This is a genomic window from Mesorhizobium jarvisii (assembly GCF_003601985.1).
GTDB classification, from domain to species: Bacteria; Pseudomonadota; Alphaproteobacteria; order Rhizobiales; family Rhizobiaceae; genus Mesorhizobium; species Mesorhizobium jarvisii.
This window is the reverse complement of sequence record NZ_QZXA01000002.1, coordinates 1-229,007: the sequence shown is the minus strand read 5'-3', so window position 1 is coordinate 229,007 and position 229,007 is coordinate 1. Positions and strand designations below refer to the sequence as shown.

Below are 229,007 nucleotides of genomic sequence, written 5' to 3'. Positions count from 1 at the left end.
TGGTGATGCCCCACATATCGGCATCGGTCAGCGGCTTCGGGTTGAAGGAGAGATCGGAGGAAGGCTGCGTCGGCGACGTGTGGTCCCCCTCGATGGCGCCGCCGGGCGCCGGCACTTCCTTGACCGCGATCACTGGTTCGCCGGTGCGCCGGTCGAGCACATAGAGGTCGCCCTGCTTGGTCGGCCCGACCAGCGCCGGCACGACGGAACCGTCGGCCTTGGTGATGTCGATCAGGCTCGGCTGCGCCGGAACGTCCATGTCCCAGAGATCGTGGTGCACAGTCTGCCGCACCCATTTCAACTGCCCGGTGTTGAGGTCGAGCGCGGTGATCGAGGAGGAGAATTTCTCGACATTGGCGCTGCGTCCGGCGCCAAGCTGGTCCGGCGTCTGGTTGCCGAGCGGCACGTAGAGCAGGCCGAGCTTTTCGTCGGCGCTCGGCGTCGACCACATGTTGGGCGAGTTGGCGGTGTAGGTCTGGCCGGCCGGCAGCGGCGTCGTCTGGTCCGGATTGCCGGAATCCCAGTTCCAGATCAGTTTGCCGGTGCCCGCATCATAGGCGCGGATGACGCCGGACGGCTCCTGCGTCGAATAATTGTCGTTGACCGCGCCGCCGACGATGATCTTGCCGCCTGATATCAGCGGCGCCGAGGTCGAGTAGTAATAGCCCGACTTCGGGTATGGCATGCCGGTCAAAAGATTGAGCGTGCCGCCCTCGGCGAAGGCAGGACAGACCTGCCCGCTGGCGGCATCGAGCGCGATCAGCCGCGCATCCGAGGTCGGCAGGTAGACGCGGGCAGCACAAGGCTGGCCGGCGGCGCCGGTGGCATCGGCATAGTAGGACACGCCGCGGCAGGTCTGGTGCTGGCGGTCCTTATCGAGCTTGATCTTGGGATCGTAGCGCCATTTTTCCTTGCCGGTCGCGGCGTCCACCGCGATGGCGAAATTGTGCGGCGTGCAGATGTAGAGCGTGTCGCCGATCTTGAGTGGCGTCACCTGATAGGTGGTCTCGCCGATGTCGTCAGGCCCCTTCACGTCGCCGGTGCGGTAGGTCCAGGCCGGCTGCAGATTGGCGACATTGTCCGGCGTGATCTGGTCAAGCGGCGAATAGCGCTGGCCGAACTGCGTGCGCCCATAGAAGTGCCATTCGCCCGCCGGCACTTCATTGCCAAGATTGGCATTGGGAATCACCTTGTCGGTATCGAGCGCACCGGCAATATCTTTGGGGTCCGTCGTCATCGAATAGCCGGCCACAGCCAGCGATGCCAGCACGGCCAGGATCAGCGGCGCGCGCCCGTCAGGCCCGGCAAGGCCTCGCCTTGCCCACGGCGTCAGCAGCCACAGCGCCACCAGCACGATGATGCCACCGCGCGGGCCGAGTTCCCACCAGTCGAAGCCGATTTCCCAGACCGCCCAGGCCAGCGTGCCGATCACGATCGCCGCATAGAGCCAAAGCGCCGTGGACCGGCGCCGGTAGAGCAGCCAGGCGGCGATCAGAAAAGCGAGACCGACGACGATGTAATACCAACTGCCCCCCAGCGAAGCCAGCCGGATGCCACCGCCACCAAGCGCCAGACCGAGGAGAAAGAGAACGAGAGAGGTGATGGTGACAGCCAAGATGATACTCCTTCGACTGTTGCGCGCTCGCGCGGCCACGGGCAACCCGGTGCACCGCTCCTGCCCTGCGCACAGCTTTCTCCCGCCTGCCCCGCCTGTCAAGCTGCCCACACGCCAAGGTGGCAATCCATCTTGCCTACGTCAGGGTTTTCCCGCAGTCTCCATGGATCATCTTTCCCGTGGAGCAAGCAACATGCCGTCACTCGTTTCGCCACTGACGCGCATGGCGCTTGTGCTCTACTGCCTCGTCCCGCTCTTTGCTGGCACTGCGGCCGCGCAGGCGCAGACAATCAGCGAGATCAACAAGGCGAACGGCTTTCATGAGATGCTGATGGGCATTGGCCCGGGTTTCACCGCGGCCGTGAAATCGGCGCCGGGAACGCCGCCACGAAAGGTCCAGGACGCCCTTGCCGCCGCTATGGAAGGTGCCTTTGACCCGGAGAAGATGGAAGCGGCCATCGAAGCCCGGATGGCGGACAAGCTCAGCGCCAGGGACTTGTCCGAACTGGCCTCGTTTTATGCGTCACCCCTGGGCAAACAGGTCACCGCGCTCGAGATCCAGGCTTCGTCGCCGCAAGCAAGGGAGGCCAAGAAGATCGAGGGCGCCAAAATCCTCGGCGAGCTTCCGTCCAGGGATCCGGCCAGGTTCGCATTGTACAGGAAGATGATGGACGATATCAGCGCCGTCGACACCGGCGAAGCCGTCGGCTTGAACATGGGCTATGCGATGCTTTCCGAAATGCTGGGCGCGGCCGGAAAGCCCCTGCCCGACGACCAGGTCATGGCCCTGCTGCGCAAGCAAACCGATGGGCTTCGCCGTGACATCGACAACGATGCCATGGAAGCCGCAGCCTATATCTATCGGGATATGTCCATGGCCGACCTGAAGCTCTATGAGGCCTTCCTGGCCTCACCCGCCGGCAGCCGCTACTACGACCAGATGCAGGTCGCGCTGGGCGCGGTGATGACGGACGAGGCACGCTCCTTCGGCCATCGATTTTTCGTCGCCCTCGGTTACCGCAAGGCGTGAACCGCGATATCCGGCATTTTACCCGGAACAAAACGTAGACAGTTCTGGTCTTTCCCTGCCGAATCACTACATTCGGGGGGAAGATGTCCGGCTTTTCCGAAGACATGCCCTTTTTCGACGAACCCAATGCGCGGCCGACGGCCCCGTCGGGCATTGCCGCGCGCGCCATGGCTGCCCGCGGCGGCCAGAACAGCGCGCCTGATTATCTCAAGGGGCTGAATCCGGAACAAAGGCTGGCGGTGGAGACCACCGAAGGCCCGGTTCTGGTGCTGGCCGGCGCCGGCACCGGCAAGACGCGTGTGCTCACCACCCGCATCGCCCACATCCTTGCCACCGGCAAGGCCTTCCCCTCGCAGATCCTCGCCGTGACCTTCACCAACAAGGCCGCGCGCGAGATGAAGCAGCGCATCGGCATCCTGATCGGCGAAGGCAATGTCGAGGGCATGCCCTGGCTCGGCACCTTCCATTCGATCGGCGTGAAGCTGTTGCGCCGTCATGCCGAGCTTGCCGGCTTGCGTTCCGACTTCACCATCCTCGACACCGACGACGTCGTGCGGCTGATCAAGCAGCTGATCCAGGCCGAGGGCCTCGACGACAAGCGCTGGCCGGCCAAGCAGTTCGCCCAGATGATCGATGGCTGGAAGAACAAGGGGCAAGGTCCGGCCGATATCGCAGAGGGCGACGCGCGCAGCTTCGCCAACGGCAAGGGCCGCGAACTCTACAAGGCCTATCAGGAGCGGTTGCAGACGCTGAACGCCTGCGACTTCGGCGACCTGCTCTGCCACCCCATCCGCATCTTCCGCGCCAATCCGGACGTGCTGAAGGACTATCACCGGCGCTTCAAATACATCCTCGTCGACGAGTACCAGGACACCAACACCGCCCAGTACATGTGGCTGCGCCTGCTGGCGCAGCGGCCGGACGCCGGGCGTGCGGCAACGTCGACGGATTTGCGATCGTCCGAAGGCCGCAAGCCCGACCGGGCGTCGGCCGGCCAGGTCGCCCCCGCGGAGGCCAGCGAGCGAAGCTCGCATGCGGCCGTGAGCGAAAACAAAGTCAATATTTGCTGCGTCGGCGACGACGACCAGTCCATCTATGGCTGGCGCGGCGCCGAGGTCGACAACATCCTGCGCTTCGACAAGGATTTCCCGGGCGCCACCATCATCAGGCTGGAGCGCAACTACCGCTCGACCGCGCACATCCTTGGCGCTGCCTCCCACCTCATCGCCCACAATGAGGGCCGCTTCGGCAAGACGCTGTTCACCGACCGCAACGACCCCGAGGACGGCAAGGTCAATGTCCACGCCGCATGGGATTCCGAGGAGGAGGCCCGCGCCATCGGCGAGACCATCGAGGCCTATCAGCGGCAGAAGCACAATCTCAACGACATGGCGATCCTGGTGCGCGCGTCCTTCCAGATGCGCGCCTTCGAGGACCGCTTCATCACGCTCGGCCTCAACTACCGCGTCATCGGCGGCCCGCGCTTCTACGAGCGCATGGAAATCCGCGACGCGCTGGCCTTCTTCCGCGTCGTTGCCAACAGCGGCGACGACCTCGCCTTCGAGCGCATCGTCAACGTGCCGAAGCGCGGCCTGGGCGAAGCCACCATCCGCCAGATCCACGATACGGCGCGCGCGCTGCGCATCCCGATGCTGGAGGCCGCCGGCAATCTCGCCGAGAGCGACGAGTTGAAGCCGAAACCACGCGCCGCGTTGCGTGAAGTGGCCGCCAATTTCGAGCGCTGGCAGAAGGCGCTGGAAACCAAGCCGCACACCGAGCTCGCCGAGACCATTCTCGAGGAGAGCGGCTACACCGACATGTGGAAGAACGACCGCTCGGCCGAAGCGCCGGGCCGGCTGGAGAACCTCAAGGAACTGATCCGCTCGATGGAGGAGTACGAGTCGCTGCGCTCCTTCCTCGAGCATGTCGCGCTGGTCATGGATGCCGAGCAGAATGCCGGGCAGGACGCCGTCTCCATCATGACGCTGCATTCTGCCAAAGGCCTCGAATTCGAGACGGTTTTTCTGCCCGGCTGGGAGGAAGGCCTGTTCCCCCACCAGCGCGCGCTCGATGAAGGCGGCCGCTCCGGGCTGGAGGAAGAGCGCCGGCTGGCCTATGTCGGTCTCACCCGGGCCAAGAAGAACCTGCATATCTGGTTCGTCTCCAACCGCCAGATCCATGGGCTCTGGCAATCGACCATCCCGTCGCGCTTCCTCGAGGAACTGCCGGAATCCCATGTCGAGATCGCCGAAAGCGGCAATTCCTATGGCGGCTACGGCAACCCCTATGGCGGCGGCTCCTTCGCCTCCGGCCGTGGTGGCCGGCAGAACCCCTACGGCGCCTCGCGCTTCGACAGTGTCGGCGCCAACGCCGAAAAATCCGGCGCTTTCTCCAACACCTATTCGACGCCTGGCTGGCAGCGCGCGCAGGCCAACCGCACCGAAGCGACCGACCGCAACTGGGGCACGCGCTCCGGCCACCAGGTCGAGCGCATCGGCTATGGCGAGACCGACAGCGGTTACGGCGCCGGCCGCACGAGCGTAAAGGGCCGCACCATCGACGGCGAGCTGGTCGCCAAATCCGTCGCCGACAAGCCGTCGCCTTTCAGCGTCGGCGACCGCGTCTTCCACCAGAAATTCGGCAACGGCAACATCTCGGCCATCGAGGGCAACAAGCTGACCATCGACTTCGACAAGGCCGGCCAGAAACGCGTGCTGGACGGGTTCGTCGCGGCGGTGTGAGCTGCCCTCCCGAGCAGCTCTCGGCGCCATTCCAAAAACGGCAGTGCCTTCCTCACCGATACCGTGCCTGGTTCCACTTGTGCCCGAGCAGCGACAGGATGATGATCAGCCCGTTGAAGAACTGCACGTAGAAGCCGCTCAATCCCGCCGCCACGACGCCGGTCTGGATGAACGACACGGTGACCGCGCCGATGGCGCCGCCGACGACCGTGCCAATGCCGCCCCAGGTCGGGGTGCCGCCGACGAACACCGAGGCCAGTACCGGCAGGAGATAGCCGTCGCCGGCTGTCGGCCACCAGGTGAAGTTGATCATCACCGAGAACGTGCCGGCGATCGCGGCGCCGATGCCGACGAAGACGAACACTTTCACCCGCACGCGCTTGACGTCGATGCCCATCTGCTGGGCGCTGTCGGGATTGTCGCCGACCACCCTCACCTGTGCGCCGAAGCGATGCCTGTTGTAGAGCATCGCCGACAGCACGACGAAGGCGATCGCCCAGAAGATCTGCACCGGAACGCCCAGGATCTGGCTGGAGAAGATCCTGTAGGCCCAGCTGCCGCTGAGGCTGGTCAGCGACATCGATTTGCCCTCGTTGATGATCTGGATCAGGCCGCGCAGCAGGAAATTCATGCCGAGCGTGGCGATTAGCGACGACAGCCCGCCATAGACGACCAGCGAGCCGACGAGGAAGCCGAGCAGCATGCCGGTGACTAGTGCCGCCGCAATGCCGAGGAACGGATCGTAGCCGGCCTGCACCACCAGGGCGAAGACCCAGGAGGCAAAGCCCATCGTCGCCGGAAACGACAGGTCGATCTCGCCGCAGGTGACGACGAAAACCAGCGGCACCACCACGAACAGCGCCACGGGCAGCGTCGTCAGCACCGAGCTGTAGAGATACCAGGTGGTGAACACGGTCGGGTTGGCGACCAGGAACACCGCCATCATGACGATGAACACGGCGAGCGTGCCGAGCGAGGCGCGGTTGTCGAGGACGAAGCCGCGCAGCCAGTGATCGGACGGATGTTTCCACTCTTGGCGGGCGGACCCGGCATGAGCGCGCAGAGGGCTTTCGAGATCGGGTTCCATGGTCTTGCTCATCGCGCTTGCTGCTCCGCTTCGCCGGCCTCGCGCAATCCGGGCAATCCGCCGGGATGTGCGACGTCCTCCATGAAATTGATCAACTCTTCCGCCGATTTGACCGCGCTGCGGTCGGCGGTCAGCGCCACCTTGCCGCGATCGAGCACCACGAAGCGGTCGGCGATGTCGAAGACATGGTGGATGTTGTGGCCGATGAACAGGATCGAGCGTCCGCTCGCCCGCACCTGGCGCACGAAGTGGAACACCTTGGCGGTCTCGGTCAGCGACAGCGCCGTCGTTGGCTCGTCGAGGATGATCAGCTCGGCCTGCTTGTAGATGGCTCGCGCGATCGCCACGCCCTGGCGTTCGCCGCCCGACAGCTGGCCGACGATCGAGTGCGGCGTGAACACTTTCGAGGTGAAGCCGATCTCGCGCATCAGCCGGCTCGCCTCCTCGATCTCCTTGTTGACTTTCAGCCAGCCCATGAAGCCGGTCAGTTCGCGGCCCATGAAGATGTTGCGCACGATGGTCTGCTGCACGGCCAGCGCCCGGTCCTGGAATACCGTCTCGATGCCGGCGTCGCGCGAGCGCGCCGCGCTCCAGCCGTTCACCTGCTTGTCGCGCACGAGGATGTCGCCGCTGGTCGGCCTGACCACGCCGGACAGGATCTTGATCAGCGTCGACTTGCCGGCGCCATTGTCGCCGATGAGGCCGACCACCTCGCCACGGTCAACGCTGAGATTGACGCCGCCCAGCGCATAGACCTGACCGTAGGATTTCGTGATATCGCGCAGTTCGATGATGCGTTCGGCCATCGGATCCTCGCTTTCATTGTCACATGCCGGCCCTTTGCCGGCGGTCCTGCCGGCCGGGTCCAACCCGACCGGCAGCCTTGGGAGGTCAGCGCAGCGCCTGCTTGGCGAGCTCTGAGACGATCTCATAGTTCTGCGGCGTGACGAAGCCGGCACCGGTGTCGACATTCATCGGCGCCAGACCCAGCACCACTTGCTGGCAGAGGCTGAGGATCGGCAGATAGCCCTGCATGAATGGCTGCTGGTCGGCTGTCAGCTGCACCCAGCCACCCTTGAAGCCCTCGACGATCTGCGGGCTGGTGTCGAAGCCGAAATTGAAGATGTCGCCGGGCTTCCGACCCGCGGCCTGCATGTAGGTCGGCACATTGCCGAGCATCTGGCCGCCGGGATAGCCGACCGCCTTGACACCCGGATTGTTGAGCAACGCCGCGGTGATCACCGGGATGGCGAGGTTCGGATCGGCGGCCCACTCGGTTGCGGAATTGATTTGCACGACATCGACGCCGGCCTCTTTCAGGGCGGCGACCGTCCCACGCTCGCGTGCGCCCCGGCTCTCATTGTCGAATGGCCCGATCATGATCGCCTTGTCACCGGATTTCAGCCCGGCCAGCTTGAACGCCTCGGCGCCGAGCGCGCGGCCCTGCTGCTCCTGCTGCGCGCCGACATAGCCGCCGCCGAACGCCGCCGTCACCTTCGGCACCGGCACGTTCTGATACATCATCTTGATGCCGTCCTTATGCGCCTGCTCCGCCAGCGGCATGATCGCGTCTTCGCCTGGATGGCCCATCATGGCGATGCCGTTGGGCTTGACCGCGACCGCCTCGCGCAATTGCTGCACCATCTTTTCGACGTCCCAGCCGGAGAAGATGTAGTCGACTTTCGGGCCGAGGTCGGCCGCCGCCTGCTTGGCGCCATTGTAGACGATGGTGCCGAAAGCGTCGCCCTCGGCGCCGCCTACGAAGAAGCGGATATGGACATCTTTGCACCACTGGGCGTCGAGCGCCCGTGCCGGCAAGGTCGAGATTGCGGCGCAAAGCGCCGTGGCGGCGGCCACGACGGTCGTGCGCAGAAGTGTCGTTCTGATCGCGATGCTCATGCACTTGTCCTCCCATTGTTTCCCTCGTCAGCCGAGGGGCTCTTGACGATTGCTTCGCCACTTACGAACCGGCTCCTCCGCCGGCCAATCCTCTCACCAAATTTGTCCTCACGTCGGATTTTGCAGGTAGCTGGCGCCTCCTCGGCATTGCTTGAGATACTCCAGCGCCCGGATCTGGCCGGTGATCTCGAGAGCGTCGCGATAGACCGGGTCGTGCCAACCCTCTATGTCGATGGCGCCCTTGTAGCCGGCCAGCCGCAATTCGCTGATCACCCGCGTCCAGTCGCTGTCGCCGAAGCCGGGCGTGCGCATCTGTACGAAAGGCAGACGGCCGAACACGCCGTGCTCGCGGATGACATCCCAGCGCACGGTGGCGTCCTTGCCATGGACATGGAAGATGCGCGGCGCCCATTTGCGGATCTGCGGGATCGGATCGATCAGATAGACGAGCTGGTGGCAGGGTTCCCATTCGAGCCCGAGAGCCTCGTCCGGCACTTCGTTGAACATTAGCTCCCAGGCGTCCGGATTGTGGGCGATGTTCCAGTCGCCGGCCGCCCAATTGCCGTCCATGGCGCAATTCTCGAAGGCGATGCGCACGCCCTTGTCGGCGGCGCGCCTGGCCAGCGGCCCCCACACTTCGCGAAAGCGCGGCAGGCTGTCGGTCAGCTTCTTGCCGCGCAGGCGCCCGGTGAAGCCACTGACCATGGAAGTGCCGAACAGATGCGCATTGTCGATGACCGTTTCCCAGGCCGCGAGCACGCCGCGATCGACCTCGCCGCTCTCCAGTGGATTGCCAAAGACGCCGATGGACGAGACCGTGACATCGGCATCGCCGATCGCGTCGCGGATTTCGCCGGCAAGGCGTGGAAGATCCTTGCCGCCCAGCGTCTGCCAGAAGAAGGGCTGGATGCTCTCGAAGCCGAGCGGCAGGATCTGCTTGATATACGCCGCCGGGTCGTCGAGGTTAGCCCGCACCATGGTGCCGATCCTGATGTCGAGAAGCGGGTTTGGCATCATCGTGTTCCTATGAAATCGCCACGCGGCGTCCGGTTTCGGCGCTCTCGATCGCGCCGAAAACCATGGCCAGGCTCTTGATGTTGTCGGTGCCGCGCGTCTCCGGCTCGGTCCCGGTCTCGATGGCGTGGATGAAATCCCTTATGATGCCGAGATGACCGCCGACGCGGTCGGCTGGATCGAGCGGCGGCACGTCGATCGGCTGGGTCTTGGCGAACAGCCCATCGCGGCCCGTCGCCACCACCTCCGCCTTCAAGAGGTCATGGCCGTCCCAGATGAGGCTGCCACGCTCGGCGACGATGCGCCAGCTGCCTTCCCAGCTGGTGCGGAAGCCGTCGGCGCACCAGGAACCGGCATAGGTGAAGACCTTGCCGCCGCCGAGATCGAAGACCGCGCTTGCCGACGAGCCCTGCCGGTACCAGGAATTGGCCGGCTCCCATTCCTGGCAATAGACACCAGCCGGCTCGCCGCCGGCCATGTAGCGGGCGGCGTCGAAAGTGTGGATGGCCATGTCGAGCAGCAGCACATGCGCCATCTCCTCTCGAAAGCCGCCGAAATGCGGCGCGACGAAGAAATCGGCATGGATGCTGGTCGCCGCGCCAATGGCGCCGGAGTCCAGGAAGCGGCGGATGCGCCTGACATTGGCGACGTAGCGGCGATTCTGCACGACGGCATGGATGCGTCCGGCCTGGCGAGCCGCATCGACGATGGCGCGCGCGTTTTCAGGACTGTCGGCCAGCGGCTTTTCGGTCAAGAGATGGCAATTGTGGGCGAAGGCCGAAAGCGCGACCTCGCGCCGGGCAGCGGGAACGACGACATCGAACACCGCGTCGGGCCTGGTCTGGGAGAGCACCGCGTCAAGGCTGGTGCCGATGACGATGCCGGTGAGGTCGTATTCGTGCGCCCTCGCCTTCGCCCGCTCGGCGTCGAGGTCGACAAGGCCGACAATGGCAAGCCCATCGATCTGCCTCGCGGCATCGAGCCATTGCCTGCTCATCGCGCCGCAGCCGACGAGGACGACATTCATCATCCGGCGTTTCTCCTCCGCTCGGTCCCTCCAGACCGATCGTCACGGCATCCACGGCATCACCGTAAACGTTTTTCCGTAAACGTTTACGACAACACACCCGATAGCGTAGAATGTCAATTGGCAGCTCGCGAAAATCGTCTTTCGCCTTGGCCTCGGCACCGGCCAATGCTAGCGAAGCTCGGGGGAGAAAGTCTTTGGCGTCCAGCATCCACGACCTAGCGCGTCACCTGAACATTTCGATCGGCACCGTATCGCGGGCGCTGAACGGCCGAGCCGACGTCAATGCCGACACGCGCCAGCGCGTGCTCGACGCCGCCAAGAAGCTGAACTATTCACCCAACCAGTCCGGCCGCAGTCTCAGGCAAGGCGCGACCCATTCGATCGCCTTCATGCTGCAGCCGCATCCCGGCGACCAGCAATATGGCGAACCGTTCTTCATTCCCTTCCTGATCGGGGTCCAGGGCCGCCTTGCCGAAAGCGGGCTCGACCTGACCGTGGTGATGGGCGCGCCGGGCGACTATCAGCAGGAGCGCCTGCGCCGCGTCGTCGAGACCCGCCGCGCCGATGCCGTGCTGCTGGCCTGGACGCGGCGCCAGGACGAGCGCATCGATTATCTCACACAGGTCGGCTTCCCCTTCGCCACGCTCGGCCGCAGCCGCAGCGGCGGCAAGACCTATCCCTCGCTCGACCTCGATTTTGAGCAGGCAGGCAGCGACGCAGTCGACCGCCTGGTGGCGCGCGGCCACCGCCGCATTGCCGCCATCCGCCCTTCCCTCAATCTCAATTTCAGCCATCTGTTCCTCGACGGCTACCGCAAAGCCCTGAAGCGGCACGGCATCGAGGTCGACCCCGCGCTTATCGCCGACGGCTTCATCAACGAGGCCGGCGGCTACCAGGTGACGCCGCGCGTGATGCTGGCAAAGGACCGGCCGACAGCCATCATCTTCAACAACGACGCCATGGCCCTCGGCGGCTGCAAGGCGCTGGCCGAGATGGGCATCCGGCCGGGCCACGACATCGCGGTGACCGTCATCGTCGACACGCCGCTCTGCCGCTATTTTTCCCCGGCGCTGACCGCCTTCCGTCCGGCGCTGGAGCCGATGGGCCGGCGTCTGGCCGAAATGCTGCTGGCCTCGCTTCCCGCCTTCGCCGGCCCGGAAGGCCCGCGTATCATCCACGAAGTCTGGCCGCTGGAGCTGGTCGCGCGCGACAGCGATTGATGGCGCAAGCTATCAATCCACCTTCTTCTCGCCCCGCTCGCCGGCCTTGACGATGTCGCCCGTGGTGAACAGGATTTCCTTCAATTCCGCCCGCCAATCCTTCTTCTGGCGCAGCAGGAATTCCAGGTCCATCCCGAAATGCTTGAACTCCTCGCCTTGCGCGTTCTGCATGATGGCCCGCGCTTGCGGATCCTTCTCCACCGAGATGCGCTGTTCGTACCAGCCGATCGCTTCCGCCTCCTCGATCAGTGAGGTGATCATGCGGGCAAAGGTCCGCACCTTCTGCGACAGGTCTTCAGGCGGTTCGTGATACTGGTCGAAACCCATGTCGTCCTCCGTGGTTCATTCCCATGAATGCTCGGGAATGCCGCCGGTTCCGCATCACCGCTGCAATTCCGCCAATGCCCGCTCCAGCGGTGCCGGCGAAATCTGGATCGGGCCGGAGAACGGCACGTCCATGTCGAGGATCAAGTAGATCGCCCCGGCAATCAGCGCGGCCGAGACGACATAGGTTGCAAGCGTGATCACATTCTTCGGCGCCCTGAACCCGAAACTAGCGAAGATCAGCGCCAGCCACGCAACCAGCATGGCAATCAGCGGCCAGGGGATAGCGCCCTCCGACTGTTCGATCAGCACCCAGCGCATTTCCAGCACCTTCTGCAGGCGCTGACGCGCATCCTGCAACAGCGGGCCATGCGTCGCATCGGACAGCGTCAGCGCGTTCAGCCGCGTGCCGATCTCCGTCAAAAGATGTTCGGACAGCTGATTGGCGACGAGAGTCGTTTCACTGTTTTGCGACGAGGTGGCCACCACCCGCTGCACATAAGCGACCAGCGGCTGGCGCACCGCATCGGCTTCCGGCCCGTACTGGCGCAATGTCCTGTCGAGCAGGATGAGCTCCGTCGCATAGGCGTGCACATTGTGATCAATCGATTCGAAGGTGTTCTTGGCCGAATTGATCATCAGGCCGAGCACCAGCGAGGTCATGACGCCGAACAGATTGGCGGCGAGCCGCACGACATTGTTCGTGTCGTCGTCGCGATGCCTGGCCGGCAGCCTCGGCCATATCGCCATGCTGGCCAGCGGCGCCGCCGCCAGGCACAGGAAAATCACCAAGGCGATCAGGGCTTCGCGCATGAAGCGCATTTCTGCACGGCGTGCACCGCTTGCCAATGACCCCGGCACCGGTCACGCCGCGAAAGTCGCGGCAAGGACCGGGTGTCTCGCGAAAGCTCGCTCCTCACGACACCGGTGGCGCGCCGCCCTCTTCGGTGCGCCGCGCGATGAATTCGTCGAGCACTCCGGCGGTGGCGGCAGCCGAAGCGGGCGGCTCGAAATCGGCAAGGATGCGTTTCCAGATGCCGGTGGCGCGCTCGCTGGCGGTCTTTGATCCGCTTTGCGTCCAGTTGCCGAAATTCGACCAGTCGGCCACCAGTGGCTCATAGAATGCGGTGCGGTAGCGCGCCATGGTGTGGCCGGCCGAGAAGAAATGCCCGCCCGGCTGCACTTCGGCGATGGCCTCGAAACCGATCGCGTCGTCGTCGCCAGGCGTTGCCGCGCAAAGCTCGGCAATCGACTGCACCGCCTCGATGTCGGTGATCAGCTTCTCGAAAGAGACACTCAGGCCACCTTCCAGCCAGCCCGCTGCGTGAATACAGACGGTGGCGCCGGCAAGCACCGAGCCCCACAGGGCGAACTGCGACTCATGGGCTGCCTGCGCATCGGAAATGTTGGCGGCACTGCCGGCGCCTGAACGCCAGGGAAGGCCGATGAAGCGCGCCAATTGGCCGGCCCCCAGTGTCGCCTTGACGTGCTCGGGCGTGCCGAACGCCGGAGCGCCCGACTTCATGTCGACATTGGAAGAGAACGAACCGTAGAGCACGGGTGCGCCCGGGCGCACGATCTGCGCCAGTGCCAGACCGGCCAGCGCCTCGGCATGCTGCAGCGTCAGCGCGCCGGCGACCGTGATCGGCGCCATCGCGCCGGCCAGGCAGAACGGCGTGATGACCAGGACCTGCCCGGCGCGAGCGAAGTCGATGATGCCTTGCGCCATCGGAATGTCGAGCTGGCGCGGTGAATTGGTGTTGATGATGGTGTAGCAATGGGCGCCAGCGCGGAATTCATCCTCTGACAGCCCGCGCGCCAGCCGGATCATCTCGAACCCATCCTCGACCTGCGGCGTGCCGCGAGCGAAGACAAAGGGGAACTTGTCGGACAGCGTCAGCTGCGCGCGGTTGACGGCATAGTGGCGTAAACGGTTGTCGACATCCTGCGGCTCGATGCAGGGGCAAAGCATGTGCAGTACGTCGAAATGCTGGATGAGCTTGGTCAATTCCTCGAAGGCGCCGAGCGTTCCCGGCCGGCGGCCGCGTTCGAGATCGGTGACGTTGGGCGCGCCAGCGCCGGCGAGGAACGTCATCGAGCCGAGCTCGAGCAAAAGATCGCGGCTGCGGTCGCCCGCCAGCGCTGGAATTGATTTCGGCGCCGAGGCCAGTGCCGCGGCCACGATGTCGCGGCCGATGCGCACCATGTCGGTGTCCGGGTCCACAAACGCACCGGCGCGGGCGAAAATCTCCCGCGCCTGCCGCAAGAGCACCTTGATGCCGAGTTCCTCCAGCACGCGCAGCGCCGTGTCGTGGATGGAAGCCACCTGGTCATCCGAAAAGATCGGCTGCGGCAGGAACGGGTTCTTCAACGACCGGTAGTTGGGTCGGCGGCTGCTTTCGCTGCCGGCCTCGCCCGTGCGTCCACGCCGGCGCTCGCGCCTCATGTCTCGTGCCGCGTCATCGATCATCGAAAATCCTCCTCATTGCCGCATCGCCCTGCCCGAGGCATCGTAGGGCGACGCCGCGATGACGCGAGCCGGCCGTTCGACGCCGACAATGTGCACCGAAAGCGCCGTCCCCTCCTCGGCGAAATCGCCGTCGACCAACGCCAGCGCGACGCTCTTGCCGATCGTGTAGCCAAAGCCACCCGAAGTGACGAAGCCGACGCGCCGGCCGTCGCGCCAGACCGGCTCGAAGCCGCTGGCGTCGGCATCGACGGCGTCGACCTCCAGCGTCACGATCCGTTGCGCCACCCCAACGTTGCGCTCCTTCAGCGCCGCCTCGCGGCCGACGAACTCGCCCTTGTCGAAGGCAATGAACCGGTCGAGGCCGGTCTGGCCTGGCATGTAGCCCTGCGTGAATTCGCGCGACCAGATGCCGAAGCTTTTCTCCAGTCGCAGCGCATTCAGCGCGTAGTAGCCGATCTCGGCCAGGCCGAGATCCTCGCCGGCGGCGAGCAGTGTCTCACGCAACGTCGCATGCGTGGTTACCGGGCAGTTGATCTCGAAGCCCAGCTCGCCCGCGATGGAGAGGCGGGCAACCCGCGCCTGCACCATGCCGATGTCGAACGCGCCGCAGGCCATGAAGGGCAGTGCCGCGCCGCACACATCCTGATGCGTGGTGCGTTCCAGGATTTTGCGCGCATTTGGCCCGGTCAGCAGGAAGCCGCCCGTCGCGTCCGAGATGTCGGTGACCGTGACGCCCTCTCCTGCCTGTCTCTCGAACCAGCGCATGTGGAATTCCCTGAGATAGTAGGAGCCCATCAGCCAATAGTCGCCGTCGGGCCAGTTGATCACGGTGAGGTCGCCCTTCAGCCGCCCGTCCGGCCCGAGCATCGGCGCCAGCCGCGCCTGTCCGGCTTTCGGCAGCTTGCAGGCAAGCAGCCGATCGAGCCATGCCCTGGCATTTGGTCCCGTCACCGCATAGCGCGCATAGGCCGAGATATCGAGGAGACCGGCGGCCCGCCGCACCTGCAGCGCTTCATCGCCGACGATGTCGAAGGCGTTGGAGCGCTTGAGCGTGGTGTTCTCGCGAAAGCCCATCGGCGCGAAATAGGCCGGGATTTCCAGCCCCCACGACGCCGTCCATTCGCAGCCCGCCGCACTCATCCCGTCATAGGCGCCGGGGCGTTTCAAGGGCCGGCCCGCCGGCAGCCGCTCATTGGGGAAAGTCATGACGAAACGGCGCGCATAGAATTGCCGCGTCGTTTGTCTGAGATATTCGCGGTTGGCGGCGAAGGCGCCGTAGCGGGCAATGTCCATGCCGAAAATGTCGGCCTGCGGCTCGCCGTGGATCATCCATTCGGCCAGCGATTTGCCGACACCGCCGCCCTGGCTGAAGCCGGCCATGACGCCGCAGGCGACCCAGTAGTTTTTCAGGCCGCGCACCGGTCCGACGATCGGATTGCCGTCGGGGGTAAAGGTGAAAGCGCCGTTGACCCATTTGCGGACGCCGGCGCTCGCCAGGCAGGGAAAGCGCTCATGCGCCTTGGCGAGTTCCGGGCTGATGCGGTCTATGTCCTCCGGGATCAGCTCGATGCCGTAGTCCCATGGCGCGCCGTCCATGTTCCAATGCTTGGGGTTCTGCTCGTAGACGCCGAGCAGCACGCCTTTGCGCTCCTGGCGCAGGTAGGAAAAGCCGTCGAGATCGACCGCAAGGCCAAGCTCCCGGTCGAGAGCGGCGATCTCGGGAATGTCCTCGGTGACGAAATAATGGTGCTCCATCGGCGTCACCGGCAGGTCGACGCCGGCCATGCGGCCGAGCTGCTTTGCCCACAGCCCGCCGGCGTTGACGACATGCTCGGCGATGATGGTGCCCTGCTCCGTGACGACGTCCCAATGGCCGTCCGCGCGAGACTTCAACTCGGCGACACGGTTGCGCAGGATCACGTCGGCGCCGCGCTTCTTGGCGGCACCCGCATAGGCATGCGTCGTGCCATAGGGGTCGAGATGACCCTCATTGGCATCGTAGAGACCACCGAGCACGCCAGTGACGTCGACAATCGGACAGATTTCCTTGATTTCGTCGGGCGTCACCAGCCGGGCGGTTTCGATGCCGACCGACTGGAACACCGCCCATGCCGATTTCAGCCATTCCCAGCGCTGGGGATCGCTGGCCATGTTGACGCCGCCGGTCATGTGCAAGCCGATATCCCGGCCGGATTCGGCCTCGATCTCGCGATAGAGCTTGATGGTGTAATCCTGCAGCGCCGCGACGTTGGGATCAGCGTTGAGCGCATGAAACCCGGCAGCCGCATGCCAGGTCGAGCCGGCCGTCAGTTCCGCACGTTCGATCAGCGCCACATCGGACCAGCCGAACCGCGTCAGGTGGTAGAGCACCGAGGCGCCGACCACCCCGCCCCCGATGACGACTGCACGGTAGTGCGACTTCAAGGCTTCCCTCCCAATGCGTCCGAGGCAGCAACATATATGCACTAGACATAAGTGTCCAGTACTGCACTTGCGCATCCGAGCGGGTGTTTTTTCGGCCGGCGAACACGCCGGCGGGCAGGCATGCCGCACTGTCACGCAAGCATCATGTTCGCGCCGTAGACCGCTTTCGGGGGGCGGCGCGCGGCATCATCGATGTACCGCCTCTTTCAGCTTTTCGGCCGCCCCGGCACATCTTTCACAAAGAGGATCATCCATGAAACACCTGCACCGAACCGCCTCGCTCGGGATCGCGCTGGCCTTGTTCACCGCTCTCACGCCGGCGCTCGCCGACAGCACCACGACAGCAGGCGGCCTCGTCAACAAGGGCCTGGTCGGCGTCGGCCGCATCCCTGCCGCACAGCGCGACAAATTCGGCGAGACGTTCGGCTCGGGTTCCGGCATGGCGATCGACACATCGAGCTGGACGCATGATGCGGGCACCTACAAGGGGTCGCTCTGGCTGCTGCCGGACCGCGGCTACAATGTCGCCGGCACCACCGACTACCGACCGCGCCTCAACACCATCGGCATCGAGTTCACGCCGGCGGCACCAGGCGCCGCTGGCCAGGGACAGACCGAAGTCAAGGCGACGCTCACCGACACCATGCTTCTGACCGACGAGGGCGCCAATGCCACCGGCCTCGACCCGCTGTCGGATGTGCGCGCCGCCACCGGTGACATGCCGACGCTGCCCGCCGCCACCAATGGCAAGCTCGCCCTCGACAACGAGGCGATCGTGCGGCTGCCCGACGGCTCGATGTTCATCTCCGACGAATATGGCCCCAACATCTACCGCTTCTCGGCGCAGGGCCGTCTGCTGTCGGCGACACAGCCGCCGGCGGCGCTGGTGCCGATGCGCAAGGGCGCGCCGAACTTCTCCTCGGACAATCCTGGCCCCGGTGCCGCCGAGCCCGACCCGAAGGATCCCGAGACCGGCCGCCAGAACAACCAGGGCCTGGAAGGCATGGCGATGACGCCGGACGGCAAGTTCCTGATCGCCGTGCTGCAGTCGGCGACCCGGCAGGATGGCGGCGATTCAGGTTCGACCCGGCAAAACACCAGGGCGCTGGTCTATGACGCCTCCGACCTCGCCCATCTGAAGCTGGCGCACGAATATGTCGTGCCGCTGCCGGTGTTCAAGGACGCCAAGGGCAAGACCAAGGTCGCCGCGCAAAGCGAGATCGTGGCGCTGTCGGACACGTCCTTTCTGATGCTGGCGCGCGACAGCGGCAACGGCCAGGGCGTCAAGGGCGACACCTCGCTTCTGCGCCAGATCTTCGTCGTCGACGTTTCGGCCGCAACCGACATCGCGGGCGGTCCTTTCGACGCCGCCGACAAGCCGGTCGCGCCCAAGGGGGTGCTCGATCCGTCGGTGACGCCGGCCAGACTGACGCCGTTCATCGACATCAACGACAATGCGCAGCTCAATCGCTTCGGCCTGCACAATGGCGCGCCGAACGACCACAACAACCTGTCCGAGAAATGGGAAGCGATGTCGCTGGCCAGCGTGCTCGATCCGAAGCTGCCCAACGACTATTTCCTGTTCGTCGCCAATGACAACGACTTCCTTGCCCAGGACGGTTTTCAGATCGGCGCGCCCTACAAGGCCGATGACGGCGCCAATGTCGACACCATGTTTCTGGTCTATCAGGTCACGCTGCCGGGTCTGGCCAAGAAGTAATCAGGGCGATCCAGGCGGACGCGCTTGGCGCGTCCGCCTGAGTTATTCCGATCGAACCGTCGATCGTGGAGGTACTTACTTCAAGAACTCGGCATCCTTCGGCACGCCGGCATCGATCGGCTCGGCCGTCCTGCTCGACACGGCCATGATCTTGCCGGCAGCCGACAGGTTGGGCCGCACGAAGACCTGCGCGGGACCGTTGACGCGGCTGTAGAGGTCGATGATGTCCTGGTTCATGAAGCGCACACAGCCCGACGATGCGTTCTTGCCGATGGAATCCCACTCCGGTGTGCCGTGCAGCCGGTACATCGTGTCCTTGCCGTCGCGGAACAGGTAGAGCGCGCGTGCGCCGAGCGGGCTCTGCGGGCCTGGCGGCATGCCGTCCTTGAATTTCGCCAGTTCCGGCCGGCGCTGGATCATTTCCGGCGGCGGCGTCCACACCGGCCATTTCTTCCGTGCCTGAACCACGGCGCTGCCGGTCCAGCCGAAACCGGCCTTCCCTAAGCTGACGCCGTAGCGGATGGCCTTGCCGCCGTCGCGCACCAGATAGAGGAAGTGCTCGGAGACATCGACGACGATGGTGCCGGGCTTTTCGCCGGTCGGGTCGACCACGATCTGGCGCACGAACTTCGGATCGAGCTTGGCCACCGGGATCGCCGGCAGTTGATAGCCCTCGTCGGTGCGCGCCGCGTACATGGTCGCGGTGTCGCCGAACGCCGTGTCGGGTGGCGCCGCGGCCACCGGCGGCGGCGGCGTCACCACCTCGGTCGTCGTACATGCCGAAAGAGCCATCGAGGCCGCGCCCAAGGCGGACGCACCGAGAAACGCGCGCCGGTTCAGGCGCTCGGAAAACAGCGGACTATCGGACATGATCCCCCCGGCTATTGACAAGATACAGGAATGCGGGCCCCACGCCCCAGGGGATCAATAGCCCATTCCGGGGGTTTTGAGAACATGATTAGATCAAGGGGCGCCAGCAGACCTTTCCGACACCGCATCGACCTGCCCCGTTGAATCGGCAATGATGGTGGGGCCAGATCACCTTTGCCGAGTTGCCAGCCATGGACGAAAAAATGCCCCCGCGCCGGCGCACCGGCGACCTGACCAGCGGCCCGATCCCGCGCACGCTGCTGCTGTTTGCCTTGCCGGTGCTGGGTTCCAACGTGCTGCAGTCGCTCAACGGGTCGATCAATGCCGTCTGGGTCGGCCGCTTTCTGGGCGAATCGGCGCTGACCGCCACATCCAACGCCAACCTCGTCCTGTTCCTGATCCTGGGCACCGTGTTCGGCATCGGCATGGCCGCCACCATCCTGGTGGCGCAGTCGGTCGGCGCCCGCGACCTGCCCGAGGCGCGCCGCATCGTCGGCACCAGCGCCACCTTCTTCTTCTTCATTTCGGTGGTCTTCGCCGTCTGCGGCTGGATCTGGGTAAATGCTATCCTGGGCATGCTCGGCACACCTGCGGACGCCTTGCCGCTGGCGCGTTCCTATCTGCGCATCATCTTCGTCGCCGTGCCGATGATGAACCTTCTGTCCTTCGTCATGACCGTACTGCGTGGCGCGGGCGATTCACGCACGCCCTTCATCTTCATGGCGCTGGCGGTCGTCCTCGACATCGTGCTCAACCCGCTGCTGATCCGCGGCATCGGCCCCTTCCCCGAACTTGGCATCGCCGGTTCCGCCACCGCGACGCTGATCGGCCAGACGGTGGGCGTGATTGCCATCCTTGTCGTGCTCTATGCCCGCAAGCACCCGCTGCGGCTGGCCGGCGCCAATCTCGCCCTGCTGTGGCCCGACCCTGGCTTGCTGCGCGTCGTCGTCTTCAAGGGCGTGCCGATGGGCCTGCAGATGATCGTCATTTCGGCGGCGGCCCTGACGGTGATGGGCATCGTCAACTCCTACGGGTCGCAGGTCGCCGCCGCCTACGGCATCGCGGCGCAGCTGTGGACCTACATCCAGATGCCGGCGCTGGCCATCGGAGCCGCGGTCTCCTCCATGGCTGCGCAGAATGTCGGCGCCGGCCGCTGGGACCGGATCGGCCGCGTCGCCGCCTCCGGCGTCGGCTTCAACCTCGTCCTGACCGGCGCCCTGGTCGCGCTGCTGTGGCTCTTCGACCGCCCGATCCTCGGCCTGTTCCTGAGCAGCGACAGCGCGGCGATCGACATCGCCGCGCACATCAATTCTGCCGCATCCTGGTCGTTCATCCTGTTCGGCATCACCATCGTGCTGTTCGCCACCGTGCGCGCCACCGGAGCGGTGATGCCGCCGCTGATCATCCTGGTGATTTCGGTGCTCATCGTGCGCACCGGCTTTGCCTATTTCATGCGCGGCGTGATCGGCGAGGAAGCGCTGTGGTGGAGTTTCCCGGCAGGCTCGATCACCTCGCTGGTGCTGGCCGCGGCCTACTACCGTTTCGGCGGCTGGCGCACATTGCACATGATCGAGAACAGGCCGGCCGCCGGCGAGCCGCCCGACACCGGGCTCGGTGTGCCACGAGGGCGCGCCAACATGGCGCCCGAGACGCCGAACGGCTGAGGCGAGCCCGCTTTGTCTCAATGTCTGTGTTTTAGCTCAAAGCCCAGCGCCACCAGCGCAAAGACGATGATCATGCCGGCAAATGCCGGGCTTGCCGCGACAGCCCTGACGTAGGTCGAGACGATGCCGACGCCGCTGACGGGTAAGGCATTGCCGACAAAGCAGCCACCGGCGCGCTGGTTTTCCCAGACATAGTTGAGGAATTTCCCGAGCGCCGTTTATTGGCCCGGGAACTTGCGCTAACAGTTTACTGTCTTTCGACAAATTCGTTGTAGGCGGGGATCATGGGCAAAGGCAGGGTCGAGGCATTCACCGACGGCGTCGTGGCCATCATCATCACCATCATGGTCCTCGAACTGAAAGTGCCGCATGGCGAGGATGTTTCCGCCTTGTTGCCGTTGTGGCCGGTCTTCTTCAGCTACGTGCTGTCCTTCATCAATGTCGGCATCTACTGGAACAATCTGCACAACATGTTTCACACCGTACAACGCGTCGACGGCCGGGTGCTTTGGGCAAACCTGCATCTGTTGTTCTGGCTGTCGCTGATGCCGGTAACGACCGCCTTCATGGGCGAGAATCATTTCGCCACGGTTCCGGTCGCTGTCTATGGCGCCGATCTCGCTCTATGCGCGATCGCTTACACTATTCTGGCATCCGCGCTGCATCGCCTGCACGGCAACGACACCGCCTTCGCCAAGGCGCTGGGCAACGACCGCAAGGGCAAGCTCTCGCTGGCCGTCTACATCGCGGCCGTCCTGCTGACCTTCGTCAATCAGTGGATCGGCGTCGCGCTTTATGTGCTGGTCGCGACGATCTGGCTCGTGCCGGATACGCGCTTCGCGCGGGTGATCGAAAAGTAGCGCTCTTTGCCTGACTCGATTCCCCGGGGGAAAATGCTACGCGCTTTTCCCCGGGAAAACCGCTTCACACCTTTCCTGGAATTGCTCTATTTACGCATCGCCTTCAGCTTTTCCGCCACCGACGCCGCAAGGTCGGCATAGCGCTCCTCCAGCCTTTCGGCTGCCTTGATGATCGAGAAATCATGGCCGAATTTCTCCAACGCCATGCGCAGCTTCTCGACGAACTCGGCCTGTTTTTCCAGCGCGGCAAACAGTGTCTTCACCTGGGTTTCGCTGATATCGGGGTTGGCCAGCATCTGCGGCACCTCGCGCCCCATCTGGTCGCCGGTGGCGGTCTGCTCTTTCAGAATTGCGATCCAGTCCGTCAATCGAAAATCTCCATTTGTGGGGCAGCATGCGCGGTCGCGGCCCGACTGGTCAACCCGAACACGTGCTGACGAAGGCTTGCGCAAGCGGTTTCCGGCGCTAAGTTCGGCGCCATCGAAAAAAGGATGCTGTTGCTCATGATCACCGACGCTGAAATCCAGAGCGCCCTGCCCGCGCTTGGCCCCGGCAATACCGCCGTCATCACCGGCGCCGCCAGCGGCATCGGTCTGGCAGCCGCAAAGCGGCTTGCGCTGATGGGCATGAAGATCGTGCTCGCAGACATCGGTGGCGCGCGCCTTGACGATGCCTCCCGCGCCGTCTCTGCCATTGCCGGCGACGATGCCGTGCTTGCCGTCGCCGCAGATGTTTCGAAGGCCGATGAGGTCGATCGTCTCGCCGACCGCGCATTCGGCGCCTTCGGCGAGGTCTCGCTGCTGATGAACAATGCCGGCGTCGGCGACAATCCGGGAAAACCCTGGGAAAACCGCGATGGCTGGAAACGGCTGCTCGACATTAATTTCTGGGGTGTCGTGCATGGCGTCGAAGCCTTCGCGCCGCGCATGCTGGCGTCGGCCAAGCCGGGCCTGATCATCAACACCGGTTCCAAGCAAGGCATCACCACGCCGCCCGGCAACCTCGCCTACAATGTCTCCAAGGCCGGCGTGAAGACGTTCACCGAAGGCCTGGCGCATGCGCTGCGCAACGAACCGGGCGACCGAATGTCGGCGCATCTGCTCATCCCCGGCTTCACTTATACCGGCCTCACCGAAGGGGCGACGGAAAAGCCGGCCGGCGCCTGGACCGGCGAACAGGTCATTGATTTCATGCTGGAATCCCTGGTCAGGGGCGACTTCTACATCCTGTGCCCGGACAATGACGTAGCGCGGCCGCTGGACGAGAAGCGCATGGCCTGGGCGATAGGCGACATCATCGAAAACCGCCCGGCCCTGTCGCGCTGGCACCCCGATCACAAGGATGCGTTCGCGGACTTCATCAAAGGCTGATCCGAAAGCCCTCAAGCCGCGTGCTTTTTCGGAGCTCGCTTTTGCGCCACGGCCTTCTTGGCGGCCATGGCGGCGATTTTTTCGTCATGCCGCCGTGCCGCCCGCTCACACTTGTCACGGATTTCCTCGACTTCGGATTCCGTGAGGTGCTCGATGCCGATGAAATTGTTATGGCCCTCGCTGACCCGGATCAACTCATCGAGCTTGGCCTGGATCGCCGCGCCATCGCGGTTCTGGGTGTTCTGGATCAGGAACACCATCAGGAAAGTGATGATGGTCGTGCCGGTGTTGATCACCAATTGCCAGGTGTCCGAGAAGCCGAAGAACGGCCCGCTCACCGCCCAGACGACGACAATCACACAGCAGCCCGCAAAGGTCAGCGGCAGGCCGGTTATATGGGCGACCCAGTTGGCGATCCTGGTGAAGAGCTTTTCCATCTGTCGAGACCCATCAATGGCTGCGCCGATGAGAAACAACCGGTAGCCGTCTTGGGTTCCCGCCGGCAGCAAATACATCGGATGCAATTGGGCACACGCGAAGCGGGCACTCGACGGAAAACGCATCTTATCGGTTCAATGTCATAGTAACGATGCAGGCAAAAGCGCCTGTTCGTTCCGCTCCACAGCGGTTTACCTCCGGCCCCTTCCGCCGCGCCACCCCCGCATGGCGGAAGGGGCTTCAGTACCGAAAGCGGCGACCGGTACACGGACAGGCGGACGCCCCATTTCCCGCAACTCGCCCACCAGCGCCGCTCTCGGTCTGCTGATGGCCTGCGCGCCCTAGACGACGTCGTTTTCCCAACGATCGAGGAAGGCCTCGATCGGCATGGACTGGATGTCGGGAACCGCCCTGGCGAGTTTCTCGACCGGCCAGTCCCACCAGGCGAGGGCTTCGATCCGCGCCGCTATGTCGGGAGCAAAGCGCGAGCGGAGCGGCTTTGCCGGCACGCCGGCGACGATCATGTAGGGCGGCACATCCTGCGTCACCACCGCATTGGCGCCAACGACCGCGCCATTGCCGATCGCGATGCCGGGCATGATCACCGCGCCGTGGCCGATCCAGACGTCGTGGCCGATGGTCACGGCCTTCGCTTGCCGCCGCGCGCGGAACGCCGCATCGACGCCCAGCCAGCGGAAATATTCGTTCGGCCGGTAGCTGACCTTGTGCTGGGTCAGTCGCTCGATCGGATGCTCCAGCGCGTTGATGCGGCTGTTGGCGGCAATCGAGCAGAATTTGCCGATACTCGTATAGATCGCCTCGGCATGGCGCTCGAAATAGGAGAAGTCCCCGACGCTCACCTCGCGCAGCACCACCCGTTCACCGATCGAGGCGTAGCGGCCGAGCTTGCACGCCTTCAGCTCCGCGGTCGGATGGATGCGCGGCTCGGGATCTTTCAGGACGAGGTTTTCGGTGCGGTCCATGCGGCGCTTTACTTCAGGGCAATTGCTCCCGCAAGGCAGGAGCAATTGCTCGTGGTGCCAATCAGCACAAAAAGACGCCCATCCGCCTATTTCGGCTTGCCCTTGCTCCACACCACGTTCTGGCCATAGAGCGGCACGGTGGTGACCGACATCTTGGCCGAGCCGTTCTGCACCTGACGCGAATGCGAGAGATAGATCAGCGTCTCGTTGGTCTTGTCGTAGATGCGGTTCACCACCTGCTTCTTCCAGATCAGGCTGAGGCCCTGCTTGAACACCTCCTCGCCGCCCTCGCTCATGTCGATGTCGCCGATGGTGATCGGGCCGGTCTGACGGCAGGAGATCGACGAATCGGAGGGATCCTCGAACCAGTTGCCCTTGTGCAGGCGGTCGATGATGCTGCGGTCGAAATAGGAGACATGGCAGGTCACGCCATCCACCTTGGGATCCTTGATCGCTTCGACGATGATGTCATTGCCGACCCAGTCGACGCCGACCTTGCCGACTTCCTCGGCGACCGCGCTGCCTGCGCCAAGAACGACGCACGCGGCCAAGGCGCCGCCGATCAGTTTTCGCCCAATCCGTTCGCGCCCAACCAGTTCGAGCAAAGGAGCCTCCTGCGGTTCGAGTTGCCAGTATCAGGTGGGACGCGGCGTGCGGCTTTGCAAGCGGATGCGTCAACACCACCACGGTTGCGGCATCGCGGCACTTTGCCTGCGCAGGGCCAAACCGCTAAGAGACTGTTTCGAAATTCGCTCTGGCGAGTCATATGGTGGTGGTTTCGACACCGTAGCGCAGTGGACATATGGTCCGTGAGCTCAGTTCTACTGCATGCAGTAAGAACTGAGAAGCGCAGAAAACGCCATCAGATGGCCGCCAGAGTAGAATTTCCAAACAGGGCTCAAGACTGTCGCACCGGCGCGGCATCGAGCCGGCGCGATGATTTCTGCGGACGGACTTTTATGATGATGCGTTCTATCCTGGTCGGCATTCTCGTCCTGATGGCAGCCGGCATCGGCTGGCTGACCTTCGACTGGTACCGCGGCCATTATGGCGGCGAACCGTTCGGAGCGCCCTTCACCCTCGTCGACCAGAAAGGCGCGCCGATCACCGAAGCCGCCTTCCGGGGGCAGCCCAGCGTCGTCTTCTTCGGCTTCACCCACTGCCCCGAAGTCTGCCCGACGACGCTGTTCGAACTCTCCGGCTGGCTGAAGACGCTCGGCGACGACGGCAAGACCTTGCATGCCTATTTCGTCTCGGTCGACCCGGAGCGTGACACGCCGCCGGTGATGAACGCCTATGTCAGCAATTTCTCCGACCGCATCACCGGCATCACCGGCGACCCGGACAAGGTCCATGCCATGGCCAAGTCGTTCGGCATCTACTGGAAGAAGGTCGACACGGGCGACGGCGACTACACGATGGACCACACCGCCTCGGTGCTGCTGCTCAACTCCAAGGGCGACTTTGCCGGCACGATCGCCTATGGCGAAAGCGCCGGCACCGCCGTGGAGAAGCTGAAGCGCCTCGCGGCCAAGGGTTGATAAGTATCCATATGACCCAGACGCGGCTGCATTTCACCACCGGCAAGATCGAGGCTGAGCGCATCTTCGCGGCGCTCGAACTGGCTTTCGAGGATGAGGGCCTGCCGATCGCCGTGCTCGAGGTCGACGAAGACCAGGACATCCACGAAGTTTCGCTCTATGCCGATGGCGACGTCGATGCGATTGAAGCGCGGGTGAAGGACATTCTCGCCGGGCTTGCTCTGTCGAAGCCGGTCGAGCGCGAAGTGCTGCCCGACATCGACTGGGTGGCGCGCTCACTAGAGGGCCTGAAGCCGGTGCGCGCCGGCCGTTTCTTCGTCCACGGCGCGCATGACCGCAGGAAGCGCCACAGCGGCGAACTCGCCATCGAGATCGAGGCCGGCCTTGCCTTCGGCACCGGCCATCACGGCACCACATCAGGCTGCCTGGAAATGCTGGAGAAAGTGGTGCGGCGCGAGCACCCGCGCAATGCGCTCGACCTCGGCACCGGCAGTGCCGTGCTGGCGATCGCCGTCGCCAAGCTGGCGCATATTCCGGTGCTCGCCACCGACATCGACCCGGTGGCGGTGAGGGTCGCCGCCGCCAATGCGCGGCTCAATCACGTCAAGGCGCTCATCGAAACGGTCACCGCACCGGGCTTCCACCATCCGATCTTCGGCAAGCGTACCCCCTTCGATCTGATCGTCGCCAACATATTGGCGCGGCCGCTGATGCGGCTGGCGCCGCAAATGGCCGGGCACATCGCACTTGGCGGCTCGATCGTCCTGTCAGGCATTCTCGAGCGCCAGCGCGACGCCGTCATCTCGGCCTATGTCGGCCAGAATTTCCGGCACGTGCGCACCTTGCACCGCGAAGGCTGGGTGACGATCCACCTCAAGCGCTGAGACCGGCAAGGCAACTGCCGATCCTCGACAGTCCTAACACCTAGAACTTGATGCGCCGTGGCATGGATTTCGCCGGAAAGCTGATCGTGCCGCGGCTGGACCAGCCCCATCTGGTTGTCAGCCAGCCGGCGCTGTAGCAGGTTGCGCCAACTGGAAATCGATTCCGATTTCCGGACCCATAGGCTACGGTCACGCCGACATCAGGAGGCCCATCATGTTCCAGACCTTCGATTCCGCGGGCGAGCCTTCGGTTGGCAAGCCGCGCGTGGCGCTGCTGCGCCAATGGCTTGCCGCCAATGGCCTAGACGGTTTTATCGTCCCGCGCGCCGACGAACATCAGGGCGAATATGTCGCCGATCGTTCGGCACGGCTGAAATGGCTGACCGGCTTCAGCGGCTCGGCCGGCGTCGCCATCGTGCTGCGCGACCGCGCCTTCATCTTCGTCGACGGGCGCTATACGCTGCAGGTGCGCAGCGAGGTCGATCTCGACATTTTTTCGGTCGAAAGCCTGGTCGACAACCCGCCCGCCGTCTGGCTCAAGGACAATATAGGCAAGGGCGCGCGGCTGGGCTTCGATCCATGGCTGCACACGATCAGCGAGGTCAAGGCGCTGCAGACCTCGGCCGACAAGACCGGCGCGGTGCTGGTGCCGCTCGAGAAAAACCCGATAGACATCATCTGGAAGGACCAGCCGGCGGCGCCGGTGACGCCGGTCGAGCTGCACCCGATCGGCTTTGCCGGCGAACTCGCCAAGGACAAGCTGGCGCGGCTGGCGACAGCGATCGGCAAGGACGGCGCCACCCATGCGGTGCTGACCGACCCCTCCTCCATCGCCTGGGCCTTCAACATCCGAGGCGGCGACGTGCCGCACACGCCGCTGGCGCTCGGCTTCGCCATCCTCGCAGCGGATGGGTCGCACCAGCTGTTCATGGACAGCCGCAAATTCTCGCGCCAGGTCGCGGCCTATCTCACCCAGCTCGCCGATCCGCACGAGCCCGGCGAATTCGAAGCGGCGATCGCGGCGCTTGCCAAGGGCGGCGCCAAGATCGCACTCGACCCGGTCCTGGCGGCCGACCGGCTGCGCATACTGGTCGAGGACAATGGCGGCACGGTGGTTGCCGCGCCCGATCCGGCCCGCATTCCGCGTGCCACCAAGAACCAGGCCGAGATCAACGGCTCGCGCGCCGCGCACCGTCGTGACGGCGCGGCGGTGGCCAAGCTTCTGTGCTGGCTGGAGCGGCAAAAACCCGGCTCGCTCGACGAGATCGCGGTCGTCACCAGGCTGGAGGAGAGCCGCAGGCAGACCGGCGAGGAAACGCAGATGCCGCTGCGCGACGTGTCCTTCGACACCATTTCCGGCGCTGGCCCGAACGGCGCCATCATGCACTACCGCGTGTCGCGCGCCACCAGCCGCAAGCTGCAGGCGGGCGAGTTGTTCCTGCTCGATTCCGGCGCGCAATATCAGGACGGCACCACCGACATCACCCGCACCGTGCCGATCGGCCAGCCGACCGAGGAAATGCGCGAACGCTACACGCTGGTGCTGAAAGGCATGATCGGTATTTCCACGCTGCGCTTCCCCGCCGGCACGCGCGGCTCGGAGATCGACGCCATTGCCCGCATGGCGCTGTGGAAGCATGGTTGCGATTTCGCCCACGGCACCGGCCATGGCGTCGGCTCGTACCTCGCCGTGCATGAAGGCCCGCAGCGCATTGCCCGCACCGGCACCGAAAAGCTGCTCGAAGGCATGATGCTGTCCAACGAACCCGGCTATTACAAGGAAGGCGCTTACGGCATCCGCATCGAAAACCTGATCCTCGTGACGCCGGCCGAACAGATCGAGGGCGGCGACATCGCCATGCACGGCTTCGAGACGCTGACGCTGGCGCCGATCGACATCAGGCTGGTGCGGTCAGAGCTGCTGACGCGCGAGGAGCTGCATTGGCTAGACGCCTACCATGCCCGCGTGCTGGCCGAGATCGGACCGATGCTCGACGGCGAGACGCTGGCCTGGCTTGAGAAGGCGACGGCACCGCTGCCGCATGATGCGAAGATTTGAATCTAGCTTGGTAAGTCAGCGATTTAAATCGATGGCACTCGCAGAATTCTATCCCACGAACTGCCGAGCCACGATCAACACTGCCGCGCCCGCCAGAAACATCGCCATCAGGCCGCCGCGCAGCGAGACCACGGCGGTGACGACCAATGCCGCCCATTCGGCCGGTCCGGCATTCAGCAGCTCCGGCGCCACCAGCGTCGTCAGCACCGCCGCCGGCACGGCGTTGAGGCCGGCCTCGACGCGTGGATGGATGTTGTCGAAGCGGGAGATGACCAGATGCCCGCCGATTCGCGTGAGATAGGTGGCGACCGCGCCGGCGATGATGATCCAGAAAGTCGTGCTCATGGCCTTGTCTCCACGCCGCTATGGTGCGGTGGCAGGATGACGGCGAGCAGCACGCCGGCAATGGCGCCGATCGAGACGTGCCAGGGCGAGCCGACCGTCTTGTAGGCGATGATCGAGGCGCACGCACTGGCGATAACCACCGGCAGCCACAGCGGCCGCTTGCGGAAGCCCATCACCAGGCCGAGGAAATAGATCGGCAGCAGGAAATCGATGCCCAGCACATGCGTGTCGGGGATGAGCTTGCCAAACACGGCACCCAGCGCGCTTTCGATCACCCAGAACAGATAGACCGGCAGGCCAAGCCCCAGATACCAGGCAAAGCCGACCGTCTGGCCGGACGCCGCCCTCGCCTCGGCCACGGCGAACTGCGGATCGGTGAGGATGAAATAGCCGAGCGCCTGTTGGATGACAGGCCAGTGCGCGATGCGCCGGCCGATGCCGGCGGAGTAGAGCACATGGCGGAAATTGACGGCGAAGATCGACAGCACGATCAGCCACGGCGCGACATGCTGGCCGAACAGCTGGATGCCGACCATCTGGCTGGCGCCGCCATAGACCAGCGCGCTCATCAAAAAGGCTTCGAGGACCGAAAAACCATTGTCGACGGCAAGCGCTCCGAACAGCACCGCGAACGGCGCCGACGCCACGACGACAGGCATGGAGAGTCGCACGCCTTGCCAGAAGTCGCTTTTGCCGCCGCTCTCGGAAATCACGTCCGTCGCCATCGATCGCTCCCAGGGTCGAAACCGCCGATGTAGGTAGTGCAGCCCGCCTTGTCACACGAATTCGCTTGAGCCAAACGATCAGCGGAAATGATCGTCGCCTTGGGTCGAGATGGAACTTAGTCCTTCGCGATTTTGCCCTCGATCGCCCTGCCCCAGTCGAGCAGCGGCTTGGCGCGCATGGTAAAATCGACGAGTTCCTCGACCAGATCCGGCCCGTGGATGCCTGCCGGATCGATGACGTGGCGGACGGCAAAATGCCGATTGCGGATCGCAGCGACAAGATCCTCATCCGTGACGTGCTCGAAGCCCCGCGGCGTGCGTTTCATGGCGTCTTCCGCGCTAAGCTCGAGGCCGTTCTTCTTCAACGCCTTCACCATGGCGCGAAACCTGTCCGGCCACGTCTCGATGGCGCGCCGCATCGCCAGCAGCAACGCGGCCTCCGGCTGCCACCAGGCGACGCCGGCAAAGCAGCCCTCAAGCCCGATATGAATGTAGAACACGCCCTGCACGGCCTTGCTGCCGTCAGGCGACAGAATCGCCGAGACATGCCGGTTGTACGGCCGCTTGTCCTTGGCGAAGCGCACGTCGCGATTGATGCGGAACAGCGACTTCTTGCGATCGCCGCGCAAACCGAGCCCTGCCTCTGCGAAGCGCTGTGTCAGCGTGTCGACCAGATCGCCAAGGGGATCGCGCAATTCCTGTTCGAACAGGTCGCGATTCTCCAGAAACCACTCCCGGCTCTGGTGGAAATCCAGCGCCTTCAGGAATGGGATGGCCTTTGGGCCGAAGCCGTTGAACGCGGTCACGCCTTGCCGACCCGTTGCAGCCAGGTGTCCTCGTCGATGACCTCGACGCCGAGTTCGCTGGCAAGCTTGAGCTTGGAGCCGGCGCCGGGTCCGGCGACCAGCAGATCGGTCTTGGCCGAAACCGAACCGGCAACCTTGGCGCCGAGCCGCTCGGCCATCGCCTTGGCTTCCGAGCGGGTCATCTTCTCCAGCGTGCCGGTGAACACGATGGTCTTGCCCGCGACCTCGCTGTCGGCCGAGACGGTGACGATATAGGGCTTGGGCCTGACCTGTTCGAGCAGCTTGTCGAGCACGTCGTCATTGCGTTCATTGCCGAAGAAATCGCGCAGCGCATCGATCACCGTGTCACCGATGCCGTTGACCGATGGGAATACGGTGTGCGGGTCCTCCGCTGCCGCCGTTTCCTTGCCGACGCGGATCAGTTCCTCGATGGTGGAAAAGGTCTTGGCGAGTACGGCCGCCGTCGTCTCGCCGATATGGCGGATGCCGAGCGCGAAGATGAAGCGATCGAGTTCCGGTTCGCGGCGCGAATCGATGGCCGCGAACAGCTTGTCGAGGCCCTCATAGTTGCGGTCCTCGACGCTGCGCACATTCTTGCGCGTCTTGCCGGACGCCGCCTCGCGCTGCCTGGCCTGCTCCTCGCGCCGCTCGGCCAGTGCCTTGGTGACCGCGGGACGGCGGTCCCTGAGCGTAAAAATATCGGCGGCGGTCTTGATCAGCCCGGCATTGAAGAAGGTGTCGATGTTTTCGGCGCCCAGCCCCTCTATATCGAGCGCTCCGCGCGAGACGAAATGGCGTAATCTTTCCACGGCTTGCGCGGCGCAGATCAGTTCGCCGGTGCAGCGCCGGCGGGAATCTTCCTTGCCGGTCTTCTCGTTGATCTCGCGCGTCGCCGGCGAGCCGCAGACTGGACAGGTATGCGGGAATTCGTAAGGCACGGTATCGGCCGGGCGCTTGTCGATGACGACGCTGACGATCTGCGGAATGACGTCGCCCGCCCGCTGGATCACCACCGTGTCGCCGATGCGCACGTCGATGCCGTCGCGGATCGGCAGGCCGTTGCTGTCGAAACCCTTGATGTAATCCTCATTGTGCAGCGTGACGTTTTCGACCACGACGCCGCCAACGGTGACGGGCGCAAGCCTTGCGACCGGCGCCAGCGTGCCGGTGCGGCCGACCTGGATGTCGATCCTCTGCACGGTCGTCATCGCCTGCTCGGCCGGGAACTTGTGGGCAACCGCCCAGCGCGGCTCGCCGGTGACGAAACCCCAGCGGCGCTGCAGCTCCAGCTGGTCGACCTTGTAGACGACACCATCAATGTCATAGCCGAGCGAGGAGCGCTGCTCCTCGATCAGATGGTAATGCGCGACCAGTTCCTCGACCGACTTCGCCCGCACCATCAAAGGGCTGATCTTGAACCCCCAGTCGGCGAATTTTTGCACCGATTCATACTGGGTCGGCGCCGGATCCGCGGTCGTGAAGCCCCAGGCATAGGCGAAAAACTTGAGATTGCGGCTGGCGGTGACAGAGGCATCCTTCTGGCGCAGCGATCCGGCAGCCGTGTTGCGCGGATTGACGTAATCCTGGCCGCCGGCCGCGGCCGAGCGCGCCTTCAGCGCCTCGAATTCCGCATAGGTCATGTAGACCTCACCGCGTATCTCGATGACATCAGGCCAGCCCGAGCCTTTCAGCTTCGCGGGAATATCGGCGATGGTCCTGAGATTGGCGGTGATGTCCTCACCCACGGTTCCGTCGCCGCGCGTCGCGCCCTGCACGAACACGCCATTCTCATAGCGCAACGACGCCGACAGCCCGTCGATCTTCGGTTCGGCGGTGAAGGCGATATCGAGGTCCTTGTCGCGGTCGAAGAAGCGCCGGCCGCGCTCGATGAAATCAGTGACATCCTCATCTGTGTAGGCCTTGGCGAGGCTGAGCATCGGCACGGCATGGCGCACCTTGGCAAAGCCCTCCGCCGGCGGCGCGCCGACCCTGCGTGACGGCGAATCCTCACGCACCAGGTCGGGAAAACGCTCCTCGATGGCAAGGTTGCGCCGCCGCAACGCATCATATTCGGCGTCGGTGATCGTGGGCGCGTCCTCGGCGTGGTAGCGCCGGTCGTGCCCGGCGATCTCCTCGGCCAGCCGCTGGAGTTCGGCTTCAGCCTCGCTTTCGCTGAGCGAATCGACAGGTTTTTCAGCCATGCTTTTCTTCCCCGAACGGTGGCGTGCCACAATAGAGCATGATCCCGAAAAGTGGGAACCGGTTTTCGGAAAAGATCATTCCTGAACAGCAGGATGGAGCCATATCCTGACTCGCTGCCATATCCTGCCCCGTCAATGACGCTGGATGGCCTTATGCCGCGTTTGTGTTCTCGCGCAGCAGCCTTTCGGCGGCGGCGCGTGCCTCGTCGGTGATCGTGGCGCCGGCCAGCATGCGGGCGATCTCTTCCTGCCGCGCCGGCCTGTCCATCTCGGCAATGCCGGTCGCGACACGGTCGGTGCTGCCCGATTTTGAGATCAGGAAATGCGTCGCCGCGCGCGCCGCCACTTGCGGCGCATGGGTGACCGACAGCACCTGCACGCGCTTCGACAGACGCGCCAGCCTTTGGCCGATGGCGTCCGCAACGGCGCCACCCACGCCGGTGTCGATTTCGTCGAAGACAAGCGTCGGCGCCGAGCCACGGTCGGCCAGCGCCACCTTCAGCGCCAAAAGGAAGCGCGACAGCTCGCCGCCGGACGCCACCTTCATCATCGGCCCGGGCCGCGTGCCGGGATTGGTGCGCACCCAGAACTCGATCTGGTCGATGCCTTCTTCCATGCGGGTCTCGGCCTCGCTCTTCATCTCGACGATGAAGGCGGCGCGTTCGAGCTTCAGCGCCGGCAATTCAGCCATCACCGCCTTGGTCAGGCCGACGGCCGCCGCATGGCGAAGCCCGGAAAGCTGTGCTGCGGCGATGTCATAGGCCTCGCGCGCCGCGGAGGCCTGCTTTTCCAACCCATGCAGGCGTTCCTCGCCGGCGTCGAGATCGGCCAGATCGGCGACCATCGTGTCGCGCAATTGCGCCAGATCGTCGACGGCGACACTATGCTTGCGTGAGGCCGCGCGCAGCGAAAACAGCCGCTCTTCCGCCTTCTCCAACCGCTGCGGGTCATACTCCGTGGCGCGAAGTGCCGCCTCGACGCCGGATTGCGCGGCGTCGAGCGACAGCATGGCTTCGTCCAGCGACTTGACCACATCCTCGAGCAGGCCGGGCGCCTCCGTCGCCTTACGCTGCAACCGTCTCAGCAGACTGGCGAGCTGCGGCAAGGGCGAAGACGGGCCGGACAGTACATCCTGGGCGTCATGGATTTCGGAAGCGATCTTTTCGGCGCGCATCATATGGGCGCGCAATTCGGCAAGTTCCGTTTCCTCGCCGGGCTGCGGATCGAGCTTGGTCAGTTCCGCCACCGCGGCGCGCAGGTAATCGGCCTCGCGCGCCGCCGCCGCCACCTTGGCGCGGTGGCGCGTAAGCTCCTGTTCGCCGGCACGCCAGTGGCGCCAGGCCTCGCCGGTCGAGCGAACCGCGCCGAGATGGCCTCCGAACGCGTCGAGCACGTCGCGGTGGGCGCCGGGATCGACCAAGGCGCGCTCGTCGTGCTGGCCGTGGATCTCGACCAAAGCGCGCCCGACATCGCGCATCAGGGTTACGCTGGATGGCTGGTCGTTGACGAAAACGCGGGTGCGGCCGTCCGCCGTCTGCACGCGGCGCAGGATGATGTCGCCATCGTCCTCGATGGCGTTTTCGACGAGCAGCGCCCGCACCGGATGGTTGCGCGGCACATCGAACACGGCAATGACCTGGCCTTGTGCCGCGCCATGGCGCACCAGAGAAGCGTCACCGCGCGCGCCGAGCGCCAGCGACAGGGCATCGAGCAGGATGGATTTGCCGGCGCCGGTTTCTCCGGTCAGCACGGAAAGGCCCGGCTGGAAGTCGATATCCAGCTTCTCGATCAGGACGATATCGCGGATCGATAGTCTGGAAAGCATCAGAACCCGGACCTCAGGCAATTCCAGGAAAAGTGCGGAGCGTTTTTCCCATGGGAATTGCGTAGAACAAAAAGTTGGGACGGCTCAGCGCTTCAATCAAACCACTGAACCGCCGTGGAGCGGCACGCGACCAATCGGAGTCGCAGCGCCGCACTATCTTTTTGTTTCAGCATCGGATCAATCCGAAAAGCGCGCTGCGCACGCTTGCGCCTGACAGATCAGGCGCCGGTGATCAGCTTGCCGGCCTTGGAAATCCACGATCCGGCATTCTCGCGCGGCGAAAGCCCATTGCTCTGCAGGAGCTTGTAGGAGTCCTTGTACCACGGGCTGTCGGGATAGTTGGTGCCGAGCACCGCTGCGGCCGTCTGGGCCTCCGAGGTCAGCCCCATCGCGTAGTAGCTTTCGGTGAGGCGGGCCAACGCTTCCTCGACGTGGCGGGTGTTGGAATAGTTCTCCACCACGGTGCGGAAGCGTTTGACGGCGGCGATGTATTCGCGGCGCTCCAGATAATAGCGGCCGATCTGCATTTCCTTGCCGGCGAGCTGGTCGTTGGCGAAGCGGATCTTCTCCTTGGCGTCGTCGACATATTCCGACGTCGGCCAGCGCGTGACCAGATCCTGCATCGTCTGCAGCGTCTGGCGCGCTTCCTTCTGATCCTGCGTCACATCCTTGATCTGGCGATAGTAGCTCAGGCCGATGATGTACTGTGCATAGGGCGCGTCATCGGTAGACGGATAAAGCGCCAGATAGCGCTTGGCCGACGAGATCGCCTCGTCGTAGCTGCCCTTTCGGTAGTCGGTGAAAGCGCCCATCACCATCGATTTGCGGGCCCATTCCGAATAGGGATGCTGGCGGTCGACGGCGTCGAACTTCTTGCTCGCCTCGTCCAGGCGGCCAGCATTCAAATTGGCAAGACCCTGGTTGTAGAGAACGTCGGCCGGCTCGGTCTGGTCGACATATTTCGACAGGTCGATGTCTTTCTCCGACGACATGCAGGCCGACAGAAAGAGCGATGGAACAACCAGCGAAAGCGCCAGGAGAACAGACCGCCTTGGCGCTTTCGATTGACCGACTCGCTTGAAGAACATGATTGGATTGCGCCCTTTCGGCGTTACTTTAATGCCTCTTGCATGCTGTTGTCCCAAAACTGGTCCCCACTTTTGAGCGACATGCACTAATCGACGGCAGCAGCCATAAACCATAACCGCCTTGCCCGGCAACGCTATCTCCGGGCAATGGCGCATTTTTGTGGCGGCGCGACGGCGCCGGCGCATCCCTATATTTTCGCCGACCGATGATGCATTCCTGCAACACCCGGCATTCCGCCACAGGGTGCGAAAACGGTGCGGAGCTTAGATCATCCAGGGCGCGTAGAGCGGCGCATTGACGGCGCTCATCTCCGCCGCGCGGCCCCGCTCGCGGCGTGTCGTCTCGACGATCTCGAAGGCCGTGCGGTCCGACAGCAGGCGCCGCAGCGCCGCAGCGTTCAGCCTGTGACCGCCGCGATAGGAGCGGAAACAGCCGATGAAGCGGGCGCCGGCCAGAGCCAGGTCGCCCATGGCGTCGAGCGTCTTGTGGCGCACGAATTCGTTGGGATAACGCAGGCCGCCCATATTGATGACGCGGTTGTCGTCACCGATCACCAGCGAGTTCTCGAGCGAAGATCCCAGCGCATAGCCGGCTGCCCACAACCGCTCGACATCCTTCATGAAGCCGAAGGTTCGGGCGCGCGCAACGTCGCGGCGGAAAATGTCGGCATTGATGTCCGACGCAAAGAGCTGACGACCGATGGCCGGGCTTTCGAAATCGATCTCGACCTCGAAGCGGGTGCCGTCATAGGGCCTGAACTCCGCCCAGGAAGCACCGTTTTCGATGCGAACCGGCTTGACGACCCTGATATAGCGCCGCTTGACCGGGAGCGTCTCGATGCCCGCCTGGTCGATGGCTTCCACGAAGGCCATGGCGCTGCCGTCGAGGATGGGAACCTCGTGGCCGTCGATCTCGATGAGGACATTGTCGATGCCGAGCCCGAACAACGCGGCCATGATGTGCTCGACCGTGGCGATATGCTCGCCCGAGGGATCGCCAAGCATGGTGCACAAATCGGTGGCGCCGATCTCGGAAAACAGGGCGCGGAACTCGCGGCCCTGCCCGTCGCTATTGATGAGCTGGAACACGATGCCGGTGTCGGCATCCGCCGGCAGGAAACTGATGGAAACTTCTTTGCCACTGTGAACGCCGGTGCCCGTAAGCGACGCGCGCGTCTTCACTGTCGTCTGGTAGTCGTGCAAGACAATCCCCATAAGCCCGATATGCCTAAGTCCGCTTCTCCAGCCCGAGGGCGCGGCTCTTGTTAAATCGGCAGGCAGGGCCACTTCCCCGAAATCCCGGCAGACCGACTATGGTAGGCAGCGAAGATAATGTCCCGCCAAGGAGACTCCAAATCACGGTTTCTTACCCTCTGTAACCGCGAACCAGAGTAGGCTCCACATCGTAACTATTTGATTCTACAGCACTTAAAACGTTAACAGGCAAGCAATTCCTTGCTTGCCTGTTAACAATTGTTACGGTCCGTTAACCGCTCAGTTGGCCTGGCGGCGCAGGAACGCCGGAATCTCCAGCTGATCGTCGTCCTGAGTCGCCCTGGTCTGCGGCGTCAGGCGGCCCTGGTCGTCCAGCTGGCCGCGGCGCGGCGCATAAAGCTGGGCGTCCTGGCTGGCGAGACGGCGCACTTCAGGCGCTGCCTGGCGCAGCTTCGGCTCGCGCGGTTGCGCGGGCTGCAGCCTTGCGGGTTCCTCCTCGCGGCGGGTCAGGCCGTTGGTCAGGCGCTTCAACAGACCCATCGGGCCGCTGTTGTTCTCGTGGTCCACCGGGCGGCTCTTGGCGTCGACCTCGGCCTTCACCACCGGCGGAAAGTCCTCGACGCGCGGCATGCGCTGCGGTGCCATCGCCACCGGCTGCTGGACCTCGCGCAGCATTTCGCGCGGCTGCGGGGCCGGCTGCATCTGCTGGACAACCGGCTGCGGCATTGGCTGCTGCGGCGGCGCCTGGAAGATCTTGCTCTGCGGGCGGAAATCGTCCGCATGGGCGACAGGAGCCGGGCGGGCCTGCGCCATGGCGGCAGCGTTCGACTCGGCGAGCTGGATGGCCTCGGCGACCGGGTCCGCGGCGCGCGGCTCATAGACAGGCTGCTGGACCGGCGCCGGGCGGCTCTCCACGGCAGCCACGGCCGGACGGGCGGCCGGCTTCTGCGGTGCCGTACGGATCGAGATCGGCGCCGCGGCGATTTCAGCCGCCGACTTGTCGATGCCGGTGGCGACCACCGAGACGCGGATGACGCCTTCGAGTTCCTCGTCGAAAGTAGCGCCGAGGATGATGTTGGCGTCCTGGTCGACTTCCTCGCGGATACGGGTCGCAGCTTCGTCGACTTCGAACAGCGTCAGGTCGCGGCCGCCGGTGATCGAGATCAGCAGGCCCTTGGCGCCCTTCATAGAGGTCTCGTCAAGCAGCGGGTTGGCGATCGCAGCCTCGGCGGCGGCCATCGCGCGGCCCTCGCCCGAAGCTTCGCCGGTGCCCATCATCGCCTTGCCCATCTCGCGCATCACCGAACGCACGTCGGCGAAGTCGAGGTTGATCAGGCCTTCCTTGACCATCAGGTCGGTGATGCAGGCGACACCGGAATAGAGCACCTGGTCGGCCATGGCGAAGGCGTCGGCGAAGGTGGTCTTGTCATTGGCCAGCCGGAACAGGTTCTGGTTGGGGATGACGATGAGGGTGTCGACGCATTTCTGCAGTTCCTCGATGCCCAAATCGGCCGTCTTCATGCGGCGCTGGCCTTCGAAGTGGAACGGCTTGGTGACGACGCCGACGGTGAGGATGCCCTTCTCGCGCGCGGCGCGGGCAACGACCGGAGCAGCACCGGTGCCGGTGCCGCCGCCCATGCCGGCGGTGACGAAGCACATATGGGTGTTGGAAAGGTGGTCGATGATCTCGTCGATGCACTCTTCCGCCGCCGCGCGGCCGACTTCCGGCTGCGAGCCGGCGCCGAGGCCTTCGGTGACATGCGCGCCGAGCTGGATCAGCCGGTCGGCCTTCGACATGGTCAGCGCCTGCGCGTCGGTGTTGGCCACGACGAACTCGACACCGCGCAAGCCCGCGGTGATCATGTTGTTCACGGCATTGCCGCCGCCGCCGCCGACACCGAACACGGTGATGCGCGGCTTAAGCTCGGTGATGTCCGGCTTCTGCAGATTGATGGTCATTGTCTCCGTCCTTTGCCTTTCACGCCGCTTCGCCGCCGCGGCCGCCTATGGGGCTGTCCCCGTCAATTAGAAACTGTCTCTCAACCACTGACTCATGCGATGCAGTTTTCCACCCGTTCCGGTCATCCTGAGACCGGAAATGCCTTTTGCAGGATGGCTCTCGAAACTCGCCATCTGCGGATAGATCAGAAGCCCGACGGCGGCCGAGAAGGCCGGTCCCTTCGCTGCTTCGGGCAGGCCCGCCACGCCGAGCGGACGGCCGATGCGCACATTGCGCCCCAGGATGCGGCGCGCCGCTTCCGGCAGGCCGGCCAGCTGGCTGGCGCCGCCGGTGAGCACGACGCGCTTGCCGACCGCGTTGCCGTAGCCGGACTTGTTCAGCCGATCGCGCAGCAGTTCGAGTGTCTCGTCGATGCGGGCGCGCACGATGCGCGTCATCACCGAACGCGGAATCTGCAGCGGCACATCGCCATCGTCGCCGATCGGCTGGATCGAGACCAGGTCGCGGTCATCTGCGCTGCCCGGCAGCGCCGAACCATGCATGACCTTCAGCCTTTCGGCGGCATCGAGCGAGGTCGAAAGCCCTTTGGCCATGTCGAGCGTGACGTGATTGCCGCCGATGGCGATGGCGTCGCCATGGACGAACTTGCCTTCCGAAAACACCGAGATCGTCGTCGTGCCGCCGCCCATGTCGATGCAGGCCGCACCCAGTTCCAGCTCGTCGTCGACCAGAGCCGCCAGCCCGCTGGCATAGGGCGTCGCCACCATGCGCTCGACCGACAGATGCGAGCGGTTGATGGAGAGTTCGAGGTTGCGCATCGGCGCCGCGTCACCCGTCAGCACATGCATGTCGACGCCAAGCGCGTCGCCGACCATGCCGCGCGGATCGCGCACGCCGCGCTCGGCATCGAGCGAGAAGCCGACGGGCAGCGAATGGATCACCTCGCGCTCGGCCTTGAGCGCCTGCTTAGCGCCGGCGCCGAGCACGCGCTTGATGTCGGCCTCGTCGGCCTCGTGGCCGCCAAGGTTGATGGTCGCCGAGAAGGCTTCGCTCTTCAGCCGGCCGGCGGTCATGTTGACGATGAGCGAATCGACCGTCAGCCCCGCCATGCGCTCGGCGGCGTCGACGGACAGGCGGATGGCATGCTCGGCCCGGTCGAGATCAACGACCACGCCCGACTTCACGCCTTGCGACTTCTGATGACCGATGCCGATCACCTGGATCCGGTGCGAGCGGCCGCGCAACAGCTTGCCGTCATCGTTCGGCTTGAGCTTGGCCACCATGCAGCAGACCTTGTTCGAGCCGACATCCAGCACTGTCAGAGTGCCGGATCGGCGCGACGAGGCATCGCCTGAACCGCCAAGCCAGCTCATATCTTCGTCTCCGACTTGCGCTTGAAGGTCTTCGGCTTCTCGTTGAGCGCGGCCTCGCGCTGCGTCGCCGCTTCGGGCGTCAGCTCCACGACCAGCCGGTCTGTCAGGCGCATGTCGACCGCAGCGATGTCGCGCGACAAGAGCCCCTTGTCCTTATCCATCTTGACCAGTTCGGCGAGCGCCTGGTTTTCCCCGTCCTCGGGCAGCTTGACGGTGATGCCGTTGTCGAGCTTCAGGTCCCAGCGGCGATCGCCAACGCGGATATAGCCTTTTACGCGGCTCGCGAGGTCGGGGTATTTTTCGACCTTGGCCAGGAAGTCGGGCGCCTTGGCCGGCGCGCCCTCGCCGATCAGCAACGGCAGCAGCACCTGCTTGCCGCCGGAGAACGGCGCAATGACCGCGCCATCCCTCTCGATGACCGAGAGATCATTGCCCTGCTGCCAGAGCGCGAAAGCCTCACGCTCCTCGACGCGCACTTCCAGCGTATGCGGATAGACCTTGCGCACCGCCGCCACCTCGATCCACGGCAGGCCGGAGATGCGCTCGCGCGCGGCCTCGGCGTCGAAGCCGATCAGCGAGGTCCAGCCGTCGAGCTCGAGCCTGTCGAGAATGTCGATCTCGGAGGTCTGGCGGTTGCCGACCACCTTGACCTGATCGACGGCAAAGCCCGTGCGGGCGGTGATGCTCTGGATGATGCCATCGGCATGGCCGCCGAGATAGGCGCCATAGGCGCCGCTCGAAGCGAGCAGCACCGCCGACATCATCGCCGCGGAGAAGCGCGGCACCTCGAATTCGCCACCGCCCAGGCGCGCCAGGATGCGCACCGGGCGGCGAAGCACGCGCGGCAGGACGAAATGGCCCGATGACAACGACAAGCCGAACAGCGACGGCCCAGCCGCGCCCTTCCCCTTGCACTGTCCCCATTTCAACGCTGACACGAAGCGTCCTCCACCATCCAACTCAACAACTCACCAAACGAATGCCCGGCATGGGCCGCGATTTCAGGCACCAGAGACGTCGGCGTCATGCCCGGCTGAGTGTTGACCTCGAGCCATACAACTTCGCCATTTTCGGAGTGACGATCGTCATAACGGAAGTCCGACCGGGAAACGCCCCGACAGCCGACAGCTTGGTGAGCCTTGAGCGCCAGTGTCTGTATTTTTTGGTAAATATTCGGTGAAACTTTTGCGGGGCATTCGTGTTTTGATCCGCCCGCGACATATTTTGAATCGTAATCATAGAAGGAATGGCCGGTCGGGATGATCTCGCAGACGCCAAGCGCCACATCACCCATGACGGCGCAGGTCAGCTCGCGCCCGTGGATGTAGCGCTCGACCATGACGGTATCGCCATATTTCCATTCGGACGAGCCGACGACCTGCGGCGGATGCGACTGCCCCTCCGACACGATGACGACGCCAAAGCTCGATCCTTCATTGACCGGCTTGATCACATAGGGCGGCTTCATCGGATGCTTGTTCTGGATGGCGAAGCGATTGGCGACCTTCGATTCGGCGACGGGAACGCCGACCGATTTGACGATCTTCTTCGCTTGCTCCTTGTTCATGGCGAGCGCCGAGGCGAGCACGCCGGAATGGGTGTAGGGGATGGCGAGATATTCGAGGATGCCCTGGATGGTGCCGTCCTCGCCGAACGGGCCGTGCAGCGCATTGAAGGCAACATCAGGCTTGAGTTCCGCAAGCACCGAGCCGACATCGCGTCCGACATCGACGCGGGTGACCTGATAACCCTCATTCTCCAGCGCATCGGCACAGGCCTTTCCGGAGGACAGGGACACGGGCCGCTCGGACGAAAAACCTCCCAGCAGGACGGCCACATGCTTGCTTTTCATTCCCCGTCATCCCCTCTCACGGCGGACCAAAAACCAAGATTTCCGCAACATTGAGTCCGAGTCTCCCGGCAGGTTGCCCCCCAGACGGAAAACGCGGGTAACGCGTCGAACGACTCAAATCAGGAAACGCTTTCCAGCAGAGAATCAGAGAGTTGATTCACTGGCAAGTGCTTATGATTCCGAGAGATTCACTTTCTGAGAAAATGGCTACGAAAACCGTGTCGCTGAGTCATTACAGCAACGGTTTCACGCGCTTTGCGAGCGTGTTGAAGTTCATGCATCACATGAACTTCAACACGGGTCAGAGAAGCTGACCCAGAAACTCCTGCACGGCATGTCCGGGCCGGAAATTGCCGATGCGCTTGATCTCCCACTGCAGCCGGAGGCCAGAGTGCTCGAGCACGCGGGCGCGCACCGTCTCGCCGAGATATTCGAGGTCGTAGCCGGTCGCCGTGCCGGTGTTGATCATGAAATTGCAGTGCATGGGCGACATCTGCGCGCCGCCGATCATCAGGCCACGGCAGCCCGCCTTGTCGATCTCCTTCCAGGCCGACGTTCCTTCCGGATTCTTGAAGGTCGAGCCGCCGGTCTTCTCGCGGATCGGCTGCACCGTCTCGCGGTGGTTCTGCACCGCGTCCATCGCCGCCTTGATCGTGGCCTTGTCCTCTGCAAAGCCTTCGAACACGGCCGAGGTAAAGATCAGCCCGGAAGGAGCCGCCGAATGGCGATAGGCATAGCCCATCTCGGCATTGCTCAGTGTCTGGACATTGCCCTTACGGTCGAGCGCGCGCACCTCGACCACGCGCTCGCGCGTCTCGACGCCGTTGGCGCCGGCGTTCATCCTCAGCGCCCCACCGATGGCGCCTGGAATGCCGTGATAGAAATGGAAGCCGCCAATGCCGGCTTCCAGCGCCAGGGCCGCGACACGCTTGTCGGGCGTGGCGGCACCCGCCTTAATCCTGATCGGCGAAACGATCTCGGCCTCGCCAAAGCCCTTGGCCGAGAGCCGGATGACAAAACCCGGAATGCCGCCGTCCCTGACCAGAAGGTTCGAGCCGACACCAACGACGGTAAGAGGTATTTCTTCGGGAACCGCACGCAGGAACGCGGCAAGGTCTTCTTCGTCGGCCGGCTGGAACAGCACCTCGGCCAGGCCACCGGCGCGGAACCAGGTGATCTTGTCCATCTCGGCATTCGGCGTGAGACGGCCGCGCAGGCCGGCAAGCCGGTCGCCAAGTCTGTCGATCAGGGCCTGGCCGTGCATCATGAGGCGGCAAGCTCCTTTGGCAGAGCATAGGCCCATTGGGTGATGTTGCCGGCGCCGAGGAAGACGACGAAGTCGCCGGGCTTGGCCAGGTCGCGAATGATGGGCGCGATCGCTGCCGGACCCTCTATGTAGCGCGCATCGCGATGACCGCCGGCGCGGATGCGCGACACCAGCTCGTCCGAGCTGACGCCGTCGATCGGGTCTTCGCCGGCAGCATAGACCGGCGCCACCATCACCGTGTCGGCGTCGTTGAAGCAGGCGGAGAACTCGTTGAACAGATCGTGCAGCCGGGTGAAGCGGTGCGGCTGGGCAATGGCGATGACGCGGCCGTTGGTGGCGCTGCGCGCCGCCTTCAGCACCGCCGATATCTCGACCGGATGGTGACCGTAATCGTCGAAGACATCGACGCCGTTCCAGGACCCGGTATGGGTGAAGCGGCGCTTGACGCCGGCGAAGGACGACAGGCCCTTCTTGATCGCCTCGCCGGACAGGCCGAGCTCATGCGCGACGGCGATGGCCGCGGTGGCGTTAGAGACATTGTGGCGGCCGGGCATCGGCAGGCGCAGGCCTGAAATCGTGCTCTGGCTGCCGGTCTTGCGGTCGCGGATCACCACGTCGAACTCGGAGGTGGCCCCCGCCATGCGGTGGTTGGTGAAGCGCACATCGGCTTGCGCGTTCTCGCCATAGGTGATGACCCGGCGGTCCTCGATGCGGCCGACCAGCGCCTGCACTTCCGGATGGTCGGTGCACATCACGCCGAAGCCGTAGAACGGCACATTCTCGACGAACTGGCGGAACGCCTCGCGCACCTTGTCGAAGCTGCCGTAGTGGTCGAGATGCTCGGGATCGATGTTGGTGACGACGGCAATGTCGGCCGGCAGCTTGAGGAAGGTGCCGTCGCTCTCGTCGGCCTCGACCACCATCCACTCGCCGTCGCCCATGCGGGCATTGGTGCCATAGGCATTGATGATGCCGCCATTGATGACGGTCGGATCGAGCCCGCCGGCTTCGAGCAAGGTCGCCACCATCGAGGTCGTCGTCGTCTTGCCATGCGTGCCGCCGATCGCCACCGCCTGACGGAAGCGCATCAGTTCGGCCAGCATCTCGGCGCGGCGCACGATCGGCAGCAGCTTTTCGCGCGCGGCCTTCAGCTCCGGATTGGTCTTCTTGATCGCCGTCGAGACGACCACCACCTCGGCATCGCCAAGATTCTCGGCCTTGTGGCCGACGAAGCATTCGATGCCCTTGTCGCGCAGCCGCTGCACATTGGCGCTGTCGGCCTGGTCGGACCCTTGCACCTTGTAGCCGAGATTGTGAAGCACCTCGGCAATGCCGCTCATGCCGATGCCGCCAATGCCGATGAAATGCACAAGGCCGATGGTCTGCGGCATCTTCATGCTTGCGTCCCTTTCCTGAAATCCGAAACGGTTTTTTGGGACGCAATAGCCTCTGTGAGATCGGCGAGCAACCGTGCCGCGTCCGGCCTGCCGGCCGATTTCGCGCCCGCGGCCATCGCCGCCAGCTGCTCGGGATTGTCCATCAGCCCGCCAACAAGGGCCGCGATGCGCTCGGGCGACAGCGTCGATTGCGGGTGCACCTCGCCGCCGCCGGCAGCGGCAAGGGCTGCCGCGTTCGCCGCCTGATCGTGGTCGAGCGCATAGGGATAGGGCACAAGCAGCGCCGGCCGGCCGATGACGGCGATCTCCGAGACGGTCGAGGCGCCGGAGCGCGAAATCACCAGATGGGCAGCGGCCATGCGCGCCGCCATGTCGGTGAAGAAGGGCGAGACCTCGACGGTGACGCCAAGCGCGGCATAGGCCGTCTTCACCCGCGCTACGTCATCCGCGCGGGCCTGCTGCGTGATCACCAGACGTTTGCGCTGTGCATCCGAAAGCAGCGCGATGGCTCCCGGCATGGCATCGGAAAAGAACTGCGCGCCCTGGCTGCCGCCGAACACCAGCAGGCGGAAAGGCTCTTCCCCCGTCGATGCCGCATAAGGCGTCTTGGCCGCCTCCAACACCGCCGGCCGGACGGGATTGCCCGTCGTCACCGTCTTTTCGCCGGTGGCACTCGTATCCTGCGGCAGGAAGCCGCCGGCGATGGCATCGACACGGCCGGCCAGCGCCCGGTTGGCGCGCCCCATCACCGCGTTCTGCTCGTGGATCAGCGTCGGCACCTTGCGCCGCGTAGCCGCGTAGAGCGGCGGCAGGGTCGGATAGCCACCAAAGCCGACCACCGCATCCGGCTTGATCCGGCCGATAATGGCGGAGGCCTGGCGCACGCCGCGCCAGATTTTCCAGAACGCGCCAAGCACGGCGATGGGATTTTTCGAGCCCATCGTCGCCGACTGGATCGGATGGACGGCAGCGGCCGGGAAGTGGCCGGCAAACCGCTCGGCGCGGTCGTCGGTCGCCAGATGCACCGTCCAGCCGCGCTCCTTCAGCTCATGCGCCAGCGCCTCGGCCGGGAACAGATGTCCGCCGGTTCCGCCCGCCGCCAGAAGGATGACACCCCTCGCCATGTCACTCCGCCGGTAAAGCGCGCTGCGGCAGCGCAAACCCCATTTGCTTGCGCTTCTCCGGCCGCTTGCGGGTCAGCGCCAGCACCATGCCCATCGAAATGGCGATGGCGATCTGCGAGGAGCCACCATAGGAGATGAAGGGCAGCGTCATGCCCTTGGCGGGCACCAGCTGCAGGTTGACGCACATGTTGATGACGGCCTGCAGGCCGAACACGGTGACGAGACCGCCGACCGCATAGCGAGTGAAATCGTCATGTTCCTTGAGCGCCGTGTTGAGGCCGCGCAGCACGATGAAGGCGAAGATCGACATGATGAAGAAGCACATGATCAGCCCGAATTCCTCGCCAGCGACCGAGAAGACGAAGTCGGCGTGGCTGTCGGGGATGACCCGCTTGACCGTGCCCTCGCCCGGGCCGACGCCGAACCAGCCGCCATTGATCAGCGCATCGCGTCCCATGTCGACCTGGAACGTGTCGCCCTCGCCGGTGAGGAACTTGTCTATGCGCAAGGCAACGTGCGGAAACACCGTATAGGCGGCGAAGACGCCGCCGACGCCGGCAGCACCCAGCACGATGATCCACAGCCAGGGCAGCCCGGCCATGAAGAACATGATACCCCAGGTGCCGGTCGTCAGCATGGTCTGGCCGAGGTCCGGCTGCGCCACCAGCAGCGACACGACCAGCACCAGGAGCAGCATGGCGAACAAATTGCCGGGAATGTCGGGCTGACGCTTGTGCTCGGCGAACAGCCAGGCGCACATGATGACGAAGGCCGGCTTCAGGAACTCGGACGGCTGGATCGACAGGCCTGCAAGCGACACCCAGCGCCGTGCGCCCTTCACCTCGACGCCGATATAGAGCACCGCCACCATCAGCACCAGCATCAGGCACAGCATGATCAGCGACATGCGCCGGATCTGCCGGGAATCGAGGAAGGAGACCGCCAGCATCACGCCGAGGGCCGGCACGGTGAAGATGATCTGCCTGGTGGCGAAATGGAAACTGTCGAGGCCGATGCGCTCGGCCACCGCTGGGCTGGCGGCGAACGACAAGACGATGCCCAGCCCCATCAGCGACAGGAACGCGGCCAGGAACCAGCGATCGATCGTCCACCACCAGGTTGCGACAGGACTTTTATCGAGACGGCTCTGCATTATCGTGCCCCTCCGATGGGTTTGACGCCATCTATAGCGCTCGCAGCTTGCCTGAAGGCTTCGCCGCGAACTTCGAAATTCTTGAACTGGTCGAAACTGGCGCAGGCCGGTGACAACAGCACCACCACCTCGCCGCTGTCGTCCTTGGCCGCATCATGCGCGGCGTGTTCGACCGCCTTGGCCAGCGTGCCCGAGATCTCGTAGGGCACCGCCTCGCCAAGCGTCGCCGAAAAGGCAGGTGCGGCCTCGCCGATCAGATAGGCCTTGGCGATGCGCGGGAAGAAGCCGCGCAGCGGCTCGATGCCGCCCTCCTTGGGCAGGCCGCCGGCGATCCAGTAGATGCGCGGAAAGCTCGACAGCGCGGGGGCGGCCGCATCGGCGTTGGTCGCCTTGGAATCGTTGACGAACAGGACATGGCCCTTGCGGCCGACCTGCTCCATGCGGTGCGCGAGACCCGGAAAACTTTCGAGCCCCGACTGGATTTCGCCAAGGTCGAGCCCGACCTTCAGGCAAGCGGCGACCGCGGCAAGCGCGTTCTGCGCATTGTGCTGGCCGCGCAACGAACCGATGCCTTCGAGGAAGGCGACCTTGCTGTAGCGGCCGTGCACGGCCTCCATCAGATTGGTGCCGTCGGCGAAATAGCCGTCGGTCAGCGGCAGCCGCTTGGAAATGCGGATGACCTGCCGCCCGGCCCGCTCCAGCCGCTCGGCGATCTGCGCGCACCAGGAATCGTCGATGCCGATGATCGCCGTCTCGCTGCCCGCCACCAGCCGCTCCTTGATCGAGGCGTAGTGCTGCATGGTGCCGTGGCGGTCGAGATGGTCCGGCGTCAGGTTGAGCAGGATGCCGGCGGTCGGATTGATCGAGGGCGCGAGGTCGATCTGGTAGGACGAGCACTCGACGACATAGTGGCGGTCGGGCTTCGGCGGGTCGAGCGTCATCACCGCGCGGCCGATATTGCCGCCCATCTGGGTATCGCGGCCCGCCGATTTGAGGATGTGCGCCGTCAGCGCGGTGGTGGTCGACTTGCCGTTGGTGCCGGTGATGGCGATGAAAGGCGCCGTTGGCACGCTGAGCGTCCGCTCGCGGCAGAAAAGCTCGATGTCGCCGATGATCTCGACGCCGGCGCCCTTCGCCAATTCCACCGTCCAATGCGGCTTGGGATGCGTCAGCGGCACGCCCGGCGACAGCACGAAAGCCGAGAATTTTGCCCAGTCGGCGCCGCGCAGATCGGCAGTCGCGATGCCGGTGGCGGCTGCCTTGGCGACGCTGTCGGGATTGTCGTCCCAGGCAAGCACCTGCGCCCCACCCTCGATCAATGCCCGCGCGGTCGGGATCCCCGAGCCGCCGAGGCCGAAGAGCGAAACCTGTTTGCCTGCGAAGGATGCAGCGGGGATCAAGGGAGGCTTCCTATCTGAGCTTCAGGGTGGAGAGGCCGACCAGCGCCAGGATGACGGCGATGATCCAGAAGCGGATCACCACCTGGCTCTCGGTCCAGCCGAGCTTTTCGAAATGATGGTGGATCGGCGCCATCAGGAACACGCGCTTGCCGGTCATCTTGAAGTAGCCGACCTGGATGATGACCGACAGGATTTCCACGACAAACAATCCGCCGACGATGACGAGCACGATCTCATGCTTGGTGGCCACCGCCACCGTGCCGATCAGGCCGCCCATGGCCAGCGAACCGGTGTCGCCCATGAAGATCGCCGCCGGCGGCGCGTTGAACCAGAGGAAGCCGAGGCCGGCGCCAATGACGGCGCCCAGCACGACCGCGAGTTCACCGGTGCCGGGCACAAAGTGGATCTGCAGATATTCGGCGAACACCGCATTGCCCGAGAGATAGGCGATGACGCCGAAGGATGCCGCCGCGATCATGATCGGCACGATCGCCAGTCCGTCGAGGCCGTCTGTCAAATTGACCGCATTGCCGGCACCGACAATGACGAAGCAGGAAAACGGGATGAAGAACCAGCCGAGGTTGATGATGAATTCCTTGGCGAAGGGAAATGTCAGCGACGAGGAGAATGGCGCCTGGCCGTTATGCATGATCACCCAGGCTGCGATGCCGGCGATGATGAATTCGAGCCCCAGCCGTGCCTTGCCGGAGAAGCCGAGATGCGACTGCTTGGTCACCTTCAGATAGTCGTCATAAAAACCGATCGAGCCGAAGCCCAGCGTCACCAGCAGCACGACCCAGACATAGATGCTCGACAGGTTCGCCCACAGAAGCGACGAGCCGATGATGCCGGACAGGATCATCAGCCCGCCCATGGTGGGCGTGCCCGCCTTCTTGAAATGCGTCTGCGGGCCGTCGGCACGGATCGGCTGGCCCTTGCCCTGGCGCAGCCGCAGCGAATTGATGATGGTCGGTCCGAAGATGAAGACGATCAGCGCCGAGGTGATCAGCGCTCCGCCGGTGCGGAACGTGATGTAACGGAAGACATTGAAGACCGAGATCTTGTCCGCGAAATCGACCAGCAGTGTAAACATGCGCTTTCGTCCCCCGACTTGACCTAGGTCAGTTTGCTGGTTGTCGTTTCAGCCGGGTATTTGCCCAGCAGCGCATCGACCAGTTTTGCAAAACCGATGCCCTTCGACGATTTGATCATCACCACGTCGCCCGGCTTCAGCGCGGCAAGCAGCACCGGCTTCAATTCCTCGACGCCGGCGCGGTATTCCGTCTTGATGTCCTCAGGCAGCGCTTCCGCCAGTGCCCGCATTTCGGGGCCGCCAAGGAACACGGTCTGCGTGCCGGTGCCGACGATGAGATCGGCAAGGGCGGCATGCAGCTTGGCCGAATGCTCGCCAAGTTCCAGCATGTCGCCGAGCACGGCGATGCGGCGCCCCTCACCCGTCACCGGCGTCGCGTTGAGCAGCGCCATCGCCGCCGCCATCGAAGCCGGATTGGCGTTGTAGCTCTCGTCGATCAGCGTGATCGGCCCACCGGGGTGGCGCAACACATGGCGCTTGCCGCGGCCGCGCTCAGCCGAAAGATCGGCCAGTGCCAGTGCCACCTTGTCGAGATCGGCGCCAACCAGCTGCGCCGCGCCCAGCACCGCCAGCACGTTCTGCACCATGTGCCGGCCGGGCGCGCCAATGCGGGCGATCATGTCATGACCGCCGATCCGGGCGGCGATGTCGGAGTGGTCGGCATGCAATTCGCATCTGGTGAGTTTGAAGGTCGAGCGTGCATTCTCGCCGAAGCCGTAGACATGCTCGACGCCGGCGGCATGCGCCATCTTGTCGAGCAGCTTGAAGCGCGCATCGTCGCGGTTGAGGACGGCCGCACCCTCTGGCTCCAACCCTTCGAAAATCTCGGCCTTGGCCTTGGCGATCTCGTCGAGATTGCGGAAGAAGCCGAGATGCGCCGCCGCGATGATGGTGACGATGGCGACATGCGGCCGCACCATCTTCACCAGCGGCCGGATCTCGTCGGGATGGTTCATGCCGATCTCGAAGACGGCATAGTCGCAATCATCGGGCATGCGCGCCAGCGTCAGCGGCACACCCCAATGGTTGTTGAAGGACTGCGCCGAGGCATGCACCTTGCCGACCGCCGACAGCACATGGCGCAGCGCTTCCTTGGTGGTGGTCTTGCCGGCCGACCCGGTCACCGCGATGATCTTGGCCTGGGAGCGGGCGCGCGCCGCGACACCAAGCTTTTCCAATGCAACCAGCACGTCCTCGACGACGATAATCGGCGCCGTCAGCCGGCCGAGCGACGGCAGCTTGCCTTCCGCCACCACCAGCACGCCGGCGCCGGCCTTGATGGCCGCAGTGGCGAAGTCGTGACCATCCATCGCCTCGCCCTTGATGGCGAAGAAGGCGTCACCCGGCTGCAGGCTGCGGCTGTCGATCGAAATGCCCGATATGCCCTCGGGCATGGGCCCGAGCGGCCGCCCGTCCATGGCGGCGACCAGCGCCTCGGAGGTCCACAGCATACTCATGCGGCACGCTCCCGCAGCGCCGCGCGGACTTCCTCGTGGTCGGAGAAATGCAGGGTTTCGGAGCCGATCGTCTGGCCTTCCTCGTGCCCCTTGCCGGCCACGATCAGCGTGTCGCCGGCATGAAGCATGGCGACAGCCTCGTGGATCGCCTTGCGCCGGTCGCCGATCTCGATGGCGCCGGGTGCGGCGGCCAGAATGGCGGCGCGGATCGTTTCGGGCTCTTCGGAGCGCGGATTGTCATCGGTGACGATGACGACATCGGCAAGCCGGGTGGCGATTTCGCCCATGATCGGCCTCTTGCCCCGGTCGCGGTCACCGCCGCAGCCGAACACGACCATGACGCGACCTGTGGTAAACGGGCGGACCGAAGCCAGCACGTTTTCCAGCGCATCGGGCTTGTGGGCGTAGTCGACATAGACCGGCGCACCACTGACCGTGGTGCCAACGAGGTCAAGCCGACCCGGCGCTCCCTTCAATTTTTCCAATGCGGCCAATGCCTTGGCGACAGGTGTTCCCGTGGAAATGGCGAGCCCTGCCGAAACCAGCGCGTTCGAAATCTGGAAATCGCCGGCCAGCGGCAGGTCGATTTCGTAAAGCACGCCCTCGGCCTCGACCTCGGCGCGCTGGCGATGGCGTTCGTGCTCGACCCGCTTCAGCGTGAGGAAATCGCCATGCCGGCCAACCGTCAGCACCTTGAGCCCGGCAGCCTGGGCCGCCTGGATCGTCGGCGCCGACCACGGATCGTCGGCGAAGATGACCGCGGGCGCGCCTTTCGGCAGCAGCGTGTCGAACAGGCGCAGTTTGGCGCGGTGATAATCCTCGACCGTCGGATGGTAGTCCATATGGTCGCGGCCAAGGTTGGTGAAGCCGCCGGCGGCGAGCTTCACCCCGTCGAGACGGCGCTGGTCGAGCCCATGGCTGGAGGCTTCCATCGAAGCGTGGGTGACACCGGCATCGGCCAATTCCCGCAGCAGCTGATGCAGGGCAACCGGATCGGGCGTGGTCAGCGAGCCATAGTCGTTGCGGCCGGGCGCCACCACGCCGGTGGTGCCGATCGAAGCCGCGGCATAGCCCGCCTGCTCCCAGATCTGCCTGGTGAAGGCGGCGACCGAGGTCTTGCCGCTGGTGCCGGTCACCGCCACCATGGTCTGCGGCTGCTTGCCGAAATAGCGGGCAGCACTCAGCGCCAGCGCCAGGCGCGGATCGTCGACCGCCAGCACCGGAACCGGCAGTCCGGCGATGGAACTGCCTATGCCTGACACGATCACTAGGGCGCCGCGCCTGGCCGCGTCGGCAGCGTAAGCCGCGCCGTCCGCCTTGGTACCGGCGAGCGCAAAAAAGACGACGCCCGGTTTTACCTGGCGGGAATCGGACGAAATCCCGGTAACCTCCAGATCGGCGGAAGCTGTTCCTTCGACTGGCAGGACACCGGCTAGATCTCTGAGCTTCATCGAGTTCCGTTCACCGCAATAAAATAGCGCGCAGTCGCCGGCGCGCCCTAAGAATCACTCGTAGGAAACCAACGTTGCACCATTTTCATGGCTGAAATCTGGTTTCACGCCAAGCATGGCCGCCGACCGCCTGATGATATTACCAGCTATGACGCCCGCATTCGCGGCCGCGACGTCGGTCATCCCGGGCTTTTCCGGGTGCGGCGCATCGGCAATCGTGAACACCAGATATTGCGGATCGTCCATCGGGAAGGCAGCGACAAAGGTATTGAAATTCAGGTCTTTAGAGTAGCGGCCGTTGATGACCTTTTCGGCCGTTCCGGTCTTGCCGCCAACGCGGTAGCCGGGGACTCTGGCGTTTCTGGCCGAGCCCTTCTCGGCATTGAGCGAATAGAGGTAGCGCATGCCCTCGACCGTCTTTTCGTTGACGACTTTTTTGGCAATCGCCATCGCTTCCTGCTGCGTGCGCACCAGGAAGGTCGGATTCATCAAATAGCCGCCATTCATCAGTGCCGCGCAGCCGACAGCCGCCTGCAACGGCGTCGTCGATACGCCATGGCCGAAGGCGATGGTGAACGAATTGACCTGTTTCCAGACCTTCGGTTCGGTCGGGCGGGCGACTTCCGGCAGTTCGGTCTGCATCCTTTCCAGGATGCCAAGGCGATGCAGGAATTCCCGGTGCCCCTCGATGCCCACCAGCTCGGCTTCCCTGGCCGACCCGATGTTGGACGAATAGAGGAACACCTCCGGCAGCGACAGCACACGGTTCTTGCCGTGGAAATCGTGAATGGCCTGATGGCCTACCCGGATTGGATGCGACGCGTCGAAACGACTGTTCATCGTCGCCTTGCCGGAATCGAGCGCCATCGCCGAGGTGAAGCTCTTGAAGGTCGAGCCCATCTCATAGAGGCCCGCCGACATCCGGTTCAGCCGATCTTTTTCCTGTGCATTGTAGGGATTGTTCGGATCGAAATCCGGCACCGAGGCCATGGCGATCACTTCGCCGGTCTTGACGTTGAGCACGACGGCGCCGGCGCCGATCGCGCGGTAGCGCTCCAGGCCGGCGGCGATTTCGTCGCGCACCACATGCTGGACGCGCAGATCGATCGACAGCTTCACCGGCTTGAGATCCTTGGCCACCGCCAGGCCCGACGCCTGCAGGTCGCTCAGGCCCTGCTCGTCGATATATTTCTCCATGCCGGAGATGCCCTGGTTGTCGATGTTGGTCAGGCCGACAATGTAGGATGAGGTTTCGCCGCTCGGATAGAAACGGCGCTTCTCCGTGCGGAAGCCGAAGCCGGGAATGCCGAGCTGCATGATGTCGGCCTGCTGCTTGGGCGTCAGCTGCCGCTGCAGCCAGACGAAGCCGGCGCCGCTCTTGAGCTTGTGGTAGGTCTGCTCGTAGTCGATCTCGGGCAGCACCGTCGACAGCTTCTCGATCGCCTCGTCGGCATCGACGATGCGGCGCGGCTCGGCGAAGAGCGACGCCGTCTTGATGTCGGTCGCCAGCACTTCGCCATTGCGGTCGACGATATCGGGCCGCGAGGCGGTGATCCGGCTCTGCGGGCCGCCCGACAAATCGGGGGTCTGGAAGCCGAGGTAGACCAGCCGCCCAGAAATGGTCGAGAAGATGCCGAAGAACACCGCCATCGTCATCACGATGCGCGCCTTGCCCTTGCCGCCGGTCGCCTTGCGGGCGCCCTCGACGACAATCGATCCATCTTCACCCATCCTGGGGCGACGCTTCAGCAGTTTGCCGATCATTGGGCGATGCCTCCGGTCACGACGGGATCCTTGCCGTCCGCAGGCGCCTTGTCGGAATTGTCGGCCATGCCGCCCTGGCGTCCGTTCAGAATATCCTGGATATCCAGGGCCTTGGCCGGCAGATCGCTCAGGCCGACGATCTGGCGGGCGCTGACCGGCTCGAGCGCGAGCTGCGACTTGTAGAGCTCAGCGAGCTTCTGCAGCCGCGAAGGCTGGGTGAGCAGGCTCCAGTCGGCCTTGAGCAGGTCGATCGTCTCCTCCTCATAGCGTATCTGGTTGTGGATCTTCTGCACCGCCGCCAACTGATCCTCGGCCTCGCGCTTGGTCTTGTAGGTCAGGGCCGCCGCCGAAACCATGACGGCGATCAGGACAATGTCGCTGGTACGGAACACGTGCTTACCTCTCCCCCGGCCGATCGATGCCGGGAAGCTTTGGAAGGCCGAAAATGGAAAAATCGCCGGCGCGCGCCGGCGCTTCGGTGCGGATCGCCGCGCGCAGCCTGGCCGAGCGGGCGCGCGGATTGGCAGCGACCTCGGCATCGCCCGCCGTCACGCCACCGCCGGCCTTGCGAAAGGTCGCTGTGCGCGCATGCGCCTCGGGCAAATGACGTGAGCCGGTGGCGACGTCGGCGCGGTCGGCGATGAAGCGCTTGACGATGCGGTCTTCCAGCGAATGGAACGTCACCACAACCAGACGCCCGCCGGGCTTCAATGCGCGTTCGGCCGCGAACAACGCCTTGGCCAGTTCGCCGAGTTCGTCATTGACGTAGATGCGCAGCGCCTGGAAGACGCGGGTCGCTGGATGAATCTTGTCCTTCGGCGCGCGGCCAATATGCGTCTCGATGGCGTCGGCCAGTTCCAGCGTGCGCTCGAATGGCTTCTTTTCGCGGCGCGCCTCGATCATGCGGGCGATGCGGCCGGCGTGGCGCTCCTCGCCGAGGAAGCCGAAGATGCGGGCAAGGTCGCCCGGCTTGAAACTATTGACGACATCGGCCGCACTCAGGCCCGCTTGCGCCATGCGCATGTCGAGCGGCCCGTCGGAGCGGAAGGAAAAGCCGCGCTCGGCCTGGTCGAGCTGCATGGAGGACACACCAATGTCGAGCACGATGCCGTCGACGCTTTCGACATGTTCGTCCAGCGTCGAGAACGGCGCCTGCACCAGTCTCAGCCTGCCGCCCGATTGTGCCTCGAGATCGCGCCCGGCAGCGATCGCGTCGGGATCGCGGTCGATGGCGACGACCGAAGCGCCGGTCGCCAGAATGGCTTTGGTATAGCCGCCGGCGCCGAACGTGCCGTCGATGATGATGTCGCCCTTCGCTGGCTCCAGTGCCTCGAGCACTTCGCCAAGGAGGACCGGAATGTGGCGGACCGATCCGCCAACGGCGTGGATGTCATCGCCGTGGCCCACCGTCATTCCGGTCGCTCCCCAGGCTTCGTCCCCTGCCGAAGCTGCAACAGCCTGGCCCGCGCCTGCGCCCCATAGGCCGCAAGCCGTCCCGGCTCCCAGATCTGAAAGAAATTGCCGCGCCCGACAAAGGCCACCTCCGCCGAGATGCCGGTATGCTCGCGAATGAAATCGCTCATCGTGATGCGGCCGTCCTGGTCGAGTTTCAGGAACGCTCCGTCGCCATGGCAGAAGAACGACATGTCGTCCGCCGTCTGCAGGAAGGGATCTTCCTGCGCGATGCGCTGCTCGTAGCGGTCGAGCAGATCCAGCCCGCCGACATCCATCGCCGGCAGGTCCAGGCAGCGCAGTGCATAGAGTTCCGAATAGCCGCGCTTCTGCACGACGGCGCGGAAATGCGCAGGAACGGACACCCGCCCCTTCGCATCGATCCTGCTCACCGTGTTCGACAGAAACCGGTCCATTAAACGCTACAGCCGCTTGCGCCGCCGCACCCCTCTTCATCGTCTCGTACGCGCCGCCGCAGCGCGTTCCCTGCCCCGTATCAGCCTCGCCCGCATGGCCAAAAACCGGCAAACGCGCAGCCGCCGCGGCTGCCCGACTGGCGTACGCTTTACCCTGACGCGGAACGAAGGCTTTGATGTCTCGATGGGATATCATGGGGTACTATGGGCGTCAACGGGAATAGGCTTCACAAACACGCGCATCGCGACCAATCCGAGCAGCCGCTACGGCACGTCTCGTCTTTATGATCCATTAAGCCTAACGAAGCGTTTAGAGCCCGCTGGCCCAAAAGACCCGGCTTGCCGCCGATCACCCGCGCGCATAGCGTCGAGCGACGTCTTCCGCCCAGAAAACAAGGATCGAGCTCATGTCTGAGACGGCAAAGTCACGCGCCGCCGAACTTTCTCATCTGCGCAGCCGCGATTTCGCCAGTGGCGATCCGGTCCCCTTGCCGCTGACCATGGCTTCGATCTTTCACACGCCGAGCGTCGAGACCGGGGTCGATCAATATGGCCGCTACGACAATCCAACCTGGCGCGCCGTGGAACATGTGCTCGGCCATTTGGAAGACGCGCAATGCGTGAGTTTTCCCTCTGGAATGGGCGCGATTTCCTCGGTGTTTTTCGCGCTCCTGAAATCAGGCGACCGCGTGCTCCTGCCGGCGGACGGTTATCACGCGACGCGCGCGATGGCCGAACGCTTCCTGAAGCCGCTCGGCATCACCTGCGATACCAGGCCGACGCCGACCTTCCTTGACGGCGGTTTCAAAGGCTATTCGCAGGTCTTCGTGGAAACCCCGTCCAATCCACGGCTGGATATCTGCGACATCGCGACGATCGCCAAGGCTGTCCACGAACAAGGCGGGATCCTTGTCGTCGACAACACGACGATGACGCCATTCGGCCAGCGTCCGCTCGACTTCGGCGCCGACATCGTCGTCTCCGCCGACACCAAGGCGGTCAACGGCCATTCGGATGTGCTGTTCGGCCACGTCGCCAGCCGCGACGCCGACATCATATCCAAGGTGACGGACTGGCGCGCAATGGCCGGCGGCATTCCCGGGCCGTTCGAGGCCTGGCTGGTGCATCGCGGCCTCGAAACACTGGAGGTGCGCTTCGACCGCATGTGCTCGTCCGCCGAAACGATCGCGCAGCGGTTGAAGGAACATCGCGCGGTGCGCGGCCTGCGTTTTCCCGGCCTGAACGGCGACCCGTCGCACAACCTTGCCCGCGCCCAGATGGAGCGCTTCGGCTTCCTCATCTCCTTCGAACTCGCCTCGGAGGACAAAGCCGAGGATTTCATCAACAATTGCCCATTGATAGAGGCTGCGACCTCCTTCGGCGGCGTCCACACTTCGGCCGAACGACGCTCGAAGCGAGGCGATGCGGTACCGCCCGGCTTTGTACGCCTGTCAGTCGGCTGCGAACCGGTGGAAGAGCTCTGGAAGGCCATTGAGACGTCGCTGGACGGGATCGGCGCCTGACGGACTGGTCACGAACCTAGGTCGTCGGCCTCGATGTTGCGATGGCCGTGCCACCGCGCCTCGAAGCGGTCGAGCAGCCGATCGGCTGCGGCCTAGTTGTCGCGCACATTATGAAGCCAGATCGCGGTCAGATCATCTTCAGGACGTGCGTTCCGAACGATAGGCAGAAAATTCATGCCGCGTCGTCAGATCGCAAGCGTCTCCGTGCCTCGGCCTTGATTTCATCCATCGATGCAAATCGTCCCGGCCCGCTGTCGATCCCTTCCTGCACCAACCTGCGCAGTTCCTCAACCGTATAGCCGAAGAGATCGCGACGGTCCTTCCACTGCCGCAGCGCCTCGCGGATCACCTCGCTCGCCGAAGCATATTCGCCGGCGGCAACGACATCGTCCACCGCTTGCGCCAGTTCCGGCGACAGCGTGATGCTGCGTTTGTCGACTTGCCCCATGGATAGGCTCCCGATGCCATTGGCCGATTGCCGACTTGCTTGCAAATAGCTGAAAAGACTTGAATCGACAGGCGCGCCCGAGGGCACAACCTGCTGATCTCAAAAGGATTTCTCTTCGAGGACGAAACTGCCAGCTGGCCTGTAAGCCGGGTTCTGTATGGCCCTCGCCCCTTGCGGGACGAGAACGTGGCGGCCATTCATCTTGGGCGCATGTTGCCATACGCCTCACGCAACCTACCCGGACGGTGAGCCGGAAACAGCCCTCGAGGGTTTCCCCTCGCACCGCCCCTATTCGGTTTTGCTCCCGGTGGGGTTTACCGTGCCGCTCCTGTTGCCAGTCGCGCGGTGGGCTCTTACCCCACCCTTTCACCCTTACCCCGACAAAGTCGTGGCGGTTTGCTTTCTGTGGCACTTTCCCTGGGGTCGCCCCCGCCGGTCATTAACCGGCACCGTGTCTCCATGGAGCCCGGACTTTCCTCACTCGCGGCCTTTCGGCGTTTGCGAGTGCGGCCGCCCAGCCAGCTGGCAAGGCGTATAAAGGGGTTCAGCCGGGAAAACGCAAATGAAAAAGCCGGCTTGTCCGCCGGCTCTCGCAACTTGCTATCAAAGCGCGGCCATCTGAACCTTGACCTTGCTGCAATAGGCGGCCGAAACTGGGTTCATCCGCGTCGCGGCATGGCCGGCATTGTATTTCAGGATCGTGCCACAAGTCGTGCCACCGCCAAGGTTCTGCGCCAAAGCGAGATACTTCATGCCGTATTTGATGTTGGTGTCGGGATCGAACAGGCCCTTGGCCGAACCGTTGTAGCCCATCATCCGCGCCGTCGCCGGCTTGATCTGCATCAGGCCGATCTCGCCGGCGCTGCCGACCATGTTCGGCCGATAGTTGCTCTCGATCGTGATGACGGCATTGGCCAGCGATACCGGAACGCCGTAGCTTGCCGCGTAGCGGGCAACGATAGCGGAATACTGACCGCTGCTGGCCACCGCTGCCGTCGACGCAGCGACATTCCTGAGACCGATCGATGCCGTTGTCGTCATGTCGACGGTCTTGCGGCCACGCTTCGTCTGCCTTTTGGCGGAGGATTTCTTCGCCTTGGTCCAGCTGGCTTTTTCCACCTTGGCGGAAGCGTGCTTCGCCGTTGCCTTCAGGCTCCTGCTGCTTTTGGCTGAAATGGCCTTGCCCTTGGTCACCGCGACGAGGCCCTGATCGGCCCGGGGGCTCCATGTCGCGGCATCGGCCGCGCTGAAGGCAAAAATCACTACGCCGGCAGCAAGAGCTGCCGTTACAACGGTCAATTTCTGCATGTGATCCTGTTCTGTCTGGACCACGCGAAGATGTTCGCGTGGCGCTGCTTGATTAATAGCGGAACATCCGGGGGGCTAGAGGTCCGACAAACTGTACGAATTGCCCTTTGAGGCCCGAATTGGCGCCAATGAAGGCGGGGCAAGTCACTTTGAGTGACAGTTTGTAACCTGACAGGGGAAAAAGATTACTTGGGCGGCGCCCTGCCCTGGGTTAGCCGCTCACCGAGGCAAGCAACTTCTGCAGCGTGCGCATGGTCGAGCCATCGGCCAGCCCGTCGACCAGACGGGGCCGGAAATGCCGTTGGAAGGCCTCGACGACAATCCGCGTCTGATGGTCGAAAACACCCGATATCTCGACACCATAGCCATAGAGCGTCAGCATAGACTGCAACGCCTCGACATCGGCACCGCTGTCGCCGGGCTTCAGCGCGGTCCCGCGCCTGATGGGTGCAGCAGGCACAAGATGGCCGACACCGGCCGCAAACAGGGCGGCCCAAGGGAACTTCTCGCCCGGATCGATCTTGCGGCCGGGTGCCACGTCGGAATGCGCCAGCACCCGCATGGCGGGGATCGCATGCCGCGCGGTAATTCCATTGCACAGGCCGATCACCGCCTCGATCTGGCGCCGAGGGAACCCGGGATAGCCCAGCGAATGGCCAGGATTGACGATCTCGATGCCCACCGAGCAGGAATTGATATCGGTGCGTCCGAACCAGGAACTCTTGCCGGCGTGCCAGGCGCGGTCGCTTTCCCGCACCATCTGCACGATGTGGCCACTCTCGTGGACGAGATAGTGCGATGAAACCTCGCTCGCCGGATCGCACAGCCAGGCTTCCGCTCCGGCCCCCGTGGGCATGCCAGTATAGTGCAGCACGATCATGTCGGGTTTCAGCGTATCGCGCCGTGGCCCGAAATTCGGCGACACCCTGACCTCGGCGCTCGGCTCGTCGGGCAGGAAGCCGCTCATACGTGCCGCAGGCCCCGCTCGATCATCTCATAGGCGGCGTTGATCGCCGCGACCCTGGTCGTGGCGATCTTGATGAATTCCTGCGGCAGGCCACGCGCGATCAGCCGGTCGGGATGGTTGTCGGAGACCAGCTTGCGGTAACGCTTCCTGACCTCCTCGAACGGCTTGCCGCGCTCGATGCCGAGCACGACATAGGGGTCGCCGGCGCCAAGATTGACGTGCCGGGCCAGGATCGACTCGTAATGGGCCTCGTCGATGCGGAAGATCTCGGCGATACGGTGCAGGAAGATGCCTTCGCGTTCATGCACCAGCCCATCGGCCTTGGCGATGTGGAACAGGCCGTCGAGTATGTCTTCCAGCATCACGCAATTGGAATGCCCGGAACCGCACAACTGCGCCATGCGCTCGGCATAGGTTTCGAAACCAGCCACGTCCCGCTGGGCGAGATCGAACAGCCGCGCAACGTTGCGCGTCTCCTTCGGCGGCACTTCGAATATTTCCTGGAAGGCGCGCACCTCATCCTGGGTGACGATGCCGTCTGCCTTGGCCATCTTGGCCGAGAGCGCGATCATCGCCACGGAAAAGGCGACGCGGCGGCGCAGGTCCGCATCGCCGGAAAAAACCGTGCGCACGGCCTCCACGACATCGGCAACGCCCGACGAGGCTGAAGACGATACCCGTGTGATAAACTCGCCGAGGCGGTCCCAAATCGACATGGCCCGCTTCATAGAACCAACCGGTCCCCGCTATCAAGCCAATAACGGCCGCTCCCGGGTCCGTGAACCAGGGGCTCCTTGGTCGGTCCAGGTGGTTGCCTTTGCAAGAAAAGGCCGGCGAGACGCCGGCCCTTCCTCCCAAGACACTCTTACTGCTTTACAAACTACTGCGCGGGCGCAGGAGCAGGCGTTGCCGGAGCCGGCTCGGCAGGCTTGGTCGAGTTGTCGGCCGGAGCCGCAGGCTTCATCGGCTGCTCAGCAGCCGGCGGATTGGTGCTCTGCGTTGTGGTGGTGTCAGTGCCCTTGCCGCTGTCGCTGCAAGCCGCGACGCCCAGCAGGGCAAGGGCGGACACGGAAGCCAGAATGAGCTTTTTCATAATATCTCTCCTTCAACACACGCTCACGTTGCGGTGAACGGTCGAAGAGGAAATGCGCGACACGGCCATGAGTTTCGTAACGTTGCGTTTCCGCGTGTAACATCAACGGGATGCGTTGCTGCCGGCGCATTGGCACATTAACAACGAAAGCTGAAAACGAAAAATGCCGGAGACAGCCGCCATGGCCGCGAAATGGGATTTCTGGATCGACAGGGGCGGCACCTTCACGGATGTCATCGGCCGTGATCCGCAAGGGGGGCTGCATCCGTGCAAGCTTCTATCAGAGAATCCCGAAGCCTATGCCGATGCGGCCATCCAGGGCATCCGCGACCTGCTCGGCGTTGATCCTGGCGCCGCGATCCCGTCCGGGCTGATCGGCGACATCAAGATGGGCACCACGGTCGCCACCAACGCGCTCCTGGAGCGCAAGGGCGACCGCGTGCTCCTGCTCATCACCAAGGGGTTTCGCGACGCGCTGAGGATCGCCTACCAGGCGCGGCCCGACATCTTTGCCAAGGAGATCATCCTTCCCGAGCAGCTCTATGAGCGCGTCATCGAGATCGACGAGCGCGTGCTCGCCGACGGCTGCGTCGAACAACTGCTCGACATCGCCGCTTGCCGGCCGGCGATCGAGCAGGCGAAGGCCGACGGCATCGATGCCGTCGCCATCGTCTTCATGCATGCCTGGAAATACCCCGATCACGAGAAGGCGGTGGCAAAGGTCTGCCGCAAGATCGGCTTCGCCCAAGTCTCGGTCAGCCATGAGGTCTCGCCGCTGATCAAGCTGGTCGGCCGCGGCGACACCACCGTGGTCGACGCCTATCTCTCGCCCATCCTGTCACGCTATGTGCAAAGGGTGGCGGGAGAACTGGGCGCGGCGAGAGACGGCGACCAGTCCCCTCGCCTGATGTTCATGATGTCGTCGGGTGGCCTCACCGCCGCCGACATGTTCCAGGGCAAGGACGCACTGTTGTCGGGTCCGGCCGGCGGCGTCGTCGGCATGGTCGAGACGGCCAAGCTCGCGGGCTTCGGCAAGGTCATCGGCTTCGACATGGGCGGCACCTCCACCGACGTTGCCCACTATGATGGCGAGTACGAGCGCGCTTTCGATACCGAAGTCGCCGGCGTGCGCGTCCGCGCGCCGATGATGCGCATCCACACCGTCGCCGCCGGCGGCGGCTCGGTGCTGCATTACGAGGCTGGCCGTTTTCGCGCCGGGCCCGATTCAGCGGGCGCCAATCCCGGCCCCGCCGCCTACCGGCGCGGCGGTCCGCTCGCCGTCACCGACGCCAATGTGATGCTCGGCAAATTGCAGCCCGATTTCTTTCCGGCGATCTTCGGCCGCGGCCAGGACCAGCAGCTCGATGTCGAAACCGTGCGCTCAAGATTCGCGGCCCTGGCCGACCAGATCGGTGACGGCCGCTCGCCGGAAGCGGTTGCCGAAGGCTTCGTTACCATCGCCGTCGAGAACATGGCCAACGCCATCAAGAAGATTTCCGTGCAGCGCGGCTACGACGTCACCGAATATCTGCTCAACTGCTTCGGCGGGGCCGGCGGCCAGCACGCATGCCTGGTCGCCGATGCGCTCGGCATGGAAGCGGTGCTGATCCACCCCTTCTCCGGCCTGCTTTCGGCCTATGGCATCGGCCTGGCATCGGTCTTTGCCTCGCGCCAGCAGGCATTGCTCAAACCGCTTGCCGAGGAGTCCCGAACAGAGATCGCCGGCCTCATCGCCACCTTGAAAAAGGCCGTGATCGCCGAATTGGCCGCGCAAGGCATCGCCGAGGACACGGTTGCCGCCAAGCCCGTCCTGCACATCCGCTATGACGGCACCGACACGACACTGCCGGTGAATTTCGAAAGCGACTCGATTTTCCAGGCAAAGCGCGACTTCGAAATCGCCCACAAGGCGCAATTCGGCTTCGTCTATGACGACAAGCCGATGATCGTCGAGACGGTTGGCGTCGAAGGCAGCGAAATCGGCGACAGCAGCGCCGAGGCCTATGCGCCCGCCGGACCCGCACGGATTGAAGCCGGCGCTTCCGGAACGCGGCGCATCTACACCGAGGGCCGGTGGCATGAAGCCGGCATCCATCGTCGTGAGAACCTGCGCCCATCGAATCTGGTGGCCGGCCCCGCCCTTATCATCGAACCGAACCAGACCATTGTCGTCGAACCGGGCTGGCAGGCCGAAATCACCAACCTCAACCATGTCGTGATCCGCCGCACGGAAAAGAAGGCGCGCGCCGCCGCCCTCGGCACATCAGCCGATCCGGTCATGCTCGAAGTCTTCAACAACCTGTTCATGTCGATCGCCGAGCAGATGGGTGTCACGCTGCAGAACACCGCCTATTCCGTCAACATCAAGGAAAGGCTGGATTTCTCCTGCGCCGTCTTCGACCATACAGGGGCGCTGGTCGCCAACGCGCCGCACATGCCGGTGCATCTGGGCTCGATGGACCGCTCGGTCGAAACCATCATCCGGCTGAACTCCGGCGACATCCACCCGGGCGACGTCTTTGCCTTGAACGCACCGTACAATGGCGGCACGCATCTGCCCGACATTACCGTGGTGACGCCGGTGTTCGACGACGCGCAGAAAGAGATCCTGTTCTGGGCGGCCTCGCGCGGCCACCACGCCGATATAGGCGGCACCGCCCCCGGCTCGATGACGCCGCTCGCCATCACGGTCGACGAGGAAGGCGTGCTGTTCGACAATTTCCGCATCGTCGACCGCGGCAAATTCCGCGAAAAAGAGCTGCATGCGCTGCTCACCGACCATCGTTACCCGGCCCGCAACCCGCACCAGAACATTGCCGACCTCAAGGCGCAGATCGCCGCCAATGAGAAAGGCGTCGCCGAACTGCGCAAGATGGTCGCGCATTTCGGCCTCAATGTCGTCGAGGCCTATATGGGCCACGTCCAGGACAATGCGGCCGAGAGCGTGCGGCGGGTGATCGAACGGTTGCCCGACACATCGGCCTATGAATATCCCACGGACACCGGCCAGGTGATCAAGGTGAAGATATCGGTCGACCGGCAAAAGCGCGAAGCGACGGTCGACTTCACTGGCACATCGCCTGTCATGAAGAACAATTTCAACGCGCCGGAGCCGGTGGCCCGCGCCGCGGTCCTCTATGCCTTCCGTGTCATGGTCGAGGACATGATCCCGATGAATGCCGGGTGTCTGCGGCCCATCAACATCGTCATTCCCGACGGTTGCATGCTGAAGCCCGCCTATCCCGCCGCCGTCGTTGCCGGCAATGTCGAGACCTCGCAGCACGTCACCAACGCGCTGTTCGGCGCCATGGGCGCGATGGCCAATGCGCAGGGGACGATGAACAACCTGACCTTCGGCAACAAGAAGTACCAGTATTACGAGACGATCTGCTCCGGCTCACCGGCCGGCCATATGAACTCCGGCCGCGGCTTTGCCGGCACCTCCGGCGTGCACACCCACATGACCAATTCTCGCCTCACCGATCCCGAAGTGCTGGAACTGCGCTTTCCCGTGGTGCTGGAGGATTTCCACATCCGTAAGGGATCCGGCGGCAAGGGTAAATGGAGCGCCGGCGATGGCACCAAACGCAGCATCCGCTTTCTCGAGAAGATGGAATGCGCGATCCTGTCCTCGCACCGCAACCGCCCACCGCAGGGGCTGGACGGCGGCGGCGACGGCGAGGTCGGCTCGACCAAGATCCGCCGCAAGGACGGGGCGATCGAGATGCTGAAGGCCTGCGATCAGACCGTGCTCGAGGCCGGCGATGCAGTGATCCTGATGACGCCGACGCCGGGGGGCTTTGGCAAGCTGTAAAGAACACGTCAACAGGCTGTCACCGGCCTGTCATGACGCTGCGCTACCCGCTTGCGGCAAAGCAAATGGGGAATCACTTTGCCATGACGGACGTCTCCTCGGATCTAGTTTTTCGCCGCGGCAAGGAAGTTGGAAAGGCCGTCTACCAGAACCGCGCGCTTTCCAAAGCCGGCATCTCCGAGCGGCTGTTCGCCTTCCTGTTCTCCGGCCTCGTCTATCCGCAGATCTGGGAAGACCCCGATGTCGACATGGAGGCCATGCAGCTTGGTGAGGGCCATCGCATCGTCACCATCGCTTCCGGCGGCTGCAACATCCTGGCCTACCTCACCCGATCGCCGGCACGGATCGACGCCGTCGACCTCAACGCCGCCCATATCGCGCTGAACCGTATGAAGCTGGAGGCGGTGCGCCGTCTGCCATCGCAGGGCGACCTGTTCCGCTTCTTCGGCGCCGCCGACACCAGCCACAATTCGCAAGCCTATGACCGTTTCATCGCGCCGCATCTCGATCCGGTCAGCCGCCACTATTGGGAACGCTGCAACTGGCGTGGTCGCCGCCGCATCGGTGTTTTCGACCGCAATTTCTACCAGACCGGCCTGCTCGGCCTGTTCATCGCCATGGGCCACCGCACGGCGAAGTTCTTCGGCGTCAATCCGGCCCGCATGATGGAAGCTGGGAATATCGCCGAGCAGCGCCGCTTCTTCAACGAGGAACTGGCCCCGGTCTTCGACAAGAAGCTCTTGAAATGGGCGACCTCGCGCAAGGCTTCGCTGTTTGGCCTCGGCATTCCGCCGGCGCAGTACGATTCGCTGATCACATCGGGCGACGGCACGATGGCCAGCGTTCTGAAGGCCCGGTTGGAAAAGCTCGCCTGCGATTTTCCCCTGGAAAACAATTATTTCGCCTGGCAGGCCTTTGCCCGCCGCTATCCAAATCCCGGTGAGGCCGCCCTGCCCGCCTATCTGGAAAAGCAGAACTACGACACCATTCGCGGCAATATCGACCGCGTCGCCATCCACCATGCCAATCTGATCGAGTTCCTCGCCGGCAAGGACGCGGGCACCGTCGACCGCTTCATCCTGCTCGATGCGCAGGACTGGATGACCGATGACCAGCTCAACGCGCTGTGGTCGGAAATCAGCCGCACCGCCTCCGCAGGCGCTCGCGTCATCTTCCGCACCGCCGCCGAGCCCAGCCTGCTGCCGGGCCGCGTCTCGACCTCGCTGCTCGACCAGTGGGACTATCAGGACGAGGCCTCACGCGAATTCTCGACCCGCGACCGCTCCGCCATTTATGGCGGCTTCCACCTCTACGTGAAGCGCGCCGCATGAGCACGACCGAGCTGCCGGTCAGCCCGGCATTCAAGGCCAATCATGCCGAGCTGATGGACGGGGTCTACCACTGGCAGCGCCACATCTACGACCTGACCCGCAAATACTATCTGCTCGGCCGCGACCGGCTGATCGATGGGCTTGAGGTGCCACAAGGCGGCACCGTGCTGGAACTCGGCTGCGGCACCGGTCGCAACATCATCCTGGCCGCCCGTCGCTATCCTGATGCCCGCTTCTTCGGCCTCGATATCTCGGCCGAGATGCTGGAGACGGCCGGCAAGGCGATCGACCGCGAAGGCCTGTCCGGCCGCGTCACGCTGGCAAGAGGCGACGCCACCGATTTCGATGCGGGCTCCCTTTACGGCATCGAGCGCTTCGACCGGGTCTTCGTCTCCTATTCGCTGTCGATGATCCCAGGCTGGGAAAAGACGGTGTCGGCGGCACTCGCCGCGCTATCCCCCGACGGCTCGCTGCACATCGTCGATTTCGGCCAGCAGGAAGGCCTGCCGGGCTGGTTCCGGACCTTGCTGCGCGGTTGGCTCAGAAAATTCCACGTCACGCCGCGTGAATCGCTGCGCGAAGTTCTGGAATCGGAATCTCGGCGAACCGGCGCAACCTTCCGTTTCCGCACGCTTTATCGCGGTTATGCCTGGCTGGCGGTGATCAAGATCGCCAGCTAGCATCGCCGTTGGGGCGGTGCCCCATTCGCTGATGGAGGATGGATGCTACCATCAACCAGATCGAACATTGTTATGTGACCCCAGGGGTGGTACATTATCTCCATACTGGAAGCATGTGATGATCGTCGGTTTTAGAGACGGATGGCTGCGGGCCTTCTTTGTAGACGACACCCACTCCCGCAACATTCCGTCCGATCTCGAAAGCCGCTTGTTCCGCAAGCTCCAGATGATTGACGACGCCATGGTCGATCAGGATTTGCGCGTGCCGCCCAGCAACCATTTCGAGAAGTTGCGCGGCAATCTCGAGGGCTTCCATTCGATCCGCGTCAACCAGCAGTGGCGACTGATCTTCCGCTGGGACGGCGGTCGCGGTGAAGCGTCAGACATTTATCTCGACGACCACAGTTATAAGTGAGCTGAAACATGTTGATGACCGCACGCAAGCCAGCAACGGTTGGCGAGATTCTCACCGAGGAGTTCATGCAGCCGCTCGGCTTGACGCAGGCGGCATTGGCCGAGGCGATGGGCGTTCAGCGCAAGCATGTGAATGAATTGTGCAACGACCGTCGCAACGTGACGGCGGCAACCGCGCTCATTCTGGCCCGGGTGTTTGGCAACAGCCCGGACTTCTGGCTGAATGTCCAACGCCGCAGCGATCTTTGGGCGGTTATGAATTCGCCCGACGAGCGGGCACGTGTTGACCGCGCCAAGCCTTTACCGACAGCCGCATAGACCAGATTTGCAGGGCTTGAGCAGTTCACCGTTTCATGGAAACGGTGAACTGCTCTACTTTTTGTTTTGACGCAATTCCGGACGGAAAACCGCACACACTTTCCTGGAATTGCACTAATGCAGCGCCTTCACCAGCGCCCCCACCATCGTCTGTGGGCGATAACCGACCTTGGCCGGCGTCAGCCCCAGCCGCGCGATCACCAGCTGCTCCGACGGAATGATCGCTACGGTCTGGCCGTCATGCCCCTCCATCCAATAGGTGTCCTTGGGCAGGCCTGCCGCGACGCCGGCCCCGGGATTTTCCTCATCGCCGGGCGCCTCGATCCACAACTGGCCCTTGCCGTAGACTTTCGAGGCAGGCGCCGGCTCGCGCATCCAGTCGACGAAGCCCGTCGGCAGGACCTGGTTGCCGTTCCACACGCCGCCCTGCAGCAGGAACTGGCCGAAGCGCGCCCAGTCATGCGCCGTGGCGTAGAGATAGGACGAACCGACGAAGGTGCCCTGCTCGTCGGTTTCAAGCACGGCGCTGTGCATGCCGAGCGGCCCGAACAGCGCCGTGCGCGGCCATGTCAGCGCCTTCGCCTTGTCGCCGATCGCGTCCTGCCAGAGCCGCGACAGCATCACCGCCGTGCCGCTCGAATAGGAAAATACTTTGCCGACCTCGCCCGCCAGCCGTTTTGATTCGGCAAAGCCCGCCATGTCGGGCTCGAGATAGAGCATGCGCGTTACGTCGGCGACGTCGCCATAGTCCTCGTTGAACTCCAGACCGCTCGACATCGCCATCATGTCGGCAAGGCTGATCGCCGCGCGGCCGTCCGCCTTCCACGGCGCGAACAGGCCCTTGTTGCCGACGGCCATCTTGCCGTCCTTGACCAGCGTGCCGACGATGGCGGCATTCACCGTCTTGGTCATCGACCAGCCGAGCAGCGGCGTCTTGGCCGAAAAGCCGTCGCCATAGCGCTCGGCGACGACGCGGCCGTTCTTGACCACGACCACCGCGCGCATGCCCGAACCGGTCAGCGCCGCATCGTCGAGCAGCTTGGCAATCACCGGATCCTGCGATGCCTCGACCCGCTCGCCTTCGGGCCACAGCGTATCCTGGCTGGTTGGCGAAGGCTCGACATGGACCGTCGTGCGCCGCGCCTTGCCGACATCCCCGTCGGGGATCGAGGCGCAGCCCAGCCCATCGCGGGAAACCGCCTCGCTTTTGCCGAGGAAGCCCAGCAGGCCCGCCGAAACCGTTCCCCGGTTCTTGTCGACCGAGACCCGCATCAGCCGCAGCAGCGGGTGTCCGGGCGCCTGCACGTCTACGGCAAGCACTTCGTTGGCATCGCGCCCGGCGATGAAGACGTTGGAGCAGACGATCTTGGCCGAATAGCCCGAACCGACGCGGATCAGTTCGGGCGGCGCGATGTAGAGCCAGGCAAACAGGGCGGCGACCGCCAGAACGATCAGGCCAAGCAGCCATTTGACGATCTTGACGACGAACCGCATCCGCTTCCTCCCGGGCTTTCGCCCGACCCTTATGTCATCGAATTGCCGCCATTGCTTCCGCAAAATCAGGGCTGTTGTCGAGCGCCGTCAACGGATTATCAACCATGATCGGCGATCACAGGATGCATGTCGCCCAAAAGTGCTGAGCGGTTTTGGGACATGCACAAAAAGGATAGGCTGGGCGATGCTGTGGGGCGATCGCCTGGAGGGGGCTCGACCAATCGTCGGCCATCGGTTCACAGACCCATCAGCGACCGGCTGTTTCCGGCTTGGAAGTTGTGATGCGCCGTCTTGCGGCCCTTTTCATGCTGACGCTGCTTGGCGCCTGCTCGACCGTGGACGATCTGTCTCCGCTGTCGCCGTCCTCATCCAGCAGCCCGACGGTCGTCGTGCGCGCGCCGCGCTTCGAGGATTCCAAGCCGCATGAATGGGATAGCGGCGCGCCATGGAACTATGCCGTTCACGGCACCGACGTCTCCAAGTACCAGACCTCGGTCGACTGGCCGACGGCCAAGGCGAGCGGCATTTCCTTCGCCTTCATCAAGGCCACAGAAGGCGGCGACCGCTTCGACGAGTATTTCAACGAGCACTGGGCGCGCACGAAAGCCGCCGGCGTTCCGCGCGCGGCCTATCATTTCTTCTATTTCTGCACCCCGGCTGCCCAGCAGGCGCGCTGGTTCATCCAGAACGTTCCCGTCGACCGCTCCGCCATGCCGCCGGTTCTCGACATGGAATGGAACCCGAAATCGCCGACCTGCCGGCTGCGTCCCGACGCCGCCACGGTGCGCGCGGAGATGACCACCTTCCTCCAGATCGTCGAGCGGCATTACGGCAAGAAGCCGATCATCTACACCTCTGTCGACTTCTTCGACGACAACGAGTTGTCGACCTTCCGCGGCTACCCCTACTGGTTGCGCTCGGTCGCCGGCCATCCGCGCGAGAAATATGGCAGCCACCCCTTCACCTTCTGGCAATACACCGGAACCGGCATCGTTCCCGGCATGACCGGCAAATCCGACATCAACGTCTTCAACGGCTCGGAAGCCGCATGGAACAAGTGGCTGCGGCAGAACACCCGTTGATACCTGGTTCAACGGCAGCGAATCCCTGGATCAAGTTGCTCCAGCGTGACTCCCGTTGAACCGGGTTCAACGGCAGCGACTCTCTAGACCAAGTTGCTCCAGCGAGACTCTCGTTGAACCGGGTTCAATGGCAGCGAATCCCTGGACCACATTGTTCCAGCAGGACGCCCGTTGAACCGGGGGCAGCGGCAGCGAAGCCCCAGGGAATAAGTAGTTGCGGCAGAACACCCGTTGACACCGGGCCTGCCGCCTGCTTTTCGACACAGCCAGCGGTAAAGAGTGCAACCGCCAGTAATCCGGGGCATTGGGTTTCCAGCCAAGCACGACAATGCCCTCTTCGTTTCGAAAGGAAGCTGATGCGACTGCGTTCCCAAGCCCTCGCGGCGCTATTCCTGTGCGCCACGGCCTTGCCGGCGATGGCGCAGGAATGCGGCGGCGATTTCGAAACCTGGAAACAGGGCGTGGCGGCGGAAGCCAAGGCCGCCGGTGTCGGCGCCGCCGGTCTCGATGCGCTGGAAGATGCCACCTTTGACGAGCGGGCGCTGGCGCGCGACCGCGCCCAGGGCGTCTTCACCCAGACCTTCATCGAGTTCTCCAACCGCATGATTTCGGCCTACCGGCTGAAGCAGGGCGCGGCGAACATGAAGAAATACGCCGATGTCTTCGCCCGCGCCGATCAGCAGTTCGGTGTGCAGGCGCCGGTCATCACCGCCTTCTGGGCGCTGGAGACGGATTTCGGCGCCGTGCAGGGCGATTTCCACACGCTGAGCGCGCTGGTGACGCTTTCGCATGATTGCCGCCGCCCGCAACTGTTCCGCCAGCAGCTGGTGCCGCTTCTGGAGCTGATCGATCGCGGCGTGCTGCCGGCCGACGTCAAGGGCGCCTGGGCCGGCGAGATCGGCCAGACGCAGATCCTGCCTTCGGACTATCTGGCCCGAGGCGTCGATGGCGACGGCGACGGCAAGATCGACCTGCGCAACAGCGTGCCCGACGTGATCATGACCACGGCCAACAAGGTGCTGTCGCGCGGCTGGAAGCGCGACGAACCCTGGATACAGGAAGTGCGGGTGCCCGACGAGATGCCCTGGGATCAGACCGGGCGCACCAACAAATTGCCGCTGACACAATGGGCGCAGTGGGGCGTCACCAATCCCGACGGCTCGCCGCTCGTCGACAAGGGGCTGAAGGCCGGTCTGGCGCTGCCCATGGGCCGCAAGGGCCCGGCCTTCCTCACCTATGACAATTTCGATGTCTATCTCGAATGGAACCAGTCCTTCACCTATGCGCTGACCGCGGCCAATCTGGCCGCGCGGCTCGCAGGCGCGCCGCCGCTTGATCCGCGCACCCCGGACCAAGGCCTCAACAACGAGCAGATGAAGGCGCTGCAGACCAAGCTCGAGGCCCGGGGATACGACGTCGGCACGGTCGACGGCATTCTGGGCACCAACACCCGCGAAGCGATCCGCAAGGAGCAGATGCGGCTTGGCCTGCCGGTGGACGGCTGGCCGACACCGGAGCTTTTGGCGAAGCTGTGAGGGGCCGCCATTCTTGAGGCCCTCGCTACCGGCTAGCGCCTGCTCTCCTCGCCCGCACGAAATCGATGAACGCCCGCAAGGCTGGCGGCACGTGCCGTGAACTTGGGTGGTATAGATAGAAGCCGGGAAAACTCGGCGACCAGGCTTCCAGAAAACGGACGAGCCTGCCTTGCTCGATCCAGGGCCGGACCTGGTATTCGAACATGTAGGCAATGCCCACGCCATCCAGCACGGCATTGAGCATCAGCTCGGTATCGTTGACGGTCAGGCTGCCTTCGATGGCGATTTCGAGGGCCCGTTTGCCACGCGCGAACTCCCATCGGTAGAGGTTGCCGCCGCCCGGCCACTCGAATTTGATGCATTGGTGCTGGTGCAGTTCCTGCGGATGACGCGGTATGGCCCGGTTCTCGAGATAGGCGGGAGCGGCCACCGCGGCCATCTGCAAATCCTCGCTCAGTTTCACCGCCACCATGTCCTTCTGCAGCCGCTCGCCGAGCCGGATTCCTGCATCGAACCGGCCTTCGACAATGTCGGCCAGCGTGTCGTCGACGATGACGGTCAGCGCGATATCGGGATAGGCGCGCTGAAAGTCCCCGAGGATCGGCGCGATGAACCGCACGGCGGCGACACGCGGCACATTGATGCGTAGCGAACCCGCCGGCCGATCGCGCGCTGCATGAACATCGGCAATGGCGCTTTCCAGTTCGCCAAAAGCGACGGCAAGGCGCGAAAAAAGCGCGTCGCCTGCCGCGGTCGCGGAAACACTGCGCGTCGTGCGATTGAGGAGCCTGACGCCGATGCGCGTCTCCAACTGCCGGATCGACTGGCTGAGCGCCGGCGGCGACACACGCAGCCTTGCGGCGGCACGGACGAAACTGCCCTCTTCGACGATGGCGGAAAATGCCTTGAGCTCAGTGAATTCGGATCCGCGCACTGTGTATCCATGGGTTAACAAGCCAATCAGATAATAGGTCATTATCTTATCAATTGCATGCCGCTATTTCTCAGCCATCGGCCACATCGCAGGTAAAGCCGCGGGCCAGAATGGTTGAAGGAAATTGATCATGTCCCAGTCTCTGCACGGCAAAACCGCAATCGTCACCGGCAGTTCGCGCGGCATCGGCCGGGCCATCGCCGAAGGACTCGCGGCCCATGGCGCTGCCGTCGTCATCAACTATGTCGGCAACCAGAAAGCCGCCGACGAGGTCGTCGCCGGCATCGCCAGCAAGGGAGGAAAGGCGCTCGCCATCCAAGCCGACATATCAAGCGTTTCCGATGTCCGCCGCCTGTTTGACGAGACCGACAGTAAGCTGAGCGCAATCGACATCGTCGTCGCCAATGTCGGCGTCGCCGTCATCAAACCGCTGACCGAGGCAACCGAAGCCGATTTCGACCAGATCTTCGGCACCAATGCCAAGGGCACCTTCTTCACATTGCAGGAAGCAGCGCGCCGGGTGCGCGACGGCGGCCGGATCATCGCTGTCTCCACCGGCGGCACGAAGATGTTCTTCACGCAGACGGCGCTCTACCTCGGCAGCAAGGGCGCCGTCGAACAGTTCGTCCGCGTGCTCTCCCGAGAACTCGGATCGCGCGGCATCACGGTGAATGCGCTGTCGCCGGGCTTCACCGACACGGACCTGCTTCCAGAGCGCGATCGCGCCGTGGCTGCCGGCATGTCGCCCTTCGGCAGGATAGGCGCGCCGCGCGACGTTGCCGATATCGCGGTCTTCCTGGCCAGCGACGAGGCCCGCTGGCTGACCGGCGAGAACATCCAGGCTGGCGGTGGAGTGGCGTAGGGATAGGCAGTAGGCAGTAGGCAGTAGGCAGTAGGCAGTGGGCAGTGGGCAGTAGGCAGTGGGCAAATACCAAAGGTGACATTGAAAGCGCCAGTATAACAAACGATCCCTACCCCCTAGTCTGCCATCGTCTCCAAACTCGCAAAGCCTTGCGGCGCATCGCCTTCGTCGAACGGCGTCGTCACCTCGACGAACGTATCGGGATAGAACCCGTTGAAGCGTGTGCGTAGCGACAGCGAATAGGCGCCGATATGGCCGATTTCGATCCAATCGCCGGTGTCGACGGTTTCCGGCAGCCAGAAAGGCCTGGACAGGATGTCGACGGAATCGCAGGTCGCGCCGCAGACCTTGAACGGCACGATGTTCTTTTCAGCGCCATTGCGGGTCCTGATCGCCGGATCAGGAATGAAGCGCGCCGGCAGCGTGATCTTGCCGGTCCATGAATCCGATAGCGACGCCCAGATGCCGTCATTGATGTAGAGCCGCTTGCCCTTGCGCAACAGCACGCGCACGATCAGCGACAGGCAACGCGCCACGATCACCCTGCCCGGCTCGGCCACCAGCGGGATCTGGTCGAACTGATATTCCTTCAAGTCGCCGGAGAGCCGCGACATGATCTGGCCGAGCGACGGCATCTCGATCTGCTTGCGGTTGGGATCATGGCCGTATTCGGCCGGAAAGCCGCCGCCGACATCGAGGCCGGCGATGTCGAAGGTCAACCGATTGCGCACCCAGTCGGCCGAAGCCAGCGCCCGCTCATAGGTGTCGGGATCCTCGATCTGGCTGCCGACATGGAAACACAGGCCGACCTTGTAGCCCGTGCGGTTCAGCCGCTCGGCGAGTTCTACCGCATAGGCCGGCCCGGCCCCGAATTTCTTCGACAGTTCGTAGGCCGCCGACCCTTTCGTCTGGATGCGCACGAATACGCTGATCGAGCCGGGGTCGATGTCGAGCGCCCGCACCACCCGCGTCAGCTTGGTGATCTCGTCCTCATGGTCGAGCGAAATGACGCGGATGCCGTATTTCTCCAGCGCCAGCTTGATGTCCGACTGCGCCTTGACCGGGTGCATGTAGAGCATCTCGGCATCGGCAGAGACGGCGCGCACGGCAGCGAATTCGCCGGGCGAAGCGACGTCGAAGGCGTTGACGCCGGCCTCGACCAAGGTCTTCAGCACGATCTGCTCGCCATTGGTCTTGACCGCATAAGCGGTCTTGCCGGGGAACATGCCCATGAACTGCCTGGCATCGGCCTTCAACACCTGCGGGCGGAAGCAATAGACCGGATCGTCAGGACGAAGCGCCAGTGCCGCCTCGCGGGCATTCTCGAATCGCTGCATTGACGAATCCTCGATCTCGGCTGCGCACAATTAATCCAAGCTAGCGGCCAATGAAAACAATTCTGTGTCTCGTGCACCTGACGCCGCGGCGCTAATCTTCGGCGACATCGCTTGCCATCGACCAGGTTTCGGGTGGCGCTTGTCGCCAGACCCGATATGCACGTGTCTGGCCGGCTGACATTCGAGCCGGCATGTCGGGGGGAGGACGATCCACATGGCAATTGCCGCTACATCAGCGTCGCGCGGACCGATGACGCTTACCGACTGGGGGCAGTTGCTGCTGCTTGGCGCCATCTGGGGCGGTTCGTTCTTCTTCGCCCGCATCGCGGTGGCGGAGCTTCACCCTCTGGTGCTGGTGCTGTTTCGCGTCGCCATCGCGGCAATCGCGCTGCAGATCTATCTCGGCCTGCGCGGCCCGTCCTTCCGCCTTGCCTTTCCGCATGCCGGCCTGTTCTTCCTGCTGGCCTTCACCAACAATGTCGTCCCCTTCTCGCTGATCTTCGCCGGCCAGACCGAGCTTGGCGCCGGCGTCGCCTCGGTGCTCAACGCGACGACGCCGTTCTGGACGCTGATCCTTGCCAACGCGCTGACATCGGACGAGAAGCTCTCCTGGAACAAGCTCGCCGGCATCGGGCTCGGCGTCGTCGGCACCGCTGTCATGATCGGTCCCGGCGTGCTCGCCGGGCTTGGCGGCCCGGTATGGGCCAAATTCGCGCTGATCGGCGCGTCTTTGTCCTATGGCGTCGCGCTGATGGTCGCCCGCCGCTTCAAGGGCGTGCCCTCGCCGGTCATCGCCACCGGGCAGTTGACCGCCTCGACCATCATCATGATACCGGTCGTGCTGCTGGCGCACGGCCCGGCCGGCCTGTTCTCGGCCTCGCCGCCAGTCTGGGCGGCGGTGCTGGCACTGGCGCTGTTGTCCACCGCCTTCGCCTACGTCCTCTATTTCAACCTCGTCGCCTCGGCCGGCGCCACCAACGCCTCGCTGGTCACGTTGATCGTGCCGGCCAGCGCCATGCTGCTCGGTTTCCTTTTCCTGGGCGAGCGGCTGGAACTGTTCGAGACCGGCGGCGTGGTGCTGATCGGCCTCGGTCTTCTCACAATCGACGGACGTGTCCTTGGAAGGCGTTAGGCGCGAAAATCGAAGTCGATTTTCGCGGCGGTAGCGCTGCCATGACACAGCATCGACACGTCGCCGCCACAATTTATTCACAGGTCTGAAGCGGGTTTTTGCCGAGAAGTTTCAACGGCTAACGGCAAAATCGGAGTCGCAAATTTCACAATCACGTCGCAATGCAGCACATTTTCCGCTTGCCTGTGGCACAAATGGACCTAGACTCTTAGGCATAGCTCTTTAAGAGGAGGCTATGTCATGGGACTTACGAGGCCAATCAACGCATTGATGATTTGTGCTGCGTTTGCTTTCATCGGCGCCCTCATTATGGGCGTCCTTCCCTGAACCCGCCAAAACGGGGAAGACCAGCACCAGATAGTCTAAACAATTCGAAAGGCCGGGTTTTTACCCGGCCTTTTGCTGTTCAGCGCTGCCTCATGCAGCAGCCGAGCCCGCCACCTCCGCCTCATGCGAGCGGATGCCGATCATGTGGCAGATGGCGAAGACGAGGTCGGCGCGGTTCATCGTGTAGAAGTGGAAGTCGCCCACCCCGCGTTCGACCAGGTCGAGAACCTGTTCGGCGGCGACGGCGGATGCCACCAGCGCATGGGTCTGCGGGTCGTTCTGCAGGCCGTCGAAGCGCTCGGCCAGCCATGCCGGCACCAGCGCGCCGCAGCGCGCCGAGAAATTGGCGACCTGGGTGAAATTATGCACCGGCAGGATGCCGGGAACGATCGGGATGTAGATGCCGGCCCGGCGCGCGCGCTCGACATAGCGCTCGTAGAGATCGTTGTCGAAGAAGAACTGGGTGATCGCCCGCGTCGCGCCATTGTCGACCTTGCGCTTCAGCATGTCGATATCGGTGGCGAAGTCGGGGCTTTCCGGATGCTTCTCCGGATAGGCCGAAACCGAAATGTCGAAATCGCCAGCGTCCTTCAGAGCTCCGACCAGCTCGGCACCATTGGCATAGCCGTCCGGGTGCGGACGGTAAGCGGTTCCAACGCCCGCGGCCGGATCGCCGCGCAGGGCGACGAAGCGCTTGACGCCCATATCGGCGAATTCCTGGATCACCGCGTCGACCTGATGGCGGGCGGCATCGACGCAGGTCATGTGCGCGGCCGGCGTCAGGCTGGTCTCGTTCAGGATGCGGCAGACGGTGCGCGCCGTGCGCTCACGCGTCGAGCCGCCGGCGCCATAGGTCACCGAGACGAATTTCGGCTTCAGCGGCTCCAGCCTTGTGACCGTGTCCCACAGCCGCGCCTCCATCTCGTCATTCTTGGGCGGGAAGAATTCGAAGGAAACCTTGACCTTGTCGCCAATGTCGGGGCGGCGGGAAAAGCGGAACTGGTTCATCAGGCGATTTCCCCTATCGAATTCACTTTGGTCTGCTGGCTGTCATTGGCAGGGTCGGCGATCAGCAGGCGCCTATCGCGGCCAAGCCAGAGTTTGACGGTGAGCCTGGGCTCGCTGCCGCCGCGCGGCTCGAATTCCTGGGCATCCTCGAGATCAAGGCCGGCCTCGGCAAACCATTCGCCGATCTGCCGGTCCGAAAAGCCGAGGCGCATATGTGCGTGCTCTTCGCGCAGGAATTCCAGCGTGTGCGGCGCGAAGTCGACGATGACCAGCCGGCCCGACGGGCGCAAAAGCCGCGCCGCCTCGTGGATGGCGCGGGCCGGATCGTCGAGATAGTGCAGCACCTGGTGGATGGTGACGAGATCGAAGGCATCGCGCTCGACCGGCGGCGAGAAGATATCGCCCTGCCGCACCTGCGCATTGGAAACGCCGGCCTTGTCGAGATTGGCGCGCGCCACGGTGAGCATCTCGCGTGACATGTCGATGCCGACACCGCGCCGGTAGAGCGGCGAGAAGATTTCGAGCAGCCGCCCGGTGCCGGTGCCGAGATCCAGCATCGACTGGAACGGCCGCTTGCCGACCAGCTTCAGCATCGCCGCCTCGACCGCGCGGTCCGGCACATGCAGCGAGCGGATATGGTCCCAGCTTGCGGCATTCACCGAAAAATACTCCGCCGCCCGGTCCTGCCGCTTGCGCTTGACCGAGGCCAGCCGCTCGAGGTCGCGCTCGACCTGCGGATCGGCGCCGCGAATGCTGGAAACCAGGCCCATGACGAAGTCACGCGCGGAATCGGCATCCGACAGGCGGAAGAACGCCCATGACCCTTCCTGGTAGCGGTCGATCAGCCCGGCCTCGAGAAGCAGCTTCAAATGCCGCGAAACGCGCGGCTGCGACTGGCCGAGAATTTCGGTAAGATCGGAAACGGTGAGGTCGCCACGCGACAACAGTGCCAATATGCGCAGGCGGCTGGATTCGGCCGCCGCCTTTAGCGTATCCACCATGGTGTCGAGCGAAACATGCATCAGCGTATTCTCTTTTCAGCGCATTCACTTTGAAAAAGATATAAACATATGTTTATGTCGATTTTCAAAACCTTGCAAGCGCTATGTCGCTTCCGGACGAGAAAATGCCGCATGCGTGATTTTCCGGTGGGCGCCGCCCAAAAATGTGTAGCGGTCTTCTGACAATGGCAGCCAGCAGCACGGAGATGGGCAAAATGACCGGGCCGCGCGAAATGTTCGAGGCACGCGAAGGCGAGCAGAGGCTGGAACAGGATCCGGCAACGATGCCGGCGGATGCCGGAATCGTCTTCATCGGCCGCATCGCCTCGCCTTGGGTAACGCGGGAAAGCTGCCCGAAAAACATGCACACGGCGCGCGAGACCGGGCAGCCGGCGATGCTGACCATCGACGCGCCCTATCGTGAAGGCCTGCGCGGGCTGGAGCGCGCCAGCCATGTCATCATCCTGTCCTGGCTGCATCACGCGCCGCGGAATCTGATTGTGCAAAAACCTCGCCATGCGGCTGAAGCGAAAGGCGTATTCGGCCTGCGCTCCCCTGCCCGGCCGAACCCGGTCGGCCTGCATGTGGCAAGGCTCATCGGATTGGACATCGCCACTGGGCGCCTCGATCTCGACGCCATCGACGTGCTCCACGGCACGCCGGTCATCGACATCAAGCCCTACTTCGCCTCGACCGACGCCATGCCAGAGGCGATCGTCGAAGGACGCGATGAACGATGACAGCACCGACCGGCCGCCGCCGCGCCATCGCCAAGGCGCTGACCGCGCTTCTGCCGCTGGCGCCCTATGCCGACATGGAGAAGATCCGCGCCGACGCCGGCGCGGTGCATTTGAAGACCTTGCCGCCGGGCATTGCCGTGTGGCTGGCGACGATCGCCCACATCCGCCACATGCACACCGACTACGAAAAGCTGCTGGCCGAGGGTTATGACCGCGACTCCGCCCGCTTCTTCGTCATCGAGCAGACCAACATCGTGCTCACCCGCTGGCGCGCGACACGTTTGCTCGACGCCGACGACGAAGAGGAATGAGGCGGCTATTGTCTGGTCAGCACGGCGATCGCATTGTAGGGCTGGCCGTCGGCCTGGCCGACCCAGGTCCAGGACAGGTTTCCCTTGAAAAACCGGACGGTGATGTCGCCACCGTCGATGCACTTGTCCTGGCCGTAGGTGATGCTCTCATGGAATTCCGCCGACGTCTCGTCCCTCGACGTCTGCGACAGCGATCCGCCGCAGCCGAGTGACGGATAATCGATCGACGCGCCGTCATCCCTGATCGTCATGGCGATCGACCAGTCGGCGCCGGCGTCCCCCGCCGGGCTCTGGTGGCCACTGCCGACCCAGGTGCCGGTCAGCGTCTGCGCCGGCGCATTCACCGTGCAAGGCAGGTTCTGGAAGATCGGCGTCAGTTCGCTGCCGGTCTTCTCGCAGCGATAGGTCTGGCCGTTCTGGCAGAGTTCGTCACCTTGTTTCACGCACTGCGCGCTGACCTCGCCCGCGCCGGCGAAAATCATCATGGTCGCGATGACCGTCCCAAGCCTGCCCATATCCCCTCCCACTCCAAGCCACCTATCATACGGCAATTCCAATCCGGTGTATCGGCTGGACCGTTATGGAGGACGAACAGCGCCCGGACGGCTGGCACTATGCCTTCTGTCCGGCACCTATAGGCTGATGACCCGCCCCGCCCGCGAGGAGGCCACGATGGACCAGACGACGGCAACACAGGCTTCAAGGCCGCTGCCCACGGTCGGCGCCCGCCACATTGACCCGCACGCCTATCCCGATGGCATCGCCTTCCTCGACGGCCAGTACCTGCCGATGTCGCAGGCCAAGGTGTCGGTGCTGGATTGGGGGTTCCTGCATTCCGATGCCACCTACGACACGGTGCATGTCTGGAACGGCCGCTTCTTCCGCCTCGACCTGCATCTCGACCGCTTCTTCGGCGGGCTCGAAAAGCTGCGCATGACCATTCCCTTCGACAGGGATGGCGTGGCCGAGATCCTGCACAATTGCGTCGCCCTTTCGGGCCATCGCGCCGCCTATGTCGAAATGCTGGGCACGCGCGGCGCCTCGCCGACCTTCAGCCGCGATCCGCGCCAGGCGATCAACCGCTTCATGGCCTTCGCTGTGCCGTTCGGCTCGGTCGCCAATGCCGAGCAGCTGCAGCGCGGCCTGCGCGTCGCCATCAGCGACAAGGTGCGCATCCCGCCGGCTTCGGTCGATCCGTCGATCAAGAACTACCACTGGCTTGACCTGGTGCGCGGCCTCTACGACGCCTATGACCGCGGTGCGGAGACCGCGCTCATCCTCGACTTCAACGGCAATGTCGCCGAAGGCCCGGGCTTCAACGTCTTCTGCGTCAAGGATGGCAAACTGTCGACGCCGGCCATCGGCGTGCTGCCTGGCATCACCCGCCGCACCGTCTTCGATCTCTGCGCCGAAGACGGTCTTGTCGCCGCCGCCGCCGATGTCAGCGTTGCAGCGCTCAAGGCGGCCGACGAGGTCTTCATCACCTCGACCGCGGGCGGCATCATGCCGGTGACTGAGATCGATGGCGCTGCGATCGCCGACGGCAAGGTCGGGCCTGTTACCGGCCGGCTGATGGTGCTCTACTGGCAAAAGCACGACGATCCGGCCTGGTCGTCTCAGGTGAGTTATCCCTGATCAAAGGGCGTCTTGTTCAAAAAAGATCCCCCTCGCCTCTGGAAAATCACGGGATAGGCCGTATATGCCCGAAAGCGGAGAAGCCTCCGCTTTTATCCAAGATTGCGCCCGCAGGGGCAAGGATTCCACATCATGACAAACAAGGTTTGGTTCATCACCGGATCGTCGAAGGGTTTTGGCCGCGTCTGGGCCGAGGCCGCATTGGCGCGCGGCGACCGCGTTGCCGCGACCGCCCGTGACGCCGGCACGCTCGCCGATCTGGTTGAGAAATATGGCGACAACATTGCCGCGATCACGCTCGACGTCACCGACAAGAAAGCCGTCGATGCCGCTGTCGCCGAGGCGCACAAGCGCTTTGGCCGGCTCGACGTCGTCATCAACAATGCCGGCTACGGCCATTTCGGCGCCATCGAAGAGGTCAGCGAGCAAGAAGCCCGCGACCAGATCGAAACCAATGTGTTCGGCGCTCTGTGGGTCACGCAGGCCGTGCTGCCGATCATGCGGGCGCAGCGGTCCGGCCACATCATCCAGATCTCGTCGATCGGCGGCGTCAACGCCTTTGCCTCGCTCGGCCTCTACCATGCCTCGAAATGGGCGCTGGAAGCCTTCAGCCAGTCGCTCAGCATCGAGGTCGCGGAATTCGGCATCCATGTCACGCTGGTCGAGCCGGGCGGCTTCTCCACCGACTGGTCCGGCGCCTCAGCCAAGGTCTCCAAGCCGATCGAAGCCTATGCGCCCGCCCGCGCCAAGATGGCCGAGCGCCGCGCCAATTCGGTCGCCGGCGATCCCGAGGCGACCGGCCCGGCGATGCTGGCCATCGTCGATGCTGCCGAGCCGCCGCTGCGCGTGTTCTTCGGCGATGGCGGCCTGCCGATGATCCGCCAGGAGTACGCCAACCGCCTCGCCACCTGGGACAAATGGGACCACGTGTCCGTCATGGCGCAAGGCGCCAACAAGAACCGCAAGGGCTGAGGCTCCAGCATTTTGCTACGCCGCTCATCAGCGGCGTAGCCCTTCGGTCACGATGAGAACGGGCGGCTATGCCTGATAAATCCACTGCTCCGGCACCCGCGCCGAAATCTCTTCGCCGACCCTGATCGTTCCGGGCTTCTCGACCCAGGCGACCACGCCACGCAGCCGCTTGGCCACCTTGGGAAAGAGCAGCGCGCCGGCCTCGATGTCGGCCATATCAGCATTTTCGGCGATCGATCGCCCGGCGATGCGGCATGGTCCGTTCTGGGCATCGATCTTGAGGGTCACGCCATCCTTGAAGAACAGCAGCGTGCCGGCCGGCAGCATCGACAGATGCGGCACGCCTTCGATCACCAGATTGGCGCCGATCCATTCCGGCTTGATCTCGGGAAGGCCCATCCGCCCGGCGACGATGGCCAGTTCGTCCCCGGCCACGATCGACAGCTGCCGCTCGTTGCGCATTTCGGTGCCGCGCGGATACCAGGGTTCGCGCCCGCCCGAGCGCCGCGTCGATCCGGCATGGAAATCGCCCGAAATGCCGTCGAAGCCGAGCCGCAATTCCTCCACCGGTCGCGTCTGGAAATGATCCGCCGGCGCGACAAAGAGCGCTGCGGCGCGAGCGGAAAGCTTCTTCGCCGGAATGATTTCGACCGGCTTCTCGGCTTCGGGGAAGAGATCCATGATGGCGTTCCGTCCTTGAATCATGCTCCCCGTTTTTGCTCTTCGGGCGGCAAGGCCGCAAGGGCGGTTTGGGCCATAATGCGCAACTCATCGGCCGACGCGCCGTCCCGCGCCTGGATCGACATGCCGTTCATGACGCCGGCGATATATTTGGCGAAGCTCTCGACGGAGAAGCCTTCCGGCAGATCGCTCGCCGCTTGGCCTTTGGCCAGACGCTCCGCGATCGCCGCTTCGCTCGCCTTGCGATAGGCCTTGAGTTCATCCGCGATGGCTTGCGCCTGCGGCGAGGCCGCCAGGGCACCGCTGACAAAAAGGCATCCGCCCGGCTTGCCGGGCCTGGAATAGGCCTCCGCCGCGCCCTGCAGCAACCGCCGGATCGCCTCGCGCGTCGGTACCGGCGCGCTCAGCGCATCCAGCGCAAAGCCGATCTCGGTCTCGTGGTAGCGCGTCAGCGCCTTGCGGAACAAGGTCTCCTTGTCGGTGAAGGCGTTGTAGATCTGCGGCGGCGTCAGCCCCATCGCCTCGCGCAGCATGGCCAGCGACGTCGCCTCATAGCCATGCTCCCAAAACAGATGCATCGCCGCATCCAGCGCCCGGTCGGGGTCGAACGTGCGGGGACGACCACCCCTAGCCTTTTCCAAGTTATCCATAGTGATCGATACGAAACCTATTGACTCGCTCGTTTCACATAACGTAACAATTGATACGAAACATGGCAAGCCGGAAGACGATCTTCCGGCAAGGCCGTGCAGCCCGAGGACAAGGAGAGACCAATGCCCATCACCGTGACCGCGCCGGAAGGCGTCCTGACAGAGGCCGGAGAGCGCGAGATCCTGCCGCGCCTCAGCGCCGCCCTCATCGAAGCTTCCGGCGCCACCGGCAATGCCTTCTTCACCGCGATCGTCGGCGGCACGGTCCACATCCTGCCGTTGCGCCATATCTATGCCGGCGGCGCCAACAGGCCCGTCGTGATGGTGGAGTTGAAATTGCCCAATATCGGCCTTGGCTCGATCGAGACCCGCAACGCCTTCATCACCACGGCCGCCGGAATTGTCGCCGAACTCTGCGTGCCCGGGCACAAGCCGGAAAATACCTGGATCAACATCGTCAACGCGCCTGACGGCGGCTGGGGCATCGGCGACAGGCAATTTACCGGCGACGCGCTCATCGCCGCCGCCACCGCCGCTGCGCATTGATCTGATAGGGAAGATGTGATGCGGCTCTCCCCTTCGCTCTTCTTCACCACCAATTGCGAGCCGGCACTGGCTTTCTACGAACAGTGCGGCCTTGGCCGGGGAACGATCCTGCTGCGCTGGGGCGATAACGGCATGCCGGTGCGGACCGAAACCATGCGCGGAAAAATCCTGCATGCGCGCTTCGAAGGTCCGGGCGTGCTGTTTTATGCCTCCGACAATGACGATGCGGAGCCGATGAAAGGCTCCGCCATGATGCTGGAATTCGACGAGCTGGTGGCCATGCGCGCGCTTTTTGCCCGCATGGCCGCCGGCGGCCGCATCACCGTGCCGCTGGCGCGGCAATATTGGGGAACCAGCTTCGGCATGCTGGTCGACGCCTATGACGTGCAGTGGATGTTCAGTTGCTCGGGTCAATGAAGGCGAAGGATCACGATCTTCTTACCGGAAATGGAATTGGTGCCGCATTGCCGCCGCGTCGGATCGCTTTCATGTTGGCGAGACACTGCGGAGGTTCTCATGCGACCGGCGACGGCAATCGCGCTGCTTTGGCTCGTCTGGGTGGTCACCTGGATTGCGGCCGCCATGTGGGCTGATCCGGCTAAAAAACGCGCCACCATCGGCGCGGAGGTCCGTTATCGAGTGTTCTGGCTGGCCGGCACCGTCCTGCTGTTCGTCCCGGCGCACGGCTATGAGGGCAGGTTGAGATTGTGGACACCAAGCCTCGCCGAGGCCTGGGCTTGCATTGCCCTGATCGCCATCGGCCTCATCTTCTCGTGGTGGGCGCGTATTCATCTGGGCAGGCTGTGGTCGGCCTCGGTCACTGCCAAGGCAGACCACCGCGTGGTCGATACCGGTCCATACGGCCTCGTCCGCCACCCGATCTACACAGGATTGCTGCTGGCGCTCCTCGCCACCATGCTCGCGAAAGGCACTGTGTGGGGCATTGCAGGTGTCGCACTGCTCACCATCGGCATCGTCATGAAGGCAAAACTCGAGGAGCGCTTCTTGCGCGGCGAACTTGGCCCCGCCTATGACGACTACGCGCGGCGGGTGCCGATGCTGGTTCCCTTTACGCCGGCCTGACACGCCAAGGTGCGGCGAACGCCCGCTCAGCTCGATTTCCCCGCCCCGCTGCCTTGCCGAAAATGGTCGACGGCACCGTCGATTTGAACCCAATCATGCTTCGACTGTTCGAAGATCGACCGGACGGGCGGCGGATAGTTCGGGTTGGCAAGCGCACCAACCGCGACACCGATCAGCGATGGCAGCCTGTCGGCTTTCCAATAGACCGTCGAGCCGCAGGCGGGACAGAAGTGGTTGTGCACCTTGCCGCCGCTCGTGGTATCGCGCGTGAATTCTTTCGCGGTTCCAGAGATGGCGACAGCGTCAGCCGGATAAAAGGCGCCGACGCCGAAGGGCGCGCCGGTTCGGCGCTGGCAATCGAGACAGTGGCAGGCGACAACCAGTTTTGATGGTCCTGTCAGCATCAGCGTAAGGGCACCGCAGCTACACCGGGCATCGACCATTGGAACTCTCCTTTCTGAAACGGGATCGCGTTGATTCAAGCCGCCCCCGACACGGGCGTGTCGAGGGTCGGTCCAGGCTGAACGGGAATGGAGGACGGGCGCGCAGCGGCCCGGCTGAGGACGAAAGTCCGAATGGCCCTTTCGGGCCAGCGTCACCGCGACATTGCCTAGAGCATCCGGATGAGCGCGCCACCTATCGAATACCCCGCGCCAAAGGCGCAGATCAAGCCGAAATCACCGGGCTTCATGTCGGCATGGTTCTCCGACAGCGCGACGATGGCGCCGGCGCCCGCCGTGTTGCCCAGCCGCTCCAGCACCATCGGCGCGCGATCGTGATCGACATCGTGGCCGAACGACAGCTTCAGGATCATCGCATTCATGCGCGCATTGGCCTGATGCAGCCAGAAGCGCCGGATCGCCTGCGGCGTCAGCCCATGCTCGGCCAGGAACTCGACGATGAATTTCTGGCCGGCGACGGTGACTTCCTTGAACACCTTGTTGCCGACCTGTTTGATCAGGTTGCCTTCCAGATTGATCATGTAGGGATCATCCTGGGCGGTGCGGGTGTGGTAGCCGAGATTGGTGCGGATGTTGTTCGACATCTGCGTCCACAGCCGCGTATCCAGCACCTCGAAACGCCCCGGCCGCTTGTCGCCCTGGGCAAGCCCCTCAACCACCATCGACACCGAAGCGTCGCCGAAGATGAAATGCGTCTGCCGGTCGCGGAAATTGAGATGGCCGGTGATGATTTCCGGCGTGGTCACCAGGATGCGCTTGTGCGCGCCAGAGCGCACCAGATTGACCGCCATGTGCAGGGCGGCCGCCGCGGACGAACAGCCGAGCCCCATGTCGAAACCGGCGCCGGTGGTGCCGAGCGCCTCCTGCATTTCGATGGCGATCGCCGGATAGGGCCGCTGGTGGTGCGAGGCCGAGCAGATGATCAGGTCGATCTGGGACGGCTCAACGCCGGCATGGTCGAGCGCCTTCCTGGCCGAGGCAATGCCGAACTCGGCCTCCAGCGACAGCGCATCGTCGGGCCGCGCGGGAATGCGCGGCGTCATGCGGGTCGGGTCGAGAATGCCTTCGCGCTCGATGACATGACGGGATTTCACGCCCGAGGCATGGACGATGAAGTCGCTGTCGGATTTCTGCAGCATAGGCTCGCCGGTACCCTGGCGGCGCGCATTCTCCGTGTCGACCCAGCTGTTGAAGCTCTCGACCAGTTCTTCATTCGTGATGACAGCTTCAGGAATTTCAGCGCCAATGCCGCTGATGATGACGCGATGCATGTTTCAGTCCGTCCCATCCGCAGGCGTTGCGGCTTCATGTGGGCGCCGAAACGCTTCGGCGCAACACTTTTCTCATCCGGCCGGTTTACGCCGGCTTAAACGAAGGATTCGGGCCGGCTTGAACCAGGATTTCACCAGGCGCACAGCTTGGTGTTTGTCTGCGGGTTGTTCCAGCAGGCGCCGTCGTCACGGCTGCGCACGAACTGCCCCGGCAGCGGCACGTTGCGGCGGCCGAGATTGACATAGCCATAGGCAAAGCCCGGCCCGTCGATCTCCAGCACATAGGTCGGGTAACCCGGCGCCGAGATCCGGAAACTGCCGGCATCATCGATGGCGCGGTAGCTGCACGGGAAATACCCATCATCCGTGGTGAAGCAGCGCGCCCGCTTGGCTTGCGCCGAAACCGAGAACGCCAGAAGTGCCGCCGTGCAAACGCAGCCGCCATAGAGCAACCTTTTCAAACTCATCATTTCCCCCTGCCACGCGGCCATCATGGCCCCACGCGATGAATTGGGCATGACGGCGAAACCGGGTCAAGCCACGGCAATCGGCTGTAGGCGAAGTGGATAATTCTTTCCTAGCCGGCCCGCTTGGCGACAATGAAAATCCGAGGGAAGCGCAGCAACACCTTGCCGTTGGCGGTCTTCGGATAGGCCTTGACGATCTTGGCCGTATAGCTGTCGAGGAACATCTTGCGCTCGTCGGCGTCCAGCGGATCGAGGAAGGGCTTCAGCCCGGTCGACTTCACCCATTCGACGATCGCCTCGGCGTCGGCCAGCGGATGGTTGTAGGCCGTATGCCAGATATCCAGCCGATCGGAGAGCGGCGACAACAGGTCATAATAGAACGACACAGGCGGCAACGGTCCGCGCGCCGCACCCTTGAGCTTATCGGCGAAGGGCATTTCGGCGGCGGTTTCCCGCATCATCTGATGCGAGGGCTCAAGCAGGTTGTCCGGCATCTGGACGGCCAGCGCGCCACCAGGCGCCAGAAAGCCCATCAGCCGCTGGAACACCGCCGGATGCGTGGGCAGCCACTGGAACACCGCGTTGGCGAAGATCACATTGACCGGTTCGGCCGGCTGCCATGTCGCCGCGTCCGCCAGGTCGAAGCTGACATTGGGCAGGCGCGCCCTCGCCTTCTCGATCATGTCGGGCGAGGTGTCGAAGCCTATCACCTGCGCATCCGGCCAGCGCTCGACCAGAAGCTCGGTCGAATTGCCAGGCCCGCAGCCTATGTCGACGACCCGGCGCGGGAAGTCGACCGGCACTTGCGCGACAAGGTCACGGGCCGGCCGCGTGCGCTCATCCTCGAATTTCAGATATTGGGCGGCGGACCAGTCAGCCATTTGAACTCCTCATGTGGCTTTGAGAATTCACCGCCCTAACGGTCCCCTACCGCGTCAGCCGCTTGTGCGTCATGCGGTGCGGGGCCGCCGCCTCGGCGCCCAGGCGCCGCAGCTTGTCCTTCTCATATTCCTCGAAATTGCCTTCGAACCACTCGATATGCGCGTCGCCTTCGAAGGCCAGCATGTGCGTCGCCATACGGTCGAGGAACATGCGGTCGTGGCTGATGATGACGGCGCAGCCGGCATAGGCTTCGAGCGCGTCTTCCAGCGCTCCCAGCGTTTCGGTGTCGAGGTCGTTGGTCGGTTCGTCGAGCAGCAGGACATTGCCGCCGTTCTTCAGCATCTTGGCCAGGTGCACGCGGTTGCGCTGGCCGCCGGAGAGGTTGCCGACTTTCTGCTGCTGGTCGCCGCCGCGGAAGTTGAAGGACGAGCAATAGGCGCGGCTGTTGATCTCGTGCTTGCCGAGCTTGATGATTTCGGCGCCGCCGGAGATTTCTTCCCACACGGTCTTGTTCCCATCCAGTGCGTCGCGGCTCTGGTCGACATAGCCGAGCTTGACCGTCTCGCCGATGCGCACGGTGCCCGCATCCGGCTTTTCCTGGCCGGTGAAGGTCTTGAACAGCGTCGTCTTGCCGGCGCCGTTGGGGCCGATAACGCCGACGATGCCGCCCGGCGGCAGCCGGAACGACAGGTTCTCGATCAGAAGCTCGTCGCCAAAACCCTTGTTGAGGCCTTCGACCTCGATGACGACGTTGCCGAGGCGCTCGCTCGAGGGAATAACGATCTGTGTGTCGGTCGGCTTGCGGTTCTGCGACTGCTCGACCAGTTCCTCATAGGCCTTGATACGCGCCTTGGACTTGGTCTGGCGCGCCTTCGGCGAGGACTGGATCCATTCACGCTCGCGCCAGATCGACTTCTGACGAGCGTCGTCCTCGCGGCCTTCCTGGATCAGGCGCTTGGCCTTGGCGTCGAGATATCTGGTGTAATTGCCCTCATAGGGAATGCTGCGGCCACGGTCGAGCTCGAGGATCCAGCCGGTGACATTGTCGAGGAAGTAACGGTCGTGGGTGATGATCAGCACCGAGCCGGGATAGTCGCGCAGGTGCTTTTCCAGCCACGCCGTGGTCTCGGCGTCGAGATGGTTGGTCGGTTCGTCGAGCAGCAATAGGTCGGGCTGTTCCAGAAGCAACCGGCAGAGCGCCACGCGGCGACGCTCGCCGCCCGACAGGTTGGTCACTTCGGAATCGGCCGGCGGGCACTGCAGCGCGTCCATCGCCATCTCGACCTGCTGGTCGAGATCCCACAGGTTGAGCCGGTCCATCTCGTCCTGCAACTTGGCGGACTCGTCGGCCGTCTCGTCGGAATAGTTCATCATCAGCTCATTGTAGCGCTCGATGATGGCGGTCTTCCTGCCGACGCCGTCCATGACGTTTTCACGCACGGTCTTTGAGTTGTCGAGATGCGGCTCCTGCGCCAGGTAGCCGACGGTGGCACCCTCGGCCAGCCACGCCTCGCCCTGGAACTCCTTGTCGAGCCCGGCCATGATGCGCAGGATGGTCGACTTACCCGAGCCGTTGGGCCCGAGAATGCCGATCTTGGCGTCCGGATAGAAGGACAGGTGAACGTTATCGAGCACCTTCTTGGTGCCGTAGGCCTTCGACAGGCCGGACATGTGATAGATAAACTGGCGTGCCACGCGCGCTTTCCCTGAAAAACTGACTGGATTTGCCGATTTGAATGGAGATTGGCCGCTATGTAGGCGATGCGGCGGCGAACGGCAATCGCTTTTGCCAGATCAAGCCGAACACACGGACACGTGTGCACTGACCGCCGAAGTTTTCCGCCGGTCACCAGGCGCGTTGAAATCTCCGGTTAACCCTTCCGCGTCACAACAGGATCGGGGTGGAATCGCTGGCTGGCCGCGATTCCAGCAGAGAAAGCGGATCGACGGCAGTGCTGAACAGTTTCCTGCTCCTTGCCGAAGCGGTCGTCTACTTCAGCGTCATGGTGACGCTTTTTCGCTTCAGGAAGCGCATTGGCCTCGGCGTCTTCGTATGCGCGCTCGGCGTCATGCATTTCCTGGAGACCTATCTCGCCAGCGTCTTTTATGTCGCGCTGCCGTTCGGCTTGGTTTCGCCAGGCTCGGCGGTGCTGTTTTCGGGCAAGCTGGTGATGCTGCTCCTGCTCTACATCAAGGAGGACGCCGCCACCGTGCGCCAGCCCATTTATGGCCTGCTGCTCGGCAATGCGTTGATGATCGGGCTGGTGCTGCTCCTGCGCCTGCATGCCATCGCGCCGCTCCCCGACGGCAAGCTGCCCGATATCGGCTTCATCGACGAGATGGGCTGGCTGATGGTGTGGGGCACGACGCTCCTGTTCATCGACGCCATCCTGATCATCCTGCTCTATGAAAGACTTGGACGCACCCTGCGCAAGGCGCAGTTCGCGCGCATCCTGATCTGCGTCGCCTGCGTGCTGACCTTCGACCAGGCGGGCTTCTTCACCGCGCTGCATTTCGTCGCCGGCGCGCCGATTGCCGTCTTCTTCGGCGGCTGGTTCGCCAAGATGGCGGCGGCGCTTGCCTTCAGCGGCATGCTCGTGGCCTACCTCAGATGGTTCGAAGCTCGCGACATTGGGCTGCCGCGCGGGCTGACCGACATTTTCGAAACGCTGACCTATCGCGAGCGCTATGAAGCGCTGGTCGAGCATGTCGGCCGCGACGGCCTGACCGGCCTGCTGCATCGCGGCCGCTTCGACGCCGACGGTGAAGCCGCCGTCGAGGTCAGCCTGCGCACGGCGAGGCCCCTCAGCCTGCTGATCGTCGATGTCGACCATTTCAAGTCGATCAACGACCGTTTCGGCCATGCCGAAGGCGACAAGGTGCTGAAAGCGGTAGCAAGCCTGCTCCGCGAAGTGGCGAGCGCCGAAGACCAGGTGTTCCGCATCGGCGGCGAGGAGTTCGCCATCCTCAGTTCGCGCCCGCATCCGGTCGCCAGGCTGTTTGGCGAAAGCATCCGCTACGCCGTCAAGGCATCGCCCGTGGCCAGCCGTTTCGAGCTGACCGTCAGCGCCGGCGTTTCAACCGTCAGCGAAACGACGCGCTGTCTTGCCGATCTGTTCGCGCTTGCCGACCAGCGCCTCTACAAGGCGAAGTCCACCGGACGCGACCGCGTCGTCGGCGAGCCGGGCGGCCATGAGCCGGACGCCGCCATCGCCTGGACCAGGTCGGCGCAGTTCTGATCTAGAGCCAGGTGTGTCCTTACTGGAACCCGATCGCGTCGACGGTGCCTATCGGGCAACCGGCCTTGTTGGTCGGCACGGAAGCCAGCAGCAGGTCCTTAAGCGAAGCGTTCGGGCTGATCGGGCCGGCAAGGCCGAGCGTCAATTCGCCAATCAGCCGCCGGCCATTTGAGGGATCGATGACGCAGGACACCCGCACGCGATCCCCTGCCCCGGCACCGAAGGCCTGGTCGAAGGCGCCACGGATCTGGTCCGCCGTCAGCTTGCCGCCAATGGTCTTGACGAAGAGCTCGCGCACCGGCGAGGCGTTTACTTGTCGCATCAGGCCGAGCGCGTCGGAGAAGTATTCCTGCTGGCTCTTGCCGTAGCAGGTGCCGTGCTTGATCCATTCATGCCGTTCCAGCTGGGAGGCCGTGCCCGGCATCACCTGATCGAGCTCCTTGCGGGTGCCGGCGTCCAGATTGACCGGCGGCAGATCCTTCCAGTGAGCGGGATTGTCGTTGGCCTTGTCGCCGGCCGCCACCTGGCAATAGGAATTGCCGTTCGGCTGCGGCCACAGCCCATGCAAGGTGAAGTTGGTGGCGTCGAACTCATTCGGGTTCTGCGCCCTGCATTCGGTTTTACTCGACTTGGTCTCGCAGAAAGCCGGCTGCCAGCTCAGCGCGAAGACATATTCGGGTTTCCCCGATGGGGCGGCCTTGCCTTGTCCGCCAGGTGCCGCAGGCACCGTCGAGGCACTGCTGCCCGAGACATGGCCGCAAGTGACCTTCACCCAGCGGCGCTCCGGATCGGCGCCCGGCACCAGGATCAGATAATGCGTCGGCGCGTCCTTGTTGCCGGCCAGCAGCTGGTAGCTCTTTCCGGCATCGGTCGAGACGTTGCCGGGGTTCTTGCCGTTCTTGATGGCTTGCGTTGCCGGACAGGCCGCATCGGCAACGAAGGTGCCGCTCATCTTGACTTCGGCATGCGCAGCATTGGCCAGCGATACCGCCAGCATGGCCAATCCGAAAACGACACCAATGCGCATGAGAGATCCCCGGCTGAGAAGTGGGCGACAGACTGAAGCTGTCTCCATGTCAGAATTGCGATATTTTGCTGGTCGAACGCAAGAAACATCGTCGCTCAAAAGCATTTGGTGTGGATTGACGCGTAACCGGCGCCGGCGCAAGAAAAGCCAACAACGATAAAACGAGGGGGAGAGCGGGCGGCCATGCCTTTCAATCAGCAACGCATGGTCCACTCACCGACCGGCGCCGATCTCAATCTCTTCGTCAGGCAGGCTGAAGACAAACCGCGTGCGGTCGTCCAGATCAACCATGGCTTGGCCGAGCACGCCGCGCGCTATGCCCGCTTTGCCGATTTCCTCTCGATGCGCGGCTTCCACCTCTATGTCCATGACCATCGCGGTCACGGCGCGACCAAGGCGCCTGACGCACCGCTCGGCAAATTCGCCGACGAGGATGGCCCGGCCAAGGTGATCGCCGATGTCGACGCCATCCATGACCTCATCGCCAGCGAATGCCCAGGCCTGCCGGTCATCCTCTTCGGTCATTCGATGGGCGCGTCGGTGGCGCTGAACTACCTTTTGGAACACTCGCCGCGCATCCATGCCGCCGCGATCTGGAACGGCAATTTTTCGCAAGGGCGGCTTGGGCAGGTGGCGCTCGGCATATTGGCCTGGGAACGGATGCGGCTGGGCTCCGATGTCCCGTCCCGCCTGCTGCCGAAACTCACCTTTCAGGCCTGGGGCAAGGCGGTGCCCGATCACCGCACGCCGTTCGACTGGCTGTCGCGCGACGAGGCCGAGGTGGCGAAATACATCGCCGATCCGCTGTGCGGCTGGGATGCCTCCGTGTCGATGTGGCGCGACGTGGTCTCGATGGCGCTCAACGGCGGCAAGGATGCCGGCTTTGCCGGCGTCCGGCGCGACCTTCCCGTCGCCATCATCGGCGGCGAGAAAGACCCCGCCTCGGACTATGGCAAGGGCATCACCCACCTTGCCAATCGCATGCGCGGGATGGGCTTTTCGAATCTCGCTTCAAAGGTTTACGCCGACACCCGCCACGAAGGCCTGAACGAGGTGAACCGCGATATCATGATGAACGATTTCGCCACCTGGGCCGACAGCGTGCTGGAATCCTTTTCGAACCGGCCCGTTGGCCTATTGCAAGGGCCGTGACAGCCGATGCCGGGCTTGATAGAGGCTCTGCTTTCGCGGCAATCATGGTGATTGCGGCAATCACGGTGATTTATGGCCGAACCACCCCTGAAAGGCGTCCGCGTCGTCGAACTCGCCCGCATCCTCGCTGGGCCATGGGCCGGGCAATTGCTTGCCGATCTCGGCGCCGACGTCATCAAGGTCGAAAGTCCCGATGGCGGCGACGACACCCGCAAATGGGGCCCGCCCTTCGTCATGAGCCATGACGGCGAGAACCTGTCGGCCGCCTATTACCATTCCTGCAACCGCGGCAAGCGTTCCATCGCTATCGATTTCTCGACGCCGGAGGGCGCCGAGACCGTGCGCCGGCTGGTCGCCACGTCGGACGTGCTGATCGAGAATTTCAAGCTCGGCGGCCTGAAGAAATACCGGCTTGATTACGACAGCCTGCGCAAGATCAACCCGCGCCTCGTCTATTGCTCGATCACCGGCTTCGGCCAGGACGGGCCCTATGCGCCGCGCGCCGGCTACGACTTCATCATCCAGGCCATGGCCGGCATGATGTCGATCACCGGCGAGGTCGGCCGCGAGCCGCAAAAGGCCGGCGTCGCCATCTCGGACATCTTCACCGGGCTCTATTCCGTCATCGCCATACAGGCCGCGTTGCGGCATGCCGAACAAACCGGCGAGGGCCAGCATATCGACATGGCGCTGTTCGACACGCAGATCTCGGCGCTCGGCAACCAGAACCTCAACTATCTCGTCTCCGGCAAGTCGCCGGTGCAGATGGGCAATGCGCATATGAACATCGCGCCTTACGAGGTGGTGCCGGTCCGGGACGGCCACATCATCCTGGCGGTCGGCAATGACGGCCAGTTCGCCAAATTCTGTGCCGCCGTCGGGCTGGATGAATTGTCGACCAATCCCGACTTCGCCACAAATCCGGCCCGGGTCGCCAACCGGGTGAAGCTGCGCGAACGCATCGTCGAGGCGCTGAGCACGCTCGATCGCGCCCCGCTGCTGGCAAAGCTGGAAGCGGCAAGCGTGCCGGCCAGCCCGATCAACACGATCGGCCAGATGTTTGCTGATCCGCAGACGATCGCGCGCGGCATGCGGCTCGACCTCGACGACGGCCATGGCAATCTTCTGCCCTCGGTGCGCGCGCCGATGGTGATGTCGGGCACGCCGCTGGTCTATGAGCGCCCTTCGCCGCGCCTGGGCGAACACACCGACGAAATCCTTGCCGAACTGGAGAGATCAGCAAAATGAAGACCGGTGGACAACTGATCGTCGAAGCGCTGGAAGCGAACGGCACCGACCGCATCTTCTGCGTGCCCGGCGAATCCTATCTGGCGGTGCTCGACGCGCTGCACGATTCATCGATCCGCACCATCGTCTGCCGCCAGGAGGGGGGTGCCGCGATGATGGCCGACTGCCAGGGCCGGCTGACCGGCAAGCCCGGCATCTGCTTCGTCACCCGCGGCCCCGGCGCCACCAACGCCTCCGCCGGCATCCACATCGCCATGCAGGATTCGGTGCCGCTCATCCTGTTCATCGGCCAGGTGGCCAGCCACGCCAAGGAGCGCGAGGCGTTCCAGGAGGTGGACTACAAGAGGTTCTTCGGCGACATCGCCAAATGGGTGGTCGAGATCGACGACGCCTCGCGCATCCCCGAATTCGTCACCCGCGCCTTCGCGGTCGCGACATCGGGACGGCCTGGCCCGGTCGTCATCTCGCTGCCCGAAGACATGCTGACCAGCGAGGTCCAGGCTCCGGAAGCGCTTCCCCACAAGCCGGTCGAGACCTATCCCGGCGGGGCCGAACTCGATGCGCTGGAAATGCTGCTCAACGGCGCCAAGCTACCATTCGTCATCCTCGGCGGCACACGCTGGAATGAGGAAGCCGTCGCGCGCATGCGCACCATATCGGAGACATGGTCGCTTCCCGTCGGCTGCTCTTTCCGCCGCCAGATGCTCTTCGACCATCTTCACGCGAACTACGCCGGCGACGTTGGCATCGGCATCAACCCCAAGCTGGCGGCGCAGGTCAAGGCGGCCGATGTCGTGCTGTTGATCGGCGGGCGCATGGGGGAGATGCCCTCTTCCGACTACACGCTGCTGAAAAGCCCCTACCCCGACCAGGCGCTGGTGCATGTCCACGCCGACGCCGGCGAGCTCGGCCGCGTCTACCGGCCGACGCTGGCGATCAACGCCTCGCCCGCCGCCTTCGTCGAGGCCTTTGCCAAGCGCAAGCCGGCCGGCACACCATCCTGGACGGCCGAGACGGCGAAAGCGCATAGCGCCTATCTCGAATGGTCGACGCCGCCGCAGACGGGTCCGGGCGACGTGCAGATGGGCCCGATCATGAACTATCTGGAACAGGAGTTGCCGCACGACGCCATCTTCGCCAACGGCGCCGGCAACTACGCCACCTGGGTGCACCGCTTCCACCGCTTCCGCCGTTTCGGCACGCAGGCGGCGCCGACCTCCGGCTCGATGGGCTACGGCACCCCGGCTGCCGTCGCCGCCAAGGCGCTTTATCCGGATCGCACGGTGATCGCCTTTGCCGGCGACGGCTGCTTCCTGATGAATGGCCAGGAGTTCGCCACCGCCGTGCAATATGACCTGCCCATTGTCGTGATCGTCGTCAACAACGGCATTTACGGCACCATCCGCATGCATCAGGAACGCGAATATCCCGGCCGCGTCGTTGCCACCGATCTCAGGAATCCCGACTTCGCGTCGCTGGCACGCGCCTATGGCGGCCATGGCGAGACGGTCGAGAAGACGGCCGACTTCGCGCCGGCCTTCGAGCGAGCGCGGGCCAGCGGCAAGCCGGCCATCGTCGAAATCAGGCTCGACCCCGAAGCGATCACGCCAACCCGCACGATGACGCAGATCCGCGACAAGGCGTGATCCAAACAAAAAGGGGCGGTCGCCCGCCCCTTTTTTAAGCGGTTTCCGTTATTTCGCCGCCTCGATCTGGCCGCGGATCTCGCCGTCCTTGTTGGCGGCGGTATGGACATTGACATAATAATTGCCGGCCGCCAGGTCGGCGGCCTGCGCATCCGTCAGCGTTGCCGACCCCTTGATCGGGCTCTTGAGCTTGCCTTTGAACGGGATGACCGGAGCGGCATTCGCACCCATCGCCGCCGGGCCGTGAATATGCGCTGCCGTCGCCGGTCCGCTGAGGCCGGAATATTTGACGTTCCAGCTGAGTTTCTTCTTGGTGGTGTCGAAGGTGAGCGTGGCGGTGCCTTTGCCCTTGGTGGTGACGGGCGGGTTCTGCTGGCCGCCATCGAGCGTTGCCTTGTACTTCACCACCTCGGCCATTGCTGGCGAAGCGAGCAGGAAGGCGGTCGAAACGGCAAGAGCCGAAAACACCGGCAGGAAAGAATATGTGCGCATGAAAAACCTCCGATTGGCTGTCGCATGGGTCACGGTCCCCCGACGCGCGCATGCTTCAACGCAACGGCTGGAGCGCGCAATGTTTCCCCGCACACGTTTTTGTTACCAGGAAAAGCAAAGGGGACGATCGCTCGCCCCTTTGTAGTTTCCAAAGAGCAAGCTTCAGGCCGACGCCAGCGCCTGCGTCAGGTCCGCGATCAGATCGTCCGGATGCTCGACACCGATCGACAGCCTGACCGTGGTCTCCAGCACCCCGATGCGCTGGCGAACGTCGAATGGAATGCCGGAATGGGTCATGGCCGCCGGATGGCTGGCGAGCGACTCGGTGCCGCCGAGACTTACCGCCAGCTTGAAGATCTGGAGGGCGTTGAGAAATGCGAAAGCCGCCTTCTCTCCGCCTTTGATGTCGAAGGAGAATGTCGAGCCGGCGCCGCTGCATTGCCTCACATAGGCGCGCCCCGCCGGCGTATCCTCGCCCAGGAACGGCAGATAATGCACCTTCTCGACCTTGGCATGATCGCGCAGGAATTCGGCCACCAGGCGCGCATTGTCGTTGGCCCGCTCCATGCGGATCGACAGCGTCTCCAGCGAACGGCCGAGCATCCAGCAGGAATGCGGGTCGAGCTGCGTGCCGATCGCGCCGCGCAGCGCCTTGATCGGCTTGGTGACGGCCTTGCTGCCCATGGCCGCGCCCGCGATGAGGTCGGAATGGCCCCCGACATATTTGGTCAGCGAATAGACGGAGACATCGGCGCCGTGCTCGATCGGCCGCTGGAACACCGGGCCGAGCAGCGTGTTGTCGCAGACGATGATCGGTGTTGACCCTTGGCCCGCACCAATCTCATCAGCGATCGTCCGCATCAGCGCGATATCGACCAGGCTGTTGGTCGGGTTCGACGGCGTCTCGATCAGGATGACGGAAACGCGCCCCTTCGCCACCGCGGCATCGGCGGCTGCCCGAACCGCCTTCTCGTCGACACCGTCGGCGAAGCCGACAGCGCCGATGCCGAAGCCGGACAGCGTGCGCGTCAGCAGCGTCTCGGTGCCGCCATAGAGCGGCTGCGAATGCAGGATGACGTCGCCCGGACGGGCATAGGCCAGGAGTGTCGTTGCGATCGCCGACATGCCGGACGAAAACAGGATGCAGGCGTCCGTGCCCTCATAGATCGCCAGCCGGTCCTCGACGATCTCGCTGTTGGGATGGTTGAAGCGCGAATAGACGAGACCCGATGCCGTGCCGCTCGGCGGTTCCTTGCGGCCGGACGTGTAGTCGAAGAAGTCGCGCCCCTCTTCCGCCGATTTGAACACGAAGGTCGAGGTCAGGAACACTGGCGGCTTGACCGCGCCTTCCGAAAGCTGCGGATCGAAGCCATAGCTCAGCATCAGCGTCTCCGGATGGAGCTTGTGGTTGCCGATATGGGTTTTCGACGGGCGTGGCGCGGTCATGGCTTTTCCTGCTTTTTTGAGAGATATCCCGCCGCAATTTATGCGATCTAGATCGGCCAGTCCTTGCTATTTTCGGCCGTACATGGCTGCTTGCCGGCAAGAAATTGCCCCGAGTGATAAAAAATGCAGCAGAAGATAGCCGACGATTTTGACCTCAGGATTCTGCGCGAACTGCGTGATGACGCCCGCATCACCAACAACGAGCTCGCCGAGCGCATCGGCCTGTCGCCGTCACCTTGTCTCAGGCGCGTGCGGCGGCTGGAGGAGACGGGTGTGATCAAGGGTTACACCACGCTGGTCGATCCCGCCGCCTTCGGCTGGAGCATGGTCGCCATCGCCACAATCCGGCTCAGCCGGCAGAACGAGGACGAGATCGTCATGTTCGAGGACGCGATCCGCGGCTGGGAAGAGGTGCTGGAGTGCCACCTCGTCACCGGTTCGCGCGACTATGTGCTGAAAGTGGTGACCGGAAGCCTCGAACAATACGAGCGCTTCATCAAGGAGAAGATCGCACGACTGAAATGCGTCGCCTCGATCGAGACCAGCTTCGTCATGAACACCATAAAGGAACGGCGCCTCTGACATCTGGCCAGGGGCGCCGCTCCATCTTGTCGTTTGAGCATGATCTTTTCGGGATCACGCTCCGGTAGGGTTACTTGATCGCCTTGTCGGTGATCGCGGTGGTGTAGGCGCCTTTCGGCTCCTTGGTGATGATCTTCTGGTCGAGCAGCGCCTTGGCGGTGCGCTCATAGGTCGCCGGATCGAGCTTGCCGTCGGCATTGTCGATCAGCTTGGCGACTTCGCTCATCATGCGTTTCTGGTGGTTCTCGTCCTGGCCGCCGCCATCCATGACGATGCCTGCCGCTTCGTCATTGTTGTCGACGGCGTATTTCCAGCCCTTCATCGAGGCGCGCACGAAACGCACCATCTTGTCGGCGAAGGCCGGATCCTTGAGCTTGTCTTCCGACGCATAGAGCCCGTCCTCGAGCAGGTCGTTGCCCATCGCCGAGTAGTTGAACACGGTGAGCTGTTCCGGCTTGTAGCCGGCGTCGATCAGCTGCCAGTACTCGTTGTAGGTCATGACCGAGATGCAATCGGCCTGCTTCTGGATCAGCGGCTGCACGTCAAAGCTCTGCTTGAGCACGGTGACACCGTCCTTGCCGCCATCGGTCTTGAGGCCAAGCTTGTTCATCCAGGCGTAGAACGGATATTCGTTGCCGAAGAACCAGACGCCCAGCGTATGCCCCTTGAAATCGGCTTCGGTCTTGATCGGGCCGTCCTTCGGGCAGACCAGTTCCATGCCGGCCTTCTTGAACGGCTGGGCGATGTTGACCAGCGGCACGCCCTTTTCGCGCGCGGCGAGCGCGCCGCCCATCCAGTCGACGATGACATCGGCGCCGCCACCGGCGATCACCTGCTCGGGGGCGATGTCGGGACCGCCGGGCTTGATGTCGACGTCGAGGCCTTCTGCTTCATAGAAACCCTTGGCCTTGGCGACATAGTAGCCGGCAAACTGGGCCTGCGTGACCCATTTCAGCTGCAACGTCACCTTGTCGGCGGCCATTGCCTGGAAGGCGGCGAGCGACATCGCGCCGGCCAGAACTGGAATGACAAGTCTTTTCATGTTTTTACCCTCTGAAGTTAGCACCCTTAAACCCACCGCCCCTATCCACCACGGACAGAGGGATGCCAAAACGTGACGGCTCTTTCGACAAGAGCGACCACGCCATAAAAGACCGAACCCGCAAGTGCTGCAACTGCGATTTCGGCCCAGACCATGTCGATGTTCATCCGCCCGACCTCGGTCGAGATGCGGAAGCCCATGCCGACGACGGGCGTGCCGAAGAACTCGGCGACGATGGCGCCGATCAGCGCCAGCGTCGAGTTGATCTTCAGCGCGTTGAAGATGAAGGGGGCGGCGGCCGGCAGCCTGAGCTTGATCAGCGTCGGCCAGTAGCCCGATGCATAGGTGCGCATCAGGTCGCGCTCCATATGGCCTGATGCGGCGAGCCCGGCGACCGTGTTCACCAGCATCGGGAAGAACGTCATGATGATGACGACCGCCGCCTTGGACTGCCAGTCGAAGCCGAACCACATGACCATGATGGGCGCCACGCCGATGATCGGCAGCGCCGAGACCATGTTGCCGATCGGCAAAAGCCCACGCCGCAGGAAAGGCACGCGGTCGGCGAGGATGGCGGTGATGAAGCCGGCGCCGCTGCCGACGACATAGCCGAAGATCACCGCCTTGAAGATGGTCTGCCGCACATCGGCGCCGAGCACCGGCAGCGAACCGGCAATGCGCGCGCCGATGGCGCTTGGCGGCGGCAACAGGATGAAGGGAATGCCGGCGCCGCGCGTCACCGCTTCCCAGATGATCAGGATCCAGGCTCCGAAGATGGCGGGGATGATCAGGCGCAGCGCGTTGCGGGCCGAGCCCGCCATCGGGCGAAGCCCCGACAGCACCGCCACGCAGCGCCAGCCAAGCAGCCAGGCGGCCGTGAGCAGCAGGAAGTACGGCGCCAATGCCGTGCCTTCGAACCCCGCAATGCCCGAGATCAGCAGCCAGGCAACGAGATGGGCGCAGACAAACAGCACGCCGGCCTCCGCAACCGATGGAATCCTGACCATCGAGACCAGCGCCGCCACGATCACCAGGCCGAGCATCAAGCCCTTGGTTCCGAGATAGGGATAGTTGATGCTGGCGGTCGGGTCCGCGAGCGCTGCCGCTTCCGGCTTTGACATCGCGCCGAGCGCGATTGCGATCACGCACAGCACGATCGCCAGCACGGCTTGCCAGGAGGGTTTCAGCCAGTTCATGCCGGCCTCCCGCCCATGGCGCGATCGACGATGCGCCCGGCCATGCCGACCACCATGACCAGCAGTGCCGCCACGATGGAACCCGCGACCAGAGCCGACCAGATGTCGATGGACTGGCTGTAATAGGCACCGGCAAGCAGCTTGGCACCGATGCCGGCGACCGCACCGGTCGGCAGTTCGCCGACGATAGCACCGACCAGGCTCGCGGCCACCGCCACCTTCATAGAGGTGAACAGGAACGGTACCGAGGCCGGCACGCGCAGCTTCCAGAAGGTCTGCGAGGGGCTGGCATTGTAGGTGTGCATCAGGTCGAGATGCATGATTTCCGGCGAGCGCAGCCCCTTCACCATGCCAACCGTCACCGGGAAGAACGACAGATAGGTCGAGATCATCGCCTTCGGGATCAGCCCGGTGACGCCGATCGCCGCCAACACCACAATGATCATCGGCGCCACCGCCAGGATCGGAATCGTCTGCGAGGCGATGATCCACGGCATCAGGCTGCGGTCGAGCGTCGCCACATGCACGATGCCGACGGCGATGATGATGCCGAGCGCCGTGCCGAAGGCAAAGCCGAGCAGCGTCGACGACAGCGTCACCCAGGCATTGTAGACGAGGCTGCGGCTAGAGGTGATGGGCCGCAGAAATGTGTTCTCGAAGAAGTTCACCGCCACCTGATGCGGCGCCGGCAGCGTCGGCTTCGGCTGCGCCAGTGTCTTGCCGATGAATTCGACGGTGCCGGGCGTTTCGTTGGCCCGGGTGTCGAGATCGCGCTGGAACGGCGCGTTGAGGATGACGGCGAAGACGTACCAGAGCACGACCACGCCGGCGAGGATCGAGGTCACGGGGACGAGCTTGTCGCGGAAGCTATCCATCTAGCGCTTCGCCTCAATCATCATAGCTGTGCCCTGCCCTCAAACCATCGCGCACGCGCGCGGCGATCGCCAGGAACTCGGGCGTCTCGCGGATATCGAGCGGCCGCTCTTTCGGCAGCGTCGATTGGATGATGTCGCTGACGCGGCCAGGTCGCGGCGACATGACGACGATGCGCGTCGACAGATACACGGCTTCCGGAATCGAGTGGGTGACGAAGCAGATGGTCTTGTTGGTGCGTGCCCACAGCTGCAGCAATTGCTCGTTGAGGTGGTCGCGAACGATCTCGTCCAGCGCGCCGAACGGTTCGTCCATCAACAGCAGATCGGCATCGAAGGCCAGCGCTCGCGCGATCGAGGCGCGCTGCTGCATGCCGCCGGAAAGCTGCCAGGGGTACTTCTTCTCGAAGCCCGAGAGGTTGACGAGATCGAGCGTGCGCTTGATGCGCTCCACCTGCTCGGCCTTCGACAGGCCCATGATCTCCAGCGGCAGGGCGACATTGCGCTCGATGGTGCGCCACGGAAACAGCGCGGCGGCCTGGAAGACATAGCCATAGGCGCGTTTCTCGCGTGCCTGCTCCGCGGTCATGCCGTTGACCGAGATCGTGCCCGAGGTCGGCTTCTCCAGATCGGCGATGACGCGCAGCAGCGTGGTCTTGCCGCAGCCGGACGGCCCGATGAAGGAGACGAACTCCCCCTTGCCGATCGTCAGGTCGACATTGGACAGCGCCTGGACGGGGCCGTCATTGGTCTGGAAGGTGAGGCCAAGCTTGCTTGCCGCGACGACGGCTGGCGAAATCCCTGTCATCGGCCGCTGCCTGCCTGTTCCCGCCAAAGGGGCGCCGGCCGGAATCCGATTGCTTTTATCGCGATGTTGTTTTCCACTCGCCCTGTCCCATTTGCCCTGTTCCACGCAAATCGACGCCCGGAGTTCCCCGATGTCGCCCAAACCCACTTGTCATCTTATCCGCCCTGAAAGCACTTATGAAGGCAAGCAGGGATTGACCTATTTCGCCGGCATCGCCACGGAGTCGGTCGGCTCCTCCGGCATCTGCATGCACGTACTCACCATGCCGCCCGGCGCCCGCGCCAAGGCGCATCTGCACGAGAACCATGAAACGGCGATCTACGTGCTCTCCGGCGAGGTCCATACCTGGTATGGCGACCGGCTCGAGCACCACATCGTCGTCAAGGCCGGCGACCTCTTCTACATTCCGGCCGGCGTGCCGCATCTGCCGGCCAATCTGAGCAACGCTCCGTCCTCCGCCGTCATTGCGCGCACCGACCCCAACGAACAGGAGAGCGTCGTCCTGCTGCCGGAACTGGATGCGCTGGTCGCCTGAGGTCGACGGGATCGCCGTCATTTGCACCGCGAGACTTCCCCCATCACATTGCCGTCCGCATCGGCGATCGTCAGCTTCTTGCCGTTCTTGGCACTGCGCTTGATGGTGAAATTGGTCGGCGCCTGTCCCTCTTCGCCTTCCGCCTCACATGTCGCCGTGACCACCAGCGATCCGTCAGCCTGCGCTTGCGTCTTCGTGAACGTGCAGGCGCTGGCGGCGGTAATCAATTCCTTGTCGGTCAAAAGCAGCATCTGATCGGCGGCGACTTCCTGGCCGTTGCGGTTGATGCAGCCATATTTGTCGCCATAGGGTTTCGACAGATCAATGCTTGCCGCGGAAGCCTGTCCCGCCGCCAGCACAAGCGTCATCGCAACAGACAAACCGAAACCGCGCATGCTCATCCCCCAACTCCCAATGCTCACAACATCACGAACATGATTGCAGCGGCCCCAGTTCCTCAAGGCCGGGAATGGTGACGAAGAAACCATCCGCACCCTTGTTGGTGACCACAACTGTTTCGCTAGTCGTTCCCGCCTCGCCTTCGGCGGAACAGGTAGCGCGCAGCGATTGCGGACCCGGCATTGGGGTCAATTGCTGCTCGAACCGGCAACCGCTGCCATAGGTCTCGATGCCTTCCGCAGTCAGCAGGATGTAGGCATCACTGTTCTGATAACCGGCCTTGATGCCGGCACAGCCGACATCATTGCCCCAGGAGCCTGCCAGCACGCCAGCCGCGGTCGCCGGGCCACCGGCAACTGCCGCCAAGACCATCGAGATGAGCGCGGCCGAACGCGCCAAGCCTAAACTCCCGTCGCCGGGATGCCTGTGCGCTCCACCTTGCGCGGCGCGGTGATCTCTTTCCACGTCGACAGCGCCCGGTTGACCGCGGCGTTCGGCTCGCGGCCGACGAATTGGCCGTGGCCGAGCTTTGCCTTCACCTCGGCCTCCTCAATCGACAATTCGCCGCGCGAGAACACGAAGCGCGGCAGGCCGGTCACCTCGACGCCTTCGAAGACGTTGTAGTCGATCACCGACTGCTGGTTCTTCGAGGTGATGGTTTTCTTGCGCTTCGGATCCCAGACGATGATGTCGGCGTCGGCGCCTTCGACGATAGCGCCCTTCTTCGGATACATGTTGAGGATCTTGGCGATGTTGGTCGAGGTCACCGCGACGAACTCGTTCATCGTCAGCCGCCCGGTGTTGACGCCCTTGGTCCACAGCACGGGCAGACGGTCCTCGAGGCCGCCTGTGCCGTTGGGGATCTTGGTGAAATCGCCGACGCCGAAGCGCTTCTGCTTGGTGGTGAAGGCGCAGTGGTCGGTCGCCACCACCTGCAGCGACCCAGCCTGCAGGCCGGCCCACAGCGAATCCTGGTGCAATTTGCTGCGGAAGGGCGGGCTCATCACGCGGCGCGCCGCATGGTCCCAGTCCTTGTTGAAATACTCCGTCTCGTCCAGCGTCAGATGCTGGACCAGCGGTTCGCCGAACACCCGCATGCCTTTCTGCCGCGCCCGCCGAATGGCCTCATGCGCCTGCTCGCAGGAGACATGCACGACATAGAGCGGCACGCCGGCCATGTCAGCAATCATGATGGCGCGATTGGTCGCCTCGCCCTCCACTTCGGGCGGTCGCGAATAGGCGTGACCTTCCGGACCGTTGTTGCCCGCGGCCAGCAGCTTCTGCGACAGGGCCGCGACCACGTCGCCATTCTCGGCATGCACCAGCGGCAGCGCGCCAAGGTCGGCGCAGCGCTGGAACGACGCATACATCTCGTCGTCATCCACCATCAGCGCGCCCTTGTAGGCCATGAAGTGCTTGAACGAGGTGATGCCTTTGTCGACGACGGTCGCCATCTCGTCGAACACCTGCTTGCCCCACCAGGTGATGGCCATGTGGAAGGAATAGTCGCAGGCAGCCTTGGAGGTCTTGTTGTCCCACATCTGCAGGGCCTCCAGCAGCGACTGCTGCGGCGCCGGCAGGCAGAAATCGACCACCATCGTCGTGCCGCCGGCAAGGGCGGCCCGCGTGCCGGATTCGAAATCGTCGGCCGAATAGGTGCCCATGAACGGCATTTCGAGATGCGTGTGCGGGTCGATGCCGCCCGGCATGACATAGCAACCGGTGGCGTCATACTCATGGTCGCCATGCAGGTCCGAACCGATGGCGACGATCTTGCCGTGGCTGAACAGCACGTCGGCCTTCCAGCTGCGGTCGGCGGTGACGACGGTGCCGTTCTTGATGACTTTGGTCATTGTCTTGTTCCCTTGTTCTCTTCGCGCTTCTTTGCGAGCGTCGTTTGGAATCTAGATGGCTAAGTTCACTCCACGATGACGGCGGTCTCCACCACCGCGTGGAACAGCACGTCGGCGCCGGCGCCTGCCCATTCCTTGGTGATCTCCTCGGCTTCGTTGTGGCTCAACCCATCGACACAAGGACACATAACCATTGCGGTCGGCGCGACGCGGTTGATCCAGCAGGCGTCGTGGCCGGCGCCCGAGACGATGTTGCGGTGCGTATAGCCAAGCCGGTCGGCGGCGTCGCGGATGGCCTTGACGCAGCCGGCATCAAAGGTGACGGGATCGAAATGGCCGACTTGCTCAACCTTGTACTGGATGTCGAGCGCCTCGCAGATCGTGTCGATGCCTTCGCGGACGCGCGCATCCATGGCGTCGAGCACTTCCTTCTCGGGCGAGCGGATGTCTATGGTGAAGACGGTGCGGCCGGCGATGATGTTGCGCGAATTGGGATAGGCTTCCATATGGCCAACCGCCCCGACGGCGTCGGGCTGGTAGTCCATGGCGATCTCGTGCACCAGCTCGATCACGCGGGCCATGCCGAGCCCGGCATTGCGGCGCTTGGGCATCGGCGTCGAGCCGGTATGGGCTTCCTTGCCGGTCAGCGTCACCTGCAGCCATTTCAGGCCCTGGCCATGGGTGACGACGCCGATGTCGATGTCCTCGTCCTCGAGGATCGGCCCCTGCTCGATATGCAGTTCGAAGAAGGCGTGGATCTTGCGATCGCCGACCTTCTCGGTGCCCTTCCAGCCGATGCGCTCCAGCTCCTCGCCGAATTTCTTGCCGTTCTTGTCCGTGTGCCCATAGACGTCGGCCTGGTCGAGCACACCGGCGAACACGCCCGACGCCATCATCGCCGGTGCGAAGCGCGCGCCTTCCTCGTTGGTCCAGTTGGTGACGACGATCGGATGTTTGGTCTTGATGCCGAGATCGTTGAGCGAGCGCACGATCTCCAGGCCGCCAAGCACGCCGAGCACGCCATCATATTTGCCGCCGGTCGGCTGCGTATCGAGATGGCTGCCGACGTAAACCGGTGGCAGGCTGGGGTCGGTGCCTTCGCGGCGGGCAAACATCGTGCCCATCTCGTCGACACCCATTTCGAGCCCGGCGGCATCGCACCAGCGCTTGAACAGATGCCGGCCCTCGCCGTCCTCGTCGGTCACGGTCTGGCGATTGTTGCCGCCGGCAATGCCGGGGCCGATCTTCGCCATCTCCATTATCGAATCCCACAAACGGTCTGAATTGATTCGCAGATTCTCGCCGGGTGCGGCCATTCAAAGTCCTTCCATTTCAAGATCTGGGCGGGTGGCGGTTCCCATCGCCACCCGCCCAGGTAAAAGCAAGTTTAGTCGATCGACCTCAGCACTTCACGCACATGGTCGATCAGTTCGTTGATCTGGCCCTTGGTGATGATCAGCGGCGGCGACAGCGCGATGATGTCGCCGGTGGTGCGGATCAGCGCGCCGCGCTCGAACGCCTTGACGAAGGCCGAGAAGGCACGCTTGGTCGGGCTGCCGGCGATCGGCGCCAGCTCGATCGCGCCGATCAGGCCGATGTTCCTGATGTCGATGACATGCGGCTCGCCCTTCAGCGAGTGCAGCGCGTCTTCCCAATAGGGCGCCAGTTCTTCACCACGGGTGAGCAGGCCCTCTTCCTTGTAGGTGTCGAGCGTACCCAGGGCCGCGGCGCAGGCAATCGGATTGCCCGAATAGGTGTAGCCGTGGAAGAACTCGATCATGTGCTCGGGGCCGGTCATGAAGGCGTCGTGGATTTCCTTCTTCACGAACACCGCGCCCATCGGGATGACGCCGTTGGAGACGCCCTTGGCGGTGGTCATGATGTCGGGCGTGACGCCGAAATAGTCGGCCGCGAACGGCGCGCCGAGACGGCCGAAACCGGTGATGACCTCGTCGAAGATCAAAAGGATGCCGTGCTTGGTGCAGATTTCGCGCAGCTTCTGCAGATAGCCCTTGGGCGGCAGGATGACGCCGGTGGAGCCGGCGACCGGCTCGACGATGACGGCGGCGATGGTCGAGGCGTCATGCAGGGCAACGATGCGCTCCAGTTCGTTGGCGAGCTCCGCGCCATATTCCGGCACGCCCTTCGAGAAGGCGTTCTTTTCCGGCAGATGCGTGTGCGGCATGTGGTCGACGCCGCCGAGCAGCGTGCCGAACATCTTGCGGTTGGAGACGATCCCGCCGACCGAGATGCCGCCGAAATTGACGCCGTGATAGCCGCGCTCGCGGCCGATGAGACGGGTACGCGCGCCCTCGCCCTTCATGCGGTGATAGGCAATCGCCATCTTCAGCGCCGTTTCGACCGATTCCGAACCGGAATTGGTGAAGAAGACATGGTCCATGCCCTTGGGCGCGATGTCGGCCAGGCGGTTGGCCAGCTCGAACACGATCGGATGACCCATCTGGAAGGCTGGCGCGTAATCGAGTTCGGCGGCCTGGTGCTGGATCGCCTCGGTGATCTTCGGCCGGCAGTGGCCAGCATTGACGCACCACAGACCGGCGGTGCCGTCGAGCACCTTGCGGCCATCGCTGGTCGTGTAATGCATGTCCTTGGCGGACACGAACATGCGTGGCGCCTGCTTGAACTGCCGGTTTGCCGTGAACGGCATCCAGAATGCACTGAGATCGTTCGGCGTGACTTTCAGCCGGTTGGACATGACCAAGACTTCCCCTTGTAACCTGTTTCGGTGCGTCCAACGCTTGGTCCTTGCGCCATTTTCATGCTACGCAAATTTTTGACCGATTGGACAAACGTTAGCACCGCCCTGTCGGCGGTCAAGGGATTACTAGCGGAAATGCGGCTCCTGAAGTGCGTTCCACAGCCTAGGGAAAAACTGGTCCAGAGAATTGGTCCAGATGACCTTGAATGCGAGATTTGGCAACATGAGGGTTCGCAACGGTGAACACCGGCACGGAAGCCCCTCGCCGCACGCGCATCCAGCAGGAAAAGCGCGAACTCATCCTGGAGGCCGCGCTCGAAGTGTTCTCCACCCATGGCTTCCGCGGCTCGACCATCGACCAGATCGCCGAAGCGGCCGGCATGTCGAAGCCCAACCTGCTCTATTACTTCCGCCGCAAGGAGGACATTCACGAGACGTTGATGCAGCGCCTGCTGGATACCTGGCTGGCGCCGCTGCGCGAGCTCGACGACATCGGCGATCCGATGACCGAACTCAGGAGCTACATAAGGCGCAAGCTCGAAATGGCGCGCGATTTCCCGCGCGAGAGCCGGCTGTTCGCCAACGAAATCCTGCAAGGCGCGCCGCGCATCATGCCGCTGCTGGCGGGCGAGTTGAAAACGCTGGTCGATGAGAAAGCCGCCGTCATCAAGGGTTGGATGCGCGCCGGCAAGATCGCGAAGACCGATCCCTGGCACCTGATCTTCTCGATCTGGGCAACGACGCAGCACTACGCCGATTTCGACGTCCAGGTGCGCGCCGTGCTCGGGCCGAACCGTGGCGGCGACGGCCGCTTCGAGGACGCGGCAAGGTTCCTGGAGCAGTTGTTTCTTGAGGGGCTGAAGCCGAAGGGCTGACCCCGCCACGACGGCTCAGGCGCTACGCCGCTCGGCGGGGAGCGCGTCCAGCAAGGACTGCAGCTTGACGATCGAGTTCTGCTCGGCGAGCGGCGTGTAGACGATCAGCCTCATGTCAGAACCATCGTCGATCGACAGGCTCATGTGCTCGAATGTCATCGCACCCGCAATGGGGTGCCGCACATGCTTCACACCCGTCAGTCTTCGCGCCACGTCCCGCAGAGGCCACCAGTCACGGAACTCGGGGCTCGAGCGCATCATCAGCGCGATCAGCCGGTCGAAATCGGGATCACCGACATATTTGGCGCTTTCCGCGCGAAACGACGCGAGCACCACGCGGGCGAGTTCTTCCCAGTCGACCAGCAGACGGCGGTGGTGCGGGCTGGTGAACACCATGTGGACGATGTTGCGAGCGTCACCCTCCAGCAGGCCGTAGTCGCCGAACACCGCGACGGCCGCACTGTTCCAGGCGAGTACGTCCCAGCGCCGACCAACGACGTAGGCGGGTTGCAGGACAAGGCTTTGCAACATGTGCAGCAAGGGACCATCGGCCTTCTCCGGCGCGGCGACGCGGCGCTCCGGCTGCTGACGCCCGGCAAGGATGAACAGGTGCCGCTTCTCGACGGCATCGAGGCGCAGCGCACCGCTAAGCGCCGTCAGCACCTCCACCGAAGGCCGCACGTCCCTGCCCTGTTCCAACCAAGTGTACCAGGTGGTGCCGACACCGGCGATCATCGCCACCTCTTCGCGGCGCAAGCCTGGCGTGCGGCGCCTGAGACCAGTCGAGATGCCGGTCGCCGAGGGTGTCAGCCTTTCGCGGCGCGAGCGCAGGAAAGCCCCAAGCTCGCGCCGGCGGCTGTCTTCAGCGGAATGAGACGGAGCATCCATGACGCGTACTATAGCAGTATTGATACCAGGATAAAGTTTGAACTGTTTGAGATCGGCCAGACGTCCCATCTTGCCTTCAGAGCAGCAGACAGGAGGCTCTGGACATGGACCTGAAAGACAAGACAATCCTCATCACCGGCTCGACCGACGGCGTCGGCCGCGTCGTCGCGCAAAGGCTGGGTGCCGACGGCGCCCGGGTGCTGGTGCATGGCCGCGATGCGGCGCGCGGCAAGGCAACGGTCGCCGAGATCGAATCGGCCGGCGGCAAGGCCGAGTTCCTCGCCGCCGACCTTGCTTCGCTGGCCGAAATTCGCCACCTCGCCGAGGCGGTACGTGCCCGAACGAACCGGCTCGATATCCTCATCAACAATGCCGGCATCGGCACGGCAGGCGCCAAGCGGCAGGTCAGCGCCGATGGCTACGAATTGCGTTTCGCCGTCAACTATCTTGCCGGCTTCCTGTTGACCTCGGAGCTTCTGCCGCTGCTGAAGGCCAGCGCCCCGGCGCGCATCGTTAACGTCGCCTCGGCCGGCCAGCAGGCGATCGATTTCGGCGACGTGATGCTCACCCACGGCTATAGCGGCGTACGCGCCTATTGCCAGAGCAAGCTGGCGCAAATCCTGTTCACCGTCGATCTGGCGGAACAACTGAAAGGCACCGGCGTCACCGTCAACGCGCTGCATCCGGCGAGCTACATGAACACCACCATGGTCAGGCAGGCCGGCGTAACGCCATGGAGTTCGGTCGAGACCGGCGCCGAAGCCATCGTCAACCTTGCCGCCTCACCCGCGCTCGCAGGCCGCAGCGGCCTCTATTTCGACGGACTGCGCGAAGCCCGCGCCGATGCCCAGGCTTACGACGCCAGGGCACGGCAACAATTGCGAAAGCTGAGCCTCGACCTTATCGGCCCGGCCTCCTCAAAATCGAAGGACCTGAATTCATGAGCGACAGAACGGAACACACAGTCATTATCGGCGGCTCGTCCGGCATCGGCCTGGCGACCGCGCGAAAACTGCTCGGCCCGGGCATGAAGGTGACGATCACAGGGCGCAACCAGGACAAGCTTATCAGCGCCTGGAAGAGCCTCGGCGGCGCCGCCGACAAGGCTGCGTTCGATGCGTCGAAACCGCATGAGGTCCACCAGTTCTTCGAGCGCCTCGGCCCGTTCGACCACCTCGTCCTGGCGGCCAGCGGCGGCAAGGGCCTTGGCCCGTTCGAGACGCTTGACCTTGCCGATATCGGCAGCGGCGTCGAAGAGAAGGTGCGGCCGCAACTGTCCTGCCTGCAGGCGGCATTGCCGACGCTTAACAGATCTGGATCGGTGACCTTCATATCTGCGGTGTCGGCTCAGGCCACAATGCCCGGCATCGCGGGTATCGGCGCGATAAACGGCATGCTCTTGACCGTGGCGCCGATCCTGGCGGTCGAGCTGAAGCCCTTGCGCGTCAACGTCGTGGCGCCCGGCGTCATCGACACGCCGTGGTGGGATTTTCTGGCCGACGACCAGCGGCAGGCGGTCTTTGCTGAATATGCCGGCAAGACGCCGGTCGGCCGCATCGGCCGCGCCGAGGATGTCGCCTCGGCGATAGCCTTCCTCGTCTCCAACGGCTTCATGACCGGCCAGGTGCTGACCTGCGATGGTGGGTTGCGGTTCGCGGCCTGACTCCTGCCCCTAAAGCGACTGAGCGATCAACGTCAGGAAACCGCCGCCCAGCGCGACATTGCCGACGAAGCCGTTGATGCGCGCCGCGCGGTCCGGGCCTTGGTGGTCCCAGAAATTGTGGAACATCGGCGTGGCGGCAATCAGGAACAGCACCAGCACCGCGCAGGCGGTTGCCGTCCACAGGCCGGCCATCACCAGGAGACCGGCGATGATCTGGAGCACAATGCCGGCCCACAGCGCCAATCGCGCTTGCGGCACGCCGCGCGCCGCCATCAGCCCGGTCAGGAAGACCGCGTTCTGGATGTTGCGCAGGCCGGCGAAGACGAAGGCGCCGCCAAGCAGCAGGCGGCCCAGAAACAACAAGGTCGATGGCAAATCGGCAGGCATAAAACACTCCCTTTGAAAACAATGGGGAGCGCCGTCTCCTCGACGGCGCTCCAATAGCGATAAGATTAGGCGGCCTTGGCGGCCGGCATCGGATGAATGGCCTGGAACGGGACGCAGAGCCGATTCCAGGTGTTGATCATGCCGAGCGCCACCGACAGCTTGACCAACTCCTCTTCCGAGAAATGCTCAAGCGTGCGGGCATAGAGCTCATCCGACACACCATTGTTGGCGATCAGGGTCACCGCCTCGGTCCAGGCGAAAGCGGCGCGCTCGCGTTCGGAAAACAGCGGCGATTCCTTCCAGGCCGCGACGAGATAGAGCCGCTGCTCGGTTTCGCCGTCGCGCCGCGCCTCGCGGCTGTGCATTTCGACGCAGAAGGAACAGCCATTGATCTGCGAGGCCCTGAGCTTGATCAGATGCAACAGGCTGACCTCCAGCCCGCATTCGTCGACCGCCTTGTTCAGCGCCGACACCGCTTTCATGATCTCCGGCGCCTTGGCGAAGAATTGCATCCTCTGTTTCATCTAATGTCCTTTCACATCTGCTTTTGAGGGGTTGAACTGGATTTCTGCGGCCGCTGGTGGCGCGCCACGAAAGCGCAGCTGGCGGCAAAGGATCGCGGATCGCCTTCTGCCGCGTAATCCGCCACGATGTCGGACAGCTTCAATTCAGCAAGCGCTGCCCGATAGGCGCGCTCGGCCTTGAGCATCGCGGCATTGATGCCGCAGGGTTTGACATAGGCCGAGGCATCGATCTTGACCGGACCGTTGCGGCGGATCTCACCGCAGCGGAATGCCGGTTCGCGCCCTTCTATGGCCAGCACGATATCGAGCAGAGTGATGCGTTCGGCCGCCCGCGCCAGCCGATAGCCACCCGCCGGCCCCGGCACCGATTCCAGGATGCTCGCGGCGGTCAGCATGTTGAGATGCTTTAGCAGATAGCTCGCCGACAGGCCGAAACACTCAGCGAGAGCAGCGCCCGGCATGGTGCTGTTGCCCTCGACGCTCGCCAGCGTGGCGGTGCAGTGGATGGCCGCCTCAACGCCCTCGCCCAGCTTCATGATGCCGATCTCCCTTTCGTGGATATCTTTTATCGTGGATATTTCTTATCTGCAATAGGAAAGTGAAAAACGACGCCCGAAGGCGCCGCTTTTTTGTTGAATGCCGCCCCTACTCCGCGGCCACCTTGGCCATCGGGTTGTTCGGATGCGTCGTCCAGTTGGCGTAGATCGGCGACACCGGCTTGCCGGTGCGCTGGTCCATGACGCCGGCGGCCAGCGGCTCCATGGTGATGCAGTTCTCGACGGGGCAGACATTGACGCACAGATTGCAGCCGACGCATTCGGCCTCGATCACCTCGAAATGCCTCACGCCATCGACCATGCTGGTGATCGCCTGGTGCGAAGTGTCCTCGCAGGCGATGTGGCAGCGGCCGCATTTGATGCAGGCGTCCTGGTCGATATGCGCCTTGGCGACATAGTTGAGGTTGAGATACTGCCAGTCGGTGACGTTGGGCGTGGCGCGGCCGATAATGTCGTCGAGCGAGCGGTGGCCCTTCTCGTCCATCCAGTTTTCGAGACCCGCGATCATCTCCTGCACGATCTTGAAGCCGTAGGTCATCGCCGCCGTGCACACCTGCACATTGCCTGCGCCGAGCGCCAGGAATTCGGCCGCGTCGCGCCAGGTGGTGATGCCGCCAATGCCCGAGATCGGCAGGCCGTGTGTCTCCGGATCACGCGCGATTTCGGCCACCATGTTCATGGCGATCGGCTTCACCGCTGGGCCGCAATAGCCGCCATGCGAGCCTTTGCCGTCGATGGTCGGCATCGGCGCGAAGCTGTCGAGGTCGACACCGGTGATCGAATTGATGGTGTTGATCAGCGACACCGCGTCGGTGCCGCCGGCATGCGCCGCACGCGCGGGCTTGCGGATATCGGTGATGTTGGGCGTCAGCTTGGTGATGACGGGCATGCGCGTATACTGCTTGCACCAGCGCACCACCATTTCGATATATTCCGGCACCTGGCCGACGGCGGCACCCATGCCGCGTTCCGACATGCCGTGCGGGCAGCCGAAATTGAGCTCGATGCCGTCGGCGCCGGTCTCCTCGACCAGCGGCAGGATGGCTTTCCAGCTTGCCTCTTCGCAAGGCACCATGATCGAAGCGATCAGCGCCCGATCGGGCCAGTCCATCTTGACCTGCTTCATCTCGCGCAGATTGGTCTGAAGGTCACGATCAGTGATCAGCTCGATGTTGTTGAGGCCGAGCAGGCGCCGGTCGGCGCCCCATATCGCGCCATATCGCGGGCCGTTGACGTTGACGACCGGCGGGCCTTCCTCGCCCAGCGTCTTCCACACCACGCCGCCCCAGCCTGCCTTGAAGGCGCGGATGACATTGTAGGCCTTGTCGGTCGGCGGCGCCGAGGCCAGCCAGAACGGATTTGGCGATTTGATGCCGACGAAATTGTTGCGGAGGTCTGCCATGACAGGTCCCTTTCAGCCGAGACGAAGAAGCAGTTCAACGGGTGCGAGAATACCGCCTTCAAGCGCGGCGGTGACATTGGCGATCTTGGTATGGGCGTCTTCGCCCATGACGAGGCCGACGCCGGGCGGCGGCTTCTTGCCTTCCGCTTGCGCGGCGGCCATCCGGGCACGCGTCGCGGCGAAGAATTCGACGGCGAAAGCACCGCGCCGCCGCTCGGCGACGACGGAGAAGCCGGAAGCCGTGGCAGCCGAGCGATAGTCGTCGGGCGTGGCAACGAAGGACATGCTCTCGTCCGAAGCCCATGGCAGCGGATAGGTCAGCGCGCCGTCCTTGAGCCGCATCACGTCGTAGACGGCGAAGACGCCGCCCGGCTTGAGCACACGCGCGGCCTCGCCCATCAGCTTTTTCTTGTCGGGAAGGTTCATGCCGACATGCAGGATCATGGCCGCGTCGAAGCCGGCATCGGCGAACGGCATGTCCAGCGCGCTGCCTTGCACGAAGTGCGTCCTGTCGGCCATTTCAGTGCGCTTCGACAGGCTGGTCGCGATATCGACATAACTTTGCGTGAGATCGATGCCGGTGACATCGGCGCCGGCCTCGTTGGCGGCAAAACGGGCGGGACCGCCCACGCCGGAACCAATATCGAGCAGCATGGCTCCTGGTTTCAGCCCCATCTGCCCGATGAGTTCCCTTGTGGCGGCGATACCGCCAATGTGGAATTCGTCGACCGCTTCGAGATCGCCGGCACGCAGATGGGCAACGTCCACGCCCGTATCGGCGAGCGCGGCAAGGATGCGCTGCTCGAGACCCGCTATGTCGTAGTGACGGGCGATGCCCGGTTCCACCGTGGCCATGATCCTTATCCCTGCGTCAGACTCCTGTGTATGCTTTCCGCCGTATCGCGCCCTTGCGCCACGGCCGAAACGGTCAGGTCGTCACCGCCAAAGATGCAGTCGCCGCCGGCCCAGACTTTCGCCAGCGAGGTGCGCCCTTCCCTATCGACCTTTATACGCCCGGCTTCGAGCTCGATCGAGGCCTCGCTGCCGTTGAGCGCGGCCGGGACAAAGCTCTGGCCGATCGCCTTGAACACCTGGTCGGCGACGAGCGTCAGCGTCTCGCCGGTACCGGCAAGCTTGTCGCCCTTCAATGCCGTGTATTCGAGTTCGATGCCCGACACTTGGCCGGCGTCAGCGATCACCCGCTTCGGCTGCAGCCAATGGCGTATGGTGACGCCGTTGGCGGCGGCCAGGTCCTGCTCGAACCCGGAGGCGTTCATATGCTCCTGGCCGCGACGGTAGCAGATCGTCACCTCCTCGGCGCCGAGCAGCTTCGACTGCACGGCGGCGTCGATCGCCGTCATGCCGCCGCCGATGACGACGACGCGGCGGCCGACAGGCAGGCTGGCGAGATCGCCGGCCTGGCGTAGCTCGGCGATAAACTCTACCGCATTGGTGACGCCGGCGGCATCCTCGCCATCGGCGCGCAGCGCGTTGACGCCGCCAAGCCCCATGCCGAGGAACACCGCGTCGTAATTGCGGATCAGGTCGGAGAGTTGGTAGTCGCGGCCGAGCGCCTTGCCGTTCTGGATGTCAATGCCGCCGATCGCCGCGACATAGTCGACCTCGGCCTGGGCGAAATTGTCGACGCTCTTATAGGCGGCGATGCCGTATTCGTTGAGGCCGCCGGCCTTCGGCCGCGCCTCCAATATGGTCACGTCATGGCCATGGCGGGCGAGCCGGTGCGCGGCGGCAAGGCCGGCCGGGCCGGCGCCGACCACGGCAACCGTCTTTCCGGTCGGCTCCGGGCGAGGATAGAACTGCTTGTTCTCGGCCATGGCGACATCGGTGGCGTAGCGTTGCAGGCGGCCGATCTGCACCGGCTTGCCTTCCGCCACCTCGCGCACGCAGACCTCTTCGCAAAGCGTCTCGGTCGGGCAGACGCGGGCGCACATGCCGCCCAAAATATTCTGGTCGAAGATGGTCTTGGCCGATCCGATCGGATTGCCGGTCGAGATCTGGCGGATGAACAGCGGGATGTCGATCGAGGTCGGACACGCGTTCATGCACGGCGCGTCGTAGCAGAAATAGCAGCGGTCGGATTCGACCAACGCCTCGTGATGATCGAGCGGCGGATGCAGGTCGGAAAAATTGTCCGCATACTGCTCGGCTGGAAGCCGGCCGCCGACGATACCTTCCTTGAACTGGCCTTCTGGCATTGTCAGTTCCCCATGTTTTCGTTTTGGCGAAGGCTAGCACGTTTTATTTTTTTATCAATTGGTCAATTTTTGGCACAAGCTGCTGAAAAGGCTCGATAAAAACATGATTTTTTTACTCATGTTATGCAGTGGACGGCTGCTCTTGCCTGGGTGCGCTACCCTCTTCGACCGGCCGGCCATGGAGTGCCCGGACCTCGTCCGCCACCAGTTCCTGCAGTCGCCACAGATTTCGATCATGGATGCCGAACGCTTCGAGATGGCTGACCGTGTTGTAGAGATATTCGGCGCCGGAACCGATATGGCCGCAGGCCCTGGCCAATATGCTCGCCACTCTGTCCAGCGGCTGGCTGAGCGACGTTCCCCTGCCCTTCACGCCGACCCAGAAACCCAGTGCCCGCAGCGCGCCTTGCGCCGTATGCACCGGCAGCCACCTGACCGAGCTGACGCTCTCATGGTCGCTGATCTCGCGGCGCAGCAGCCTTTCGATCTGAGCCGGCTTTTCACCCTCCGGTAATCGGTAGATCACGCCGTTGCAGCGACCGCCGCGTTCGAGCGCCATCATCAGCCCCGGCTGCGCAGCACTGCCGCGCCAGCGGACCATGTCGAGGCAGAAGGAGCGATGCCAGCCGAAGGCCGTGGCGAGCCGTTGCTCGACCGATTCGAATTCCGGCTTCCAGATCAGCGAGCCGTAGGCAAACACCCACAGCGGCCCCTCATCCGCTTCGCCGGACAGCCGCGATGCAAGGGTCTGGAAATCCCCGTCCTTCAGCTCCGTCCAACTCAAGTCTGGGCCAGAATCGGCCTCGTCCCTGTGGCACAGTGCGACAAGCTCCGGCGTGAGCGACATCTGGCGCATGAACACCCCCTTTGCCGTAGAGAAATCGAAAATCGCGGGGCACGCAACCGGGAACGCATGTCATGGGCAGGCATTATTGTCCGGGCGGTTGTCGGAATCCCGTATCCTGGATCGTCCTGCGGTGGATCGGACAACGATCGATGCTGAACCGTGAGGAGACCGACCATGGCGAAATCCCCAATGCCCTTCTTCTGGTACGAGCTGATGACTTCCGACCTCGACGCCGCCGAGGCCTTTTACACCAAGGTTGTCGGCTGGACGGCGCAGCCCTTCGACAAAGCGCCCGGCATGCCGCGCTACATCGTCATGAATGTCGGCGAGCGTGGCGTCGGCGGGCTGATGACGATGCCCGAGGATGTCAGGAAGATGGGAGCGCCGCCGGCCTGGCTGGGCTACATCCATACCAACGACGTGGACGCCTCGACCAAATCCTTGAAAGCCGCCGGCGGCGGCGTTCACTGCGAACCCAGCGACATTCCGGGCGTCGGCCGCTTCGCCGTGGTCGCCGACCCGCAAGGCGCGACCTTCATGTTCCTGCAGCCCAACGGCCCCGACCAGCCCGTCGTGCCGGCCAGCACACCCGGCCATATCGGCTGGCACGAGCTCTACACCAGCGACTGGAAGGCCGCGTTCGACTTCTATTCCGGCCAGTTCGGCTGGACCAATGCCGGTGATTTCGACATGGGCCCGACGGGCATCTACCAGACGTTTACGGCCGGCCCCGAGTCCGGCGGCGGCATCATGAACAAGCCTGCGCAAATCCTCGTCCCGGTCTGGCAGTTCTATTTCAACGTCACCGGCATCGACGCGTCCGCAAGACGCGTCACCGACAATGGCGGCAAGATCTTGATGGGCCCGATGGAGGTGCCCGGCGGCAGCTGGATCGTGCAGTGCCAGGATCCGCAGGGCGCGCATTTCGCGCTGATGGCGCCGGTGCGCTGACGGCAGCTTCGCCGGCACGAAGCGGCGGCCTTTCATCTCACCACCGATGAAAGGCCGTATTGCTCTATTTGCCGCTCTATTCCGGCGTCAGCACCGCAACCTTCAGCTCGGCCTTTTTCGCCCCGCTGAACTGAACGATGGCCGGTCCGGCCGCGAGCTTGAAGCGCACGCTCTTGCGGATGCCGGGGCAGGTTTTCACACCGCTGTAGCCGGCCGACTTGATGGCCTTGCCGTCCTGGATGACGTCGATCCAGGCTTCGCCCGACAGGCTGATCTGAATGGCTCCGCCGGCCGGCACCTCCACGCTGGCGACGGCACCGAACGTGCCCCCCGCCGGCGCGCGCTCGGGCGGCAGCGTAAAACCGGCTTTGTCCGCCGGAACCAATGCCAGATCCGCGGCGGCACCCACCGCCAGCTCCGCTCCAGCCGGCGTTGCGGGCGCCGCGGCAAACAGCGCCTGTTCCCGCGTCACCGGCCATTTGAAGGCCTCGCAACCGGCGTCCTCGGCCATGGCCAAGCTGGTGCCTGCAAGGAGTGCGAATAGGCTGACGACGAGTTTTTTCATGGCAAGAGAACCCACAGGTTTAGAGTGCCCACATCAATACAACCATAGCGATACAAATGCAACCCTGACGAGAACGATATGAAAGGGCATACCGGAGAACATTTCCAATCACCGATTGTTGATGGCGCGCCATGGGAAGTGAATGGTCCATCGTCGGACCATGATCTATGGCCGGGCCGGGAGGGCGAAAAGGAGTTCAGATGAAGCTTTTTGAAGGCCTCTCCAGATACCTGCCGCAGGCACTCGGCGTGCTGCGCATCATGACCGCACTGCAGTTCATCGAACATGGCAGCCAGAAACTGTTCAACTTCCCCGTCAGCGCCCAGCCTCACGCCCTCACCGGGTTGACGACAGCCGCCGGCATCCTCGAATTCGCCGGCGGCATCCTGCTGGCGCTCGGCCTGTTCACACGCCCGGTGGCGTTCCTTCTGGCCGGCGAAATGGCGATCGCCTATTTCATGGCGCACATGCCGCGTGACTTCTTCCCGGTCAACAACAGCGGCGACGCGGCAATCTCCTTCTGCTTCATCTTCCTCTATCTGGTCTTCGCCGGCGCCGGCGCCTTTGCGCTGGACAATCGCAGCGAGGCCTGATGTCCCCGCTGGGGATGAACCTTCACCCCCGCATGCGCTCAAAATTCGCGTCGAACAGCGGGGCTGCCTGAATACGCGCCGCATGGCGCTTGCCCAGCAACTCGATCTCGAAGCCGTCGCTCTCGTCGGCGATCTCCTTCGGCACATAGCCGACGGCGACCGACTTCTTTGAATGATGGGCGTAGCCGCCCGACGTCACCCAGCCGCGCACCGCGCCGCCGAACCAGATCGGTTCGTCGCCGATGACATCGGCATCGTCGGCGTCGACAATGAAGCTGCGCAGCCGCAATTTGCCGCCTTGCTTGCGCTCGGCCAGCGCTGCCGTCTTGCCGATGAAATCCGCCTCCTTGCCATAGGCGACGAAGCGGTCGAGCCCGGCTTCGAGCGGCCCGTAGATCGGACGGTATTCGCGTCCCCATGAGCCATAGTTCTTCTCCAGCCGCAGCGCATTGAGCGCGCGCGAGCCGAACAGGCCGATACCGAATTCCGCGCCCGCTGCCGTCAGCGCATGATAAGCCGCGCGCTGATATTCCGGCGCCACCCAGATCTCGTAGCCGAGATCGCCGGTGTAGCTGACGCGGCCGACCAGGCACGGCGCCATGCCGATATCCATCCTGGCCACCGCCATGAACGGAAACGCCGCATTGGAGACATCGGCGCGGCTGACCTTGGCCAGCACTTCCCGCGCCTTGGGGCCGGCAATGGCAAGGCCGGTGAGTTTCGCGCCCAGCGCCTCGATATGAACCGAACCGTCGCCAGGCAGATGCGCCTCGAACCAGCGCATATGGTACTGCTCGGCAATGCCGGAGCCGGCGAGGAACCAGCCATCGCTGCCCAGATTGGCCAGCGTGAAATCGCCGATCAGCCTGCCGTCATCCTTCAGCATCGGCGCCAGCGTCATGCGGCCGGGTTTCGGCAATTTGCAGGCGAGCAGGCGGTCGAGCCAGGCCGACGCCCCCTCGCCCGTAACCTTATATTTGGCAAAGCTCGAAATCTCCGACAGGCCGACGCCGTCGCGCACCGTCGCGACTTCCCTGGCGACATGGGAAAAATCGCTGGAACGGCGCCAGGAGAACTCGTCCTTGACGCCTTCCGGCGCGTACCAGAGCGGCACTTCCAGCCCATAGGCGACGCCAAACTGTGCGCCCTTGGCCGACAGCAGATCGTAGACCGGCGTCGTCTTCAGCGGCCGTCCGGCGGGCAGCTCCTCATTGGGGAAGCGGATCGAAAAGCGCCGGGAATAGTTTTCGCGCACCTTGGCGTTGGTGTAGGCCATCGTCGCCCAGTCGCCATAGCGCGCCACATCCATGGCCCAGATATCGGCGCCAGGGTCGCCTTCGATCATCCAGTTGGACAGCGCCAGCCCGACGCCGCCGCCCTGTGAGAAGCCGGCCATGACCCCGCAGGCGACCCAGAAGCCCGGCAGGCCGCGCACCGGCCCGACCAGCGGGTTGCCGTCGGGCGCGAAGGTGAAGGGCCCGTTGATGATCTGCTTGATGCCGGTGTTCTGGAAGGCCGGGAAATGCCGGAACCCGACCTCCAGCGACGGCGCGATGCGGTCGATGTCGGGCGCCAGCAATTCATGGCCGAAATTCCAAGGCGTCTGGTATTCCGACCACGGCTTGTTGGCTTTCTCGTAGGTGCCCATCAGCATGCCGCCGCGCTCCTGGCGCAGATAGAGCTCGCCATCGAAATCGACCGCATGGATGATCTCGGTGCCGGTCTTGGCGTTCCAGGCGGCGACTTCCGGCATGTCCTCGGTGATCAGGTACATGTGCTCCATGGCCAGCACCGGCAATTCGAGCCCGACCATGCGGCCGACCTCGCGCGCCCACAGGCCGCCGGCATTGACGACATGCTGGGCCACCACCTCGCCCTTGTTGGTGATGACGCGCCATAGGCCGTCGGGCCGCCGCACAATGTCCTCGACCTTGGTGAAGCGTTCTACTTCCGCCCCAAGCTTCCGCGCGGCCTTGGCATAGGCATGGGTGACGCCGGAGGGATCGAGATGCCCATCCTCCTTGTTGCGGACGGCGCCAACGAACTGCTTGGGGTCGAGCAGCGGCATCAGTTCGGCGGCCTCTTTCGCAGAGATCACTTCCAGGTCGATGCCGAGATAGCGGCCCTTGGCGACGACACCGCGCAGCCAGTCCAGCCGTGCCTCGGTCGCCGCGAGCAGCACGCCGCCGGTCAGGTGCACGCCGGTCGCCTGGCCTGACAGTTCCTCGATCTCCTTGTAGAGGCTGATCGTGTATTTCTGCAGCTTGGCGACGTTGGGGTCGCCATTGATCGTGTGCATGCCGCCCGCCGCGTGCCAGGTCGAGCCTGATGTCAGCTCGTCGCGCTCCAGAAGCACCACGTCGGTCCAGCCATGGCGAGCGAGATGAAACAGCACGGAACACCCGACGACGCCGCCGCCAATGACCACGACCTTTGCATGCGATTTCATGGATTTTTCTCTGATATCAGTGAGTTGTATGGGTGAGATGAATCGATATGGGAGGTATCACGGCTCACCCTGCCCGATCGCTTCCTTGCGCCTGGCCATGTAAGCCTCCAGCGCCTCGCGCACAGCGATATCCATCACCGGCTCGACATAATCCTCCAGTGCCTTCTTCCACAGCCGGGTCGCGCGCGCCGTTGCATCGAGGCTGCCGGCCTCCTGCCAGGCTTCGAAATTCTGCCAGTTGGACAGCATCGGCTGGTAGAAGGCGGTGGCGTAGCGCTCCAGCGTGTGCGGCTCGCCGAAAAAATGGCCGCCGGTCGGCACCGCGCCCAGCGCCTCGACGGCGAGTTCCGCCTCGTCGACCACGATCGGCCGCAAGAACTCCATCATGTGCTGGATCATCTCGACATCGATGATGAACTTTTCGAACGATGCCGTCAGCCCGCCCTCCTGCCAGCCGGCGGCGTGATAGACGAGATTGCCATGGCCGAGCACCGCGCCCCACAGCGCCATCAGCGTCTCGTAGGCGCCTTGCGCGTCGGCCGCATTGGAGGCCGAACCGGGCGTCGTCCGGTAGGGCAGCCCGTAGCGCCGCGCCAATTGCCCGGACGCAATGTTGGCCTTGGTGTTTTCAGGCGTGCCGAAGGCCGGCGCCCCGGACTTCATGTCGACATTGGAGGTGAAAGCGCCATACATCACCGGCGCGCCCGGCCGCACCAATTGCGTCAGCACGACGCCGAACAGCGCTTCGGCATTCTGCTGCGCCAAGGCACCCGCCAGCGTCACCGGGCTCATCGCCCCCATCAGCGTGAACGGCGTCACCGCCACCGACTGGCCGAACTCGGCCATGGTCATCAGGCCCTCGGCCATCATCTCGTCGAAGCGGCGCGGCGAGTTGACCGAGATGATGGTGGCGATGCCGGGATCGTCGCGCAGCTGATCCAATGTCAGCCCGCGCGCGATCGCCATCATCTCGATGCCGTCCAGCGCCCTGCCCCGGCCGATCGCCGAGACATGAAAACTCTTGTCGGTCAGCGTCAGGTTGGTGAAGTAGGTGTCGAGGTGGCGCGAATTGGCCGGCAGTTCGACCGGCGCGCAGACCTGGTTGCCGAGCATGTGGACGCAGTTGAAATGCTGCGCCAGCCGGGTGAGATCGGCATAGTCGCGCAGATTGCCGGCGCGGCGGCCGCGCTCCATGTCGTGCACATTGGGTGGGCCGGCGACGAGGGTGAAATTGATGGTGTTGCCACCAAGATGGATGGTGTTGGCCGGATTGCGCGGCGTCAGCGTATAGCTGGACCGGGTGGTTTTCAGTGCCTCGTCGACCATGCCGCGATCGAGGCGGACATTGGCCGAGGCGTGGTCGACCCTGGCACCCGCCTGCTCGAACAGCGACAGCGCCCGCGGGCTCATCACCTCGATGCCGAAATTCTCCAATATATGCATCGACGCTTGATGGATCGCCTCGATCTGGTCTGGAGACAGCAACGCCATCGGCGGATAGGGATTGGTCACCCGCCTCTGCGGCAGCTGCGGGATGGGCGCCGGCCCCCGGTTGCTGGTGCGCTCGGCGCCACGCTTGCGTCTTGGTTCGTTCATGCCAGGCATCAAAGCCTTGGCAAACCAGGCAAGCTGTCAGAAATACGCCGTTTACAGGCGCGATTTTAGCCAAGGCGGCATTTATGCAGCGCGATTTTATCAAAAGCGACAGAAGGCGTCGGAATATATACAGGGCCTTTTCCCGAGCGCTCGTGACTGCGAGGCGTTAACGGCGGCGGCAAGATTCCCTTTATGATTTCGGCCTATTGCTCATCCAATGCGTAGGTCGAGTTTTAGTAAAATTGTAGCAGTTGGCGTGTTGCTGGCACTTTCGGCCTGCGCGACAGCGCCCAGCCACATCAACAATGTCTGCGCCGTCTTCGACCAGAATGACGGCTGGTTCGACAATTGGCAGTCGGCAGCCGAACGCACTGAGCAGAAATATGGCGTGCCGGTCTCCGTGCTGATGGCGACGGTGCGCAAGGAATCCGGCTTCAAGAGCAATGCCCGGCCGCCGCGCACCAAGCTCCTCGGCTTCATTCCCTGGAAGCATGTCTCGTCGGCCACCGGCTTCTCGCAGGCGCTGGACGGCACCTGGTCGCAATATCAGCGCGAAACCGGCAACTGGGCGGCGCGGCGCACCAAATTCGCCGACGCCGTCGATTTCGTCGGCTGGTACCATTCCAAGACGGCAGACACTTACGGCGTCGCGCGCAACGACACCTACAATCTCTACCTCGCCTACTATCTCGGCTGGACCGCCTATGGCCGCGGCAATCGTGGCGACGTCGGCGTGCAGGGTTACGCCCGGGCGACCGACAAGATGGCGCGGGATTATGAATCGCAGCTACGCCAGTGCGGAAGCTGACACTCAGCCCTGGCTAGTGCCGCCTTGTCGTATCTTTCGGCTTGGAGACACCGGTTTCGGAAGTCTCGTCGCGCACTTCGTGGCGACGGGCTCGCATGCCAGCCTCGCTTTGCTCCACGGCGTCCCCGATCTGGTCGGCTTCCGCGCTGCCCGTTTTGCCACGCGGCCGGTTGGGCGCCGTTCCGGTCGGACCCGGCCCGGTGCCGTGCGCATCGTCCGGAACACCTTCATGCGCCGCGTGTTCCTTGTCGAACTTGATCACCGGCTCCATCGTCGCCAGCACATCGTCGGACAGCCAGCACAGGCTCATATGGCCGTCGCCGAGATGCTTGACCGGCGGCACCTTGGTTTCGCACAGATTGTCCGGCACCAGCTTCTTGTAGCCGCAGCGTGTCTGGAACGGACAGCCTGACGGCGGGTTCATCGCCGAAGGAATGTCGCCCTCCAACACGATGTGCCGCTTGACCACGCTGGTGTCAGCGATCGGGATCGCCGACAAAAGCGCCTCGGTATAGGGGTGATAGGGCGGCGCGAAAATCTGGTCGGTCGTGCCCTGCTCCACGATATAGCCGAGATACATGACGACGACGCGGTCGGCGATGTAGCGCACGACCGACAGATCGTGGCTGATGAACAGCATCGTCGTCTTGTTCTTGCGCTGGATGTCCATCAACAGTTCGGTCACCGCCGCCTGCACCGACACGTCGAGTGCCGAGACCGGCTCGTCGGCCACCACCACCTTGGCATCGCCGGCAAAGGCGCGCGCCACCCCGATGCGCTGCTTCTGGCCACCGGACAGCTGGCGCGGCTTGCGCGTCTCGAAGGCGCGCGGCAGCTTCACCAGGTCGAGCAGTTCCAGCATGCGCTTGCGCCGGTCGGCGACCGTCTTGCCGACATTGAATTTCTCCAGCGTGCGGATGATCTGCGAGCCGACCGAATGGCTGGGGTTCAGCGTGTCGAACGGGTTCTGGAACACCATCTGGATCGACGACACGGTTTCGACGCTGCGGCTCTCGATGCCCGTCGACTGGATTTCCTTGTTGCCCAGCGTCACCGTGCCGGCACTCGCCGTCTCCAGCCCGAGCAGCACCTTGGCCAATGTCGACTTTCCGCAGCCGGATTCGCCGACGATGGCGACCGTCTCGGATTCTCGTGCCATGAACGAGATCGTCTCGTTGGCCTTGACGACGCGGCCTTCGCTCGAGCCGAACACCTCGCTGCCGCCGACCTTGTAGTATTTCCGCAAATCCTCGATCTTGAGCACCGGCGCGCCGGGCACGATACGCTCATTGACCTTCTTGGCGCCGGGCGGCAGCGCCTCCCAGTCGATCTCGTTGAAGCGCACGCAGCGTGAGAAATGGCCTTCGTGGCCGGCGACCTCGACCATCGGGATTTCGGCGGCGTTGCAGACGCCCTCGACGAAATGGTGGCAGCGCGGACCGAAATTGCAGCCCTTTGGCCGCTCATGCGGCAGCGGCAACTGGCCGGGGATGGAGATCAGCGGCCGCGAATTCTTGTCGGCGCCCGGCAGCGGGATCGAACGGAACAGCCCTTGCGTATAGGGGTGGCGCATCCGGTCGAACACGTCCTTGATCTTGCCGGTCTCCACCGCCTCGCCCGAATACATCACGGTGATGCGGTCGCAGGTCTCGAGGATGAGGCCGAGATTGTGCGACACGAAGATCATCGACGTGCCGAACTTCTCGCCCAGCCCTTTGACCAGTTCGACGATACCCGCCTCCACCGTCACGTCGAGCGCCGTCGTCGGCTCGTCGAGCAGAAGCAGCGCCGGCTTCGACAGCAGCGCCATGGCAATGACGATGCGCTGCTGCTGGCCGCCGGAGAGCTGATGCGGATAGGAGCGCATCATGCGCTCGGGATCGGGCAGCTTGACCGCGCGCACCATTTCGAGGGAGCGCTTGTAGGCCTCTTCCTTCGACACCTTGTCGTGGATCAGCGGCACTTCCATCAACTGCTGGCCGACCTTCATCGCCGGATTGAGGCTGGCCATCGGCTCCTGGTAGATCATGGCGATCTTGTTACCGCGAATGGCGCGCAGCTCCTCCTCGGAGAGCTCGCCCATGTCCTTGCCCTGGAACTTGATCCTGCCGCCGACGATCTTTCCGATGTTGGAGAGGTCGCGCATGATGCCGAGCGACACGGTCGACTTGCCGCAGCCGGATTCACCGACGATGCCCATCGCCTCGCCGGGCATGACCGTGCAGGAAAAATCCATGACCGCAGGTATTTCGCCCTTGCGGGTGAAGAAGGAGATCGACAGGTTTTCGATCTCTATGATCGGCTCTGCGGGATTTCGAACTGCCTCGTTCATGGGTCGCTCCAATCCAAATTCTACCAGATGCGGGCCGGAGCCCGTCAATCAGTCCTTCATCGATTGTTCACGCAGCGAGTCGGCCAACAGGTTGAGCCCCAGCACGAACGACATCAGCGCGATCGTCGGCGGCAGCGCCGGATGGATGAAGGAGCGCAGCAGCCGGCTGGCATCCTTGATCGCGGTGCCCCAGTCAGGGCTTTCCGGTGCCAGGCCGAGGCCGAAATAGCCCAGCGTGCCGAGCAGGATGGTGGTGTAGCCGATGCGCAGGCAGGCATCGACGATCAGCGGTCCGCGTGCATTGGGCAGGATTTCCCAAAGCATGATGTACCAGGGCGATTCACCGCGCGTCTGCGCCGCCGCCACATAGTCGCGCGTCTTGATGTCCATCACCAGGCCGCGCACGATGCGGAACACGCCCGGACTAGAGGCAAACACCACCGCCACGAAAATATTGAGCTGATTGGGATCGATGTGGACGATGTGCAGCGGGTCCTTGTCGAACACGAGGCCGAGATAGATCCAGCCGCCTATGATCAGCGTCAGGCCGAGCAGGATGTACAGCCGGTCTGGGCGGTTCTTGTAACGCGTCCAGAACAGCACGCTGAAGAAGATGATCGGAAACAGGAAGAACACGCCGGCCATGGCATAGGGGATCGGCGTGTCCATGATGCCCGGCGTCACCAAGAGGTAGAACAGCAGGATCACCGGGAAGGCCAGCACGAGGTTGGCCAGAAACGACAGCACCGTATCGATCTTGCCGCCGTAATAGCCGGCGGGCAGGCCAAGGGTGATGCCGACCATCAGCGCGAAGCCGGTCGCCGCCGGCGCGATGATCAGCACGATCTGGCTGCCATAGACCATGCGCGAAAACACGTCGCGCGCCAGCTTGTCGCCGCCGAACAGATAGACAAGCCCCGATTGCGGCTCGATGGCGCCGGGCAGCATGTCCTTCATCACCGGGACCTGTGCCAGCGGATCGAAAGGCGAGATGGTCGATGCGAAGATCGCCGTAAACAGCCAGAACAGGCAGATGCCGACCCCGACGATGCCGACGCCGCTGTCGAACAGCTGTCCGTAGAGCGCCAGCCTTTTCTTGTAGGCGAAGCTCGCACCCATGACGATGATGAGCGCAACCCAGACCGGCCAGAAGCGCGAGAGCACTTCGAGAACGACGCTGAAGGCACTGATATATTGGACCTGCATCCGCTTCGCCCCCTACTGAACTCTGATACGCGGATTGAGAAACGCGTAGCCGACATCGGAAATGAGTTGCGTGATCAAGACGATGAACACCGAGACCAGCGAGCAGCCAAGCAAAAGGTCGATGTCGTTGTTGCCGGCGGCCTCGACCAGCGTGTAGCCGAAGCCCTGGTAGCGGAACATCACCTCGACGATGACGACGCCAGTGAGCAGCCAGGGAAATTGCAGCATGATGACGGTGAACGGTGCGATCAGCGCGTTGCGCAGCGCGTGTTTCACCACTACCCCGCCGAAGGAGAGCCCCTTCAACCGGGCGGTGCGGATATATTGCTGCGTCATCACCTCGACCATTGAGGCGCGGGTCATGCGGGCGATGTAGCCGATGCCGTAGATCGCCAGTGTCATCACCGGCAGCGTGAAATTGTAGAAGGTGATGCCCTGGCTGGCCGACGCCGCCGATCCGTTCAACCAGCCGAGCCATGAGGCGAAGATGACGGTGAAGATGACGCCCGACACATATTCGGGCGTCGCCGTCGAGGCGATCGAGGCCACCGAAAGCACCCGGTCGGTTCGCGATCCCTCGCGCATGCCGGCCAGGATGCCGATCAAGAGCGATACCGGCACCATCACCGCCAACACACAGAACATCAGGATGCCGGTGGCACCAAGTGCTGGAAACAATTTCGAGGCAACCGTTGTCTTGAACTTGGTCGAGCAACCGAAATCCCCTTCGAGAACGCCGGAGAAGGTTGGTACGACCGGGTCGTTGCAGAAAGTGAAACGCTGCGTCGGCTTGCCGGTCGCCGGGTCGGTCACCGGCTGCTTGGGCAGCAGGCCCAGCCACTGTCCGTAGCGGACGAAGAAATTCTGCCGGTAGCCATGGTTGACCAGCCAGTCCTCCAGCTGTTCGGCCGAAGTGTGCATTTCCGTCTGGCTGATCGCCAGCTTCTTCAGGTTGGGTTCGAGGTTGATCAGGAAGAAGACGATCATCGTCAGGCACAGCATCGTCAATGCCATGGTGCCAAGACGCCTGATAATGAAGGAAAGCATGACGGCCCCCTGCCGATGGGGTTGGGTTTTGAGCCGGCTTCAAAGCCTCGCCTGCCGTCACCGGCGGACTGGCCGTCAAACAGGCCCTCGAATGCGATCAACCCTGTTTTTATTGCACGGCCTTCCCGGGTGAGTCCGTATTTTTTGCGGACGAACCTGCAATGGCGACGCAAAAAGGGAGGGAAAGGGGCAATGCCCCTTTCCCAGGTCCGATCGATCAGGCCTGATCGAGCCAGACCTTGCCGTAGTCGCGCTCGAAGGTCGGATGCATCTTGTAGTTTTGCACCGCCTTGACCGAGTGGCTGTAGAGCTTGCGCCAGTAGGGCTGGATGATGATGCCGGAAGCCTGCAGGATCTGCTCGATGTCCTTCATCATATCCTTGCGCTTGGCAGCGTCGGCGACGGCGAGTGCCGCATTGAGCTTGGCATCCCAGTCGGGGTTCGACCAGCCAGCCTCGTTCCAGGCCTCGCCGGTGCGATAGGCGATGGCCAGAACCTGGACGCCGAGCGGACGCATGTTCCAGTTGGTCATTGACAGCGGATACTTCGTCCAGTCGTTCCAGAACGTCGAGCCCGGTAGCACCGTGCGCTTCACCTTGATCCCGGCGTCGCGCAGCTGTGCGGCGATCGCGTCGCCGGTGTTCTTGTGCCAGTCCTCGTCAACCGTGATCAGCTCGTGTTCGAAGTCGGCTTGGCCGGCTTCCGCCATCAGCGCCTTGGCCTTGGCCGGATCACGGGCAACCTTCGGCAGCTCGTAATATTCCGGATGGATCGAGCAGACATGGTGGTTCTCGGCGACCGAGCCGGCATTGCCATAGCCGAGCTGGAGGACGACATTGTTGTCGACCGCGAGCTGCAGCGCGTTGCGCACCTTCTGGTCGCCATAGGGCTTGTTGTTGACGTTGGTGCGGCAGACGATGGTCGAAGCCGTGACGATCTCCGACTTGACCAAGTCCATCTTGTCGAGGATCGACACATAGTCGGCCGACGTTTCGAAGTTGGTGTGCACTTCGCCAGCCTCGAAAGCGCTGACCATGGCGGCCGGATCGGTGCCGTAGTCGATGAATTCGATGCCGTCGAGGAACACTTCGCCGTCCCACCACTTGTTGTCTTCGCGGCGCTTGTAGACGACTTTCTGGCCGACGTCGTAGGAGACGAGCTCGAATGGGCCGGTGCCGATCGGGCAGGCCTTGAAGTCGCCGCCCTTCTCGTCGAAAGTCTTGTGGACGATCAGGCCGGGATAGTCGCACATGTTGGGGATAAGCGCGATGTCAGGCTTGCTGAGCTTGAGCACGACCGTGTGGTCGTCCGGCATCGTCACGGCGCTTTCGTCGAGCTTGTCATCCTTGACCAGCGAGCCGAGACGGCCGGGCATCGAATTGCCTTCGGCCTTCTTGTCGGCCCAGCGCTTCAGGTTGAAGACGACGTCAGAGGCTATGAAGGGGTCGCCGTTCGACCAGGTTACGCCCTTGCGTACATGCAGCGTGTACTGGGTGGCGTCGTCGTTCACGTCCCAGCTTTCCAGCAGATAAGGGCGGAACGTGTATTCGCTCGTGTACTTGACCAGCGGCTCCAGCGCCTGGCGCTCGGCATTGGCAATTTCGGACCAGTCGGCCTTGCGAGGATCCTTGGGATCCTTGATCCACTGCGCGACCTTCAGCGTGCCGCCTTTCTTGCCTTTTACCTCTTCTGCCCTTGCAGGCGTCGGATCGGCGAGACCGAGAAGGCCATAAGCCATCGCCGTCGAGGCGCCGAAGACGCTTGCCATGGCCAGGAATTCGCGGCGATCGACCTTACCTGCCTTGGCTTCTTCGGCCATGGCCAAGATGTGATCCGGAACGCGATCGCCATTACTCTTGTAGATTGTCATGACTAACTCCCATTGTTGGCTTTCCGCCGATTAACATTCCGCATCCAGGCCATGATGTCAAAGACGGCTTGGATTGGGAACATGTTGACGAATGTGCAACTTTGAAAAGGGAGCGGTACGCGCGATAGCGACAGTCTTGACGCAAAATTGCTAGTGCGCCCAGATTTCGCCAAAATCTACTCAAGGCGATTAAACTGAGACATTGGCACGGGTTACGACAGCGCCAGTCCCGGCCATGGTGAGGGCCAGGCCCTCAATATTCCTTTTCGTAGAAGATGCCGCCCTTGGCCTCGCCGGCGTCCGTCGCCTCGCCGCGCAACTTGACGCCACGCCCGACGTTGAGGTCGATGGTGGCCTTGCCCGAACCGGGCTTGTCGCCCTTCTGGATGGTCACGTAGGTGCGGTCGTTCAGGTACTTGCCGGCCGAGACCGCCGTGCCGCCCTTGTCGTCGGTGGTGACGTCGAGATCGTCGACGCCGATGGCGCTACGCAGATTCTCAAGCAGCGACGTCGAGCCGCCGACACCGGCCAGTTGCCCGGCCGCTTCGGCCAGTTGCGCGATCTGCAGCGGCGACAGGTTCGACATGGACCGGCCGAAGATCAATTGCGCCAGCACCTCGTCCTCGGGCAGCGCCGGCACCGAGGAGAAGGTGAACTTAGGATTGGTCGCCTCGCCCGACACCACGATGGTGACGGTGGCGCTGGCGGTCGTCGTGGTCGCCGTCAGGTTGAGATAGGGCACCAGCGAGCCGGAGAAACCCACCGTTCCCTCGGTGAAGGTCAGCCGCTTGCCCAGGATTGACAGCCGGCCGCGCTGCAAGGTGAAGGTGCCGACCGCCTGTGGCGACGAGGCCGGCCCGGTCAGCTTGAGCGAGCCGCCGAATTCGGCATCGACGCCCCTGCCCTGGATGAAGATCTGGTTCGGCGCATTGACGGTGACGTCGAGCGCAAGCCCGCTACCGCCGCTCTTGCCCGACGTCGTTGGCGGCCGCAGCGCCTTGTCCTGCGCCCTGACGGCGGCGGGCGCGTTCTTGTGCTTGACGTCGAGCGCCGAGAGCGAGCCCGGCAATTTGTCCGGAACCGTGATGACGGTCTTGGCGAGATTGACGGTGCCGGCAATCACCGGTGCCGATACCAGCGGTCCCTTGATCGTCAGGTCGCCGCCGAGATTGGCGGTCACCACGCGTCCGTCCGTATAGCGCCCGTCGGTGAGCTTGATCGACAGGTCGGCCGGAAACCCTTGCGCCGGGTTGATGCCGACCGTGCCGCTGGCCGAAAGGCTGCCGCGCGTCGACAATGTTCCGGTCAGCCGGTTGATCCTGGCGACGCCGCCGCCGATCGAGACGTCGGCGGCGAGATCGTTGACGGCCAGGCCCGAGCGGGCATCGACCAGCCGCGCGCCCGATGTGCTGACGCTGCCGCCGATGACAGGCGACGTCGCCGGGCCACGCACCTGGACATTGACGGTGGCCGTTCCCGACAGCGACAAGCCCTGCGCGGCAAGCTTCTGGCTGAGCATGCCGAACGGCACGGCGCCATTGAAGTCGAGCACCAGCGCCGGCGTGCCCGCCGTCGTCACCGTGCCGCCGCCCTTGAGGCCAAGGCCGGCGCCATCGCCGACATTGGCGTTGAAGGTCAGCTTGTTGCCGGCAAAGGTACCGGAGGAGGACACGCTCACCGCGCCGACACCGGCGCCTCGGGTCTGCGACGTCTGCACGCCGGCCGCGTCTATAATGAAGGCTACGGAAGGGCTCGCCGGCGCGCCCGTCACCTTCACCGTGCCGGAAATCGAACCGGCGGCATCGAGCCCCGGCGAGAAACCGTTGGCGAGCGACATCGGCACCTTGGCCAGCGCCGCATTGATGTCGAGCGCCTGCCCGACCTTGCCGGTCACCGTCGCCGTGCCGCCGCCAAGGTTGAGCACCAGCCGGTCCAGCGTCGTCGTGCCGTTGGCGATGCTGACCGTCGAAGCCTGGGCGATGGCCGCCCTGATGCCCTGGACGGTCGCCTGGCCGGAAGCGAGTTCGATGGTGGTCGTGCCATTGGCCACCTTCACGCGGCCGGCGGCCTTGGCCGGAATGCCCTTGACCGTGGCGCCACCGGAAAAGCCGGTCCAGTCGCCGTCGCGCTTCAGGTCGACATCGATGCCGCTGATCACGGTGCCGCCCGATGTGACGGTGTCGGCGCGGATATTGCCCGAAATCACCGGTGCGGCGAGATAGTTGGCGATCAGCGCATCGATGGAAACCGCCTTCGCCTGGAGATCGCCGCGCGTGATCGAGGCGGTGGCCGCCTTGATGGCGACCTGAGGTGCGGCACCGTTCTTCGTGAAGGCGATCGTGCCACGCACGTCGCCCTCCGCCTTTTCCAGCGCCAGCGCGGCGAGCGGGCCGATATCGGGCAGGTCGAGCGAGATGGTGCCTTCGGGTACGAACTTGTCGTCCAGCGCCAGATCGCCGGAAATCCGATTCTTGCCGAGCGACAGGAGCAGGCCGTTGATGGCGCTTTTGCCATCCGACGTCGCCAGCACCGCGCTGCCCTGCAAGGCTTGTCCCGCGACATTGCCGGTCAGTTGCACGTTCGCGGCCGGGTTGGCGGCATCCGCCTTGCCGGTGGCGGTGAGCTTCAGTCCGGTGATCTCGCGCTCCGCCACCAAAAGCCGATCGCTGTTGACCGTCAGCGACAGATCGGGGGCGATGGCCGGGCCCTGTGCGTTCAGCGCAAACGCAATGGCGCCCTTGGCGTCCTTCGACAGCGGCGAGATATCGGCAAGGGCGCCGGTGATGTCGGCGGCCAGCTTGTTGTCGGCAAGGCTCGCCTGCCCCTGTGCGGTCAGTCCGCCCGAGACCAGCTTCAGCCCGTCGACATTGATGCTGCCGTTAGGATCGCGCTTCAGCGTGGCGCTGATCTGCGCACGCTCGCCAAGCATGCCGCGCGCCGCCGCCGGCAAAGCCGATGACGGGGCATCCGCACTCAGCTTGAGGTCGATGGCGCCATCGCGCAACGACACCTGCCCGGCGACCTGGCTGTTCAGCGCATCGCTCTTGAGCGAGCCGCTGTCGATGGCGACGCCGTCCGACGTCAGCCGGGCGTTCAGCGCGGCCGTCACCTTGCCGGCGATGAGCGGCGCTATGGCGGCATTGTCGAGACCGACCTTGTCCACCGACACCGTGCCGGAAACCGGTCCAGCGCGGTTCTTGAGATCGAACGCATCCGAGTGCAGTGCCAGGACAAGCCCGTCCACCTTCGCCGGGCTGGTGGTGACTGACGGCAGGATCGCGGAGACGTCAAGGCGGGCCTGCGTGCTCTCACCCGCCACCTTCGCCGACAAGGACCGGATCTCGAGCTTCACCGGGCTCTCGGCGCTTCCGACCGTCAGCGGCAGGCTCGGTCCCGACGATGTAAGGTCGAGGGCAAAATCGCTGGCGCCATTCGGATTGATGGTGCCGGAGGCCTCGCCGGAAATCTTGTCGCCGGACAGCGTCGCATGGTCGAGGACGACGCCGCCGGCCAGGGTGTAGACACCGGCCGCATCGACCGCAAGCGGCCCGAGCCCGGCCTGGCGGGTCTGGCTGGTTTCGGCGGCCTCAAGCTGCGCGTTGAACCGAACTTCGGGAGCGGATGGCAACCCGGTCACTTGCGCGGCGCCGCCGAGCGTGCCCGCCGCATCGAGCTCGGGGGCAAAGTCATTGGCCAGGGCCGCCGGCAGCGCGGAGAACTGTGCCGCGAGATCGAGCGTCTGGCCGGCGCTGCCCGACAGCGTCACCGAACCGCCGCCGACATCGAGCGCCAGCTTCTCGATGCTGGTCGTGCCGTTGGCGATGCTCAGCGTCGAGGGTGCAGCGATTGCCGCCTTGATGCCGCGAACCGTGGCTTCGCCCGAGGCGATCTCGACGCTGGTGGTGCCCTCAGCGATCTTGACTCGGCCGGCGGCGGTCGCCGGAATGCCCGCGATCGTGGCGCCGCCGGTGAAATTGGTCCACTCGCCGTCACGCTTCAGGTCGACGCCGATGCCGCTGATTTCGGTGGCGCCTGAGGTGACGCTGTCGGCCTTGATGGTGCCCGAGATCGCCGGCGCCTTGAGATAGTTGGCGATGAGCGCGTTGATGGCGATCGCCTTGGCCGTCACTTCGCCACGTGCGACCGACGTGCTTTTCGCATCGATGGTGACGGAGGGCGCGTCGCCGTCCTTGGCAAAGAGGATGGTGCCGTTGATGTCGCCGGTCACGGCCTGGCCGGCGAGTGCCGCCAGCTGATCGACTGCCGGTGCGGCGAGCGTCAGCGTGCCGAGCGGCATGAGCTTGTCATCGAGCGCCAGGTCGCCGGAAACCTTGTTGTCGCCGAGCGAGACCAGGAAACCGTTGATCGAGCGCTTGCCCTCGCTGGTCACCAGCGCCGCCCTGATATCGAGCGGCTGGTCATTGACCAACCCGGTCAGCGAAACATCGGCCGAGGGGCTTGTTATGTCGGCCTTGCCGCTTGCCGTCAGCTTGATCGCCTTCACCGTGCGGCCCGAGGCCGTCAGGCTGTCGCTGTCGGCGGAGATGGTGAAATCCGGCGCCGTCCTGGCGCCGCTTGCCGAAAGGGCGAAATTGACGCCGCCGGCCACTGGCACGCCGACCATCGGCGACAGCACCGAAACATCGCCTAGCGTGCCCTTGATGTCGGCCTGGATGTCGGTGCCTTGCGCGCTGGCGGTGCCGCTGGCGCTGAGCGAGCCGGAGGTCAACGAGATCGAATTGGCGGCAAAGGCCCCTTGCGGATCGCGCGTCGCGGCGGCCGAGAACTTCACCCGCTCGCCGAGCACGGAACTGATCTGCGGCGGCAAGGCGGTCGACACCGCATCGGCATTCATCTTGAGCTGCATCGACAGGTCGGCAAGCGCCACCGTCATGGTCAGCGAGGCGTTGAGCGCATCGGAGCGCAGCGTGCCCTGGTCGATGGCGATGGCGTCCTTGCTCAGCGATCCCGCCAGGTCGACATCGACCTTGCCGGTGACCAGCGGCGCCAGCGTCGCCACGTCGGTCTTCAGCCCGCCCGCCGTCAGCTTGACGGCGACCGGGCCGGCGCGGTTCGGGATGTCGAAGCCGTCGGAGTGGATCTGCGCCGAAATATCGTTGAGCTGGGTGCCGCCCGCCACCACTGAAGCCAACGAGGCACCGATGTCGACGATCGGCGCCTTGCCGTCGCCGAAGGCGCGGGCGGTGGCGTTCCTGATCGCAATGGTGATCGGTTGCGCCGCACTTCCAACAACGATCTGCACCGGCGCGCTTTTGGCCGCGATTTCGACCGACAGATCGCTGGCGCCGGCCGGATCGGCGATGCCGGTCGCGGAGCCATGGATGGCGTCGCTTTCGATACTAGCCCGATCGACGCTAATGCCGCCGGCCGATGTGGCGGTGCCCGCGACATCGAAGCTGGTCTTGCCCGTAAACAGCGGCCTCAGATTTTCCGGCAGGAAGGGCGCGAACTCGCCGTCGCCCTTGGCCTCGACGTGGTTGCCCTTGTCGGTGAGCTGATGACGGCCCGTCAGTTGCGTGACGATCTTACCGTCGACCATGAATGTGGCGATGCCATTCCAGTTGGCAAGCGGTCCCGTGCCCGAGACGGCTATTTCGACCGGCGGCGTATCGGTCAGCTTGAGCAGATTGGCGATGATGCCGCCGGCCGGCTCCGAGGCCTTGAGGTCGAGGTCGAGCCTGTTGTCTGCCGGTGCAAAGTGGATCTTGGCGTCGACATTGCCTTGCTTGCCGTCATGGCGGGTGACGTTGAGCACCGTCTCGACCGCCAGCGGCGCCGCGTCGGCCTTGAGCATCCCCTTGGCGGCGAGTTCGGCGATGCCGCTGCCGGCCAGTTGCTGGCCAAGCGCGATTTCCGGCAGGTGGATCTGCCTGATGTCGATGGAAACCGGCAGCGTCGTCGTGCCGCCCTGCGCCGGCGGCTGTGTGCCCGCCACCGGCAGGCGTGCCAGTTCGATGCGCTCGGCGGCTATGCGGTCGGCGCTGAAGCTTTTCGACAAAAGCGCAAACGGTGACCAGTCGACGGCAACCTTGCGCGCCACCAGCCAGGCGCCCTGGCGGTCTTCCAGCACCACATGGTCGACGCTGAGCGCGCCAGACCAGATGCCGTCAATGCCGCTGACCGTGATCTTGCGGTCGTCGTTCGAAGCCAGTCGCGAAATGATGCCGGCGAGATTGTCGCGTCCGCGCTCTGTCTTGGTCAGGACAACGAGCGCGCCGATGGCGCCCGCGACCACGATCAGCAGCGTGTAGAGGACAATGCGAAGGATGCGCCACACCGTCTTCATGTCAGAACGCCTGCCCGATGCCTGCGTAGATGCCGAAATGCGGATCGCTGGGATCGCGGTTGAGCGGCACGGCCGCATCGATGCGCAGCGGGCCGAACGGCGTGACGTAGCGCAGGCCGACACCGGCGCCGACCTTGACGTCGGAGAAGTTGGGCACCGACTTGGTCGACACCGTGCCGGCATCGACGAACGGCACGATACCGATCGTGTCGGTGACCGCGATGCGCATTTCGACCGAGGTCTCGAAGAAGGACAGGCCGCCGATCGGCTGGCCGGTGAAGTCTTTCGGGCCGATGCCCTGATAGGCATAGCCACGCACCGAACCGCCACCGCCGGAGTAGAAGCGCCGGTCGGCCGGAACGTTCTGCAGCCCGGTCCCGACGATCGATCCGATGGCGACACGCTCGGCCAGCACGAATTTCGACGCCGTATCCAGCGACTGATAGGCCGATCCCTCGCCCTTCAGCTTGAGGAAGGCGGCACCGCTCAATATGTCGTAGCTCGGCTCGGCATAGGCCAGCACCCGGAAGCCCCTGGTCGGGTTCAGCCTGCTATCCCTGTTGTCGTAGACATATTGCAGGGGAACGCTGGCGATGAGGTAGGTGTGCTTGCCGAACGCATCCGTGATCCTGGAATAGTCGAGCGCCACTTCCGCCGAGACCGTCTGCTTCTTGTCGAGTTCGTAGGACAGGCCGGTGCTGCCCTTGACCGAGAAATGGTCATACGCATCCGGATGCTCGAGCACCGTCTTGAAGCTGGCAAAGAACTTCGACGCCGGCCCGATCACGCCGGGTTTCTCGAACATGATACCGGCATTGTAGTTCAGATCGGACAGATTGTTGCTGCCGATGCCGCTGATGGCGCCATCAATGCGCAGCTTTTCGGCGTGACCAAACAGGTTGCGGTGTCCCCAATAGCCTTCCAGGCCCAGCCCTTCCGTGTTCGAGAAGGTGCCGCCCAGGCCGAAATAGCGCGGCTTGCGCTCGCTGACCTGGACGCCGATCGGAATGTTGCCGTCGGCGTCGAGCTTGTCGGCTTCCTTGAAGGTGACGCTGTTGAAGACCTCCAGCGCCAGCAGCCGGTCGCGCGCGTCGCTGATCTCCTGCGGCGAGTACTGTTTGCCACGCTTCAGCCCGGTCATGTATTCGGTGAAGTCGCGATCGACCTTCTCGGTACCCTCCACCGTGGTCGCGCCATAGCCGGCGACCGGCCCGGCCGCGACCGTCAGTGTCACGTCCAGCGTCGAGGTGGTATGGTCGGCGACAATCTGCCGGTCGGTCACCTTGGCCAGCGGCCTGCCCTGCTCCTTCAGCGTCCGCACGATCAGCGCCTCGGCCTTGAGCACGGCGCCGGATCCGGCGTCACCGCCGGATATCAAGCCGTAATCGGCGCTCATCAAGCCCGCCGCGTCGCCCTCCAGCCTGATATCGCCAAGCGTGAATTTCGGGCCGGCGGCGATATTGATCGCCACCGGAATGGGCTGCGGCCCCTTGAATTCTGCATCCGGCGGCAGTTCGTCGAGCGGCTTGCCGTCGATGGTGATGGTGACCACGCCTTCGTAGCGGGCATCGGCGTAAAGGGCGGCAACCAGTTGTTCACGGTCGCTGCGCGCCTTGGCCATCAGCCCGAGCGAACCGGAAACCGGCCGATCCTCGTCGCCCTTCAGCGCCGAGGCGTTTTCGAGCTTCTTGACCAGATCCTTGTCGGCATCGGGCGCGGTGATGGTCACGGCATAGCGCAGGGGATCGACGATATCGGCGTCCTGATCTTTGGACGATCCCCACAACTTGATGCCGAAAAGCTCGAACGCGGCCGCAGGACTTGATTCGGCGGCCAGCACGCTCGCGCACATCATGGCCAAAAGCAGGGCGCGCGGAAGCACGCGCCCTGGCGCGGTCCCTCCTGACATCTGCTCTTCATGCGCCGGCATTAAGACAACCTAGGTTACAAAACTAAAATTGGAATGAAGTTCTGAAGCGCTCGTAAAGGGGCCACAATCCAATTGTCTGAAATAGGACGGGCTTGGAATTCACACCTTTTGCGTCGCCGCAAGAATGCGTGATCCCCTGTCCTATGGTGGTACTACCGGTCATCGGCCGGAAAGGAAACCGTTGGCAGGCGGAACCCTGCCGCGTCCTGCGTTGACAAGCTTGACTGAAGCTTGAACATGCCTGGACGTCTGCAATTGTCTGGAGGGTGTTATGGCAATGCGCGCGGCTCGTGGTCTGTCGATCCTGATCCTTCTCTTCTTCGCCTGGGCCAATGTCTTGGACTGGAATGGTGTCGCGCAAGCGGCCGAGGCCCGGCGAATCGCAACGACGGACAATTCCGACTATTTCGGCTTTGATCTCAGATCCGACCAGAATGTCACCCTCGACCAGTGCAAGACGACATGCCTTGGCGATCGGGCCTGCCGCGCCTTCACCTACAACACCAAGGCCAAATGGTGCTTTCTCAAATCCGACTACAACCAAATCAAACCGTTCAACGGCGCGGTCGCCGGCAAGGTCGTCAACATTGACGGCGATCCCGATATCGGCGCGCCGCCGGAACTGACCTTCTTCCCCAACTGGATGGCCGACCAGGCCCAGCAATACCGCAACAGGCTGCTTGGCCCGGCCTTCGACAAGCCGACCGAAGGCATGGCCGCCCTGATCAACTCGGCCGAACAGGCCATGCTGACCGGCGACCATCGCTCCGCCATGCAGAAATACGAGGCTGCGGTCTCGGTGATGCCCGATGATGGCCAGCTCTGGCTCAATCTGGCGCGTGAAACGCTGGCCGTGCAGCCCGCCGCCAACACCTCCGAAGCCTCGACCTTGCCGATGAACGCCACTTCGGCCGCCTTCAACGCCTACAAGCTCTTGCGCACCACCAAGACCCGCGCGGACGTGCTGGCGCTGCTTGGCGCCGGCCTCGACAAGCGCGATCTCTACCGCCCGGCCCTGCAGGCCTATGAGGCGAGCCTTGCGCTCGTGACGTCGCCGGCCGTGCAGGCCGACTATGCCGATCTCAAGGCCCGCAAGGGTTTCCGTGTCGTCGACCACAGCGTCGATGCCGACACCAGCGCGCCCCGCATCTGCGCGCAATTCTCCGAGGAACTGGTCAAGACCGGCGTCGACTACGCGCAGTTCGTCACCGTCGATAATGCGCCGCCGAAGGGCGTCGAGGCCAAGGACAAGCAGATCTGCGTCGAAGGCCTCGAACACGGCCAGCATTATGATGTCACCTTCCGCGCCGGCCTGCCGGCGGCCATCGGCGAAGTGACCGCCGCTCCCGTGGTGCTGTCGATCTATGTGCAGGACCGCGCCCCTTCCGCCCGCTTCACCGGTGACAGTTTCGTGCTGCCGTCCGGCGCGCGCCGCGGCATTCCGGTCGTCACCGTCAACATGAACGCCGCCGAGATGAAGCTCTACCGCATCGGCGATCGTTCGCTGGCGCAGCTTCTGTCGGGCTACCAGTTTCTGCACCAGCTCGACGGCTATGATATTTCCAACATTTCCGAGCAGATGGGCGCCCCGGTCTGGCAGGGCAAGCTCGACATCGTCAACGACCTCAACAAGGAGGTCACCACCTCCTTCCCGGTCGACGAAGCGCTGCCGCAGCGCAAGCCCGGCGTCTATGTGCTGACCGCACAGGCCGTCGACGGCAAAGGCGACGACTACAATTCGTTGGCCACGCAGTGGTTCGTCGTCTCCGACATCGGCCTGTCGACCTATACCGGCCAGGACGGGCTCAATGTCTTTGCCCGTTCGCTGGGCTCGGCCAAGCCGATCGCCGGCGCCGAACTGACGCTGGTTGCCAGGAACAACGAGGTTCTCGGCACCGCGACATCGGATGCCGACGGCCATGCCGTCTTCAATCCCGGCCTGACGCGCGGCGACGGCGGCATGGTGCCGGCCGTGCTGATGGCCAAACAGGGCGACAATGATTTCGTCTTCCTCGACATGTCCAAGGCCGGCTTCGATCTGTCGGACCGCGGCGTCACCGGGCGCGCGGCGCCCGGCGCGCTCGACGTCTATGCCTGGACCGAGCGTGGCATCTACCGCGCCGGCGAGGATGTCCATGTCGCGGCCCTTGCCCGCGATGGCGCCGCCAAGGCGGTCGAGAACCTGCCGCTGACCTTCATCTTCTCGCGTCCCGACGGCGTCGAGGACCGCCGCATCGTCAGTGACGGCGCTTCGGCCGGCGGCCATGCCGTCGACCTGCCGCTAGAACCCAATGCCATGCGCGGCACCTGGTCGGTGTCGATCTACACCGACCCGAAGCAGCCGGCGGTCGCCAGCCAGATGTTCCTGGTCGAGGATTTCGTGCCGGATCGCATCGAATTCGACATGAAGGCCGACAAGCAGGAGATCGAGCGCGGCGAAACCGCCAACATCAACATTGACGGCCGCTTCCTCTATGGCGCGCCGGCGGCGGGCCTGGCGCTGGAAGGCGAGCTGACGCTGTCGACGGCGCGCGACTGGGACCGCTTCCCCAACTTCTCCTTCGGCCTCGCCGATGAGCAGTCGGCTGAGCCCACGGTCACGCCGCTGACCAACCTGCCGGTGGTTGGCGATGACGGCAAGGCGACCTTCCCTGTTACCGTCGACCAGTTGCCCTCGACCACCAAGCTGGTCGACGGCAAGGTGACGGTGCGCATGCGCGAAACCGGCGGCCGCGCCATCGAGCGCTCGCTCAACATCGGTATCCGCCCGCAAGGCCATATGATCGGCATCCGTCCGGACTTCGCCGATGATGAGGTGCCGCAGGGCGGCACGGCCAAGTTCAGCCTGATCGCGGTCGATCCGGCCGGCAAGCGCGAGGCGCTGAAAGGCGCGCAGTGGACGCTGGTCAAGGTCGAACGCAATTACCAATGGTACCGCTCCAACAATTCGTGGAGCTACGAGCCGGTGACCTTCACCAAATCGATCGCCAATGGCCAGATCGACCTCGGCGCCGATGGCGACGCCACCGTTTCCGTGCCGGTCGATTGGGGCCAGTACCGGCTCGAGGTCGAGACCTCGGACCCCGAGGGTCCCGCGACCAGTTATGAGTTCGACGCCGGCTGGTATGTCGCCTCGACCACCACCGAAACGCCTGACGGCCTCGAAATCGCTCTCGACAAGGACAATTATGCCGCGGGCGAAGTGGCCAAGCTGAAGGTCTCGCCGCATTTTGCCGGCGAACTTCTGATCAATATCGGATCCGACAAGCTGTTGAAGACCATCACGGCCACCGTGCCAGCCGGCGGCAGCACCGTCGACATTCCCGTCGGTGACGACTGGGGCGCCGGCGCCTATGTCACGGCAACCCTGTTCCGGCCGGGCGATGCGCAGGAGACGCGCATGCCGGCCCGCGCCATCGGCGTGAAATGGCTGACGGTCGATCCGGGCGCCAAGAAGCTCGCGGTCACGCTGACGCCGCCGGACAAGACCATGCCGCGCCAGCAGCTGTCGATCCCGGTTTCCGTGGCCGGCGTGCAGCCAGGGACCAACGCCTATGTCATGGTCGCCGCCGTCGATGTCGGCATCCTCAACCTGACCAACTACAAGGCGCCGGACCCGGAGAACTGGTTCTTCGGTCAGCGCATGCTGGGCATGGAGATCCGTGACATTTATGGCCGCCTGATCGACGGTTCGCTCGGCACCACCGGCAAGCTCAGGACCGGCGGTGACGGCGCCAACATGCAGGCGCAAGGCAGCCCGCCCACCGAAAAGCTGGTCGCCTTCTTCTCCGGCCCGGTCCAGCTCGACGCCGACGGCAAGGCACGGATCGACTTCGACATCCCGCAGTTCAACGGCACCGTGCGCGTCATGGCCGTCGCCTGGACCAAGGAAGCGGTCGGCCATGCCACGTCGGATGTCATCGTGCGCGATCCGGTGGTCATCACCGCCGGCCTGCCGCGCTTCCTGGCGCCCGGCGACAATGCCGTCATGCGGCTTGACGTGGCCGACACCGACGGCCCGGCCGGCGACTATGCCTTCTCGATCGACACGACAGGCGACCTGTCGACGGGCGACAAGCCCTTGCCCCAGAAGCTGACGCTCGCCCAGGGCAAGCGCCAGACGCTGACCGTGCCGCTGATCGCCAAGACGCCGGGTAATGCCTCGCTCACCATCAAGCTGGCGCACGCCGACGGCACCAAGGTCGAGCAGACGCTCTACGTGCCCGCGCGCCCGGCGCAATTGCCGGTCACCACGCGCCTTGTGGTCGACCTCAAGGGCAATGGCGGCGCGCTGCGCGTCGACAAGGAACTGCTGGCGGCAAGCCTGCTTGAGGGTGCTTCCGTCAGCGTCGGCGTTTCGCAGGCGGCTGCCTTCGACGTGCCCTCGCTGCTGATGACGCTCGATCGCTACCCCTATGGTTGCGCCGAGCAGACCACCAGCCGCGCCATGCCGCTCCTCTATGTCAACGAGATGGCCTCCGGCATCGGCATGGAAAGCGACCCCGACCTGCATGGCCGTATCCAGGATGCCATCTACAAGGTTCTGAGCTACCAGTCCTCGAGCGGCAGCTTCGGCCTGTGGGGTCCGGGCTCCGGCGATCTGTGGCTCGACGCCTATGTCAGCGAGTTCCTGACCCGGGCACGCGAGCAGAAATACGACGTTCCGGCGCAGGCCATGAACCAGGCGCTGAGCAATCTGCAGAACTCGCTCGGCTACGACCAGAGCGTACAGGACCGCGGCAGCGAGATCGCCTACGCCCTCTACGTCCTGGCCCGCAACAAGAAGGCCTCGATCGGCGACCTGCGCTACTATGCCGACACCCAGCTCGAAGCCTTCTCGAGCCCGATGGCCGTTGCCCAGCTTGCGGCGAGCCTTGCGCTCTACGGCGACACCCAGCGCTCGGAGGCGACGTTCAAGACCGCGCTGCAGCTCGCCAAATCGAGCACCGACTACGACTGGTACCGCTCCGACTACGGTTCGGCGCTGCGTGACGGCGCGGCGATGCTGTCGCTGGCGGCGGAATCGAAGCCGGTGTCGTCGGTCGTGCCGGAGCTGATCAAGCTGGTGACACGGCAACGCGCCGAAGCGCGCTGGACCAGCACCCAGGACGATTCCTGGATGCTGCTGGCGGCCCGCGCGCTGAAAGAAGGCAATGACTCGATTGCGCTCTCCGTCAATGGCGCGCCGCATTCGGGCGGCTATTCCAACCAGGTCAACGGCTCCGAACTGGTCGACAGCCCGCTCGAAATCGCCAACACCGGCAAGACCCCGCTGCAGGCCGTCGTCACCACCGTGGCGTCGCCGATCCAGCCCCTGCCGGCCGGCGGTGACGGCTTCACCATCAGCCGCACCTACTACAAGCTCGACGGCACCGAAGCCAATGTGACGGAGGCAACCCAGAACGAACGCTATGTCGTCGTGCTCAAGGTCACCGAGCAGAACAGCTGGCCGTCGCGCCTGCTGGTCACCGACCTGTTGCCGGCCGGCTTCGAGATCGACAATCCCGGCCTGGTCTCCAGCGCCCAGTTGACGAACTTCTCCTGGCTGGCGCAGACCGACGCCGCTCATCTCGAATTCCGCGACGACCGTTTCGTCGCGGCGTTCAACCCGGCCGACGGCGATCACGACCACAATCTGACGCTCGCCTATGTCGTGCGCGCCGTGACGCCGGGCACCTACGCCCATCCGGCGGCGACGGTGGAAGACATGTACCGGCCGCAATATTCGGCCCGCACCGCCACCGGCATGATGGAGATCAAGGCACCTTAAGGCGCCTGTGGTGGCGATCATGCAAATGGCGATGGCGATCATCACAGCTTCCTTCTCCCCGTCACTATACGGGGAGAAGGTGGCAGCAGCCGGATGAGGGGCGGCGCCATGCTTTCAAGAAAGTTCCTCCGCCGCGCCGCCATAACGGCAGCTTCCTGCGCCGGCATCCTCGCGCTATCGGTCGCCACCCTGTGGGAACTCGACCGCGCCTTCCCGCCACCCTTGCCGGCTGAGCTCACGGTCTCGACCGAAGTCCAGGACCGCGATGGCCAGCTGTTGCGCGCCTTCGCCACGCCGGACGGCTACTGGCGGCTCGAAACCCGGCTCGACCAGGTCGACAAGCAGTTCGTCGACATGCTGGTCACCTATGAGGACAAGCGCTTCTGGGACCATCAGGGCGTCGACGTTCTGGCGCTTGGCCGCGCCGCCGGCCAGCTCATCACCAGCGGCCACATCGTCTCCGGCGGATCGACGCTTTCGATGCAGCTCGCCCGCCTGATCGAGCCGCGCGAAAGCCGCAGCCTCGGCTCCAAGATCAAGCAGATGCTGCGCGCCATCCAGATCGAGCGGCGGCTGTCCAAGCGCGAGATCCTCGAACGCTATCTGACGCTGGCGCCCTATGGCGGCAACCTCGAAGGCGTGCGCGCCGCTTCGCTTGCCTATTTCGGCAAGGAGCCGAAGCGGCTCACCGTCTCCGAAGCCGCCCTGCTCGTCGCCTTGCCCCAATTGCCGGAGAAGCGCCGGCCCGACCGCAACTTGGCAATCGCCCACGCCGCCCGTGACCGTGTGCTGACCCGCATGGTCTCGTCGGGCCTGATCGGCGAACGCGAGGCCGCGCGCGCCGCGCTTGACGACGTGTCGGGCCTACGCCGCACCTTGCCGGCGCTTGCCCCGCACGCCGCCTATGCGATGCTGCCCAGGGCCGTCCCCGGCCAGCCGCTCAAACTCACGATCCGCAAAAGCGTCCAGGAAGGACTGGAACAGGTGGCGCGCGACGCCGCGACCAAGCTTGGACCGCGTCTGTCCGTCGCCATGGTGCTGGCCGATTCACGCACCGGCGAGATTCTCGGCGAAGTCGGCTCGGCCAATTTCTTCGATGCCAGCCGTTCCGGCTGGATCGACATGACCAAGATCGTGCGCTCGCCCGGCTCGACGCTGAAGCCGTTCATCTACGGGCTCGCCTTCGAACAGGGACTGGTGGCGCAGGAAACGCTGATCGAGGACAGCCCGGTCGATTTCGGCGGCTACCGGCCCAAGAATTTCGACATGGGTTATCAGGGCGATGTCAGCGTCCGCCAGGCGCTGCAATTGTCGCTCAACGTGCCGGCGATCCGCGTGCTCGACGCGGTCGGTCCGGCGCGGCTGACCGCGCGCTTCCGCCAAGCCGGCGTCAACCCTATCCTGCCGATCAACGAGGCGCCGGGCCTGGCCATCGGCCTCGGCGGCGTCGGCGTCACGCTGCGCGACCTGGTCCAGCTCTATACGGGGCTCGCCAATGGCGGCAAGACGCACACGCTGCATGACGGCACCGAGCCGGCCAATGCCGAGCGCACCACCGCCACCATCCTCAACGATCAGGCGAACTGGCAGATCATCGACATCTTGTCGGGGGTCAAGCCACCCGAAGGCGCCTTGCAGCGCGGCATCGCCTACAAGACCGGCACCTCCTACGGCTACCGCGACGCCTGGTCGGTCGGCTTCGACGGCCGCTATGTACTGGGTGTCTGGGTCGGGCGTCCCGATGCCAGCGCCGTGCCGGGCCTTTCCGGCTACGTCTCGGCCGCCCCCATCCTGTTCGAGGGCTTTGTCCGCTCGGGCCTTGCCACCGTGCCGCTGCCGAGCAAGCCGCCCGGCGCCTTCACCCCCAAGCGCGAGGACCTGCCGGTGACGCTTGCCCGCTTCGGCGCCGGCGCCGATGGCCTGGTGCAGGCGACGCCGACCGAGCCCGCGCCGACAATCATCTTCCCGCCGGACGGCGCCCGCGTCGACCTCGCCACGAATTCCGCCGACGCCACGCCGCTGGTGCTCAAACTGCAAGGCGGCCGTGCGCCGTTCCGCTGGCTTGCGAACGGCAAACCGCTGGTTGGCCTCGACCGCCGCCGTACCGCGACCTGGCAACCGGACGGCGCCGGCTATTCGACGCTGACCGTGATCGACGCGGCCGGGCGAGCGGCCAGCGTGAAAGTGTTCGTTGAATAGAGTGCGCCAGGCGATTCTGCGCGTTGGCTTTTTCGCGCTGACGGTTGTCGCTCCCGTTCTGCCGGCACTTGCCGACCCCCTGCCCGCCGGCTTCGTCCGCCTCGCCGATATCGCCCCGTCGATCTATCAGGACATCCGCTACGCCGGATCGGACAATTTCCTCCACCGCAAGGTGACCGGCTACGATGCACCTGTCTGCATTCTCACCTTGCAGGCGGCGCAAGCTCTTGCCAGCGTCCAGCAGGCCATCGCCGCGAAAGGCCTGACGCTGGTGGTCTTCGACTGCTACCGCCCTGCCCGTGCCGTCGCCGACATGGGCGACTGGACGCGACAAGGCGGGCCGCCCGATCCGCGATGGTATCCCGGGGTTCGGCGTGGCGACCTCATCGCCAAAGGTTATGTCGGCGAACTGTCGACCCATTCGCGCGGTTCGACCGTCGATGTCGCGATCGCGCGGGCCGACGGCCCATCCGTCGCCAAATCCGCTTGCGGCGCCATCGATGCCGATACGCTCGATTTCGGCAGCGGTTTCGACTGTTTCGACCCGATGAGCGAGACGGCGCATCGCCCGCTCGGCAATGAAGCGACAGCAAACCGCAGGCTGCTCGTCGAGGCCATGCGTGCCGGCAGCTTCAAGAACTACGCGCGCGAATGGTGGCACTATACACTCCGGCATGAGCCCTTTCCCACCCAGCGCTTCGATTTCCCGGTGAGCGCCGAGTGATTTGCCGGACCAGCGCGCCTTGCCTCGGCACCGCGCATCCCTAGATAGAACCTCGAATCCGCGCCGAGCGCCGGCGAGGAAAATATTTCCCCATGCGACCGAAGATCGTCGAAGATTTTCTTCAGGAGGACAAAAAAGGCAACATTGGATGCATCTAATTTCTATCAATTCGCTAGATTTGGCGCGGGTTCAACGGAGGCAGAAATGACCAAACCTCATTTCCGGAAACTGCTCGGCGCTCTGGTCGCCACATCTGTCCAGTTCGGCACGCTCGGTTTCGCGTTCGCCGACACCACCATCCTGAACGTGTCCTATGATCCGACGCGTGAGCTCTACAAGGCCTATGACGAGGCCTTCGCCGCCCACTGGAAAGCCGAGACCGGCGAGACGGTAACCATCCAGCAGTCGCATGGCGGATCGGGCGCCCAGGCGCGCGCCGTGATCGACGGCCTCGACGCCGACGTAGTGACGCTGGCGCTCGAAGGCGACATCAACGCCATCGTCTCCAAATCGAAGAAGATCAATCCCGACTGGCGCAAGAAATTCGAAAACAATTCAGCGCCTTACACCTCGACCATCATCTTCCTGGTCCGCAAGGGCAATCCCAAGGGCATCCACGACTGGAGCGACTTGGTCAAGGATGGCACCCAGGTGATCACCCCCAATCCGAAGACCTCGGGTGGCGCCCGCTGGAACTATCTCGCCGCCTGGGCCTACGCCAATGCCCATGATGGCGGCGACGAAGCCAAGACCAGGGAATTCGTCGGCAAGCTTTACGCCAATGCCCCGGTTCTCGACACCGGCGCGCGCGGCTCGACCGTCACCTTCGCGCAAAAGGGCATCGGCGACGTGCTGATCGGCTGGGAAAACGACGCCTATCTGGCGCTCGACGAATTCGGTGCCGACAATTTCGAGATCGTCTATCCGCCGACATCGATCCTGGCCGAGCCGCCGGTGGCGATCGTCGATGCCAATGTCGATGCCAAGGGCACGCGCAAGGTGGCGGAAGCCTATCTCGGCTGGCTCTATTCCAAGGAAGGCCAGACGATCATCGCCAAGAACCACTATCGTCCGGCCAAGCCCGAACTGGTGGCGCCGGCGGATCTGCCCAAGACCCCCGACATCAAGCTGATCTCCATCGACGATCCGCTTTTCGGCGGCTGGAAGAAGGCGCAGCCTTATCATTTCGGCGATGGTGGTATATTCGACCAGATCTACAAGCCGGCCCAGTGAGGTTGGGCAGTGCCCGAAGAAGCCCGCGAATGGGCTTCTTTCAGCGAAAATCTGGTTGAGTAAGAAGGGACGATCCAGAACTCCATGACCACAGCACCCGCGCAGGCGGGGTGGCGATTCAGGCAGCCGAGTGTCATTCCGGGTTTCGGATTGACGCTCGGCTTCTCCCTTGCCTACCTCACCCTCATCATCCTCATTCCGCTGTCCGGGCTGATCTGGCGCTCGGCCTCGCTCGGCTGGGCTGAATTCTGGGCGATCGCCAGCGACCGCCGCACCATCAACGCGCTGGAAATCAGCTTCGGCACCGCCTTCCTCGCGGCGGCTGTCAATGTCGTCTTCGGCACGCTGGTTGCCTGGGTACTGGTGCGCTACCGCTTTCCCGGCCGCCGCATTGTCGACGCCATGGTCGACCTGCCCTTCGCCCTGCCGACCGCGGTGGCCGGCATTGCGCTCACCACGCTCTATGCGCCGAATGGCTGGATCGGCAAATTGCTGATGCCGCTCGGCATCAAGGTCGCCTATACGCCGCTCGGCATCGTCGTGGCACTGGTCTTCATCGGCCTGCCCTTCGTCGTGCGCACCGTGCAGCCGATCATGGAAGAGATCGATAAGGAGGTGGAGGAAGCCGCCGCCACGCTTGGCGCCAGCCGCTTCCAGATCATCACCCGCGTGCTGTTTCCGGGCCTGGCGCCGGCCATCATCACCGGCTTCTCGCTGGCCTTCGCACGCGGCGTCGGCGAATACGGCTCGGTCATCTTCATCGCCGGCAACCTGCCCTACAAATCCGAGATCGCACCGCTGCTGATCGTCATCCGGCTGGAGGAATACAATTACCCGGCGGCGACCGCGATCGCTGCGATCATGCTGGCCCTGTCGTTCGTCATGCTTCTGGTCGTCAATCTCGTGCAGACATGGAGCCGCAAGCGCTATGGCTGATCCCGAAATCAAATCCTACGAACCCTACCATGAGAGCCGCTCGGCGGCGGTGACCGAGAGCCGTCCGGCACAGGCCGTGCTGATGGCGATCGCTTTTGTCTTCCTCGGCGTCTTCCTGCTTTTGCCGCTGATCATCGTCTTCCACGAGGCGCTGGCAAAAGGCGTCGGCGCCTATACGCAGGCATTGGGCGAGCCGGACGCACGCTCGGCCATCCACCTGACACTGCTTGTCGCGGCGATCTCGGTGCCGCTCAATGTCGTCTTCGGCATCTCCGCCGCCTGGGCGATCGCCAAGTTCGAGTTCAAGGGCAAGGCGTTTCTCACCACGCTGATCGACCTGCCCTTCTCGGTCTCGCCGGTCATCTCGGGCCTGGTCTATGTGCTGCTGTTCGGGGCGCAAGGGCTGCTCGGTGAGTGGCTGAAGGCACACGGCATCCAGATCCTGTTCGCCGTGCCCGGCATTGTGCTGGCCACCGTCTTCGTCACCTTCCCCTTCGTCGCCCGCGAACTGATCCCGCTGATGCAGGAACAGGGCAATGGCGATGAGGAAGCCGCCCTTTCGCTTGGCGCCAATGGCTGGCAGACCTTCTGGTATGTGACGCTGCCCAACGTCAAATGGGGCCTGCTCTACGGCGTGCTGCTGTGCAACGCGCGCGCCATGGGCGAATTCGGCGCGGTGTCGGTGGTGTCGGGCCATATACGCGGCCTGACCAACACCATGCCGCTGCATGTCGAAATCCTCTACAACGAGTACAATGCCGTCGGTGCTTTTGCCGTCGCTTCACTGCTTGCCGGGCTGGCGCTCGTCACGCTGGTCTTGAAAACACTGCTCGAGATGCGCTACGGCGCCGAACTCGCCGCGACGCGCGGACATTGATGCATGTCGCCCAAAAATGGCTACCGGTTTTGGGACAACGACATGCATCCACCAAAAAAGGTTTTGTAAATGGAAGTTCGCGTTGCCAACGTGCGCAAGGAGTTCGAGCGGTTTCCAGCGCTCCATGACGTGTCGCTCGACATCAAGTCGGGCGAACTGATCGCTTTGCTGGGGCCGTCAGGCTCCGGCAAGACGACGCTGCTCAGGCTGATCGCCGGGCTGGAACGGCCGACGCGCGGCAGGATCTTCTTCGGCGACGAGGATGCTTCGCAGAAGTCGATCCAAGAGCGCAATGTCGGCTTCGTCTTCCAGCACTATGCGCTGTTCCGGCACATGACGGTGGCCGACAATATCGGCTTCGGCCTGAAGGTCCGGAACGGGGCCTCGCGGCCGCCGGCAGCAGAAATCCGCCGTCGCGCTTCCGAGCTTCTCGACCTCGTCCAGCTTTCAGGGCTGGAGAAGCGCTATCCGGCACAGCTCTCCGGCGGCCAGCGCCAGCGTGTCGCGCTGGCGCGTGCCATGGCGATCGAACCCAAGGTGCTTTTGCTCGACGAGCCGTTCGGCGCGCTCGATGCGCAGGTGCGCCGCGAGTTGCGCCGTTGGTTGCGCGAGATCCATGACCGCACCGGCCACACCACCGTCTTCGTCACCCACGACCAGGAAGAGGCGCTGGAACTTGCCGACCGCGTCGTGGTGATGAGCCAGGGCCGCATCGAGCAGGTCGGTACCGCCGACGATATCTATGACACGCCGAACTCACCCTTCGTCTACGGCTTTATCGGCGAATCGAGCTCGCTTCCCGTCAAGGTCGAGAATGGCGAGATCTGGCTCGCTGATCGCCCGATCGGGCTGTCGGCGCCGCACGCGCCCGAGGGCGAGGCGACGCTCTATTTCCGCCCGCACGACGTCGAACTGCTCGATGGCTGCAGCGGCTGCATCGCCGGCACGGTCGCCGCCAGCCGCCGCGTCGCCGGCACCCGGCGCGTCGAACTCGAGATCGGCGGCGAACGCCAGCGGGTCGAGATCGAACTGCCCGTCGGACATCCCGCGGCGCAGAAGAGCCGGGTGGCGTTCCGTCCGGGGCGTTGGAAGCTGTTTCCCGCGGCCTAGGGCCACGGTGATTTGGTACGCCAAAGGGACATCTCGGACCGATGGCAGTGACCTAAGCTTTCACCAGGCCCTTCAACGATAGCACCAAGGTCATTGGATGCTTCGGAGAAGCCGCGAAGCCGTAGTGCTCGTAGAAGGCTTTCGCCTCATCCGATATGGCATGAACGAAAATGCCGCGAATCCTGAGGATCGTCGCGGCGTGGCCGGCGCGCAGAACGGCGTCTTGCAGTAGCGCGGCACCCAGCCCCTTGCCTTGCCAGCCTGCGTCCACGGCAAGGCGCCCGAGTACGACCATTGGGATGGGATCCGGCATGTTGCGACGGATGGGGCCAGGCGCCTCCGCAAGATCAAGCCCGCCCGAAGACAGGCAGTAATAGCCGACAACCCGAGCGCCTTCCGCCACCACATAAGTCCGAGACGCGCCACCGACTTGGTTGGCCCGCGCCCTACGGCGCAGCCATTGGTCGAGGCTTTCAGTCCCACTTTGGAAAAGTTCGAGATCGTGGTTTTCGGCCAGGGGCGCCGGCGCCGATAGCATCAGTCCTGCCATGGCTTGGGCGCGTTCATAAGGCGCGCAAAACCCTCCCCGCTTGGCGGTTTGTCAAGGATGTCGAGATAATGCCGGTAACTCTCCGGATCCACCTTGATCAGGGTCTGGTCGAGCAGCGTCTCCTCAGCCGAACGGTAGGCGGCGTCGATCATGAAGTCGGAGCGGGTTTTCCCGCGTATTTTCGCGGCGCGGTCAATTAGTATGCGCATGTCCTCTCGGATACGCAGATTGACAGGCTTGGCGTGGTTCTCAGGGGCGGCCTTTGTCATGGAGGACTCCTTTCCGGCATCATAGCACTTCGCATACACAATGTGTATCTACTTGTTGCCTTGCCAGGAGGGACTGAAGGGGCCGGCCAGACAGAGCGAACCCACCTGAAAGAAAATGCTACGATCCGCCAATTCGGGCAACGGTTTTTCTAGCGACTAGCGCCAAGCTCTGGAACCCATGCCTCGCCCCGCCCCCTGCGCCACGGCTATGGTCGAGCCATAACGCATTGCATCCGGAGCCTTTTCATGAAGCGATTTTTCCTTGGCGCTGCCACCGTTGCCGGCCTGTTCCTCGCATCCTCCCAAGCTTGGTCGGCCGACAAGCTGCTCAACGCCTCCTATGACGTCGGCCGCGAACTGTTCGTCCAGGTCAACAAGGCCTTCGTCGCCGGGCATCCGGGCGTGACAGTCGACCAGTCGCATGCCGGCACCTCGGCGCAGGCCCGCGCCATTGCCGAAGGGCTTGGCGCCGATGTCGTCACCTTCAACCAGGTCACCGATGTCGATTTCCTGGTCAAGAAAGGGCTCGTCTCCGCCGACTGGCAGAAGGACTTCCCCAACAACGCCTCGCCCTTCTATTCGCTGCCTTCATTCCTTGTGCGTGCCGGCAATCCCAAGCACATCAAGGACTGGAACGATCTGGTGCGCGACGACGTGCAGGTGATCTTCCCCAACCCGAAGACATCGGGCAATGCGCGCTACACCTATCTGGCCGCCACCGCCTACGCCAAGGAAGCCTTCAAGGGCGACGATGCCAAGGTGAAGGAGTTCATCACCAAGCTGTTCAACAACGTGCCGATCTTCGACACGGGTGGCCGCGCCGCGACCACCACCTTCGTGCAGCGTGAGATCGGCGACGTGCTGATCACCTTCGAATCCGAGACGCGCGGCATTCGCAAGGAGTATGGCGACGACAAGTTCGAGCAGGTCACGCCTTCGGTCAGCCTGCTCGCCGAATTCCCGGTGGCGATCGTCGACAAGGTCGCCGACCAGCACGGCACGCGCGAACTGGCCAAGACCTATCTCGATTTCCTCTACACGCCCGAGGGCCAGGACATCCTCGCCCAGAACGGCAACCGGGTGCGTGATGCAGCCGTCGCCGCCAAATACAAGGCCGATTTCCCGGACGTGCGCCTGCTGACGGTGGAAGACGTCTTCGGCGGCTGGGACAAGATCCAGAAAGAGCACTTTGCCGCCGGCGGCCTGCTCGACCAGGCCTATGGCAGCCGCTGACGGTTGCGGCATGGATTGAACAGATGAGGAAAGCCGGCAATGAGCCGGCTTTCTTCGTTTTTGCCATCAGCCAGGACGAATACGGCATCATCCCGGCAAAACGTTACAAAGAATCAACGCGTTTGTGCCTAACGTGCTATTCGGCGTCTTGTTTTCGCGAAATATCATCGCACAGCGAAACCGTCATTATTTGCACACAAACAGCCGCCAGATGCGGGGTGGTTGGGGCTTCAACGGGTTGACTCGGGCATGCTGACAAAAAAAGGCAAATACGGCCTAAAGGCCCTCGTGCATCTGTCTGGCCTGCCGGCGGGCCAACTGGCCTTCGTCAACGACATTGCTGTCGCCAACAACATCCCGAAGAAATTCCTCGATGCCATTCTGGGCGAATTGCGCAATGCCGGCTTTGTCCAGAGCCGCAAGGGCAAGGAAGGCGGCTATCGCCTCGCTCGCCCGGCTTCCGAGATCAAGATCGGCCATGTCGTGCGCGTGTTGGACGGCCCGCTGGCGCCGATCCCCTGCGCCAGCCGCACGCAGTACCAGCGCTGCGAGGATTGCGACGAGGCGACCTGCCAGGTCCGGCACATGATGCTGGAAGTGCGCCAGGCCATTGCCGAGGTGCTCGATAACAGAAGCCTCGCAGCCATGCGCGATGCCGATAACGACGATTTCCCGGTCGAGCTGTCCTCGCAGATTTAGTCTAGATCGACGGCTGGGGGCGGCGTTTGTCATAGCAAGGTTCCATGATCGCCCATGGCGATGCCATGACAGGCGACGGTACCGGCTTACGAATTGGCCAGCAGACGCATCGCGTCCGCAACGGCATCGGCAACGGGACGCGTCGCGTCGATTGTCAGCGCCCGCTCATCGCTCCCCGGCGGCTCGAGAATCGCGAACTGGCTGTCGACCAGGCTTGCCGGCATGAAATGGTCCTTGCGGCTGGCGACCCGCTGCCTTGCCGTCGCCGGATCGATCTCCAGATAGAGGAAGACGATGTCGGGGCAAAAACCGCGCAGGCGCTCGCGATAGCCGCGCTTCAGCGCCGAGCAGGCCGCGACCACGCCCTGCCCTTCGCCGACCGACGCCGCGATGCGCTCGCCGATGGCGTCGAGCCAGCCCTCACGCAACTGGTCGGTAAGTGGCTCGCCGCTTGCCATGCGCGCCACATTCTCCGGCGGATGCAGCCTGTCGCCTTCGATGAAGACGGCCCCCAGCGCGGCCGCCAGCGCAATGCCGACAGCCGACTTGCCGCAACCCGCGACGCCCATCACCACAATCGCCGGAGGCACCGAACCGGGAGCGCCCGCCGGCGCCTGCGCTGCTTCTTCGTCCACGGCTAGAGCATGATGCCGAAAAGTGTGAAGCGGTTTTCGGACGACATCATGCTCTATCTCCTTGATTTAGAGGCGGATTCAGATTTCAGCTCGATCCGGCCTGAAATCCTCCGGCTCTAGCGGCTTGCCGGCGCGCGGCCGTAGAGCAGCAGCATGGCGACAATGACGACGCCATAGATGATCTGCCGCCCCGCCTCCGGCATCTGCATGACCGACAGGATGGACTGCAGAAGCGTGATCAGGATGACGCCGGCGACGGTGCCGAGATAGGACCCGCGCCCACCGAGGATCGAGGTGCCGCCGAGCACCACCGCGGCGATCGACGGCAGCAAATATGCATCGCCCATCGACTGCGCCGCCTTCGAGGCATAGCCGGCCAGAAGTACGCCGCCGAAGGCCGAGAGCCCGCCGGAGACGGCGAAGGCGATCATCACCACGCGCCTCGTGTCGATGCCGGAGAGATAGGCGGCGCGCTCGCGGTTGCCGATGCCGTAGACGGTGCGGCCAAAGCCGGTGCGGGTCAGAACGAAGACCATCGCCGCCCCGATCAGCGCCCAGATGATGACTGCGTTGGGCACGCCTGGAACGGCAAAGCCGGTGGCGAGGTAGCGCATCGCGCCCGTGGCCGAATCCTGAGGCGAGAAGCCGCCGGTATAGACCACCATCAGCCCTTGCGCGACGGCATTGGTGGCGAGTGTGATGATCATCGAGGGAATGCGCAGATAGGCGACGCCGATGCCGTTGACGACGCCGATCAGCACGCCGCAGAAGATGCCGAACGGAATGGCCAGCACCACGCCGACCGGGCCGTAGGCGGCCGCCGCGCAGGCCATCATGGCGCCCGCGGCCACCGACCACGGCACCGACAGGTCGATCTGGCCGAGCAGGATGACCAGCATCATGCCGGTGGCGATGACGCCGAGGAACGAGGCCACCTTCAACTGCTGCAGCAGATATTCAGGTGACAGGAAGCTTCTGGAATAGAGGCTGCCGAGGAACAGCAACAGCACGATGCAGGCGAATGCCGTCAGCACAGCCGGATCGGCGCGGCGGATGAATTTCGGCATGCGGCCGGCAATGCCGCCCAATGTCGTTTCGCTCACAGGAACCACTCCAGCCGGTTGCGGACCCGAAACAGGGCGAAGGCGCCGAGGCTGACCGCGATCAGCAGGATAACCCCCTGGAACAGCGGCTGCCAGAGCGGATCGAAATCGAACACGAACAACAGATCGCCGATGGTGCGGAAGGCCAGCGCGCCGAAGATGGCGCCGATGGCGCTGCCCTTGCCGCCGAACAGCGAGACACCGCCCAGCACCACGGCGGCGATCGAGAACAGCGTGTAGGCGTTGCCGCTGGCATAGGCAGCGTCGCCCGTATAGGTGAAGAAGGTCAGGAACAGCCCGCCGATCGCGGCCAGCAGCCCGGCCAGCGTGTAGGCGGCGAACTTGCCGCGCCTGATCGGAACGCCCGACATATAGGCCGCCGTCTCCGACGATCCCGCCGCATAGGCAGCACGGCCAAGCACCGAGCGGCTGAACGGCACCCAGATCAACAACACGATGGCGAACAGCACGACGAGGCTCGCCGGCACCACATCGAAGACGCGTCCGGTCATCGCGTCGGCCAGGTCCTCATTGACCGAGCCGCCTGGAAAGGGCCGCAGCAGAAGGCCGATGCCGTAAAAGACGGCGCCGGTGGCGATGGTGGCGACGATCGGCTGCAGCCGGCCGTAGATGACGATGGCGCCGTTGATGGCGCCGCACAGAAGACCGACCGCCAGCACGGCGATGACGCCGAGCGTCGTCTGCATGGGCGTGCCCACCACCAGCCAGGAGGCCAGGCAGTTGGTAAGCAGAAAAATCATGCCGACGGACAGGTCGATGCCGGCGGTGATCACCACCAGCGTCTGCGCCATGGCGACGAAGGCGAGCAGCACACCCTTGTTCGCCGCCGTCTGCACCACATTGGCAGTGAAGCCGGCCGGATGGTTCGAGGTGTAGATGATGAACATGACGATGAAGATGCCGAGCGCCAGCAGCATTCCGCGCTGCTCTGCCAGCCAGTAGCGCCAATCTTTCACGCACTTGCTCCCAGGCCCACCGGGCTCTCCTCGCCATGGATGTTGAGCGCGCTCGCTATCAGCGCTCGCTCGGTGATCTCGGCGCCGACCAGTTCGCGCTTGACCGCGCCGTCGTAGAGCACCAGCACGCGGTCGCAGCAGCCGATCAGCTCGTCATAGTCGGTCGAATAGAACAGGATCGCGGCCCCGGCGTCCGCCAGCTTGCGCATCAGCTGATAGAGCTCCTGCTTGGTGCCGACATCGATGCCCCGCGTCGGGTCGTTGAGCAGGATGATGCGCGGCTGGCGCATCAGCCATTTGGCGATGACCACCTTCTGCTGGTTGCCGCCCGACAGCGCGCCGACCGGAATATCGAGGCCCGCCGTCTTGATCGCGAGCAGGCCGACCATATCGTCGATCAGCCGCTGCTCGGCGGCGCGGTCGATGATGCCGCCCTTGGACAAGCGATCGAGCGCGGCGAAGGACAGATTCTCGCGCACCGTCATCGGCAGCATCAAGCCTTCGGTCTTGCGGTCCTCGGGGATCAGCGCCATGCCGATGCCGTCCTCGCGGGCCGCCGCGGGACTGCTGATCGCCACCGGCTTGCCGTCGATCAGCACCTCGCCGGAAAGGCCGCGCAGCACGCCGAAGAAGGCAAGCAGCAATTCGCGCTGGCCCTGGCCGTCGAGACCGCCGAGGCCGACCACCTCGCCTGCCCTGACGGTCAGCGAGATGTCGTGCAGCCGGTCGGCCCAGGAAAGCTTGCGGGCTTCAAGCCTGGGTGCGGCTGTAGCTGGCACGGTCGCCGGTTTGGGCGGGAAGATGTGACTGTATTCGCGGCCGATCATCAATTCGACCACCTCATTGTCGCTCTTCGAGCCGGCCTTGTAGCTGGCGACATTGCGGCCATTGCGGAACACCGTGCACTGATCGGCAAGTTCGGCGATCTCGTTCAAGCGGTGCGAGATATAGAGCAACGCCAGCCCTTCCGAGCGCAGCCGTTTCAGGACGCCAAAAATCTTCGAGACATCCGCCGCCGTGAGCGCCGATGTCGCCTCGTCGAGGATGAGAATGCGTGGCTTTCTGGCCAGCGCCTTGGCGATCTCGACCATCTGCCTTCTTGAAAGGGGAAGGTCCTTGACCAGCGCCAGCGGATGGATGTCGGCCGCGCCAGCGCGCGCAAGGGCTTCCTCTGCGACGCGACGTTGCGCCTTGCGGTCGATCATGCCGAAGCGTTTGGGCGGATCGGAAATGACGATGTTGTCGGCGACGCTGAGATCTGGAACCAGCGACAACTCCTGGAAGATGCAGACGATGCCTGCCTGGTTGGCGGCGGCTGGCGACAGGAAGGTCACCTCACGGCCATCCAGCGTCATGCGGCCCTCATCGGGCGCCACGACACCAGCCATGACCTTGATCAACGTCGACTTGCCGGCGCCGTTTTCGCCAAGGATGGCGTGGATGCTGCCGGATGTGACGACAAGCTCCGCCTTTTCCAGAGCTCGCACGCCACCATAGCGCTTGGATATGCCTTCCATCTGGAAGAGCGGAACCGCACTGTCCATCGGCCCTCCCCGGGGCGCTTTGAGCGTATCAATTGACCGGCGCCGCGGGAGATCCCACGGCGCCGGGAGTGCAGCCTACTGGTCCGCCTTGGTCTGCCCCATGATTTCCTGTGCGGTGAAATTGATGCCGCAGGTCGGGAAGGAATTGCCGACGAAGAAATTGTCGGACTGGTCGGGGAAGAAATCCTGACCAGCCTTGAAGTTTGGATCCTCGACGATGGCAAGCGGCAGCTTGACCGATTGCGGGACGACATTGCCTTCAAGCGCTGCGATCGCCGTCTTGATGGCAACCGCCACCTGCGCCGGACCGGTACCGGCTGACGAGCACTTCAACCCGTCGGCCGCGTGGGCCGCGCAGAATTTGCGGAAGCCGTTCTCGGTCTCGCCGCCGAACGGCACGAAGGGATGCTTGGCATCGATCATCGCCTGCACGATACCGGTGTCGCCGCCCTGTCCGGTGACGCCGTCGAAGGGGCCGTTGGTGGCGATCGCGTCGGCCGAAGCCTTTTGCGCAACGCCGTCATCCCACTTGCCGACGACCTCGGTGACGGCCCATTTCTTTCCGGAGGCATCGAGAACCTCGTGGATGCCATTGTGGCGGTCAGTGTCCACCGACGTGCCGGCAACGCCGCGCACCTCGAGCACCTTGCCGCCATTAGGCACATGGGAGACCAGCCATTTGCCCCACAACTCTCCAAGACCCTTCTGGTCGACATTGACGTTGATGGCGTCCTTGGTGTCGAGAATGTTGTCGAAGGCAACCAGCACGACGCCGGCTTCCTTGGCGCGCTTGATCACTGGCCCGAATGCGGTCGGGTTCTGCGCGTTGACGACGATCGCGTCATAACCGGAATCGATGAAGTTGTTGATCGCCGAAATCTGCGCCGGCACATCTTCGCCGGTCGAGACGACCTTGAATTCCTTCAGCTTCGCGGCGACGTCCTTCTGTGCCGCATAGGCCTTCGCGGTCTGCACCATCTGGATGCGCCACGTGTTGGCGATATAGCCGTTGGCGAGCGCGATGCGGTACGGCCCGGCCTTCTTGGGGAACTTGAAGAATTGCGTGTCGGCGGCCCAGGGCGCGAAACAGTCAGGCTCGGCAGCCGGACCTTTGACGATTTCGGGACCCGCGGCAATCGCCGACGAGCTCAACATAACGAATGCACTGGCGGCAACGATGCCACCGACAAGTGACTTGATCATCGATAATCCTCCCGATTGCAGTTCTGATTTGTTTGCTTCAGTTTTATGCAATTCCCGCGTTTCCTGCAGGCCCTCCCGCCTTGCCCAGTCACGCCTGCCAGGTGCCAACGACCTTCGCGCCACCTCCCCTTTGCCGTCCCCGTCGATCGAAGAAAAACTATCATATTATACATAATAAACAAGCATGAGCTGTTGCTTATGTATAATAAACAAACCCAGCACTTCAGAGGCAAGGCTCGTTCAGAAAAATGGTAGCGCTACCATAACGTTGTGTAAAGCACCATTTGAGCGTCTTCTAGAAAGCGGGTTCAGCGGGCTGTACTCTCGCGGCGCTTGAGCTCGAAGCCGAGATCGACGACCCGCTCCTGCGGCCGGTCACCGGCGATCGCCGCCAGTGCCATGGCCACGGCACGCCTGCCGATTTCGTAGCGGTAGGTGCGGATGCTGGTGATCGAGGGAAACGCCACCTGCATCATGTCGAGATCGTTGAAACCGACGATGCCGATGGTCTTGGGCACATCGATCGCGGCGCGGTGGCATTCGAACAGCACACCGAGCGCGATGTCGTCATTGTTGCAGAACACGCCGTCGAGCGTCGGCATCTTGGCCAGGGCGTCGCGGAATAATTCGCGGCCGAGCGGCACGCTAGACAGCACGGGCGTGGTGGTGACCAGGCGCGGATCAAACAGCCCGGCCTTCTCCATCGCCGCGCGATAGCCGGCGAGGCGCCGCTGCGAGCGCGGGTCCATGCGCGCGCCGATGAAGCCGATGCGGCGATACCCTGCCTCGATCAGGTGCTCGGTCGCCGTCCTGCCGCCGTCGAAATGCGAGAAGCCGACCATCATGTCGACGGGATCGGGCCCGGTCTCCATCACCTGCACCACGGGGCAGCCGGCATTTTCGAGCAGTTTTCGCGAGGTAGGCGTCTGGTCGATGCCGGCGACGATCAGCGCTGCCGGCCGCTGCGAGCCGAACAGCTGCAAGAGCCGCTCCTCCTCGAGCCCGGAATAGTGCGTGTTGCCAAGCTGGATGCGGAAAGGGCTGTCCGACAGGCTGTCATAGATGCCGCGCACCACCTCGGCGAAGACGTTGTTGGTGAGCGATGGCACCAGCACGCCGAACACCTCGGCGCGCGCCGAGGCCAGCGCGCGCGCATTGGGGTCCGGCACATAGCCGAGCTCGTCGACGGCGGCCTGGATCTGACGGCGCAATTCTTCCGAGACGCGCTCCGGCTCGCGCAGCGCCCGCGACACGGTGATGGCGCCGACGCCGGCCTTGCGCGCGACATCCGCTATGGTCGGGCGGCCGCCGCCGCGGCGCGAGCGCGGCTTGATCAAGGCCGAGGTCCGCTTGCACACATCCGCAGTACGATCATCTCAGCTGTCGCCATCTCACCGGCCTATCGCCGCAACCCTTGATCTCTGGGGTCGCGCAGTGCCTGCCTATTGTCAAGCCGAGGCGCGCCTCAGGCTGCCATGACGGCCCTTTGCCTTGCCTTCCACATGAACAGCCCGATCGCCACTATGTTCAGCAAATTCCAGGCGATGCCATTGAGGAAGGCTACGGCGTAGGATCCGGTCAGGTCGTAGATCCAGCCCGACATCCAACCGCCGATCGCCATGCCGAAGATCGTCGCCATCATGACGATGCCGATACGCTGGCCGGCCTCCTTGGCCGGCAGGTATTCGCGCACGATGATCGCATAGCAGGGCACGATGCCGCCTTGCGACAGGCCGAACACCAACGACACGACGTAGAGCGAGGCGAGCCCGTCGAACGGAATGTAAAACAGCAGCGACAGGCATTGCAGCACCGAGCCGATGACCAGGGTCTTCGCACCGCCGATGCGATCGGCGATGAAGCCCGAAGCGAGCCGGCTGACGACGCCCGCCGCCATCATGATCGACAGCATGTCGGCGCCATGCGCAATGCCGTAGCCAAGATCCATGCAATAGGCGACGATATGCACCTGCGGCATCGACATCGCCACGCAGCAGCCAAGGCCGGCGACAACCAGCAGCGCCTGCAGCGCCGCCGGCGACATGGGAATCGGCTGCACAGACCGGCTTCCCGGTGAGCCGGCGGCGGTAGCCTCAGGAGCGCCGCGCCGCAGCATCAGCACCAACGGCACCATGGTGACCAGGCAGAAGATGCCGATCGCGGCATAGGTGAAGCGCCAGCCTTCCGCCTTGATCAGCGTCGGCATGATGGTCGGCCAGAGCGTTCCGGCGAGGTAATTACCGGCCGCCGCCGCCGTGACGGCGACGCCACGCCGGCGGTTGAACCAGTGCGAGATGTCGGCGATGAGCGGCCCGAAGATCACCGACGTGCCGACACCGATAAGCAACCCTTGCGCAAGGGTGAATTGCAGGATCGAGGTCGAAAGTGCGGCAAGCAGCAGGCCGGCCGAGAGTGCCACGGAGGAAATCAGCGCCGGGATCCAATACCCCATGCGATCGATGGCGCGGCCGACCAACACATTGCCGGCGGCGAAGCCCACCATGGTCGCGGTGTAGGGCATGGATGCCGCGGCGCGGTCGACGCCGAACTCCGCCTGCACCGCGGGCAGCACCACGACGACAGCCCACATGCCGACCCCACCGATCGTCGCCAGCACCATCGATATGGCCAGGCGCACCCAAGCGTAGGAACTGTCTATGCCGGGACTGGGCCGGTTCAAGTCGGTTCGGGTCAAAGGCGTTTCCTGTCGGCGGTCTCGAAAACCGGCCGCCGTTTGCACCACTATCGGCGCATTCTCTGCGTGCAGCAGCGCCACAGCAGGCAAATCCGTGGCTCCAGAGCGGACAGAAGGCGGGAACCGACGCCAATGTCTGGAGTTTTCCGACCATCAAACCGCAAAGGAGTCCCAGCCATGACCGCTGCCAGGCAGAAATGGTCGGCCGAGGTGACCGAGCAGAGCGACGCCATGGATCTCGAGGATCACATCTTCGAGTCCGACGATGCCAGGAAGATCGCCGCCTCGCTCAAACGGTCGGCCGAACACAGCCACCGCCGCAAGGCCGAACCTTTTCAATCCGCCATGTCGATGCTGAATTTCTATATCAACCGCGCCGGCAAGAACCTGCCCGCCACGCGCAGGCGAGTGCTCGAGCACGCCAAGGACGAATTGCGCGTAGCGTTCGGCCGCGAGAAGGAAGGTTAGCTCCAGCCTCGGGTGTATTGAGATTCAGGTCAGGCCGAGCCGAGAATGGTGGTTTTCGAGAACCGGCGCGCAGCGTACGTTTGGGTACGTGAGCACCGGAAGCGCAGAAAACTGCCGTTCGCAGGCCGGCATCACCTGAATATCAACACACCCTAGCGCGACTTGATCACGTGATCGGTGTTGGCGAGCAACTTGCGCACCGCGGCGCGCGCTGCGTCCGGGCGTTGCAGCCGGATGTTCTTCTCGATCGCCTCATGCAGCTTCTGCACGTGATTGAGATCGTCGACCGCCCGTGTCGTAAAGGTGAAGAGATGGTCGAACGCGGATTCGATCAGTACTCCGAGCGGCACCAGAAGATCATTGCCGGATGCGCGCAGGATGGCCAGGTGGAAGCGTGTGTCGGCGCGCGTGCGTTCCTGCAGGCTGGCCGCCTCCCCCATCTCGCGGCAGGCCTGGCTGATCTCGGCCATCTGCTCGTCGGTCCGCCGCATGGCGGCGAAGGCGGTGGCTTCCGGCTCGATGATGTGGCGGAATTCCTGCACCGTCTTCAGAAACACCTCGCGGTCGGGCGAGGTCGCGTACCAGGCGAGCACGTCACGGTCGAGCAGGTTCCAGCGTTCCCTGGGCTCGACCCAGCTGCCGATCTTGGGGCGTGAAGCAAGCAAGCTCTTGGCCATCAGCATCTTGATCGCCTCGCGCACCGCCGAGCGGCTGACGCTGAAGGTTTCCGACCATTTCGCCTCATTAGGCAGGATGGTGCCGGGCGGATAATCGCCGCGCACGATTCGCAGGCCAATTTCGCTGGCCAGCGACGTGTGCACGCTGGCGCCGGGAATGCGTGCCGCGTCGGGCCGGCGAACACCGGAGGGGCGTTCGGCGGATGCCGGCTTTTTCGGCGATTTTTCCTTGTTCGGCTTTGCGTCCCGCATGGACTTCAGAAAGGCCGGTTTGCGGAAGCTGTCAAGCACCACCCGGCGGTTGGGCCGCAAAGCGCGCCGCTATGCACAGCCCAACCCCGTTTTGCCTGCTTGCTCAGGCGGTTTTGACGTATTTGCGCCAGCTATGCTCCGGACGGAAGCCCAGCATATCGCGCGCCTTGCGGTTCGACAGCAGCGTCTCGTACTCACCGAGTTCGGCCTTGACCGGCACGTTGGGATAGAATCGCTTCAGGAGTTCGGCCGTCGGCAGGTCGGACGAGGTGTCGTCATTGGCGGCGTTGAACACCTGGTAGCCGAGCCCGTCCTTTTCGATGGCGCGCAGCGTGATCTGGCCGAGATCGCGCGCGTCGACATAGCTCCAGGCGATGCGCTTGCGGAAACCGGGATCGGCGAACCATTTCGGGAACAGCGAATATTCATGCGGCTCGATGACATTGCCGATGCGCAAGGCATAGATGTCGGTGCCGTTGCGCTGCGCGAAGGCACGCGCGGTCTTTTCGTTGACGATCTTGGACAGCGCATAACTGTCCATCGGGTCGACGTCATACTCCTCGTCGAGCGGGAAATATTTGGGGTCGCGCGGCTCGTTGGCGAACACCAGGCCGTAGGTCGTCTCCGAGGAGGCGACGATCACCTTGCGGATGCCGAGCTTCACCGCGGCCTCGATGACATTGTAGGTGCCCATCGCATTGATGCGGAACACTTCATTGTCCGGCGTGATCATGATGCGCGGGATGGCAGCGAAATGCACCACCGCATCCACCGGCTGCGGGCGCAGCGAGGGGTCGAATTCGTGCAGGCCCATATAACTCGACAGCGCGTTGAACACCTGCCCGCTATCGGTGATGTCGGTGATCAGCGTGCGCACCTTGGGATTGTCGAGCGGCTTGGTGTCGACGTTGAGCACCTGGCAGCCCTGTTCGACAAGATATTGCACGACATGGCGCCCAGCCTTGCCGCTGCCGCCGGTGAACATGATCCGCTTCGTCATTCTGGTCTCCATGACAGGCTCTGGAATTACCGTCTATTGTCAGACAATATTGCTTTCTGCAACCGCATATGGCTAAAACAGCGGCGCAATTATCGATAATCCGGGATAGGACGACGACATGAACACCACCACCGCGCGCGAAAAGATCGGCTTCATCGGCCTTGGACTGATGGGGCACGGCATTGCCAAGAATATCGTCGACAAGGGCTATCCCCTGACATTCCTTGGCCGCAAGAACCGCAAACCCTCGGAGGACCTCCTCGGCCGCGGCGCCAAGGAGGCGTCGACCTCGCGCGATGTCGCCGCAGCGTCCGATATCGTCTTCATCTGCGTCACCGGTTCGCGCGAAGTGGAAGCCATTATCCGCGGCCCCGGCGGCCTCAAGGAAGGCTTGAAGAAAGGCTCGGTCGTCGTCGATTGTTCGACCTCGGACCCGGTCTCGACCGTGGCGCTTGCGGCCGAACTCAAGGCGCTTGATATCGACTATGTCGACGCGCCGCTGAGCCGCACGCCGAAGGAAGCCTGGGAAGGCACGCTCGACGCCATGGTCGGCGCACCCGACGCCGTCTTTGTCAGGGTCAAGCCGGTGATCGAGACCTGGGCCGGCCGCATCGTCCACATTGGCGACACCGGCGATGGCCACCGCATGAAGCTGCTCAACAATTTCATTTCGCTGGGCTACGCCGCCATCTATTCCGAGGCGCTGGCCCTGGCCGAAAAGGTCGGCATCTCACCGCCGCGTTTCGACAGCGTCATCCGCAACGGGCGCATGGATTGCGGCTTCTACCAGACCTTCATGCGCTGGACGTTGGAAGGCGACCGCGACGCCCACAAATTCACCATCGCCAACGCCTTCAAGGACCTGACCTATCTGGAATCGATGGCGGGTGCCGCCGGCATCGCCAACCCGCTCGGCAACGCCACCAAGAACTCCTTCGCCGGCGCCCATGCCACCGGCCCGGCCGAGCAGTTCGTGCCGATGCTGGCGACGCATATCGGCAAGGTCAACGGCGTCGACCTGATGCCGACCAAGGATGGTAAGAAGCAGACGATTTAAGGCTCTAACTCTTTGTTTTGACGCAACTCCCTAGGGAGAGCGCTACGCGCTTTCCCGGGAATTGCTCTAACGGCCGGACGGCTACCGCCGCCGGCTGCCGATCCCCTCATCGGTGTCGGCGAGCAGCTTGTGCACGGCATTGCGCGCCGCCGCCGGCCGTTGCAGGCGGATGTTCTTCTCGATCGCCTCGTGCAGTTTCTGCGCCCGGTTCTGGTCGCTGACCTGGCGTGTCGTGAAAACGAAGAGATGGTCTAGTGCGGACTCGATCAGCACGCCGAGCGGCACCAGCAGGTCGTTGCCCGAGGCCCGCAGGATGGCGAGGTGGAAGCGCGTGTCGGCACGGATGCGTTCCGGCAGGTTCGCAGCCTCCCCCATCTCGCGGCAGGCCAGGCTGATCTCGGCCATCTGCTCGTCGCTGCGCCGCATGGCGGCGAAGGCGGATGCTTGCGGCTCGATGATATGGCGGAACTCTTGCACGGTGCGCAGGAAGGTTTCACGGTCGGGTGCGGTCGCGTACCAGGCAAGCACGTCGCGGTCGAGCAGGTTCCAGCGCTCCTTCGGTTCGACCCAGCTGCCGATCTTGGGACGTGATGCCAGAAGGCTCTTGGCCATCAGCATCTTGATCGCCTCGCGCACCGCCGAGCGGCTGACATTGAACGTCTCCGCCCATTTGGCCTCGTTGGGCAGGATGCTGCCGGGCGGATAGTCGCCGCGCACGATCCGCAGCCCAATCTCGCTGGCGAGCGAGGCATGAACACTGGACCCGGGAAAGTGCGCCGCATCCGCCCTGCGCACGACCGCCGGATCGCGGCTGGCTTGCGCCTTGGCCCGGCTGGCTTGTCTCTTTGCCTTGTCCTGGGGCATCCACGTTCCAATAGGTCGGCCGCCTGTCGCCCGGAGATACTCCGAACCCTTTGGCGCGCCGATCCCGTCACCGAAAAATCCAAACCACGGACGCGTCAAGGCCGGAGCCTGTTGCCCCTTGCCACGGCGTCTCGCTCAGGAATTGACGGGGCGCCCGTTGCCGAGCGCCCCGGATCGGAAGACCTATTTCTGGATGCAGGTGTCGACCGTATCCTTGGTGCATTCGTCGAGGCCGGTGAAGACCGGATCGTCGACCTTCTTGCCCTCGATCAGGTCGATCATCACCGACGGCGCCTTGTAGCCCATTTCAAAAGGCCGCTGGCCGACCAGCGCGGTGACCAAACCATCCTTGGCGATCGCCACTTCGTCGCCGATCGTGTCGGCGGCGCCGATGACGAAGTCGTTCTTGGCCAGCCGGTCCTTCAGCGGTCCAACCAGGTCACGATAAGGCTGCGGCGCGCCGAACAGCGGCCAGCCGCCCATGATGCCGAAGGCGTCGAGCTTGGGGTTGGCGGCGAGGATGTCGGTCATCGCCTGAACGCCCTTGGCGCCGTCGTCATTGGTGAACACCGGGCAACCGGCGACTTCCGTCCATCCGCCTTCACCGGCAAGTGTCGCGAGACCCTCCTTGCCCGTCAGAGCGTCGCGCATACCTTGTGCGCGGCGCAGGATGTTGTCGGCAGCCGGATTGCCTTCGATCGTGCAGATCGTGCCGCCCTTCGGCTTGGCCTTCTTGATGTACTCGCCGATCTTCTTGCCCATCAGGTAGTTGTCGGTGCCGAGATAGGTCTTGCGAAGGGCTGCGTCTTCCTTGGCAAGGTCGGCGTCGACGGTCATGATCGGGATCGACGGATTGGCGCTCTTGATCGTCTGCGCGATCAGCGGCGCGTTGGACGGCGAAATCGCCATCGCAACGGTGTCGGGCTTGCTCAGCATATCCTGGACGATCTGTGCCTCGCCGGCCTCGTCGGAAGTCGACGCCGGACCGGTGTAGAAGCACTCATATTCCGAGCTGGCATTCTCCTTGTTCCATTTCTCGCAGCCCTGATGGATGGCTTCGAAGAACGGGTTGTCGAGACCTTTCACCACGATGACGAGCTGCTTCTTGGCCAAAGCCGGCCCGGCGCCCAGCGCCATGGCGGCGACGGCGGCGAGCAATACTGTTTTCCTCATGTCAGTCCTCCCTTGGAAACAAACGGACACGGCGTGCCCGCCATACAAATCGACCTGATGCGAGATGGCAGAGCCAACGCTCGTGCCGCCGGGCAAGGCCGATAAGCATTTTCAGATGCGACCGGACCGGCAACGTGCCGGAACGGCCGATAACCTCCCACCGGTCCCGCCGCGACAAAGGCCCAGGACCGGAAATCTTTCTCCGACCATCAACTAATAACGGCGCGGCGCCAACGTCAATTGCTATTTGTCCTACAAAACGGATTTTTCAGAAGCACATGTCACTATTCGTCTGACAAATAGCCAATTTCGACAATTGACGCCCGAGTAGGCATTCGCGTAAATGCCGAAGATCGTTGCTTCCGGGAGGAATGGGGAGCACGATATCGGAGCTGCGACCTGGAAAAGGCATGCAGCAAGACATGGGAGGCAACAGGCTGGTGGCGGTTCTCGAACTCACCAACATCTCGAAGCATTTTGGCGCCATCCAGGCTGTCAACGACGTGTCGCTGTCGATCGAACCCGGCCAGGTCGTCGGCCTGATGGGCGACAATGGCGCCGGCAAATCGACGCTGGTCAAGATGATCGCCGGCAATTTCCATCCGAGCCATGGCACCATGCGCATGGACGACAAGGAATTGATCCTGAACAAGCCGGCGGAGGCCCGCCAGCACGGCATCGAGATTGTCCATCAGGATCTTGCACTCTGCAACAATCTGACGGCCGCCGCCAATGTTTATCTCGGCCGCGAGCTGCGGCGCGGCGTCGGTCCATTCCGCATCCTCGACTATGCCGCGATGTACAAGCGCGCCGGCCAGCTCTTCGCCGAGCTGAAGTCCGAGACCCGCCCGCGCGATCTCGTCAAGCAGATGTCGGGCGGCCAGCGCCAGGCGGTGGCGATCGCCCGCACCATGCTGTCGCAGGCCAAAATCGTGCTGATGGACGAACCGACGGCGGCGATCTCGGTCAGGCAAGTCGCCGAAGTGCTCAACCTGATCCGCCATCTGCGCGACCAGGGCATAGCGGTGGTGCTGATCAGCCACCGCATGCCCGACGTGTTCGACGTCGCCGACCGCGTCATCGTCATGCGGCGCGGACGCAAGGTCGCCGACAAGGCAATCGCGTCGAGCTCGCCCGAGGAGGTCACCGGGCTCATCACTGGCGCCATCGAGCAGGTCTCGTGAGCGCGGCTAATCCGGATTTCACCAGGCTGGCGTGCATCGCCGCCGGCAGGAAAGGTCGATAATGGCAGTCACCCTTGATCAGACGATCGCGCAGAGGCAGCACACTTTCCTGTCGCGGCTGTTCTCCACCCAGACCTTCTGGGTGGTGATCGCCGTCATCCTCGCCTGCATCTTCCTGTCGTTCGCCACCGACGCCTTCGCAACGTCGAAGAACCTCTACAACATCACCCGCAACATCACCTTCGTCGCCATCGTCGCGCTCGGCATGACCTTCGTCATCATCACCGGCGGCATCGACCTTTCGGTCGGCTCGGTTCTGTGCCTGTCGTCGATGGTGCTGGCCGTCACCATGCATGCCGGCTATTCGATCGAGATCGGCATCCTTGCCTCGATCGCCACCGCGCTCGCCATCGGTGCCTTCAACGGCATCCTGACCGCCTATCTCGGCTTTCCACCTTTCGTGGTGACGCTCGGCATGCTGTCGATTGCCCGCAGCCTGGCCATGGTCGCCTCCAACAACACCGTCGTCTTCCAGTTCGGGCCGGACCACGACAAGCTGCTGGCGCTCGGCGGCGGCGCCTGGGTGTTCGGCATCGCAAATCCGGTGCTCTACATGATCCTTTTGGCGCTGATCACCGGCTTCATCCTGCGCTGGACCAAGTTCGGCCGGCACATCTTCGCCATTGGCGGCAACGAGCACGCGGCGACGCTGACCGGCGTCCCGGTGAAGCAGATCAAGGTCGCCGTCTACATGATCTCGGCACTGTCGGCGGGCATTGCCGGCATCATCCAGACCGGATGGCTCGGCGCCGTCACCACCAATCTCGGTACCGGCATGGAGCTGCAGGTGATCGCCGCCACGGTCATCGGCGGCGCCAACCTGGCCGGCGGCGTCGGCACCGCCTTCGGCGCCATTGTCGGCGCCGCCCTCATCGAGGTCATCCGCAACAGCCTTGGCCTGCTCGGCATCAATGCCTTCTGGCAAGGCACCTTCATCGGCGGCGCCATCCTGCTGGCGGTGCTGTTCGACCGCATCCGCAATTTCAGGCGCAGCGACTGATTCAAGCGCCTTTCCTTCTCCCTGGTGGGAGAAGGAAAGTGCCGGGCGTTATTCGTTTCACCTCCTATCGCTCAGTCTGAAAATCGCCTGAAGCGGCTCGCCCTGCCTATCGGCCAACGGCCGATGCCTTGACGGAAGCTTGAAACCGGCCGCACAATCCTCGATGCAGACGAAGGGAGGCCAGTCGTCTGCGGGAGGATATACCCATGACGGAAGCGATCAGGCTCTACTGGGGCCGGTTCGGACATGTTTCTGTCCTGAATGTCGCGAGCGACTTCGTCACCCATGCCCATGTCGAGGCACATCTGATCATCTGGCTCGAAGGCACCGCCGGCGAGATGACCATCGGCCGCGAGACGGTGCGGCTCGGCCCCCGCACCGCCGCCGGCATCAATTCCTTCCAGCCGCACAGCCACGTCCTGTCGCAAAACGGGATGCCAGGTCTGTTTCTCGCCTTCTACATCGATCCCGACTGGGCGCGCCGCCGCCGCGACCTGCCCTCCTCCGCGCCGCTGTTTGCCCAGGCGAAGATCACGCTCGAGCCATGGCTGCACCAGGCCGCCGCCAGCCTGCTCGACCATCTGACCGACAATGAGAGCGTCGACGACGTCGCCAATTACGAGATCGAGCGCTTCATCGATTCGGTGCTCGATGCCGCCGATGCGTCTGCGCCGCAGGAGGCGCGCACCCGCATCAACACCATGCAGGACTTCCGCGTCCGCAAGGCCATCCAGCTGATGAAGGCCAATGTCTGCGAGCGCATTTCCTTCGACGATGTGGCGCGAAGCGTCGGCCTGTCGCGGCCGCATTTCTTCGCCCTGTTCAAGGAACAGACCAATCTGACGCCCAATGTCTACTGGAACACGCTGCGCATGGAGGAAGCGGTGCGGCAGTTGCAGTGGTCGCAAGAGCCGCTGATCTCGGTTGCCTGCAATCTCGGCTTCACCACGCAGGGCAATTTCTCGCGCTTCTTCCGCGACCATGTCGGCGTGCCGCCGACGCTCTACCGCGAGGCCGCGCGGGCAACCGCCTGAGCCTGCTTTTTCAGACTCCTTGATACGCGCGCAAGACGCATTGATAAGCGTCACCCGGGCCACCGCCCTACCCTTGCCCGACTGTCGAATTCGCAAGGGAACGACCCTATGGCAAAAGTCACCATCTCCAGCGTCATCGACGCGCCGGTCGAAAAGGTCTGGGCGCGCATACGCGATTTCAACGGCCTGCCGGGCTGGCATCCGCGCATGGTCGAAAGCCATATCGAGGACGGCAAGAACGCCTCGACGATCGGCTGCGTGCGCAATTTTGAACTGATCACCGGCGCGCGGCTGCGCGAAAAACTGCTCGACTTTTCCGATGAGAACTACCTCGTCAGCTATTCCATCCTGGAAACGCCGCAGCCGCTGACCAACCACAAGGCGACGCTGCAACTCAGGCGTGTCACCGATGGCGACCGCACCTATGCCGAATGGACCGCCAGCTTCGACGCAGCGCCCGAAGAAGCCGACAAGATCGCCGCCGGCATGGGCGCCAACGTCTTCCAGGGCGGTTTCAACGCCCTGAAGAGCCATTTTGCCGGCCAGGACTGAAAACAGGAGCGTTCCATGGCGCTTGCCCTCCAGACTTTCCCGACCGTGAAGGACGCCAACGCAGCGCTGAAGGCGGCCGGCACCCGCTATCTCGGCGGCGGCACCCTCGTGGTCCGCGCGGCCAATGAAGGCGATGTTTCAGTCTCCGGCCTTGTCATGTCGACCGACCCGGCCCTGTCGGCCATCGCGGCCGCCGGCGGCAAGGTCCGCATCGGCGCTTCGGTGACCATGGCGGCGATCGCTCGTCATCCCGACCTTGGCCCGCTCGCAAAGGCCGCACGCGCCGTCGGGGGTCCGGCGATCCGCAACATGGCGACCGTCGGCGGCAATCTGTTCGCGCCGGCGCCCTATGGCGATTTCGCCGTTGCCTTGCTGGCGCTCGACGCCGCGGTCGGCACCGAGGATGGCGAATTGCCGATCGAGACTTTTCTAGCCAGGCGGGACGGCAGCCGCTCCATCGTCACGTCAGTGAGCTTCACGCTGCCGAAGGCCGACGGCTTCCGCTTTCTGAAAGTGTCGCGGGTCAAGCCCAAAGGCGTTTCGGTGCTCAGCATCGCGGCCGTTCTGGAACAGGCTGCCGACGGCACCGTGTCCTCGGCGCGGATCGCGCTTGGCTGCATGGCCGACCGGCCAATGCGGGCCAAGGCGGCGGAAAAGGCGCTCAAGGGAAAGAAACTCGACCAGAACGGCATCGCGGCAGCACTGGCCGCCGCCACCGAGGGCATTGCGCCGATCACAGATCCGATCGCCAGCGCCTGGTACCGCGCTGAAGTCCTGCCGATCCATCTCGGCCGGCTGCTGCTGGCCTGAAATCACCGTTGGGGGGCGCGCGTCTGTCCGATCCGTCGGGCAGGCGCGCAAGGAGGAAACATGGCGAAGGTCCCGGTTCAATTCACGCTCAACGGCTCCGAGAAAGCCGAATTCATCGACAGCGGCACGACGCTGCTCAACGCTTTGCGCGACAAGATCGGCGACACTTCGCCGAAAGGCGGCTGCCACCAGGGCACATGCGGCGCCTGCTCGGTCATCATCGACGGCGAACTCAGGCTGTCCTGCCTGACATTAGCCGAAACCTGCAATGGCGCTGCCATCACCACGACATCCGGCCTTGCAGAAGGCGGCGTGCTGCATCCACTGCAGCGCGCCTTCCTCGACACCTTCGCCACGCAATGCGGCTTCTGCACGCCGGGAATGATCATGGCCGCCAAGGTGTTGCTCGACCACACGCCCAACCCCAGCCGCGACGAGGTTGTCGAGGCGCTGTCGGGCAATATCTGCCGCTGCACGGGCTACGAGCCGATCATCCAGGCGGTGCTCACCGCGGCCCGCGCCAATTCGCAGAACGCGGCCTAGAGCCGGATGATTTCAGGTCTGTTCGACCTGAAATCCGAATCCGGCTCTAAATCAAAGAGATAGAGCATGATGTCGTCCGAAAACCGCTTCACACTTTTCGGCATCATGCTCTGAGGGGAAGCAAAGATGGAACTGCGCAAGAACTACTTCGCCGATGTCCGCAAGGACGATCTGCACGAAATCGGCCAGCCCCGGCCCCGTTCGGATTCACCCGGCCATGTCACCGGCAAGACTGCCTTTTTCGCCGACCGCAGCTTTCCCGGCATGCTGCACCTGAAGATGGTGCGCAGCCCGCACCACCATGCCCGCATCCGCAGCATCGATACCTCGGAGGCCGAGAAGCATCCCGGCGTGGCGAAAATCCTCACCGCCAGGGATGTGCCGCACAATGTCTACACCATCCTGATCCTCATCCAGGTCGGCCCTGAGGACGAGACGGTGCTGGCCGACGGCAAGGTGCGCTGGAAGGGCGAGGCCGTGGTGGCGGTGCTGGCCGAGACCGAGCGCGCCGCGCAGGAGGCCGCCGCCAAGGTCAAGATCGACTACGAAGTGCTGCCGGCCGTCTTCGACATGGAGGAAGCGCTGAAGCCCGGCGCGCCGCTGGTCAACGAATATCACGGCCAGAACTATTATCTCTATGACAGCGGCGAGTGCCGCAAGGTCCGCTTCGGCGATGTCGAGGCGGGGTTCGCCAGCGCCGACCACATCCTGGAGCAGAGCTACCAATCCTCGCCGATCGAGCATGCGCCGACCGAGACCACCGGTTGCGTGGTGGCGCCGGAAGGTAATGACCGCTTCACCTGCTACACCAACACGCAGGCGATGTTCTTCACCCTCGACAACACCTCGATCATCCTGCAGATGCCGGGCTCGAAGCTGCATTTCGTCGGCGGCACCGTCGGGGGCGGCTTTGGCGGCAAGGTCGACGTCATCGTCGAGCCTATCGCCATCCTCGGCGCCAAGCTCACGGGCCGGCCGGTCTCCTTTGTCTACAGCCGTGAGGAGGAGATGCAGATATCCTCGCCCCGCGCCGCCGAAAAGGTGGTCATCAAGGATGGCGTGATGAAGGATGGCCGCATCGTCGCGCGCAAGGTCACAGGCTACACCGATGCCGGCGCCTATTCACGCCACTCGCCCTATGGCGCGCAGAAGGGTGCCGGGCACTATCCCGGCCCCTACACCATCCCCAATGTCTGGATCGACACCTATTGCGTCTACACCAACCGCACGCCGTCCTCGGCCATGCGCGGCTTCGGCGTCACCATCGGCGATTTCGCGCTGGAGGTGCAGATGGACAAGCTGTCGCGGCTGATCGGCATGGACCCGCTCGAATTCCGCTTCATCAACGCCTATCGCGACGGCGACATGAAGGCACACCGCCAGCCGACGGAAGGGGCAGCACTCATCGAGTGTATGCAGGAAGCCTCGCGCGCCGCCAACTGGCCGGTGGCGGAGAAATTCATGGCGATGTCCTCCTACAGGAAGGGAGCCTGATATGGCGATCCGGCGTGGACGCGGCGTCGCCGCGATCAACTATCCCACCGGCATGAATCTTGGCGGCGACCCGACCCAGGCGCTGGTGCATTCGACGCCGACCGGCAATTTCATGGTGACGCTGTCCTCCGTCGATCTCGGCCAGGGCATGAAGCAGATCATGGCGCAGATCTGCGCCGAGACGATCGGCGTGCCCACCGACCGCGTCGTCGTCGACACCGCCGACACTGACACCGGTCCGCACTGCATGGGCACCTTCGCCTCGCGCGGCACGCACCGCGCCGGCAATGCCGTCATCCAGGCGGCCAGGGAAGCCCGCCAGGTGATGCTGGAAGTGGCGGCCGAGGAATTGGAAGTGAATGCTTCCGATCTTGAGACCGACGGCCAGGGCAACATACTGGTCAAGGGCGCGCCGCAGAAATCGATCTCGATCTTCGATGTCGCGCTGTCGGCGCATTTCAAGCGCGGCCGGTCCATATCGGGCCGCGGCATGTTCCTGATCCCGCGCTCCTATCCGGAGAAGGAAACCGGCGCGATGAAGCCGTCGACCTGCTACGCCCACGCCTGCACCGTGGCCGAAGTCGAGGTCGACGACGAGACCGGCGAGGTGACGGTGCTGACCGTGAAGAACGTCTTCGAGATTGGCCGCGCGCTGAACCCGAAAATGGTCGAGCAGCAGCTCGTCGGCGGTTCCTGGATGGGCATCAGCCACGCGCTCTACGAGACCACCGAGCCCTATTATCCCAACCGCGACCATGGCGGCACCGACTTCAACCAGTATTTGATGCCGGGACCGGGCGATCTCGCACAGACCGAGATCATCGTTCTGGAGCGGCCTTCGGCGGATGGTCCCTACGGTGCTAAGGGGCCGGGCGAAATGTGCGCCAATCCGCAGATACCGGCGGTCGCCAACGCCGTCTTCGACGCCGTCGGCGTGCGCATCGACACGCTGCCGATCACGCCGGAGCGCATCCTGCGCGCGCTCAAGGCGCAAGCGGCGAACTGACATGCCCGAGGTCAAAGCCGAGACTGTCGCGACCTCGCCAGAGGCGGTGTCAGAACATCTCGCCGCTTCGCGCTATCTGGCCGACGACAGCCTGGCCACGGCCATCTTCCTGGCGATACGCCTGGGCAAGCCGCTGCTGCTCGAAGGTGCGCCGGGCGTCGGCAAGACCGAAGCGGCCAAGGCTATCGCCGAGCTGCTCGGTCGCGATCTGGTGCGGCTGCAATGCTATGAGGGCATCGATGCCGCGCACGCGCTGTACGAATGGAACTACCAGCGCCAGCTGCTCGCCATCCGCCATGCCGGCGAGCATGAGATCGACATCTATGACGACCGTTTTTTGATCGCCCGCCCGCTGCTGCAGGTGCTGAAGGCGCCGGAGCAGCGCGTGCTGCTGGTCGACGAGATCGACCGTTCCGACCATGAATTCGAGGCGCTGCTGCTGGAATTCCTCTCCGATTTCCAGATCAGCATTCCCGAGCGCGGCACTATCCGCGCCGCCGCCCAGCCGATTGTCATCCTGACCTCGAACCGCACCCGCGAACTCGCCGAGGCGCTGCGCCGCCGCTGCGTCTACCACTGGATCGGCTATCCCGACGCCGAGCGCGAGGCTGCCATCATCATGCTGCGCGCCGGCGATGTCGCCGAGGCCACCGCGCGCGCCGTGGCGGGAGCCGTGCAAACCATCCGCGCCCGGCCGCTGGCCAAGACGCCCGGCATCGCCGAAGCGGTCGAATGGGCGAATGCCGCGACCATACTCGAAAAAGGCGGCAGCCCCTGGCCGGAAGCCTTCCGCCGCTCCATCGGCGTATTGATCAAGGACGAGGAGGACCTCTCCTACATCGCGCCTGAGCTCGGCAGTATTGTTGAGGAGGCACTGGGGTGAGCCGCGACCTCAACAATCCCTTCTCCCCGTTTACGGGGAGAAGGTGCCCCGAAGGGGCGGATGAGGGGCAGCGCCATCATGGGCAGAAGATGGCGCTGCCCCTCACCTGCCTGCCGGCATCGGGGGTCGAGCCGCCTGTCTCGACCCGTCCTGCGGACCCCCGTAAACGGGGGGAGGAGAGCCTACCTCCCGCCGCCCACCCCTTCCTCGGCTTCGGCCGGCTGTTGCGCCGCTACGGCTTCGCCGTCGCACCGGAGCAAATCTCCGGCTTCATGCAAGCGGTGACATTACTTGGCCCGCGCTCAATGGCCGACATTCGCGAGGCGGCCCTCGCCACGCTGGCACCCCCACCCGATCGCCGCGACGAATTCGAAGCCCATTTCCAGAGCCATTTCTATGGGAACACTTCAGCCGTGGTCGAAGGCGAAGCGGACGAGGAAACCCGCATCAAGGATGATGGCGGCGCCGATAACGAGCGGATCGAGGCCGAGCGCAGCCAGGAAGGCGGCGAGCTATCTTCGGCACTCGAGCAGTTGAGCACGCGCGATTTCCAGCGCGACGACGACAGGCTGACCGCCTTCCGCCGCAAGCTCTCCTCCGCTTTGCCCACCCGCCGCTCCTTCCGTACCGTGCGCACCGCTTCGCGCGGCAAGCTTGATCTGCGCCGCTCGCTCAGGGAAATCGTCAGCGCCGATGGCGACGTGCCCTCGCCGCTGCTGCGCCGCCGCCAGACCGTGCCGCGCAAGCTGCTGCTCTTGATCGACGTCTCCGGCTCGATGAAGCTGCACACGGCGGACTATCTCAAGCTGGCGCATGCCGCCGTGCAAGGTGCGGACCGCGCCGAGATCTTCACCTTCGGCACGCGGCTGACCCGCATCACCTCGGCCCTGCGCATCCGCGACCGCAACCAGGCGCTGGCGCGTGCGGCGGCCCAGGTCGACGACTGGGACGGCGGCACCCGCATGGGGCCGACGCTGCTTGCCTTTCTCTCCGTTCCCCGCTTCTCGTCGTTCGCGCGCGGCGCGGCGGTCGTGATCCTGTCGGACGCGCTGGAGCGCGGCGATCATGCCGAGCTGGAGACCGCGATACGAAGGCTGAGCGCCCGCGCCTTCCGGCTGTCGCTGGCCACGCCTTTGGCCGGCGACCCGCGCTTCCGGCCGGCCACCGCTGCGCTGCGCGCCATCCTGCCTGACCTCGACGATCTCATCGACGGCTCGTCGCTGACCAGCCTCGCCGATTTCATCCTGTCGCTCGCCCGCCCTGCCCCTGCCGCATCGACAATCTGGAAAAGGGTATCGTGATGCAGAAAGCCATCGACGCGCATTTCCACATCTGGCGCCAGAAGGACCAGCCCTGGCTGGTCGGGCCGATGGTGCCGCGCATCTTCGGCCCCTACGAGCCGATCCGCCGCGACTATCCGATCGGCGAATTCCTCGAGGACCAGGAGGGGTCAGGCGTCGAGAAAGCCGTCTATGTCCAGACCAACTGGGCGAAGCAGGATTTCGAGAAGGAAGTCGCCTTCCTGCAGAAGACCGCTGACGAGACCGGCTGGCCGCACGCTATTGTCGGCTATGCCGACATGACGGTCGATGATGTCCGGCCGCAGATTGACCGGCTGGTGCAATACAGGCTGCTGCGCGGGGTGCGCATGCAATTGCACTGGCACGAGACGCCGGCCTTCCGCTTCGCCGCCTCGGCGGATCAGGTCATCGACCCCAAGGTGCGGGCCAATGTGGCGCGGCTGAAGGATTACGGCCTGTCCTTCGACCTGCAGCTCTTCCCCGCCCAGATGAAGGACGGGCTGACGCTGGTCGGCGAGAACCCTGAGACCAACTTCATCCTCACCCATGCCGGCATGCTGACCGGCATGGATCAGGAAACCACCGAGACCTGGAAGGCTGGCCTGCGCACGCTGTCGGCCGCACTCAATCTCTATGCCAAGCTGTCCGGTCTCGGCACCTTCGTCCACCGCAACGACCCGGCTGTCATCACCTACATCGTCGACAACGCCATCGACATCCTGGGCGCGGATCATCTGATGTTCGGCTCGAATTTCCCGATCGAGAAGCTCTGGACCAGCCACGCCGAACTGATCAAGGCGCACCGCGATGCGGTGGCGAGGCACGGCGCAGAAGCCGAGGCCGATATTTTCTGGAACACGGCGGAGCGCGTGTATCGGCCGGTATAGCTGCGACCTACCTTCTCCCCTTGCGGGAGAAGGTGGCCTCGCGAAGCGAGGTCGGATGAGGGGTGCTCCAGGGAACGCCCACGTCTCACTCCGCTGGAACACCCCTCATCCGTCTCGGCGCTGCGCGCCGATCCACCTTCCCCCGCAAGGGGGGGAAGGAAGAGCGTCGCCATAACCCCTTACTGCGTCGGCAGCATGCCTTCGACGTCACCGGCCGCGTCGTCGAGCGCTTCCTTCGGTGTCGCCGACTGGTCGACTATGCGCGACAGGTTGTCGACGATCGTCTGCGTCACCTTGACCCCGTTGGTGCCCGGGAAGGCATACCAGGGAACCATCCGCGGCATCTGGCTGGGCCCGGCCTGGAACAGCGGGTTCTTCTTGTAGAAATCGCCGAGATACTCGGGAGACTTCGCAGCCAGCTCGTTGTTGGGGACATAGCCGGTGCCCGGCACGACGACGGAAGCGCCATAGGGGCCGGCGGCGAATTTCGCGAACTTCCAGGCCGCCTCCTGCTTGGCTGCGTCCTTGGTCAGGATGACCACGGCATTGCCGCCGGTCGGCAGATGACCGTTGACCGGATCGATCAGCGGGATCTTGGCGGTGCGCAACGTGAACTTGTCGCCGACATTCTTGATCGTGTTGACCAGCGCACCGGTGGTCTGGAATTCGAACCCGACCTTGCCGGCCGCGAACGCCTGCTCGCCCGCCGGCTTGGTGAAGACCGGCATGCCGCCCTCCTTCACCATCCGCTCGAGGATCTCCACCGCCTTCTCGCCTTCCGGCCCGTTGAAGGCGACCTTGCTTTCGTCCTCGTTCAGCATCTTGCCGCCGGCGCCGAACAGCAGCGCCGAGAACATCCAGTCGTCGCCCTGCCAGCGGAAGTCGATGCCGTCGACGCCATTGCCGAGAGCCTTGATCTTGCCGCCGAGCGCGATGACCTCATCCCAGGTCTTGGGCGGATTGTCCGGATCGCCGCCGGCCGCCTTCACCAGGTCGGCATTGTAATACATGATCGGGTTGGAGGTGGCGAAGGCGAGGCCAACCTGCTTGCCGTTGACCTGCGCCAGCTTCAGGATCGTGTCGGAAAAGCCGAGCTCCGCCATATTGCCTTCCTTCTTGACCAGCGGGCCGAGATCGACGGCAACGTTACGCTCATTGAGCATGCGCAGGCGGTTGAGGCCGATGAAGGTGATGTCGGGCATCTCGTCGGTGCCGGCCTGGCGAAGAATGGTCTGGATGCCTTCTTCGTAGGTCGCCGACGGGCTGGCGAACTGGATCTTGATGTCGGGATTTTCCTCCATGAACTTCTTCGAGATCGTGTCCATCACGTTCTTGAAGAAGCCGGGCATCGGGTAGTGAACCGTCAGCGTCGTCTCGGCATAGGCCGGAAGGGCCGCCGCCAGCGACACCGCCGCGGCGGCGAAGATCCTGGAAATATGCTTCATCGTTCGTGCTCCTTGTTGGCCCGGTCAGCCTTTGAGACCGGTCATGGTGATGCCCTCGACGAAGCGCTTCTGCGCAAGCAGGAAGGCGGCGACGAGAGGAAGGGTGATGATCAGCGTGGCGGCCATCAGCGCGCCGTAGTCGTCGCCGGCCTCGGCGGCGCGGAAATACATCAGGCCGAGCGGTGGCGTGGCGTAGGCCTGTTTGCTGACGACGATCAGCGGCCAGTAGAGATCGTTCCAGTGCGCGACGACGGAAAAGATCGCGAAGGCGGTCACCGCCGGCCAGGCATTGGGCACGATGACGCGCGCGACGATGCCGAGTTCGGACATGCCGTCGAGCCGTGCCGCGTGCAGCAAGTCGTCGGGCATGGCGCGGAAGAACTGCAGGAACATGAAGATCGCGAACACCGATATGGTAAAGGGCGCGACCAGCGAGGTGTAGCTGTTCAAGAGCGACATCCGGTCGAAGGCGACGTAGAGCGGCAGCGCCGTCGCGTGGATCGGCACCAGCAGGCCGAGCATGACCAGCACCATCATCAGCTGTGCGGCGCGGAACTTCAGCTTGGCCATCGCGTAGGCACAAGGGATCGCCACCACGACCTGGAAGAAGAAGATCAGGCCGCACACGACGACGCCGTTCCACAGCAGCGTCGCCATCGGCACCTTGGCAAACGCCTTGGCGAAATTCTCGGCGAAGTAGAAACGCTGCGGGATCAGCGACAGCGACGAGGTGAAGATGTCGCTCTGCGTCTTGCCCGCGGTCGAGATCATGAAGATGTAGGGCGCAAGGATCATCAGCGCACCGAGCGAAAGCAGCGCGAAGCGGATGATGCGGCCGGCCGGGATGCTGTTCATGCGTAATGCACCCGCCGGTCGAGCACGCGGTATTGCAGAAGCATCAGCACGACCAGGATCGCCAGGAAGACGACCGTCATCGCCGAGGCGTAGCCGACACGCAGATAGACGAAGCCCTCCTGGTAGATGGTGAAAAGCAGTACTTCGGAGGCCTTGTTGGGCCCACCGTCGGTCAGCATCTTCACCGTCTCGAAGACCTTCACCGCATTGGTGATGCTGATGGTGACGACGAACAGCGTCGTCGGCCCGAGCATCGGCCAGGTGACGAGGAAAAACCGATCGAGCGCCGATTTCGCGCCGTCGACATGAGCGGCGGCATAGAGCTCGCGCGGGATCGCCGTCAGCCCCGCCAGGAACAGCACCATGTTGAAGCCGACCGACTGCCAGATGCCGATGATCGACAGGCTGTAGAGCACGGTGCTCGACGCGCCGAGCCAGTTCGGGCCGGGAATGCCGGCGAGCGAGAGTAAAGCGTTGAGCGGCCCGATCGTCGGGTGGAAGATGTATTGCCAGACCGTCGCCATGGCGACGATCAGCGAGGCGACGGGCAGAAAATAGACGGTGCGGAAAAAGCCGCGCGCCCGTCCCTCGCCTTCGATCAGCAGCGCAACCCCCAGGCCAAGCATGATCGAGACCGGCGCGACGATCGCCGTATAGACCGAGGTGTTCCACAGCGACCGGCGGAAGGTGCGGTCGTTCAGGAGATGCGCATAATTCTCGAAGCCGACGAAGCGAAATTTGCCGTAGCCGAGCTCGAAATCGGTGAAGCCGAGGAAGATGACGGCAGCCACCGGCAACAGCACGAACAGCAGCAACAGCACGATGGCCGGCGCCACCAGCAGCCAGGCGGTCCGGTCCTCGCTGCGCGCGCGCAGTGCCGCGGCGCTCGCGACATTGCCCGCCAGCGCGACGCTAGACATAGGCCGGCTCCTGCCGCGCACCCGCCGCGATGCGCAGCCGCTTTCCCTCCGGCCCGAAGACCATCGCCTGTTCAGGGGCCAGGACGACACCCACCTTCATTCCGGCGATCAAGTCCCTCGCCTCCTGAGGCGCCAGCTTGGCGACGACGCTGTCGCCCGAGGCATCGAGGCGGCAATGGGCAATGACTTCCGAGCCGAGGAATTCGAGACGCTCGATCCGCCCGGCAAGGCCGCTGCGCCCGCTTGGGGACAGTTTGACGAATTCCGGCCGGATGCCGAGGCTGACCGGGCCGTTTGCCACCTTCTCCAGCAAAGCCGGCCGGATGCCTTCGAAGCCGACACGGCCGTTTTCGGCAAGCGCCGGGATAATGTTGATCCTCGGCTGGCCGACGAAGCGCGCGACCTCGATATGGGCGGGATCGTTGTAGATCACATCGGGCGCGGCGAGCTGCAGCAGATTGCCGCCGATCATCACCGCCACCCGGTCGGCCATCGAAAGCGCCTCGGCCTGGTCGTGCGTCACATAGAGCGTCGGCACGCCGGCGCGGCGGTGCAGTTCGACGATCTCGCCGCGGGCATGGACGCGCAGATTGGCATCGAGGTTGGACAGCGGCTCGTCCATCAGGAAGATGCTGGGGTGGCGCACCATGGCGCGCGCCAGCGCCACGCGCTGCCGCTGGCCACCCGACATCTGCCCCGGCTTGCGGTCGAGCAAATGGTCGATCTTGAGCAGACCCGCCATCTCGCGGACATCGTGCGCAATGCCGGTGCGGATCTCCTTCTGGCCGGGCAGCAGGGAGCCGACCAGCGGCAGGCGCTGCGACCGGCTCAGCCGCTTCATGGCCAGCGGAACGGCAATGTTTTGTCCCGCCGTCAGATGCGGATAGAGCGCGTAGGATTGGAACACCATGGCGATGTTGCGGTCGGCCGCGGCAACCGGCGACATGTCCCTGCCGCTGACGAAGATCTCGCCGCTGTCGGCATGGTCGAGCCCGGCCAGGATGCGCAGCAAGGTGCTCTTGCCGCATCCCGAGGGGCCGACCAGCGCGATGAATTCGCCGGCTTCGACATCGAGGCTCACGCCATTCAGAATGGCATTGCCGCCGAAGGATTTCTTCAGGCCGCGAAGCGATAGCGCGCTCATGACGCGACCCGCTTTCGAACCTTGTGCGCCTCGTGCGGATAGACCTCGGCCACCACATCATCGAGGACAAAAGCCGTCATGCCGGGGATGGCGACGATCTCGCTGGCGACCGTATCGCCGAATTGGTGCCCGAACTGATGGATGACGGCGCCAAGCAGCCGCTCGCCCGGCATGTCGCGCTCCATGTCGCCGACCACGAAGGCCGCCGACGGACCCCAGACCAGCGACGTGTTTTCATACCGGCCTTGCCATGCCCGGTGCAGGTGGCCGCTTGCGAACAGCGCGACATCGTGCGCGGCGATCAGATCGTAGAGGCGCTGGCGCTGCGCCGGCCTGACGCTCCAGTAGCCGGTATCACCCTCGCCGGGCGCATCGACAAACAGCGGCTTGTGGGCGAACAGCGCAACGCGCCGGCCGCCGCGGCTTTCCAGCGCGCTGCGCAGCCATTCGAACTGCGCCTCGTCCTCGGCATCGTCAAAGCCCATCAGCAGGCTGTCGAGCCCGATGAGACGCCAGCTCCCGGCGTCCTCCATCCAGTAATCGGGGCCGACCAGCCGGCGCCAGCGCTCGAGGCGTCCGGCATTGACCGGCTGCAGCGAGCCCGGCAGATGACCGACATCGTGATTGCCGGGCACCAGTAGCATCGGCGCGGAGACTTCCCGCATCAGATCCATGCAGAAGGCGATGTCGTCATCCTTGTCGGCACCGTCGACGCTGAGGTCGCCGGTGTGGATGACAAGATCGGCGCAGCTCTGCTCGATCCAGGCGGCGAGCGGCGCCCAATTGCCGTTGAAGTGCGGCTTGGTCGGACTGAAATGTGTGTCTGTGATCTGAACGATTTTCATGCCGGCTCCACCATGCAGCCGCGCCCCCAGGCAAGCGGCATCGCATAGGGGCTTCCTTAGTGCCGTTCCATGTCACTTCCTTAACAGCGGCTGGGATAAATCGTGCAATTGCGGGAAACGGTCGTCGAAGTGCGCCAGAGGCATGCGCCACAACGCGGAAATCGAAAAGATTTCAGCCGCTTACCGTCGATACGCGACCCATTGGCCGCGCTCACAATCTTGTGACGCGCGGCTGGAGATCATGCTCACTTCACCTCGAATTGCGGATCAACCGGGATCTGCATCGCCGTCACCAGATGGTTGGTCTGGCACGCCAGCCCGATGATCGAGATCAGTTCGCCATGCTGTGCATCGGTCATGCCCTTGGCACGCGCCGCGGCCGTGTGCGAATGGACGCAGTAGGAGCAGCCATTGGCGGTCGAGACGGCAATGTAGATCATCTCCTTGGTCAGCGGATCGATGGCGCTGTCGGCCACCATCACCGCCTTCAGCTGCTCCCACACCCGCTTCAGCGACGCCGGGTCATTGGCCAGCCCGCGCCAGAAATTGTTGACGAAATCCGATTTGCGAGTCGACCTGATGTCGTCGAACACGGCCTTCACCGCCGGGATTTTTTCGACCTCGGCATCGCTGAGGAGTCTTGTCGTGGCCATGGTGTTTTTCCTTCGTTGAATCGATGGACTAGGTCGTTGAATCAGGTCTCGAGCAAAGGTAGCTGCAGCGGAGTAGTATGCTGCACCGTGACGGCGCACCTGAGTCCCGGCATGGATCCCTTGGGCTGCGGAGCAGCTCCAGGGGTCTGCGCCGCGTCGCTACGCTCCTTGCTCCGCCCGTGGATGACGAAGGGAGAGGCGACTCGGCCGACTGTCGACGTAGGCACCGGCCGCCACCTCAATGCACGGCCGCGTACATGATCTTCTCCTCCGTCGCCTCCGCCGGCGAAAACTCCTCGACGATGCGGCCCTGTCGGCAGACCAGTATCCGGTCCGACAGGTTCATGATCTCCGGCAAATAGGACGAGATCACCACGACGGCCAGACCCTCATCCGCCAGCCGGTTGATGATCTGGTGGATCTCGGCGATGGCGCCGACGTCGACGCCGCGCGTCGGTTCGTCGAAGATGACGATGCGCGGCTGCTGCACCAGCCCCTTGCCGATCACCACCTTCTGCTGGTTGCCGCCGGACAGTTCGACGACGCGGGCATTGTCGTTGATCGCCTTGATGTTGAGCGTCTTCGTCCATTCGGCGGAAAGCTGCCGCATCTCCTGCTGGTTGATCACCCAGGCCTTTTCGCGGCCCGCAGCGAGCAGCCCGCCGAACAGGTTTTCGGCAATGCCCATCGTCTCGAAAATGCCTTCGCTCTTGCGGTCCTCGGTGACGTAGACGATGCCGTCGGCCACAGCCTCGCTCGGCACGAGATAGCGCACGGGCCTGTCGTCGAGCTCGATCGCGCCGCCGCGCAGAAAATCGCGCTTGTAGATGCCCGAGACGATCTTGAAGGTCTCAGTTCGCCCGGAACCGATCAGCCCGAACACGCCGGTGATCTGGCCCTCGAAGATCGAGAAGGAATTGTTGCGCACGACATTGCTCATCGAAATGTCCTGCACCGACAGCACTTTCTTTCCGGCCTTGCGCAGCTTGGCCTCGTCGCGCTGGCGGTAGATCTGGCCTGATAGTGTGCGCCCGACCATGGCGGCGACGATCTTGTCGCGGTCGAAGGCCGACGTGTCGTCGGTGATGACCAGTTCGCCATCGCGCAAAATGGTAATGCGATCGGCAATGGCAAGCGCCTCTTCCAGCGCGTGGCTGATGAAGACGATGGAGACGCCGCTCGCCTTCAGCCGGCGGATCAGCGCGAAGAAGTGGCGCTTTTCTTCCGGCGTCAGCGTCGCCGTCGGCTCGTCGAAGATGATGATCTCGGCATTGTGGTGCACGGCGCGCGCGATCTCAACCATCTGCCGCTTGGCGGCGCCCAGCGTCGCCACCATGGCGTTCGGATCGACGGGGAAATTCAGCGACTGCAGGAATTGCTGTGCTGAAATATACGTGCCGCGCAGCCGGTTGAGGAATTTTTCAGTGCCGAGATAGAGGTTCTGCGCCACCGTCATCGACGGCACCAGGCTGGTTTCCTGGAACACCATGGCGATACCGGCCTCGAGGGCGGCATGCGGCGAGGCGTAGGCGATCTCACGGCCCTTGTGAAACATCTTGCCCGACGTGGCGTCGACCACGCCGGCGATGATCTTGGTCAGCGTCGACTTGCCGGCGCCGTTCTCGCCAAGCAGCGCGTGGATCTCGCCCTTGCGCAGCTCGAAGCTGACATTCTTGACCGCGGGCACACCGCGATAGTTTTTGGTGACGTTTTCCAGGCGGACGATCGGTTCCATCAAAAACCTCCCGAAACGAGGTCGACGGCCAGCACGCAGTCGCCGCCCTTGCAGGCGATGAACAGCCGTCCGTCCTTTTCCGCCACGCTGCAGATGCCATGGCGTGTGCCGTTGGCGCGGCTGTGCAGGCTGAACTGCGGCTGCATCTTCGCGTCGAGCCGGACCACCAGCCCGTAGGAACGGCTTGGCGACCACGGCTTGTGGATGCCCATGGTGCGTATGCCGCCGCATTGCAGCGGCTCGAGGAAGCTGCGGTTGGAGGCGAGCGCCGGCGCGATCCAGTAGGCCGGCGGCACCTGGTCGATCATGTCCTGCCGGTAGTGCGTTTCCTGCAGCACGAATTCGATCAGCCGGTTGCGCGGCGCAAACAGCGCCAGCCAGGCGCCGCCATCGCCGGCCGGCGCAAGCCGCGCGGGATAGCCAGGCAGATGCGTCAGCACCGTCGAGTGGCTGCCGGTGGCGCCGTCGAAGCGGATGAGCTGATGGCGCCAGCTTTCGCTGACCAGCACGTCCCGGCCGATTGGATGGAGCCCATAGGGGAAAGCGAGATCGCCGGCCACCTTGCGGAACGCGCCGCCCGTGGCGTCCCGCTTCCAAAGCGAACCGGACGCACCCTTCTTCATCAGATCGGCCGCCCATTGCGACGGCGCATGCGCGGCCGAACCATTGGCCAGCCACAACGTGCCGTCCTCGGTATAGGCAAGTGCGGTGATGCAGCTGAGATCAGCCGGCAGCGAAACCTCCTTGCCGGATATCAACACCTTGCTGCTTTCGAGCGCCACCGTCAGGTCACCCGATGGCGACAGCGCCAGCGCCGTGATGGGCGACGGAAAGGTGTCGATCACCTTGGGCTCGGCTCCGGCTGCAAGCGAATAGACGGCGTTGCCGCTGGAGGCGAGCAGCCGATCACCCGAGACCAGCAGATTGTCGGGCTCGCTCAGCTCGGCAAATGCCGGCGCCTCGTCCAGCCGCGTGTTGGGCCGGAAAGCGCCATCCATCGGTGGGATGGTGACCGCCTTGCCGCGAAAGATGTCCAGGATCGGATCGAGGATCATGGCTTAGCTCCCCAATAGGAAGCGGGGCTGGTCCAGTTCGGGTCGGCGCCTGAAATTTTGTAGCGGCCGACGCGGTTGTTGAGGATGCCGCCGACGAAGAGATATCCCCTATGCTCGCGCATCGAGGTGACCATCGGATGCGCGTCGCCGGAGAGGTCGCCCAGCGCCTCGACAATGCCGCCTTTCTCCGTAAACTTCACCACGCCGCCGGTGTTGATGTTGGGGAACAGCCACTCATCCTGCGGCAGCCGGCGCGTCATGCGCTTGCGCATGTCGGGATGGCGCAGCGAGAGATCAAAGCTCGGCGTGCGCATGCCCAGCCACGCCATCCAGTAATTGCCGTCCGAGGCCCGGTTGATGTTGTCGGGATAGCCCGGCATGTCGCGGATGACGCATTCGGCGGTGCCGGCCTTCGGCCCTTCCAGCCAGTAGCGATGCACGCGGCAGGCCCAGCTTTCGGCGAAGAACAGCGATTTGCCGTCATGCGCCATGCACACGCCGTTGGTGTAGCGGTAGCCGTCGAGGAGCGTCTTGGTCGAGCCGTCCCTGGGGTCATAGACCAGCAGCCGGCCGGTGGCGCGGTTTTCGATCGAATCCAGCGCCCAGTCATGCGCGTCGTAGCGCTTGGTCGAATCGGTGAAATAGATGCGGCCGTCCGGCGCGATGTCGCAATCGTTGGGATCGCGCAGCCGGGCATCGTCGACGATCGAGGTCCAGGAGCGCGCGGTCTCGGCCGTCAGGCGTTTTACCTCCCGCTGCGGCGAGACGGAATAGAGCCCCATGGCGCCGACGCAGCTGATCAGATTGCCTGTCTTGTCAAAGGCCAGGCCCAGCGGGAAGCCGCCAATATGGGCGAACACTTCCGACTTCACATAGTCGGGCGCGAAGAAGCGGACGATCTCGCCATGGCGGGTGCCGCAATAGAGATGGTCGTCGCGGTCGAGGATGACGTCCTCCGGCCCTTCCAGTTCGCCAAGCCCGATATGGTCGGCCGCCGACAGCCGGTTGTCGAGTTCGTAAGGCGTGCCGGAGCCCGGCACTGCCGACTGTGTCTCGCCCATCTTGAGATAAACCGGCGCGACATAGACTTCATTCAGCACCTTGTGGCGGTTCTTCAGCCAGCGGATGTCGATGGTCACCGCCGCCGCCAGCATGATGCCGAGCACCATCTGGTTGGTGCCGGTGCCGTAGCCCAGCCGGATCAGCCCGTTGGTCATGGTCAGGACGATGATGGCGCCCATCAGCCCCTTGATCACCGAGCCGCGCCCACCGCCCAGGCTGACGCCGCCGACCACCGCCGCAGTGAGCGCCATGATCTCGAGGTTGAGGCCGGTGCCCGGCCCTGCCCCGCTCAGGCGACAGGCGATGAGAAAACCGCCGATCGATGAGCAGAAGCCGGAAAAGACATAGGTCATGAACACGGTGCGGCGCACGCGGATGCCGGCATTGTGCGCCGAGCGCCTGGAGCCACCGACCGCCAGCACATGCCAGCCGGGCCGCGACCGCGTCAGTGCGATATGGGTGACGATGGCGAGGATGATGGCCAGCCACACCGAGACCGACAGGCCCCAAAAGGTGCTGTCGCCGATGAAGTCGAGCACATCCGAGGTGGCCGTCGAAAGCTGCACGTCGGCGGCATAGGTGGTGACAAGGATGTCGAACAGTGCCCGGCCGAAGATGAAGGTGACCAGCGTGGTGAGAAAGGCGCGCAGCCTGAGGTAGCCGACGAGGTAGCCGTTGATGGCGCCGAAGATCAGCCCGGTGGCGAGCGAGGCGGCCATCGCCAGCCAGATCGACTGTTCGAGGATGAAGAAGACATAGACGGCGGAGAAGCACGACAGCGCGAAGATCGAGCCGACCGACAGATCGATGCCGCCGCCCAGCATCACCACCGTCATGCCGGTGACGACCATGGAGAATTCGCCGAGTTGGCGGGTCGATTCCTGCAGCGCGTTCAGCTTGAAGAAGCCGGGAATGATCGAGCCGAAACTCGCCAATGTCACCACCAGTGCCAGGAACGGAATGGCGTTGTCGGTCCAGCGTTTGGTCAGGATCTCGCCGACCAGATGGTCGGGCACGAGATTGTAGCGCCAGGATTGGAGGCGTTCGCGAAAGGACATTGGCTGCCGTGGCTTATGAGAAAGAGGTGGCCGAACTGATCCGGCCACCTCGTGGAGTCTATTCGACCGCGTAGCTTATTTCGCCGCCGCTTCTGCCTGTAGCGCCTTCAGATCCCAACAGCTGTCGGGTTTGAGGTCGGCCTTGGTCGTCGCCTTCTCCAGCGTGTAGATATAGGTGTGCGAGGTTCCGGCCGGCTGGCCGCTCTGCAGAAGGAATTTGATGATGGCGTTCATGTCGCCCGACTGGCGGGCAAGCTCGGTCATCACCACGGCGCCATAGGTGCCGTCCTGAAGCTTGTCGCAATCGGCGGCTTTTTCACCGCCGCCGGTGGTGACCAGGAACACCTTGCCGTCGAGCTTGGCGTCGCGGATCGCGGCGGATGCGCCGGTGGCGTCACCGTCCCAGAAATCGATGATCGAGCAGATGTCCGGGTTCTGCTGCAGCATCGTGGTCGTCACGTTGCGGGAGGTCGTCGCGTCCCAGTTGGAGTCGGGCTTGGCGACCACCTTGAAGTCGGGATGCTTGTCCAGCACCTTCATGATGCCGGCATACTGGTAGAGGCTGGAGGAGTTCGCCTGATCACCCTGCACAAGGCCGATCTTCTTGGAAGAATTCTCGCCGCAGCCCTTGATCGCTGCTTCGGCCTCGAGTTGGCCCAGCCGGTCCCAGTCGCTGCCGACAAAGGCGTCGGCCGGGAAGTTGGCGGGGTTGTCGACCAGAAGCACATAGGTGCCGGCGGCCTGCGCCTTCTTCATCAGCTTGGAATAGGAGTTGAGGTCCGGGGCGTGGATTATCAGCACGTCGGGCCTGGTATCGGACGAGATGGCATCGGTGATCGCCTGCGCGCCGGCGTCGACCACCCAGTTCGGATCGCGCGTCTCGAAGGTGCCGCCCCAGGCCTCGACCTCCTTTTTCAGATAGTGCGCCCAGCCTTGCGCCAGGTCGAAGCCCATCGCCAGCGGCACCAGCATGACCCGCTTGCCCTTGAGCGCCTGTGCGTAGGCCGCCGGGCCCGGATCGTCGGCGGCGAAGGTCGGCGCCACGAAGGCAGTAACGGCGAGCGCCGTTGCTGCGGCCATAAATGTCTTGATCAGTCTCATGTCACATCCTCTGGTTCGGTTTTCATTGCCGGCCGATCGTCGCGATCGCGCCGGGTACCCCGAGCAAGATGGGCTAGCCCATCTGCTCTAAATGTCGCCCTGTTGCGCGGTCTGCTCGTCGCGCGGATTGATGATGCCGTCGACGATGATGGCCCCGAGCAGGATCGCCGCCTTGATCAGGTTCTGGTAGAGCAGCGGAATGTCGATGATGGTCATGGCATTGAGCAGGATGCCAATCAGCGCCGCCCCCACCAGCACATTGCGCACCCCGCCTCGCCCGCCGGACAGGCCGATGCCGCCGATCACCGCCACCAGCACGATGTCGTAGAGCAGCGTCGAATTGACGACGCGCGTGTTGATCGAATGCAGGCTGGACGCCGTCAGCAGGCCGGCGATCAGCGCCACGAAAGCGGAGAGCACGTAGCGCAGCACCAGCATCGGCCGCACCGGAATGCCGATGTTGCGCGCGGCGACCGGATTGTCGCCGGCGAAATAGATGTAGCGGCCCCATTTGGTGTAGCGCAGGAACAGGAAGAACAGGAAAGCCAGCCCGGCGAAGACGAACACCTCGATCGGGATATCGAGAAAGCGCAGGCCGCCGAGCAGTTCGACCCAATGGCCCTGCGGCACCGGAACCGCGTCCTGCGTGATCAGTTGCGAGCGCACATAGCCGAAGACGAAGGAGCCGGTTGCCAGCGTCACGAAGATCGCCGGCACGTCGGCATAGGCGACGAGAAAGCCGTTGAGCAGGCCGATGGCGAGCACGCCGGCCACCACATAGGCGAAGGCCAGCCCGTCCGAGGTGCCGGTGTTGAGCAGTTGCAGATACCATGCGACCGACATCGCCATGATCGCCACGGCCGACAGGTCGATGCCGCGGCCGATGATGACGACCGCCATACCGAGCGCCAGAATGCCCAGCACCGACACGGATCTGACGATAGCGACGAGGTTGTTGGGGTCGATGAAGCCCGGCAGGCCGATGGCAGCGGCAACGAACAGCACCACTGCGATGGCAAAGACAATGCCTTCCTGATTCAGGCTCCTGAGATTTAGCCAGCCGATCGCATTCATGTCTGCATTTGCCCCGATGGCAGCGCTGCCATCCCGAAAGCAAAAGCTAATCGGCTCTGCGCCGGTTCGTCAAATGAATCCGCGTTCAGAACGTGGCCATATGCCGATATTCGCCGAGTGGACGCATCGATTGCCAAAACTGGTGCAATGCTCGGAAAATCCTGCATTTTTGGCAATCGATTGCGCCATCGCAGCCATTCGCGAAAGTGCGGCATCAAGGCGAAAGGATGAGGCGGAATTTATCTCCGCTTCAGGCGAGAAAATCCGATTCTCAATTCCTCGGCGCGTGGCCGGAAACCTCGGCGCCAGCGCCGGGCGGCAGGACGACAAAACGCAGCGCCGCGACCAGCCCGATGGCGCCGATCACGAAAAAGGCTATTCGAAAATCGACGAGGTCGAGCGCCGGCTGCGCCCTGGCAATCTGCGACAAATTGAGAATCGCCGCCGCCACGGCGACGCCGAACAGCATCGCCACCTGCTGCAGCATCGAGGACAACGTCGCCGCCGAGCTGCGCTGCGCGGCTTCGATATCGGCGAAGGCCAGCGTGTTGAGCGCGGTGAACTGCATCGAGCGCGACAGGCCGGCGATCAGCATCAGCGCCACCACCAGTGCCTGCGGCGTCTGCGGCGAGATCACCCCGCAAGCCATGATCGAGGCCGAGGCGATGATGCCGTTGACCACCATCACAGAACGGAAGCCGAAACGCCGCAGCGTTGGCGTCGTCACCGTCTTCATGCCGAGATTGCCGAGGAAATAGGCCAGGATCATCAAGCCGGCATCGACGGGCGAGAGGCCGAAGCCGAGCTGGAACAAAAGCGGCAGCAGGAAGGGCGTGGCGTTGATCGCCACCCGGAATATGGTGCCGGCGGCGAGCGTCGAGATGGCGAAGGTCAGCACCTTGAACGAGGAGAGGTCGAGCAGCGGATGCGGAGCGCGCCGCAGATGCCGCACCGCCAGCCAGCCGATGACGATGCCCGCCGCGATCAGCGCCACTGTCGGCAGCATGCCATCTTCCGGGTGCGCGATGCGCTCGAGGCCGTAGAGCAGGCAGGCGAGCCCGAGCGAGGTCAGGAAAAACCCGAGCCAGTCGAGCGGCTTGGGATCGGCCTCGCGATCGCCCGGGATGAAGCGGGCAACCAGTGCCAGCCCAACCAGCCCAAGCGGGATATTGATGAAGAAATTCCAGTGCCAGGACAGAGTGGTGGTGATGAAGCCGCCAAGCACCGGACCGACCACCGGCGCAAACAGCGCCGGCCAGGTGATCAGCGCGGTGGCGTTGAGCAACTCGGATTTCGACGCATTGCGCAGGACGAGAATGCGGCCCACCGGCGTCATCAGCGCGCTGCCCAGCCCCTGCACGGCGCGAGCGACGACAAATTGGGTCAGATTTCCCGAAAAGCCACAGGCAAGTGAGGCCAGCGTGAACAGCGCGATCGCCACGAGAAAGATGTTGCGCGCACCGAAACGGTCGGCGAGCCAGCCCGACAGCGGCACGAACACCGCCATGGTCAGCATGTAGACCGTGATGCCGATGCTCATTGCCACGGCCGGCACACGGAAGGATTCCCCCATCTGCGGCAGCGAGGTCGAGATGATCGTCGAATCCAGCAGCTGCATGAAGAAAGCGATTGCGACGATCAGCGCCACGCGCCGCGCATTTGTGGCCGTTTCGGGTAAGGCTTCAGTCTCGGGAATGGCAGTCATGTCGATCCGGTTTGAACAGCATTTAGCCGGCAGCGTCCAGACACAGCGCAACAAACTTTCGTGTCGCGCCGCGGCCTGCTATGGGATGAACGGGGTGATCGAGGAAAGTGCGCGCATAAAATGAAGCCGATCTATATCGACTATCTCAATGCCCTCGACATCGAAGCGCTCGCCATGACCGATGGCGAAATCATCGCCGCCGTCGAGGCGGGCTTGGTCGCCCAGGGCAAGGGCCAGACAGTGATCGAGCCGCGCGTCCATCTTGAACCGGATCCATCCTTCCACGGCCATTTCAACGTCTTGCGCGGGTATGTGGCGCCGCTCGACACGGCGGGCGTGAAAATCGTCGGCGACTATGTCGACAACTATCTGCACGGCCTGCCCTCGGAATTCGGCATCCTCAATCTGTTCGATCCGCGCACCGGCACGCCGCGCGCCATTCTCGACGCCACCGTCATCACAGACATGCGCACTGGTGCGCTCACCGCGATCGGCGCCAAGCATCTGGCGCGCAAGAATTCGAAGGTGCTCGCCCATATCGGCGCGCGCGGCACCGCCTATTGGAATGTGCGGCTGCTCGACCATCTCTTCGATTTCGACGAGATCCGCGTCCATTCGCGCCGACCGGAAAGCCGCGACGGTTTTGCCGCAAAACTCTCCGCCGATCTCGGCAAGACAGTCACGGCCGTAGCCGATTGGAAAAGCTGCGTCGAAGGCGCCGACATCGTCGTCGAGGCCTCACGGCTGCCGGAGCCGCAGCCGCTGCTCAAGACCGAATGGATCAAGCCCGGCGCGCTGGTCGTGCCCTATGGCACGATGAGCGCGGTGGAGCTGTCGCTGACCGACATCATGCAGAAGATGGTCGTCGACGACTGGGGCCAATGCAAGGGCGGCAAGTTCGGCTCGCTGCGCGCCCATGTCGAGACCGGACGGCTCAGCGAAAAGACGCTGCATGCCGAGCTCGGCCAGATCGCCGCCGGCCTCAAGCCAGGCAGGCAGAGCGACGACGAGACCATCCTGTTCTGGCATCGCGGCCTGTCGCTCTCCGACATTGCGCTGGGCAAGGCGATGCTCGCCAAGGCAGGAGAAAAAGGCATCGGCCAGAGGCTGCGTTTCGCATGAGCGCGCTCGTCCTAGCCGGAGCCGGCGTCAGTGTCGGTGATGTCGCCACCGTCGCCCGCCAGGCGCGCAAGGTGGAGATCGGACCCGATGTCATCGGCAAGCTGGACAAGGCGCGAAAAGTGCTCGACCAGGCCGCCGCCTCAGGCCAGCAGATCTACGGCCTGAACACCGGGCTTGGCGCCAATCTTGGCACCTCCGTCGAAGGCGACGCCAGCGCCTTCCAGCGCCAGTTGCTGCAGGGCCGCAGCGGCGCGGTCGGCGAAACTCTACCGGTCGAGGCCGTGCGGGCCACGATGGTCGCCCGCGCCTCGATGCTGTCGGCCGGCGGCTCCGGCCTGTCGCCCATGGTCTTCGTCGCTCTGGTCGACGCGCTCAATGCCGGCGTCCATCCGGTGATGCCGTCGCTCGGCTCGATCGGCGCCGGCGACCTCGTGCTGATGACCGCGCTTGCCCGCCTGCTGATCGGCGAAGGCGAAGCCGACTATCAGGGCCGGCGCATGCCGGCGACCAAGGCGCTGATGATGGCCCGCCTCGCGCCGATCAGCCTGGCTCCCAAGGACGGACTGTCGCTGATCAACGCCTCGGCGGTCTCCGCCGGCAGCGGCGCCCTCGCGATCACGGATGCGCTGTCGGCGCTCGCCCAGCAGCAGCAGGCCGGCGCGCTGACCATGGAAGGTTTTGGCGCCAACCGCACCATCCTCGATCCACGCCTGCAGATGGCGCGGCCGGCTGCCGGACAGCAGGAGGCGGCGAAGGCCTTGCACGACCTTCTCGCCCGCGACGAGATGCCGGCGCCCACCACCATTCAGGATCCCCTGTCGATCCGCTGCATGCCGTCGATCCACGGCGCGCTGATCGAGGCGATCGGCCAGGCAAAGAGTGCTGTCGAGATCGAACTGAACGCCGCCGCCGACAACCCGCTGGTGATCGGCGACGACGAACTGGTGATGTCGACCGGCAATTTCCACACGGCCGCACTCTCGCTTGCCTTCGAGACGCTCGGCCTGGCCATCGCGCAATGCGCCGCCGCGAGCGTCGCCCGCTTCATCCAGCTCACCGGTTCAGGCCGCAACGGCCTGACCAAATATCTGTCGCCGATCGGCGGTGCCTCGGCCGGTTTTGTGCCGCTGCAGAAGACGGCAACATCGATCCTGGCTGCCATCCGCCACAAGGCCAATCCGGTGATGCTCGACTTCCTGCCCGTTTCGGAAGGCGTCGAGGACCACGCGACCCAGTCGCCCCTCGCCGTTTCGAAATGCGCCGGAATGATCGCGCTGTGGCGGCGGCTGATCGCCTTCGAATTGATGGCCGCCGCCCAGGCCGTCGACCTGCGTGAGGGATTGACGCTGGCGCCGCGCACCGGCGCGATCTATGCGGCGGTGCGCGCGCATGTATCGATGCTGAAAGACGACCGGCCGCTGGGGAACGACGCCGAGGTGCTCCACGCCATGCTCGCCGATGGAGCGTGGCGAGGCGCTGCGGCGGTCAGCAAAGAAACCGAATGATCAGCTCCTTGCGTCTACCCTTTTCATGAACAGGCTGAGCTCGGCCGGCTCCATGTGCACGATGTGCCTGTCCTCGGGATAGGCGCCGCTGTTGACGTCGGCGACATATTCGGAGAACGCCGCCACCCGCTCCGCCTGCAGCCGGTCATACTCGGCGGCGAAATTGCGATAGACCTTGGAGTGGCGCGGCATGTGGCCCCGGTTCTGGCCGAGAATGTCGTCGGCGAAGAGGTACTGTGCGTCGCAGCCCGTGCCCGCCCCCATCGACAGCATGATCAGCGAGGTGCGCTCCGAGATCGCCTTGGCGACCTCGACCGGCACCACTTCGATCTCGGCGCCGACAGCGCCGGCGGCCTCCAACTGCTTCACCGCCTCAAAGACCTGGAGGGCGGTGTCGGCGGTCTTGCCGACCGCCTTGAAGCCGCCGGTCCAGGTGGCGCGCGACGGAATGAGGCCGACATGGCCGATGACGGGAATGGCGTCGTCCGCCATGCGTTTGATCGTGGCGTAGCCGGCACTGCAATAGACCGCGTCGGCGCTTGCCTTGTAGAGCCGGAAGGCCCAGCGCACGAAATCATCCGCCGTGCCGATCTCGAAGAAATTCTCGCCCGGCATGGTGAACAGGCTGGGCGCGGCATCGCGATACTCAGGGTTGAGCACCAGTTCGGGCGGTACCGAGACGATATCGACCCCTGCCCGCTCGGCGGCCTGCGCCTCGTCCAGGTTGAGCACGCGCAGCATGGTCAGCTGCCGTTTGCCCTTCATCGCGCGCAGATCGGCGACGGTCGGTCTCTTTCGGCTCATGAAAACGTCCCCTTTGTGATGCTGGATCGGTTGCCGCGCGTCAAATCTGGATCATCACCTTACCGGCCTCAATCTTGACCGGATAGGTCACGAGATTAACGCAGACCGGCGCGCCCTTGGCGGCACCTGTCTTGTAGTTGAAGCGGCCATTGTGCTTGGGGCATTCGATGATGTCGTCCATCACCAGCCCGTCGGCCAGATGCGCCTTCTCATGCGTGCAATGCCCGTCGGTGGCGAAGAACTCGTCGTCGGGCGAGCGGTAGACCGCGAAGCTGCGGCCGCCATGGTCGAAGCGGATGACGTCCTCTTCCTCGACATCGTCCACCGCGCAGGCTTCAACCCAATCGGCCATCTCGGTCTCCTGCAAAAAATTCGCGATCGCTATTCGGCCGCAGGCGACATATCGACCTCGTGGAACTCGCCGCGATAGGGCCTCGCCGTCCGCGGCAATTCGCGCTTGAGGTAATAATCTTCGTATTTCAGCTGCCTGAGCAGCACCGGCCAGACCTCGCGATAGGCATGCCACATCGACGGGTTCGGCTCGGGCAGATCGTGCTTGATCAGATCATGCAGCCTGGGCAGCGCGTGATACGGCACCATCGGGAACATGTGATGTTCGACATGGTAGTTCATGTTCCAGTAGATGAACCGGCTGATCGGGTTCATGTAGACGGTGCGGGTGTTGAGCCGGTGATCGACGACATTGTCGGCAAGGCCGATATGCTGCAGCAGGCCGGTCATCACCATGTGCCAGGTGCCGTAGAGGCGCGGCAGGCCGACCAGCACCAACGGGATCCATGACCCCAGCGCGATCGCGAAAGCGATCGTCGCAACATACACGGCCATGTGCCAGCGGGCGACGACGACGGCTTTGTGCTGCTCCATCTCGGGGATATAGCTCTTCTCCTCCTCCGACAGCGTGCCGAAGGCCTGGCGCATCAGCGTCGGCAGCGAATAGCGGAAATCGAGAATGCCGGTGAAGGCCAGTGCCGCCTTCAACAGGTCGGGCGGGCGCATGACCGCGATCTCGGCGTCGCGGCCGACAATAATGGTGTCGGTGTGGTGGCGGGCGTGGCTCCAGCGCCATTGCACGGGATTGCGCATCAGCATGAAGGAGGCGATGTGGTAGACGAGATCGTTCATCCAGCGCGTGCGGAAGGCCGTGCCGTGGCCGCATTCGTGCCAGCGCGAGTCGCTCGACGAACCGTAGAGCACGCCATAGACGAACAGGAACGGCACCACCCACCACGAGCCCCAGAACCAGACGATGCCGGCGGCCGAGCCCAGGATGGCGGCGAGCCAGATGATGGTGTCGCGGATCGCCGGACCGTCCGAGCGCTGCATCAATTCCTTCATCGCCTTGCGCGGCACGTCTGTGTGGTACCATTCGGCCGAGGCCAGGCCGGTCTCGATCGCGGCCCGGGTGCTTTCGCCGACCAGGCTGTAATCGCGCTTTGTCTTGGCCGTCGTCATCGTCACCTCCCGCGCGGCACCTAGAGGCCGTTGGCGCGGAATTTTCCGTCGAGGAATGTTTTCGCGCGCGGCACGTCATCCTCGGTCAGATGCTCGATGATGACGGGGATGTTCGGGTGCTTTTCGCTGAGCCGCTTCAGGTAAAGATCATAGTTGAGCGAGCCGAGGCCAGGCGCCGGCAATTCGATCTCGCCGACGCCACGGAACGTCAGTCCCTCATGCGCGTCCTGGTCGCCGATGTCGGCGTGCTTTTCCGACTTGTCGCTGCCTGAGCGCTTCACATCCTTGGCATGCGCGATCCGGATCTTGTCGGTCAGCGTGTCGAACACCTGGTTCAGCACCTGATCCATGCGGTCGATGTTGTGCGCCTCGAAGTAATTGGTCGGGTCCATCAAGAGGCCAAGGCCGGGATGGTCGACCTGCGCGAACATCCTCACCGTCTCCTCGACCGAGCCGACGACATTGTTGACGTAGGTTTCGAGCAGGAAGACCGCGCCATGGTCATAGGCGGTCTGGGCAAGATCCGAAATCACCTTGCGGCATTCCTCGAAACCTTCCTCGATCTTGTTCCTGGGGTGATGCACCCAGTCGGACTCGGTGTTGTAGGTCCCGGTCTCCGAGATCACGTAGGGCGAACCGAATTCGCGTGCGTTGCGGATGATCTCCTTGAGATAACCGACGCGTTTCTCACGCTCGGCTTTATCGGGATGGATGATGTTGGTGTAGCCGGAGATGCAGCAGACCGGCAGATTGTGAGCGCGGAACGTGTCGCGCACGGTCCTTGCCTTGTCCCTGGTGATCTGCCCGGCCGTGAGATCGATATCCCGGAAATGCAGGTCGAGCTGTACGGTGTTGAAGCCGAGTGCGCGGATGCGCCTGGCGGACTCGTCGAGTTCGTAGGGAAAGTAGCCGGTGAAGATCCCCGCCTGCATCATGATGTGAACTCCTCCCGGTAAGCGATTCAGCCACCACGCTTATTGCGTGGTCGCGTATTTCAGTTGGTCGAGATTTCGGAAAGCCTGACGGTGCGGCCTTGCGCCATCGAGCGGTAGCCGGCCTCGACCAGCGCCATGGTCTTGACGTTGTCGGCGACGGAGAGGGCCGGTGGCGTGCCAGTCTTCACCGCATATTGCAGCTGCTCCATCACGCCGATGAAGGCGTGCGGAAACCACATCGTGTCCCAACTGGGCGTCACCCACTCACCGCCTGTCGTCTGCGTCGAGGCATAGGTCAGTGTCGAGGCGACGCCGGTCGGCCAGCCGATCGTGCCCTTGGCGACGCCCTTGATGCCGTCGACACGCCAGTTGATGTGCTGGTCGTCGCGATAGCCCTGCTCGCGCGGACCGGACCAGACATCTTCCAGCGAAACGGCAAGCACCCCGGAGGGGAAGCGCAGCGTCGACACCGTGATGCCGTCCGAATGGTCGAATGCCGTGCGCGGATCCTTGCGCGTCTGCGTCGTGATGTCCTGGGGATCGCCGAACAGGTAGCGCAGCACGTCGAGATGGTGCACGCTCATATTGGCAAGCGTCAGCCGGTCATAGTCGGCAAGGAAAGCCTGCCAGTGCGGGATCGCATGCATGTCGATCTGCGCGAAGACGATATCGCCCAGCGCACCGCTGTCGATGATCTGCTTCAGGACGCGCATCGACTGGTCGTAGCGCATATTCTGGTTGACCGAGAGGATCTTGCCGGACTTGGCGGCTTCGTCGCGCAGCTCGACGGCCTCCGCCACCGACAGTGCCAGCGGCTTCTGCGCCAGGATCGCCTTGACGTGCGGCTGCTTCAGCGCGTGACGGATGAGAGCCGGCTGCTGGTCGGGCGGAAAGGCAAGGTCGACGATCTCGACCTCGGAATCCTCGATCAATTGCTCCGGCGTATCGTGAACGATCGGAATATCCCAGCGCCTGGCCACCTTCTCGGCGCTGGCCTTCGTCCGCGAGGCGATCGCAACCACCGGGAAGCCGGCTTGCGCATAGGCGGCCAGATGGCATTCGGCCATGATCATGCCCGCACCGACGCAGCCGATCCGGTATTCCCTGCTGCGAACCTTCACATCCGGTTCGAAATCCGCGCCTGCCATCCATTCCTCCCTGGAGGACAGCATATAGCGCCACGGCTTGCCGGTCAGCCAAGGCCGGCCCCATCATTTCCCATCAGCGACACCAATCACCGGGGGCAGCGTTTACTGGGCTTTATGGATGACCGCCTCGCCCTGCTCACCGACACGGACCGCGATCCGGTCGGCCGAAACGATCCCCGCAATGTCGCAGACCACCAGCGGCATATGGATGTCGTAGAGAAACTCGGCGACGATCGCTCCCACCGCCAGGATCGGGTCCGGCCGCTCCAGAAGAATGCCGGCCGGCGCGGTGCCCCGGCGGATCGCTTCGGCCAGGACAGAGGACGAGGAGGATGAGCCTCGCCCGCTCGGCATGACCAGGATCCTGCCGGCAACGTTCTTGCCCAGCCCAGGATGCGAATGGTCGATGATGTCTCCCGTCTCGGCGTCGATGCCGCCCCAGAAACTGAGCGGCTGCGAGAACACCAAAGCCGGGCCATCGGCCTCACCGGCGAGTTGAAAAGTGCCCAGCCGATCGACGGCGTCCTTTGCAACGGGTTGCGTCATGAGGCACCTCGCACGACATGTCCGGCAGCGGCGGAGCGGATGCAATCCGCCATCTCGGCGAAAGCGACGGTCACGCCGATATTGCCCGGCGCGTAATGCGCCCACTTGCCGGAATTGGTCATCACCACGCCGTCGAGCCGCTCGAGGATGGAGGTGACATAGGTGCAGGTGTCGGCGACCGGGATCAGGCCGAACGCCTCCATGCCGGTCAGCGCGCCCTCTTCCTGTAGCCGCATCAGCGTCGCGCGACCGGTGTTGACATATATCGGGATGCCCCTGCCCGGCGCTGCCTCGCGCAGCATCGGCAACAGGCGCGTCCATTCCTCGTGCGAGAAGTGCGGCGTGCCCAGCGATACCGCGGCGAGTGGCGCCCCGTCGGCCACGCCGGACAATCTGGACAGCGCATGATCGATGTCTGCTGGGGTGATGCGGATCGTCTCATCCGGCGCGTGGCCATGAAACGCTTCGTCTGGTGTGTTGGCCTCCGGTGTGATGCCGACCGCATGGAACAGTGCCACGGCACCGGTCGTCGCGGCCGCCGCGCCAAGCGCCTTCAGCTGATCCTCGTCGCGCGGCTGCGGCAGGCCTGATATGACCGGAATGCGGTCGCCACTGGCTTGTCCGATGATCAGCCCGACGCCGACGAACAGGCTGTCGCTTGGTTCGGCCTCGCCGATGTCCAGTTCGAACAGGATGCGGCCACGCCGGTTTTCGCTCAGATGCAGGCCCCAGGCCGGCGCACGTCCGGTCATGGCGCAGCACAAATCGAGGAAGTCGCCATAGCGGTTGGTGCGCGCGCCGATCACCGAATTGGCAAAGACGATGGCATTGGATTCGCCCCAGGCGACCTGCTGGCCGAATTCAGGCCGGAACCGCGTCTGGTAGGGCGCGCAGGTGAAGGTCGCCTGGCAGCCAAGCTCCAGATGCGCCTTCATCAGCCGCCGCGCCGGCACCTCTTCCGACGCCGGCATCTTCACCATGCCGGGATGGATGAGGTCGAACGAGCCGACATTGAGCGTCGTCGGCACCTGCACCCGCCCGCCGCCCTCGACCAGCCGTTCGACGAAATCGAGCCCGGCCTTGCCGTGATAGAGGCAGCCATCGATATGGGCGCCGCTGATGTCGAGCAGGCCGCGCGCGCCGATCGCGTTGGAGAAGGCGACCAGGATTTTCATGGCGGCGGCGGCCGACGGGCCTTGCTCGCCGTCGAGCATGGATTGGTCCTGTGCGGTCAGTTCTAGCGTCATCGGAATGCTCCGGGCTTATGCCTGACAGGATGGTGGGAAGCACCCCCCTGTGCCCTGCCGGGCATCTCCCCCGCAAGGGGGGAGATTGGCCGTCATCTCTGCTTTCGCAAATTTTCAGCTTTGCCGGAAGAGCAGCAGCGCCAAAGCTGCCGATCTCCCCCCTTGCGGGGGAGATGGCCGGCAGGCTAGAGGGGGGTGACGGGCGCCCGCCTCCCCCATTTAGGCCTAATTGGCCGCAATCAACACCGTGCTCTCCGGCGACCAGCGCAGCACCACGTCCTGCCCCTCCGCCAGCCGGTCGGCGCCGGTGTTCTGCACGATGACCTTCAGCGTCTGGCCGTCACGCTCGACGAAATAGGTGCTGTTGTTGCCGGCGAAGATGCGCTTGGAAACCTGACCCTTCAGCGTGTTGGCATCGCCATCCGAAGCTCCGGCATCGGTGGCAATCCGAATGCGCTCGGGCCGTACGGCGCAGCTCGCCTTGGCGCCGGCGGCAAGCGTCGCGCCCGCACCTGCGGCAATCGCCGTGCCGTCCGGCAGGCGGATGCCGTTGCCGGTCGTATCGCCGCGAAAGATGTTGGCGTCGCCGAGGAAGGTGGCGGCGAATTCGCTTTTCGGCCGGTCGTAGATTTCCTCCGGCGGCCCTTCCTGCACAAGCCTGCCGTCGCGCAGGATGCCGATGCGGTCGCTCATCGTCAGCGCTTCTTCCTGGTCATGGGTGACGAAGATGGTCGTGATGCCGATCTCGCGCTGGATGCGCTTCAACTCGATCTGCATGTCGACGCGCAGCGCCTTGTCGAGCGCGCCGAGCGGCTCGTCGAGCAACAGCACGCGCGGCTTGGTGACGATGGCGCGCGCCAGCGCCACGCGCTGCCGCTGGCCGCCGGAGAGCTGGTGCGGACGCCGGCCGCCGAGCTTGCCCAATTGCACCAGGTCGAGCGCGCGCTGCACTTCCGCTGCAATCACCGCCTTGGCCTCGCCGCGCACCGAAAGGCCGAAGGCGACATTGTCGGCGACGCTCATATTGGGAAACAGTGCGTAGTTCTGGAACACCATGCCGATACGCCGCTTCTCGACCGGCACCCGCTCGACGCTTTCGCCGCCGATGGAAATGCGGCCGGTATCGGGAAAATCGAAGCCGGCGATCTGGCGCAGCAGCGTGGTCTTGCCGCTACCTGAAGGCCCAAGCAGCGCGTAGAAGCCGCCATCGGCGAAATCGATGGAGACATCGTCCAGCGCCTTGTGTGCGCCAAAGCTGCGCGAGACACTCGATACCTGCACGCCGGCCATTATTTCTCTCCGCCGAATTTGAAGAAGCGTGCCGTCAGCAGCATCAGCGCCATCGACACGACAATGATGATGGTCGAGACCGCATTGATCTCGGGCGTGAAACCCTTGCGGATCGCGGCGTAGATCTCGACCGGCAGCGTCGTCTGGCCGGGCGTCGACAGGAAGTAGGAGACGACGAACTGGTCGAACGACACCGCAAAGGCAAACAGACCGCCGGCGATGACGCCCGGCATGATCCAGGGCAGCGTCACGCGCATTGTCACCTGCCATTGATTGGCGCCGAGCGAGCGCGCCGCCTCTTCCAGTTCCGGCGCGAAAGTCTGCAGCCGCGCCGAGACGACGACGATGACATAGGGCAGCGCCAAGGCGACATGGCCGAGCAGGATGGCGAACAGGCCGCGCCCGATGCCGACGCCGAAGAAGAAGATCAGCATCGCCGTGCCGGTGATCAGCCACGGAATGGCGATCGGCGGAAACAGCAGCGCCTGCAGCACCTTCTTGCCGCGAAATTCGTAGCGGTAGAGCGCCAGTGACGCCGCCGAGCCCATCACCACGCTGATCAGCGTGGTGATGATTGCGATCTCGAGGCTGTTCCAGGTGGCCGCGATCAGCTGGTCGTTCTGCCACAGCGAGGCATACCATTCCGTCGTCCACTCGAACGGCAATTGGTAGAAGGGCGAGACGTTGAACGACATCAGCGCCATGATGATGATGGGCAGATAGAGGAAGGCGAGCAGCAGGAAGATGTAGAGGCGGCCAAGTCCTTCGAGGATTCGGGTGGTCGCCATCACGCAGCCCTCCGCAGCACCGGCGAGGCGATCGCCAGAATGACCAGCACGACGGCGAGCAGGATGAAGGACAATGCCGCTCCCAGCGGCCAGTTGAACACGGCGACGAACTGGTCCTCGATGACCGTGCCGTAGAAAGTACCGGTGCGGCCGCCGAGGATGCGCGGCTCCATGAATGAGCCCACGACGGGGACAAAGATGAGCGCGGCACCGGCCACCAGTCCCGGCATCGACAGCGGGATGATCACCCGTTTCAGCACCTGCAGCCGCGAGGCGCCGAGCGAGCGCCCGGCCTCGATCAGCGAGTCGTCGATCGCCTGCAAGGTGAGATAACAGGTCAGCACCATGTAGGGCACGTAGGAGTGCACCAGCCCGATGATGACGGCCGGATAGGAATACATGAGATCGATGTTGATCTTGAACGGCAGCACGGCGTTGAGCGCCGTATCGAGGATGCCGCCTTCGCGCAGAACCATCGCCCAGGAGAAGATGCGCACCAGCCCGTTCGACCAGAACGGCAGGATGACGAGCAGGAAGATGGCCTCGCGGCTGCGCCCCTTCAGCACCTTGGCCAGCACGTAAGCGGCGGGATAGCCGATGACGATGCACCACAGGGTCACTTCGAGGCCGAGGCGCAGCGAGGCGAGCAGCAGCGTGAGATAGAGGCTCTGCGAGAAGAAGGCGGCATAATTGCCAAGCGTGAAGGCCCAGGACTTTCCCGACAGCGGCAGGTCGGTCATGAAGGAGAAGAAAACCATGGCCGACAGCGGCAGGAAGATCGCCACCGTCAGCCAGAGATAGGCCGGCGCCAGCAGCGGCAGAGCCGATCTCAACCCGCTGCGCGATGCGGTCGCGCTTTGTGCTGCCATGCCACCCTCCTCCCCAGGATTGAAAGCACTAGCCGGCGCGAACCGCCGGCTGGTCCGGACGTGGGTTTTATTTCACGTCGACCTTGAGCTGCTGCCAGAGCGCCAGATAGGCCTCGCGCTGGGCATCGGTGATCGGCGCCTGGAACTGGATGCGCTTGGCGACCTCGGGATCGCCCATCACCTTGCGGTTGAAGGCATCCTGCGGCAGCGCCTCCACCGCCTTGGTGTTTGCCGAGACAGGCGCGCCGACCTTGGTGACCCATTCGACGTAGAATTTCGGGTCGATCATCCAGTTGATGAAGGCCTGCGCGCCTTCGACATTCTTGGAGCCGACGGGAATGGAGAAGGCATCCAGCCAGGCGACAGCACCTTCCCTCGGAATGACCAGCGAAACCGGCAGCTTGAAATGCGTCTTGGCACGGTCGGCCGAGCCGCTCCAATAGGTGCCGATGTCGATCTGGTTGGAGGCGACCATCTGGTTCCAGTCGTTCTCCGAGCTCCAGAAGGTCTTGATCTGCGGCATCAGCGAGGTGAGCTTCGTCTTGACCGCATCCATATCCTTGATGTCGTTGATGTTCTGGCCGGTGGCGATAGCGCCGAACTGCACCGCCTCGACGGCGTCGTCGCGAATGACGACGCGGCCCTTGTGCTTGGGATCCCACATTTCGGCGATCGACGTCGGCGGATTGTCGAAGGATTTTTCATTGATGGCGAGCGCCGTCAGGCCCCACACCCATGGCACGCCATAGACCTTGCCGTCATGGTCGAGCATCGGCGACCCGGCTTTGTCCTTGCTGATGTCGGCATAGTTCGGCAGTTTCGAGGTATCGATCGGCTGGATCAGCTTTTCCGCCATCGCCTGGTCGTTGAAGGCGGCGTTGATCATGACCACATCGTAGAGGCCGGGATTGGTCCGGATCTTGGTCAGCATTTCCTGTTCGGAGTTGAAGAAGTCGTTGACGACCTTGTTGCCGGTCGCCTTCTCGAAGGCGGCGACCGCCCAGGGTTCGTCGGCGCCGTAGCCTTTCCAGTTGAGCACATGCACTTCGGCGGCACTGGCGGCCAGCGTGAGTGCGGTGGTGAAGACGGCGGTCGCCGTCAAGAGAGCAGTCAGTCTTGGCATGCGCATGTTGGTTCCTCTCTTTGTTTGCCCGCTTGGCGGGGCTTGTCAGGCTGTCTGATGGGCCTTCTGGTTCTGGCCCGGCGCGCCGGTCGCGGCGGCCTGGCTCAGGAAAGTCTGGATTTCCGCGTCGGTCGGCGCCGATGACCCGCCATGGCGGGTGACCGAAATGGCGGCTGCCGCATTGGCGTAGCGCGCCGCCTCGAAGGGCGGCACACCACGCGCCAGCGCACTGACGAAAGCGCCGATATGGCTGTCGCCGGCGCCGTTGGTGTCGACCGCCTTGACCTTGAAGCCGGCAATGGTCTGCGCCGTGCCGTCGGCCAGCCTGACATGGCAGCCCTTGGCGGCCGAACGGATGACGACACCGGCGGCCCGGGGGCAATGGTCGGCAAGCAGCCGCGCCGCCAGGCTCTCGACATCACCTGGGCCCGCAATCTCGGCCGCCTCCGTCGCGTTGCAGCTCAGCCATGTGGTGCGGGAAAGCAGGCGCGACAGGATGGGACGCGGAATGTCTGAAATGACCGGCGTCGGGTCGAAGACGAACGGCGTTTGCGCAGGCAGCGCCTCGATCCAATCGGTGAGCGCGTCGCGGCTGCCGGGATAACTCAGCGTATAGCCCGAGGTGAACGCCCAATCACCGGGCGCCACCGATACCGGCGCCATCATGTCGAGGGTGAGAATGCTCTCCGCACCAGGCCAGGAGACGAAAGTGCGCTCGGCATCGCTCGAGATCATGGCAACGCAATTGCCGCTGTCCATATGCGGCGATGGCGGCGTCAGCGTCTCGATGCCTTCGGCGGCGAAGGCGGAGCGCAGGAAATCGCCGTTCGGCCCGCTGCCGAGTTGCCCACCGAACACCACCGTCATGCCGGTGCGGCTGGCCGCGACCATCATGTTGAAGCCGCCGCCGGCGACCCGGGCGAAGCTCGATGCCGTCTTCTCCGTGCCCGGCGCCGGCAAGGCGTCGATGCGGTAGACATAGTCGACCACCGCGCTGCCGATATGGACGAGGCGCCCGCTCATGCCGCCGCATCCTTGCCGGTCTTCGCCACCCTTGCCGCCACGAGATCGGCGGCAAGCGCGCTCACCTCTGACATGTCGATGCCGACAAGCCGGGCAATATGCTGCTGCGGCAACCGCGAAAGGCCGGTGCAGGCGCCGGCCATGCCGGCCGCGATGGCGCCAATCGTGTCGGTGTCGCCGCCAAGATTGGCGCTGATCACAGCCGCTTGCCAGGGATCGCCGCCGGCGACCTCCAGCACGGCGAAGGCGGCCGGAACAGATTCCTGGCTGGCGACGCCAGTGCCGACCAGGTCGGTGATCAGCTGGATTGCATCCCCCGTCACCTTGCCACGCACCAGATCCTGCGCCCAGACGATACGCGCGGCGATGTCGCCGCCGGTCACCCAATGGCCAAGCGTCACCCCTCGCCGCGCCGCCGCGACGGCACTGTCGGAGGCGGCGCGCCAGTCACCGCCGGAAACGCCGCGGCTGACGGCGGCCGCGACCGCTGCGGCAGAGGCAATGGCGATCGAGGTGTTGTGCGTGGCGCGGCAGGTCTCGGCCACCTTAGCGACGAATGCGTCGAGCGGCTCCAGCGGCATCATGATGCCGACCGGCGCGATGCGCATGGCAGCCCCATTGGTATCGCCGCCGCGCCCCGCTTCCTCGGGCGGCACGCCATTGTTGATGGCATCGATGGCGCGCTTGGTCGACGGACCCAGAAGATCGTAGCTGCCACGCGCCTTGACCTCGCGCTCCCAGTCGAGCAGCGCGTTGACCCAGCGTGTATGATCGAAACGGTCGCCTGACTCGACGAGAATGCGACCGAGCAGCAGCGCCTGTTCCGTATCGTCGGTGATGGTGCCGGCCAACAATCCCTTCGACACCGGATGATCGGCGAAGGGCGCGACGAAATCGTCGACATGGCCGTAGAGTTCGGCAATACGCGCCGGCGACAGGAGCTGCGTCGGCATGCCGAGCGCGTCTCCCAGCGCCCCGCCGACAAGCGCGCCCATGGCACGATCGAGAATGGTGTTATCCGCCATCGCTCAGAACCTCATATGCAGCGCGAAATGCGCCGGATTGAGCAGGCTGGTGACATATTCGATCGGCCGGTCGTCGGCCGCGCGCGTCAGCCGGCGGCCGCGCAGGAAGGGCGTGCCTTGCGGGCAACCGAGGATCGCCGCATCCTCAGCATTGAGCATCTCGATGCCGACCCATTCCTCGCCATGGTCGGGGATGAGGCCGGCATCGCGCAGCGTCTGGTGCAGCGAGCCTTCGCGCAGGCCGCGCAGCGGCACATCCTCAAGCTCTGGCGACAGCGGCAGGCGGCTGCGCTCGATGGAAATCGCGTGGCCGTCGCTGGCATTGGTGCGCACACGGTCGACGGCGATGAAGAACGGGCTTTCGATCTCCAGCAAGGCGGCGAGATCGGCGTCTTCGATGACCTCCAGCCGCAGCGTCCTCGTCTCGGCATTGGCGCCGGCATTGGCCAGCGCCCGCGACCAACCGATGGCGTCGTCGACCGGCTTGCCGTCAAAGGTGACGAAGGAGCCGATGCCGACCTTGGTGGTGATCAGCCCGCGGCTGGACAGTTCCTCGAGGCCCTTGCGGACGGTGTTGCGGCTGACGGAGAAGCGCTGGACGAGTTCGTTTTCGCTTTGCAGGCGGTCGCCGAAGCCGAGCACGCCGGAGCGGATTTCATGCTCCAGAACGGTCGCGATCTGCTCGGGCTTGCCCGTGCCGGGAGACAGTTGAACCGCGCGCCGCTTCATATGCATACCTGTTCAGTGAACCTGTATAGTCCTGTTCAATACATGGCTGTAAACCTCTTGTCAATGCGATGCCGAGACAGGTCAAACAGACCGCCCTTGTTCCCGGTAGTGTGGTAGGTTCCAGGTCGAAGGAGCAACATGTCCCAATCAACAGAGCATAAGAATCCTAAGCTGATCGTCGTGGCCGCATTCGACCGCGGCGAGGACGGTGAATTGTTTCCAGCCTTCGGCCCCGCCGACCAGCAGAGCGAAGACCGCGCCATACGCACCGCCCGAGCTCTGGCGGCAAAACATGTCGGCGTCATCGCCTGGAGCCGCGATGCCGACCCGACACTTGGCGACTACGGCCCGCCGACCACGCTGTTTGTTAGCGGCGACGTGCCCGACATGGAGTAGCGGCGACGCCCCGCTGTAGACTCGGTAAAATAAAATCTGGTTTTAATATTTACCGATATAGAGGAACCGTTTTCTCTGGGCACCGTTTATCTGCAGGTCGTTTATTCCAATGACCTCGATAGAGAGGAATTTCCAGATGAACTTCAAGATGCTGACCATGGGCGCGATGGCGCTTGCAATGATGACCGGCTCGGCGCTCGCCGCCACCCACACCTCCGCGCTGGACGATCCGGCAAAGATGGCGCCCTTCTACACAGACTCCGGCATGAAAACCATGAAGTCCGAGAAGGAGTTCAAGACAGCCTGGATGGCTATGAAGGACGAAGACCGCGCCTCGATGACGAAGGATTGCGGCGACAGTGTCATCGGCAAGTCGCATGACAATTTCTGCAAGATGACCAAGCAGCTCGGCGGCGCGAACTGACGCACCGCGATTGGGCGCAGGCCCGATTGACCATTTGGATAAGGCGGGCCCAGTGCCCGTCTTTTCCTTTCGGCGATACGCCCGCGACGCAGCCGCTGGCGGATTCAATTCGCGACAACGGTCCTGCAAAGGTGTAGCTTCAATCCTTGGAGCGGCAGGACGCCGCTCGCTTGGCTTTTGCCCATGTTTCAACCCATTGCGAATATCGAGGATGCGCAAACGCTGGCGCAGGCGATCGTCAACACGATCACCGAGCCATTCCTGGTGCTTGACGAGCGGTTTCGTGTGCTGGCCGCCAGCCGCTCTTTCTACAAGACATTCGAGGTCGACCCCGCACAGACGCAAGGGACGCTGCTCTACGCCCTTGGCGACGGTCAGTGGGACATTCCCGCGCTTCGCGTGCTTCTGGAGACGATCATTCCCGAGAAGACCGCCATGGACGGTTTCGAGGTCGAGCATGATTTCCCGCGGATCGGCCGCCGCACCATGCTGCTTAACGCCCGCAAGGTGCTTTACGACCACAGTCCGGCCGTCACTATCCTTCTTGCCTTCAATGACATCACCGCCCGCCGTGTCATCGAGCGCGAAAAGGAAGAGCTGCTGCGCCGCACCGAGGATCTGCTCCGGCAGAAGGACATGCTGCTGCGCGAAATGGAGCACCGGGTTGCCAACAGCCTGCAGATCATCGCCAGCATCCTGTTGCTGAAGGCGCGCTCTGTCACGTCGGAGGAGACACGCCAACACCTCAAGGACGCCCATCAGCGCGTGCTGTCCGTGGCCGAGGTGCAGCGCCATCTCCACACCTCGGTCGGCGTCGACGAGATCGATGTCGGCTCCTACCTTTCGAAGCTGTGCGGCAGCCTCGCCACTTCGATGGTTGGCGAGGCCCAGCCGATCGAAGTCACCGTAACGACCGAAGGCGGCAGGATGGACTCGCAAAAGGCAGTCAGCCTCGGACTGATCGTCACCGAACTGGTGCTCAACGCCATCAAATATGCCTTCCCCAAGGAAAAGGACGGCGCTCGGATCCAGGTGACCTACGAGACCGCCGGCAGTGACTGGAAACTGACGGTTTCGGACAATGGCGTCGGCAAGATCGCCAACGACGTGCCGGCCACCGGCCTTGGAACAGCCATCGTGGAGGCGCTGGTGAAACAGCTCGAGGCCAAGGTGGAAGTCATCGGCGACAACGACGGCACCAGCGTCTCGGTCACCCGGGCAACGTTCACCTCACGGGTGCCGCGCGCGGCGTAAGAACCGTTACCACGAGGCCTGCCTTCCCGACAGCGCCTCGATCCTGATCTGATAAAAGAGATGGCTGCCCGAGGGCGCCAGGGCATCGCCGGGCTTCAGTGCTCCCGGCTCCCACCAATTCGCATGCGTGGCAAGAAGCGACCAGGCAAGCTGGCGGTCGCCATCGACGGGAGCGGTCATCCTTTCGGCGCTGGTCATGCCGACATCCGGATCAGGCGCTTTGGGCAATTCCTCGAACACGCCTTCCACCACGACGCTCCTCCAGCCATCGACACCGCCGACATCGTCGACCTGAAGGCAGACATGGGGGTTGGTCCGCATCCAGTCGACTTTCCGGCCGGGAAGCGAGAAACTGAAAATGGAATTCTCGCCGAAGGCGAAATGGACCGGTACCACATAGGGTTTATGGTCACGCACGCAGGCCAGGCGACCAAGGCGTTGCGCCTTCAAAAGGGCGACGCAATCCTGTCGCGTCATCTCCTTGATATTCATCCAATCCTTCTTTCTGTTCAGGCCGCGCGATCGATGCGGCGTATCACCTTGATAGCCTCTGCTTTCGCGATGCCGATCACCGCGTCTATGCTGTGGAGGTCTCGATATGGCCGCGGGCCGCCACAGGACGTGAAGATCATCGCGAGTTTCGCAGAGTGTCGTTCTGAGCGTTGCGGGCCTTCCGCAAGCTCAACTGTCTAGACGCAAGCCGGTTCCCACGGCTTCAACGCAAAAGCCCGCTCCGGGATACCGGGGCGGGCCTTGGAGGAGGATGAAGGGGTGGGACCCTCTCCTCTTGTTTCCACGGGGGGTGTGGACCGAAATCACCATACGCGAGTCCCGCGGAATTTCGGATCACAAGCCAGCTTGCTTGCATCACAATCCGGTGCGCCTCGGCCTCGGCGCGGTCACGAGATTGCGATCATCCTGCTTGCAGGCAGCTAGATGCGCCCCAGCACGACAAGGATAATGATGATAAGCAAGACAAGCCCGAGCCCGCCGCCGCCGTAGTAGCCCGTTCCATAGAACGGCCCGCCGCCGAGCCCGCTGAAGCCGCCAAGCAGCGCAATGACAAGAATGATGATGAGTATCGTGCCTAAGCTCATTTTTCCCGCTCCCTTGGGCGCTGATGCGCCGGTTTGAGCACCGCCTGATACGGTGTTTCGAAGACGAGAACGCTCGAGCCGCCTTACCGTTCCGCCCCCAATGTCCACCGGCGAACGAAAGGACCCGATCGTCCCGATAGATACAGGGTCGGAATTGAAAGGCCCGATACGCAGGAAGCCCGCCTGAATGGCGGGCTTCCGACCGGCCGGAAGCCAGGGCGCCAAGCCTCACGGCCCATCCCTGGCAGCATTGGCTTCAGCGACGGGCGATCAACAGGCAAAGCTGACGCAGGTCGCGATCATAGGTGCCTTCGCTGCCGAGCACGTCGACACAACGCTTCTTCATGCGCGCAACCTGGCTGCTGGACATCTGCGCCACGACACCCGGCAGGCTCGGATGGCTGGGATTGCTGGGGTTCGAGGGATTGCTGGGATTGGTTCCGCCACCAATACCCAAGCCGACGCCGACGCCGCTGGTGCCACCGACATTGGCGCCGAGGCCGGCGGTGACGCCGCCAGCGCCACCGACATTAGTGCCCAGCCCGGCGGTGACGCCGCCCGTGCCGCCAACATTGGCACCCGCTCCGGCATTGATGCCGTTGCTGCCCCCGACGGAAGCACCGAGCCCGGCACTGGCGCCGTTAGAGCCGCCGACATTGGCACCGGCCCCGGCATTGATGCCACCGCCGCCGCCGACAGAAGCGCCGACGCCGGCGTTGACGCCACCGCTACCACCAACCGAGGCGCCGACGCCGGCATTGATACCGCCACTGCCGCCCACCGAGGCGCCGACGCCGAGCCCAGCCGCGCTTGCGGGCATGGAAAGGACGAGGACCATTGCACTACCCGCCAACACATTGGCGACTGTCTTGATGGTGAAAGCCATAACACTCTCCTGTTGTCGTTGCCCTATGACAGCCGGCGCACAGCCGACTGCACATTCAGCTACGCCGCAGGTGAGATTCAGTTTCATTCGGCGCATACTTACGCAGATGATGGTATTTATTGATGAAATGCATATATTATAAGAGTGATAAAACTATAATACATATGTAAAAAATATTCCAAATCGAGAACGATAATCGTCGATATACCTTTATCGCGCGGAAAGAAACTCGATTCCATATTGCTGACGCCCAGCGCATATCGTGATGATTGGACATCGGCCACGATGGTTGTGCTCGCAGCGCAGAACCCAGCGGGCGGCGTTGGAAAACCAGGCCGTCACAGGCTTGAGGCAGTTCCAGGAAATCTGGAACCGGTTGTCGCGGGAAAGGCGCGTAGCGCTTCCCTTGGGAACTTGCCAAAAACAACGAGATGGGCAGGTTGGCGTTTCTGAGAAACGGCGAACAGCTATTAACATACGCGGCAGGCCACAAGCCAAACGCCACTCGGCCTTTCGACAGTCTGCCCTCAGAATAGGCGGTAGAACAGCCTGTAGCGCACACGTTCCATGTAAGCGCGATACTCCGGCTCGGCGGCCAGCAGAGCCTCCTCGCGCAGGATACGATACAGCTGCATATAGGTGATGACCGCATAGACCGCGAGGTTGTGGAAGGAAAAGGCCGACAGCAGATAGAGCACATGGCCGGCAAGGTAGCCGGCATAGATCGGGTGCCGCACAATCCGGTAGGCACCGCCCGTCATCACGCCGCGATTGGCAGGCAGGATGGCAAAGGAACGGCCAAGCGATATCTTGCCCCAGATGACAAACAACAGCGCAACGAACTGCAGCGGCGCGGCGAAATAGACCGGAACAAGCGCTATGCCGGGCTGGAGGCTGATCAGCGCAACCCCGAAACTGGCGGTCACGGAGACGATGACCGTAAGCGGATTCCAATCACGCGTCACCGGACGCCGCGACAGAAGCAGCCAGGTGAACGTGAGTATCTCGGAAATCGCCACCAGCGCGGCGTTGAGCCGGGTCGGGTCCTCCACGAGCTGGGACACGCCGCGATAGACGAACAGCCCCGCGCAGGCCAGGGCACAGAGGCGAAAGAAGCCTTCGCGCAGGTCGACCAGTATGTCACGCCTTCGCGCGGCGGAGAAAAATCCGCCCTCATTACTATGCGAAAACGCTTCACTTTTTGACGTGAGCAACGCAAACACCCCAATGATCCCTCGAAGGGACCATTGCACGCAACCATTGCCGGGCGGTTAACCGGGAAGATCGGATCGGCATCAAATCGGGTTCGCGTCAGGCGCGAGATCAGGTTCAGGCAGTGTCGGCGCGGGCCTACAATTTATGCTTGCATTTTTGGAACAAATAAGGAACAATACATGGATTAACCGTTGAGGCGGACCAAGGTTTTTCGGGGGAGGACCAGCAATATGACGAGCTGGAAAGGTGTGGGATTGTCCGCAGCCGCGATCGGATTGCGTGTGCCGATGAAGCTTTCGCCCAGCCGGCTATTGGCTGGGCTTGCTGTCGTTCTTGCGCTGAACGTATCGGCGCTCGCGGCAGAGAAGGATTATGCTACCTGCATCGGCAAGGACATCGAGCCGGACAAGCGCATCGCCGCCTGCACCCCGATTGCCAAGGACACCACGGAGGTGACGCGCATCCGCGTCGTGGCCTACTTCTATCGAGGCATCGCCTGGGACGACAGGCAGGATCAAGATCGGGCGATCGCGGACTACAGTGAGGCGATTGCGCTCGATCCAAAACAGGCCTCGCCATACTTCAACCGCGGAGCCGATTGGTACGACAAGGGAGACAACGACCGGGCTATCGCGGATTTCAACGCCGCCATCAGCCTGGAGCCGTCGTCCAGCGATGCTTATTCCAGCCGCGGCGCTGCCTTCCTGCGCAAAGGCAAGACCGACGCGGCCATTCTCGATTTTCAGCAGGCGATCGAGGCCGATCCCAGCAACGGCAAGGCGCATGCCGGCCTCGGGATCGCCTGGGACAGGAAGAATGACCTGGTGCGCGCCGTCGCCGAATATGACGAGGCGATCCGCATCGATCCGCAGGACGCGATCGTCTACATCAACCGCGGCATTGCCCGCGCCGCCAAGGGTGAATTCGATCCCGCCATCGCCGATTATGACGTGGCGCTGGGCCTCGATCCCGAGAACGCCGACGCCTATGCCAACCGCGGTGCCGCCTGGCTTGGCAAGAACGATTGGATTCGCGCGATTTCCGACACCAGCAAGGCAGTCGAACTCGATGCCGCTGGTATCGACGGTTACTATTACCGAGCCGTCGCGTGGGCAAGCAAGGGCAACAACGATCGCGCCATAGCCGATTTCGACAGAGCGATCGCTCTTGATGCAGACTATGCCAGGGCCTATTTCGGTCGCTCCCTGGTGCGCACCCGCAGCGGCGACGCCACCGGCGGTGCCGCCGATTGCCGAAAGGCCATCGAGCTCGATCCGAAAAAGGCAGGTGGCTGCGACACAGGGCCGGTGGGCGCGAAGGCGCCGGCTGTGCCACAGACACCCAAGCCTGCCGCGTCCCCGGTTTACGAGCCGCTGCAACTATACCCCAAAGAGGATCATTCCGAACTCGTTGCCTGGAATCTCAAACGGGGGCTGGAGCAGCAGATGCAAGGCGACGTCGGAGGCGCGGTAGACTCATTCAGCTTTGCGATCCAGCTGGATCCTTACAACGCCGAGGCCTTTTACGACCGGGCGCTTGCCGAGGCATCCCAGGGAAATTACGCCATTGCCGCCACGGACTGCCGGCGCGCCATCGAACTCGACCCGAAGCGCGCAGGCTCTTGCAGCGAACACGCCCCAGGCGAAACAGCTCCGTCGGTTGCCACAGGGAAGGACCCGGCAGCCGCAAAAATCCTGCTCGAGCGCGCCGAGGCGCGGCTTGCAAAATATGGCATCGAAGGCGCACTTCTCGATCTCGACAAGGCGATCAACCTGGATCCCGAGAGCGCCGAAGCCTATTTCAGCCGGGCCGGTGCCAGGACACTGAAGGGCGATATGGTCGGTGCAGCGGCGGATTGCCGTCGCGCCGCCAAACTCGATCCAAAATGGACGGGAGGCTGCAGTGAACAGGTTGCGGGTAACCACAGCAAACCGCCACCATTGCCGGACACCCTACAGCCGACGCCGCGAGCCGTCGTTGCCGATGTAACGGCCACGCAGGACACGCTGGCCGCGAAGGCCCTGGAGGCGAACGACCCGCAGGCCCTGGAAGCGATCCTTGGCGGCGATGCGTTCCTGGACATGGGCAAGTACGATCAGGCCATCGGCGCCTACAACCACGCGATCGCGCTCGACCCGGACAACCGGTTCGCCTATTTCGGCCGCGGCAAGGCCTGGGCTGCCAAACGCGCCTACCAGCAGGCGATCGCCGACTACGGCCAGGCCATCGAACGCGCCCCCAATTTTGCCGCGGCGCATTTTCGCCTTGGCCTCGCTAAGATCACCCTTGGGGACATCGATGGTGCTCTCGCCGATTGCGACCGAGCCGCCGCGCTCGATCCAAAGGCGCGCGACGCATTTTACTGCAAAGGCATGGCTCAGCATGCCAAGGGCGACGCAGGAAGCGCAATCGCTGCTTATTCGGTGGCGATCGGGATCGATCCGAAGGATGATGCAAGCTATTACGGGCGCGGCATGGCGTGGGCCGACGGCAAGGACTATTCGAAGGCGATTGACGACTTCGATCAAGCCATAAAGCTCAGCCCTAGCAATCCAGACTATACGGTTGCGCGCAAAGCGACGGTGGCTGCGCTGGCAGAGGGTGGCGCCGCGCCGGACGCCGTAGGCCCGGCCCCAAAGGACCTCAAGGCTTTCATCGACCGCGGCGACGCCTTCTACGACAAAGGCAAATTCGATCGCGCCATCGCCGAATACAGCAAGGCGATTGCGCTCGATCCAAGAAAGGCCTCGGCCTATGTCGGCCGCGGTCTGTCGTTTGTCGAGAAGGGCATGTACGACGCAGCCATCACCGACTTCGGCGAGGTGATCAAACTCTATCCCGGCCATTCAGACGCCTACATCGGCCGCGCCGTCGCGTGGACAAACAAGAACGAACTGGATCGTGCCATCGCCGACTACAGCCGCGTGATCGAACTCAACCCGCAATATGCGCCGGCTTATTTTGCACGTGGCGCTGTCTGGTTCACCAAGGGCGACTACGACCCGGCGATTGCCGACCTGGACCAAGCGCTGAAGCTCGATCCAAAGATGGCCCTCGCCCGCAAGGGTCGCGAATTGGCGATGCTTGCAAGGGACGAAGCCAACGCATCGAACATGCCGGGCCAAGCCGTTGGCCGGGCTGGCGAGCAAGCGACCAGGCCGAGTTGGACTTCGCTGGCCGCACAGACCTTCAACAAGGGTCGAGCGCTGTATGGCAAGGACGACTATGACGGCGCCATAGCCCTGTATGGCAAGGCGATTTCATTCTTTCCTGCATTCCACGACGCCTATCTAGCCCGAGCAGTGGCCTGGGAGGCCAAGAGCGATTACGCGCATGCGGTCGCCGATTACAGCCAGGCGATTACGCTCAATCCGAATCTTGCCGAGACCTATTACGACCGCGGCCAGAACCTCGGTTTCCAAGGCGATTACGACGGGGCGCTCGCGGACTACAACATGGCCATCAGTCTCAACACCTCGGACGCAAGGGTCTATGCCAATCGGGGACTCATATGGATGGGCAGGCATGAGGACGTCGCTGCGTTGCGCGATTTCGAAAAGGCACTCAGCCTCGATCACGGAAACCCCTTTGCTTATTTGGGCCGAGGCGTGATCCGGACCAGCAGGGCGGACTATGACGGCGCCATCGCCGATTTGAGCCACGCGATAAAGCTCCAACCGGATTTCGCCACCGCCTACAACGCGCGAAGGCAGGCGTGGGAAGCCAAGGGCAACCACAAGCGCGCCGAGGCCGACCGCAAGAAGGCGCTGAGCCTTGGCGCGAAGTAAGGTTCGAGAACGCTGCCAGATGACGCGTTGAAAAGCTTTGAACGATGGGAAGCTTTCACGCCAACCGAGCGCCTTTGGCTAGCCAGCCATTCCCTCGAGGCGCGAAAGGCAGACCGACGCACCTTACCCCAGAGCTGAATTGCTGAAATACCCTGCAAAATCAGGGTGCTGCGTCAGAACCTTACCATCCGCGTCGCGCAAAATGCCCGCTTTGAAGAGATAGTCGCCGATGGCGTCCATCTTGGCCGGATCCATCGTACCGATGGCGCCGTTCTCCGCGCGCAGATAGTGTCCGTCGATCAACGCCTTGAGCGATGCTTCGATCAATGCCGGATTGGTCAAGGCGTCCTTGTTGCCGGCGATCAGCAGCGCGGCGGCTTCGGCCGGATGATCGACGGTGAACTGATAGCCGCGCCGCGTTGCCTGGATAAAGGCCGACGCTAATGCCGGGTTTGCCTTGAGATAGGCTTCGCTCGACGAGATCAGCGTCGTGTGCTCGTCCGGCACGCCGTAGTCGGCATAGACGAAGCTCCGCTGCTTGACGCCCTTGAGTTCGGCCTCGACGCCCTCCCAGGTCGAGACCTCGAGCGTGAAGTCGACCGAGCCATTGGCCAGCGCTTCATAGGCGGAAGTGCCGAGCGTCACCGTTTCGAAATTGCCCTTGCCGCCGTCGTGGCGGATGATGGTCGAGATCAGTGCGTTTTCCCAGGCGCTGCCGAAACCGCCATAGGTCAGGCCGTCAAGATCCCTGGGACTTTTTATCTCGCTGCGCGCCGCATTGAAGACCACGCGGCCGGTTTCGGACTGCACCACGGCGTAGACGGCCTTCAAGTCGGCCCCGCCGGTCTTCTGGCTGAACAGGCTGATGGTGCCGTTGATGCCGAAGTCGGCAACGCGGTTGGCGACCAGCGTGCCGGCGCCGGTGTCACTATAGGGTAAAATGTCGACCTCGAGGCCGGCCTCGCGGTAAAATCCCTTGTCGCGGGCGACGAACAGCCCGATGTGGTTGGTGTTGACAGTCCAGTCCAGCGCGACGGTGACTTTTTGCGTCGCGGCGAAGACGTGGCTCGCTCCAGCGATCAGCGGAAGACCGCTGGCAAGGGTGAGCAGCAGGGCCTGCCGGCGTGTCATATCAGTCATGGTCATGTCCTTTGGATGGTTGAGGGTTGAGCAAGATGTCGAGGATCTCGGCCTCGAGTGCGCCGGCCTGCTGCGCGGCGGCGCCAGTCGGATCTCGCGGACGCGGCAAGGGCACCGTGATCTCACGCAACACACGGGCCGGACGCGCCGACAGCACATAGATGCGGTCGGACAGGAACACCGCCTCGCGCACATCGTGGGTGATCAGCAGCGCCGTCCAGCGATGGTGACGCCACATCTGCTCAAGCCAGCGCTGCATGGCCGCACGGGTCAATGCGTCGAGCGCGCCGAACGGTTCGTCGAGCAAAAGCATGTCGCGCTCCTGCACCACCGTGCGCAAAAGCGCCGCGCGCTGGCGCATGCCGCCGGAAAGCTGTGCCGGAAAATGCCGCTCGAAGCCGGCAAGGCCGAACTCTGCAAGCAGCGGCACGACCCGCGCCCGCGCCACCTGGCGTCTGACGCCTTGCACTTCAAGCCCGAGTGTCGTGTTGTCGAGGATGCGCCGCCACGGCATCAGGGCGTCGCGCTGCGGCATGAATGCGAAATGCCGGCCATGGTCGTCGAGCGGCATGCCGTCGAACAACATCTCGCCTTCGCCATGCTCGGCACCCGTCAGAAGCTGGAACAGCGTCGACTTGCCGGCGCCCGAAGGCCCAAGGATCGAGACGAATTCGCCGGCACCGACGCTGAGCGAAATGTCGGCGAGCACGTCGAGCCCGCCAAACGCCTTGCGCACATGCCGCAATTCGAGCCGGCTCATCGCCCCGGCCCCTTCCCTGCCGGCTGACGGCCGATCCGTTCCCAGGGCATGGCGAGGCGCTGCAAGAGCGCCGTCAGCCCGAACAGGATCAGCGTGAGCGCGGCACTCACGCCGACCGCGGCCAGCACCAGATCGGGGCGGAAATTGTTCTTGGCGTTGAGCATGTAGATGCCCAGTCCCTTGGCCGCACCGGCATATTCGGCGAAGATGGCGCCGACCACGGCATAGGTGATGGAGATCCGCAGGCCGGCGAAGAAATAGGGCAGTGCCGAAGGCAGCCGCGCCAGAACGAAGACACGCCAGCGCCCTGCCCCCATGGCGCGCAGCATCTGGCCGATCTCCACCTCGGTCGCCTCGTAGCCCTGCACCAGAGCCACCAGCATCGGGAAAAAGGTGACCAGCGCCACCAGCATGATCTTTGGCGTCAGACCGAAGCCGAACCACAGCACCACCAGCGGCGCGATGGCCACCAGCGGCAAGGTCTGGCTGACGATGAAGACAGGGAACAGCGCGCGCCGCAGCGGCTGGAAGAAGTCGACCAGCATCGACAGCGCGAAAGCGGCGCCGAGCGAGCAGGCAAAGCCGATCAGCGTGGCGCGGATGGTGGGAACGGCGTTGTCGATCAGCGCCTCGCGATTGAGCGTCGCCTGTTCGAAGACGCGCGACGGCGCCGGCAGGATCGTCGGCTTGATGCCGGAATAATTTGCGTAGAGTTCCCAGGCCACGAGCAGCAACCCGACCGACATCACGGCCGGTGCCGCCCTGGCGAAGAGACCCGCGAGCTGCCGCGGGCGGCTTGACGACAATGAGACCACGAGAGGACAACCTTGACCGCGCGTAGAGCAAGCGGGTGTTTCAGACTCAGACAGCGGTGGGGCTGTTGGCGGAAACCGTGACGTCAAGGGTTACGTGACCCGCGCCCGGTCCGAAGCGGCAGAAGGCTTCGTTCAGCGCCGAAAAGATCGCGCCGGTATCGCCGCGCAGTTTGGTGCAAAAATTCTTGGAGCGATCGTAGACGCCGGACTGTTTCAGGAAATCGATGCAGCCATAGATCTCATCCATGTGGTCGCCGGTGCCCATCACATAGAGCGAGAACTGCGCCGCCGCCGGCTGGCCGGTGGCAGCAGCACTGCGCACGGCGGCGATGGCGGCTTCCTTGCGCGGCCCGAGCGGCCCGACAGGCCCGCCAAACGCGTCGGAGCGGCAGATCGGATCGTCCGGCTCGCCAGGACAGCCGCGCGAAATGGCGGCCGACAGCACGCAATGCTTGCCGCTCTGCGCCGCCGCCACGAACAGGTCGCGCAGCGCCGGGAACAACACTTCGGGCGGCCCGACCAGCAAGGTCGAGATGTCGTCGGTTTCGATCCGGAGCCTGTCCCGGTAGGGATCGAGCGCGCCGAGCGCGCCCAGGATGACGCCGACGAAATCGTCGGCCATGGGATATAGGGAAATCTGTGCGCCTGAAAACATAGCCCGCCTCGCTCCGCTGGTATTACCCAGATCAGCTTCTAGGGTCTGTGGGCTTGCCGCCCCCGTCTCAGCCCCGACCGTACGGAGCACCCCTGTGGATGGACGCGTTAAAGCACCATTCGAACGGAAGGGGAAGCCGTTTTTTCAGCGCACCGGGCCAAAAGCGTTGCACCAACTCTGGCCGTTGCGTGGACGCTGGCGACGCCGCGCAGTCGGAATTTTATGGGGAACCTTCGCCAAGCCGAGAGGTTGTCCCACCAGTCGCAACGCGGCGAGTTCACAGAAATGGAGGCAAAACCATGTTCATGAAAATCCTCGCAGCTTCGGCGTTCACCGTTGCGCTTGCCACTTCCGCGATGGCGCAAAGCAACACCGCAAACGGCATGGATGGGTCAGGCGGCAGCGGCCACTCAGTGACTGTAGACCCGAGCACGCCGGCTTCGCCCAATACGGTCGATCCGGCAATTACCAACAGCACCACCATCGCGCCGGGCGACATGAACTCCAATGCGGATCGGAATTGCCCGACCAACCCACAAGGTGCGCAGTCCGATGCCAACGGCAATTTGACGGCGCCCACCGTGAACGACAACAACTGTGGCAAGTAAGTGATTGTCCAAAAACAAAAAAGCCGCCGGACATCCGGCGGCTTTTCGATATCACTTCCAACGATGCTTTGTGCCAACCGTTAGGATGCGGCCTTTTCGCGAACCGGCAGTTTCCAGCCCGGCCTGACGAAGTGGCAGGTGTAGCCGTTTGGATATTTCTCCAGATAATCCTGGTGCTCGGGCTCGGCTTCCCAGAAGGCGCCGGCCGGCGCGACTTCCGTGACGACCTTGCCAGGCCACAGGCCGGAAGCATCGACATCGGCGATGGTGTCTTCGGCGACGCGTTTCTGCTCGTCGCTCGTATAGTAGATCGCCGAACGGTAGCTCATCCCGACATCGTTGCCCTGGCGGTTGCGCGTCGTCGGATCGTGGATCTGGAAAAAGCGCTCCAGCAGCGTGCGATAGCTGATCACGGCCGGATCGAAATTGATCTCGATGGCTTCGGCATGGGTGCCGTGGTTGCGATAGGTGGCGTTGGCTACATCCCCGCCGCTATAGCCGACACGCGTGGAGATGACGCCGGGATAGCGCCGTATCAGATCCTGCATGCCCCAGAAACAGCCACCGGCAAGCACTGCGCGTTCGGTCGAAGTCGCCATGTCACGTCTCCTCAAAAGGCAATTCCAGCTCATGTAGCGGTTTCCCGCCCGGAATTGCGCGGACAAAATTGGATTTCCCAATAGATGGGCATTGTCGTCCGCTTCGTCCAGTCGCGTGGAAACAACGCGGCCATGAGCGAACGATATCACGACGCGGTCGGGGATCGAACCGTTTCAGTTGCCCGGATGCAGGGTCCGGCTGTCGACGGCAAGCGGCGGATACAGCGTGCCGGGCGGAATGGCGGCAAAGCTGATTGCCACCGGCGGCGCCGTGCGCGACCAATTGAAAAGAACCGTCTTGACCGGGAGGTTGCCCAGCCATGTCTGCAACTGCGGCGGAACGTCATGCCCTGGCCAAACCATCAGCATGCCGTGGTCGTGCAAGCGCTGCCTGGTGATCCAGGGCGCGAACCGCGTATCGAGATCGGTGAAGATCGACGGCTTGTCATAGGCATTGAGGCCCGCCAGCATAGCCACCTGGGTATCGCCGCCGACAATGTCGAGCCGGCCGGGCGCCGCCGCGTGCCAGACCGCCTCGGCCTCGTCCGCGATCGGCTGTGCCGGCCAGCAGACGGCGTCCAGGCGCCCCCGCACATTGCAGCCCGTCCAGCGCAGCGCCGCATAGGCACCCGACATGGTGAGGATGCAGAGGAACGCGCAGATCGCCAGCCTTCGCATCTCGATGGCGCCGAGCCGGTGGCCAAGAAAGGCGAGCACCGTGACGCCGACAAGATTGTACATCGGCGCGCCCCAGGACTCGCCGGTGCCGGTGAACAACGAGGCCACCATGATCAGGGTCGCCGGGCCGAGCCCCATCCACACGAGATAGACCAGAATGCCGCGCTCGACCGGCGCTTCTGGGGCCGGCGAGCGCCGCAACAACCCGGATATCGTCAGCACCAGAAGAAAGCCGGAGAGCCCGGCCATCTGGACGCCGATGTAGTAGAGACGCGCCCGGTTTTCGGTCACCCATTGGTCGCGGGCTGCGAAATAGGTCAGCGGCAGGAAATCGATGCGGTAGAGCGCGATGGCCAGCGGCGCGGCAACGGCGAGAAAGACGGCAAGGCCGAGCCATGGCCAGGGCGTCGCCAGCCGGCTGCGCGCGCGTGCGTCACACAACAGCCAGAGCGCGCCGAAGGCAAGCAGCAGGCCGGTGGAGAACTTGGCATAGAGCCCGACGCCCGACACCAGTCCGAGCGCCAGCCACCAGCCCGGCCCGCCGCCACGGCCGGCGCGCCAGAGCAACCAGCAAATGGCCGCCCAGAACGGCATCTGCGCGTAGTCATGATTGAATTGCGGGGTCGGCCAGCCGAAGAAATAGACCGACGGCATCAAAAGCACGGCGGCCAGCGCACGGCTTTGCCCGAGCATGTCGCGGGCCAGCAGATAGACCAGGATGAAGGTCGACGAGATCGTCAGCTGGGCAAGCATATATTGTGGCCAGCGGAACGATCCGGTCAGAAGATGGCTGGTTTCGAGCAGCCAGCCTGGAAGCTGCGGGTGCTTGTAGGTCAACAGCACCCATTCGCGGCCCCACATGAAACCTTCCACCACATCGCCGGGCGGGGCGGGATCGATCAGTGCCGGCACCACCGTCCAGCACAGGATCTGCACCAGGCACAAAAGCGCCAACAAATACCAGGGATGGCGGAGCAGGCCGGGCCATACCGATGACGAGTCAAGGCCGGCGGCAGTCAGCCCCGCCGGCTCCCAACCATCCATGGAGTCGTCTATTCCCACCATGCGGCGCTTAAACCACATCGTCCGGTTTGCCGAACAGCCCCAACGTCAAAGCTTACGAAAAAGTATACTTGCAGGCCATTGCAAGACCAAGATTGGGCAGGAATTTCGGCGCTCCGTTGCCCTCCCCCGGCAGAACAGCCGCCCATTTGATCCTGTCTGAACATCCCGGATATTCGATGCGTCACCAGCATGCCGTCATCCACCATCGCGCGCTCGACTTCTGGCTGGCACGCGCGGCGGTCCTCGTCATCATTTGTTTGCAGCTCCTAGTGATCAACGATCTTTCGTTCGGCCCGCGCTGGCTGGCGCCGGCGCTGGAGGCCGCCCTGCTCGTGCCCCTGTCCGTCGCCACCGCCTGGACACAGGTCGCCAGCCAGAAAGCGGTCGAGGAGGAGCACTGGTATCTGGTCGGCCGGTTTCGCGTCATCATCCGCAGGACCGCGCTGGTGATGACCGGCGTCGTCAGCATCATGAATTGCGGTTCGCTGGTGTTCCTGGTGCGCGCCTTGCTGGCGGGCCATGCCGGCTCCACCGGCCAGACGCTGCTCATCGACGCGCTCAACATTTGGGTCACCAATGTCATCGTCTTTGCCTTGTGGTTCTGGAGCACGGACCGCGGCGGGCCGCCGACCTGCGGCCTCGTCAATCGCGCCCATTCCGACTTCCTGTTCCCGCAAATGACCTTGAACGACCGCGAGATCCGCGACTGGCTGCCTGGCTTCGTCGACTATTTCTTCCTCGCCTTCACCAATGCGACGGCGTTTTCGCCGACCGACACCTTGCCGCTGTCGCAGCGGGCCAAGCTTTTGATGATGGCCGAGTCGATGATATCGCTGCTGACGATCGCACTGGTCGCCGCCCGCGCCGTCAACATCCTCGCCTAAGCCCAGAAACGCAAAATAGCCCTCCCGGCGAACCGGAGCGGGCTATTGGATGGTTTGCGACAGTCCCGAAGCTGGAGCGCGGGGTGGACGATCCTCACCTCAATCCGCGCCGAGGTCGCGTTCGAAGACCACCTGGTCGCGCAGCGGAATGCCGTTCACAGCCGAGCCTTCGGGGTAACCGGTCGATGGCCCGAACGCATCCTGCACGATGCGAGACATTCGAAAGCCCTGTCTCTGGTAAAACCGCAAATTGCCGATATCGGCCGCCGCGGTCGCCACGATCAGGCGCCGGCCGTGGCGCTCGCGGCAGCGGGTGACTGCCGCCGCGACAAGGGCGCGCCCCAAGCCCTCGCTCTGCCTTGCCGGACGAACGGCCAGGCTCTTGATCTCGAAGACACCGCCCTCGCCTGTCTCGATGAGTTGCACGTGGCCGATGATCCTGTTGCCCTCCCGCGCGACCAGCACTTCGCCCTCATCGATATAGCTGGAAACCTGCATGGGGGAATCGTCGGCAAGGGCAAACAGCGGCAGCAATATTTCACGGTTCCCGTCATATCGTTCAATCTGCATCCGTAACCCCGGGCTGGATCAACGCCGCCGCGAGTCCGGCAACCTTGCACCGCGATATAGCAGTGGCCGGGCAGGAGCCACAAACGCAAAAAGCCCGCCCCAGCGTGAGCCGAGGCGGGCATTGGCTCGATCGAGCCGTCAGGCGCGAATTCTCGGACGCAGGGCAAGGCCTGGAGCTATTCCTGGACCGCGCCCCGCCGCGTGCAATCTGTCACCCAAACCAGCCAAACGTAAGGCTAACCACCAAGACCGCGATCAGGATCGAGAGCGGCACCGCCATGAACAGCCCTGCTTCTAATAATCGGGTTTCCCTGTCACTGAACATTAGGCCCTGCCTCAACAAGCTTCGCTCAGATAGAAGCTGCGAAGCCTGTTTCCGTTCCCAATACCGGCGACATGCGATCCACGTGCGATTTGGCTTAACGTGGCCGCCTGGAGAGCGAAATCAGTTCGGCTTCCCCAACGATGCCGGCCATGTATTTTGCAACGATACGGGAGGCCAGCGCATCATTCGATTGGTGCTCCATTCCGCCCCAACAAAGGCGTTTTGGGGGCAATTTCAGCGGAGGCTGATTGAATCGCTGTTTTCAAGGAGCGAGCAGCTGTCGAAAAGCCCGCCGGCCGGAGCCAGCGCGCCGTGCCCTTCCTTCGTTCGCATGTTTCGCTGATATGGGCGGGGGTGCATACATCTTCACCAGTCGGCGCTGCCATCCTTAAGGCCCTGCCGGTCAGGCCCAGTGGCCTTCCGCTGCCAGTCCCCACTAGCAACCAAGCCGCTGGGCCGCAGGCATGATTTGCGCCACATATGCGGCTTGAAGGCGCTGAACAGAAGGTGTTGCTCGATGCTCCGGACAGACAATGGCGCGGCGCTCAGGCTTTCAGATTTTGCCGATCCTAACGATGCAGTCATTGCCGCAATCGAACTCTATGGGCCGGAAGCGCAGACCGCAGCGGCCTACTGTGCCATGGAAGCACACTTCGCCGGGAGACTGGCCGATTTCCGCCTCTGGTGCGAAGTCTTTCGCGTCTTCAAAACCAGATTCCATTGAGAGGCACATATATCGAGGCCGCCACGGCCATCAGCGCGTTCGCGCCGTGTAGCCTGCCGGGAAGATAACGAAGCAATCATCGGCAATACCGAAGCCCGCTTCGCGGCCTTTCAGTCTTCCGTCGCCGGCCTGAACTTCCGCACGATCAGCTCGAACAGGATATCCGAAAGGCGGCAACGATCGCCGCGCGCTCGTCGGGCGAATAATGGGAGGCATCGTCGATGGTCATGAAGGTGACGTGACGGGACATGAGGCGGCCTGAATCAATCGGCGAGATGTCAATCGTATCACTTTGTTAAGGCGAGATTTTCGGGCGACACGCGGCGGCTCGTTCCTTCTCCCTTGTGGGAGAAGGTGGATCGGCGCGCAGCGCCGAGACGGATGAGCGACTATCTGAGGTGTCAAGTTGCATTTGCGAATTCGTTACGCGCGTCGCGTGCTTTTGCATTGAGAATGACGAGCAGCTTGCGGGCGAGCGCAATGCGGATGACCATTTTCTCCTTTCCGGCAGTCTGCAACCGTTGCTTGAAAGCTTTGGCAACGATGCTGGCAACGAGAAAGAGGACGCCGCGCGGCCCTGCCCGACCGCCGCGCACTGGTCTTCGACCGCTGCGCTTGCCACTGTCATTGGCGATCGGCGCCAGGCCGGCCAACTTGGCG

207 protein-coding genes, 1 other RNA gene and 1 riboswitch (1 of these 209 running past the window's edge) are annotated in these 229,007 nt (G+C 63.8%); of the genes, 71 read left to right on the top strand and 137 right to left on the bottom strand.

The window, feature by feature from the left end; all coding sequences use genetic code 11:
• A protein-coding gene (locus tag D3242_RS04875) for a glucose/quinate/shikimate family membrane-bound PQQ-dependent dehydrogenase (protein ID WP_064983838.1) crosses the window boundary here: on the bottom strand, nt 1-1,615 show its 5' portion. Its footprint begins 704 nt before the window's first position; the window shows 1,615 of its 2,319 coding nt (coding positions 1-1,615); the start codon lies at nt 1,613-1,615; its stop codon lies off the left edge, out of view.
• On the opposite strand from D3242_RS04875, the gene D3242_RS04870 reads away from it, so the two are divergent.
• The gene (locus tag D3242_RS04870; protein WP_223217718.1) at nt 1,602-2,645 is read left to right on the top strand and encodes a DUF2059 domain-containing protein; all 1,044 of its coding nucleotides are present in this window, start codon (nt 1,602-1,604) and stop codon (nt 2,643-2,645) included. The genes D3242_RS04875 and D3242_RS04870 overlap by 14 nt on opposite strands.
• An 83-nt stretch (nt 2,646-2,728) precedes the next feature.
• Nucleotides 2,729-5,386 (top strand): ATP-dependent helicase, encoded by a 2,658-nt coding sequence (locus D3242_RS04865; RefSeq protein WP_064983835.1) that lies wholly within the window; start codon nt 2,729-2,731, stop codon nt 5,384-5,386.
• Nucleotides 5,387-5,438: 52 nt separating this feature from the next.
• Here the strand turns inward: D3242_RS04865 and D3242_RS04860 are convergent, their stop codons facing one another.
• The 5 genes from D3242_RS04860 to D3242_RS04840 form a co-directional block, all read right to left on the bottom strand.
• Nucleotides 5,439-6,485, bottom strand: coding sequence for an ABC transporter permease (locus D3242_RS04860; protein WP_064983833.1), 1,047 nt, complete (start codon nt 6,483-6,485; stop codon nt 5,439-5,441).
• Nucleotides 6,482-7,279: an ATP-binding cassette domain-containing protein gene (locus tag D3242_RS04855; protein WP_064984302.1), complete on the bottom strand. Its 798-nt coding sequence runs from the start codon at nt 7,277-7,279 to the stop codon at nt 6,482-6,484. Before D3242_RS04855 ends, D3242_RS04860 begins: the two co-directional genes overlap by 4 nt.
• Before the next feature lie 85 nt (nt 7,280-7,364).
• The gene (locus D3242_RS04850; protein ID WP_019859056.1) at nt 7,365-8,372 is read right to left on the bottom strand and encodes a substrate-binding domain-containing protein; all 1,008 of its coding nucleotides are present in this window, start codon (nt 8,370-8,372) and stop codon (nt 7,365-7,367) included.
• Between the two features lie 108 nt (nt 8,373-8,480).
• Nucleotides 8,481-9,389, bottom strand: a complete 909-nt coding sequence (locus D3242_RS04845; protein WP_064983831.1) for a sugar phosphate isomerase/epimerase family protein — start codon at nt 9,387-9,389, stop codon at nt 8,481-8,483.
• Nucleotides 9,390-9,396: 7 nt separating this feature from the next.
• On the bottom strand, nt 9,397-10,416 hold the full coding sequence (locus D3242_RS04840) for a Gfo/Idh/MocA family protein (protein WP_019859058.1): 1,020 nt from the start codon (nt 10,414-10,416) through the stop codon (nt 9,397-9,399).
• A 194-nt stretch (nt 10,417-10,610) separates the two neighbouring features.
• On the opposite strand from D3242_RS04840, the gene D3242_RS04835 reads away from it, so the two are divergent.
• Nucleotides 10,611-11,636, top strand: coding sequence for a LacI family DNA-binding transcriptional regulator (locus D3242_RS04835; protein ID WP_027047017.1), 1,026 nt, complete (start codon nt 10,611-10,613; stop codon nt 11,634-11,636).
• Between the two features lie 12 nt (nt 11,637-11,648).
• Here the strand turns inward: D3242_RS04835 and D3242_RS04830 are convergent, their stop codons facing one another.
• From D3242_RS04830 to D3242_RS04815, 4 genes are all read right to left on the bottom strand, one after another.
• A complete protein-coding gene (locus tag D3242_RS04830; RefSeq protein WP_019859060.1) occupies nt 11,649-11,963 on the bottom strand; it encodes a ferritin family protein in 315 nt (104 codons plus the stop codon).
• A 54-nt stretch (nt 11,964-12,017) separates the two neighbouring features.
• On the bottom strand, nt 12,018-12,773 hold the full coding sequence (locus D3242_RS04825) for a bestrophin-like domain (protein ID WP_027047018.1): 756 nt from the start codon (nt 12,771-12,773) through the stop codon (nt 12,018-12,020).
• Nucleotides 12,774-12,876: 103 nt separating this feature from the next.
• Nucleotides 12,877-14,430, bottom strand: coding sequence for a trimethylamine methyltransferase family protein (locus D3242_RS04820; RefSeq protein WP_064983829.1), 1,554 nt, complete (start codon nt 14,428-14,430; stop codon nt 12,877-12,879).
• A 12-nt stretch (nt 14,431-14,442) separates the two neighbouring features.
• Nucleotides 14,443-16,854 (bottom strand): GcvT family protein, encoded by a 2,412-nt coding sequence (locus D3242_RS04815; protein WP_064983827.1) that lies wholly within the window; start codon nt 16,852-16,854, stop codon nt 14,443-14,445.
• Between the two features lie 253 nt (nt 16,855-17,107).
• Between D3242_RS04815 and D3242_RS04810 the strand changes: the two genes are divergently transcribed.
• Complete coding sequence (locus D3242_RS04810) at nt 17,108-18,574, top strand: esterase-like activity of phytase family protein (protein WP_064983826.1); 1,467 nt, start codon at nt 17,108-17,110, stop codon at nt 18,572-18,574.
• Between the two features lie 75 nt (nt 18,575-18,649).
• Here D3242_RS04810 and D3242_RS04805 read toward each other — a convergent pair whose 3' ends face one another.
• A complete protein-coding gene (locus D3242_RS04805) occupies nt 18,650-19,444 on the bottom strand; it encodes a L,D-transpeptidase (RefSeq protein WP_019859065.1) in 795 nt (264 codons plus the stop codon).
• A 191-nt stretch (nt 19,445-19,635) separates the two neighbouring features.
• Between D3242_RS04805 and D3242_RS04800 the strand changes: the two genes are divergently transcribed.
• Complete coding sequence (locus D3242_RS04800) at nt 19,636-21,108, top strand: MATE family efflux transporter (protein WP_019859066.1); 1,473 nt, start codon at nt 19,636-19,638, stop codon at nt 21,106-21,108.
• A gap of 284 nt (nt 21,109-21,392) precedes the next feature.
• The gene (locus D3242_RS04790; protein WP_019859067.1) at nt 21,393-21,968 is read left to right on the top strand and encodes a TMEM175 family protein; all 576 of its coding nucleotides are present in this window, start codon (nt 21,393-21,395) and stop codon (nt 21,966-21,968) included.
• A gap of 86 nt (nt 21,969-22,054) precedes the next feature.
• On the opposite strand, the gene D3242_RS04785 is transcribed toward D3242_RS04790, so the two are convergent.
• Entirely contained in the window at nt 22,055-22,336 is a 282-nt protein-coding gene (locus D3242_RS04785; protein WP_064983824.1) for a hypothetical protein, read from the bottom strand.
• 135 nt (nt 22,337-22,471) lie between these two features.
• On the opposite strand from D3242_RS04785, the gene D3242_RS04780 reads away from it, so the two are divergent.
• The gene (locus D3242_RS04780; protein WP_027047020.1) at nt 22,472-23,338 is read left to right on the top strand and encodes an SDR family NAD(P)-dependent oxidoreductase; all 867 of its coding nucleotides are present in this window, start codon (nt 22,472-22,474) and stop codon (nt 23,336-23,338) included.
• An 11-nt stretch (nt 23,339-23,349) separates the two neighbouring features.
• Here the strand turns inward: D3242_RS04780 and D3242_RS04775 are convergent, their stop codons facing one another.
• The 3 genes from D3242_RS04775 to D3242_RS04765 form a co-directional block, all read right to left on the bottom strand.
• The gene (locus tag D3242_RS04775) at nt 23,350-23,775 is read right to left on the bottom strand and encodes a low affinity iron permease family protein (protein WP_027047021.1); all 426 of its coding nucleotides are present in this window, start codon (nt 23,773-23,775) and stop codon (nt 23,350-23,352) included.
• A 342-nt stretch (nt 23,776-24,117) separates the two neighbouring features.
• Nucleotides 24,118-24,759 (bottom strand): transferase hexapeptide repeat family protein, encoded by a 642-nt coding sequence (locus D3242_RS04770; protein ID WP_038647706.1) that lies wholly within the window; start codon nt 24,757-24,759, stop codon nt 24,118-24,120.
• An 86-nt stretch (nt 24,760-24,845) separates the two neighbouring features.
• Nucleotides 24,846-25,364, bottom strand: coding sequence for a CreA family protein (locus D3242_RS04765; protein ID WP_019859072.1), 519 nt, complete (start codon nt 25,362-25,364; stop codon nt 24,846-24,848).
• A 357-nt stretch (nt 25,365-25,721) separates the two neighbouring features.
• On the opposite strand from D3242_RS04765, the gene D3242_RS04760 reads away from it, so the two are divergent.
• The 3 genes from D3242_RS04760 to D3242_RS04750 all read left to right on the top strand — a co-directional run bounded on the left by D3242_RS04760 (nt 25,722) and on the right by D3242_RS04750 (nt 29,243).
• Nucleotides 25,722-26,300, top strand: coding sequence for an SCO family protein (locus tag D3242_RS04760; RefSeq protein WP_027047022.1), 579 nt, complete (start codon nt 25,722-25,724; stop codon nt 26,298-26,300).
• 11 nt (nt 26,301-26,311) lie between these two features.
• Nucleotides 26,312-27,184: a 50S ribosomal protein L11 methyltransferase gene (locus D3242_RS04755; protein WP_019859073.1), complete on the top strand. Its 873-nt coding sequence runs from the start codon at nt 26,312-26,314 to the stop codon at nt 27,182-27,184.
• A gap of 214 nt (nt 27,185-27,398) precedes the next feature.
• Nucleotides 27,399-29,243, top strand: a complete 1,845-nt coding sequence (locus tag D3242_RS04750; protein ID WP_019859075.1) for an aminopeptidase P family protein — start codon at nt 27,399-27,401, stop codon at nt 29,241-29,243.
• Nucleotides 29,244-29,291: 48 nt separating this feature from the next.
• Here the strand turns inward: D3242_RS04750 and D3242_RS04745 are convergent, their stop codons facing one another.
• The 23 genes from D3242_RS04745 to mraZ form a co-directional block, all read right to left on the bottom strand.
• Entirely contained in the window at nt 29,292-29,588 is a 297-nt protein-coding gene (locus tag D3242_RS04745; protein WP_019859076.1) for an AzlD family protein, read from the bottom strand.
• Nucleotides 29,585-30,313 (bottom strand): AzlC family ABC transporter permease, encoded by a 729-nt coding sequence (locus D3242_RS04740; RefSeq protein ID WP_064983822.1) that lies wholly within the window; start codon nt 30,311-30,313, stop codon nt 29,585-29,587. The genes D3242_RS04745 and D3242_RS04740 overlap by 4 nt, the downstream gene beginning before the upstream one ends.
• Nucleotides 30,314-30,429: 116 nt before the next feature.
• Nucleotides 30,430-31,119 (bottom strand): DUF2461 domain-containing protein, encoded by a 690-nt coding sequence (locus D3242_RS04735; protein WP_064983820.1) that lies wholly within the window; start codon nt 31,117-31,119, stop codon nt 30,430-30,432.
• Complete coding sequence (ligA, locus tag D3242_RS04730) at nt 31,116-33,320, bottom strand: NAD-dependent DNA ligase LigA (RefSeq protein WP_064983818.1); 2,205 nt, start codon at nt 33,318-33,320, stop codon at nt 31,116-31,118. Before ligA ends, D3242_RS04735 begins: the two co-directional genes overlap by 4 nt.
• Before the next feature lie 151 nt (nt 33,321-33,471).
• Nucleotides 33,472-35,145 (bottom strand): DNA repair protein RecN, encoded by a 1,674-nt coding sequence (recN, locus tag D3242_RS04725; protein WP_064983817.1) that lies wholly within the window; start codon nt 35,143-35,145, stop codon nt 33,472-33,474.
• 218 nt (nt 35,146-35,363) lie between these two features.
• On the bottom strand, nt 35,364-36,233 hold the full coding sequence (locus D3242_RS04720) for an outer membrane protein assembly factor BamD (protein WP_064983815.1): 870 nt from the start codon (nt 36,231-36,233) through the stop codon (nt 35,364-35,366).
• 264 nt (nt 36,234-36,497) lie between these two features.
• Entirely contained in the window at nt 36,498-37,448 is a 951-nt protein-coding gene (gene lpxC / locus D3242_RS04715; protein WP_064983813.1) for a UDP-3-O-acyl-N-acetylglucosamine deacetylase, read from the bottom strand.
• Nucleotides 37,449-37,727: 279 nt separating this feature from the next.
• Complete coding sequence (ftsZ, locus tag D3242_RS04710; protein ID WP_038647720.1) at nt 37,728-39,407, bottom strand: cell division protein FtsZ; 1,680 nt, start codon at nt 39,405-39,407, stop codon at nt 37,728-37,730.
• Nucleotides 39,408-39,473: 66 nt separating this feature from the next.
• Nucleotides 39,474-40,781 (bottom strand): cell division protein FtsA, encoded by a 1,308-nt coding sequence (gene ftsA / locus D3242_RS04705; RefSeq protein ID WP_010910249.1) that lies wholly within the window; start codon nt 40,779-40,781, stop codon nt 39,474-39,476.
• Nucleotides 40,778-41,719 carry a cell division protein FtsQ/DivIB gene (locus D3242_RS04700; RefSeq protein WP_064983811.1) on the bottom strand — a complete coding sequence of 314 codons (942 nt, stop codon included), beginning with the start codon at nt 41,717-41,719 and terminating at the stop codon, nt 40,778-40,780. The genes ftsA and D3242_RS04700 overlap by 4 nt, the downstream gene beginning before the upstream one ends.
• Nucleotides 41,707-42,633, bottom strand: coding sequence for a D-alanine--D-alanine ligase (locus D3242_RS04695; protein WP_064983809.1), 927 nt, complete (start codon nt 42,631-42,633; stop codon nt 41,707-41,709). Before D3242_RS04695 ends, D3242_RS04700 begins: the two co-directional genes overlap by 13 nt.
• Before the next feature lie 301 nt (nt 42,634-42,934).
• Nucleotides 42,935-43,900, bottom strand: coding sequence for a UDP-N-acetylmuramate dehydrogenase (gene murB, locus D3242_RS04690; protein ID WP_064983808.1), 966 nt, complete (start codon nt 43,898-43,900; stop codon nt 42,935-42,937).
• On the bottom strand, nt 43,897-45,297 hold the full coding sequence (gene murC / locus D3242_RS04685) for a UDP-N-acetylmuramate--L-alanine ligase (protein WP_019859090.1): 1,401 nt from the start codon (nt 45,295-45,297) through the stop codon (nt 43,897-43,899). The genes murB and murC overlap by 4 nt, the downstream gene beginning before the upstream one ends.
• A complete protein-coding gene (murG, locus tag D3242_RS04680; protein ID WP_019859092.1) occupies nt 45,294-46,421 on the bottom strand; it encodes an undecaprenyldiphospho-muramoylpentapeptide beta-N-acetylglucosaminyltransferase in 1,128 nt (375 codons plus the stop codon). The genes murC and murG overlap by 4 nt, the downstream gene beginning before the upstream one ends.
• A gap of 1 nt (nt 46,422) precedes the next feature.
• Nucleotides 46,423-47,574, bottom strand: coding sequence for a putative lipid II flippase FtsW (gene ftsW / locus D3242_RS04675; RefSeq protein ID WP_019859093.1), 1,152 nt, complete (start codon nt 47,572-47,574; stop codon nt 46,423-46,425).
• Complete coding sequence (murD, locus tag D3242_RS04670; protein WP_064983806.1) at nt 47,574-48,974, bottom strand: UDP-N-acetylmuramoyl-L-alanine--D-glutamate ligase; 1,401 nt, start codon at nt 48,972-48,974, stop codon at nt 47,574-47,576. Before murD ends, ftsW begins: the two co-directional genes overlap by 1 nt.
• A gap of 10 nt (nt 48,975-48,984) precedes the next feature.
• On the bottom strand, nt 48,985-50,067 hold the full coding sequence (mraY, locus tag D3242_RS04665; RefSeq protein ID WP_010910257.1) for a phospho-N-acetylmuramoyl-pentapeptide-transferase: 1,083 nt from the start codon (nt 50,065-50,067) through the stop codon (nt 48,985-48,987).
• Between the two features lie 23 nt (nt 50,068-50,090).
• The gene (locus D3242_RS04660; RefSeq protein ID WP_038647729.1) at nt 50,091-51,524 is read right to left on the bottom strand and encodes a UDP-N-acetylmuramoylalanyl-D-glutamyl-2,6-diaminopimelate--D-alanyl-D-alanine ligase; all 1,434 of its coding nucleotides are present in this window, start codon (nt 51,522-51,524) and stop codon (nt 50,091-50,093) included.
• Nucleotides 51,521-52,975, bottom strand: a complete 1,455-nt coding sequence (locus D3242_RS04655; RefSeq protein ID WP_064983804.1) for a UDP-N-acetylmuramoyl-L-alanyl-D-glutamate--2,6-diaminopimelate ligase — start codon at nt 52,973-52,975, stop codon at nt 51,521-51,523. The genes D3242_RS04660 and D3242_RS04655 overlap by 4 nt, the downstream gene beginning before the upstream one ends.
• Nucleotides 52,976-53,029: 54 nt before the next feature.
• Nucleotides 53,030-54,739 (bottom strand): peptidoglycan D,D-transpeptidase FtsI family protein, encoded by a 1,710-nt coding sequence (locus tag D3242_RS04650; RefSeq protein WP_064983802.1) that lies wholly within the window; start codon nt 54,737-54,739, stop codon nt 53,030-53,032.
• Nucleotides 54,736-55,131: a cell division protein FtsL gene (gene ftsL, locus D3242_RS04645; protein ID WP_010910261.1), complete on the bottom strand. Its 396-nt coding sequence runs from the start codon at nt 55,129-55,131 to the stop codon at nt 54,736-54,738. The genes D3242_RS04650 and ftsL overlap by 4 nt, the downstream gene beginning before the upstream one ends.
• Nucleotides 55,132-55,135: 4 nt before the next feature.
• Nucleotides 55,136-56,152 carry a 16S rRNA (cytosine(1402)-N(4))-methyltransferase RsmH gene (rsmH, locus tag D3242_RS04640; RefSeq protein ID WP_064983800.1) on the bottom strand — a complete coding sequence of 339 codons (1,017 nt, stop codon included), beginning with the start codon at nt 56,150-56,152 and terminating at the stop codon, nt 55,136-55,138.
• Complete coding sequence (gene mraZ, locus D3242_RS04635) at nt 56,149-56,607, bottom strand: division/cell wall cluster transcriptional repressor MraZ (RefSeq protein WP_019859099.1); 459 nt, start codon at nt 56,605-56,607, stop codon at nt 56,149-56,151. The genes rsmH and mraZ overlap by 4 nt, the downstream gene beginning before the upstream one ends.
• 407 nt (nt 56,608-57,014) lie before the next feature.
• Between mraZ and D3242_RS04630 the strand changes: the two genes are divergently transcribed.
• Nucleotides 57,015-58,130, top strand: a complete 1,116-nt coding sequence (locus tag D3242_RS04630) for a cystathionine gamma-lyase (protein ID WP_064983799.1) — start codon at nt 57,015-57,017, stop codon at nt 58,128-58,130.
• A gap of 172 nt (nt 58,131-58,302) precedes the next feature.
• On the opposite strand, the gene D3242_RS04625 is transcribed toward D3242_RS04630, so the two are convergent.
• From D3242_RS04625 to D3242_RS04600, 6 genes are all read right to left on the bottom strand, one after another.
• Nucleotides 58,303-58,578: a type II toxin-antitoxin system ParD family antitoxin gene (locus tag D3242_RS04625; RefSeq protein ID WP_064983797.1), complete on the bottom strand. Its 276-nt coding sequence runs from the start codon at nt 58,576-58,578 to the stop codon at nt 58,303-58,305.
• A 126-nt stretch (nt 58,579-58,704) separates the two neighbouring features.
• Nucleotides 58,705-59,104: RNase P RNA component class A (gene rnpB / locus D3242_RS04620), an RNA gene on the bottom strand.
• A 77-nt stretch (nt 59,105-59,181) separates the two neighbouring features.
• The gene (locus D3242_RS04615; protein WP_064983796.1) at nt 59,182-59,886 is read right to left on the bottom strand and encodes a lytic transglycosylase domain-containing protein; all 705 of its coding nucleotides are present in this window, start codon (nt 59,884-59,886) and stop codon (nt 59,182-59,184) included.
• A gap of 211 nt (nt 59,887-60,097) precedes the next feature.
• Nucleotides 60,098-60,853 carry a peptidoglycan recognition protein family protein gene (locus tag D3242_RS04610; RefSeq protein ID WP_064983794.1) on the bottom strand — a complete coding sequence of 252 codons (756 nt, stop codon included), beginning with the start codon at nt 60,851-60,853 and terminating at the stop codon, nt 60,098-60,100.
• On the bottom strand, nt 60,850-61,569 hold the full coding sequence (locus tag D3242_RS04605; RefSeq protein WP_027047025.1) for a J domain-containing protein: 720 nt from the start codon (nt 61,567-61,569) through the stop codon (nt 60,850-60,852). The genes D3242_RS04610 and D3242_RS04605 overlap by 4 nt, the downstream gene beginning before the upstream one ends.
• A 164-nt stretch (nt 61,570-61,733) precedes the next feature.
• Entirely contained in the window at nt 61,734-61,946 is a 213-nt protein-coding gene (locus D3242_RS04600) for a hypothetical protein (protein ID WP_019859105.1), read from the bottom strand.
• 181 nt (nt 61,947-62,127) lie between these two features.
• On the opposite strand from D3242_RS04600, the gene D3242_RS04595 reads away from it, so the two are divergent.
• From D3242_RS04595 to D3242_RS04575, 5 genes are all read left to right on the top strand, one after another.
• Complete coding sequence (locus D3242_RS04595) at nt 62,128-65,760, top strand: hydantoinase B/oxoprolinase family protein (protein WP_064984301.1); 3,633 nt, start codon at nt 62,128-62,130, stop codon at nt 65,758-65,760.
• A 32-nt stretch (nt 65,761-65,792) separates the two neighbouring features.
• The gene (locus tag D3242_RS04590; RefSeq protein ID WP_064983792.1) at nt 65,793-67,091 is read left to right on the top strand and encodes a BtaA family protein; all 1,299 of its coding nucleotides are present in this window, start codon (nt 65,793-65,795) and stop codon (nt 67,089-67,091) included.
• Nucleotides 67,088-67,771 (top strand): class I SAM-dependent methyltransferase, encoded by a 684-nt coding sequence (locus tag D3242_RS04585; RefSeq protein WP_064983791.1) that lies wholly within the window; start codon nt 67,088-67,090, stop codon nt 67,769-67,771. The genes D3242_RS04590 and D3242_RS04585 overlap by 4 nt, the downstream gene beginning before the upstream one ends.
• A gap of 118 nt (nt 67,772-67,889) precedes the next feature.
• Nucleotides 67,890-68,186 carry a type II toxin-antitoxin system RelE/ParE family toxin gene (locus D3242_RS04580; protein WP_064983789.1) on the top strand — a complete coding sequence of 99 codons (297 nt, stop codon included), beginning with the start codon at nt 67,890-67,892 and terminating at the stop codon, nt 68,184-68,186.
• A gap of 8 nt (nt 68,187-68,194) precedes the next feature.
• Nucleotides 68,195-68,503 (top strand): HigA family addiction module antitoxin, encoded by a 309-nt coding sequence (locus D3242_RS04575; RefSeq protein WP_019859111.1) that lies wholly within the window; start codon nt 68,195-68,197, stop codon nt 68,501-68,503.
• A 114-nt stretch (nt 68,504-68,617) separates the two neighbouring features.
• On the opposite strand, the gene D3242_RS04570 is transcribed toward D3242_RS04575, so the two are convergent.
• Nucleotides 68,618-69,997, bottom strand: coding sequence for a serine hydrolase domain-containing protein (locus tag D3242_RS04570; protein ID WP_064983787.1), 1,380 nt, complete (start codon nt 69,995-69,997; stop codon nt 68,618-68,620).
• Between the two features lie 281 nt (nt 69,998-70,278).
• On the opposite strand from D3242_RS04570, the gene D3242_RS04565 reads away from it, so the two are divergent.
• Complete coding sequence (locus tag D3242_RS04565) at nt 70,279-71,079, top strand: glycoside hydrolase family 25 protein (protein WP_032930832.1); 801 nt, start codon at nt 70,279-70,281, stop codon at nt 71,077-71,079.
• Nucleotides 71,080-71,435: 356 nt separating this feature from the next.
• On the top strand, nt 71,436-72,614 hold the full coding sequence (locus tag D3242_RS04560) for a lytic murein transglycosylase (protein WP_064983785.1): 1,179 nt from the start codon (nt 71,436-71,438) through the stop codon (nt 72,612-72,614).
• 25 nt (nt 72,615-72,639) lie between these two features.
• On the opposite strand, the gene D3242_RS04555 is transcribed toward D3242_RS04560, so the two are convergent.
• On the bottom strand, nt 72,640-73,548 hold the full coding sequence (locus D3242_RS04555) for a LysR family transcriptional regulator (protein WP_064984300.1): 909 nt from the start codon (nt 73,546-73,548) through the stop codon (nt 72,640-72,642).
• A 130-nt stretch (nt 73,549-73,678) separates the two neighbouring features.
• Here D3242_RS04555 and D3242_RS04550 point away from each other — a divergent pair, with 130 nt between their 5' ends.
• The gene (locus D3242_RS04550; RefSeq protein WP_064983784.1) at nt 73,679-74,410 is read left to right on the top strand and encodes an SDR family oxidoreductase; all 732 of its coding nucleotides are present in this window, start codon (nt 73,679-73,681) and stop codon (nt 74,408-74,410) included.
• Nucleotides 74,411-74,526: 116 nt separating this feature from the next.
• Here the strand turns inward: D3242_RS04550 and D3242_RS04545 are convergent, their stop codons facing one another.
• Nucleotides 74,527-75,747 (bottom strand): alanine racemase, encoded by a 1,221-nt coding sequence (locus D3242_RS04545; RefSeq protein ID WP_019859118.1) that lies wholly within the window; start codon nt 75,745-75,747, stop codon nt 74,527-74,529.
• A 214-nt stretch (nt 75,748-75,961) separates the two neighbouring features.
• Between D3242_RS04545 and D3242_RS04540 the strand changes: the two genes are divergently transcribed.
• Nucleotides 75,962-76,879 carry a DMT family transporter gene (locus D3242_RS04540; protein ID WP_064983782.1) on the top strand — a complete coding sequence of 306 codons (918 nt, stop codon included), beginning with the start codon at nt 75,962-75,964 and terminating at the stop codon, nt 76,877-76,879.
• Nucleotides 76,880-77,296: 417 nt separating this feature from the next.
• Here D3242_RS04540 and metF read toward each other — a convergent pair whose 3' ends face one another.
• Entirely contained in the window at nt 77,297-78,214 is a 918-nt protein-coding gene (gene metF, locus D3242_RS04535; RefSeq protein ID WP_019859120.1) for a methylenetetrahydrofolate reductase [NAD(P)H], read from the bottom strand.
• A complete protein-coding gene (locus D3242_RS04530; RefSeq protein ID WP_010910281.1) occupies nt 78,214-79,236 on the bottom strand; it encodes an ArsR/SmtB family transcription factor in 1,023 nt (340 codons plus the stop codon). Before D3242_RS04530 ends, metF begins: the two co-directional genes overlap by 1 nt.
• Nucleotides 79,237-79,430: 194 nt before the next feature.
• Between D3242_RS04530 and tsaA the strand changes: the two genes are divergently transcribed.
• Nucleotides 79,431-79,955, top strand: coding sequence for a tRNA (N6-threonylcarbamoyladenosine(37)-N6)-methyltransferase TrmO (gene tsaA, locus D3242_RS04525; RefSeq protein ID WP_081296103.1), 525 nt, complete (start codon nt 79,431-79,433; stop codon nt 79,953-79,955).
• Nucleotides 79,952-80,266 carry a DUF2293 domain-containing protein gene (locus D3242_RS04520; RefSeq protein WP_038647758.1) on the top strand — a complete coding sequence of 105 codons (315 nt, stop codon included), beginning with the start codon at nt 79,952-79,954 and terminating at the stop codon, nt 80,264-80,266. Before tsaA ends, D3242_RS04520 begins: the two co-directional genes overlap by 4 nt.
• Before the next feature lie 5 nt (nt 80,267-80,271).
• Here the strand turns inward: D3242_RS04520 and D3242_RS04515 are convergent, their stop codons facing one another.
• Nucleotides 80,272-80,781: a hypothetical protein gene (locus D3242_RS04515; protein WP_038647760.1), complete on the bottom strand. Its 510-nt coding sequence runs from the start codon at nt 80,779-80,781 to the stop codon at nt 80,272-80,274.
• A 157-nt stretch (nt 80,782-80,938) separates the two neighbouring features.
• Here D3242_RS04515 and D3242_RS04510 point away from each other — a divergent pair, with 157 nt between their 5' ends.
• Together D3242_RS04510 and D3242_RS04505 are read left to right on the top strand one after the other, a co-directional pair.
• Complete coding sequence (locus tag D3242_RS04510) at nt 80,939-81,901, top strand: D-amino acid aminotransferase (RefSeq protein ID WP_064984298.1); 963 nt, start codon at nt 80,939-80,941, stop codon at nt 81,899-81,901.
• A gap of 132 nt (nt 81,902-82,033) precedes the next feature.
• Complete coding sequence (locus D3242_RS04505; RefSeq protein WP_064983780.1) at nt 82,034-82,873, top strand: SDR family oxidoreductase; 840 nt, start codon at nt 82,034-82,036, stop codon at nt 82,871-82,873.
• A gap of 66 nt (nt 82,874-82,939) precedes the next feature.
• On the opposite strand, the gene D3242_RS04500 is transcribed toward D3242_RS04505, so the two are convergent.
• Together D3242_RS04500 and D3242_RS04495 are read right to left on the bottom strand one after the other, a co-directional pair.
• Complete coding sequence (locus D3242_RS04500; RefSeq protein ID WP_064983779.1) at nt 82,940-83,578, bottom strand: MOSC domain-containing protein; 639 nt, start codon at nt 83,576-83,578, stop codon at nt 82,940-82,942.
• Entirely contained in the window at nt 83,575-84,132 is a 558-nt protein-coding gene (locus D3242_RS04495; protein ID WP_223217716.1) for a TetR/AcrR family transcriptional regulator, read from the bottom strand. Before D3242_RS04495 ends, D3242_RS04500 begins: the two co-directional genes overlap by 4 nt.
• Before the next feature lie 195 nt (nt 84,133-84,327).
• Between D3242_RS04495 and D3242_RS04490 the strand changes: the two genes are divergently transcribed.
• The 3 genes from D3242_RS04490 to D3242_RS04480 all read left to right on the top strand — a co-directional run bounded on the left by D3242_RS04490 (nt 84,328) and on the right by D3242_RS04480 (nt 85,833).
• Nucleotides 84,328-84,750: a hypothetical protein gene (locus D3242_RS04490; protein ID WP_020628922.1), complete on the top strand. Its 423-nt coding sequence runs from the start codon at nt 84,328-84,330 to the stop codon at nt 84,748-84,750.
• 18 nt (nt 84,751-84,768) lie between these two features.
• A complete protein-coding gene (locus D3242_RS04485) occupies nt 84,769-85,167 on the top strand; it encodes a VOC family protein (protein ID WP_064983775.1) in 399 nt (132 codons plus the stop codon).
• 99 nt (nt 85,168-85,266) lie between these two features.
• Complete coding sequence (locus D3242_RS04480; RefSeq protein WP_038647767.1) at nt 85,267-85,833, top strand: methyltransferase family protein; 567 nt, start codon at nt 85,267-85,269, stop codon at nt 85,831-85,833.
• A 26-nt stretch (nt 85,834-85,859) separates the two neighbouring features.
• Here D3242_RS04480 and D3242_RS04475 read toward each other — a convergent pair whose 3' ends face one another.
• The 5 genes from D3242_RS04475 to ettA all read right to left on the bottom strand — a co-directional run bounded on the left by D3242_RS04475 (nt 85,860) and on the right by ettA (nt 90,609).
• The gene (locus D3242_RS04475; RefSeq protein ID WP_038647769.1) at nt 85,860-86,276 is read right to left on the bottom strand and encodes a GFA family protein; all 417 of its coding nucleotides are present in this window, start codon (nt 86,274-86,276) and stop codon (nt 85,860-85,862) included.
• Nucleotides 86,277-86,443: 167 nt separating this feature from the next.
• Nucleotides 86,444-87,565, bottom strand: a complete 1,122-nt coding sequence (locus tag D3242_RS04470; protein WP_019859136.1) for a beta-ketoacyl-ACP synthase III — start codon at nt 87,563-87,565, stop codon at nt 86,444-86,446.
• 131 nt (nt 87,566-87,696) lie between these two features.
• Nucleotides 87,697-88,032, bottom strand: coding sequence for a hypothetical protein (locus D3242_RS04465; RefSeq protein WP_064984297.1), 336 nt, complete (start codon nt 88,030-88,032; stop codon nt 87,697-87,699).
• A gap of 110 nt (nt 88,033-88,142) precedes the next feature.
• Nucleotides 88,143-88,913, bottom strand: coding sequence for a trans-aconitate 2-methyltransferase (gene tam / locus D3242_RS04460; RefSeq protein ID WP_064983773.1), 771 nt, complete (start codon nt 88,911-88,913; stop codon nt 88,143-88,145).
• Between the two features lie 46 nt (nt 88,914-88,959).
• Nucleotides 88,960-90,609, bottom strand: a complete 1,650-nt coding sequence (gene ettA, locus D3242_RS04455; protein ID WP_064983772.1) for an energy-dependent translational throttle protein EttA — start codon at nt 90,607-90,609, stop codon at nt 88,960-88,962.
• 257 nt (nt 90,610-90,866) lie between these two features.
• Here ettA and D3242_RS04450 point away from each other — a divergent pair, with 257 nt between their 5' ends.
• Nucleotides 90,867-92,153 (top strand): GGDEF domain-containing protein, encoded by a 1,287-nt coding sequence (locus D3242_RS04450; protein WP_081296101.1) that lies wholly within the window; start codon nt 90,867-90,869, stop codon nt 92,151-92,153.
• 19 nt (nt 92,154-92,172) lie between these two features.
• Here the strand turns inward: D3242_RS04450 and D3242_RS04445 are convergent, their stop codons facing one another.
• A complete protein-coding gene (locus D3242_RS04445; protein WP_064983770.1) occupies nt 92,173-93,180 on the bottom strand; it encodes a ribonuclease T2 family protein in 1,008 nt (335 codons plus the stop codon).
• Between the two features lie 183 nt (nt 93,181-93,363).
• On the opposite strand from D3242_RS04445, the gene D3242_RS04440 reads away from it, so the two are divergent.
• The 3 genes from D3242_RS04440 to D3242_RS04430 all read left to right on the top strand — a co-directional run bounded on the left by D3242_RS04440 (nt 93,364) and on the right by D3242_RS04430 (nt 97,226).
• A complete protein-coding gene (locus tag D3242_RS04440; RefSeq protein ID WP_064983768.1) occupies nt 93,364-94,332 on the top strand; it encodes an alpha/beta fold hydrolase in 969 nt (322 codons plus the stop codon).
• Between the two features lie 72 nt (nt 94,333-94,404).
• Nucleotides 94,405-95,580, top strand: a complete 1,176-nt coding sequence (locus D3242_RS04435; protein ID WP_064983767.1) for a CaiB/BaiF CoA transferase family protein — start codon at nt 94,405-94,407, stop codon at nt 95,578-95,580.
• Entirely contained in the window at nt 95,577-97,226 is a 1,650-nt protein-coding gene (locus D3242_RS04430) for a thiamine pyrophosphate-binding protein (RefSeq protein ID WP_064983765.1), read from the top strand. Before D3242_RS04435 ends, D3242_RS04430 begins: the two co-directional genes overlap by 4 nt.
• A gap of 48 nt (nt 97,227-97,274) precedes the next feature.
• Here the strand turns inward: D3242_RS04430 and D3242_RS04425 are convergent, their stop codons facing one another.
• Together D3242_RS04425 and D3242_RS04420 are read right to left on the bottom strand one after the other, a co-directional pair.
• A complete protein-coding gene (locus D3242_RS04425; protein WP_064983763.1) occupies nt 97,275-97,718 on the bottom strand; it encodes a CHRD domain-containing protein in 444 nt (147 codons plus the stop codon).
• Between the two features lie 162 nt (nt 97,719-97,880).
• A complete protein-coding gene (locus tag D3242_RS04420; protein ID WP_019859150.1) occupies nt 97,881-99,164 on the bottom strand; it encodes a cystathionine gamma-synthase family protein in 1,284 nt (427 codons plus the stop codon).
• A gap of 123 nt (nt 99,165-99,287) precedes the next feature.
• Here D3242_RS04420 and D3242_RS04415 point away from each other — a divergent pair, with 123 nt between their 5' ends.
• A complete protein-coding gene (locus tag D3242_RS04415) occupies nt 99,288-99,746 on the top strand; it encodes an Lrp/AsnC family transcriptional regulator (RefSeq protein WP_019859151.1) in 459 nt (152 codons plus the stop codon).
• A gap of 70 nt (nt 99,747-99,816) precedes the next feature.
• Here the strand turns inward: D3242_RS04415 and D3242_RS04410 are convergent, their stop codons facing one another.
• From D3242_RS04410 to D3242_RS04395, 4 genes are read right to left on the bottom strand one after another with little or no spacing between them, the layout of a single operon-like run.
• Nucleotides 99,817-100,788 carry an ABC transporter substrate-binding protein gene (locus D3242_RS04410; protein WP_019859152.1) on the bottom strand — a complete coding sequence of 324 codons (972 nt, stop codon included), beginning with the start codon at nt 100,786-100,788 and terminating at the stop codon, nt 99,817-99,819.
• A gap of 41 nt (nt 100,789-100,829) precedes the next feature.
• Nucleotides 100,830-101,984, bottom strand: coding sequence for an ABC transporter permease (locus tag D3242_RS04405; RefSeq protein ID WP_019859153.1), 1,155 nt, complete (start codon nt 101,982-101,984; stop codon nt 100,830-100,832).
• Nucleotides 101,981-102,859, bottom strand: a complete 879-nt coding sequence (locus D3242_RS04400; RefSeq protein ID WP_019859155.1) for an ABC transporter permease — start codon at nt 102,857-102,859, stop codon at nt 101,981-101,983. Before D3242_RS04400 ends, D3242_RS04405 begins: the two co-directional genes overlap by 4 nt.
• Nucleotides 102,860-102,872: 13 nt before the next feature.
• Nucleotides 102,873-103,664 (bottom strand): ABC transporter ATP-binding protein, encoded by a 792-nt coding sequence (locus D3242_RS04395; protein ID WP_019859157.1) that lies wholly within the window; start codon nt 103,662-103,664, stop codon nt 102,873-102,875.
• Between the two features lie 130 nt (nt 103,665-103,794).
• On the opposite strand from D3242_RS04395, the gene D3242_RS04390 reads away from it, so the two are divergent.
• Nucleotides 103,795-104,199 (top strand): cupin domain-containing protein, encoded by a 405-nt coding sequence (locus D3242_RS04390; protein ID WP_015317160.1) that lies wholly within the window; start codon nt 103,795-103,797, stop codon nt 104,197-104,199.
• 17 nt (nt 104,200-104,216) lie between these two features.
• Here the strand turns inward: D3242_RS04390 and D3242_RS04385 are convergent, their stop codons facing one another.
• The 5 genes from D3242_RS04385 to aptA all read right to left on the bottom strand — a co-directional run bounded on the left by D3242_RS04385 (nt 104,217) and on the right by aptA (nt 109,167).
• On the bottom strand, nt 104,217-104,600 hold the full coding sequence (locus D3242_RS04385) for a hypothetical protein (protein ID WP_223217715.1): 384 nt from the start codon (nt 104,598-104,600) through the stop codon (nt 104,217-104,219).
• Nucleotides 104,601-104,625: 25 nt separating this feature from the next.
• On the bottom strand, nt 104,626-104,997 hold the full coding sequence (locus D3242_RS04380) for a hypothetical protein (RefSeq protein ID WP_019859159.1): 372 nt from the start codon (nt 104,995-104,997) through the stop codon (nt 104,626-104,628).
• Between the two features lie 2 nt (nt 104,998-104,999).
• Nucleotides 105,000-106,451 carry a dihydropyrimidinase gene (hydA, locus tag D3242_RS04375; RefSeq protein ID WP_064983761.1) on the bottom strand — a complete coding sequence of 484 codons (1,452 nt, stop codon included), beginning with the start codon at nt 106,449-106,451 and terminating at the stop codon, nt 105,000-105,002.
• Nucleotides 106,452-106,516: 65 nt separating this feature from the next.
• Entirely contained in the window at nt 106,517-107,767 is a 1,251-nt protein-coding gene (locus D3242_RS04370) for a Zn-dependent hydrolase (RefSeq protein WP_019859161.1), read from the bottom strand.
• A gap of 71 nt (nt 107,768-107,838) precedes the next feature.
• Nucleotides 107,839-109,167 carry an omega-aminotransferase AptA gene (gene aptA, locus D3242_RS04365; protein ID WP_064983760.1) on the bottom strand — a complete coding sequence of 443 codons (1,329 nt, stop codon included), beginning with the start codon at nt 109,165-109,167 and terminating at the stop codon, nt 107,839-107,841.
• A gap of 242 nt (nt 109,168-109,409) precedes the next feature.
• Between aptA and D3242_RS04360 the strand changes: the two genes are divergently transcribed.
• Complete coding sequence (locus tag D3242_RS04360) at nt 109,410-110,045, top strand: TetR family transcriptional regulator C-terminal domain-containing protein (RefSeq protein WP_019859163.1); 636 nt, start codon at nt 109,410-109,412, stop codon at nt 110,043-110,045.
• 15 nt (nt 110,046-110,060) lie between these two features.
• Here the strand turns inward: D3242_RS04360 and D3242_RS04355 are convergent, their stop codons facing one another.
• Nucleotides 110,061-110,933: a helix-turn-helix transcriptional regulator gene (locus tag D3242_RS04355; RefSeq protein ID WP_064983758.1), complete on the bottom strand. Its 873-nt coding sequence runs from the start codon at nt 110,931-110,933 to the stop codon at nt 110,061-110,063.
• A gap of 104 nt (nt 110,934-111,037) precedes the next feature.
• Here D3242_RS04355 and D3242_RS04350 point away from each other — a divergent pair, with 104 nt between their 5' ends.
• Nucleotides 111,038-111,877 carry an SDR family oxidoreductase gene (locus tag D3242_RS04350; protein ID WP_064983756.1) on the top strand — a complete coding sequence of 280 codons (840 nt, stop codon included), beginning with the start codon at nt 111,038-111,040 and terminating at the stop codon, nt 111,875-111,877.
• Nucleotides 111,874-112,596, top strand: a complete 723-nt coding sequence (locus D3242_RS04345) for an SDR family oxidoreductase (protein ID WP_064983755.1) — start codon at nt 111,874-111,876, stop codon at nt 112,594-112,596. Before D3242_RS04350 ends, D3242_RS04345 begins: the two co-directional genes overlap by 4 nt.
• A 9-nt stretch (nt 112,597-112,605) precedes the next feature.
• On the opposite strand, the gene D3242_RS04340 is transcribed toward D3242_RS04345, so the two are convergent.
• The 7 genes from D3242_RS04340 to D3242_RS04310 form a co-directional block, all read right to left on the bottom strand.
• Nucleotides 112,606-112,983 carry a DoxX family protein gene (locus tag D3242_RS04340; protein WP_027047033.1) on the bottom strand — a complete coding sequence of 126 codons (378 nt, stop codon included), beginning with the start codon at nt 112,981-112,983 and terminating at the stop codon, nt 112,606-112,608.
• Between the two features lie 65 nt (nt 112,984-113,048).
• On the bottom strand, nt 113,049-113,507 hold the full coding sequence (locus D3242_RS04335; RefSeq protein WP_019859170.1) for a carboxymuconolactone decarboxylase family protein: 459 nt from the start codon (nt 113,505-113,507) through the stop codon (nt 113,049-113,051).
• 11 nt (nt 113,508-113,518) lie between these two features.
• On the bottom strand, nt 113,519-114,043 hold the full coding sequence (locus tag D3242_RS04330) for an RrF2 family transcriptional regulator (RefSeq protein WP_064983753.1): 525 nt from the start codon (nt 114,041-114,043) through the stop codon (nt 113,519-113,521).
• A gap of 109 nt (nt 114,044-114,152) precedes the next feature.
• Nucleotides 114,153-115,466, bottom strand: a complete 1,314-nt coding sequence (gene preA / locus D3242_RS04325) for an NAD-dependent dihydropyrimidine dehydrogenase subunit PreA (RefSeq protein WP_019859171.1) — start codon at nt 115,464-115,466, stop codon at nt 114,153-114,155.
• A 12-nt stretch (nt 115,467-115,478) separates the two neighbouring features.
• On the bottom strand, nt 115,479-116,321 hold the full coding sequence (locus D3242_RS04320) for a class I SAM-dependent methyltransferase (RefSeq protein ID WP_019859172.1): 843 nt from the start codon (nt 116,319-116,321) through the stop codon (nt 115,479-115,481).
• Nucleotides 116,322-116,326: 5 nt separating this feature from the next.
• On the bottom strand, nt 116,327-117,682 hold the full coding sequence (locus D3242_RS04315; protein WP_064983751.1) for an NAD(P)-dependent oxidoreductase: 1,356 nt from the start codon (nt 117,680-117,682) through the stop codon (nt 116,327-116,329).
• Between the two features lie 121 nt (nt 117,683-117,803).
• Nucleotides 117,804-118,538, bottom strand: coding sequence for a gamma-glutamylcyclotransferase (locus D3242_RS04310; protein ID WP_064984295.1), 735 nt, complete (start codon nt 118,536-118,538; stop codon nt 117,804-117,806).
• 165 nt (nt 118,539-118,703) lie between these two features.
• Here D3242_RS04310 and D3242_RS04305 point away from each other — a divergent pair, with 165 nt between their 5' ends.
• Nucleotides 118,704-119,480 (top strand): VOC family protein, encoded by a 777-nt coding sequence (locus D3242_RS04305; protein ID WP_064983750.1) that lies wholly within the window; start codon nt 118,704-118,706, stop codon nt 119,478-119,480.
• 76 nt (nt 119,481-119,556) lie between these two features.
• On the opposite strand, the gene D3242_RS04300 is transcribed toward D3242_RS04305, so the two are convergent.
• Nucleotides 119,557-120,045, bottom strand: a complete 489-nt coding sequence (locus tag D3242_RS04300; RefSeq protein WP_081296075.1) for a hypothetical protein — start codon at nt 120,043-120,045, stop codon at nt 119,557-119,559.
• Between the two features lie 200 nt (nt 120,046-120,245).
• On the opposite strand from D3242_RS04300, the gene D3242_RS04295 reads away from it, so the two are divergent.
• The gene (locus tag D3242_RS04295) at nt 120,246-120,638 is read left to right on the top strand and encodes a DoxX family protein (RefSeq protein ID WP_019859178.1); all 393 of its coding nucleotides are present in this window, start codon (nt 120,246-120,248) and stop codon (nt 120,636-120,638) included.
• A 22-nt stretch (nt 120,639-120,660) separates the two neighbouring features.
• On the opposite strand, the gene D3242_RS04290 is transcribed toward D3242_RS04295, so the two are convergent.
• Together D3242_RS04290 and D3242_RS04285 are read right to left on the bottom strand one after the other, a co-directional pair.
• Nucleotides 120,661-123,087: a GcvT family protein gene (locus D3242_RS04290; RefSeq protein ID WP_064983746.1), complete on the bottom strand. Its 2,427-nt coding sequence runs from the start codon at nt 123,085-123,087 to the stop codon at nt 120,661-120,663.
• A gap of 57 nt (nt 123,088-123,144) precedes the next feature.
• Nucleotides 123,145-124,683 (bottom strand): trimethylamine methyltransferase family protein, encoded by a 1,539-nt coding sequence (locus D3242_RS04285; protein ID WP_064983744.1) that lies wholly within the window; start codon nt 124,681-124,683, stop codon nt 123,145-123,147.
• Nucleotides 124,684-124,900: 217 nt separating this feature from the next.
• Here D3242_RS04285 and D3242_RS04280 point away from each other — a divergent pair, with 217 nt between their 5' ends.
• Nucleotides 124,901-125,491, top strand: a complete 591-nt coding sequence (locus D3242_RS04280; protein ID WP_064983743.1) for a transglycosylase SLT domain-containing protein — start codon at nt 124,901-124,903, stop codon at nt 125,489-125,491.
• Between the two features lie 13 nt (nt 125,492-125,504).
• Here the strand turns inward: D3242_RS04280 and D3242_RS04275 are convergent, their stop codons facing one another.
• The 6 genes from D3242_RS04275 to D3242_RS04250 form a co-directional block, all read right to left on the bottom strand.
• Entirely contained in the window at nt 125,505-127,823 is a 2,319-nt protein-coding gene (locus tag D3242_RS04275) for a dipeptide ABC transporter ATP-binding protein (RefSeq protein WP_064983741.1), read from the bottom strand.
• A gap of 48 nt (nt 127,824-127,871) precedes the next feature.
• The gene (locus D3242_RS04270) at nt 127,872-129,029 is read right to left on the bottom strand and encodes an ABC transporter permease (protein WP_019859184.1); all 1,158 of its coding nucleotides are present in this window, start codon (nt 129,027-129,029) and stop codon (nt 127,872-127,874) included.
• A 12-nt stretch (nt 129,030-129,041) separates the two neighbouring features.
• The gene (locus D3242_RS04265; RefSeq protein ID WP_019859185.1) at nt 129,042-130,076 is read right to left on the bottom strand and encodes an ABC transporter permease; all 1,035 of its coding nucleotides are present in this window, start codon (nt 130,074-130,076) and stop codon (nt 129,042-129,044) included.
• Nucleotides 130,077-130,293: 217 nt separating this feature from the next.
• Nucleotides 130,294-131,946 carry an ABC transporter substrate-binding protein gene (locus D3242_RS04260; RefSeq protein WP_038647814.1) on the bottom strand — a complete coding sequence of 551 codons (1,653 nt, stop codon included), beginning with the start codon at nt 131,944-131,946 and terminating at the stop codon, nt 130,294-130,296.
• A 253-nt stretch (nt 131,947-132,199) separates the two neighbouring features.
• Nucleotides 132,200-138,253, bottom strand: a complete 6,054-nt coding sequence (locus D3242_RS04255) for a translocation/assembly module TamB domain-containing protein (protein WP_064983739.1) — start codon at nt 138,251-138,253, stop codon at nt 132,200-132,202.
• A 1-nt stretch (nt 138,254) separates the two neighbouring features.
• On the bottom strand, nt 138,255-140,183 hold the full coding sequence (locus D3242_RS04250; RefSeq protein WP_064983738.1) for an autotransporter assembly complex protein TamA: 1,929 nt from the start codon (nt 140,181-140,183) through the stop codon (nt 138,255-138,257).
• 271 nt (nt 140,184-140,454) lie between these two features.
• On the opposite strand from D3242_RS04250, the gene D3242_RS04245 reads away from it, so the two are divergent.
• From D3242_RS04245 to D3242_RS04215, 7 genes are all read left to right on the top strand, one after another.
• Nucleotides 140,455-145,953, top strand: a complete 5,499-nt coding sequence (locus D3242_RS04245; protein ID WP_064983736.1) for an alpha-2-macroglobulin family protein — start codon at nt 140,455-140,457, stop codon at nt 145,951-145,953.
• Nucleotides 145,954-146,061: 108 nt separating this feature from the next.
• Nucleotides 146,062-148,152, top strand: a complete 2,091-nt coding sequence (gene pbpC, locus D3242_RS04240; protein ID WP_019859190.1) for a penicillin-binding protein 1C — start codon at nt 146,062-146,064, stop codon at nt 148,150-148,152.
• Entirely contained in the window at nt 148,145-148,876 is a 732-nt protein-coding gene (locus D3242_RS04235; RefSeq protein ID WP_019859191.1) for a M15 family metallopeptidase, read from the top strand. The genes pbpC and D3242_RS04235 overlap by 8 nt, the downstream gene beginning before the upstream one ends.
• 204 nt (nt 148,877-149,080) lie before the next feature.
• Nucleotides 149,081-150,109 (top strand): sulfate ABC transporter substrate-binding protein, encoded by a 1,029-nt coding sequence (locus D3242_RS04230; protein ID WP_019859193.1) that lies wholly within the window; start codon nt 149,081-149,083, stop codon nt 150,107-150,109.
• An 84-nt stretch (nt 150,110-150,193) separates the two neighbouring features.
• Entirely contained in the window at nt 150,194-151,045 is an 852-nt protein-coding gene (gene cysT / locus D3242_RS04225; protein ID WP_019859195.1) for a sulfate ABC transporter permease subunit CysT, read from the top strand.
• Nucleotides 151,038-151,922 carry a sulfate ABC transporter permease subunit CysW gene (cysW, locus tag D3242_RS04220; protein WP_019859196.1) on the top strand — a complete coding sequence of 295 codons (885 nt, stop codon included), beginning with the start codon at nt 151,038-151,040 and terminating at the stop codon, nt 151,920-151,922. Before cysT ends, cysW begins: the two co-directional genes overlap by 8 nt.
• 69 nt (nt 151,923-151,991) lie before the next feature.
• On the top strand, nt 151,992-153,032 hold the full coding sequence (locus tag D3242_RS04215; RefSeq protein WP_064983735.1) for a sulfate/molybdate ABC transporter ATP-binding protein: 1,041 nt from the start codon (nt 151,992-151,994) through the stop codon (nt 153,030-153,032).
• Between the two features lie 52 nt (nt 153,033-153,084).
• On the opposite strand, the gene D3242_RS04210 is transcribed toward D3242_RS04215, so the two are convergent.
• Together D3242_RS04210 and D3242_RS04205 are read right to left on the bottom strand one after the other, a co-directional pair.
• A complete protein-coding gene (locus D3242_RS04210) occupies nt 153,085-153,570 on the bottom strand; it encodes a GNAT family N-acetyltransferase (RefSeq protein WP_064984294.1) in 486 nt (161 codons plus the stop codon).
• A complete protein-coding gene (locus tag D3242_RS04205) occupies nt 153,570-153,851 on the bottom strand; it encodes a type II toxin-antitoxin system TacA family antitoxin (protein WP_064983733.1) in 282 nt (93 codons plus the stop codon). The genes D3242_RS04210 and D3242_RS04205 overlap by 1 nt, the downstream gene beginning before the upstream one ends.
• Before the next feature lie 246 nt (nt 153,852-154,097).
• Here D3242_RS04205 and D3242_RS04200 point away from each other — a divergent pair, with 246 nt between their 5' ends.
• A complete protein-coding gene (locus D3242_RS04200; protein ID WP_064983732.1) occupies nt 154,098-155,084 on the top strand; it encodes a sulfate ABC transporter substrate-binding protein in 987 nt (328 codons plus the stop codon).
• 249 nt (nt 155,085-155,333) lie between these two features.
• Nucleotides 155,334-155,783, top strand: a complete 450-nt coding sequence (locus tag D3242_RS04195) for an RrF2 family transcriptional regulator (RefSeq protein ID WP_019859201.1) — start codon at nt 155,334-155,336, stop codon at nt 155,781-155,783.
• 86 nt (nt 155,784-155,869) lie between these two features.
• Here D3242_RS04195 and D3242_RS04190 read toward each other — a convergent pair whose 3' ends face one another.
• From D3242_RS04190 to D3242_RS04160, 7 genes are all read right to left on the bottom strand, one after another.
• Entirely contained in the window at nt 155,870-156,418 is a 549-nt protein-coding gene (locus D3242_RS04190; protein WP_064983730.1) for a gluconokinase, read from the bottom strand.
• Between the two features lie 116 nt (nt 156,419-156,534).
• On the bottom strand, nt 156,535-157,521 hold the full coding sequence (locus D3242_RS04185; protein WP_019859204.1) for an ABC transporter permease: 987 nt from the start codon (nt 157,519-157,521) through the stop codon (nt 156,535-156,537).
• A complete protein-coding gene (locus tag D3242_RS04180) occupies nt 157,518-158,498 on the bottom strand; it encodes an ABC transporter permease (RefSeq protein ID WP_064983728.1) in 981 nt (326 codons plus the stop codon). Before D3242_RS04180 ends, D3242_RS04185 begins: the two co-directional genes overlap by 4 nt.
• The gene (locus D3242_RS04175; RefSeq protein ID WP_064983727.1) at nt 158,495-160,042 is read right to left on the bottom strand and encodes a sugar ABC transporter ATP-binding protein; all 1,548 of its coding nucleotides are present in this window, start codon (nt 160,040-160,042) and stop codon (nt 158,495-158,497) included. Before D3242_RS04175 ends, D3242_RS04180 begins: the two co-directional genes overlap by 4 nt.
• A 75-nt stretch (nt 160,043-160,117) precedes the next feature.
• Entirely contained in the window at nt 160,118-161,245 is a 1,128-nt protein-coding gene (locus D3242_RS04170) for a sugar ABC transporter substrate-binding protein (protein ID WP_019859208.1), read from the bottom strand.
• 308 nt (nt 161,246-161,553) lie between these two features.
• Nucleotides 161,554-162,582, bottom strand: a complete 1,029-nt coding sequence (gene gntR, locus D3242_RS04165) for an HTH-type transcriptional regulator GntR (RefSeq protein ID WP_027047039.1) — start codon at nt 162,580-162,582, stop codon at nt 161,554-161,556.
• 128 nt (nt 162,583-162,710) lie between these two features.
• Complete coding sequence (locus tag D3242_RS04160) at nt 162,711-163,940, bottom strand: MFS transporter (protein WP_027047040.1); 1,230 nt, start codon at nt 163,938-163,940, stop codon at nt 162,711-162,713.
• A 177-nt stretch (nt 163,941-164,117) separates the two neighbouring features.
• Between D3242_RS04160 and D3242_RS04155 the strand changes: the two genes are divergently transcribed.
• Nucleotides 164,118-164,408, top strand: coding sequence for a DUF3175 domain-containing protein (locus D3242_RS04155; protein WP_064983725.1), 291 nt, complete (start codon nt 164,118-164,120; stop codon nt 164,406-164,408).
• A 152-nt stretch (nt 164,409-164,560) separates the two neighbouring features.
• On the opposite strand, the gene D3242_RS04150 is transcribed toward D3242_RS04155, so the two are convergent.
• On the bottom strand, nt 164,561-165,337 hold the full coding sequence (locus D3242_RS04150; protein WP_027047041.1) for a FadR/GntR family transcriptional regulator: 777 nt from the start codon (nt 165,335-165,337) through the stop codon (nt 164,561-164,563).
• Nucleotides 165,338-165,440: 103 nt separating this feature from the next.
• Nucleotides 165,441-166,337, bottom strand: a complete 897-nt coding sequence (locus D3242_RS04145; protein ID WP_064984292.1) for an NAD-dependent epimerase/dehydratase family protein — start codon at nt 166,335-166,337, stop codon at nt 165,441-165,443.
• Nucleotides 166,338-166,455: 118 nt separating this feature from the next.
• Here D3242_RS04145 and D3242_RS04140 point away from each other — a divergent pair, with 118 nt between their 5' ends.
• Complete coding sequence (locus D3242_RS04140) at nt 166,456-167,394, top strand: NAD(P)-dependent oxidoreductase (RefSeq protein ID WP_064983723.1); 939 nt, start codon at nt 166,456-166,458, stop codon at nt 167,392-167,394.
• Nucleotides 167,395-167,475: 81 nt separating this feature from the next.
• Here the strand turns inward: D3242_RS04140 and D3242_RS04135 are convergent, their stop codons facing one another.
• Both D3242_RS04135 and D3242_RS04130 read right to left on the bottom strand, forming a co-directional pair.
• Complete coding sequence (locus D3242_RS04135) at nt 167,476-168,258, bottom strand: FadR/GntR family transcriptional regulator (RefSeq protein WP_019859216.1); 783 nt, start codon at nt 168,256-168,258, stop codon at nt 167,476-167,478.
• A 183-nt stretch (nt 168,259-168,441) separates the two neighbouring features.
• Nucleotides 168,442-169,431: a sugar-binding protein gene (locus tag D3242_RS04130; protein WP_019859217.1), complete on the bottom strand. Its 990-nt coding sequence runs from the start codon at nt 169,429-169,431 to the stop codon at nt 168,442-168,444.
• A 440-nt stretch (nt 169,432-169,871) separates the two neighbouring features.
• Between D3242_RS04130 and D3242_RS04125 the strand changes: the two genes are divergently transcribed.
• From D3242_RS04125 to D3242_RS04075, 11 genes are all read left to right on the top strand, one after another.
• Entirely contained in the window at nt 169,872-170,615 is a 744-nt protein-coding gene (locus D3242_RS04125) for an ATP-binding cassette domain-containing protein (RefSeq protein ID WP_027047043.1), read from the top strand.
• Nucleotides 170,616-170,676: 61 nt separating this feature from the next.
• Nucleotides 170,677-171,675, top strand: a complete 999-nt coding sequence (locus D3242_RS04120) for an ABC transporter permease (RefSeq protein WP_064983722.1) — start codon at nt 170,677-170,679, stop codon at nt 171,673-171,675.
• A 206-nt stretch (nt 171,676-171,881) separates the two neighbouring features.
• Nucleotides 171,882-172,709, top strand: coding sequence for an AraC family transcriptional regulator (locus D3242_RS04115; protein WP_019859220.1), 828 nt, complete (start codon nt 171,882-171,884; stop codon nt 172,707-172,709).
• A 108-nt stretch (nt 172,710-172,817) separates the two neighbouring features.
• On the top strand, nt 172,818-173,261 hold the full coding sequence (locus tag D3242_RS04110) for an SRPBCC family protein (protein ID WP_019859222.1): 444 nt from the start codon (nt 172,818-172,820) through the stop codon (nt 173,259-173,261).
• A 15-nt stretch (nt 173,262-173,276) separates the two neighbouring features.
• Complete coding sequence (locus tag D3242_RS04105; protein WP_064983720.1) at nt 173,277-174,071, top strand: FAD binding domain-containing protein; 795 nt, start codon at nt 173,277-173,279, stop codon at nt 174,069-174,071.
• Nucleotides 174,072-174,131: 60 nt separating this feature from the next.
• A complete protein-coding gene (locus tag D3242_RS04100; RefSeq protein WP_038647841.1) occupies nt 174,132-174,614 on the top strand; it encodes a (2Fe-2S)-binding protein in 483 nt (160 codons plus the stop codon).
• 126 nt (nt 174,615-174,740) lie between these two features.
• The gene (locus D3242_RS34255; protein ID WP_064983718.1) at nt 174,741-176,108 is read left to right on the top strand and encodes a xanthine dehydrogenase family protein molybdopterin-binding subunit; all 1,368 of its coding nucleotides are present in this window, start codon (nt 174,741-174,743) and stop codon (nt 176,106-176,108) included.
• 1 nt (nt 176,109) lies between these two features.
• A complete protein-coding gene (locus D3242_RS34250; RefSeq protein WP_010910368.1) occupies nt 176,110-177,114 on the top strand; it encodes a xanthine dehydrogenase family protein molybdopterin-binding subunit in 1,005 nt (334 codons plus the stop codon).
• A gap of 1 nt (nt 177,115) precedes the next feature.
• Nucleotides 177,116-177,997 (top strand): AAA family ATPase, encoded by an 882-nt coding sequence (locus D3242_RS04085; protein ID WP_064983716.1) that lies wholly within the window; start codon nt 177,116-177,118, stop codon nt 177,995-177,997.
• Nucleotides 177,994-179,298, top strand: coding sequence for a vWA domain-containing protein (locus D3242_RS04080; protein ID WP_223217714.1), 1,305 nt, complete (start codon nt 177,994-177,996; stop codon nt 179,296-179,298). Before D3242_RS04085 ends, D3242_RS04080 begins: the two co-directional genes overlap by 4 nt.
• Nucleotides 179,298-180,185, top strand: a complete 888-nt coding sequence (locus tag D3242_RS04075; protein WP_064983713.1) for an amidohydrolase family protein — start codon at nt 179,298-179,300, stop codon at nt 180,183-180,185. Before D3242_RS04080 ends, D3242_RS04075 begins: the two co-directional genes overlap by 1 nt.
• A 179-nt stretch (nt 180,186-180,364) precedes the next feature.
• Here D3242_RS04075 and D3242_RS04070 read toward each other — a convergent pair whose 3' ends face one another.
• The 12 genes from D3242_RS04070 to D3242_RS04015 form a co-directional block, all read right to left on the bottom strand.
• On the bottom strand, nt 180,365-181,630 hold the full coding sequence (locus D3242_RS04070; protein WP_064983711.1) for an ABC transporter substrate-binding protein: 1,266 nt from the start codon (nt 181,628-181,630) through the stop codon (nt 180,365-180,367).
• Nucleotides 181,631-181,654: 24 nt separating this feature from the next.
• On the bottom strand, nt 181,655-182,485 hold the full coding sequence (locus tag D3242_RS04065) for a carbohydrate ABC transporter permease (RefSeq protein WP_038647852.1): 831 nt from the start codon (nt 182,483-182,485) through the stop codon (nt 181,655-181,657).
• A complete protein-coding gene (locus D3242_RS04060; protein WP_064983709.1) occupies nt 182,482-183,405 on the bottom strand; it encodes a carbohydrate ABC transporter permease in 924 nt (307 codons plus the stop codon). The genes D3242_RS04065 and D3242_RS04060 overlap by 4 nt, the downstream gene beginning before the upstream one ends.
• Nucleotides 183,398-184,549, bottom strand: a complete 1,152-nt coding sequence (locus D3242_RS04055) for an ABC transporter ATP-binding protein (RefSeq protein WP_019859235.1) — start codon at nt 184,547-184,549, stop codon at nt 183,398-183,400. Before D3242_RS04055 ends, D3242_RS04060 begins: the two co-directional genes overlap by 8 nt.
• On the bottom strand, nt 184,546-185,394 hold the full coding sequence (locus D3242_RS04050) for a metallophosphoesterase family protein (RefSeq protein WP_064983707.1): 849 nt from the start codon (nt 185,392-185,394) through the stop codon (nt 184,546-184,548). Before D3242_RS04050 ends, D3242_RS04055 begins: the two co-directional genes overlap by 4 nt.
• Nucleotides 185,395-185,639: 245 nt before the next feature.
• Nucleotides 185,640-186,047, bottom strand: a complete 408-nt coding sequence (locus D3242_RS04045) for a carboxymuconolactone decarboxylase family protein (protein WP_064983705.1) — start codon at nt 186,045-186,047, stop codon at nt 185,640-185,642.
• 238 nt (nt 186,048-186,285) lie between these two features.
• Nucleotides 186,286-187,782 (bottom strand): sugar ABC transporter ATP-binding protein, encoded by a 1,497-nt coding sequence (locus D3242_RS04040; RefSeq protein ID WP_064983703.1) that lies wholly within the window; start codon nt 187,780-187,782, stop codon nt 186,286-186,288.
• Nucleotides 187,782-188,837 carry an NHL repeat-containing protein gene (locus D3242_RS04035; protein WP_019859240.1) on the bottom strand — a complete coding sequence of 352 codons (1,056 nt, stop codon included), beginning with the start codon at nt 188,835-188,837 and terminating at the stop codon, nt 187,782-187,784. Before D3242_RS04035 ends, D3242_RS04040 begins: the two co-directional genes overlap by 1 nt.
• On the bottom strand, nt 188,834-190,957 hold the full coding sequence (locus D3242_RS04030; RefSeq protein ID WP_064983701.1) for an ABC transporter permease: 2,124 nt from the start codon (nt 190,955-190,957) through the stop codon (nt 188,834-188,836). Before D3242_RS04030 ends, D3242_RS04035 begins: the two co-directional genes overlap by 4 nt.
• Nucleotides 190,958-191,032: 75 nt before the next feature.
• Nucleotides 191,033-192,058 carry a sugar ABC transporter substrate-binding protein gene (locus tag D3242_RS04025; RefSeq protein WP_019859242.1) on the bottom strand — a complete coding sequence of 342 codons (1,026 nt, stop codon included), beginning with the start codon at nt 192,056-192,058 and terminating at the stop codon, nt 191,033-191,035.
• Nucleotides 192,059-192,145: 87 nt separating this feature from the next.
• Nucleotides 192,146-193,132 (bottom strand): ABC transporter permease, encoded by a 987-nt coding sequence (locus tag D3242_RS04020; RefSeq protein WP_019859243.1) that lies wholly within the window; start codon nt 193,130-193,132, stop codon nt 192,146-192,148.
• Nucleotides 193,133-193,403: 271 nt separating this feature from the next.
• Nucleotides 193,404-194,837 carry a DHA2 family efflux MFS transporter permease subunit gene (locus D3242_RS04015; protein ID WP_064983699.1) on the bottom strand — a complete coding sequence of 478 codons (1,434 nt, stop codon included), beginning with the start codon at nt 194,835-194,837 and terminating at the stop codon, nt 193,404-193,406.
• On the opposite strand from D3242_RS04015, the gene D3242_RS33445 reads away from it, so the two are divergent.
• The 3 genes from D3242_RS33445 to D3242_RS04005 are packed head-to-tail and all read left to right on the top strand — an operon-like array spanning nt 194,725 to nt 197,464.
• Nucleotides 194,725-194,961 carry a hypothetical protein gene (locus D3242_RS33445; RefSeq protein ID WP_167470413.1) on the top strand — a complete coding sequence of 79 codons (237 nt, stop codon included), beginning with the start codon at nt 194,725-194,727 and terminating at the stop codon, nt 194,959-194,961. The genes D3242_RS04015 and D3242_RS33445 overlap by 113 nt on opposite strands.
• Complete coding sequence (locus tag D3242_RS04010) at nt 194,958-195,959, top strand: ornithine cyclodeaminase family protein (RefSeq protein WP_038647870.1); 1,002 nt, start codon at nt 194,958-194,960, stop codon at nt 195,957-195,959. Before D3242_RS33445 ends, D3242_RS04010 begins: the two co-directional genes overlap by 4 nt.
• Nucleotides 195,956-197,464 (top strand): HAL/PAL/TAL family ammonia-lyase, encoded by a 1,509-nt coding sequence (locus D3242_RS04005; protein ID WP_064983697.1) that lies wholly within the window; start codon nt 195,956-195,958, stop codon nt 197,462-197,464. The genes D3242_RS04010 and D3242_RS04005 overlap by 4 nt, the downstream gene beginning before the upstream one ends.
• Here D3242_RS04005 and D3242_RS04000 read toward each other — a convergent pair whose 3' ends face one another.
• From D3242_RS04000 to D3242_RS03930, 14 genes are all read right to left on the bottom strand, one after another.
• Nucleotides 197,465-198,268 carry a 3-methyl-2-oxobutanoate hydroxymethyltransferase gene (locus D3242_RS04000; protein ID WP_064983695.1) on the bottom strand — a complete coding sequence of 268 codons (804 nt, stop codon included), beginning with the start codon at nt 198,266-198,268 and terminating at the stop codon, nt 197,465-197,467.
• Nucleotides 198,269-198,308: 40 nt separating this feature from the next.
• Nucleotides 198,309-198,620, bottom strand: a complete 312-nt coding sequence (locus D3242_RS03995) for a MocE family 2Fe-2S type ferredoxin (RefSeq protein ID WP_038652957.1) — start codon at nt 198,618-198,620, stop codon at nt 198,309-198,311.
• A gap of 29 nt (nt 198,621-198,649) precedes the next feature.
• On the bottom strand, nt 198,650-199,741 hold the full coding sequence (locus tag D3242_RS03990; protein ID WP_064984290.1) for a fatty acid desaturase family protein: 1,092 nt from the start codon (nt 199,739-199,741) through the stop codon (nt 198,650-198,652).
• A 20-nt stretch (nt 199,742-199,761) separates the two neighbouring features.
• Nucleotides 199,762-200,676, bottom strand: coding sequence for a sugar phosphate isomerase/epimerase family protein (locus D3242_RS03985; RefSeq protein ID WP_064983692.1), 915 nt, complete (start codon nt 200,674-200,676; stop codon nt 199,762-199,764).
• A gap of 59 nt (nt 200,677-200,735) precedes the next feature.
• Nucleotides 200,736-201,824 carry a Gfo/Idh/MocA family protein gene (locus D3242_RS03980; RefSeq protein ID WP_064984288.1) on the bottom strand — a complete coding sequence of 363 codons (1,089 nt, stop codon included), beginning with the start codon at nt 201,822-201,824 and terminating at the stop codon, nt 200,736-200,738.
• 102 nt (nt 201,825-201,926) lie between these two features.
• Nucleotides 201,927-202,370: an aconitase X swivel domain-containing protein gene (locus D3242_RS03975; protein WP_064983690.1), complete on the bottom strand. Its 444-nt coding sequence runs from the start codon at nt 202,368-202,370 to the stop codon at nt 201,927-201,929.
• Entirely contained in the window at nt 202,367-203,617 is a 1,251-nt protein-coding gene (locus tag D3242_RS03970; RefSeq protein WP_064983688.1) for an aconitase X, read from the bottom strand. Before D3242_RS03970 ends, D3242_RS03975 begins: the two co-directional genes overlap by 4 nt.
• 225 nt (nt 203,618-203,842) lie before the next feature.
• Nucleotides 203,843-204,907 (bottom strand): ABC transporter ATP-binding protein, encoded by a 1,065-nt coding sequence (locus D3242_RS03960; RefSeq protein WP_064983686.1) that lies wholly within the window; start codon nt 204,905-204,907, stop codon nt 203,843-203,845.
• Nucleotides 204,907-205,695 (bottom strand): ABC transporter permease, encoded by a 789-nt coding sequence (locus D3242_RS03955; RefSeq protein WP_064983685.1) that lies wholly within the window; start codon nt 205,693-205,695, stop codon nt 204,907-204,909. The genes D3242_RS03960 and D3242_RS03955 overlap by 1 nt, the downstream gene beginning before the upstream one ends.
• Nucleotides 205,695-206,564, bottom strand: coding sequence for an ABC transporter permease (locus D3242_RS03950; protein WP_064983683.1), 870 nt, complete (start codon nt 206,562-206,564; stop codon nt 205,695-205,697). Before D3242_RS03950 ends, D3242_RS03955 begins: the two co-directional genes overlap by 1 nt.
• 67 nt (nt 206,565-206,631) lie before the next feature.
• Nucleotides 206,632-207,693 carry an ABC transporter substrate-binding protein gene (locus tag D3242_RS03945; RefSeq protein WP_019859261.1) on the bottom strand — a complete coding sequence of 354 codons (1,062 nt, stop codon included), beginning with the start codon at nt 207,691-207,693 and terminating at the stop codon, nt 206,632-206,634.
• 39 nt (nt 207,694-207,732) lie between these two features.
• Nucleotides 207,733-208,710 carry a carbohydrate kinase family protein gene (locus D3242_RS03940; protein ID WP_064983681.1) on the bottom strand — a complete coding sequence of 326 codons (978 nt, stop codon included), beginning with the start codon at nt 208,708-208,710 and terminating at the stop codon, nt 207,733-207,735.
• Complete coding sequence (locus tag D3242_RS03935; protein WP_064983680.1) at nt 208,707-209,735, bottom strand: ADP-ribosylglycohydrolase family protein; 1,029 nt, start codon at nt 209,733-209,735, stop codon at nt 208,707-208,709. Before D3242_RS03935 ends, D3242_RS03940 begins: the two co-directional genes overlap by 4 nt.
• Nucleotides 209,736-209,738: 3 nt before the next feature.
• Nucleotides 209,739-210,464 (bottom strand): GntR family transcriptional regulator, encoded by a 726-nt coding sequence (locus tag D3242_RS03930; protein ID WP_038647889.1) that lies wholly within the window; start codon nt 210,462-210,464, stop codon nt 209,739-209,741.
• Nucleotides 210,465-210,602: 138 nt separating this feature from the next.
• On the opposite strand from D3242_RS03930, the gene D3242_RS03925 reads away from it, so the two are divergent.
• The 3 genes from D3242_RS03925 to D3242_RS03915 all read left to right on the top strand — a co-directional run bounded on the left by D3242_RS03925 (nt 210,603) and on the right by D3242_RS03915 (nt 212,538).
• On the top strand, nt 210,603-210,860 hold the full coding sequence (locus D3242_RS03925) for a hypothetical protein (protein ID WP_019859265.1): 258 nt from the start codon (nt 210,603-210,605) through the stop codon (nt 210,858-210,860).
• 136 nt (nt 210,861-210,996) lie between these two features.
• Nucleotides 210,997-211,284, top strand: a complete 288-nt coding sequence (locus D3242_RS03920; RefSeq protein WP_064983678.1) for a hypothetical protein — start codon at nt 210,997-210,999, stop codon at nt 211,282-211,284.
• A gap of 183 nt (nt 211,285-211,467) precedes the next feature.
• Nucleotides 211,468-212,538 (top strand): sensor histidine kinase, encoded by a 1,071-nt coding sequence (locus tag D3242_RS03915; RefSeq protein ID WP_064983676.1) that lies wholly within the window; start codon nt 211,468-211,470, stop codon nt 212,536-212,538.
• A gap of 6 nt (nt 212,539-212,544) precedes the next feature.
• On the opposite strand, the gene D3242_RS03910 is transcribed toward D3242_RS03915, so the two are convergent.
• The 4 genes from D3242_RS03910 to D3242_RS03895 all read right to left on the bottom strand — a co-directional run bounded on the left by D3242_RS03910 (nt 212,545) and on the right by D3242_RS03895 (nt 215,744).
• Complete coding sequence (locus tag D3242_RS03910) at nt 212,545-213,030, bottom strand: pyridoxamine 5'-phosphate oxidase family protein (protein ID WP_064983674.1); 486 nt, start codon at nt 213,028-213,030, stop codon at nt 212,545-212,547.
• A 440-nt stretch (nt 213,031-213,470) separates the two neighbouring features.
• On the bottom strand, nt 213,471-213,635 hold the full coding sequence (locus tag D3242_RS03905; protein ID WP_064983672.1) for a DUF3309 family protein: 165 nt from the start codon (nt 213,633-213,635) through the stop codon (nt 213,471-213,473).
• Between the two features lie 256 nt (nt 213,636-213,891).
• The gene (locus D3242_RS03900) at nt 213,892-214,521 is read right to left on the bottom strand and encodes a hypothetical protein (RefSeq protein ID WP_081296069.1); all 630 of its coding nucleotides are present in this window, start codon (nt 214,519-214,521) and stop codon (nt 213,892-213,894) included.
• A 527-nt stretch (nt 214,522-215,048) separates the two neighbouring features.
• On the bottom strand, nt 215,049-215,744 hold the full coding sequence (locus D3242_RS03895) for a methyltransferase family protein (protein WP_019859273.1): 696 nt from the start codon (nt 215,742-215,744) through the stop codon (nt 215,049-215,051).
• A 222-nt stretch (nt 215,745-215,966) separates the two neighbouring features.
• Between D3242_RS03895 and D3242_RS03890 the strand changes: the two genes are divergently transcribed.
• Nucleotides 215,967-219,524 carry a tetratricopeptide repeat protein gene (locus D3242_RS03890; protein WP_244839831.1) on the top strand — a complete coding sequence of 1,186 codons (3,558 nt, stop codon included), beginning with the start codon at nt 215,967-215,969 and terminating at the stop codon, nt 219,522-219,524.
• Nucleotides 219,525-219,647: 123 nt separating this feature from the next.
• Here the strand turns inward: D3242_RS03890 and D3242_RS03885 are convergent, their stop codons facing one another.
• From D3242_RS03885 to D3242_RS03870, 4 genes are all read right to left on the bottom strand, one after another.
• The gene (locus D3242_RS03885) at nt 219,648-220,664 is read right to left on the bottom strand and encodes an ABC transporter substrate-binding protein (RefSeq protein WP_064984285.1); all 1,017 of its coding nucleotides are present in this window, start codon (nt 220,662-220,664) and stop codon (nt 219,648-219,650) included.
• Nucleotides 220,657-221,424 (bottom strand): ABC transporter ATP-binding protein, encoded by a 768-nt coding sequence (locus tag D3242_RS03880; protein WP_019859277.1) that lies wholly within the window; start codon nt 221,422-221,424, stop codon nt 220,657-220,659. Before D3242_RS03880 ends, D3242_RS03885 begins: the two co-directional genes overlap by 8 nt.
• Nucleotides 221,421-222,170, bottom strand: a complete 750-nt coding sequence (locus tag D3242_RS03875) for an ABC transporter permease (RefSeq protein WP_394811810.1) — start codon at nt 222,168-222,170, stop codon at nt 221,421-221,423. The genes D3242_RS03880 and D3242_RS03875 overlap by 4 nt, the downstream gene beginning before the upstream one ends.
• A 115-nt stretch (nt 222,171-222,285) precedes the next feature.
• Nucleotides 222,286-222,894 (bottom strand): YkoF family thiamine/hydroxymethylpyrimidine-binding protein, encoded by a 609-nt coding sequence (locus D3242_RS03870; protein WP_038647899.1) that lies wholly within the window; start codon nt 222,892-222,894, stop codon nt 222,286-222,288.
• Nucleotides 222,885-222,998: riboswitch (TPP riboswitch) on the bottom strand. (Overlaps the previous gene by 10 nt.)
• 195 nt (nt 222,999-223,193) lie before the next feature.
• Here D3242_RS03870 and D3242_RS03865 point away from each other — a divergent pair.
• A complete protein-coding gene (locus D3242_RS03865; RefSeq protein WP_019859280.1) occupies nt 223,194-223,502 on the top strand; it encodes a hypothetical protein in 309 nt (102 codons plus the stop codon).
• Nucleotides 223,503-223,582: 80 nt separating this feature from the next.
• On the opposite strand, the gene msrA is transcribed toward D3242_RS03865, so the two are convergent.
• Entirely contained in the window at nt 223,583-224,101 is a 519-nt protein-coding gene (gene msrA, locus D3242_RS03860) for a peptide-methionine (S)-S-oxide reductase MsrA (protein ID WP_019859281.1), read from the bottom strand.
• Between the two features lie 174 nt (nt 224,102-224,275).
• Nucleotides 224,276-225,823: a glycosyltransferase family 39 protein gene (locus D3242_RS03855; RefSeq protein ID WP_081296068.1), complete on the bottom strand. Its 1,548-nt coding sequence runs from the start codon at nt 225,821-225,823 to the stop codon at nt 224,276-224,278.
• A 197-nt stretch (nt 225,824-226,020) separates the two neighbouring features.
• Here D3242_RS03855 and D3242_RS03850 point away from each other — a divergent pair, with 197 nt between their 5' ends.
• The gene (locus D3242_RS03850; RefSeq protein WP_019859283.1) at nt 226,021-226,728 is read left to right on the top strand and encodes a hypothetical protein; all 708 of its coding nucleotides are present in this window, start codon (nt 226,021-226,023) and stop codon (nt 226,726-226,728) included.
• A 99-nt stretch (nt 226,729-226,827) separates the two neighbouring features.
• On the opposite strand, the gene D3242_RS03845 is transcribed toward D3242_RS03850, so the two are convergent.
• Nucleotides 226,828-227,298, bottom strand: a complete 471-nt coding sequence (locus tag D3242_RS03845; protein WP_027047051.1) for a GNAT family N-acetyltransferase — start codon at nt 227,296-227,298, stop codon at nt 226,828-226,830.
• Between the two features lie 812 nt (nt 227,299-228,110).
• Between D3242_RS03845 and D3242_RS03840 the strand changes: the two genes are divergently transcribed.
• The gene (locus D3242_RS03840) at nt 228,111-228,347 is read left to right on the top strand and encodes a hypothetical protein (protein WP_095203861.1); all 237 of its coding nucleotides are present in this window, start codon (nt 228,111-228,113) and stop codon (nt 228,345-228,347) included.
• A gap of 401 nt (nt 228,348-228,748) precedes the next feature.
• Here the strand turns inward: D3242_RS03840 and D3242_RS03830 are convergent.
• On the bottom strand, nt 228,749-229,007 hold a 259-nt coding region (locus D3242_RS03830), incomplete at its 5' end, for a transposase (protein WP_147377451.1).

What these genes read in the sequence shown, in the direction of transcription:
- mraY (WP_010910257.1), bottom strand. Translation starts at nt 50,067, where the DNA reads ATGTTTACACTGCTGGTCGATTTCGCGGACAAGATCTCGGTCTTCAAT.
- D3242_RS04435 (WP_064983767.1), top strand. Translation starts at nt 94,405, where the DNA reads ATGGCCGAACCACCCCTGAAAGGCGTCCGCGTCGTCGAACTCGCCCGC.
- D3242_RS03960 (WP_064983686.1), bottom strand. Translation starts at nt 204,907, where the DNA reads ATGGCCGGCGTGCAGGTATCGAGTGTCTCGCGCAGCTTTGGCGCACAC.
- D3242_RS04395 (WP_019859157.1), bottom strand. Translation starts at nt 103,664, where the DNA reads ATGACAGGGATTTCGCCAGCCGTCGTCGCGGCAAGCAAGCTTGGCCTC.
- D3242_RS04070 (WP_064983711.1), bottom strand. Translation starts at nt 181,630, where the DNA reads ATGAAGCATATTTCCAGGATCTTCGCCGCCGCGGCGGTGTCGCTGGCG.
- D3242_RS04255 (WP_064983739.1), bottom strand. Translation starts at nt 138,253, where the DNA reads ATGAAGACGGTGTGGCGCATCCTTCGCATTGTCCTCTACACGCTGCTG.
- D3242_RS04400 (WP_019859155.1), bottom strand. Translation starts at nt 102,859, where the DNA reads ATGGATAGCTTCCGCGACAAGCTCGTCCCCGTGACCTCGATCCTCGCC.
- pbpC (WP_019859190.1), top strand. Translation starts at nt 146,062, where the DNA reads ATGCTTTCAAGAAAGTTCCTCCGCCGCGCCGCCATAACGGCAGCTTCC.
- D3242_RS04605 (WP_027047025.1), bottom strand. Translation starts at nt 61,569, where the DNA reads ATGTCGATTTGGGACCGCCTCGGCGAGTTTATCACACGGGTATCGTCT.
- D3242_RS04840 (WP_019859058.1), bottom strand. Translation starts at nt 10,416, where the DNA reads ATGATGAATGTCGTCCTCGTCGGCTGCGGCGCGATGAGCAGGCAATGG.
- D3242_RS04695 (WP_064983809.1), bottom strand. Translation starts at nt 42,633, where the DNA reads ATGAAAAGCAAGCATGTGGCCGTCCTGCTGGGAGGTTTTTCGTCCGAG.
- D3242_RS04075 (WP_064983713.1), top strand. Translation starts at nt 179,298, where the DNA reads ATGCAGAAAGCCATCGACGCGCATTTCCACATCTGGCGCCAGAAGGAC.
- D3242_RS04405 (WP_019859153.1), bottom strand. Translation starts at nt 101,984, where the DNA reads ATGAACTGGCTGAAACCCTCCTGGCAAGCCGTGCTGGCGATCGTGCTG.
- D3242_RS04495 (WP_223217716.1), bottom strand. Translation starts at nt 84,132, where the DNA reads ATGCATCTGTTTTGGGAGCATGGCTATGAGGCGACGTCGCTGGCCATG.
- D3242_RS04265 (WP_019859185.1), bottom strand. Translation starts at nt 130,076, where the DNA reads ATGCTTTCCTTCATTATCAGGCGTCTTGGCACCATGGCATTGACGATG.
- D3242_RS04410 (WP_019859152.1), bottom strand. Translation starts at nt 100,788, where the DNA reads ATGAAAAGACTTGTCATTCCAGTTCTGGCCGGCGCGATGTCGCTCGCC.
- D3242_RS04115 (WP_019859220.1), top strand. Translation starts at nt 171,882, where the DNA reads ATGACGGAAGCGATCAGGCTCTACTGGGGCCGGTTCGGACATGTTTCT.
- D3242_RS04445 (WP_064983770.1), bottom strand. Translation starts at nt 93,180, where the DNA reads ATGCGCATTGGTGTCGTTTTCGGATTGGCCATGCTGGCGGTATCGCTG.
- D3242_RS04250 (WP_064983738.1), bottom strand. Translation starts at nt 140,183, where the DNA reads ATGCCGGCGCATGAAGAGCAGATGTCAGGAGGGACCGCGCCAGGGCGC.
- D3242_RS04215 (WP_064983735.1), top strand. Translation starts at nt 151,992, where the DNA reads ATGGAAGTTCGCGTTGCCAACGTGCGCAAGGAGTTCGAGCGGTTTCCA.
- ftsW (WP_019859093.1), bottom strand. Translation starts at nt 47,574, where the DNA reads ATGCAGAGCCGTCTCGATAAAAGTCCTGTCGCAACCTGGTGGTGGACG.
- D3242_RS04155 (WP_064983725.1), top strand. Translation starts at nt 164,118, where the DNA reads ATGACCGCTGCCAGGCAGAAATGGTCGGCCGAGGTGACCGAGCAGAGC.
- D3242_RS03845 (WP_027047051.1), bottom strand. Translation starts at nt 227,298, where the DNA reads ATGCAGATTGAACGATATGACGGGAACCGTGAAATATTGCTGCCGCTG.
- D3242_RS04050 (WP_064983707.1), bottom strand. Translation starts at nt 185,394, where the DNA reads ATGAAAATCGTTCAGATCACAGACACACATTTCAGTCCGACCAAGCCG.
- D3242_RS04510 (WP_064984298.1), top strand. Translation starts at nt 80,939, where the DNA reads ATGGACCAGACGACGGCAACACAGGCTTCAAGGCCGCTGCCCACGGTC.
- D3242_RS03880 (WP_019859277.1), bottom strand. Translation starts at nt 221,424, where the DNA reads ATGAGCCGGCTCGAATTGCGGCATGTGCGCAAGGCGTTTGGCGGGCTC.
- D3242_RS04610 (WP_064983794.1), bottom strand. Translation starts at nt 60,853, where the DNA reads ATGAGCGGCTTCCTGCCCGACGAGCCGAGCGCCGAGGTCAGGGTGTCG.
- D3242_RS04660 (WP_038647729.1), bottom strand. Translation starts at nt 51,524, where the DNA reads ATGAGTATGCTGTGGACCTCCGAGGCGCTGGTCGCCGCCATGGACGGG.
- D3242_RS04630 (WP_064983799.1), top strand. Translation starts at nt 57,015, where the DNA reads ATGTCTGAGACGGCAAAGTCACGCGCCGCCGAACTTTCTCATCTGCGC.
- D3242_RS04010 (WP_038647870.1), top strand. Translation starts at nt 194,958, where the DNA reads ATGAAGCCGATCTATATCGACTATCTCAATGCCCTCGACATCGAAGCG.
- D3242_RS04170 (WP_019859208.1), bottom strand. Translation starts at nt 161,245, where the DNA reads ATGATCAAGTCACTTGTCGGTGGCATCGTTGCCGCCAGTGCATTCGTT.
- D3242_RS34255 (WP_064983718.1), top strand. Translation starts at nt 174,741, where the DNA reads ATGGAACTGCGCAAGAACTACTTCGCCGATGTCCGCAAGGACGATCTG.
- D3242_RS04285 (WP_064983744.1), bottom strand. Translation starts at nt 124,683, where the DNA reads ATGAACGAACCAAGACGCAAGCGTGGCGCCGAGCGCACCAGCAACCGG.
- D3242_RS04650 (WP_064983802.1), bottom strand. Translation starts at nt 54,739, where the DNA reads ATGATCGGCAAACTGCTGAAGCGTCGCCCCAGGATGGGTGAAGATGGA.
- D3242_RS04760 (WP_027047022.1), top strand. Translation starts at nt 25,722, where the DNA reads ATGATGCGTTCTATCCTGGTCGGCATTCTCGTCCTGATGGCAGCCGGC.
- murG (WP_019859092.1), bottom strand. Translation starts at nt 46,421, where the DNA reads ATGGCGAGGGGTGTCATCCTTCTGGCGGCGGGCGGAACCGGCGGACAT.
- D3242_RS04770 (WP_038647706.1), bottom strand. Translation starts at nt 24,759, where the DNA reads ATGGACCGCACCGAAAACCTCGTCCTGAAAGATCCCGAGCCGCGCATC.
- D3242_RS04830 (WP_019859060.1), bottom strand. Translation starts at nt 11,963, where the DNA reads ATGGGTTTCGACCAGTATCACGAACCGCCTGAAGACCTGTCGCAGAAG.
- D3242_RS04480 (WP_038647767.1), top strand. Translation starts at nt 85,267, where the DNA reads ATGCGACCGGCGACGGCAATCGCGCTGCTTTGGCTCGTCTGGGTGGTC.
- metF (WP_019859120.1), bottom strand. Translation starts at nt 78,214, where the DNA reads ATGAACCAGTTCCGCTTTTCCCGCCGCCCCGACATTGGCGACAAGGTC.
- D3242_RS04810 (WP_064983826.1), top strand. Translation starts at nt 17,108, where the DNA reads ATGAAACACCTGCACCGAACCGCCTCGCTCGGGATCGCGCTGGCCTTG.
- D3242_RS04140 (WP_064983723.1), top strand. Translation starts at nt 166,456, where the DNA reads ATGAACACCACCACCGCGCGCGAAAAGATCGGCTTCATCGGCCTTGGA.
- D3242_RS04335 (WP_019859170.1), bottom strand. Translation starts at nt 113,507, where the DNA reads ATGAAACAGAGGATGCAATTCTTCGCCAAGGCGCCGGAGATCATGAAA.
- D3242_RS04120 (WP_064983722.1), top strand. Translation starts at nt 170,677, where the DNA reads ATGGCAGTCACCCTTGATCAGACGATCGCGCAGAGGCAGCACACTTTC.
- D3242_RS04550 (WP_064983784.1), top strand. Translation starts at nt 73,679, where the DNA reads ATGTCCCAGTCTCTGCACGGCAAAACCGCAATCGTCACCGGCAGTTCG.
- mraZ (WP_019859099.1), bottom strand. Translation starts at nt 56,607, where the DNA reads ATGGACCGGTTTCTGTCGAACACGGTGAGCAGGATCGATGCGAAGGGG.
- D3242_RS04275 (WP_064983741.1), bottom strand. Translation starts at nt 127,823, where the DNA reads ATGAACGAGGCAGTTCGAAATCCCGCAGAGCCGATCATAGAGATCGAA.
- D3242_RS04030 (WP_064983701.1), bottom strand. Translation starts at nt 190,957, where the DNA reads ATGTCCTTTCGCGAACGCCTCCAATCCTGGCGCTACAATCTCGTGCCC.
- ftsA (WP_010910249.1), bottom strand. Translation starts at nt 40,781, where the DNA reads ATGAGCTGGCTTGGCGGTTCAGGCGATGCCTCGTCGCGCCGATCCGGC.
- D3242_RS04025 (WP_019859242.1), bottom strand. Translation starts at nt 192,058, where the DNA reads ATGAGACTGATCAAGACATTTATGGCCGCAGCAACGGCGCTCGCCGTT.
- D3242_RS03950 (WP_064983683.1), bottom strand. Translation starts at nt 206,564, where the DNA reads ATGGCAGCACAAAGCGCGACCGCATCGCGCAGCGGGTTGAGATCGGCT.
- D3242_RS04545 (WP_019859118.1), bottom strand. Translation starts at nt 75,747, where the DNA reads ATGCAGCGATTCGAGAATGCCCGCGAGGCGGCACTGGCGCTTCGTCCT.
- msrA (WP_019859281.1), bottom strand. Translation starts at nt 224,101, where the DNA reads ATGGCGACTTCGACCGAACGCGCAGTGCTTGCCGGTGGCTGTTTCTGG.
- D3242_RS04845 (WP_064983831.1), bottom strand. Translation starts at nt 9,389, where the DNA reads ATGATGCCAAACCCGCTTCTCGACATCAGGATCGGCACCATGGTGCGG.
- D3242_RS03890 (WP_244839831.1), top strand. Translation starts at nt 215,967, where the DNA reads ATGACGAGCTGGAAAGGTGTGGGATTGTCCGCAGCCGCGATCGGATTG.
- D3242_RS04800 (WP_019859066.1), top strand. Translation starts at nt 19,636, where the DNA reads ATGGACGAAAAAATGCCCCCGCGCCGGCGCACCGGCGACCTGACCAGC.
- D3242_RS04655 (WP_064983804.1), bottom strand. Translation starts at nt 52,975, where the DNA reads ATGAAGCTCAGAGATCTAGCCGGTGTCCTGCCAGTCGAAGGAACAGCT.
- D3242_RS04805 (WP_019859065.1), bottom strand. Translation starts at nt 19,444, where the DNA reads ATGTCCGATAGTCCGCTGTTTTCCGAGCGCCTGAACCGGCGCGCGTTT.
- D3242_RS03940 (WP_064983681.1), bottom strand. Translation starts at nt 208,710, where the DNA reads ATGAGCGGGCGCCTCGTCCATATCGGCAGCGCGGTGGTCGACTATGTC.
- D3242_RS03925 (WP_019859265.1), top strand. Translation starts at nt 210,603, where the DNA reads ATGTCCCAATCAACAGAGCATAAGAATCCTAAGCTGATCGTCGTGGCC.
- D3242_RS03975 (WP_064983690.1), bottom strand. Translation starts at nt 202,370, where the DNA reads ATGACGCAACCCGTTGCAAAGGACGCCGTCGATCGGCTGGGCACTTTT.
- D3242_RS04420 (WP_019859150.1), bottom strand. Translation starts at nt 99,164, where the DNA reads ATGACCGCGCCACGCCCGTCGAAAACCCATATCGGCAACCACAAGCTC.
- D3242_RS03905 (WP_064983672.1), bottom strand. Translation starts at nt 213,635, where the DNA reads ATGAGCTTAGGCACGATACTCATCATCATTCTTGTCATTGCGCTGCTT.
- D3242_RS03865 (WP_019859280.1), top strand. Translation starts at nt 223,194, where the DNA reads ATGTTCATGAAAATCCTCGCAGCTTCGGCGTTCACCGTTGCGCTTGCC.
- D3242_RS04825 (WP_027047018.1), bottom strand. Translation starts at nt 12,773, where the DNA reads ATGCGCGAAGCCCTGATCGCCTTGGTGATTTTCCTGTGCCTGGCGGCG.
- D3242_RS04175 (WP_064983727.1), bottom strand. Translation starts at nt 160,042, where the DNA reads ATGGACAGTGCGGTTCCGCTCTTCCAGATGGAAGGCATATCCAAGCGC.
- D3242_RS03900 (WP_081296069.1), bottom strand. Translation starts at nt 214,521, where the DNA reads ATGGCTTTCACCATCAAGACAGTCGCCAATGTGTTGGCGGGTAGTGCA.
- D3242_RS04355 (WP_064983758.1), bottom strand. Translation starts at nt 110,933, where the DNA reads ATGGATGCTCCGTCTCATTCCGCTGAAGACAGCCGCCGGCGCGAGCTT.
- D3242_RS04560 (WP_064983785.1), top strand. Translation starts at nt 71,436, where the DNA reads ATGCGACTGCGTTCCCAAGCCCTCGCGGCGCTATTCCTGTGCGCCACG.
- D3242_RS04570 (WP_064983787.1), bottom strand. Translation starts at nt 69,997, where the DNA reads ATGCGGTTCGTCGTCAAGATCGTCAAATGGCTGCTTGGCCTGATCGTT.
- D3242_RS04585 (WP_064983791.1), top strand. Translation starts at nt 67,088, where the DNA reads ATGAGCACGACCGAGCTGCCGGTCAGCCCGGCATTCAAGGCCAATCAT.
- D3242_RS04530 (WP_010910281.1), bottom strand. Translation starts at nt 79,236, where the DNA reads ATGCATGTTTCGCTCGACACCATGGTGGATACGCTAAAGGCGGCGGCC.
- D3242_RS04330 (WP_064983753.1), bottom strand. Translation starts at nt 114,043, where the DNA reads ATGAAGCTGGGCGAGGGCGTTGAGGCGGCCATCCACTGCACCGCCACG.
- D3242_RS04490 (WP_020628922.1), top strand. Translation starts at nt 84,328, where the DNA reads ATGCCCATCACCGTGACCGCGCCGGAAGGCGTCCTGACAGAGGCCGGA.
- D3242_RS04210 (WP_064984294.1), bottom strand. Translation starts at nt 153,570, where the DNA reads ATGCTATCGGCGCCGGCGCCCCTGGCCGAAAACCACGATCTCGAACTT.
- D3242_RS04005 (WP_064983697.1), top strand. Translation starts at nt 195,956, where the DNA reads ATGAGCGCGCTCGTCCTAGCCGGAGCCGGCGTCAGTGTCGGTGATGTC.
- D3242_RS04720 (WP_064983815.1), bottom strand. Translation starts at nt 36,233, where the DNA reads ATGTTCTTCAAGCGAGTCGGTCAATCGAAAGCGCCAAGGCGGTCTGTT.
- D3242_RS04200 (WP_064983732.1), top strand. Translation starts at nt 154,098, where the DNA reads ATGAAGCGATTTTTCCTTGGCGCTGCCACCGTTGCCGGCCTGTTCCTC.
- recN (WP_064983817.1), bottom strand. Translation starts at nt 35,145, where the DNA reads ATGCTTTCCAGACTATCGATCCGCGATATCGTCCTGATCGAGAAGCTG.
- D3242_RS04290 (WP_064983746.1), bottom strand. Translation starts at nt 123,087, where the DNA reads ATGAAATCGCATGCAAAGGTCGTGGTCATTGGCGGCGGCGTCGTCGGG.
- D3242_RS04145 (WP_064984292.1), bottom strand. Translation starts at nt 166,337, where the DNA reads ATGACGAAGCGGATCATGTTCACCGGCGGCAGCGGCAAGGCTGGGCGC.
- D3242_RS04315 (WP_064983751.1), bottom strand. Translation starts at nt 117,682, where the DNA reads ATGCCAGAAGGCCAGTTCAAGGAAGGTATCGTCGGCGGCCGGCTTCCA.
- D3242_RS03930 (WP_038647889.1), bottom strand. Translation starts at nt 210,464, where the DNA reads ATGAAGCGGCGCGCGGTTCAACTGTCTCCCGGCACGGGCAAGCCCGAG.
- D3242_RS04340 (WP_027047033.1), bottom strand. Translation starts at nt 112,983, where the DNA reads ATGCCTGCCGATTTGCCATCGACCTTGTTGTTTCTGGGCCGCCTGCTG.
- D3242_RS04320 (WP_019859172.1), bottom strand. Translation starts at nt 116,321, where the DNA reads ATGGCCACGGTGGAACCGGGCATCGCCCGTCACTACGACATAGCGGGT.
- D3242_RS04130 (WP_019859217.1), bottom strand. Translation starts at nt 169,431, where the DNA reads ATGAGGAAAACAGTATTGCTCGCCGCCGTCGCCGCCATGGCGCTGGGC.
- tam (WP_064983773.1), bottom strand. Translation starts at nt 88,913, where the DNA reads ATGGCTGACTGGTCCGCCGCCCAATATCTGAAATTCGAGGATGAGCGC.
- D3242_RS04865 (WP_064983835.1), top strand. Translation starts at nt 2,729, where the DNA reads ATGTCCGGCTTTTCCGAAGACATGCCCTTTTTCGACGAACCCAATGCG.
- D3242_RS04575 (WP_019859111.1), top strand. Translation starts at nt 68,195, where the DNA reads ATGTTGATGACCGCACGCAAGCCAGCAACGGTTGGCGAGATTCTCACC.
- D3242_RS03855 (WP_081296068.1), bottom strand. Translation starts at nt 225,823, where the DNA reads ATGGATGGTTGGGAGCCGGCGGGGCTGACTGCCGCCGGCCTTGACTCG.
- D3242_RS04425 (WP_064983763.1), bottom strand. Translation starts at nt 97,718, where the DNA reads ATGCGCACATATTCTTTCCTGCCGGTGTTTTCGGCTCTTGCCGTTTCG.
- aptA (WP_064983760.1), bottom strand. Translation starts at nt 109,167, where the DNA reads ATGTCCAACCGGCTGAAAGTCACGCCGAACGATCTCAGTGCATTCTGG.
- D3242_RS04470 (WP_019859136.1), bottom strand. Translation starts at nt 87,565, where the DNA reads ATGCATCGCGTCATCATCAGCGGCATTGGCGCTGAAATTCCTGAAGCT.
- D3242_RS04615 (WP_064983796.1), bottom strand. Translation starts at nt 59,886, where the DNA reads ATGCAGAAATTGACCGTTGTAACGGCAGCTCTTGCTGCCGGCGTAGTG.
- ligA (WP_064983818.1), bottom strand. Translation starts at nt 33,320, where the DNA reads ATGGCTGAAAAACCTGTCGATTCGCTCAGCGAAAGCGAGGCTGAAGCC.
- D3242_RS04500 (WP_064983779.1), bottom strand. Translation starts at nt 83,578, where the DNA reads ATGATTCAAGGACGGAACGCCATCATGGATCTCTTCCCCGAAGCCGAG.
- D3242_RS03955 (WP_064983685.1), bottom strand. Translation starts at nt 205,695, where the DNA reads ATGGCGACCACCCGAATCCTCGAAGGACTTGGCCGCCTCTACATCTTC.
- rsmH (WP_064983800.1), bottom strand. Translation starts at nt 56,152, where the DNA reads ATGACGGTGGGCCACGGCGATGACATCCACGCCGTTGGCGGATCGGTC.
- murB (WP_064983808.1), bottom strand. Translation starts at nt 43,900, where the DNA reads ATGATGCACGGCCAGGCCCTGATCGACAGACTTGGCGACCGGCTTGCC.
- D3242_RS04780 (WP_027047020.1), top strand. Translation starts at nt 22,472, where the DNA reads ATGATCACCGACGCTGAAATCCAGAGCGCCCTGCCCGCGCTTGGCCCC.
- D3242_RS34250 (WP_010910368.1), top strand. Translation starts at nt 176,110, where the DNA reads ATGGCGATCCGGCGTGGACGCGGCGTCGCCGCGATCAACTATCCCACC.
- D3242_RS04035 (WP_019859240.1), bottom strand. Translation starts at nt 188,837, where the DNA reads ATGATCCTCGATCCGATCCTGGACATCTTTCGCGGCAAGGCGGTCACC.
- D3242_RS04305 (WP_064983750.1), top strand. Translation starts at nt 118,704, where the DNA reads ATGGCGAAATCCCCAATGCCCTTCTTCTGGTACGAGCTGATGACTTCC.
- hydA (WP_064983761.1), bottom strand. Translation starts at nt 106,451, where the DNA reads ATGACCAAAGTCATCAAGAACGGCACCGTCGTCACCGCCGACCGCAGC.
- D3242_RS04055 (WP_019859235.1), bottom strand. Translation starts at nt 184,549, where the DNA reads ATGAGCGCGCTATCGCTTCGCGGCCTGAAGAAATCCTTCGGCGGCAAT.
- D3242_RS04150 (WP_027047041.1), bottom strand. Translation starts at nt 165,337, where the DNA reads ATGCGGGACGCAAAGCCGAACAAGGAAAAATCGCCGAAAAAGCCGGCA.
- D3242_RS04105 (WP_064983720.1), top strand. Translation starts at nt 173,277, where the DNA reads ATGGCGCTTGCCCTCCAGACTTTCCCGACCGTGAAGGACGCCAACGCA.
- D3242_RS04100 (WP_038647841.1), top strand. Translation starts at nt 174,132, where the DNA reads ATGGCGAAGGTCCCGGTTCAATTCACGCTCAACGGCTCCGAGAAAGCC.
- D3242_RS03870 (WP_038647899.1), bottom strand. Translation starts at nt 222,894, where the DNA reads ATGTTTTCAGGCGCACAGATTTCCCTATATCCCATGGCCGACGATTTC.
- D3242_RS04065 (WP_038647852.1), bottom strand. Translation starts at nt 182,485, where the DNA reads ATGAACAGCATCCCGGCCGGCCGCATCATCCGCTTCGCGCTGCTTTCG.
- murC (WP_019859090.1), bottom strand. Translation starts at nt 45,297, where the DNA reads ATGAAGATGCCGCAGACCATCGGCCTTGTGCATTTCATCGGCATTGGC.
- D3242_RS04280 (WP_064983743.1), top strand. Translation starts at nt 124,901, where the DNA reads ATGCGTAGGTCGAGTTTTAGTAAAATTGTAGCAGTTGGCGTGTTGCTG.
- D3242_RS04205 (WP_064983733.1), bottom strand. Translation starts at nt 153,851, where the DNA reads ATGACAAAGGCCGCCCCTGAGAACCACGCCAAGCCTGTCAATCTGCGT.
- D3242_RS04310 (WP_064984295.1), bottom strand. Translation starts at nt 118,538, where the DNA reads ATGCGCCAGATGTCGCTCACGCCGGAGCTTGTCGCACTGTGCCACAGG.
- D3242_RS03970 (WP_064983688.1), bottom strand. Translation starts at nt 203,617, where the DNA reads ATGACGCTAGAACTGACCGCACAGGACCAATCCATGCTCGACGGCGAG.
- D3242_RS04260 (WP_038647814.1), bottom strand. Translation starts at nt 131,946, where the DNA reads ATGACAATCTACAAGAGTAATGGCGATCGCGTTCCGGATCACATCTTG.
- D3242_RS04345 (WP_064983755.1), top strand. Translation starts at nt 111,874, where the DNA reads ATGAGCGACAGAACGGAACACACAGTCATTATCGGCGGCTCGTCCGGC.
- D3242_RS03935 (WP_064983680.1), bottom strand. Translation starts at nt 209,735, where the DNA reads ATGGCGGATAACACCATTCTCGATCGTGCCATGGGCGCGCTTGTCGGC.
- D3242_RS04440 (WP_064983768.1), top strand. Translation starts at nt 93,364, where the DNA reads ATGCCTTTCAATCAGCAACGCATGGTCCACTCACCGACCGGCGCCGAT.
- D3242_RS04085 (WP_064983716.1), top strand. Translation starts at nt 177,116, where the DNA reads ATGCCCGAGGTCAAAGCCGAGACTGTCGCGACCTCGCCAGAGGCGGTG.
- D3242_RS04465 (WP_064984297.1), bottom strand. Translation starts at nt 88,032, where the DNA reads ATGAGTTTGAAAAGGTTGCTCTATGGCGGCTGCGTTTGCACGGCGGCA.
- D3242_RS33445 (WP_167470413.1), top strand. Translation starts at nt 194,725, where the DNA reads ATGATCGTCGAATCCAGCAGCTGCATGAAGAAAGCGATTGCGACGATC.
- D3242_RS04370 (WP_019859161.1), bottom strand. Translation starts at nt 107,767, where the DNA reads ATGGCCGCACCCGGCGAGAATCTGCGAATCAATTCAGACCGTTTGTGG.
- D3242_RS03850 (WP_019859283.1), top strand. Translation starts at nt 226,021, where the DNA reads ATGCGTCACCAGCATGCCGTCATCCACCATCGCGCGCTCGACTTCTGG.
- D3242_RS04270 (WP_019859184.1), bottom strand. Translation starts at nt 129,029, where the DNA reads ATGCAGGTCCAATATATCAGTGCCTTCAGCGTCGTTCTCGAAGTGCTC.
- D3242_RS03910 (WP_064983674.1), bottom strand. Translation starts at nt 213,030, where the DNA reads ATGAATATCAAGGAGATGACGCGACAGGATTGCGTCGCCCTTTTGAAG.
- D3242_RS04755 (WP_019859073.1), top strand. Translation starts at nt 26,312, where the DNA reads ATGACCCAGACGCGGCTGCATTTCACCACCGGCAAGATCGAGGCTGAG.
- D3242_RS04520 (WP_038647758.1), top strand. Translation starts at nt 79,952, where the DNA reads ATGACAGCACCGACCGGCCGCCGCCGCGCCATCGCCAAGGCGCTGACC.
- D3242_RS03875 (WP_394811810.1), bottom strand. Translation starts at nt 222,170, where the DNA reads ATGTCGGTCGGGTTGCTGCTCGTGGCCTGGGAACTCTACGCAAATTAT.
- D3242_RS04430 (WP_064983765.1), top strand. Translation starts at nt 95,577, where the DNA reads ATGAAGACCGGTGGACAACTGATCGTCGAAGCGCTGGAAGCGAACGGC.
- D3242_RS04015 (WP_064983699.1), bottom strand. Translation starts at nt 194,837, where the DNA reads ATGACTGCCATTCCCGAGACTGAAGCCTTACCCGAAACGGCCACAAAT.
- D3242_RS04820 (WP_064983829.1), bottom strand. Translation starts at nt 14,430, where the DNA reads ATGATCGATGACGCGGCACGAGACATGAGGCGCGAGCGCCGGCGTGGA.
- cysW (WP_019859196.1), top strand. Translation starts at nt 151,038, where the DNA reads ATGGCTGATCCCGAAATCAAATCCTACGAACCCTACCATGAGAGCCGC.
- D3242_RS04775 (WP_027047021.1), bottom strand. Translation starts at nt 23,775, where the DNA reads ATGGAAAAGCTCTTCACCAGGATCGCCAACTGGGTCGCCCATATAACC.
- D3242_RS04385 (WP_223217715.1), bottom strand. Translation starts at nt 104,600, where the DNA reads ATGAGCATGCGCGGTTTCGGTTTGTCTGTTGCGATGACGCTTGTGCTG.
- D3242_RS04595 (WP_064984301.1), top strand. Translation starts at nt 62,128, where the DNA reads ATGGCCGCGAAATGGGATTTCTGGATCGACAGGGGCGGCACCTTCACG.
- D3242_RS03985 (WP_064983692.1), bottom strand. Translation starts at nt 200,676, where the DNA reads ATGATGCAGGCGGGGATCTTCACCGGCTACTTTCCCTACGAACTCGAC.
- D3242_RS03990 (WP_064984290.1), bottom strand. Translation starts at nt 199,741, where the DNA reads ATGACGACGGCCAAGACAAAGCGCGATTACAGCCTGGTCGGCGAAAGC.
- D3242_RS04020 (WP_019859243.1), bottom strand. Translation starts at nt 193,132, where the DNA reads ATGAATGCGATCGGCTGGCTAAATCTCAGGAGCCTGAATCAGGAAGGC.
- D3242_RS04580 (WP_064983789.1), top strand. Translation starts at nt 67,890, where the DNA reads ATGATCGTCGGTTTTAGAGACGGATGGCTGCGGGCCTTCTTTGTAGAC.
- D3242_RS04245 (WP_064983736.1), top strand. Translation starts at nt 140,455, where the DNA reads ATGGCAATGCGCGCGGCTCGTGGTCTGTCGATCCTGATCCTTCTCTTC.
- D3242_RS03945 (WP_019859261.1), bottom strand. Translation starts at nt 207,693, where the DNA reads ATGCGCATGCCAAGACTGACTGCTCTCTTGACGGCGACCGCCGTCTTC.
- D3242_RS04505 (WP_064983780.1), top strand. Translation starts at nt 82,034, where the DNA reads ATGACAAACAAGGTTTGGTTCATCACCGGATCGTCGAAGGGTTTTGGC.
- D3242_RS04485 (WP_064983775.1), top strand. Translation starts at nt 84,769, where the DNA reads ATGCGGCTCTCCCCTTCGCTCTTCTTCACCACCAATTGCGAGCCGGCA.
- D3242_RS04000 (WP_064983695.1), bottom strand. Translation starts at nt 198,268, where the DNA reads ATGAGCCGAAAGAGACCGACCGTCGCCGATCTGCGCGCGATGAAGGGC.
- D3242_RS04790 (WP_019859067.1), top strand. Translation starts at nt 21,393, where the DNA reads ATGGGCAAAGGCAGGGTCGAGGCATTCACCGACGGCGTCGTGGCCATC.
- D3242_RS04195 (WP_019859201.1), top strand. Translation starts at nt 155,334, where the DNA reads ATGCTGACAAAAAAAGGCAAATACGGCCTAAAGGCCCTCGTGCATCTG.
- D3242_RS04540 (WP_064983782.1), top strand. Translation starts at nt 75,962, where the DNA reads ATGGCAATTGCCGCTACATCAGCGTCGCGCGGACCGATGACGCTTACC.
- D3242_RS04350 (WP_064983756.1), top strand. Translation starts at nt 111,038, where the DNA reads ATGGACCTGAAAGACAAGACAATCCTCATCACCGGCTCGACCGACGGC.
- D3242_RS04135 (WP_019859216.1), bottom strand. Translation starts at nt 168,258, where the DNA reads ATGCCCCAGGACAAGGCAAAGAGACAAGCCAGCCGGGCCAAGGCGCAA.
- D3242_RS04295 (WP_019859178.1), top strand. Translation starts at nt 120,246, where the DNA reads ATGAAGCTTTTTGAAGGCCTCTCCAGATACCTGCCGCAGGCACTCGGC.
- ftsZ (WP_038647720.1), bottom strand. Translation starts at nt 39,407, where the DNA reads ATGACCATCAATCTGCAGAAGCCGGACATCACCGAGCTTAAGCCGCGC.
- D3242_RS04390 (WP_015317160.1), top strand. Translation starts at nt 103,795, where the DNA reads ATGTCGCCCAAACCCACTTGTCATCTTATCCGCCCTGAAAGCACTTAT.
- cysT (WP_019859195.1), top strand. Translation starts at nt 150,194, where the DNA reads ATGACCACAGCACCCGCGCAGGCGGGGTGGCGATTCAGGCAGCCGAGT.
- D3242_RS04745 (WP_019859076.1), bottom strand. Translation starts at nt 29,588, where the DNA reads ATGAGCACGACTTTCTGGATCATCATCGCCGGCGCGGTCGCCACCTAT.
- D3242_RS04230 (WP_019859193.1), top strand. Translation starts at nt 149,081, where the DNA reads ATGACCAAACCTCATTTCCGGAAACTGCTCGGCGCTCTGGTCGCCACA.
- D3242_RS04060 (WP_064983709.1), bottom strand. Translation starts at nt 183,405, where the DNA reads ATGTCTAGCGTCGCGCTGGCGGGCAATGTCGCGAGCGCCGCGGCACTG.
- D3242_RS04860 (WP_064983833.1), bottom strand. Translation starts at nt 6,485, where the DNA reads ATGAGCAAGACCATGGAACCCGATCTCGAAAGCCCTCTGCGCGCTCAT.
- D3242_RS04565 (WP_032930832.1), top strand. Translation starts at nt 70,279, where the DNA reads ATGCGCCGTCTTGCGGCCCTTTTCATGCTGACGCTGCTTGGCGCCTGC.
- D3242_RS04590 (WP_064983792.1), top strand. Translation starts at nt 65,793, where the DNA reads ATGACGCTGCGCTACCCGCTTGCGGCAAAGCAAATGGGGAATCACTTT.
- D3242_RS03980 (WP_064984288.1), bottom strand. Translation starts at nt 201,824, where the DNA reads ATGGCAGGCGCGGATTTCGAACCGGATGTGAAGGTTCGCAGCAGGGAA.
- D3242_RS04870 (WP_223217718.1), top strand. Translation starts at nt 1,602, where the DNA reads ATGGTGACAGCCAAGATGATACTCCTTCGACTGTTGCGCGCTCGCGCG.
- D3242_RS04740 (WP_064983822.1), bottom strand. Translation starts at nt 30,313, where the DNA reads ATGGCGACGGACGTGATTTCCGAGAGCGGCGGCAAAAGCGACTTCTGG.
- D3242_RS04850 (WP_019859056.1), bottom strand. Translation starts at nt 8,372, where the DNA reads ATGAGCATCGCGATCAGAACGACACTTCTGCGCACGACCGTCGTGGCC.
- D3242_RS04750 (WP_019859075.1), top strand. Translation starts at nt 27,399, where the DNA reads ATGTTCCAGACCTTCGATTCCGCGGGCGAGCCTTCGGTTGGCAAGCCG.
- D3242_RS04300 (WP_081296075.1), bottom strand. Translation starts at nt 120,045, where the DNA reads ATGAAAAAACTCGTCGTCAGCCTATTCGCACTCCTTGCAGGCACCAGC.
- D3242_RS04110 (WP_019859222.1), top strand. Translation starts at nt 172,818, where the DNA reads ATGGCAAAAGTCACCATCTCCAGCGTCATCGACGCGCCGGTCGAAAAG.
- D3242_RS04415 (WP_019859151.1), top strand. Translation starts at nt 99,288, where the DNA reads ATGCAGCAGAAGATAGCCGACGATTTTGACCTCAGGATTCTGCGCGAA.
- D3242_RS04475 (WP_038647769.1), bottom strand. Translation starts at nt 86,276, where the DNA reads ATGGTCGATGCCCGGTGTAGCTGCGGTGCCCTTACGCTGATGCTGACA.
- preA (WP_019859171.1), bottom strand. Translation starts at nt 115,466, where the DNA reads ATGGCAGACCTCCGCAACAATTTCGTCGGCATCAAATCGCCAAATCCG.
- D3242_RS03920 (WP_064983678.1), top strand. Translation starts at nt 210,997, where the DNA reads ATGAACTTCAAGATGCTGACCATGGGCGCGATGGCGCTTGCAATGATG.
- D3242_RS04045 (WP_064983705.1), bottom strand. Translation starts at nt 186,047, where the DNA reads ATGGCCACGACAAGACTCCTCAGCGATGCCGAGGTCGAAAAAATCCCG.
- D3242_RS04040 (WP_064983703.1), bottom strand. Translation starts at nt 187,782, where the DNA reads ATGGAACCGATCGTCCGCCTGGAAAACGTCACCAAAAACTATCGCGGT.
- lpxC (WP_064983813.1), bottom strand. Translation starts at nt 37,448, where the DNA reads ATGGGGATTGTCTTGCACGACTACCAGACGACAGTGAAGACGCGCGCG.
- D3242_RS03885 (WP_064984285.1), bottom strand. Translation starts at nt 220,664, where the DNA reads ATGACTGATATGACACGCCGGCAGGCCCTGCTGCTCACCCTTGCCAGC.
- D3242_RS03995 (WP_038652957.1), bottom strand. Translation starts at nt 198,620, where the DNA reads ATGGCCGATTGGGTTGAAGCCTGCGCGGTGGACGATGTCGAGGAAGAG.
- D3242_RS03915 (WP_064983676.1), top strand. Translation starts at nt 211,468, where the DNA reads ATGTTTCAACCCATTGCGAATATCGAGGATGCGCAAACGCTGGCGCAG.
- D3242_RS04625 (WP_064983797.1), bottom strand. Translation starts at nt 58,578, where the DNA reads ATGGGGCAAGTCGACAAACGCAGCATCACGCTGTCGCCGGAACTGGCG.
- D3242_RS04855 (WP_064984302.1), bottom strand. Translation starts at nt 7,279, where the DNA reads ATGGCCGAACGCATCATCGAACTGCGCGATATCACGAAATCCTACGGT.
- D3242_RS04515 (WP_038647760.1), bottom strand. Translation starts at nt 80,781, where the DNA reads ATGGGCAGGCTTGGGACGGTCATCGCGACCATGATGATTTTCGCCGGC.
- tsaA (WP_081296103.1), top strand. Translation starts at nt 79,431, where the DNA reads ATGACCGGGCCGCGCGAAATGTTCGAGGCACGCGAAGGCGAGCAGAGG.
- D3242_RS04600 (WP_019859105.1), bottom strand. Translation starts at nt 61,946, where the DNA reads ATGAAAAAGCTCATTCTGGCTTCCGTGTCCGCCCTTGCCCTGCTGGGC.